The organism is Streptomyces sp. NBC_00249 (assembly GCF_026342355.1).
Taxonomy (GTDB): domain Bacteria; phylum Actinomycetota; class Actinomycetes; order Streptomycetales; family Streptomycetaceae; genus Streptomyces.
Window position 1 is genome coordinate 56,637 of the sequence record NZ_JAPEMV010000003.1, and the last position, 226,832, is coordinate 283,468.

Here is a 226,832-nt window from a genome sequence, read left to right on the forward strand (position 1 = left end):
CCGGCGGGAGGGCGGGGCGGGGCACGATCGGTCCAGGCTCTCGGTCATGGGCGGGCTCCAGCGGAGTCGGAGGAAACGGGACGGCTCCAGCAATTCTGATGCCGAGTCAGAAAAGGTGTTCGGGGGATCATGTGATGTCAAGGGCCTGAGCGGCGCGGGCCCCCGACCCCGGACGCGCGAAAGCCCGTGGCCCGCACATCGGATGTGCGTGCCACGGGCTTTCGTCCGTCTCAGCGGGTGCCGACCGCCGCCCGTACCGCTCTACGGGCCATCCCCGCGTCGTCGTGCAGGCGGCGCAGCAGCAGGCGCTGCTCCTCCCCCGAGGACAGGCCCCCCGCGACCGGCGGCCGGTCCGGGCCGGTGGCCAGCATCGAACGCTGCACCGCCGTCTCGGACATCCGGATCTCCCGGGTCAGCACCAGCATCAGGTTCACCAGGAACGCGTCCCGGGCCACCGGGCCGGCCGACTGCGCGAGCCGGCTGATCTGGCCGCGCGCCGCCGGGGCGTCACCCAGGACCGTCCACAGCGTGGCCAGGTCGTACCCGGGCAGGTACCAGCCCGCGTGCTCCCAGTCGAGGAGCACCGGCCCGGCCGGTGACAGCAGCAGGTTCGACAGCAGGGCGTCACCGTGGTTGAACTGCCAGGGCGTGCCCGCCACGCGCACCCCGTGCAGGAGCTTCTGCAGGTCCCCGAAGTCCCGGTCGGTCAGCAGCCCCAGCTCGTGGTCCCGGGTGATCCGGCGCGCGTAGTCCACCGGGTGCCCGAACAGCTCGGCCGGGGGCCGCCACTGGTTCACCCGGCACACCGCCCCCAGCGCGGCCCGTAGGTCGGTGCGCGGCGGGGCTTCCACCGGGTGCCGCTGGAGCGCCGCGACCCGGCCCGCCATCCGCTCGACGACCAGCACGCAGTTCTCCGGGTCCGCGGCGATCAGCCGGGGCACCCGTACCGGCGGGCGGTGCCGGACGAACGCCCGGTACGCCGCTATTTCGTGCCGGTACCGCTCGCGCCACTCGGGCGAATGGTCCAGTAAAACCTTCGCGACGGCGGTCGTCCGTCCTGTGGTGCCGACCAGTAGCACCGACCGGCCGCTGCGCCGCAGCACCTGCACCGGCGCGAACTCCGGACAGATCCGCTGCACCGAGGCGAGCGCGGCGCGCAGCTGGGCCCCCTGCGGTCCCGACAGGTCGAGTCTTCCGCTGAGGGGCTGTGATCCGGCCCCCGGCATCCGCCGCGCCCGTACGGCGTCCTGCGCCGGGACCGCCGGGCGGCCGGGTTCGAGGTAGGGGCCGCCGCCCGCCTGGAGCGTGCGGTGAGACCGGACCGGGGCGGACACGGAGGACGTTGCTGCGTACATGGCGTTTACGGTTCCCTTCGTGCGCCGACGAGTTGCGTACGCCGCCCCGCCGGATCCCGTGCTTCACCCTGGGGAGTTCCGCCGGTGACCGGGTCGGGGAGGCGCATTCCTACCTGACACCCGGCGGTCCCTGGCGAACCACGGGGCGTGCCCTGGCGAACCCTGGCGAATAGTCCACGGGGATCTGACAGGGGGCTACTGTCAACTCAGCCGAGAACCTGGGGGCTTGACGTGAGCAAAGGTCCAAACACCCGTCTGAACGACCTGTTCGGCCTGGCCGGCTGGTCGAAGGGCGAACTGGCGAGGATGGTCAACCGGCAGGCGGCGGCGATGGGCCACCACCAGCTGGCCACCGACACCTCGCGGGTGCGGCGCTGGATCGACATGGGGGAGACCCCGCGCGAACCGGTGCCCACGGTACTGGCAGCACTGTTCACCGAGCGGCTCGGTCGTGTCGTGACCATCGAGGACCTCGGGTTCGTACGGCAGCGGCGCACCAGCAGACGGCAGCCGGACGGGGCGAAGGAGAACCCCGACGGAGTGCCCTGGGCGCCCGAACGCACAGCCGCGGTCCTCACCGAATTCACGGGAATGGACCTCATGCTCAACCGTCGCGGCCTGATGGGCGCGGGAGCCGCGCTCACCGCCGGCTCAGCCCTCAGCAACGCCATGTACGACTGGCTGCACACCGACCCCGCCACCACCGTGGACGCACAGCGCTTCGGCGACCCCTACCAGGCCGATCCGGCCGGCTACGACCGCTACGAGGCCGCCCCGATCGGCTCGCAGGAGATCGAGGCCCTGGAGCGTTCCGTGGAGGTCTTCCGGGCCTGGGACGCCTCCAGAGGCGGAGGGCTCCAGCGCAAGGCCGTCGTGGGCCAGCTGAACGAGGTGGGCGGCATGCTCGCCTACCACCACCCGGACCACCTCCAGCGCAGGCTGTGGGGGGTGGCGGCCAACCTGGCGGTGCTCGCGGGCTGGATGTCGCACGACGTCGGCCTGGAGCCGACCGCGCAGAAGTACTTCGTCATCGCCGCGCACGCCGCCAGGGAGGGCGGGGACCGGCCGCGCGCCGGCGAGGCCCTGTCCCGGGCCGCCCGCCAGATGGTCCACCTCGGGAAGCCCAACGAGGCCCTGGACCTGATGAAGCTCGCCAAGTCCGGCTCGGGGGAGCAGACCCTGCCGCGCACCCGCGCCATGCTGCACACCATCGAGGCCTGGGCCCAGGCCGCCATGGGCAAGGGCCAGGCCATGCGGCGCACCCTCGGCGAGGCCGAGGACCTGTTCGTCTCCGACAAGGGCGACGTACCGCCGCCCTCCTGGATGCAGCACTTCGACGAGGCGGACCTGCACGGGATGCAGGCCCTGGCGTACCGGACCCTCGCCGACCACGACGCCTCGGCGGCGCCGGTGGCCGCCCGGCACGCGCGGGAGGCACTGCGGCTGCGTGGTGACGGCTACCAGCGCTCGCAGATCTTCGACTACATCTCCATGGCCTCCGCCTGCTTCATCGCGGACGACCCGGAGCAGGCGGACCGCTACGCCCGCCTCGCCCTCGTCTCGATGAACGAGACCTCCTCGCACCGCACCTGGGACCGGCTCCGCGAGATGTACCGGCTCACCGGCCAGTACGCCGGGTACGCGCGGATCGAGGACCTGCGCGAGGAGATCAAGCAGGCCCTCCCCGACAGCCCTTCGCCGCTGGAGCGGGGTGCGGTGATCTGAGCGGCTGCGGTCACCCCGCTGCGCGGGCACGCGCCGACACCGTCGGCCGGCACCACGGTGACACGACACGACCCGGCACCACGAAGGACGACGCGGCGCCGCACGAGGACGGTCCGCACGAGAAGGGCCGCGCCCCACGGCGCGGCCCTCGAACCTCTTGCGCCTCTGCGCGGCCTAGTGCTGTGACCGGAAAGGTTCACCGTGTCACGGCGCCCGGCACGGCACCTCGCCGCGTTGTCGGACCACCCGAGTACGTCCAGTACACGCGGCGGCCCTCCGCCTTGCGAGGCTTCCCCTCGGCCCTGCGGGCCTGGGGAGACCCCATGCACCGGACACCGCGACCCGGCAAACCTTCCCGGCCACAGCACTAGCCGCCGATCCGGGCGACCAGCACGCACGCGTCGTCCTCGCGCTCGCTCTCGCCGAACTCCTCCGTCACCATCCGGACGCAGTCCCGCGCCGACCGCGCCGCCGAGAACCGGGGCGCCAGCGCCAGCAGCCGTTCCGTCCCGTCCGCCCGGCTGAACTCGATGCTGCGCGGCGTCAGTCCGTCGGTGTGCAGGATCAGGACGTCGCCCTCTTCGAGCCGTTCCTCGGCCTGCCCGTACGTGGCCCCGGAGGTCGCCCCCAGCAGCACGCCCTCGGGCGGCTGCAGTGCGCGGCCCTGGCCGCGCCGGAACAGCAGCGGCGCGGGGTGTCCGGCCTGCGCCCAGGAGAGCATCCGGCGCGCGGGATCGTAGCGGCAGCACACGGCGGAACCGAGCGCGGGCTGTACGGAGTTCTCCAGGAGCTGGTTGAGCCAGCCCATCAGCGGGCCGGGCTCGATCCCGGCCATGGCCATGCCGCGCAGGGCGCCGAGCATCATCGCCATCCCGGAGGTGGCGCTCACCCCGTGCCCGGTGAGGTCGCCGACCGTCAGGAGGGAGCGGCCGTCGGGCAGTTCGAGGGCGTCGTACCAGTCGCCGCCGATCAGGGCGCTGGTCGCGGAGGGCAGGTAGTGCGCGGCCACGTCCATCGCGCCGGCCTTGTCGTGGGGGAACCGCAGGGAGCCGCGCCACGGGGGGAGCACGGCTTCCTGCAGCTCGACCGCCAGCCGGTGCTCGGTCTGCGCGATCTCCCGCTGGCGCTGCAACGAGTCGCGTGACTCGCGCACCGCCCGCTGGCTGCGGCGCAGTTCGCTCACGTCCCGCAGTACGGCCCACATGGAGGCCGTGCAGCCGTCGGAGTCGAGGACCGGCTCGCCCCTCATGTGCAGCGTCCGGACCCGGCCGTCGGCCCGGACGATGCGGAACTCGCCGTCTATCGGCTTCCCGTCCACCAGGCAGTCCGTCACCATCGCGGTGAGCAGCGGCTGGTCCTCGGAGAAGAGGGTGGAGCCCAGTTCGTCCAGGGGCAGCGCGCCGGCCTCGGGGGACCGGCCGAAGATCTGGAAGAGCTCCTCGGACCAGGTGACCTCGTCGGTCAGCAGGTTCCACTCGGCGCTGCCGACGCGGGTCTGCCGGTCCTCGGTCGCGGCCTCCGGGGCGGCGTGGGGGAGTTCGACGAGGTCGGGGACGGGCGGCAGCCCTTCCTTGAGCTGGCCGAGGTGCTGGCCGAGGTCGTCGAGGTGGTGCACGGCGAGGTCGCACAGCGCGCGCTGCCAGCGGCCCTGGGCGTCGTCGTCGTCGACGACGGTGTCGCGGCGCACCGCGTCCACCTCGCCGCGCAGCCGGCGGGTCTGCGAGATCAGCGCATCCACCGATCCCGGTTCTGGCGGCTGCGCGGGACGGTCCGCGTACAGGTGGGACGGCATGAGAACTCCGATACAGGCGCGGCACGGCCAAGTCTGAAAGAAGGACCGGTTACGACTGTTGCACAGCGGGCGATGGCCTGTAAGGCGTTTGGCAACATCCGTAACGGTCTTGCTTGAGGCATATGCCGCAGGCCTCCCGGCCCCCCTCGGTCCTGTGCGAACGAATCCGGTCAGCCCGCAAGGGCCGCGCGCCGGGGGGAATCCGGACGGGCGCGGCGGGCGGGCGTCCGGACGCGCTCACGGGCGCCGCGCGGATCCCGGCGGCCGGGGTTCCGGTCGACCGCAGGCGGGGCCCGGTGCCCGGCCGGAAAACGGCCGTCCCCGGCGGCCGGCTCGATCGTACGGCCGAGGTGTACGAGGCCCGCGCGCCGCCTCCCTGCCCCGGGCGCGGGGCCGTTGCTCCTTCGGGGGACCCCCCGAACGAAGGACCCCCGTCAGCGGAGCGGGTGGACGGAAGCCCGGGCGGCGGTGCGCGGGCGTGGACACATCACTTCCCAGCTCACCCGGTGATCGCTACGCTACGTGTCGGTAATGAGCCGGGGGCGGTCCGTTTCGCGCGGGCCCGGGCAGGGTGGGGACAGCAGCAGATGACCGATCAGGGCAGCGCGCCCGCACAGGGCGCGGCCGGGGCGGACCGGGCGGCCGCCGGGAGCGCGGACGGGGCCGACCATGCGGGACGGCGCCCGGCCGGAGCGAGCCGGCGCTCCTTCCTCACCTACCTCGTCGCGGCGCCGACCCTGGCCCTGGTCACCCGTGCCGGGGCCGACGCGCTCGCCCCGCAGGCCGCGCACGCCGTGATCCCGACCCTGCCCGCCATCGCCGACCTGGTGGACCTGGGCGACCTGTTCATCCTGGCCGGCGCCCCCACCTCGGCCCTGCTCGCGCTCGCCGTCGAGACGGACGGCACCATCCGCTTCCGGCTCCCGCGCGAGGAGGTGGGCCAGGGCTTGACCACCGCCGTGGCCATGCTCGTGGCCGAGGAGCTCGACGCGCCGCTGGCCTCCGTCCGGGTGGAGCTGGACGACGCCCGCCCCGAGCTGCTCTTCAACCAGCTGACCGGGTCCTCCAACTCGATCCGCTCGCTCTACGGCCCGGTCCGCCAGTGCGCCGCCACCGCGCGGGCCCGCCTCGTCGCGGCCGCCGCCGCCCGCTGGAAGGTCTCCCCCTCCGGCCTGACCACCGCGAACGGCGTCGTACGGGCCCCCGACGGCCGCACCGCCGACTACGGCAGCCTCTCCGCGGCCGCCGCCGCGCCCGGCCTGATCGTCCTCGGGGCCTCCCCGAAGCCGGCGGCGAAGCACGCCCTCGTCGGCACCCCGACCAGCCGGATCGACGCCCGCGCCATGGTCACCGGGGCCCAGAAGTACACCCTCGACCTCCAGGTGCCGGGAGCCAAGCCCTGCGTGGTGCGCCGCCCGCCCAGCCTCGGCGGGAGCGTCCGCTCCGTCGCCAACCTCGCGGCCGTCCAGGCCATGCCCGGTGTCCTGCACGTGGTGACCGTACCGACCGGCGTCGCCGTCGTCGCCGAGACCTTCGGGCAGGCCCTCGACGCCAAGGCCGCCCTCCAGGTCAGCTGGGGCCCCGGCCCGGCCGACCAGCTCTCGGACGCGCAGATCCGTACCAAGCTGCGCGCCGCCAACCCGGCGCCGCTGCTGCCCCCGCTGCTCACCCCGTACGTGGACGCCGAGTTCGACTTCGCCTTCGTCAGCCACGCTCCGATGGAGACCAACTCCGCCATCGCCGACGTGCGCGAGGACCGCGCCGAGATCTGGTCCGGCCTGAAGTCCCCGATCGTCGCCCGCGAGACCATCGCCGCCGACCTCGGGCTGCCGCTGTCCAAGGTGACGGTGCACGTGGTCCAGGCGGGCGGCTCCTTCGGCCGGCGGCTGTTCTTCGACGCCGCGCTGGAGGCGGCCCGGATCTCCAAGGCCTGCCGCCGCCCGGTGCGCCTGATGTGGACCCGGGTGGACGACACCCGGCACGGCCGGATGCGCCCCGCCACGTACCACCGGATCCGCGCCACCCACCTGCTCGGCGAGGTCCTCAGCTTCGAGCACCGGGTCGCCGCCGCCGAGACCGACTTCCGGCACGGCCTCGGCGAGATCATCACCGCCACCGTCGCCAGCCTGCCGTCCGGCATCGGCAACGCCACCCTCGCCCAGACGCTGTTCCTCACCACCGTCAAGTCGCCGTACCACTTCGGGCTCACCACCCAGGCGCTGACCGAGGTGCCGACCGGGATCCCCACCGGCTCCTGGCGTTCGGTGTACTCGGCCAACACCCGCGGGGCCGAGGAGATCGTGGTCGACGAACTGGCCGCCGCCACCGGCAAGGACCCGTACCGCTTCCGGCGCACCTTCCTCAAGACCGAGGCGCAGCGCGCCGTCCTGGACAAGGTCGCCGCCGAGGGGGAGTGGGGCAGGGCGATGCCGGCCGGCTGCGCGCAGGGCATCGCCTTCCACGAGGAGTACAAGTCCCGCACCGCGTGCCTCGTGGAGATCGACACCCGCGATCCGGAGCACGTCCGCGTGACCAAGGCCGTCATCGCCGTGGACGTCGGCCTGCCCGTCAACCCGCGCGGTCTGGAGGCCCAGATGATCGGCGGCCTCACCGACGCGATCTCCACCACCCTGCGCGCCGGGCTGCACCTGGACAAGGGGCTGCCGCTGGAGGGCAGTTACAGCCAGTTCCACTGGGCGAAGCAGCGCGACACCCCGCGCGACGTACGGGTCTTCGTGCTCCCGGCGACCGGTACGGAGCCGGGCGGCGCGGGCGAGCTCGGGGTGCCGGCCGCCGTCGGTGCCATCGCCAACGCCTGGGCCCGCGCGACCGGTTCCAAGCCGCGCAGCTTCCCCCTCGACTTCGACGTCGACTTCACCCCCTACCCGCGCTGAACCTGGAGTACGCCGTGCCCTCGCACACCTTCACCGTCAACGGGCAGAGCGTCACCGTCGACGCGCCCGACAACCTGCCCCTGCTGTGGGTGCTCCGCGACATGCTGGGCGTCACCGGCCCCAAGTACGGCTGCGGGGTGGACGTCTGCAAGGCCTGCACCAGCCACCTCGACGGGGCGGACGTCCGCCCGTGCGTGGTACCCGTCTCCGCCTGCGCGGGGAAGAAGGTCACCACCATCGAGGGGCTGGCGAACGGGGACCAGCTGCACCCCGTGCAGGAGGCCTGGCTCGAACAGGACGTGGCCCAGTGCGGTTTCTGCCAGCCGGGCCAGATCATGGCGGCCGTCGCGCTGCTCCAGCGGACCAGCGAGCCGACGGACGAGGACATCGACGCCATCGCCAACATCTGCCGCTGCGGGACCTACTTCCGCATCCGCGAGGCCATCCGCAGTGCGGCCGCCCGCATGTGACGGTCCGTCGGTGGAGGGGGAGGGGCCTCAGGCGAGCAGCTTCTGCTTCGCCTGCTGGAACTCGGCCTCGCTGAGGTCGCCCTTGGCCTTGAGCTCGGAGAGCCGGGCCAGTTCGTCCGCGGTGCTCTTGCCGGAGCTCCCGGCGGCGTCGCGGACGTAGGAGTTGAAGGCCTCCTGCTGTTCCTGTGCGTGCTTGATCTCCCGCTTGCCCATGTTCTTGCCGCGGGCGATCACGTAGACCAGGACGCCCAGGAAGGGGATCAGCAGCAGGAACAGCAGCCAGGCGGCCTTCAGCCAGCCGTTCATCTCGTGGTCGCGGAAGAGGTCGATGATGATCCTGAAGAGCAGGAACAGCCACATGACCCAGAGGAAGATCCACATCACGGTCCAGAACGCGCCCAGCACCGGGTAGTCGTAGGCCAGATAGACAGATCCGTCCACGGCCGTCCTCCTTCGTTCGCGCGGCCGTCGCGCCGTCGTGCGCGGCGGCCGACGTGATCACCATCGCAGCGGTCTTTCAAGATCGCCACTGGACCGGACGGACGCACGCAAGACCGGCAGAAGCGTAGAAAATGGACGATCATGCGGGAATGAGGCGTATCAACGCGAAACGCGTGCTGGTCGGTGAGCCCCTCGACACCGCGCGCCTGGGCGAGACCCTGCTGCCCAAACGGCTGGCGCTCCCCATTTTCTGCAGCGACCCGCTCTCCTCCGTCGCCTACGCCACCGAGGAGATCCTGCTCATCCTCGCCCTCGGCGGCGTCGCCCTGCTCCACCTGACCTGGTACGCCGCCGCCGCGATCGTCTTCCTCCTGGTGGTGGTCATCGCCTCCTACCGCCAGACCTGCCACGCCTACCCCGGCGGCGGAGGCGCGTACATCGTCAGCGCCGAGAACCTCGGCCCCACCGCGGCCCTCACCGCCGCCAGCGCCCTGCTCGTCGACTACGTGATGACCGTCGCCGTGTCCGTGGTCTCCGGGGTCGCCGCCATCACCTCGGCCATCCCCTCCCTCAGCGACCACCAGGTCGGCCTGTCCGTCGCCTTCGTGGTCCTGCTGACCCTGATGAACCTGCGCGGCGTACGGGAGTCGGGCCGCGTCTTCGCCATCCCCACCTACGGCTTCGTCCTCGTCATCTACGTCATGTTCGCCGTCGCCGCCGTCCGCCTCGCGACCGGCGACACCATCCGCGCCGAGTCCGCCCACCTGCCGATCACCGCGGCCGGCACCTACACCGGCATCGCCCTCGTCTTCCTCGCCCTGCGCGCCTTCGCCTCCGGCTGCACCGCCCTGACCGGCGTCGAGGCCATCAGCAACGGCGTGCCCGCCTTCCGGAAGCCCAAGGCCAGGAACGCCGCGACCACCCTCGCCGCGATGGGCGTGCTGTCCGTGACCATGTTCGTCGGCATCACCGCCCTCGCCATGACCTACAAGGTGCACGTCGCCGCCGACCCCACCGAACTGGGCCTGGCCCCCGGCACCCCGATGTCCACCGCCCTCGCCCAGATCGGCCGGGCCACCTTCGGGAGCTGGCACTTCCTCTTCTACCTGCTCCAGGCCGTCACCGCCGGGGTGCTGATCCTCGCCGCGAACACCGCCTTCAACGGCTTCCCCATGCTCGCCTCGATCCTCGCCAAGGACCGGTACGCGCCCCGCCAGCTCTTCAACCGGGGCGACCGGCTCGTCTACTCCAACGGCGTCGTCCTGCTCGCCCTCGCCGCCATCGCCCTGATCGTCGCCTTCGACGCCGAACTGACCCGCCTCATCCAGCTCTACATCATCGGCGTCTTCGTCTCCTTCACCCTCTCCCAGGCGGGCATGGTCCGGCACTGGCGGCGCGCCCTCGCCTCACCCGCCACCCCCAGGGCCGAACGCGTCCACATCCACCGCCGGCTCGCCATCAACGCGGTCGGCGCCTGCATGACCGCCGTCGTGCTGGTCATCGTCCTCCTCACCAAGTTCACGCACGGCGCCTGGCTGGTCGTCATCGCCATGCCCGCCCTCTTCCTCGGCATGAAGGGCGTCCGCCGCCACTACGACGCCGTCGCCCGGCAGGTCGCCGTCGCCCCCGGCATCCGCCCGCGCAAGCCGGCCCGCCACCACGTCGTCGTCCTGGTCGCCAACGTGCACGCCCCCACCCTCAAGGCCCTCGGCTACGCCCAGGCCCTGCGGCCCGACACCCTCACCGCGCTCTCCGTCGCCGCCGACGAGGAGGACGCCCAGCGGCTGCGCGACGCCTGGGCGGAGCACGACCCGGGTATCCCCCTCAAGGTGCTGCACTCGCCCTACCGGGAGGTGGTCGGACCGGTCATGGCCTACCTGGAGGAGGAGGCCGCCGCCGAGGGCACGGACATGCTGTCGGTGGTCATCCCCGAGTACGTGGTCGGGCACTGGTGGGAACAGCCCCTGCACAACCAGAACGCGCTACGGCTCAAGGCGCGGCTGCTGTTCACCCCGGGGATCGCGGTGATCGACGTCCCGTACCTGCTGGAGTCGGCGCGGCAGGGGGAGCCGGCGGAGCCTGCGGGGACGGCGGAGTAGGGCGCTGGGCCACCGCCGCGTGGGCCAGCGCCAGCTCCACCACGTGCGCCGGGTCCGCCAGTGAGCGCCCCGTCAGCTGCTCCAGACGGCGCAGCCGGTTGGACACGGTGTTGCGGTGGCAGTACAGCCGCTGCGCGGCGTACGTGGTCGAGCCCCGGCACGCCAGCCAGGTGCCCAGCGTCGTCAGCAGGACCCGGCCGTCCTGCGGGGGCAGCGCCAGCACCGGGCCCAGCACCACCAGGCGCAGCCGGGCGGCGAGTTCGGGGTCGGAAGCCACCAGCGCCGCCGGGAGCCGCTCGTCCAGCAGCGCGGCACCGGGGCCCCCGGCGGGGGTGGTGCGCAGGGCCAGGGCCGCGAGCCGGCGGGCCCCGCCCAGCTCGGCCGGATCCGCGACGACCGGGCTGATCCCGGCGCGCACCGCGAGGGGGGCGAGCAGCTCGCGCAGCGACTCCAGCGGATGGTGGCCCAGTTCGGCCAGGACGCTCTCCCCGTCGGCCCGGACCCGCCACAGCAGCCGCGGGGCGCCGGGCCCGCTCTCCGGCCCGCTCTCCGGCCCGCTCTCCGGCCCGCTCTCCGGCCCGGCCTGCGGCCCGCCGCCGGGCCCGCCGTCCGGGCTGCCGGGTCTGTCGGAGCCGCCGTCCGGGCGGGAGCCGAGCACCGCCACCGCGAACCGGCCCCGCTCCGGCAGCCCCAGCCGGGCCGCCGCCTCCGCGGCCGGACCCGACCCGTCGAGCAGGGTGTCCAGCAGGGCCGCCCGCAGCTCCCGCTCACGGTCCTCGCGTACGGCGCCGGTCCGCCCGTACGCCTCGGCGGCGGCGTCCGCCATCCGGTCCAGTACGTCCCACAGGGCGACCGCCCCCGGCAGCAGCCCCGGCAGCCGCTCCCGGTCGTACGCGGCCACCGCCTCGGTCAGGCTCTGCCACAGCAGCCGCCCGCCGTGCCGGTAGGCCCGCCGCAGGGGCTCGATCGGCAGTCCCCGTTCGGCGCGCAGGGCGCCGGCGGCGCGGGCCTCGGACAGCTCCGGCGCCAGCCCCCGGGAGCTGAGGACCAGCCCTTCGACGGCCTGGCGCAGGGTGCGGTGGATCCGCTCGCGCAGCTCGGCCCGCCCGAGCAGGGCGGCGTAGGCGGGATCCTCGGTCAGCGTCCGGTCGGTGAGCCGGTCCGCCGCGACGGCGATCCGGCGGTTCAGGTCCTCGCGTATCTCCTCGATGATCCGCTCCATGACGGGCAGGGTGACACGGGGGAGGGGCCGCTGGGGAGGGCCCGGAGCGCGAAGGTCCGTTAGCGTGTGCTGAGTACTGTAGGTGCAGTACTTACGTAGGCCCCCGCACCATGAACCCAGGGATCCGCCCATGCGCCAGAATCCGGAACGCCGCGCCGCGCTGCTCGACGCAGCCATCGAAGTCCTGGCGCGCGAAGGCTCACGGGGCCTGACCCTGCGCGCCGTGGACGCGGAGGCCTCCGTCCCGACGGGTACCACCTCCAACTACTTCGCCAACCGCGGCCAACTGCTCGTCCAGATACTCCACCGCACCCGCGAACGCCTCACCCCGGACCCGGCCGAACTCGAGGGCCCGCTCGACACCGCCGTCCTGCTGCGCCGTCTCCTGGCCCGGCTCCGGCGCGAGCGCAGCGTGCACGTCGCCATGCTGGAGCTGCGCCTGGAGGCCACCCGCAGGCCCGAACTCCAGGTCGAACTGGCGGGGTTCCTCGGCGCCGAACTGGAGCAGAACATCGCCGGTCACCTGGCGGCGGGCCTGCCGGGGGACCGGGCGGGCGTCCTGCTCGTCTACTTCGCCATGCAGGGCCTCTACCTGGACGACCTCACCCTCCCGTCCCTGCTGGCCCCCCACCCGGTGGACGACCTCATCGGCGTGATGGCCGACCGCCTCCTCCCCGCGGGAGGTCGGCAGGCCGCCCCGCCCGGTCAGCCCGCGTAGTCGCTGATCACCATGCGCGCCAGGGCCGCCCGGGCCGGAGCCAGCTCGGCGGCCAGCAGGGCCGCGCGGGAGTCGTCGTAGGAGACCAGAGCCGGCCCGGCCGCGGCGGCGGCCGCGTGGCGGCGACGCAGGTGGGTCGGGGGGTGGGTGCTGTCCACGCAGTGCCCGCGCAGTGCGGAGACCCGCCGCAGCCGCTCGAACTCCCGCTCCGGAAAGTCCCCGATGCGCTCGGCCAGCCGCTCCCACAGCCCCTCCTCGGCCGCCAGACGGGCTTCGCGCCCGTCCCGGCCGCCGCGCATCCGCGCCGCCACCGCCTGCCGACGCAGCTCGGCGTCGACCGACTCGGTCACCAGCAGCCGGTCCATCAGCCCGACCGCCCCCTGCGTGGACCCCGCCCGCGCGGCGCTCGCGTCGGCCAGGTACTCGGCCCGCAGCGAGGCCCGCAGGGTCAGCCGGTCCAGCAGCAGGATCAGCCCGTACACGCCCCACCGCGGCAGGAAGGTCGCCGCGTTGACGAACCGGTCCAGCAGCTTCACCGCCGGGGTCGGCGCGAGCGTGTAGTGCCACACGGACAGCGCGTTCAGCGCCCAGGCCGTGATCCACGCGCGCCGGACGTCGCCGTGGGAGAAGTGCCCCAGCTCGTGCCCGAGCAGCGCCACGCGCTCCTGGGGCCGCAGGATCTCCCAGAGCCCGAGCCCGAGGAACATCACCCGGCGCCCGCGCGGACCGTACGTGGTCACCGAGGCGTTGGCCTCGGCGTCCACCACCACGGCGTGCACCCCGTGCGTTCCGACCGCCGCCCCGACCTCGTCGATCAGTGCGAACAGCGCCGGCGCGTCGGCCCGGTACAGGACGAGGGCGTCCTTCGGCAGGCGCCCCGGCCGGGGCCGCAGGACCGCGGCGATCGCCAGCAGCAGGACGCCGACGACGGGCTGCACCCCGGTGTCCCATCCGAGCACCACCAGCAGTACGCCGCCCACCACCAGCAACACCGTCACCGAGTGCACCAGCAGCGCGATTCCGAGAGCCAGCAGGGTCGAGACGTCCCGCGCGGGCGGGGCGCTCCCGGCGGTCTGTTCCAGCCCGGCCACCAGCTGCTCCCCGAACCCCTGCGCGAGCCGCCGCCGGGCGGCCGCGATCCGGCCGCGCCGCGGGTCCGGTGCGCCGGGGTCCACGTTCCAGTCGCAGGCCGCGCACCAGTCGACGTACCGCTCGCACACCGGCACCGTGCTCCCGCACTGCGGGCACGGCCGGGTCGTCTTCGCGTTCACCGCCGCGTCGGTGGTCTCCATTGCTCCCCCTCCTCGCCACGGCCCACTCGGGCGCGCGGCCCCGGAAGGATAGACGGGCCCCCGGAGCAGGGGCCGGGCGGGGTTCCGGCCGGTCAGGGAGGGCGGTGGCCGGGGTGGGCGGCGTTGGCGAGGGGCTTCGGATGCCGGGGGCCGGGCGTGAGTTGATCTTATGCTCAGGTTTACGCGAGCCTGCTGGTTTTGCGGCGAGTCAGGGACTTACATGGGTTTGCCAGGCCTCGAACCGGAGCAGGGGGACTCATCATGGACACCGACCACAGTCAGAAGGACAGCACGGCCGCACCCACGCTCATCGGTTCCGTCCAACGCGCCCTGCGGCTGGTCGAGGCGATGCACGCCGAGGGCGGCGCGACGGCGAAACGGCTCTCCCGGCTGACGGGCATCCCGCTGCCGACCGTCTACCACCTGCTGCGCACCCTGAGCCACGAGGGCTACGTGCGGCGCGAGGGCGGGGCGTTCCGGCTCGCGGGCGGTCTTCCGCTCGCTTCCTGAACACGCTGTCGACCGGCGTTCGGCCCGATCGGTGCCGGTGATCAACAAGAGTGATCACAAACGAACGGGTTCTGGCCAAGCTGTCACGTGCTACCGCGCATGTTCCAGCGGAAAATGCCAGAACGCCTTTTCGTAGTGTGGAAGTTGAGTAAGTTCCCTCCTGTCGCGCCGTACGACCGTGCACTCAGCACGTCCGGCCGGGAGGGGAGCCCGCGTGCCCGGGATCGACGAATGCCTGCTCGAAGCCATGGCCCTGCCTGGTGCGAGGGGGGCCGCGCTGGTCGACTGGAGCAGCGGACTGGCCCTCGGCACCGCAGGGGACTCGCCCGTGGGCGACCACGAGACCACCGCCGCCGAGACCGCCGAACTGGCCCGGGCCGCAGCGGAGTACGAGTCCTTCGCCCCGGCCCCCGGCGAGCCCGGCTCCGCCGACGGACCCGCGGCCGCCGGCCCGCCCGTCGAGGACCTGATCGTCACCACGCGCACCGGCTACCACGTCCTGCGCTTCGTCGAGACGAGCTTCGACAGCAGCGTCTTCCTGCACCTGTGGCTGGACCGGACCGACGGCAACCTCGCCCTCGCCCGCCTCAGACTCCGCGCACTGGCCGAAGGGCTGGTGCTCAGATGACCGCCGCGGCTCCCCCGGCCACCGCGGCCGCCGCCGTCTCACCCCTGCTCACCCGGCTCGCCGCCGAACGCGCCACCGGCGCCCTGCTCCGCGACCGGGGCACCCTCTTCCTGGAGGACGGCAGGATCGTGCACGCCGAGAGCCCCTCCACCCCGGGCCTGGACGTGCTGCTCACCACGGGCGGCGGTCTCGCCCCCGAACGCTGGAACGAGGCCGTCAACCAGGCCGGGGCCCGCCGCCAGGTCGCCCGCTTCCTCGTGGACAGCGGCGGCCTCGCGGGCGGCGAGCTGGAGATCTGCCATCTCGCCGCGATCTTCGACGCCGCCTTCTTCGCGCTCTCCCCGGGCAGCGGCCCCTCCCGGTTCCGCCGGGGCGCCACCCACTGGATCGGCTCCGTCCGCTCGGTCCCGGCGGCCGCCGTCGAGCGCGAGACCCGCCGGCGGCGGGAGCTGCTGGACGCCGTCTGGCCGTACCCGCTGCTGGACACCTCTCCGGTCGTGCCCCGCCCGGCCGCACCCGGGCAGACGGTCACCGCCCGGCAGCGGCTCCTGCTCGCCCAGGCCGACGGGATACGCACCCCCGCCGACCTGGCGTGGGTCCTGGGGCGCCCGGCCTTCCACACCCTGCTCGACGTACGAAGACTCGCGGCGGCCGGGCTGGTCGAGACACCCCGTACTCCGGCGGTGCCCCTTCCCGCCGAGCCCGCCGCACCCCTGCCCGACTGGATGACCCAGGCCCAACCCCCGGACGTGGCACTGCTCCGCCGGTTACGCGACGCACTGGAGGCAAGCCTGTGAGGCTCCCGCTGCGACCGGCCCTGTTCGCCGACCGTTCCGAGCGGAGGCAGCCCGAAGGGAGAAAGGCCGACATGAGCACGGCGATGGTGCCCGCCGAGGCCGAAGCCGAGATACTCGCCGAGCTCCGGCGGCTGCGGGCCCGTGTTCCCCAGCTCACCGGCGCCCTCGCCGCGAGCGCCGACGGCCTGGTGCTCGCCCAGGACAGCGCCGCCACCGAGGCCGAGACCGTGGCCGCCCTGACCGCCGCCGCACTCGGTGTGGCACAGCGGCTCAGCGACAGCACCGGGCAGGGCGGCTTCCGCGAGCTGCTGGTCCGTGGTGAGCACGGGTACGTCGCCACGTACGCGGCGGGCGAAGCGGCCGTCCTCACCCTCATCGCGGAGCCCCGCGTCAATGTCGGCCGGCTCCACCTGGAGGCCCGCCGCTCCAGCCTGCGCATCTCCGAGCTGATACAGCACAGCCTCGGCCGCCGGGGCCCGCAGGAGCCCGCCGCGGAGCGGGCCGCGCCGTGACCCGGCCGCCCGCCCAGGCCGCCGGCCTTCCCCCGTAGACCTTCCTTCGACAGCTCTTCCCGCAACGCAAACGAAAGCAAATCAGCCCGTCAAGCGATACGACAGCGGCGGGCGACACCGGACAGAAGAAAGAGGAACCCTCATGGCCAACGTGGAGACCGCACTCAAGGAAGCCCACACCACCATCGACGGCGCGCTCGGCGCGGCCCTCGTCGACTACGGCAGTGGCATGGCCCTCGGCACCGTCGGCGGCGGCAAGGACCTCGACCTCGGGGTGGCCGCGGCGGGCAACACCGACGTGGTGCGGGCCAAGGTCCGCACCATGGAGATGCTCGGCATGAAGGACGAGATCGAGGACATCCTGATCACGCTCGGCAACCAGTACCACCTGATCAGGCTGATGAAGGGCCGCGGGACCGGCGGCTTCTTCCTCTATCTCGCCCTCGACCGCGGCCGGGCCAACCTGGCGATGGCGCGGCACCAGCTGAAGAAGATCGAGGGCGAGCTGGAGATCTGACGGCGGCCCGGAAGGGGCCGCGACGGCGCGGTGGCGGGCGGTTGAATTCTTTGCCGTCCGCCCCGGCGGGCCCGGGCGGTATGTCCCGGAAACGGCGGACTTTATCATCCTGTTACAGAGTAAGATGCTGTAATCAGCTGATCATCAAGTCATCGACAGAGCAAAACGCTGGAGAACCCGCCACCCATGCCCCCGCGCCTGAGCATCGTCGTACCTGTCTACAACGTCGAGCTCTACCTCGACGAGTGCCTGGAGTCCATCGCAGCGCAGACGTTCGACGACTTCGAGGTGGTGATCGTCGACGACGGGTCCACCGACACCAGCGCCGCGATCGCGCAGGCCTTCGCGGAGCGTGACAAACGCTTCCGGGTGGTCCTCCAGAAGAACGCCGGCCTCGGTGCCGCGCGGAACGTCGGCTTCCGTCACGCGTCCGAGGGCAGCGAGTACATCGCCTTCGTCGACAGCGACGACACCATGCCGCCGCACGCCTACCAGCGCCTGATCGGCGCCCTCGACGAGACCGGCTCGGACTTCGCGGCCGGCAACGTACGACGCTTCCGCTCCGTCGGCATGCAGCAGTCCTGGGGCCATCGCATCGCATTCGCGAAGACCCAGCTGAAGACCCACATCTCCAAGTTCCCGGCGCTGGTCACCGACCGCACCGCGTGGAACAAGGTCTACCGGCGCGGTTTCTGGGAGGAGCACAACTTCCAGTACCCGGAGGGCATCCTCTACGAGGACGCCCCCGTCTCCATCCCCGCCCACTACTTCGCCAAGAGCGTCGACGTGATCGGCGACGTGGTCTACCACTGGCGCGTCCGCGAGACCGGTGAGCGCTCCATCACCCAGCGCTCCACCGACCCGGTCTCCGTCATCGACCGCGTCACCTCCGTCCGCCTGGTCCGCGAGGCCCTGCTCGGCAAGCCGGGCGAGAAGTACGCCCGCTACCTGCGCGACTACGACCGCAACGTACTGAACGAGGAGCTCCCGCTCATCTACAAGTACGTCGCCGAGGGCGGCGCCGACTTCCGGGCCGCCTTCGTCAAGGAGGTCGGCGGCCTGGTCCGGGAGATCGGCACCGAGCCCTGGACCGACCTGACGGTCGCCGACCGGCTCAAGGCGTACCTGGCCCGCGAGGGCCGCGTCGAGGAGTTCATCGCCCTCCTGAAGCACCAGCGGGACTTCACCTACAGCGTGCCGGTCAAGGGCCTGGCCCGCCCGCAGGCCGACTACCCCTTCCTCAAGGCACCCGTCCCCGCCAAGCTGCTGACCCTCGGCCCGCGCGAGCGCCGCGTGGTGAGCCGGCTGGAGCAGGCCGCCTGGAGCGACGGCAAGCTGCTGCTGCGCGGCTACGCCCTGCCCGGCCACATGGGCGCCGAGAGCCGCCTCGGCTCCCGCAAGATGCTGATCTTCCGTGAGAACGGCAAGCGCCGCCGCACCGTCGTCAGCACCCGCACGGTCGCCTCCCCGATGGCCACCGTGCACGCCCCGCACCTGGCCCTGAGGCACGCCGACTGGGCCGGTTTCACCGCCGTCGTCGACCCCACCGTCTTCCAGTCGGGCGGCAAGTGGCGCGAGGGCATATGGTCCACCTCCATCGCGGTCACCGGCGCCGGAGGCCTGCACCGGGCCCGTCTCAAGGGCGGCGAGCACGACAGCGCCCTGACCCCGCCCGCCTACTGGGCCACCCCCGACGTACGCATCCTGCCGACCGTCTCCGGCGCCCTGACCGTCCAGGTCGAGATCGTCCGCGCCCGGGTCCTGGACGTCCGGCCCGCCGGCGGGGACGCCCTCGAACTGACGGGCGAACTGGCCGCCGAGGTCGGCCGGGACGCCACCCTGCGCGCCGCCCACGCCGCCACCGGCACCGTCCTGACCTTCCCGCTGGACACCGCCGCCGGCTCCGGCTCCGGCGGCCGGATCCCGTTCAAGGCGGCCGTCCCGCTGGCCGCGCTGGGAGCCGTACCGGACTCCGAGCAGCAGCCCGGGGAGTGGACCCCCGAGCCCTGGAACCTGTCCGTGGTCCGCGCCGACGGCACCCGCCACCCCCTCGCGCACGACGAGCGCGGCGGCTTCAACGGCCTCGTCGCGCCGATCCCCGGCGACCACGCCGGCCGTACCGTCTTCGCCAAGCGCGGGATGAGCGGCCACCTGATCCTCTCCGTCCAGGTCCCGCCGCCGCTCGTCGACACGGTCACCGCCCAGGACGGCACGCTGACCCTGCGCGGCACCCTGCGGCTGCCCGCCTCCGAGGCGGACCGGGCCTACGAGCTGGTCCTGCACAACCAGTACGGGACGGAGTTCAGCTACCCCCTCACCCGTGACGGCGACCGCTTCGAAGCCAGCTTCGAGCCCGTCCTCCCCGAGCCCTACGCCGGGCGCACCAGCCTCCCGCAGGGCCGCTGGTGGCCCACGGTCCGCCCGGCGGACCAGGGCGGCAGGACCGCCGGACGGCTCGGCGTCGACCGCGGCGCACCCGTCCAGCTCGTACCGCCGGTCCTCTCCTCCGGACCGCACGCCCTCACCGTCCTGGGCCGCCGCATGCGCGTCGAGGCCCGCCTGCACGACCGCATGGCGCTGGTCTGCGACCCGCTGCTCAGCCCGCACGACCGCTCCCGCTACGCCCAGCGCGTCGCCCGCGACGTGACCTACCCGGCCCAGCGCGCGCTGCCGGTCAAGGACATCGCCGTCTACGACACCTTCAAGGGCAACGGCGCCGGGGACTCCCCCCGCGCCGTCCACGAGGAGCTGCTGCGCCGGGGCGAGGAGCTGGAGCACATCTGGCTGGTCCGCGACGGCCGCGCCGAGGTCCCGCCGACCGCGCGCGCCGTCCAGTACGGCAGCCTGGAGGCCTGGGACGTGCTGGCCCGCGCCCGTTTCTACGTCACCAACGACAGCGTGCCGCTCACCTTCCGCCGCCGCCCCGGCCAGACCGTCGTACAGACCTGGCACGGGACCCCGCTCAAGCAGATCGGCTACGACTTCACCCACGACTACTACACCAGCCCCGAGGTGCTGGAGGGCCTGGAGCACGACAGCGCCCAGTGGTCGCTGCTCGCCTCCCCGAGCTCGTACGCCACCCCCGTCCTCCAGCGAGCCCTCGGCTACCGGGGCGAGGTCGTCGAGTCCGGCAGCCCGCGCGCCGACGCCCTCCTGCGGCCCGACGCCGCCCGCGTCGCCGAGGTCCGGCGCCGGCTCGGCCTGCCCGAGGGCAAGAAGGTGGTCCTCTACCTGCCGACCTGGCGCGAGAACCGCCTCGGCTGGACCGGCGGCTACAAGCTCGACCTGCGCATCGACCTGGACGCGGCCCGCCGCGAGCTGGGCGAGGACCACGTCCTGCTGGTGCGCGGCCACCACAAGGTGGGGGAGCAGGTCCGCGAGGGCGTCCGCGACGGCTTCGTGGTGGACGTGTCCCGCTGGCCCGACACCACCGACCTGCTGCTCGTCGCCGACGTGCTGATCTCGGACTACTCCTCCGCGATCTTCGACTTCGCGCTGACCGACCGGCCGATCCTGCTGTTCACGTACGACCTGGAGCACTACCGCGACACCCTGCGCGGCTTCACCTTCGACCTGGAGGCGAAGGCCCCCGGCCCGCTGCTGAAGGACTCGGCGAGCCTGGTCGAGGCCGTCCGCGACGCCGACGCGGTCGGCGCCGCGCACGCGGCGGCGCGGGCCGCCTTCCGCGAGGAGTTCTGCGACCTGGACGACGGCCGGGCCGCCGAGCGGGTCGTGGACCGCATGCTCGCGATGTAGCCCGGACGGGTGAACGTACGGGCAGGTCCCGCGCCCACCGATGAGTTTCGGGCGCGGGAGCTGTCTGTAGGAGGAGAGGGACGGCGCAGGGCCGTCCCGGATCCCGCCCGGAGGCAGCCATGCCCAGCAAAGGTTTCACCACGTGCCTGTGGTTCGACGGCGAGGCGGAAGCCGCCGCCGACTTCTACCTGTCCGTCTTCAAGGACGGCAAGCGCGGCCGGACCGGCCGGTACACCGATGCGGGCCCCGGGCCCGCCGGTTCGGTGATGGTCGTCGAGTTCGAGGTCAACGGCCAGAAGTTCATCGCCCTCAACGGCGGCCCGGAGTTCAAGTTCAACGAGGCCGTCTCCTTCCAGGTCCACTGCGCCGACCAGGCCGAGGTGGACCACTACTGGAGCGCGCTCACCCGAGACGGCGGGCAGGAGGTCGCCTGCGGCTGGCTCAAGGACAGGTTCGGCGTCTCCTGGCAGGTCGTCCCCACCGAGGCCATCGACCTGATCAGTGACCCCGACCCGGGGCGTGCGGCCCGCGCCACGGCCGCGATGCTCCAGATGAAGAAGCTCGACGCCGCCGAGATGCGCCGGGCCGCCGACGCGGCCTGAACGGCAGGATCCGGAAGGGACGACAGGGCCTAGGCGAGGCCTAGGCGGAGACGCGCGCCAGCAGGGCCGGGAGCGCCGTGCCGATCGGCTCGCGGATGACCTCGTCGGCCAGGGAGTCGTACGGGGTCTCCTCCGCGTTCACGATGATCAGCCGGGCCCCGGCCTCGGCCGCCATCCCCGCCAGCGAGGCGGCGGGCTGGACCTGGAGCGTGCTGCCGACCGCGATGAACACCTGGCACCCCTTGGCCACGGCCATGGCCTGCCCCAGCACCTGGGGGTCGAGCCGTTCGCCGAACATCACCGTGGCCGTCTTCAGGATCCCGCCGCAGGCCAGACAGGCCGGGTCGGGCTCGCCGGCGGCCACCCGGGCCAGCGCCTCCTGGGTTTGCGACCGGGCGTGGCAGCCGGTGCACACCACCGACCGGGCCGTCCCGTGCAGCTCGAACACCTTCCGCGCGGGCATCCCGGCGAGCTGGTGCAGCCCGTCGACGTTCTGCGTGATCACCCGTACCGGGGTGCCGCCGCGCTCCAGCTCGGCCACCGCCAGGTGCGCGGCGTTGGGCTGCGGCGCACGGGACCAGACCTCGGCGCGCATCAGCCAGGACCGGCGGCGGATCTCGGGATCGGCCATGTAGTACTCGTACGTCACGAGCTTCTCGGCGCCGGGCTCCCGGCGCCACAGGCCCTGCGGCCCGCGATAGTCCGGAATCCCGGAATCCGTGGACATTCCGGCCCCACTGAACACTGCGACAAGCGGCTTCCCCATACGTCGACCCTACGCAGCCGCCCGCCCGGCCCGCGACTGTGTTTCGGCGGGACCGCAGGCGCGGCCGGGGCCGGTCGGCGCAGGCGGAGGGTCGTTTCTGCGGTGAATCTCCACCCCCACCGGAGTGAGCCCGCGCCGCGCCCCCCACGGTCGGGGCGGTGCGGGCCGCTACAAACCGGACATGAAGCTCATGCCGTACCGCCCTGGCGCCCTCCTGCTCGCCCTGTCCGCCCTCGCCGCGCTGGCCGTCTCCTCGGGCCCGGCGGCCGCCGACGCCGATCCGGAGCCCCGCCACCGCCCCCACTTCCGGCACACCGCCGCGGAGATCAGCCGGTTCCTCGCCGATTTCTACGGGGAGCACGGCCCGACGAACACGGACCGCCGCCTGCGGATCTCACAGCAGCTCAAGGACAAACAGAGCAGCATGCCGGGCGCCGACGTCCTGCTCTGCGCCCAGAACACCCCCCAGAGCGGCTTCCAGGACGCCTTCCAGGGCGCCCCCCGGACCATCTCCGTCGGTCCCGCCACGATCGCCCAGTCGGCGAGGGTCGGCTGGGCCACCGTCACCACCTCGTGGGAGTCCGGTGCCACCGACACCTTCACCGCCTACGTCCGCCTCGACTCCCGGCCGATCCAGCTCGACGACGTGATCTGCGCGGGCTGATCCGCAGGCCTGATCCCGCCCGTCCGCCAAGGCTGCTGACGGATGATCAGGACAGGTTCTGGTACAACTCCCGGCATGACCGGATTCGAGATCGCCGGCGCGAGCGCCGCCGACATGGAACTGCTGCGCGCCTGGGCCGACGGGGAAGGCTGGAACCCGGGGAACACCGACCGCTTCGCCTTCGCGGTCGCCGACCCGGAGGGCTTCCTCGTCGGCCGCTGCGACGGGGAGCCGGTGGCCTGCATCTCCGCCGTGCGCTACGGGGCCGGCTTCGGGTTCGTCGGCTTCTACATCGCCCGCCCCGACGTACGCGGCCAGGGCTACGGGATCCGGCTCTGGCGGGCCGGGATGGAGCGGCTCGGCGGGCGGCTCGTGGGCCTGGACGGGGTGGTCGAGCAGCAGGACAACTACCGCCGCTCCGGCTTCCGTCCGGCCTGGAACAACGTACGCCACGAAGGGGTCCCGCAGGGCGACCCCGACGGCGCCGTGGAGATCGTGGACGCGTCCTCGCTGCCCTTCGCCCAACTCGCCGCCTACGACCGCCGGTTCTTCCCCGAGAGCCGGGACGCCTTCCTCTGCGCCTGGACGGCCCTGCCCGGCAGGACCGCCCTCGCCGCCGTCCGGGAGGGCCGGATCGAGGGCCTCGGCGTCGTCCGGCCGTCCAGCGGCGCCGCCCGCGTCGGGCCGCTCTACGCCGCCACCCCGGAGGTGGCCGCCGCCCTGCTGCTGCGGCTCGCCGGGCACGCCCCCGGCGGGGAGGTCACGGTCGACGTGCCCGACGCGAACCCGGCCGCGGCCGCTCTGCTGGCCGGCCTCGGGCTGGCCCCGGTGTTCGAGACCGCCCGGATGTACACGGGCCCCGCGCCGGAACTGGATCTGGCCGGTATGTACGGGGTCACCAGCCTCGAACTGGGCTGACGGGGCCGGGTGGCGGTCGCACGGCGCCACCCGGCCCCGGGCCGCGGGGAGGGCGGCCTCAGATGCCGAACAGCACGCCGTTGCTGCTGCGCAGCCCGCACGGGTTGCCGAAGGTGTACGCCCAGTTCAGCCGGCGGCCCTGCCAGACCCCGTCGGCGGTGACGGTGACCGGGTTCCACTCCCGGGTGCAGGCGGCGTCCTGGCGGGGCGCGGCGAGCGGGTCCAGGGAGGGACCGTGCGTGCGTAGTTCGGCGCAGGCGGCGGCGGGGTCGGGGTGCGTGCCGCCCGGGCGGGGTGCGCAGACCAGCGTCACCGCGCGCAGTACCGTTCCTCCGGCGGCGTCCTCACCGGCCGTCACACTGACCACGAGCGCGGACGGCGCGTACAGGCTCTGCGTACCGGTCGGGGCCGCGTCGGCCGCCCCGGTGCCGGCCAGTGCGGTGAGGGCGGTGAGCGCCATGGCTCCGGAAGCCAGTCCCAGGCTCCTGGTGATGGACCGCATTTCGAACACTCCTCGGCTCGGTGTTTCGGATAACGGACGGGAGTCTTGCCCATCCGCCGCGAGAACGCCCGTTCGTACCGCTGTTTCGCGTCACCGACCGTGAGCGAATGACCGCAGACCGCAGCCGTCGTCGGGCTGTGACCTGTGGGGGAGCGGCCCGCCGATTAGGCCGAACACACCCCCCGCAACCCTTTGGTGTGGGGCTGGAGGGGCCTGAGGGGTGGCGCGCCGCCCGGTGCCCCGCCTCAGTGGCGAGGTGCGGCACCGGACGGCGCGGGAGGGACGGTCTAGACGGTCTCCGCCGTGGCTCGCGGCTCGCGCCACATCGCCCACAGGGTCGGACCGCCGCCGGGGAGGTGCAGTTCGCCCCGCACGGTGAAGCCGAAGTGCTCGTAGAAGGGCAGGTTGGACGGCTTGGAGGACTCCAGGTAGGCCGGCATGCCCGCCGCGTCGGCCTGGGCCAGCCCGGAGCGGAGCAGCGCGGCCCCGTGCCCCTGGCCCTGCGCGGCCGGGTCGGCGCCGATCAGCGCGAGGAACCAGTGCGGCTCCTGGGGCGTGTGCTGGGAGGCCATCTCGACGGCCTCCCCGAACAGCGGGGCCCGGTCGCCGAGGATGCTCTGCAGCTCCGCGATGGTCTCCGCGTCGGGGACGGCCTTCGCCTGCGCCTGCGGGGGCACCCAGAAGGCGGCGGCCGCCTCGGTGCGCTCGCACACCGCGTGGTGGACGTACTGCCGGGTGAAGATCGTGGTGAAGTAGCGGTCCAGCCCGGCCTCGCGCGAGGCGTCGTCGGGGAAGAACCAGCGCATCATCGGGTCGTCGCCGAAGGCGCGGGCCAGGGTGGGGCCCACCAGCCGGGCGTCGTCGAGCGTTGCCGTTTTCGGTGTATTCGTCATCGACATGCGGCCCATTCTGCACCCCGATGATCTTGGACGGCGGGGCGGGGTCCCCCCGCCGGGCGCTCAGCGGGTGGCGCCCGTGCGGGGGGCGTAGAGGTCCAGGAGGCGCGTGCGGGTCTGGTGGAGGCGGACCGCCAGCACCCGGCCCACCCAGTGCCCGACGGCCGAGCCGAAGGCCGGATCGGCGTCCATCAGCAGCCGCACGGTCGTCCCGTCGAACTCGTAGGCCCGTACGGGGGTCATCGCCTCGGCGCTCAGCTGCCACACGTACGGCGGGAACAGCCACGACCAGCCCACCAGCTCACCGGGGCCGAGGCTCTCCACCGGCGCGGCCCGGTGTCCGGGCATCGGGATCTCCAGGGTCACCGTGCCCGACCGCACGATCCAGAAGGTGTCCGCCCGGCCGCCTTCGTCGAAGATCCGCGCGCTCTCGTCGAAATTGACCTCGCGGGCGTGTTCCATCAGCCGCCGACGGTGCTCGGCGGAGAGCACGGCGGCGATGCGGATAGGGGACGGTGTGCTCACGACGGCCTCCGATCAAGACCCCCCGCAACCTGCTGCTCCCCCCAGTGTCGCCGACCGGAGCCCGGATGCGGGCAAGCCGGCGACCTGGCACGCATACGGTCGGCCGCGCGCCCGCCGCGGCGCCGGTCGTCCCGGAGAGTCACCCCGTCCCCGGCGGAAGAAACCCTTCCGCCGGGGCCCGGCCGCTACTCCTCGGCATTGGCCTCCAGGCAGGCCAGCTCCATCGCGTCGAGCACCGCCTCGTGACTGCGCCGGCTCAGCTCCGCCACGTTCTCGATCTGCGCCGTCGCCCAGGCGGCCAGGGTCATCACCAGCACCCGCAGCCCGTCCGTACCGTGATCGGCGAGGATCGCGTCCGCGACGAGCATCGCGTCCTCGGGCACCTGCTCCGGCGGCTCCAGCCCGGCCAGCCCGCGCAGCATCGCCAGGGTGCGGCGGGAGATCTCCGGGGTCATCCTCGCCAGCCGCATGTCTTCTTCTTCGTCCATCAGCCCCACCCTCCGGATGCGTGCCCAACCCGTAACGGGCACCGTAGAGCGGCCCGGCGCCGCGCGGGGCGGTTTTGGCCGGGCCACCGGGTGTGGAGGAGTGGCGCGGGCCCGCCGGTGTTGACGTACGGGGTTCCCCCGGACCGTTGTCGGCCGTTCCCTTCCCTCCGATGCGACCGACCGGTAACTTGACCGCCGCAGCCGCCCGGAACGGAGCGGCCGACGGGGCCGGAGCGGGCGGGAGCGAGATGAAGAACGTCGTACGGGTACTGCTGAGCGTGCTGCTGGTGCTGGCGGGCGCGACCCTGCCCGCAGCGGCCGCTCCCGCCGCCGCTCCCGCCGCCGGTCCGGCACCCGGACCGGCACCCGCGGCGGGGGTCCCGGCCGCGGAGGCCTGGACACCCCCGCTGTCCACCCGGGGCCGCTACATCGTCGACGCCCAGGGCAACCGCTTCCGCCTGCGCTCCGGCAACTGGGACGGCGCGCAGGGCTCCTGGAACGGCTCCGGCGACCGCACCGACCCCGCCACCCACCACAGCGGCCAGGACTCCCACGGCATACCCATCGGCCTCGACCGGGTCCCGCTGCCCACGCTCCTCGCCGACTTCCGCGCCCTCGGGCTCAACAGCATCCGGCTGCCCTTCTCCAACGAGATGCTCCGCACCACGACCCCCGTCCCCGACGCCGCCGTCGCCGCCAACCCGGCGCTGCGCGGCCGCACCCCGCTCCAGGTCTACGACGCCGTCGTCGCCGCCCTCACCGACGCCGGCTTCGCGGTCGTCCTCAACAACCACACCGTCACCACCCGTTGGTGCTGCGGCCTCGACGGCAACGAGCGGTGGAACAGCGGCGGCCGCTCCACCGCCCAGTGGGCCGACGACTGGGTCTTCCTCGCCCGCCGCTACCGCGACAACCCGCGCGTGGTCGGCGCGGACCTGTACAACGAGGTCCGCCGCGACCTGTGGGACGACCCCAACTGGGGCCTCGGCGACGGCCACGACTGGCAGGCCGCCGCCCAGGAGGCGGCCGACCGGATCCTCACCGAGGCCAACCCCGACCTCCTGATCGTCGTCGAGGGCATCAACTGGACGGGCATCCCGGCCGACGGCCTCCCGCACGGCCGCCCCGCCCTCACCCCCGTCCGCACCCTGTCCCACACCCTCGTCGTCTCCGGCAAGCTGGTCTACTCCGCGCACTTCTACGGGTACACGGGCCCCCACCACAGCGGCGCGACCGGCCTCGGCGAGACCCACGACCCCCGCTACCAGGACATGACCCCCGCACAGCTCGAACAGGCCCTGTACGACCAGGCCTTCTTCGTCTCCGCCGAGACCGGCGCCCACTTCACCGCCCCCGTCTGGATCAGCGAGTTCGGCATCGGGGCGGACGAGACCGGCGCCGCCCCCCGCACCTGGTTCGGCAACCTCACCGCCCGCCTGGCCGCATCCGACGCCGACTTCGCCTACTGGCCGCTCGTCGGCTGGAGCACCACCGCGCAGGGCGCCCCCGGCGGCGACAGCTGGGCCATGCTCCGCTACGACGCCACCGGCCGCCGCTCCGGCGTCCTCGACCCCGCCGACTGGCGCACCAGCCCCTGGACCGCCCTCACCACGGCCCCGGCCCGCACCGGAGCCGTCCCCGCCACCCCGGCCTGGTACCAGCTCAGCACCGACCACCGGGACCACGTCGCCTCGCTGCGCACCCGGGCCGCCGGGGACTGGGACAGCGGCGCCCGCAAGGCCGCCTGCCCCGACGGCGCCCGGCTGGCGGGCCTCGCCCACACCGGCGGCCGGGGCCTGTGCTCCACCTCGGACCTGCGCGCCCAGGCCGGGGGCCACACCGTGGTCCGCGACGAGTCGTACGTCCCGCCGGGCGGTGACTGGGCCACCGGCTACACCAAACTCCAGTGCCCGGCGGGCCAGTTCCTCATCGGGTACAGCCTGCGCGGCGAGCGCCTCTCGGCCGCCCTGTGCGCCCCGGCCCGTACGGCCCTCCCGGCGGCCGGCGGCCGCACCGTCTGGTTCGACCGCTCCGACAACCGCCCGGCGGGCACCCCGGGCGGCGACTTCGCCTCCGGCCACTACAAGGGCCAGTGCATGCCCACCGAGTACGCGGCGGGCATCGCCCACACCACCCGCGCCGGCTCCCGCCCGGGCCCGGCGTCCCTCCTCTGCCGCCCGCTGACCTAGTGCTGTGACCGGAAAGGTTCACCGTGTCGCGGCGCCCGGCACGGCACCTCGCCGCGTTGTCGGGCCACCCGAGTACGTCCAGTACGAGCGGCGGCCCTCCGCCTTGCGAGGCTTCCCCTCGGCCCTGCGGGCCTGGGGAGACCCCATGCACCGGACACCGCGACCCGGCAAACCTTTCCGGCCACAGCACTAGGTCATCCGCCCAGCAGCCGGAGGACCTCCGTCAGCGCGGTGGTTCCCTCCGCGTCGGGGCCGTCGACCGGCGCCCCGGAGCGCAGCGCCGCCGTCAGGCGGGCGGTGTCGCCCCGTCCGGCCGCGCCGACGAGCTGCCGGGCCAGCCGCTTGTGGGTGCGGTGGTTCACGCCCGGCCGGCCAGTGCGGGCAGGCCGGGGCCCGCCACCTGGGCAAACCCGCCACCCGGCAGCTCCGCAGCGCCCTCACCCGGCTCCGGGAGATCACCGACCCCTACCAGTGACCCCCCGGGCCGCGCGGATCCGTTCGGCATCCGACAGGTCAAACCCGGTGCCGGGGCGGCCGATCGGTCCTAGGGTGCGCCCGTACGTACGACCGCCCACCCGTCCCCGGGCGCCCGGCCGTACGTCCGTGCACCGCGCATCCCGCGCGCCGCACCCGTCGCAGCAGTACGCACACGAACTGGGGGGTTCATGCGTAGATCCAGAGGTCCGGCGGCCGCTCTCGCCCTGTCCCTGGCCGGCTCCGGCGCCTTCCTCGGCCTCGGTCTCGGCCTCGCCCCGCAGGCCGCGGCGATCACCCCGCCCGTGGCCTTCACCGCGGACGCGCTGCCCACCTGGCAGCCCAACGGGGTCGTCTGGGCCCTCGCCGAGGCCGGCGGCACGGTCTTCGTCGGCGGCACCTTCTCCGCCGTACGCCCTCCGGCGGGCGCCGCCGGGAGCGAGCACGAGGCGGTCAACTTCGCGGCCCTCGACGCCGCGACCGGCGCCCCGACCTCCTGCACCCTGTCCTTCACCGTCGCCGGCGGCACCGCCACCGTCCGCGCGCTGACCCTCTCCCCGGACAAGAAGACCCTCTACGCGGGCGGCTACTTCGGCGCCGTCAACGGCACCCCGGTCTCCAGCATCGCCGCCGTCGACGTCGCCACCTGCACGGTCCGGCCGGGCTTCCGCCCGGCCTTCGCCGCCACCGTCCGCGCCATCGCCGTCACCGGCGACACCGTCTACGCGGGCGGCGACTTCCTCACCGTCGCGGGCCAGCCCCGGCAGCGCTTCGCCGCCGTCGACGCGGCCGACGGGGCCCTGCGCCCCTTCCGGGCCGACGCCGACGAGCCGGGCCGCGCCGTCGAGGTCACCCCGGACGGCTCGAAGGTCCTGCTCGGCGGGGACTTCTTCACCGTCAACGGGACGGACACGCACGCGCTGGCCGCCGTCGACGCCACCAGCGGCGCCCTCACCAGGGCCTATCCGGGCTTCATCGAGACCAACTCCGTCGTCAAGGACATCGCCACCGACGGCACCGGCTTCTACACCGCCAACGAGGGCACCGGCGGCGGCGTCTTCGACGGCCGGATCGCCCTGAACCTGGCCGACTTCGGCCAGCGCTGGCGCGATACCTGCCTGGGCGCCACCCAGGCCGTCCTGCCGTACCGGAACGTGCTCTACAGCGCCTCGCACGCGCACGACTGCTCCAGCGTCGGCGAGTTCCCCGACGGCCAGCGCCACCACCTCCTCGCGCAGCCGACCACCGCCACCGGCAAGCTGGGCTGGGCCCCCGACACCAACGACGGCATCGGCGAGGGCATCGGCCCGCGCGTGATGACGGTCGGAGCCAAGGGCGGTGCGGACTACCTGTGGGTGGGCGGCGAGTTCACCACCGTCAACGGGGCGGCGCAGCAGAGCCTGACGCGCTTCTCCTCCACGAACGACACGGGCGCGCCGACCGTTCCCGTGGCGAGCGCGACCGCCTTCCGGCCGGGCGAGGTCCAGGTGCGCTGGCGCACCAGCCTCGACCTCGACGACAGCGCGCTCACCTACCGGATCTACCGCGACGGTGCGGCCACCCCGGTCGGTACGGTCACCGCGGACTCGCTGTTCTTCAAGCGGCCGCAGGCCTCCTGGACGGACACCACCGCCCAGGCAGGCCAGTCGTACACCTATCGGGTGACGGCGACCGACGCCGCGGGCAACGTCAGCGCCGCGTCGTCGGCGGCGGCCGTGACGGTGCCGGGCTCCGCCGACGCCTACCCGAGCCAGGTCCGCGCGGACGGCGCCCAGCTGTTCTGGCGCTACGACGATGCGGCCCCGCCCTACGTCGCGGACTCCTCCGACGGCAACCAGGCGGGCGTGCACCACAACGCCCCGGCCCTGCGCCAGTCGCCCGGCGCCGTCACCGGTGCGAGCACCGCGATCGGCTTCGACGGCACGAACGCCCACGTGTACGGCGACCGCCGGCAGACGGTCGGCAGCACCTACAGCATCGAGACCTGGTTCAGGACGGGCACCACCCGGGGCGGCAAGCTGATCGGCTTCGGCAACCAGCAGATCAACGGCAGCAGTCAGTACGACAAGCACATCTACATGACCAATGACGGCCGGCTCGTCTACGGGGTCTACACCGGAGCCACCCGCACCGTCACCACCGCCGCCTCCTACAACGACAACCAGTGGCACCACGTCGTCGCGACCCAGGGCCCCGGCGGGATGACCCTGTACGTGGACGGCGCCCAGAAGGGCACGCTGAACGTCACCACCCACGAGAACTTCTCGGGCTACTGGCGGGTCGGCTTCGACGGCCTCGGCGGCTGGCCGGACCGCCCCACCAGCGAGCACTGGGCGGGCCAGCTCGACGAGACCGCCGTCTACCCGGCCGTCCTGAGCGCGGCGCAGGTGCAGAACCACCACGCCCTGGCCTCCGCCCCGGCCGACTCGGTCGTCCGCGTCACCGCGGCCGAGGACACCTACGCCAACGCGGGCGCCCTGGACGGCAACTACGGGACCTCCGGCTCCCTCGCGGTGCGCGGGACCTCCCTCTACACGAGCTACCTGCGCTTCGACCTGCCGGCCGCACCCGCCGGCACGGTGCTCAAGTCGGCCGCGCTCAGCGTGAAGACCAGCACCATGGGCGGCGCCGGCACCACGGACACCGTCTCGGTCGTCCCCGTCACCGGCGCGTGGACGGAGGGCGGGACCACGTACAACAACCGCCCGGCGCCGGGAGCTCCGGCCCTCGGCAGCTTCCCGGGGATCCCGGACGGCTCGGCGGTCCACACCGCCGGGCTGAACACCGCCACCGTCGCGGGCGCCCTCGGCAGCTCCTGGAGCCTGGCGCTGACCAGCCCCGGGACCGACGCCCTGTGGCTGTGGTCCTCGGAGGCCGCGGCGAACGAGGGGACCCCTCAGCTGACGCTGACCTTCGGCAAGCCGTAGCGCCCGGCAGGGGTACGACACGGGGGCGCGGACCGGCCGGGGTCCCCGCCCCCCTGGCGCGCGGGCGCCCTGCCGAAGGGGCTCTTCCGCCGCTAGGGTCCCCCGTGTCCGCCACCGGCCACTGGTCCAGGGGGGAACCACCTGATGGCTAGCTCACCCATGCCCGCGTTACCGAAACCGCTCCGAAGCGGCCTGTCCCGGCTCGTCCTCGCGCTCGCCGCGGGGATCGGCCTGGTGATGGCCGGCCCGGGAGCCGCCCACGCCTCGCAGACCGTCGAGGTCCCGGCGCCCAGCACGAGCGTGGTCTCGCTGTCCGCCTACTTCCACGGCGCGATCGTGCCCCGCACCTACGACCCCGACCCGTCGGCGTACTACGGGGACCGCAGGTGCCTCCTCAAGTACCACGAGTACCTGCCCACCGAGGGCTGCGGCGGCTTCCGCCTGGACGTCACCCTGCACAATGTCCGCAACAGCCCCGGCTACCAGGCCGGGCTGGGCAGCACCGACTACCGCTTCCGGGCCAGTGCCGACACCGCCCGCACCTTCCGCTGCGTCCGCCAGGACGGGGGCTCCGACCGCAAGGACGACGTCGTCGTACGGACGGTGGGCACCGCCCTGGCGCCCGTGTACTTCTACGCGGAGTCGGGATACATCCTCCACCAGTTCCGTGAGTTCCCGGACAGCGACTACGGCCCGCAGTTCTACCTCAACTTCCCGCCCGAGCAGATCAACTGCCCGGCGGGCACCAAGGCGAGCCAGTACGGCCTGAAGGTCACCAACCTCACGGTCGCCATCGACGACGACAACGTGTTCGGCCGCACGGCCTGGGTCCACCCGGGTGCGCTCTACGCCTGACCGCCGTGGTGCACGTGCGCCAGGACCTGCCGGAGCAGGTCGGCGACGTGCGCGTCGTGCAGCTCGTAGACCACGCTGCGCCCGTCGCGCCGGCCGGTCACCAGATCGAGGTGGCGCAGCAGGCGCAGGTGGTTGGAGACGGTGGGCTGGCCGAGGCCGAGCGCCTCGGCCAGTTCCCCGAGTACGCCATGGGCCGCGCCCGGCGCTCCATCGAAGCCCTGGGCGCCCTCGCCCCGCGCACCGCCCTCGCCCCGCGCACCGCCCTCGTCCGGCGGGCCGACGGCGGGAGCACCGAGGTGCCCGTGGAGGAGCTCGCCGTCGGGGACACCGTCCTGGTCCGCCCGCACTCCCGGATCCCGGCCGACGGCTTCGTCTCCGCCGGCGCCGGCAGCGTCGACGAGTCCGCCGTCACCGGGGAGAGCGTCCCCGCCGACAAGACCCCCGTCGCCGACCGGGCCGCCGCCCTCGCCGACCCCGCCACGACCGAGGACTCCGGCCGGGTCCACGCGGGCACCGTCAACGGCGCCGGCTCCCTGGAGATCGTCGTCACCCACCTCGCCGCCGACAACACCCTCGCCCGCGTCGTGCGCATGGTCCAGGACGCCGAGGAGCGCACCTCACCCACCCAGCGGTTCACCGACCGCTTCCAGAAGGTCTTCGTCCCCGGCGTCCTCGCCCTCGTCGCCGTCCTGACGGCCGTCGGCGCCCTCAGCGGCGAACCCTTCACCGACACCTTCTACCGGGCCATGGCCGTCCTCGTCCCCGCCACCGCGCTGGGCCTGGGCATCGGCCCGGCCGTCCTCGTCCACGAGGGCTCGACGCTGGTCGTCGTCGCCAACGCCCTGCGGCTGCTGCGCTACCGCGACCGCACCTGAGACCCGGCCCGCTCAGCGCGGCGGTTCCACCTCCAGGAACCGCCGCCCGCGCGGCCCCCGGTAGAGCAGGCACTCCCAGCCGTGCCGCTCCAGCTCCGCCGCACAGGCCGCCAGCCGCTCCCGCTCCTCCTGTACGGCGCCGCCACCGGGCGGGCCCGCCCAGGTCACCTCGACCCGGTCCGCCCCCGGCGCCACCCGGTACCCCGTCCGGACCCGGCCGCCCCGCCCGTCCAGCGCCGACGGCGGGAACCCGGCCGCCTCCAGTACGAGCGCCACCGCGCGCGGCGCCATCCGCAGCTCCCACGCGGCCGGGACGCCCACCCCGCCGCCCGTGAGGCGGCGGATCTGCAACAGCCCCTCGTACGCGGTGCGCAGCTCCGCCGCCCGCGCCGCCCCGGCGACGGCGGATTCCGGACCGTCCCCGGAGGCCGGCTCGAAGCCCTGCCCCTGCCCGTTGCCGTGGGTGTCAGGCACCCCGCACCACCCTTCGTCCGCCCGCTTCTGAGTACCACGTGCCGGGCGGCCTGAGTATCCGCCCGGATCCGCCGCCGGGCGGCCGTTGATGGAATGACGGCATGACCTCAGGGACCACGACGGGCGCCGCGAACGGCACGCACCGCCCGCGCATGCAGCACGTCACCACCGCCGGTTCCGCGCTCGCCGTGGCGCTGGTGCCCCTCGTGGTCGGGGTCCTGCTGGCCAAAGGGCTCGCGGCCGACCCGCACGCCCCGGTCAACGCCCTGATCAGCGGCGGCGGCCAGCGCGCCGGGCTGCCGCGCGCCGAGTGGCGCCGCCGCGGCCAGGCCACCGCGCGGCGGCTGCGGACGGCCCGCGAGGGGACCGCCCGCCGCTGCGCCGCCGTCCGCGAGCGCCGCCGGGCCGTCAGGAGGCCAGCGGCTCCTGGAGCTCGGTGACCCACAGGTCCCGGTCCTCGGGGCAGGCCAGGGTCAGCTCACGGGCGTACCCGGACGCCGCCGAGCGGTGACCGTTCTCGTCGATCCACCGCGCCAGGGCCTGCGCCGTCGGCAGCACCCCGTCCATCGAGCCCCGGTGCACCACGGTCGCCGCCCGCTCGACCCCGGGCAGCTCCACGATCCGCACCCCGCCCCCGAGGTCCTCGGCGCGGACCGCCGCCGCCACGGGGAGCCCGGCGTGCACCAGGACGGATCCCGGTCCGCCGCCGGGAGCGTCCTCGTAGTAGGCGGTGCCCGGGCCGGCCGGGACCACCCCGGCGGTCTCGATCCGGCCGCACAGCTCCTCGTACAGGGGGCCGATGACCGGCCCGATGTCCTGCGGCTCGTAGCTCGCCGCGACCCCGCTCAGTTCGGCCAGCCGGACGGGCGGCAGGCTCTTGACGACGATCTCCTCTGCGGGCATGGTTCCCTCGCTCTCGATGGTCCGGAGCCTCGTCTCGACCTGGGTGAGGCGGGCGGCGGCCTCCGCCACGGCGGCCTCCAGTTCCGCCCGGCGCAGCCGCAGCATCCCGCGCAGCTCCTGCGCGCTCACCTTCTCGTCGAGGACGGCCCCCACCTGTTCCAGGGTGAAGCCGAGCTCCTTGAGCGCGATGACACGGTTGAGGCGGGCCAGCTGCCCGGCCTCGTAGGAGCGGTAGCCGCTCACGGGGTCGACACGTGCCGGGCGCAGCAGTCCGAGGGCGTCGTAGTGACGCAGCATGCGGACCGACACCCGGCCGTGCTTGGCGAAGTCTCCGATGGTGAACATGACTGCTCCAGTGGACGGCCTGACACGGTGTGAGGGTCAAGCCTGCCGGAGAGGGGAGCCGCGCCGGCGGGAGGGGCGGCCGGTCAGCGGCCGAACTGGCGCAGGCACAGGTCGACGACCGAAGGCGGCACCGTGCCCTCCGCCGCCGCGCACAGCTCCTGCGCCCCGGGCGGCCGCGGAACCGCCTTGCGGGGGTTCCGGGGCGGCGCGGGCAGCCGTACGCGCCGGGGCGCGGCGGGCTTCGTCCGCCGTTCGGCGGGCGGGCGGGCCTTCCCGGCGGGCTCCACGGCGGTCGGACGCGGCTCCGGCCGGGACTCCGCACCGGGGACCTCGCCCAGCGGCAGGGGGAGCTCCGGCAGGGCCCCGGCGGGGCGGCGCCCGTCGGACGGCTCCTCCGGGTCGGGCACGTCCGGTGCGTCCAGGGGCGGTACGGAGCCCCGCGCCGGGCCCGGAACGCCGGACTCCGGGCCGACGGAGACACAGCCGGCGCTCGCGAGGAGCGCGAGGAGCGACAGGGGCAGGGCGGCCCGGCGTAACTGCATCCGACCACCATGCCGTAGTCCGGGGACCACGGACCCACGCACCTCACGCGTCCGGGTGACGGAGCCGGGGCCCCGCGGTGCCGGATCGCCGTTGCCGAATCGATCCTTCACCCGGCGGCCAGAAACGGCCCCTCCGGTCGCACAATGGCCACGAACGCGATCGGCACGGCACGGCAGTGCGGGCGATGGGGGAGGCGCGACCCCCCGAGCCTGGTGCCGCCGTGTCCCGTTCACCCGTCCGCAGGACTTCCTGCCCTCCCGCGTACACGGAGTGCCGAGCATGACCGAACCAGCCGCGTCCAGCGTTCCCGAACCCGCCCCCGAACCCGCCCCCGAACCGAATGCTCTGAAGGGCTGGGCGGCCGTCGCCGCCGTCTCCCTCGGGATCTTCTGCCTGATCACCTCCGAACTCCTCCCGATCGGACTCCTCACCCCCGTCGGCGCCGACCTCGGCGTCTCCGACGGCACCGCCGGGCTCATGGTCACCGTCCCCGGGATCGTCGCCGGGTTCTGCGCACCGCTCGTCACCGTCGGCGCCGCCCGCCTCGACCGGCGCCACGTCCTGTGCCTCCTCATCGCCCTGACGGCCGCCGCCAACCTCGCCGCCGCCCTGGCCCCCGGCTTCGCCGTGGTGCTGGCGGCCCGGCTGCTCGTCGGGGTCGGCGTCGGCGGGTTCTGGGCCCTCGCGGGCGGGCTCGCCGCCCGGCTGGTGCCCGCCCGGCACGTCGGCCGGGCCACGGCCCTGATCTTCGGCGGGGTCCCCACCGCCTCCGTCCTCGGCGTCCCCGCCGGGACCCTGCTCGGCGAACTCGGCGGCTGGCGGACCGCCTTCGCCGCGGTCGGCCTCCTCGGCGCCGCCACGACGGCCGCACTGTTCCTGCTGCTGCCCGAGCTGCCCCCCGCCCGGCCCGTCACCTTCCGCGAACTGCCCGCCCTGCTGCGCCGCAACCGGGGCGTACGGGCCGGCGTGGCCGTCACCTTCCTGGTCGTCACCGGCCAGTTCGCCGCCTACACCTTCGTCCGGCCGATCCTGCGCGACGTCTCCGGCGTCGACGCCGGCCACGTCAGCACCCTGCTCCTCGGCTACGGGATCGCCGGAGTCGCCGGGAACTTCCTGGCCGGGCCGCGCGACCCCCGCCGTACGCTGCTCACCGTCAGCTCCGCCCTCACCGTGGTGCTGGCCCTGATCGCCCTCCTGCCGGGGGCCGTCGCCGGGACGGCCCTGCTGCTGGTCTGGGGCCTGGTCTACGGCGGGGTCTCCGTCAGCCTGCAGAGCTGGATGATCAAGGACGCGCCCCGGGCGGCCGAGGCGGCGTCCTCGCTGATGGTGGCCATGTTCAACTTCGCCATCGCGGCCGGGGCGCTGGCCGGCGGCCTCGCCGTGGACCGGGTCTCGGTGCCCGCCGCCCCGCTGACCGGCGCCGCCCTGATGCTGGCGGCCGCCGCCACCGTGGCGCTGAGCGGCCGCCACCGCCGGGACCGGGCCGCGCCCGTACCGGACCACCGCCCGGCCGGCGGGCTCCGGCCCGGGGGCCTTCCGGGAGGCCGGGTCAACTGAACCGGGGGGCACGGGAGTCGGGTCCGTACCGTACAGAACGGATGGATGGGGCGGATCGGGCACGCGGCTTGACCGGAGTGGGCCCGGACGGAAAGAGTCCGCTCGAGAGCCACCGTTTGCGCCGCACTTCGGAGACCCCCCAGATGCCGATATCCGTCCGTTCCCCGCTCGTCTTGCTCGTGCTCGGGGGCTCGCTCGTGCTGGGCGGCCCGGCCGGAGCCGCGGCCGCCGAGCCGGCCGCCCACGCGGCCGGGGCCACGGCGACCTGCACCGGCGGGCCCGGCGTCACGGGGGCCGACCGCGAGAGCGCGGGCTGCCTGCCCGCAGGCCCGGCCCCGGCGGCTTCGGCGAATCCGTCCCGGAGGACCCCCGGGCCGTCGGCGTCCGGCTCCGCGTCCGCCTCCGCGTCCCGCTCGTCGGCACCCGGGAAGGCCGCGCGTTCCAGCGCCCCCGCAACGGCTCCGACCCCGACCCCGACCCCGACGCCGACGCCGACCCCGACCCCGTCCGCGAGCGGCACCGGGGGTGCGGGCGGTCCCGGCGGCCCGGGCGGCTCGCCCGGTGGCTCGAGCGGTGACCTCGCGCTGACCGGCGCGGGCAAAGCGGTCCCGCTCGCCATCGGCGGCGCCACGGTGCTGGCCCTGGGAGCGGGCATGGTCCTCGTCGCCCGGCGGCGCAGGGCCTGACCGGCCGGACGGGGGCCGGTTCCGCACCGCCGCACCGGCCCCCGCCCCTGCCGGGAGACACCATGTCCCCAGAACCCGAAGAGCCCGGGACCACCCCGGACGACCGCCTGCTCGTACGCCCGTACGTGACCCCGTCCGGGCGCACCTCCGCCTCGACGGCCCCCGCCTGGCCGCTCGGCCCCGACCTGCCCGTACCCGTACCGGCGCCGACGTCCGGGACCCCGTCGGCCCCGGCGGCATCCGCCGCGCCCCGGGACCGCCGCGCCCCGCGACGGCGGAGCCGCCTGCCGCTGGCCGCCCTCGTCCTGCTGGCGCTGGCCGGGGCGGGCGCCCTGGTGTTCCTGCCGGGCGGGACCGATCCGGAGCCCGCGACGGCCGCGCCGCACCCCGGGCTGTCCCTGCCGGCGCTGCCCGCGCGCATCCCCGGGGCCGGGGAGTCCTCCGAGGCCGCCCGGCCGTCCACGACTCCGTCCGGGCCGTCCGCCTCGGCGTCCGCGTCCCGCTCCGCCTCGGCCCCGCCGTCGCCGACCCCGGCGGCCACCACCGCCAAGCCGTCGCCGCCCCCGCCGAAGCCGTCCGGGACCCTGCGCCCCGGTGACAGCGGGCCCGCGGTGCGCCAGCTCCAGGAACGCCTCTACGGGCAGGGGTTCACGTACGTCTCGTCGACCGGGGTCTACGACAAGCACACCGAGCGGGGTGTCGCCCAGCTCCAGCGGGACCGGGACATCAAGGGCGACCCGAGAGGGGTCTACGGTCCGGCCACGCAGGCGGCCTTCGGCTGAGTGGTGAGCGGTGAGCGGCGGGGGCCGGGCGGCGGGCGTCCGGGCGGGACCGTCACCGGCCGCCGGAGACCCGCAGCACCGCCCCCGTGGTGTAGGCGGCGTCCTCGGACAGCAGCCAGGCGATGGCCCCGGCCACCTCGCGCGGCAGGCCCGGCCGCCCCAGCGGGATCCCGGCAGCCGCGCGGGCGGGCCGGCCGGGATCGCCCATCGCCGCGTGCATGTCGGTCTCGATGATACCGGGGGCCACGGCGTTGACCCGGATGAGATCCGGTCCGAGCTCCTTCGACAGGCCGACGGTGAGCGCGTCGACGGCGGCCTTGGTGGCCGCGTAGTGCACGTAGTCCCCGGGGCTGCCGAGGGTAGCGGCCGCCGAGGACACGTTCACGATGGCCCCGCCTCCGCCCTGCGCCATGTCCCGCGCGGCCCGGCGGCAGCAGAGCAGGTACCCGAGGAGGTTGACCTCCACCACGCGCCGCAGGTCCTCGGTCCGGGCGTCCGCCAGACGGCCCAGGGGGCCGGTCACCCCGGCGTTGTTGACCAGCCCGGTGACCGCGCCGAGTTCGGCCCCGGCGATGTCGAAGAGCCGCTCCACCGCGCACTCCCCGGAGGTGTCACCGCGTACCGTCACGCACCGGGCGCCGGTCTCCCGTACCCGCCGCGCCGTGTCCTCGGCGGCCCCCTCGTCCCGGGCGTAGCCGAGCACCAGGTCGTGGCCGTCGGCCGCCAGGCGCAGGCAGGTCGCCGCCCCGATACCGCGGCTGCCACCGGTGACCACCGTGACCGGGCGACGTGACATGGGGACCTCCTGGAACGGGAACGCGTACGCGGGCACTGCCGTGCGCGCGGCGCAGGCTAACACTCCGATATCCGCTGGACCAGCGTAAATGGCTCCCCGACAGTGGTCCGCAGACCGAACCCCCACCGAGCGCCCCGAGGAGCCGCACCATGTCCACCCTGCGCGTCACCGTAGAAGAACTGACCGTCCACGAGCACCCGAACGCCGACGCCCTGGAACTGGCGCAGGTGGGCCTCTACCGGGCCGTCGTCGCCAAGGGGGCCTACCGCACCGGCGACTTCGCGCTCTACATACCAGAACAGGCCGTACTGCCACCCGAGTTGATCGAGGAGCTGGGTCTGACCGGGCGGCTCGCCGGAAGCTCCCGCGACCGGGTCAGGGCGGTCCGGCTGCGCGGTGAGCTCTCGCAGGGGCTGGTCTGCCGCCCCCGCGCCCTGGACGGCGTGGACCTGGCCGTGGCCGCGAAGGAGGGCGCCGACTTCGCCGAGGCGCTGGGCATCGTCAAATGGTCGCCGCCGGTCCCGACGACGATGGACGGGGAGGTCGAGGCGGCCCCCGACCTGCTGCCGTGGGTGGACGTGGAGAACCTCCAGCGCTACCCGCAGATCTTCGAACCGGGGGAGCCCGTCGTGCTCACGGAGAAACTCCACGGCACGGCCAGCCTGCTGACGTACGTCGCCGACGACGGGCGGGTCCTGGTCTCCTCCAAGGGCTTCGGCTCCAAGGGACTGGCCCTCAAGGAGGACGAACGCAACCTCTACTGGCGCGCCGTACGCGGGCACGGAGCCCCGCAGGCCGCCGCCCGGCTGGCCGAACGGCTCGGCGCGACCCGGGTCGGGATCTTCGCCGAGGTCTACGGGTCCGGGGTGCAGGACCTGGCGTACGGCGCCCGGGCCGGCTCGGCCGACGCGCCCCCCGGATACGCCGTCTTCGACGTGTCCGCCGAGATCGACGGCCAGGTGCGCTGGCTGGACCCCGCCGAGGTGCTCGAGGACGGCGAACTGCCGCTCGTACCGAGGCTCTTCGAAGGCCCCTACGACCTGGAGCGGGTCCTGGAGCTGGCGAGCGGCCGGGAGACCGTCTCGGGTGAGGGCCTGCACCTGCGCGAGGGCGTCGTCATCCGCCCGGCTGCGGAGCGCTACAGCCCGGTCGTCGGCGGCCGCGCCATCGCGAAGGCGGTCAGCCCGGCCTACCTGACGCGCAAGGGCGGCACCGAGTACGAGTGAGACCGGCGGGGCGGGCCGGTCGGTGTGGGGCGGGGCCTCGGCGCGGCATGCGGTCACGGACCACGGCCGCCGCCCCGCGGGCCGCGGCCAGCACCGACCGGTCCCCGCCACCCGGCTGACGTGGCGTGCCGCGCCGCGCGGGCCGCCGCGTGGTGGGATGGGGGGCGGGGGTGGCTCACGGACGGCACACGGAGAGGTCGCGAAGATGTCCGAGAACACCATGCGGGCGATGGCGTACGAGACGTACGGCGGGACGGAGGTGCTCGCCGAGACCCGGCTGCCGCTGCCCAAGGTCGCGCCCGGCGAAGTCCTCGTGAAGGTCCGCTGCGCCTCGGTCAACCCCGTCGACTGGAAGATCATGGCGGGGCACCTCGACGGCCTGATGGACGTCGTCCACCCCGTGGTCCCCGGCTGGGACGTCGCCGGCACGGTCGAACGCGTCGGCATCGACGTGCCCGAGTACGCGGTCGGCGACGAGGTGATGGCCTACGCCCGCAAGGACTACGTCCACGGCGGGACCTTCGCCGAGTACGTCAGCGTCCCCGTACGCGCCCTCGCGGCCAAACCGGCCTCCCTCGGCTGGGCGGAGGCGGCGGGGCTGCCGCTGGCCGGGCTCACCGCGTACCAGCTGCTCACCCGGCTCGGCACCGGCAAGGAGGACACCGTCCTCGTCCACGGCGCGGCGGGCGGCGTCGGTTCCTTCGGGGTGCAGATCGCCCGCGCGGCCGGCGCCCGCGTCATCGGCACCGCCTCTCCGCGCAACCACGACCGGCTGCGCGCACTCGGCTGCGAGCCCGTCGCTTACGGGGACGGGCTCGCCGAGCGGGTCCGCGCCCTGGCCCCCGACGGGGTCACCGTCGTCGCGGACTTCGTGGGCGGGGTCCTCGACGCCACCCTCGCGGTCCTTGCCGACGGCGGCCGGCACGCCTCCATCGCCGACCACACGGTGCTCGGCGCGGGCGGCCAGTGGATGTGGGTCCGGCCCGTCGGCGAGGACCTCGCGGCACTGGGCCGCCTCGCGGACGAGGGCCGGCTGGCCGTCGAGGTCGCCGCGACGTTCCCGCTGTCCGAACTGGCGGCGGCGTTCGCCCTCAGCCAGGAGGGCCACACGGCCGGCAAGATCGTCGTCGAGGTCTGACCCCCCTACGCCGCCGAGCCGTCCACACCCCCCGGCTCCACCGGCCCGCCGCCTCCGGCGGTACGGGTCAGTACCAGCGCTGGTTGTCGCCCCAGTGGCAGTCCCACTGGGTGACCGGAGCGCCGTTGTCCTTGCTCCAGCCGCCTATCTCCAGGCACTTGCCGCTGTTCACGTTGACGAGGTAGGCGGTCTGGTCCTGGCCGCCGGCCTCGTACACCTTCCACTGCTGGTTGGCGCCGCCGTGGCAGTCCCACTGGCCGATGGCCGCGCCGTTGGCGGTGGACCAGCCCTGGACCTCCAGGCACTTGCCGCTGTTCCCGTTGTAGATGAGCTGACCGGAGCCGGACGGCGCGCCGACCCACAACTGGTTGTTGCCGCCGTGGCAGGCCCACTGGTTGACACCGGCGCCGTTGGCGGTGGACCAGCCGCCCACTTCCAGGCACTTGCGGCTGTTGTAGTTGGCCACCAGGTTCCACCGCGACAGGTCGACGGCGGCCGCCGCGGGCGAGGCGGGCAGGGTCAGCGTGATCACCAGGGCGCCGACGGCTGCGCCCAGGGTGCGGCGGACGTTCTTGGCTGCTGTGAATCTCATGGGTTCTCCTCAGAGCTAGCGGTGTGGGCTAGTACCAGGCCTGGTTGTCGCCCCCGTGGCAGTCCCACTGGGTGGCCGGGGCGCCGTTGTCCGTGCGCCAGCCGCCGATCTCCAGGCACTTGCCGCTGTTCACGTTGACCAGGGTCAGCACGAATTCGCCCGGGTTGGGCACGCGCCACTGCTGGTTGGCGCCGCCGTGGCAGTCCCACTGGCCGATGGTGGCGCCGTTGGCCTTGGACCAGCCCTGGACCTCCAGACACTTGCCGCTGTGCCGGTTGTAGATGAGGTACCCGCCCCCGTAGGGGGCCCCGAACCATTCCTGGTTGGCACCCGGGTGGCAGTCCCACTGGTTGACTCCGGCGCCGTTGGCGGTCGACCAGCCGCCCACTTCCAGGCACTTGCTGCTGTTGAGGTTGAGCAGCAGGTCCCACCGGGACAGGTTGGCGGCGGCTGCGGGGGAGGCGGGCAGGACGAGGGAGATGAGCAGGGCGCCGATGGCCGCGCCCAGGGTGCGGCGGACGTTCTTGGCTGCTGTGAATCGCATGGGGTTCTCCTGGAGGGGGCCGGCGGTGTGGACTAGAGCCACGACTGGTTCTCGCCCCAGTGGCAGTCCCACTGGGTGGCCGGGGCGCCGTTGTCGTAGCTCCAGCCGCCGATCTCCAGGCACTTGCCGCTGTTCACGTTGACCAGGGAGAAGGGGTAACCGCCCGAACGTATCTGCCACTGCTGGTTGGCGCCGCCGTGGCAGTCCCACTGGCCGATCTGGGCGCCGTTGGCCTTGGACCAGCCCTTGACCTCGAGGCACTTGCGGCTGTGAGCGTTGTAGATGAGGGCCCCCGAGCCGTAGGGGACCGCGAGCCACTTCTGGTTGTTGCCGTCGTGGCAGTCCCACTGGTTGACGCCGGCGCCGTCGGCGGTGGACCAGCCGCCCACTTCCAGGCACTTGTTGCTGTTGAGGTTGACCACCGTGACCCACCCGTTCATGTCGAGGGCGGCTGCGGGGGAGGCGGGCAGGACGAGGGAGATGAGCAGGGCGCCGATGGCCGCGCCCAGGGTGCGGCGGAGGTTCTTGGCTGCTGTGAATCGCATGGGGTTCTCCTGGAGGTTGGTGGTGAGGACTAGTACCAGACCTGGTTGTCGCCCCCGTGGCAGTCCCACTGGGTGGCCGGGGCGCCGTTGTCGGTGCGCCAGCCGCCGATCTCCAGGCACTTGCCGCTGTTCACGTTGACCAGCTGCAGGACGCCTTCGCCCAGGTAGATGGGCTTCCACTGCTGGTTGGCGCCGCCGTGGCAGTCCCACTGGTCGATGGTGGCGCCGTTGGCCTTGGACCAGCCGGCCACCTCGAGGCACTTGCCGCTGTGGGCGTTGTAGATGAGGGCCGCCCCGTCGCCGTAGGGGACCCCGCGCCACTTCTGGTTGTTGCCGTCGTGGCAGGCCCACTGGTTGACTCCGGCGCCGTTGGCGGTGGACCAGCCGCCCACCTCAAGGCACTTGACGCTGTTGTAGTTGGCCAGCCAGTACCACTCGGACAGGTCGGCGGCGGAGGCGGGCGCGGCCGGCAGGGCCAGCGAGATGAGCACAGCGCCGCCGGCGGCACTCAGGACGCGGCGGACGGACTTGGTGATGTTCAGGCGCACGAAAAAATCCCCCTCATGCAGCCGATCGAGGTCGGCTTTCGGTGAAATCGAAGCTGACCATAAGTGATCTTGACCCCTGTAGGCGAGCCGTCTCATCTTTCGGTCTCGCCCATGAGCATGTGTCAGGCAAGGTTGCGGCTTTTGTGGTGTCGGTCCGTCAAATACCTTGCTAATGCGGGGGGTTAGCCGGGTGATCGGCCGCCGACCATGGCGGGCGTGAGCGACGCTGCGTCTCCGGGCGGGTGCGGAACCGCGACTGCGCGGGCAGCATCTGCGGCGAGTTCCGGACGCGGCCGACACCGTGCTTCGCGCCCGTAACGGCCGTTATCCGGCTGTAACTCGGCTCCAGAGCCAGCGGGTTGGCTGCTTGGGCACTCCGCCGTCGGCGGAGTGCCCAAGGCGACAGGGGGCGGACCTCGTCTGAGGGACGATCAAAAGCCTGCGTGCAACGTCGAGTTCGCTCCCACCCCGCCCGCACACGCCCGTTCGCGACGCCGTACCTGCAAACGCCGTCAGCGCCCCGAACGTGCGCGAGGACCGGCGCCGCGGCCGTCGCCGGACGCGGCCCGCTCACTCGTCCAGACGAGGTCGGGGACCTCGCCGCAGGCCGCCCAGGCGACCTCGACACCCGGCAGGCCGGCCGACCACGGGGCGGTGAGGGCGGCCAGCCGCGCGGCCGGGGGCGGGGTGGCGCCCAGGCCGACGGCGTAACGGGCCCCGGTGTCCGTCCGCTCGAACGGGCGGGGCCAGGCGTGCGCGTCCTCGACCCCCGCCTCCGCGAGCGCCCCCAGCAGCGCGCGCAGCCGGCCCCGCGCCCGGCCCAGGTTCTCCTCGAACTCCCGCGGCACGTCGCCCCGTACGGTCACCACCGCCCACGCCGCGTGCCGACGGTGCAGCGGCGGCCCGAGCAGGACCCGGCCGAGGTCGTCGGGATCGTCCTCCAGCAACTCCCAGGCCCGGTACAGCTCCCGCACCAGCAGGTCCCGCATCCCGCCGCCCACCTGCGCCGTGCAGCTGCGCACGGGCTCCGCCGGAGTCAGCACCGTGACCGCACCGGCCGCGTCCGCAGGGTCCGCCGGGTCCGTCAGAGCCACCGGCTCCGCCCAGTCCCAGGCGGCCCAGGTGGCGAAGAATGCGCGTCGCAGCGGACCGGGGGAGAGGTCCGCGGCCTCCCGGACGGTGCGGGCCGCCAGGACCGCCCAGGCCAGCCCCGGCAGGCCACCGAAAGGCGCCGAGTCCAGCCCCCGGGCCCGCGCCCAGGCCTTCACCTCCCGGGCCAGCCGGGCGAAGGCGGCATGCGCGGCCCCGCCCACGGAGTCCCGTACGGCATCCGCGTCGGCGAGCGCGCTCAACGCCACCGCTGCGGCCTCGCCCAGCTCCGCCCGGCGTGCCGGGGCATGCGCCGGATCCAGCACACCGGCCGCGACCACCACGAGGTCCACGTCCAGCCCCGCCACGCTCATCCGCAGGCCCGGGACCCGGGCCCCCGTCACCTCCCGCAGCCGCTCGGCCGCCGGCAGCGCGGCCGCGACCCGCTGCCGGACCCCCGCGAGGTCCGCCGTACCGGGCAGCACCGCGACCAGGTCCAGATCCGCCCCGGGCAGCGCACAGCCCATCCGCCGGGACCCGACGGGCAGCACCACCCCCTCGCCGAGCGCCCCCGCGATCTGCCCCACCACCCACTGCGCCACCGCGCCGGGCTCCGGACCGGCCACGGGGTCGGGCTCCTGCCGGGGGAACGGGACGGCCCCGGGACCGGCCTCCGGGTCGGTCAGAGTGCCGATAGCCGGGCCGGCCCCCGGGCCGGCTGCCGGGGCAGGGTCCGGGGCGGGAGTCCAGTGGGGCCGGGGTGCCGGTTCCGGGGCCCAGTGGGACTCGCCCGTGCCCAGGTGCACCACCGCGCGGATCCGCATCGGGCCGTCGCCGCGCCGGGACAGTACGGCCAGGGAGCCCACCCGTGCGGAGCGGCCGCCGCCGAGCCGGGCCGTGAACTCCCGTTCCGCGCGCAGCGGATCCGGGCTGCGGCCCAGGGTCAGGTGCGGGGTCCAGCCGCCGGCGCGGCCCCCGCAGCCCGGGAAGCGGTCGGCGAGGGCCTGCCGCAGCCGCTGCCACCGCGCGTCGCCGTCCTCGCCCGCGGCCGGGTCCAGCCACAGGGTGGCGTCCTCGCGGTGCCCGAAGGTGTGCACCCCTTCCAGGCGGGCGGTGAACGGTTCGGTCTCCGCCGCGGTCTGCGCCAGCAGCGGCAGTGCCTGCGGGAAGGAGGACTCGGGCACGAAGCCGAACAGTAGGTTGACGTGCGCCGGCCAGCGCCGCACCTGAGGGTCGTGCGCGCGGCGCAGTGCGTCGACGGCCGGGTCGTCGGGGGGCAGCCAGGCCACCGCCGTCCGCGCCGTCGCCGCCACGTCCAGCAGGGCGGGGGCCGCGCCCGGCGCCCCGTACTCCACGGTCGCCTCCACCCCGAAGTGGTCGGAGGGGAACAGCCCGTCGGGCCCCGGGGCGTCGCCCCGCAGCGCGGCTTCCCGGACCCGTGCGGCCCCGCCGGGGCCGAGGAGGATCCGGTCCAGCCGGGCGGCCCGGCCCGTCAGGGAGCCCACCGCCGCGAGGGGGTTGGCCCCCGGGTCGAAGGTCGGCGTGTCGTCGCCGTCCCCGTGGGCCTCGTTCCAGGCGTCCCGCAGCCCCAGCGCGGCTGCCGGTCCGGCGGCGCCCGAGCGGCCGTCGTTGAAGTCGCCGAGCAGCGCCACGGCGGCGTCCACGCCGCTCAGCCCCTCGGCGATCCGGGCCAGTTGGGTTTCGCGGACCGCGGCCCCGTTCTCGGTGTGGTCGCTGCTCAGGTGCGTGCCGGCGACGACCAGCGGCCCGGCCGCCGTGTCGACGGTGACCGCCACGACCGCCTTGTGCCGGCCCAGCATGTGCAGCCCCGACTCCCGCACCGGCAGCCGGCTGAGGATCACCAGCCCGCAGTCGGACACGTCCGGGGCGGCCGGGTCGGTGTACAGGGTGTACCCGTCGCGGACCCACGGCGCGGCCAGCAGCAGGGAGAGCAGCGGCCGTTCGACCTCCTGGAGCGCGATCACGTCGGCGTCGGCCGTCGCCAGTTCCGCCACCAGCATCGGCCGCCGCAGGGCGGTGGAGATGAGCGGGGCGTCGTAGCGGTCCCACAGGGTGTTCCAGGTCAGCAGCCGCACCCGCTCCGGCGGCGCGGCGGGGGATCCGGCCCGGACGGGCCGCCAGGCGCCGCCGTCCGCCGGGTCCCAGGCGTGCGGGGTGCGGGCGGTGAAGAAGGGGGTGCGCAGCAGGCGTTCCTCCCGGACCCGCCCGGCCGGTGAGGTGTCGATCAGGTCCACGCCGGTGGCCCGGTCCCACACCAGCTCCCCGTCGGCCTCGACGAACAGCACCCGGTGCCAGGGGATGTCGCCCCCGGGCACGAAGGAGGGCAGCGGGACCCGCTTGGGCGCGGCCCCGCGCTGGAGCAGCCCGAGGGTGAACCGCGCGGGGTCGAAGCGGGGGTCCCAGCGGACCTGGTGGTAGAGCTGCTCACTGGTACGCATCAGACGTGCTCCCCCTCGCCGCGCGGCCCGAGGCCGCCGGCCGTGTCCTCGATCGTGCCGCCCGCGCCGATGTACCAGGTCCGGTGGGCCTGGCCCGGGTAGGGCGGGGTGAAACGGCGCAGCTGCGCGGTCAGTACGGGCGCCGGTACGGGGTGCGGCCGTACGGCGTTGCGCCGCACCAGCTCCGCCTCCTCGACGAGCACCACCGCCCGGGTGACCAGCGCGTCACGGCGGCGTGCGACCGCCCCGGCCAGGCCGCGCTGCTGCTCGGTCAGGGAGGTGGCGTCCCACACCACCGTACCGCCGGCGGCCAGCGCCCGGTCCAGCCGGTCCAGGCCCTCGCGCAGCACTTCCGCGTTGGCCCGCTGGTCGGCGCGCGCACCCCGCGCGGCACGCAGGTCGTCCAGCGCCACGTACGCGTCCACGCCCGCCAGCCCCCGCGCGAAGGTGCTCTTCCCGCTGCCCGAAGGCCCGCACAGCTGCACCAGCCGGGGGAAGGCCCCCGGATCGCGCCACCGCCAGGTCGCCGCCACGGCCTCCTCGGCGGTGGAGATCCCGCCCCGGCCGAAGGCCTCGCGGGCCTTGGCCCAGCAGCGGTCGGCCGCCTCGGGGTCCAGCGGGGCGAGGGCCTCGCGGAGCCCGTCGCGCAGGGCGCCGAGCGGGTCCGGGCCGAGCAGCCCCGCCTCCTCGGCGTGCAGCGCGGACCACTCCACCCGTTCCCGGCCCGCGGCCCCGCCCGGCAGCGCCGCCGCCAGTGCGTGCAGCACCCCGAGGTCGGCGGCCGCGGCCATCCGTACGAGCCCCGCACGCCGTTCGGCGTCGGGGAAGGGCTCGCGCAGCGCCGGGTACAGCCCCACCAGGTCGGCGACCCGCCGCGCGGTCGGCATCCCGAGCGGCCCCGCGGCGAGCCGCGCCGCGAGGGCGGCCCGGGGTTCACGGTGCAGGGCTGCGGCGAGGATCCCGGCCAGCCGGGCCTCCCCGGTGCGGCCCGCCCCGTCGAGCCGGGCGGTGACCTCCGCGACGGCCTCCGCGTCGGCTTCCTCCGCCCCGGGTACGGCTTCCGCCCCGGGTACGGCTTCCGCCCCGGGCGCGGCATCCCACCCGAGCGCGCCGAGCAGCCCCGGCACGTCCGGTCCGGCGCCCGAACGGGCCGCCCACAAGGGGGCGGCGGGCCCGAGGCCGTTGGGCACCACGGGCGCGTACATCCAGTGCGTGTCGGTCTGCACGTGGCTGCCCCGGACCCACTTGGCCACGTACCGGCCGAAGTCCGCGCGCGTGAAGCCCGCCGTCGTCCGGACGACGTAGCCCTCCTGGCGGGTCGTGTCGACGCGCAGCCGTCGCAGCGAGCGCTCGTCGTAGGTGCCCCGCCAGAGCACGCGGGGGGTGGGGACGCCGAGCCGCCGCAGGAAGTCCACGGTGCGGTCCCAGTCGAGGCAGTGGTCGCCGTCCCACACGGAGAACCCGTAGAACCAGCTGTCGAGTTCCTCGTAGGCGAGCGAGTGGCGGGCGTAGAGGTTCTCCCCGCACACCCGCCGGCCGGGCGGTATCCCGGCGCCGATGCGGCCCTGGAGCCCCTTGACCCAGGCACGGGAGGGATGGTGCGCGGAGTCGAGGGAGCGGGCGTGGAGCCCGTCCGCGTAGAGGGTGGTGTTCTCCCCGTCGAGCTTCTCGGTGACGACCACCTCGCGCCCGGCCAGGTCCGAGGTGCCGCGGGCCCGTACGTCGTCGGCCGTGGCCCCGGGGGACCACGGCAGGTGGACCGTACGGGGGTAGTGGGTACGCATGATCGGCTCCAACGGGCGGGACGGGGTGCCTGGTCACTGTAGGTAAGGGGACCGGGCACATCCACCCGATTACGGCCCACCGCGCTCCAGGGGGCGGCCGGCCGTGGTCCAGGATGGTCCGCATGCGCTCCCTCTTCGACCCTCCCGAGCCCCGTCGCGTCCTGCCCGGCGAGTACCCCGTGTGGGAGGCGGCCCTCGCCCTCCTCAACCGGGACCTGGCGGTGACCCTGCCCGGGCAGGAACCCTTGCGGCTGCTGGCCGTCCCGCCCTGCGACGAGGACACGGACGAGGCCGGTACGGAGAGTGTCCACGTGGCTCTCGCCAACGGCGAGTGGCACGGCAACAGCCTGTACCCGAACGCGGCGGACGACCCGGACCGTGCCCTGGCCGCCGTCGCCGACGCCGCGCAGGAGACCGTCACCGAGCGGCTGTGGCAGGCGTGGCCGCTGTGCGCCGAGCACGACCTCGGCATGCATCCGCGCGAGGCGGACGGGCAGCTCGTCTGGTGGTGCGCGGGGGCGCCGGCACGCCGCGAACCGGCGCACGTCCGGGCGGCGGTGGGCGCGCTCGACACCCTCGTCCGGCCGCACCGCCCGAACCGCAAGAAGCGCAGGGCGTCCTGACGGCGCGACGGGCGGGCGTCGGCCCGTAGCCGACGGTTCACCGGCCGACCGTTCAGTACCCGACCGTGAACCGCCGCCCCGGGTGGGCGTCGCGCTCGATCTCGTCGAGCAGGGCGACGGCGAAGTCCTCCGTCGAGATCAGGCTGCGCCCGTCGTCGTCCACGACGAGGTCGTCGAGGCCCAGGCGGTACGTCCCCGTCCGCTCGCCCGGCTCGATCCGGGCCGCCGGGCTCAGGCTGGTCCAGCGGACCTCCTCCACGGGCACGGTCAGCAGGAAGTCGAGCGCCTCCCCGTGCGCGTGCATGACGGCGAGGACCGCTTCCGGGATGCCGGCCTGGTCCCAGACCAACGGGCCCCCGGGGGTGCGCAGCGACCCGGCCCCGCCCACGGTCACCACCCGGGGCCGCTCGTCCGGGCCGAGCGACTGGACCCCGCCGATCAGCGACCGGGCGGCCGTGACGATGGCCCCGGGATCCCCGGAGCCCGGCCCGAAGGCGCTCACGACCACGTCGTGCCCCGCCGCCACCTCCGCCACCGAGGCCGGGTCCAGGACGTCGCCGCGCTCCACGTCGGCGCCGTCCGGCACGGTGCGCCGCGCGGGATCGCGGACGACGGCCGTGACCTGGTGGCCGCGGCCGAGTGCCTCGTGCAGCACCCGGCCGCCGATCGTGCCGGTCGCGCCGAGCAGGGCGATCTTCGCCATGGCCCACTCCCTGGGGACGGGGGCCCCGGCCGGGCCCCGACCGGCCCATCCAACCGGCCGGGCCGGGCGCCGCGCGGCAGCCGGGCCGGGGCCAGTCGGATGACCTCAGCGGCACAGGGCGACGATGTCCGGCGACACCGTCCCCCGGGCGGCCCTGCACAGCGGGGCCATGTCGTACGAACGGCCGGGCGCGGGCGGCGCCTTGGGCCGTACGGGCTTCTTCGCGCGGGGCTTGGCGGCCCGCGCCGGGGCGGGCGCCGGGGCGTGCGCGTGGCCGGGGGCGCGGGCGGGCGCGCGGTGGGCCGGGCGGTCGGGCCGGTCCGCCCGTCGCGGCGGCCGGTCGTCCCCCCGGCGCGGAGCCTCGGCCTGGGCTCCGGCTCCGGCCGCGGGAGCCTCGGCGGCCTCAGGGCTCGCGGCGCCATCGGGCGTCGGGGTGCCCGGCGCCGCCGGCGGCGCCGCGACCTCGGGCAGCACCCCCAACGGCAGCCCCCGCCCCGACAGTCCGGCCGGCGCCTGCCGGGGAGCGCGGGGCGGATCGCCCGGCCGTACGGTCACGCACCCGGCGGTCGGAACCAGCATCAGCACGGCGAGGAGGAGGGGCAGGGCCCGGCGCGACTGCATCCGCCCACCCTGCCGTACGCGGACCCCACCGGGCGCCCCAGCTCACACGGACGGGTGAGCGGCGCACGGCCGAGGAACTTGAGGAACCGCAGGTGACGGAGTCGCGCGGGGTGTAACGGTCTTCATCGTCTCCCGCTTGACCTCCTGGCCGCCCTTCACGAACACCCGGTCGACGGACCCGTCGAAGCCCTCCGGCGGGGACAACGACTCGTACTTCGGCCCGCTGCCGAGGAGCGTGGTGGGCTGCTCGACGTTGGTCCCCGGTTCGGCCCGCTCCGCGCGGTCGCCGATCCGCAGGACCGGCGGGGCGGCGGCCGCCGAGCCCCGCTCGCGGGCCAGGGTCTGGCGGGCCTCGGCCCGGCTCGTGCCGCCGATGTCGACGCCGCGCACCTTCGTACCCGCCGCGATCTCCTCCCCGGCCAGGAGGAGCCCCGCGGCGCACAACCCGCCGAAGGCGAGCGCCGCGGCGCATGGCTGTCGTTTCTCCTCCGGCCGGTCACGTGGTCGGACCAGCGGTTTTCAAGGCCGCCGATCCGCAGGACGGAGGCTATCAAGATCGACATAACCAGGTAATAAGGAGGTATAGGGGCGGTAAAACGGATTCAGTCCCTCCGGCCAGGTCGCCGCCGTAACCGCCGGACCGCGCCCGCTGTTGCACACACGGCGGGTCCACCCACGGCGAACGGAGTTCCCATGCCCCAGCTGACCGACGATCCCGAGCGCGCCGGCACCTGGATGACACCGGCGGAGTACGGGGCCTCGCGCGCCGCGCTCTGGACCGGAGCGGTCGTCCTGGTCACCGACCCCGACGGGCGGGTGCTGGTCCAGAGCGTCGACTACCGCACCGACCGCCTCCTGCCCGGCGGCGCCGTGGACGCGGGGGAGTCCCCGGCCTCCGCCGCCGCCCGCGAGATGCGCGAGGAACTCGGCGTCGAGGGCCACTACCCGCGTGGGCTCGCCGTCGACTGGATCCCCGCCGACACCCCCGGCTTCCCGCCCGAGATGCGCTTCCCCGGCGAGATCCTCCACGTCTACGACGGCGGCACCTGGACCCCCGAGCGGATCCGCGCCGTCCGCCTGCCCGCCCAGGAGATCACCGGCATCCACTTCGCGGAACCCGCCGACCTGCCCGCCCTCATGGACGCCGGCGACGCCCGCCGGGCCCTGTCCGCCCTGCGCGCCCGCATCAACGGCGCCGGGCCCGCCCTGCTGGAGGACGGCCGCCCCACCACCCCCACCACCCTCGACCGGCTCGGCGTCCTGCGCACCCCCCGCACCCCGCAGCACGGCACCTGGCACCCCGGCCCCGTCCCCACCCACCTGCCCGTACGCGACCACACCGGCTGGCTCTTCGCCCCCGACGGCCGGGTCCTGCTGCTCATCGCCCGCGCCACCGGAACCGCCCACCTCCCCCCGGCCCCGGCGGAACCCGCCGCCGGCTCCTTCCCCCTCGGCTACCGGTACGCCGACCGGGGCGCCCTGGCCCGCACCGCGGCCCGCCTCACCGCGCTCGCCCCGGCCCCCGACCCGGCGTACGCCCGGGTGCTCGCCACCCCGGAACAGGTGCGGGAGCTGAGCGACTGGGGCCCGGCGGGGCGCGAGGAGCTCGCCTGCGCGCACGCCGCCCGCGCCCGCCTCTCCCTGCCCGCCGCACCCCGCACCCCGCCCACCGAGCTCCCCGAGCGGGGCCTGCGCTGGTGACGCCCCGGCCGCCGCGACCCGGCCCGGCAATCCGGCTCCCGCGGCGGCCGGTCCCGCAGCATGGGGCCATGACGGACACCGTGATCGACTACACCCTCTACATCCAGGCCGATCCGGCCCGGGTCTGGCAGGCCCTCACCGAGCCCGCTTTCACCCGCCGCTACTGGGGCCTGAGCTTCGAGACGGACTGGGCGGTGGGCTCGCCGATGACGTGGATCGAGCGCGGCGCGCGCACCAGCGACCCCGCCCAGGTGGTCCTCGACTGCGTCCCGGACCGCCGGCTCTCCTACGCCTGGCACACCTTCACCCCCGAGTGGGCCGCCTCCGCGGGCGTCGGCGAGGAGCTGCGCGCCGAGCTGGCGGGCGAGCCGCGCACGCGGGTGACGTACGAGATCGAGCCGGTCGGGGACACCCTCGCCCGGCTCACCATCCGGCACGAGGGGTTCGCACCGGGCGGCACCCTCATCGGGATGTGCGGGCGGGCCTGGCCGCTGCTCGCCTCCAGCCTCAAGACCCTGCTGGAGACCGGTGCCCCGCTGCCGGAGCCGGGACACGAGCCCGAGCAGGGCTCCGGCGGGCACGAGGCAAACCGGAACTGACTCCTCCGGGGGCGGGCGCCGACCGGCCCCGTCCCCTGCCCGCCGGGGTCCTCGGCACGCCTGTGATGATCATGTGTAGCGACCACGAATCAGGAGCGTTGACATGGCACATGACCAGGCACATGACGAGGCACTCGACCAGGCAGTCGACCAGGCGTTGGACCAGGCGTTGGACCAGGCGCGCGACGGGGCGTCCGGCCCGGCGGGCGAGCCGGCGCCGGCGCACCGCCGCGTCGTGATCACGGCGGCGGGACGCGACTTCGGCCGGACCCTCGCCCTGCGGTTCGCCGACCGCGGCGACGAGGTGTACCTCTCCGCCCGCACCCTCGAAGCCGCCGAAGGCGTCCGCGCGGAGATCATCGCCCAGGGGCACGACGCCGGCCGGGTCCACGCCTTCGCCTGCGACCTCACGGACCCGGCGTCCGTACGGGCCTTCGCCACCGGGGTCGCCGCCCGCACCGGGCACATCGACGTCCTGGTCAACAACGGCTCCCGCTACCAGCACGGCACCGACCTGCTGTCCGCCTCCGACGAGGACGTCGTCGAGACCCTCGCCTCCGGCGCCACCGGCACCGTCCTGGCGACCAAGGCCTTTCTCCCGCTGCTCCTGAACTCCGCCCGGCCCGACATCGTCACCATGGTCTCCGGCTGCGGCGAGGCCGGGAACGACCGGTCCGACGCGCACGACGCCTTCTACGCCGCCAAGAACGCCCAGGCCGGCTTCACCGAGATCCTCTCCCGCCGGCTGCGCGACCGGGGCGTGCGCGTGATCTCCCTCTACCCGCCGGACTTCGACAACCACGACCCGCTGTCCCCGGCCTGGGAGGAGGCCCCGCGCACCGCCAAGGACCCGCTCACCGCGCAGTCCCTGGTGGACTGCGTCTTCTTCGCCGTCGGACAGCCCCGCGACTGCTTCATCAAGTCCTTCTACTTCGAGCAGGTCTGAGACCCAGGGCCGCTTCCCGCCCGCTGACGGCGGTACGACCGTCGTGGCGCGGGAGAACGCGCGGGACGCGGGCGTGATCGCCTGCACCGCGCACTCCGTGGTCTTCACCGACGAGGACCCGGAGCGGGTACGGTCGGCCCACCCGCACTTCCTCGCCGCGTTCCTGGAACGCACCGGGCGGACCACCGACTGCGTCGACCTGCTCACCGTCGCCGGCCCGCTGACCGGTCCACCCCCGCTCGAACCGTGCCGGACCGCCGGTCCGGACCACCCCCGGGTACGGCGGGCCCGGCGGCGCCGGGACGACGTACGGGTGTGGGCGGCCGACGGCGGGGTGCCGGTGCTCGGCCGGGGCGTGGCGGGCCGCTGGGAGGCGGCCGTCGAGGTGGACGAGACCGCCCGTCACCAGGGCCTGGGCCGGGCCCTGGCCCGTGCGGCCCGCCACCTGGTGCCGGAGGGACGGCCGGTCCGGTCCCAGCGGGCGGCCGGAAACGCCTGCGGCGTCCGGGCCTTCCAGGCCGCCGGGTTCCGCCCGGTCGGCGCGGAGGCGCTGCTCCTGGCGCGCCGAGACCCCGCCGGGGGCCACCCCGGGGCACCACCCGTTCACACCGGTCGTGTGGAATGGACGGTATGGGGAGACGCGAGCACCAGACGACCCGGCCGCCGGCCGCCACCCCGGCGCCGGCGGCAGTGGCCCCGGCCGGACAGCCGGCAGCGCCTTCGGGGGCCCCGGCGGGCAACCGGCCGGCGACACCGGCCGTGGCCCCTACCGGGACCCCGGCGGTTGCTGCCCGGGCCGTGGCCCGGCCCGTCGTACCGGCCCAGACCCAGGCCGACGGCCCCACCCCGCGGACCGTCCGCCGCCCCGCCCCGACGGCGCCCGCGCCCGTCCCGGGGACGGAGCCCGACCGCTGGCGGTACGCGCAGTACCTCGACCGGCTGGCCGCCGTGGCGGGGACCGCGGGGGAGGCCGTCGCCGTGGCCGAGGTGCTGTGCGACCCGGACCCGGTGATGGCGGAGAGCGCGGTCGTCACCCACCTCGACCGACGGGCCCTGCGGCTCCTGCCCGACGCCGGTTTCCCCGGCTGGGCCCGCGCCCTGCGCCCCGTGCTCGACGGCCGGGCCTTCGCGGCCCGCCGGCTGCGCGAATGGACCCTGCTCCAGTCGATCGCCTCCGGCGCGGCCTGGTCCCCGGCGGAACTCACCGCCGCCTCCGACTGGTGCCAGCGCACCGCCGCCCAGACCCTGGCCTCCCCGGACCCGCGCGCGCTGGCTCTGCTGGCCGCCGCCGCCCGGACCCACCGCGTACGCAACGCCGCGGCCCAGCGACTGCGCCGGCGCGCCATCGCCTGAGCCCGCCCGACGGGAACGACCTCCTCGCGGAGCGCCTCGCACGCCCGGGCCTCGGCGGGGTCGGAGGCTGCGGGGGCGGTTGTGGCGGGGGTGCGGAGGGGGTTTGTGACCACCTGCCCGGCCCCGGGGACCCCCGGCGGGTAAAGCGGAGGCCTCCGTGCCGAACAGGTCTCGTCACATGGCGGTGCGAGGGCTTATGGTCTGCTTACCTGGCCGGGTATCAGCGTTGAACCGATGCCATTCCACTGGAGGATGACTCTCCGTGCCGCACGTTTCCCAGGCTCCCGTCACCGCTCCCGACGTCGAGCCCGCGCCGCCCGAGCCCAGCACCTTCGGCGAGGTCAAGGGCTGGTTCTCGGCGTACGACCAGGTGCTGTTCGACTGGTTCCTGACGCGCCAGAACGAGGACCACGAAGCCTCGGGCGACATCCTGGAACTGGGGGTGTTCATGGGCAAGAGCGCGATCTTCCTTGCCGGATACCTGCGCGACGGCGAGGAGTTCACCGTCTGCGACCTCTTCGACTCGCCCGCGCCCGACGACTTCAACCTCGCCGAGATGCGGGACTCGTACCCGACGCTCACCCGCCGCGGCTTCGAGACGAACTACCTGGCCTTCCACGAGGCCCTGCCGACCGTCATCCAGGCCCCGACCTCCGTCGTCGCGGACCGGGTGCGCCCGGGCAGCTGCCGCTTCGTCCACGTGGACGCCTCCCACCTGCACGAGCACGTGGTGCAGGACATCGCCTCCTCGCGCCCGGTCGCCACCCCGGACGCCGTGGTGGTCTTCGACGACTACCGCGCCGCCCACTGCCCCGGCGTCGCGGCCGCCGTCTGGGCCGCCGTGGCCACCGGCGAGCTGCACGTGATCGCCGTGTCCGCCTCGAAGCTGTACGCGACCTGGGGCGACCCCGCGCCCCACCAGGCGGCGCTGCTCGGCTGGCTGGAGGGCCGCACCGACCTGTGGCACGGCGTGGACATCGTGCACGGCCGCCCGCTGGTGCGCATCGGCGACGAGGGCGTGACGGCGCCGCCCCCGCCGAAGCCGCTGCGGGCCCCCGCCGAGAGCGAGCCCCAGGCTCCGGCCGTCCCGGCCCCCGCCCCGAAGGCCGCCGCCGTCCGGCCGGGGGCGCACTGGCGCAGGCTCGCCAAGGACCTGCTCCCGCCGCTGCTCACCCGCGCGATCGTGGCCCGGCGCCGCCGCCGCGCCTGAGCCGTACGCCTCCGGCGCCGGCCCCCGGGAGCGGGAACCGGCGCCGGAGGCGTACGGACGAGGGTCAGGGCGTCACGGGGTCACCGGGTCAGGGGGTCAGGCCCTTGCGGACGCGGGCCGCGCGGCGGGCCTCGGCGGCCTGCCGCGCCTCGATGGTCTTGCGGGACTCCTTGCCCTTCCCGGGCCGTCCCGGCCGGGTGCCGATCCCGCGGAAGCCGAGGTCGGAGCCGCTGGGCCGCCCCTTGGCGTCGGTCGGCGCCGACCCGGACAGCGGTACGCCCGAGGGCGCCTTCGCCCCGGTGATCCGGCTGAGCGCCGCCTCGCCGGAGCGGACCTGGGTGATGGTGGGCCGGATCTTGGCGTCGGCCATCAGGCGCACCATGTCCCGCCGCTGGTTCGGCGTCACCAGGGTGACCACCTTGCCGGACTCGCCCGCGCGGGCGGTGCGCCCGCCGCGGTGCAGGTAGTCCTTGCTGTCGGCCGGCGGGTCCACGTTGACCACGAGGTCGAGGTCGTCGATGTGGATGCCGCGCGCGGCGACGTTCGTCGCGACGAGGACCGTGACCAGGCCGTCCTTGAACTGGCCGAGGGTGCGGGTGCGCTGCGGCTGGGACTTGCCGCTGTGCAGCCCCTCCGCGCGTACGCCCATGGCCCGCAGGTGCTTCACGAACTGGTCGACCCCGTGCTTGGTGTCCAGGAACATCAGCACCCGGCCCTCGCGGGCCGCGATCTCCGTCGCCGCCGAGACCTTGTCGGCCGCGTGGATGTGGAGGACGTGGTGGTCCATGGTGCCGACGGACGCCGACTGCGGGTCGACCGAGTGCGACGCCGGGTCCTTGAGGTAGCGGCGCACGAGCTGGTCGACGTTGCGGTCCAGGGTGGCCGAGAACAGCATCCGCTGCCCGTCGTGGTGCACCTGGTCCAGGAGCTCGGTGACCTGCGGCATGAACCCCATGTCGCACATCTGGTCGGCCTCGTCCAGGACGGTGATCTTCACCCGCTCCAGGTGCACGTCGCGCCGCCCGACGAGGTCGCTGAGCCGCCCGGGGGTGGCGACGACGACCTCCACGCCGGTGCGCAGGGCGCCCGTCTGGCGGCCGATGGACAGCCCGCCGACCACGGTGGCCATGCGCAGCTTCAGGGCCTGCGCGTACGGGGTCAGGGCCTCGGTCACCTGCTGCGCCAGCTCGCGCGTGGGGACGAGGACCAGCGCGAGCGGCCGCTTCGGGTCCGCCTGCTGGCCCGCGGTGCGTGCCAGCAGGGCCAGGCCGAAGGCCAGGGTCTTGCCGGAGCCGGTGCGGCCGCGGCCGAGGATGTCGCGGCCCGCGAGGGAGTTGGGCAGGGTGGCCGCCTGGATCGGGAAGGGCTCCCGGACCTCCAGGTCGGTCATCGTCCTCACCAGCTCAGGGGGCAGGCCGAGTTCCTCGAACGAGGACACCGGGGGCAGGGCCGGCGTGGCCGTGCGGGGCAGGGTGAACTCACCCTGCGGGCCGAGGGTCCGGGGGGTCTTGCCACCGCCCTTGGCGGAGCCCTTGGCCCCCGGCCTGGAGCCTGCCTTCGCTCCGGCCTTGATGCCGAAACGCCCGTGAGCTGACGGGTTCTTCATGCAGAACCTTTCGTGAGGAGAGCGGGCGCGCAGCGGCCCGGACGGTGAACGGCGACGAGCCGGGGTCCGTACCCCTCGGTACGGACCCCGGCTCGTCGTACGCATCCGCACCGGGCGAAACCGCCCCGCGCCTCAAGTTTTCCGGCCATTTTACCAGTCGGAGCCTACGGCGCCGGGGGGCCCGGCTCCCCGGTCCGCACCTGCGCCAGGTGGGCCCGCATCTCCACCGTCGCCCGGCCGAACCAGTCGGCGATGACGGCGACCTCGTCGGGGGTGTACTCGGCGAAGACGGCGCCGAGCCGGTCGTAGAAGGGCTGGTAGACGGCGATCACCCGGGCGGCGGCCGCGGGGTCGGCCACCACCCGCACCCGCCGCCGGTCGCCGGGATCGGGCCGGCGGTGCGCGTACCCGGCCCGCTCCAGCCGGTTGAGGACCCCGGTCACGGCCCCGGTGGTGAGGTTCGTCAGCTCGGCGAGACCGCCGGCGGACAGGGGTGTCTCGCACGCGGCCAGGATGTGGGCGAGGCAGGTCAGGTCGGTGACGTTGAGCCCGAGGAGCTGCGCCACCTCCTGCTGGCCGATCAGGCCGAGGGACACGTACTGGTCCATGCGTGCGATCGCCTCCCCGGCCGTGGCCGGGGGGCGGGGCTTGCCGTGCACCCACACACTCCTTAGTATCTAAGTTACTTAGCTCGTGAGGTAAAAGATCCTCCTCCCGAGCCTACTGCCGTCCGTCCTCGCAGGGAGAATCATGAGCGCGTCGCACGCAGTCGACCACGGCCACACGGTGGCCGGCTGGACCGGCACCGCCCTGGCCCTGGTGGGCTTCACCGGAGCGGGCCTCGGCGTGGTGGCCGCCTGGACCCCGGGCATCTGGCTCGGCCTCGCCGTGGTCGCCCTGTCGGGGCTGGTCACCTGGCTGCTCCACCTCGCCGGCTGGGGCAAGCCCACCGGTCCGCGCCCGGTCGCCGAATGGGACTGGCGCGTCCGGGACTCCTCCGCCCGGGCCGGGCACGCCGACTGCCTCGGCTGCCGGATCAGCGGGCCGCGGCGAGCCGCCGCAGCAGCCCTGCCCGCTCGATCCGCCGCGTCGTTGCCCGCTGCGGATAGCAGCGCATGAACATCCGGGTGAAGTGCTCCCCGTAGTGGATCACCGGCGTCCCCGCGACCTCGTACGGATCCATCAGCAGGGGCCGGATCCGGGCGTCGAACCGCGGCTCGTGGAAGTAGGCGAGCGTGAAGCGCTCGCGGTCCGCGAGCCGGACCCGGTGCGGGGTGGACAGCAGGGCGCCGCCCGTCAGGAACTGCAGGATGTCCCCCGGGAACACGGTGAGCACCCCGGGCACCGGGGGCACGTACCGCCAGCCGCTTGCGTCCTCGGCGAAGCCCGCCGTGCTCTCGTCCGGCAGCCAGTTGCGGGGCCGCCGCTCGCCCCTGACCGGCGGGCGCACGTACAGCCCGCCGACCTCGTCCTGGGCGGCGATCACGAGCAGCCCGTAGTCGGTGTGCGCGCCGATCCCGCGCTCGGTCGTGGCGGAGGCGGGCGGGAAGCGCAGCACCCGCATGTGGTGCCAGCCGCCCCGGGTCAGGTCCGCGAGCCGGCCCACGGCGGAGCTCTCCAGGCCCAGGCCGAGCGCCACCAGCGGCAGCAGCCGGTCGCCGAGGCTCCCCACCCCGTCCAGGTACGTCTCCATGGCCGCCCGGTAGTCGAGGCCGGGCCACGGCACCGGGCCGTGGCAGGGCAGCTCCTGCTCGCCGCCGCCCGGCAGGTCGGGGGTGATCGTGAAGATCTCCGACGCGTCCCGCTCGCCCGCCGTCTCCTCCTCGCCGGAGGCGATGTACCCGCTGTACGAAAGGTCGTTGACGCACGCCGCCTTCGCGGCCAGGGGCTGCGCGAAGAACCGCCGGCTCGCCGCCAGGGCGGCCCGGGTCCGCTCCCGCTGCTCCGCGTCGGCCGCGATCTGGAAGATGCCGTCGCGCCGCCAGGCCGCGACCATCGCCCGGCCGAGCTCCACGTCGGCCGCCGAGCCCGTCACCCGGTGCGGTGCCCGGAACGTCGAGAAACCGCTCATGTCCGTCCCCTCCTCGTGCCGTGAAGGTGCCCGTTCCTCCCTCAGGCACGGACGGGGCGGCCAGAAGTTCGATCCACCCCGGTTGGCCGCGCCCGGAGTGTGGTCCGGGTGGCGGGTGGGCAGTATCGAGACGGCTGCGCATGCGGCCCGAGTGGAACGTTGAGAAGGATCAGTACTGATGGCAACTGGCATCGTGAAGTGGTTCAACGCCGAGAAGGGGTTCGGCTTCATCCAGCAGGACAACGGCGGCCCGGACGTGTTCGTGCACTTCTCCGCCATCCAGGGGACCGGCTTCAAGGAGCTGGCCGAGGGCGCGAAGGTCGAGTTCGACGTCACGCAGGGCCCCAAGGGACCCCAGGCAGAACAGGTGGTCCAGACCGGCTAGGACCGCTTCACGAGCCCAGCCCGTGAGAGGAGCCCCCGCCGGTCAGCCGGCGGGGGCTTCCGCGCGGTGCAGGGCCAGCAGCAGCGCCCAGACGTGGTCCGCGAGCTCCTCGGGGCCGGCCGGGACCAGGTCGTGCAGCCAGTCCGCCAGGACCCCGGTGAAGGCGGCCGCGACCGCCGAGGCCACCAGGTCCGGGCGCGGGGCGCCGACCGCCTCCCGCTCCGCACGGGCCCGCGCGCGCAGTTCCCGGCCGAGGCGTTCGCCGAGCGGCCCGCCGCCGCCGGGCAGGAGCAGCGGGCGGTACAGGGCCGCGTGGCCGGCGACCCCCGCGAGGTAGCCGGCGAGGGCGGCCGGCGGGCGGGCCGGGGCGACCGAACCCGGGCCGGTCTGCCAGGCGTGCAGGGCGTCCACCGCCGCGTGCGCGACGTCCGCGCAGGCGTCGACGGCCAGCGCGGGGAGGTCCTCGTAGTGCAGGTAGAACGTGGCGCGGCCGACCCCGGCGCGACGGACCACGGCCGAGACGCTCACCTCGGCGAGCTCCCGCCCCGCGCCGCACTCGGTGAGCAGGGCCGCGCACAGCCGGGCCCTGGTCCGCGCGGTCCGCGGATCGGCGGCCCGCGGCGCGGGGGGCGGGGCAGGCTCGGCGGCGCTCATGCCGCGAGCAGGGAGGCGCCCAGGGCGAGCGCGCCGGGCAGGGCCTGGGCGATCAGGATGCGGCGGTTGGCGGTGGCGGCCCCGTAGACCCCCGCGACGATCACGCAGACGAGGAAGAACACCTGGGTGGCGAGGGAGCCGGTGACCAGCCCCCACACCAGGCCGGCGGCCAGGAAGCCGTTGTAGAGCCCCTGGTTGGCGGCGAGCGGGGCGGTGAGGCGTGCGGTGTCCGCGTCGAAACCGGACAGTGCGCGGCCGGGCGGCCGCTGCCACAGGAACATCTCCAGGACCAGGAAGTACGCGTGCAGCGCGGCGACGACGCCGATGAGAACCTGCGCGACCGTGTGCACGGCCACCACCTCCAGGGCATGATGCGAACGGACCGGATTTCCTGGACAACTGTACAGGAAATCCGGTCCGCGTCCGTACGGACGTACGCCCCTGTGCCTCAGCCCTCCCGGACGGAGATCGCCGACACGGGGCAGGCCCGCACGGCCTCCCGCAGCAGCGGGCCGCCGTGCCCGTCCTGCGGCCCCGGCAGCACCTCGCTGAAGCCGTCGTCGTCCTGGGTGAACACGTCGGGCGCGGTCAGCGCGCACTGGCCCGCGCCGATGCAGACGTCCCGGTCCACGGAGATCCGCATGCCGCTCACCAGGTCACGGGGAGTTCGAGCATGCCCTGGATGGTGTCCCCGGGCTTGAAGGGGATCCGGTCGGGATCCGCCGCCAGCCGCAGTCCCGGCAGCCGGTCGAAGAGGGTCCCGAGGGCGATCTCCATCTCGGCGCGGGCCAGGTTCTGGCCGAGGCACTGGTGGATGCCGAAGCCGAAGGCCAGGTGGTGGCGGGCCGGCCGGTTCCAGTTCAGCGCGTCGGGCTCCTCGAACACCGCCTCGTCGCGATTGATGACGGAGGTGGAGAAGACCACCCCGTCGTCCGCGCGGATCGTGACCCCGCCGGTCTCGATGTCGCTCGTGGCCACCCGCAGCAGGCTGTCGGCGATCGACAGGAACCGCATCAGCTCCTCCACCGCCTCCGACAGCAGCGTCGGATCGGCGCGCAGCTCGGCCAGCTGCTCGGGATGCCGCAGCAGGGTGTAGGTGCCCAGGGAGATCATGTTCGCCGTGGTCTCGTGGCCCGCGACCAGGAGGACCACGGCCATGGAGGCGAGTTCGCCGACGTCGGTCTCGCCGGTCTCCAGGCGCGTGGCGATCAGCTCGTCCAGCAGCCCGCCGCCCGGCTCGGCGCGCTTGCGCCGGATCAGGTCCACCAGGTACTCGTCGAGCGCGACGCGTGCCGCCTCGACGTCGGCGAGTTCGGGGCCGCGCAGCAGCCGCCGCGACTGCCCCTCGAAGAACTCGTGGTCCTCGTAGGGGACCCCGAGCAGGTCGCAGATCACCATGGACGGCACCGGCAGCGCGAAGGCGCCGACCAGGTCCGCCCCCGGGCCGGCGGCCAGCATCGAGTCGATCAGCCGGTCGACGGTCTGCTGGATACGGGGCCGCAAGCCCGCCGTCCGCTTCAGCGTGAAGCTCGGGATGAGCATCCGGCGCTGGGCGTTGTGCACGGGATCGTCCACCCCGAGCAGCGCGGTGCGGCGGATCTGCAACCCCTTGAACCGCCGGCTGGGGGTCGGGAAGCCGGCGTTGCGCCGGTCCGTGGACAGCCGCGGGTCGGCGAGCAGGGCGCGCGCCTCGGAGTGGCCGGTGACCACCCATACGGACCGGCCGTCGAAGAGGGTGACCCGGGAGAGCGGCCGGCCGTCCCTCAGGGGCTGGTAGGCGGCCGGCGGGTGGTAGGGGCAGGTGCGGTCCTGCGGGAAGGCCAGGACGTCGGGCACGGTGTCGGGCAGGGTGTTGGACAGGGCCTCGGACATGAAAGCAACACCTCGCAAGCGATGGTTCCGTCTCGCCGGACTCCATTACATGCCTAGGGCACCTATCTCACCTATGCCACTTTCGGCCAGCCTGCCCAGGTTCACCCGCAGGGCGGCGGCCCTAGGGCCTGTCGTCAAACTCGCGTCTGCCCCGGGCGACGACGCGAGTTTGACGACAGGCCCTAGAGGTGCGGCTCCAGGAAGGCGCGGAACTCCTCGTGGGTCAGCGGGCCCTCGTGCCGGGCCAGCTCCTCGCCGGCCCGCGCCTCGCCCGGCTCGCCGCCGCCGTGCAGCAGGACCACCGTCGGCGAACCGGTCACCTCGTAGCGGCGGACCGGCGCCGGGCAGCGGGTGATGTCGGCGCGCACGGCCGTCAGCCGGGCCCCGTACTCCTCGGCCAGGTCCGCGACGAGGCCGTCCATCACCTTGGCGGCCCCGACGGCCTTCGGCCAGCTGCCGACGAAGTACGCGAGGACCGGGCCCCGCGCCATGCCGACGACGAAGTCGAACTCCTGGTTCTCCAGTGGCCGGTGTACCCGAGGGGCCATGGGTGGTGCTCCTTGTGTCGCGTGGTGCCGTGAGCGTCAGCGTAGGTGGTGCCGACGAGCGCCGCGGGCGCCGGGGGCGCCCGGGCCGGGGTCTTGAGTCGTACGCCGCGTCCGGACGCTCCTGGACCACGGGGAGGGCCTGCCCGTGCCGGAGGGCTGAACGGGGCCGTTGTCAGTGGCTCCTGTGAAGCTGGGGCCATGGACGACAGGATGCTGCGGCGCCGGGTCTACGGCGCCGACCACGACGACCCCGACCCGGGCCCGCGCCCCGGCCACGCCTACGGCGAACTCGTGGGCGGCCCCCTCGACGGGCTCCTCCTCGACGTCACCGGCTGGAGCGGCCCGCAGCTCGCCGAGGAGGCCCGGCTGCCCACCGAGATAGGGCGCTACGGGGCCGGCGGCCGGGCCCACTACCGCCGCCGCGCCGAGGACCCCGGGCGCTGGGACTGGGCGGGGGACAGCCCCTAGTGCTGTGACCAGGACGCGGCGGAGCCCCCGGTCCGCCGACGTGCGACCGGGGGCTCCGAAGGACCCTTCCGCCCCGGGGGCCGGTCCGGATGCGGGGAGGTCAGCCGGACGCGGCGGCGCGGCTCACGCCACGGGCCCACAGCACCAGCGGGACCTGGAGCGGCAGCCGCCCGAAGGCCACCGCGCGGGCGGCGGCCGAACCCTGCCGGGAGTCCAGGGCGAACTTCACGTTCGCCGGGAACACCCCGACGAAGAACGCCGCGGAGGCCAGCGCGGCCACCCGCCGGGTCCGCGGGTGGGCCACCCCGGCGGCCAGCGCCAGCTCGGCCGCCCCGCTCGCGTACGTCCACCCGCGCGGGGTCCCCGGCAGGGACCTCGGGACGGTCGCGTCGAACGGCTTCGGCGCGACCGCGTGCGCCACCGCCGCCCCGGCCAGAAGACCGGCCAGCAGCAGCGGTGAGGAGGGGGTGCGGGGCATCGGGAGTCCTCTCGGAGTGGCCAGGGCCGCGATCCTACTCGCCGGTAGGGGGTGGCCGGAAGGTGTGCCCCCGCCTGCCGATGGCCGCCCGCCGACGCCCTCCCGACCTCCTCCCGGCGCGGCCCGGTGGCCCCCCGCGAAGAATCTCCGAAGAATTTTCCCCGGAGCTGTCGATCCGGGCGCTCCCCGTTCGACGTACAGGTGAGCGGCGGGGAGAGCCCCCGCCCTCCCGACCGAGGAGTCACCATGCCCCGCTTCCTGAACCTGATCCGCATCGACGAGCAGGACCTGCCGCCCGAGGAGTTCCCCCCGGGGTTCGAGCAGCGCATCGGCACCCTGCTGGAGGAGATGACCAAGGCCGGGGTCCTGCTCGACACCGCCGGTCTGCTCCCCACCTCCCAAGGCACCCGCGTCGACTGGTCCGGCGGGAAGACCGGCTTCACCGACGGCCCCTTCACCGAGACCAAGGAGGTCGTCGGCGGCTACTTCCTGATCCAGTGCAAGGACAAGGCCGAGGCCGTCGAGTGGACCAGGCGCTTCCTGGAGCTGCACCCGGAGAGCTGGCACGTCGGCGCCGAGGTCCGCCAGATCCAGGAGATGTGAGCCGGCGGCGCGCCCCGCGCCGCGTTTGCCCCGCCGCGTCACGGCTGCTCTGATGGGTGGCCGTGACGGCAGCGAGTACGGCCCAGGCGGTCGAAGCGGCGTTCAGGATCGAGTCCGCGCGGATCATCGCGGTCGTCGCGCGCATCGTGCGCGACGTGGGCATCGCCGAGGAGATCGCGCAGGACGCGCTGGTCGCCGCCCTGGAGCAGTGGCCCGCGTCGGGCGTCCCGGACCGGCCGGGAGCCTGGCTCACCGCCACCGCCCGCAACCGGGCCGTCGACCTCGTCCGCCGCCGGGAGGCCTACGGGCGCAAGCTCGCGGAGGTCGGCCGGAGCCTGGAGGACGCGCCGCCGCCCCCGGACCCGGCCGACCCGGACGACATCGACGACGACCTGCTCCGGCTGATCTTCACCGCCTGCCACCCGGTGCTGGCGACCGAGGCCCGGATCGCCCTCACCCTGCGCCTGATGGGCGGGCTCACCACCCAGGAGATCGCCCGCGCCTTCCTGGCCACCGAACCGGCCGTCGCCCAGCGCATCGTCCGCGCGAAGCGGACCCTGGCCAAGGCGTCGGTGCCCTACGAGGTCCCGTACGGCGCCGACCGCGACGCCCGCCTCGCCTCCGTCCTGGAGGTCGTCTACCTCGTCTTCAACGAGGGCTACTCGGCCACCGCCGGCGACGACCTCGTCCGCCCGGCCCTCTGCGAGGACGCCCTGCGCCTCGCCCGGCTCCTCACCGCACTGATGCCGAAGGAGCCCGAGGTGCACGGCCTGTGCGCGCTGCTGGAGTTCCAGGCCTCGCGCACGGCCACCCGCACCGGCCCCGACGGCGAGCCGGTGCTCCTCGCCGAGCAGAACCGCGCCCGCTGGAACCGGATGCTGATCCGGCGCGGCGTGGAGGCCCTGCACCGCGCCGGCACCGGCCCGTACTCCGTCCAGGCGGCCATCGCGGGCTGCCACGCCACCGCCGTCCGCTACGAGGACACCGACTGGGCCGCCATCGCCACCCTCTACGGGGCGCTCGCCCGGCTGACGCCCTCACCCGTCGTCGAGCTGAACCGGGCCGTCGCCGTCTCCATGGCCGAGGGCCCCGCGGCGGCCCTCCCGCTCGTCGACGCCCTCGCCGAGGAGCCCGCCCTGCGCGCCTACCACCTGCTGCCGAGCGTACGGGGAGACCTGCTGGAGCGGCTCGGACGCGGGAGCGAGGCCCGCGCCGAGTTCGAGAGGGCGGCCTCCCTCACCCTCAACGCCCGGGAACGGGACCTGCTGCTGGGCCGCGCGGCCGCCCTCGGGGAGATCAGCCCCTGACCGGCACCTGCCGCTGCGGCCCGCGCGGGGCCGTCAGCACGACGGGCCGGCGGAAACCGCCCGAGCGGGCGATGCTCTGCACGGTCTGCCGCAGCGCCTCCTGGAAGTCCGTCATCGTCCGGCGAGCCGGCGCGGTGTCCACGTAGAGGGAGTTCATGTGCAGCCCGGCGGCGTCGCGCTGGAACCAGGAACAGGCACCGTTGGCCCGCGCCGACCACACGTGCGTGGCGGGGCGCCACTCGTGGTGGCGTTCGGCGCCCTCGCACCTGCGCATGTCGAGGTAGGAGAAGAAGTTCACCGGGTACGGCCAGGAGCGCGCCGCGAACTCCTCCGGCGCCAGCAGCTCCCAGGCCCGTACGAACGGCACGTCGATGTGCCGGATCATCTCGCCGAACCCGGCCTTCACCGAGGCCATGACCTGGGCGAAGTCCCGGCCGGGGGAGGCGTCGAACTCGATCGGCATGGTGTTGACGAACCAGCCCACCGCATCGTTCCAGGAACCGCGCCCGCGCTCGCTGACGGGCATGAACCCCCGGTAGACCCCGGGCCCGCCCGCCTCGCGCAGACACACCGCGACCGAACCGAGCACCCCCATGAACGGCTTCCCGTCGGCCTCCGCGCAGGCCTTCTCGAACACCTCGGCCTCGGCGGCGTCCAGCAGCGTGGACGCCTCGTTGACGATCGGGTACATCCGGTCCGGCTCCACGCCCAGGTCGAGGGGGAAACGCGGGAAGAACTCGCCGTTGCCCTGGATGAAGGACTTCCAGTAGCCGAGCCGTTCGTCCCCCGCGTCGATGGACAGGTAGCGGCGGCGCTGCTCCTCGGCGAAGTCCAGGTAGCTCGGCGCGGGCGGCAGCACGGGCTCCTCGCCGCGCCGCAGGGCCTCGTAGGTGCCGAGCACCTCACGGACCACGATCGGCATCGACATGCCGTCGCACACGATGTGGTCGAAGGCGAGGAAGACGGTCGCGGAGTCCGGGCGGAGCACGGCGCCCATCGTGAACAGCGGCCACGACAGGGTGTCGATGCTGCGCTTGAACCGCTCCACGAGGAAGCCGCGCAGCAGTTCGGCGGAGTCGAAGGTGGCCACGTGCTCGGCCTCCAGGACGAGTTCGCCGGCGGCCAGGGGCTCGCACGCCAGCTCGCCGGCCAGCCGCCGGAACTCGCACCGCAGCACCTCGTGCCGCTGGACGAGGCCCAGCAGGGCCCGGGCCAGGGCGCCTTCGTCGAGCGCCCCCTCGACCTCGAAGGTGACGGCCAGCCAGGACGCGACCGGGTCGTCGGCCCCGCGGCTCTCCTCGGCGACGCTGAAGTGCTTGTCCTGGTTGAAGGAGGCCCTTCTGCCCGGGGCGCCGGACGCGTCCGGCGCCGGGCCGTCCGTGACCGGGGGCGCCGTCGCGGCCACGGGCGCCGGAACGGCTACGGGCCCCGGTACTGCTTCGGCCGTGGACCGCAACCTCCACTCGACCACTCGACCCGGCTCCAGGTGGTGCATCTCCAGAGGAAACTGCCGCATTCCGTCATCCCTTCGCCCCCCAGGTCAACCCCGAGCGCCTAACGACACCCGCACCACGGAAGTGACGCCCGCGCCACCGCGGCCCGTCGTCCCGGTGGACGGCAGGAGCACCGGAGGGAGGAGACGCCGGCCTAGGCCGTCTCCTCCGCGTCGTCGCGGCGGACCTCGATGTGGTCGGCGGCCAGGTCGACGGCGACCCGGTGCTCCATGCCCAGCGCCTCGAGGAACTTGGGCGGCAGCTGCACCCGGCCCGTGCGGTCCAGCATCACGTACTCGCGCTCGCTGACCGACTCGGCGCCGTGCTCGTCGGTGACCGTGCGCCGGAGCACCTCACTGCTGGTGCGCCCGTCGCGGATGGCCACCGTACGGCGGACCTCGCCCGCCACCATCGGGTCGTGGGTGACGATCACCACGGTCGCGCCCAGCTCCCGGTTGACCGTCCGGAAGGCCTCGAAGACGGCGGCGCCGGTCTCGGAGTCCAGCTCGCCGGTCGGCTCGTCGGCCAGCAGCACCGCCGGGTCGTTGGCCATGGCCACGGCGATGGCGACGCGCTGCTGCTGGCCCCCCGACAGCTGCTCGGGGCGCCGGTCGGCGAGGGCGCCGATCTCCAGTGCCTCCAGCAGCTGCCCCACCCGCGCGGCCCGCCGGGCGGCCGCCTTGCGCCCGCCGCCCTTCAACTGCATCGGCAGTGCCACGTTCTGAGCGGCCGTCAGGAACGGCAGCAGGTTGCGGGCGGTCTGCTGCCAGACGAAGCCCACCGCCTCGCGCCGGTAGCGCAGCCGGTCCTTCGCGGACATCTCCAGCAGGTCGTAGCCGCCCACGGCGGCCTTGCCCGCCGTGGGCACGTCCAGACCCGCCAGGATGTTCAGCAGGGTGGACTTGCCGCTGCCGGAGGCCCCGACCAGGGCCACCAGGTCCCCCTGGGCCACCGTCAGTTCCAGCCCCTGCAAGGCCTGTACCTCGACCCCGGCGGAGCTGAAGATGCGGACCAGCCGGTCGCAGACGATGGCGGTGCCCGCGGCGGCGGCACGCGGTGCGGCGGCGGCCAGCGCGCTGCGCCGCAACTCCTCGTAGGTGGGCGCTTCGGTGCTCAACGGTCTCCCGCTCTCAACTCGGTGGTGATCTGACGGCGGCCGGACACCGCCGCCTCGACGAGCACGGCGACGGCCACCAGGGCCGCCAGCCCCAGCGCCTGCGACAGCACCGGCCACGCCGTCAGCCGCAGCCCGACCGGCACGGCGGACCCGACCAGCGCGGACAGGTCGACGGAGGGCCCGAGCAGGGCCGCGGCCCCGGCCGCGACCAGCCCGCCGCCCAGCGCGGCGGCCAGCGCCTGCGGCAGGGACTCCGCGACGATCAGCGCCACGCCCTGCCGGGGCCGCAGCCCCATGGTGCGCAGCCGGGCCAGCAGCGCGCCCCGCTCCGGGGCGGTCCGCACCAGGGTCAGCAGTACGGCCAGCACCGCGAAGCCCGCCGCTCCCGCCAGGGAGGCCCAGAACAGGCGCTGCGCCGCGTGCTGGAGGGGGTCCGCGGCGAGCCGGGCGGCGTCCGTCCCGCTCGTGCGGACCATGTGCCCGTCGGCGGTGCCCCCGGGGGCGGTCGCCCGCAGCAGCTCCTTCAGCGGACCGTCCTGGACGGAGCCGAGGGCGAACCAGTGGGTGGGGCGGGCCGCCTGCGGCACCCGCGCGGTGACCGGTCCGGCGGGCAGCACGATGATCGCCGACCCGACGCTCGAGGGGGCGGGGGTGCCCTGGACCGTCCCGGCCGACTTCGCGCGCAGTTCCTCGCCGTTGCCCAGGCGCAGCCGGTAGACACCGTCGGGGCTCTGCCCGGCCAGCTCCTTGCTGAACAGCGCGGGCACGGGGGCGTCGGCGCCGACCGGGGCGGACAGGGCGGCGGGGTCGATCAGGCCCCGGCCGACGGCCTTGGCCAGCTCGGCGTAGGCGGCGGGGTCCGCGACGATCACCGTGGTCCGGGCGAAGCCCCGGTCGGTGCCGAACACGAACGCGTCGGGGTCCAGCCACATGCCCAGGGAGGTCCGTACGCCGGGCAGCGCGTCGGCGGCCTTGACGAACGCCTCGGGCAGGGCGGCCCCGAGGGGCGCCGCGACCCGCGCGTCACCGCCGATGCCGGCCCGCGCGACCGAGAGCCGCGCACTGTCCACGGACGCCAGCACGGTGGCCCCGAACCCGCCGGTGGTCACGGCCAGCAGCAGCGCGATCAGGGGCAGTACGGAGGGACGTGCCCGGTCCCCGGCGCCACGGGCGGCCCGGGCCAGGCCGAGGAAGCCGATGAGGCCGGGGCGCCGCCCGGCGGCCCGGGCCAGGCTCCCGACGAGCACGGGCTGGATCCTGGCCAGCAGCAGCCCGCCCGACAGGGCCAGCAGCAGCGGGGCCGCGACGAGCAGCGGGTCCACGTCCGCGCCGGGCGGGGCGACCCCCCGGCGGCGTACCTCGACCACGGCCGCGACCGTCGCGGCCAGTACGAGCAGCTCCGCCACGAGCCGCCGCCGGGGTGCGGGCCCGCGCGGCGGCGACAGCAGCACGAAGGCCCGTACGGGGAAGGCCAGCAGGGCGGCCAGCGCGACCGCCCCCGCCGCGATCAGGCCGGGCGCCAGGCGCGGGGTCGGCAGCAGGACCACGGGCAGCCAGGCGGCGAGCGCGGCGGCCGGCAGCACGGTGACGGCCCCCTCGCCCAGCAGCCGGCGCACGATCCCGGCGCGCGAGCCGCCCCGGGCGCGCAGCAGCAGCAGTTCGGACTCCCGCCGGGCGCCCGCGAGTCCGGCCGCGAGGCAGAGCACCACCAGGGTCACTCCGGCGAGCCCGGCAGGACCGATCGCGGCGAGCGGCGCCGCGGCCTGCCGGCGGGCCCGGGCCTCGGCGAACAGCCGGGGCAGCTCGGAGGTGACCCGCAGGTCCTGGCGGCCGGTCTCGCCGGCCAGTTCGGTGGCGGTCAGCCCGGCCACGAAGGAGGCGACCTCGTCGCTGACGGCGGGCAGCTCGTGGGCGCGCAGCACCCCGGTGTCCACCGGGAGCCGCCAGAAGTCCGTCGCCTTCGACCCCCAGGGGGCGATCCGGTCGAGGGCCTCCGGGCCGACGAGGGCGGAGGCGTACCAGCCGGGGCCCTTGGGGTGACAGGCCTCCGTGGGGCAGGGCAGTTCCGTCCAGTAGACGTCGGCCGCGTCCTCGGCGGCGTAGAAGCCGACGACCTCCGCGGTCATCGGGCCCGAGAGGTCCGCGCCGGCATCCAGCACCATGCCGAGCTTCACCCCCAGGGTGTCGGCCGCGCTCTTCGCCATGGCGACCGGGACGGGACCGCCCGGTGCGCCGCCGCTCGGCCAGCGCCCGGCGACGATCCGGGCGTGGGAGGCGACCTCGGGCAGGAACACCAGTTGCATCTGGGGCATGATCTCCTCGGGCGCGGCCAGCCCGGGGTTGAGCAGGGTGCGCGGCAGCGTGCCCATGGACCCGTGCACGGGGCCCTCGGCGGCCATCCGGAAACCCGAGGTGTCGACCCGGCGGCGCAGGGCGGCCAGGACGGAGTCCAGCTCCTGGGGGGTCTGCGTCCCGTACTTGGCCAGGGAACTGACGTACAGGCTGGTCGGCGAGGGCCCCCGGTCGGCCAGGTACGCGCGCAGCGCCTGGTCGGAGCCCCGGTCCAGGGCCCGGGGCAGGGCGGCCGCCAGCAGGACGGCGACGAACGCGAGGAGCATCGAGAGCAGCACCGAGCCGGGCGCCGCCCGCAGCCGGGTCCGCACCCAGCCCGCGCCGGCGGCGCTCCGGGCCGCGGCGGCGCCGGGCCGTGCGGGCGGCGCGGGCCGCGTGGGGCGCGCGGGCGGGTTCTCCTCGCGGCCGGGGGACGGGCTGGTCACATCTCCTCCACATGGCGCAGCCGCGTGGCCACATCTCGTTTCCGGCGGCCCCCGAGCACGGCCGACAGCAGGGGAAGGGCCGCGATGGCGACGGCCAGCAGCAGCGTCGGCGCGGTCGGCAGGTCCACGAGGACCTGCGGTACGGGGCGCCGGGCGGCCGGGTCCAGCACGACCAGCGGCACCACCAGGTGCACGATGGCCGCTCCCAGCCCCACGCCCACGGCGGTCCCGAGGCCGACGAGCAGGCCGCTCTCGGCGGCGGCCGTCCTGCCGAGGCCGCCCCGGTCGGCGCCCAGGGCCAGCAGGATCGCGTGCTCGCGGCCCCGCTCGCGGGCGGCGGCCGCGGCCGAGGCGGCGAAACCGATGGCGGCGAGCACCGCGCAGGCGACGGCGAGCGCGGCGAGCGCGGCTTGCGGTCCGGCGCTCAGCGGGTCGCCCAGCAGGGCGGCCGTCACGTCCTCGCGCAGCACCAGCTGCTGGTGCCCGGCGCCGGCGCGCAGCTCGGCCGCGGCCCGGGCCGGGGCGGGGTCGTCGGCGGAGGCCGCGGGCATCCACCACTCGTCGGGCGCGGGCACCTCGCGGCCCTCCCTGGCCGCGAGCAGCCGTCCGGCGGCGCCCAGGTCGACGGCCACGGCCGTGCCGCCGGCCACGGGCAGCGAGCCGACGGCGGTGGTGATCCGCACGGGGACGACGGCGTCGACGCCGAGCCGGACGGGCACCACGTCGCCCACCGCCGACCCGACGGCCTTCAGGTAGGCGCGGGTGGCGATCCCGGGGATCTCGGTGGCGGGGGCCCCGGCCGTGGTCAGCGTGAGCTGGCTGCCGTCGAGCTGGGGCAGTCCCTGGTACTTCACCCGCATCAGCGCCCCGTCGGTCCCGGGCCCGGCCGCCGGCAGGGAGGCCGCCGCCTTCCCCGAGGACAGGGTCGGGGCCGTCAGGTACCAGGAGGGCGCGGCCGCCTCCACGGGGACGGCCGGCCCGCCCTGGGCGGCGGCGACGGAGACCCGGTGGAGGGTGACCTCCGCGTCGAGCGGGCCGACCGGAGTGCCGCCCGGGACGGACATCCCGGCCCCGTAGACGAGCACGATCCCGGCGATGTCCAGCGGCCCGGCGGCGGACCCCAGCGGGGCGCCCGTCAGCGCGGCGACGTCCACGGGGACGGTGGCGCGGCCGTCGTCCGGGAGCGCGGTCAGGGGCGAGCGGTACGTCAGCCCGTAGCGGTCGCGCAGCAGCAGGCTCAGCTGCGGGCTGCCGCTCGAACCGGTGGCCCGTACGGCCACGTCGAGGTCGATGCGCTGCGGCTGACCCGGCAGGGCGATGCCGGGCCCGGCGGGGGTGTCCCCGGCGAGCGGGGCGAACAGCTCACGCATGGGCCGCCCGTCGCGCAGGTCGGCGCGCAGCGGCACCCGGTCGGCGAAGGCGGGGGCGTCCACCGCCAGGACCTGTCCCGCGACGCCGCCGGGCAGTTCATGGCCGGAGCGGATCACGGGCGTCACCCGGTCGCCGCCGGGCAGGGCCGCGTACCGGCCGCCCCGGCCCGGCGCGGGCAGGTCGCTGCCGGTGATGCGCAGTCCTCCGGCGGTGGTGAAGTCGGCCTGGTCGCGCTGGGAGGCGGTCCAGGCGGTGTGCTGGCCGAGGGCGAGCACCCCGCTGGACACCGCGAGCACCAGCAGCAGTACGGGCCCGGTGGCCCGGCCCGGACGCCGGGAGAGCTGCCAGCCGACGAGGGCGGGGCCGAGCCCGCGGCCCCGCGCGGCGATCCGGCCGCCGAGCCGGGCGGCCAGGGGCAGCAGCCGCAGGACCAGCAGGGTGCCCGCGCACAGGGCCAGCGTCGGGGCCGCCACCAGCACCGGGTCGACGCCCAGCCCGCCGCCCGCCCCGGAGGGGCCCTCGTCCCCGCTGTACGCGGCGAGTTGCCGGTACGCGACGGCGGCGAGCGCCAGCAGCGCGAGGTCCGCGCCGGAGCGGGCGATCCCCGACACCAGCGCGCGCCGGCGGCCCGCGCGCCGCAGCGCGCCGGCCGCGGCCCCGCGCAGCAGCGCGGGCACGGTGGTGAGCAGGACGCACAGCAGGGCGAGCCCGGCCGCCACGGGCCACAGCAGCCAGGTCCGCCCGGTGGCCAACGGCACCTGGGCGAGCGCGCCGTGGCCGGCGAGCAGGCGCAGCAGGAAGGGGGTGAGGAGCGGGGCCAGCACCGCCGCGGGGAGGGCGAGCACCAGGGACTCGAAGGCCGACAGCAGTCCGAGGCGGCGGCGGGATGCGCCGCGCGCCGTCAGCAGGGCCCGTTCCGGTTCCTGACGCTCCGTCAACAGGTGGGAGACCAGCAGCAGTGCGGCCGCGGCCAGTACCGCGAGCTGGAGCGCGCCGACCAGCAGGGTGGACCGGGCGACCCGCTGTGCGCTGTTCAACTCGGCCAGGAGCTGCGGAAGTTCCGTGGTCACCGTCAGTCCGGCGGGGCGGGCGACGGCCGCCGCCTGCGCCCGGGTCCGGACGCCCTCCACCTCGGCGGTGCGGGCGGTGGAGAAGTCGGGGGTGAGCAGCACGGCCCGGCCGTTCTGCGGGAGCTTCCCGGCGGTGAAGGCCGAGTCGTCGACCAGCAGCGGGCCGTAGGTGGTGAAGCTGCCGATCTGCACCTCCTGCCCGCCGAGCGGATCGAGCCGCCAGTACGGGTCTTCCGGCCGCTCCGCCCGGTAGACCCCGGTGACGAGCACACCCAGCGGGGCGCCGCCGTAGCGGTCGTCGAGGCGCACCTCGGCGGGCAGTGCCTGCGCCGTCAGCCCGAGCCGGGTCAGCGCCGCCTGCGGCACGGCCACCGGGAACAGTGCCGGGCGGTCCCCGACGGCATCCGGCCACCGGCCCGCGAGGAGGCGTACGCGGCTGCGGTCCAGGGCGGCCAGGAGGGTCAGGTCGGCGTCCTTGCCCTCGGCGCGCGCGCCGGGCAGTCCGTACGAGCGGCTGCGCGCCGCGCTCTCGACGCCGGCCGGGAGCCCGCCGAACAGCCCGGCGGAGAAGGCCCGTACGGCCTCGTCGTCCCCGCGGCGGGTGTCCGCCCCGTGCTCGGCGGTGAGCAGGACGGCGGTGCGGGTCCCGGCGCCCGCGGTGAGCGTCCGGCGCAGTCCGGCGTCGCCCACGGTGCGGGTGAACGCCAGCAGCGCGGTCAGCGCGGTGGTGGTGATGAGTACGGTGAGCAGCACGGCCGCGACGAGCGGCAGACGCCCGCGCAGCCGGCGCACGACGAAGCCGATCATGAGCCTGTTCCTCCCCCGAACCGGACCTTCGGCACCGGATAGCGGACGACTCTGTCAGATTCGTGCGGACATCGGAAGGTACTTGCGTGATTGATGTGACAGGTGAACAAATTCGGACGCGAGGGTACGAGAGTGCCGGACCGCGTTCCCGAGAAGCGCGGCCACCGGCCGAGCCGAGGGGGAGCACACCATGACGCAGCAACGGGACAGCGGCACCACCACCGCGAGCGCAACGGCGACCGCCGACACCGGGGCGCCCATGGTGGCCGTACGGGACCTGCGGCGCAGCTTCGGCTCGGGGGAGCGGACCGTGCACGCCCTGCGCGGGGTCTCCTTCGAGGCGCGCCGGGGCGAACTCACCGCCCTCAAGGGCCGGTCGGGCTCCGGCAAGACCACCCTGATGAACCTGGTCGGCGGCCTGGACACGCCGACCGGCGGCACCGTCGAACTCGACGGCACCGACCTGGCCGCCCTGGACGAGGACGCGCGCCTCGCCCTGCGCCGCGACCGGATCGGCTTCGTCTTCCAGTCGTTCGGACTGATCCCCGTCCTCACCGCCGCCGAGAACATCGGGGTCCCCATGCGGATGCGCAAGGTCCCCGCCAGGCAGCGCGAGGAACGGGTCCGCACCCTGCTGGCCCTCGTGGGCCTCGCCGAACACGCCGAGCAGCGCCCCGGAGAGCTCTCCGGCGGGCAGCAGCAGCGCGTCGCGCTCGCCCGGGCGCTGGCCAACGAGCCCGCCCTGATCATCGCGGACGAGCCCACCGGCCAGCTGGACTCCGAGACGGGCCGCTCCATCATGCGGCTGCTGCGCGCGGTGGTGCGCAGCGAGGGCGTCACCGCCCTGGTGGCCACCCACGATCCGGAACTGATGGAACTCGCCGACCGGGTCGTGGAGCTCCGCGACGGCAGGATCGTCGAGACGGCGGGCTGACGGCCGCCGGCCGCAGGACCCGCGAGGGGAGCGGGGGCGGCGCCGGGGGCGGTTCGGGCGCCGTGGGGGTCATGTGCCCACCCGCTTCCCGCCGGCGAGCGGTGGCCGCAGGCGCCGGGCGAGGTCCAGCAGGAGCCGCACGGGCCGGGAGGTGGTGGCCGCCTCCCAGGTGCCTCCGGCGCGCGCCCACCGGTCCAGGACGTGGACCAGGGCGGAGTCGCAGAAGGTGACGAGGGCCGCGTCGAGGACGAGATGGCGGGCGCCGCGGGCGGCCGCCGCGTCGAGGAGGCCGTACAGGGGGGCGCACGTCCAGTGGTCGAACTCCCCGTCGAGGCCGACGGTGAGGACACCGCCCCGGAGCACGGACCGTACGCGGGGGAGCGGGTCGGGCGGGTCGGACGGGTCGGTCGGATCGAGGAGGCCGAGGGCGCCGGTCCGGGGAGCGGCCGGGGGGTGGGTGACGTGGTCGGGCGTGGACGGTGCCGGGGCGTTTATCGCGTCTATGGGGGTGTTCACGCCCCGGACAACGGGCCGGGCCCCGGGCGGGCACCGGCCGTGGAGCCCGCTTCACCCGCCCGGGGCGCCCCCACTGACCCGTTCCGGCGGTCTTCCTCACCCGCCCGGGTCCCAGCACGCTTCGGGGCGCATCCGTCCGGCGGTCCCGGTACCCCGGCCGGCCGGCGGACACCGATCACCGGTCCGGCCGGGTCAGAGCTCGGCCCCCGGATGCCGCTCCAGCGGGGTGGCTACCGCCGAGTTGCTCACACTGAAGGTGACGCTGCCCGCCCGGTAACGGTCGTCGGACCACTCGATCGGGCGCCCGGTCCGGGTGGCGGAAACATGCCTCTGGCGCAGCAGCGGGCTCCCGCGCCGGATCTCGAGCAGCCGCGCGTCCTCGCTCCCGGCGGGCAGCGCGTCGATGAGGTGCTCCCCGTACTGGGCCGCGATCCCGGAGTCCGCGGCCAGGCTGTCCATCACCGAGCGGCAGTCCTGGGGCAGCGCTTCCACGGCCGCCGCGACCCAGTCGGCGTACGCCGTGCGCTCCACCATCGTGGGCTCCCCGTCGAGGATCCGCAGCCGCACGACGGCCAGGACCTCCGTACCCGCGGGCAGGGCGAGCCGCTCCGCCTCCTCGGCCGTCGCGGGCCGCCTGGTCCGGCTCAGGAAGCGGCTCACGACCTCGTGCCCGACCCCCTCGGCCCATTGCGCGAAGCTGTTCAACTCCCCGAAGCTGTGGCGGCGTTCGTGCCGCAGGACGATCCTGCGGGCGCCCTGGCTGGAGCCGACGAGACCCTCCGCGGCGAGTGTGGCCACCGCCTGGCGGACCGTGCCGCGCGAGACGGACCAGCGGGCCGCCAGGTCGCTCTCGGAGGGCAGCCGGCCGCCCACCGGGTACTCGCCCGACAGGATCGCCGTCCGCAGCGCCTCCGCGATCTCCAGATACCGGACCGTCCCCATGCCGTTCCCCCTCGCCGCGATGTGCGCGCCCGCCGCGTGCGCGTGACGGGCGCCGGCCCCGAGGCCGTGATCATCATCGATGATCATCGGGGCCGGTCCTGTCACGACTCCTTTCGGTCATTCTCTGCTCTTCCGCCAGCCGTGCTCCGGGGTCCAGACGCCGTTCATCCTCCGTACAGCGGACCCGGGCGAACTGGAGCCAACTTGTTCAGACAAGTGAGTCGAACAAGCAAACCCCCACGAGTGACCCCCCTTCGTCTCCGGGAGAGACCGTGCTCAGTTCCTCCGCCCGTCGCGGTGCGGCCGTACTGCTCAGCGCCGCCGTCCTGACCACGCTCAGCGCGTGCGGGGCAGCGCCCGACCCGAAGCCGGCCGGCACCGCCGGCGGCGACGCCAAGGGCAAGGCCCAGCCGGGCACCGCGACCTCGGTCGCCGACCTCGGCGGCATGGAGGCCCTCGTGGCCGCCGCCGAGAAGGAGGGCGCGCTCAACGTGATCGCCCTGCCCCCGGACTGGGCGAACTACGGCGAGATGGTCAAGGCCTTCCAGGCGAAGTACCCGAAGGTCAAGATCGCCGCGGAGAACCCGGACGCCTCCAGCTCCGACGAGATCGCCGCCGTCAAGTCCCGCAAGGGCCAAAAGCGCGCCCCCGACGTCCTGGACCTCGGCATAGCCTTCGCCCGCAGCGGCGCCGCCGAGGACCTCTTCGCCCCCTACAAGGTCACCGCCTGGGACAAGATCCCCGCCTCCCAGAAGGACGTCGACGGCCGCTGGTACAACGACTACGGCGGCTACGTCTCCATCGGCTGCGACGCCGCCCGCATCCCCACCTGCCCGCAGACCTTCGCGGACCTGATGAAGCCCGAGTACAAGGGCAAGGTCGCGCTCAACGGCAACCCGACCAAGTCCGGCTCCGCCTTCGGCGGCGTCTACGCGGCCGCCCTCGCCAACAAGGGCTCCTTCGCCGACATCCAGCCCGGCATCGACTTCTTCGGCCAGCTGAAGAAGAGCGGCAACTTCATCCCCGTCGAGTCCACCCCGGCCACCGTCGAGAAGGGCGAGACCCCCATCTCGATCGACTGGGACTACCTGAACGCCGGCTACGCCGAGCAGTTCAAGGGCAAGGGCGTCGACTGGAAGGTCTCCGTCCCCTCCGACGGCGTCTACGCCCAGTACTACTCCCAGGCCATCAACAAGGACGCCCCCAACCCGGCGGCCGCCCGCCTGTGGATGGAGTTCCTCTACAGCCCCGAGGGCCAGAACATCTGGCTCAAGGGCCACGCCCGCCCCGTGCTGCTCCCCGGCATGACCGCCGACGGTACCGCCGACAAGGACGCCGTCACCAAGCTCCCGCAGGTCCAGGGCACCCCGTCGTTCCCGGCCTCCGCCGAGCTCGACAAGGCCAAGGCCACCCTCGCCGAGAAGTGGGACAAGGCCCTCAGCTGATGTCCGCACCCACCACCTCCCACACGAGTGGGACCGCCGGCGGCACCACCCCCCGCCGCCGGCGGCGCGGCCCGCGCACCTGGCTCGCCGCCCTCCCGCTCCTCGCCTTCACCGGGCTCTGCTTCGGCCTCCCCCTCGGCGCCATCGCCTTCGGCGCGGTCACCCGCACCGACCGGGCCACCGGCGCCACCAGCCTGACCGGCGAGCACCTCGCGCGCTCCCTCCAGGGCCCCTACCTCGGCTCGCTCGTCGGCAGCGTCCAGCTCTCCGCCCTGACCGCGCTCCTTGGCGGACTGCTCGGCGTCCTGATCGCGCAGGCCCTGGTCACCTCCCGCTCGACCGCCCTGCGGTCCGCGGCCCTGACCGCCTCCGGCGTGCTCGCCAACTTCGGCGGCGTACCGCTCGCCTTCGCGTTCATCGCCACCGCCGGGATCTCCGGAGTCGTCACCCAGCTCGGCAACCTCACCGAGCTGGGCTGGAACCTGTACTCCTTCACCGGCCTCACCGTGGTCTACCTGTACTTCCTGATCCCCCTCATGGTGCTGGTGATCTTCCCCGCCCTGGACGGACTGCGCCCGCAGTGGCGCGAGGCCGCCCAGAACAACGGGGCCACCGGACGGCAGTTCTGGCGCCACGTCGGCCTGCCGGTCCTCGCCCCCTCCCTGCTCGGCGGGTTCGTCCTGCTCTTCGGCACCGCCTTCGCCGCGCACGCCACGGCGGCGGCCCTCGTCGGCGGCTCCGTGCCGCTGGTCACGCTGAAGATCGCGGACGCCCTCTCCGGCAACGTCCTCACCGGCCAGGAGAACGTGGCGCTCGCCCTCGGCCTCGACATGATCCTGATCGCCGGCCTGGTCATGGCGGTCTACCTGCCCCTCCAGCGACGGAGCGCCCGATGGCTGCGATGACCCCGACCGTTCCGCAGGCGGACACCGCCGCACAGGCCCCGTCGGCCGGGGCGCGCGCACGCCGCTCGCGCCCCCGCCCCCGGGTGTGGCGCGGAGCCGTGCTCGCGCTCGCGGGCGCGTACTTCCTCGTACCGCTCGTCGCGTCCTTCGTGTTCACCGTGCACGTGCCCGGGCAGGGCGTCACCTTCGAGGCGTACACCGAACTGCTCGGTGCCGAAGGGTTCACCCGGAGCCTGCTGCTCTCCCTGGGCCTGGCCGCCGCCACCATCGTGCTGTCCCTGACGCTCGCCGTGCCCGCGCTGATCGCCGTACGCATCGGCTCGCCCCGGCTGCGGCCGGTCGTCGAGGTGATGTGCATGCTGCCGCTGGTCGTGCCGCCCATCGCCCTCGTCACCGGGATCACCACCGTGCTGCGCTGGGGACCCGAACACCTCTCGCGGACCCCGCTCTACCAGACCTTCCTGGCCGTGCAGAACGAGGACTTCCCCGTCGTCCTCGTCCTCGCGTACACGGTGCTGGCCCTGCCGTTCGTCTACCGCTCCCTCGACGCCGGCCTGCGCGCCGTCGACGTACCCACCCTGGTCGAGGCCGCCCGCAGCTGCGGCGCGAGCTGGCCCCACGTCGTCCTGCGCGTCCTGCTGCCCAACCTGCGGGCCTCGCTCGCCGGAGCGGCCTTCCTCACCCTGGCGCTGGTCCTCGGCGAGTTCACCATCGCCTCGCTGCTCGGCTTCCAGCCCTTCGCGGTGTGGATCGTCTCCATCTCCGGAGCCCAGGCCCGCATGTCGGTGGCCGTCTCCATCCTCAGCCTCCTCATCACCTGGCTGCTGCTGCTCGTCCTCTCGCGGGCCGGGACCGCCCCCTCCACCGTGTCCCCGGCCCCCGCCACCTCCCGCAAGGAGTCCTGACCCACATGTCCACGACCCTCCCCGCGGCCAGGAAGCCCTCGGACGCCGAGTCCCGCGAGGGCGCGCGCGTCGAATTCCGCGCCCTGCGCCGGGCGTTCGGCTCCACCGTGGCCCTCGACGGCCTCGACCTGACCGTGGAGCCCGGCGAACTCCTGGCCCTGCTCGGCCCCTCCGGCTGCGGCAAGACCACCGCCCTGCGCGTGGTCGCCGGCTTCGAGACGCCCGACTCCGGCGAGGTCCTCGTCGACGGCCAGGACATCACCCGGGTCCCGGCCAACCGCCGCGACGCCGGGATGGTCTTCCAGTCGTACAGCCTCTTCCCGAACCTCAGCGCCCGCGACAACGTCGCCTTCGGCCTGCGCGTGCGCAAGGTCCCCGCGGCTCAGCGCCGGGAACGCGCCGCCGAACTCCTCGACCTGGTCGGCCTGCCCGACCACGGCGACCGCTACCCGCACCAGATGTCCGGCGGCCAGCAGCAGCGCGTCGCGCTCGCCCGCGCCCTGGCGCTGCGCCCGCGCGTGCTGCTCCTCGACGAACCGCTCTCCGCGCTGGACGCCAAGGTACGGGCCAACCTGCGCGAGGAGATCCGCCGGCTCCAGCTCGACCTCGGCATCACCACCGTCTTCGTCACCCACGACCAGGAGGAGGCCCTCTCGATGGCCGACCGGGTCGCGGTGCTGAGCGCCGGGAAGCTGGAGCAGTGCGCGGCCCCCGCCGAACTGTACGAACGACCCGCGACCCCCTTCGTCGCCGAGTTCGTCGGCACCATGAACCGGCTCCCCGGCCGGCTCACCGGCTCCGGGCTCGTCGAGGTCGCCGGCGCCCGGCTGCCCGTCGACGGACCCGTCCCCGCCACCTCGGACGTCGAGGTCCTGGTCCGCCCCGAGAACCTCACCGTCACCGCCGACACCGAGGGGACCGCCACCGTCGTGTCCGCCTCCTTCTTCGGCTCCGTCACCCGCCTCCACCTCGACCTGCCCGGCGGCACCCGCGTCAAGGCCGACGTGGCCTCCCGGGACGCGGGCGACCTGGCGCCGGGCGCACGGGCCGCCGTAGGACTGGCCGAGCGGCCCGTGCTCGTCGTCGCACGGGCGGAGGGCGCCGCGTGAGCGGACTGGGCGCCGTGCTCTTCGACATGGACGGCACCCTCGTCGACACCGAGGTGCTGTGGTGGGAGACCACCGAGGAGATCGCCGCAGGACTCGGCCACCGCCTCGGCCGGGCAGACGCCCCCGAGGTCGTCGGCCGCGCGGTCGCGGACACGGCCGGACACCTCGTACGGGTCTCCGGGCGCGGGGAGCCCGCGGCGGTCGCCGCCGGGCTCACCGAGGGCTTCTTCCAGCGGGTCGCCGCCGGGGCTCCGATGCGCCCCGGCGCCCAGGCCCTGCTGACCGCGCTGGAGGCACAGGGCCTGCCCTTCGCCCTGGTCAGCGCCTCGCCCAGGGTGGTGGTGGACTCGGTGGTCGGCGGCTCGCTCGCCCACGTCCCCTTCGCCTTCACCCTCTCCGCGGACGACACCGTACGGACCAAGCCGCATCCCGACCCGTACCGCGAGGCCGCCGCACGCCTGGGCCTCGGCCCGCAGGAGTGCGTCGCCGTCGAGGACTCCCCGGACGGCGCGGCCTCCGCCGAGGCGGCCGGCTGCCCCGTGCTGGTGGTGCCCTCGCTGCTGGAGGTGCCGCCCTCGGACGCCAGGACCTTCGCCGGCTCCCTGGAGGAGGTCACCCCGGACGTGCTGCGCGGCTGCCTGGTGCTCTGACCGGGGGTCAGGCGGACAGGACGAGCAGCTCCAGGATCCCCTCCGCGTAGGCACCGGACACCGAACCCGGCCCGGCCTCCAGCACGGTGACCAGCAGCGGCAGGCCCGCCCGGACATGGGCGGCGCACTGCCCGTACAGGCCGGCTTCGTACGGGGTGCCGTCGTCCTCCGCGCTCAGCAGGGACAGCAGCGTCCACAGCAGCGCCTCGCGGGTCGCCTGCCGGGGCGGGCCGGCCGCCCACACCGCCATCAGCACCCCGCAGGCCGCGGCGGCCGGGGGCCACAGCCGGGCCCCGGTGAAGACGTGGCCCTGGAGCGCGTGGAACGCCGCCGGGTGCCCCTCGGCCGCGTCCCACAGCATGTCGGCGAGATGCGCCGCCGGGCGGCCGCAGCCGCACACGACGGAAGCCCAGTCGTGCCGTGCGATCTCGGCCCGCACGGTGTCCGGCACCAGGGGGCTGCTGCGCGGCGTGTCCGTCCCTCTCATGAGGCCCAAGTATGGGTGGCGGCAGGGGTTCGGTCGAGCAGGCTGTCCGGCACCGGGCCGCACGCCCATGGCAGGGTGGAACCCGTGAACCAGGCACCGCAGGCACCGCAGTCCGAGAAGCCCGAGACGCCCGATACGCCGGGCCGGCGGGCGTCCGGCAGGACCCCGCTCTACCTGACCCTCGCCGCGGACCTGCGCGGGGCCATCACCGCGGGGGAGTACGGCTCCGGCGCCCGGCTCCCGGCCGAGGACGAACTCGCCCGCCGCTACGGCGTGTCCCGGGGCACCGTCCGCCAGGCGCTCGCCGCCCTGCGCACCGACGGGCTGATCACCTCCCGGCGCGGCACCCGCCGCGTGGTCCTCGCCGGGCCGGGGGAGGGCGGGGCCGTCACCGAGCTGCGCAGCTTCACCCGCTGGGCGCGCTCCCTGGGGCAGCGGCCCGGCGGGCGCACCGTCTCCGTGGAGGAGGGCGCGGCCGACGCCGAGGAGGCGGAACAGCTGCGCCTGGAGTCCGGGGCGGCCGTCCACCGGGTGCTGCGGCTGCGGACCCTGGCCGGCGAGCCGGTGATGGTCGAACGGACCACGTACCCGCGGGAGGTCGGCGCCCTGGTGGCGGCGATGCCGCCGGACACCCTCTCCTACTCCGAGCAGCTCGCCCGGCACGGGGTCCTGTTCACCGACGCCCACCACACCATCGACATCGCCTTCGCGGACGCCGAGGACGCGGCCCTGCTCGGCTGCCGGGCCGGGGAGGCGCTGCTGCGCGAACGGCGGCGCTCCACCGACCCGGCGGGGACCCCGGTGGAGTGGTCGCAGGACCGGTACCTGCCGGGGACGGTGGCCTTCACCGCGCACTCCACGGGGGCGTTCGCCCTCGGCCGCCGGCTCGGGCCCTGAGCGCGGGGCCCGGGCGCGGGGCCCGGGCGCCGGGCACCCACGAAGCCCCGGCCCTGGGCGCCGGACCCTACGAGGGCCCGGCCGCGGCGGCGCCCCCCGGTCGCGGCTCCGCGCGCAGCAGCCCCGCCAGCAGCGGCCGGAAGTGCCCGAAGTCCGGGGTGTCCGCCTCCGGGTCCTTGGCCCGCTCGTCCCACCGCCGGACGGCGACCGCGTCGGCCGCCCCCGCCAGCGCCTCGAAGGCCCGCACCTGCTCCGGCGTCATCGGCCCGCCCTGGACGCGCAGGGTGTGTACCGAGGCCTCCGACAGCAGGTCGAAGTAGCCCGGTTCGGCCGCGCACAGGTACCGCTTGGCGGCGACGTGCAGCCGTACGGGCTCCGTCACCTCCGGTCCGAACCAGCGGGCCAGCCAGTCGGCCCCGGTGTGGCTGTGCCGGTTGTCGACCCCGCCCTCCATGAGGTCGCGGCCGGTCACCGTCCCGTGGAAGTGCCCGATGTCGTGCAGCAGGGCGGCGGCCACCAGGTGCGCGGGGGCCCCGGCCGCCTCGGCGAGGGCGCCCGCCTGGAGCATGTGCCCGGCCTGGGTGACGGCCTCGCCGAGGTACTCGGCGCTGCCCTCGCCCTCGAACAGGGCGGCGAGCAGGTCGAGGGGGTGCGCTGCGGCGCTCACGCGGAGTCCCCCTCGCGGGTGCCGCGGCGCAGGACCGCCAGGGCGGAGCAGAGCCCGTCGAGGTCGGCGTAGGCCCCCTGGAGGTGGCGGCCACCGGACTCGGCGAAGGCCGTACGGGCGTGCAGCAGCCGGGTGTTGTCGAAGACCAGGCAGTCCCCGGGCGCGAGCCGGAAGTCGAGGCACAGCTCCGGGCGCAGCAGCAGCTCCCCGAAGCGCCGGTAGGCGGCGTAGAACTCCTCCAGGACGGCGGCGCTCGCGTGCAGGGTGCCGATGGAGCGGTTGTTGAACCGGATCTCGCGGATCCGGCCGAGCGGGTCCACGTCGACGAGCGGCCGGTGCGCGCGCAGTTCGGTCCTGGCGTCGGTGAACGCGAACTCCACCGGCACCCGGGTCAGCACCTCGAAGGCCCGCGGGTCCTCGGCCCGCAGCAGGGCGGCCGCGTGGAAGCCGTCCACCAGCCCGGAGTCCCCGCCGGCCGCCTCGTTGCGCAGGCAGTGCAGCAGCTGCACCGTGGGCACCGGGTCCCGGTACGGGTTGTCGGTGTGCGGGGTGATCCGGGCCCCGGTGAAGGCCAGGTTGTTCGGGTCGGCCTCGACCCGTACCTCGAAGAGCTCCCCGTAGTTCGTCCGGCGTACGAAGCCGAAGGTCTCCGCGACGTCCAGCACCATCCGGTCCCGGCAGGGGACGCCGCGCAGCAGGACGAAGCCGAGCCGCCGCACGCTGTCCAGCGCGTGGATCCGTACCGCGCGGTCGCCGATGTACGCGTCCCAGGAGGCCTCAGGGACCCGCCCGGCCAGGTCCGGTGCCGCCCACAGCTCCTTGTCCTGCTCGGTCCGCCCGTCACCGTCGCCGTGGCGGGCGGCGCCGGGGGCGTGGGCCTCCAGCCAGCCGGCCGGGTAGAGCGAGCGGTGGCCGTCCGGCTCCCACACCACCTCCCAGCCGGGCCCGGAGCGGTCGCCGGAGGCGGGCACCTCACGGGCCTCGGCTACGGCCAGGCCGGTGGGCAGGTCGGTGATCTGGAACAGCTTCTGGCCGTTGCGCGGGTCGCGGCACTCGCCGCAGGGGCAGTTGTCGCGCAGCCAGGGCGCGGGCGAATCGGTGATCGCCGTGGAGGGCATCGGGGCTCCCGTCGTCGTTTCGTGGGCCACGGCTTCCGGCCGTGGGATCAGCCGGCGCCCAAAGTTGTATGTACAACTTGGCCCCCGCGGGCATGCTGGCAGTCCCGGATGGCCGCGAGGTGACGCCGAGATGACCGGAACCGGATCCCCGGCGTCCTCGTCTGAGACCCCGTGTGGATGAAACGAAGAGTCCTGGCCCTGCTGCTCGCCCTGCTCGCGACCCAGGTGGGCAGCCTGATCAGCCCCGCCTACGCCTGCGGCTGCGGGGCGATGGTCCCCGACGCGGCCTCCCGGATCGGGGTCGACCGAGAGACCTCCGTCGTCCGCTGGGACGGCCGCACCGAGGAGATCGTGATGCGGTTCACCGTCGGCGGGACCGCCCACCGGGCCGCCTGGATCATGCCGGTGCCGGGGCGGGCGAGCGTGGAGCTGGGCGACCCCGGCCTGTTCACCGAGCTGGCCGAGCTGATCAAGCCCGAGCGCAGGACCCGTTCGTACTTCTGGCCGCGCGACAGGGACTGGCCGTTCTCCTCCGGCGAGCGCATGGTCGGAGCCGCCCCGCGCCTCCCGGGTGACGCCGCGGTCGGCGTCGTCGGCCGCGAGCGCCTCGGCGACTTCGACGTGGCCCGGCTGACCGCCACCGACCCCGACGCCCTGCGCGAGTGGCTGGAGACCAACGGCTTCCAGCTCCCCGACCGGCTCGCCGGGGAACTGCGGCCCTACGTCGACCAGAAGTGGGAGTACGTCGCCGTCCGCCTCGCCCCCCGCGAGCAGGGCCGCCCGCTGCGCGGCGAACTGGACCCGCTGCGGATCCGCTTCGACAGCACCCGGCTCGTCTACCCCATGCGGCTGTCCCGGCTGGCCCGCACCCCGCAGTCGCTCGGCCTGTACATCCTGGCCGACCACCGTATGGAACCCGGCTCCCCGATCGGCGGGAACACCCCCGAGGTCACCTTCGCCGGGAAGGTCACCCCCGAACCCGAGGACGCCCTCGCCGCGCTCACCGGCGGGGCCCGGCCGGTGTTCCTGACCGCGATCGACCAGCGGTTCCCGGAACCCTCCCGCATCGACGGCGACCACGAACTGCGCGCCACCGCCAAGGACACCCCCTACCGGCGGGCCGTTTACCGGGACGAGCTGCTCACCCTCGGCGGAGTCCCCGTCTGGCTGCTGACGGTCGCGGGCACGCTGCTGGCCGGGGCCGTCACGGCTGCCGTGCTCCTGCGCCGACGCCGCCTCGCGCGCGCCGCGGCAGGGCCCGCCGGAAACCCGGTTGAACCTTCAGGCGGCCGCTGAGTACGTTTCCGGCCATGCCCACCTACCCCGCCCTCGACGGCACCCCGCTCGCCTACCGCGTCCTCGGCGACGCCGCCGGCGCCCCGCTCCTCTGCCTGCCCGGGGGCCCGATGCAGGCCTCCGCCTACCTCGGGGACCTCGGAGGGCTGGACGCGCACCGCCGGCTGGTCGTCCCGGACCTGCGGGGCACGGGAGCCTCCGGCGTCCCCGAGGACCCCGCGGGCTACCGGTGCGACCGGCTCGTCGAGGACGTCGAGGCCCTGCGCGAGCACCTCGGCCTGGAGACCGTCGACCTGCTGGCGCACTCCGCCGGCGCGAACCTGGCGGTCCTCTACGCCGCCCGCCACCCCGAGCGCGTCTCCCGGCTCACGCTGATCACCCCGAGCGTCTTCGCCGTCGGGATCCAGATCACCGGCGAACAGCGCCTGGAGGCCGTACGGGTGCGCCGTGACGAGCCCTGGTTCGGCCCCGCGTACGAGGCGCTGGAGGGGATCGTCGCGGGCCGGGCCACCGCCGACAGCTGGCAGGCCATCGCCCCCTTCATGTACGGCCGCTGGGACGACGCGGCACGCGCCCACCAGGCCGCCGAGGCGGGCCAGAAGAACCAGGAGGCGGCGGCCGCCTACGGCGCCGAGGGCGCCTTCGACCCGCAGGCCACCCGGGCGGCGCTCGCGGAGCTGGCGGCGCCGGTGCTGCTGCTCGCGGGCGAGGCCGACATGGCGGCCCCGCCGCAGGCCCTGGCCGAGTACGTCGGGCTGTTCGCGGACGCCGAACTCACCGTCCAGCCCGGAGCCGGCCACTTCCCCTGGCTGGACGACCCCGAGCGCTTCGTGGCCGCGACCGCGCGCTTCCTCGCGTAGGGCCTACGCGCCGCCCGGCGGGCCGGACCGCGTCCGGCCGGGGTTGTCAGCCCGGGGAGGGCGCGGTGCGGGCCCGGCGCAGGGCCAGGGCGGCGAGGGCCTCGGGGGCGCCGGCCTGGCCCCGGATGCCGGGGAAGGCGTTGATGTCGACGACCAGGGGGTCCGCGTCACCGGTGTCGATGAGGTCCACGCCGTAGACATCCAGCCCGAAGACCCCGCCGACCCGCAGCGCCACCGCGGCCCAGCCGTCGGGCAGCCGCTCCAGGGTCGGGGCCGGTTCCTTGCCCCCGGCGGCCAGTTCCGAGCGCCGCAGCCCCGCGAAGACCTGGTCGCCGACCACCCACACCTTGTGGTCGAAGCCGCTGTTGGGTGCGAACTCCTGCACCACGACCGGTTCCACGGCCCAGCGGGACGCCACCTCCCGCAAGGCGTCCGGGTCGTCGACCCGGGCGACCAGGTCGTCCTTGCGGCTGCGCCGGCTCTTGACCACCAGCGGCCACGGCAGTCCGGCCGCCCGCGCCGCCAGTCCGGCCGCCGAGGCGAAGGTCCGGGTGGCGGCGAAGGGCAGGCCCGCGCGCCGGGCCAGGGCAGCCATCGTCGTCCGGTCCTGACAGCGGCCGGTCGCAGCCGCGGAGTTCACCACGGGCGCCCCCCGGCGCTCCAGTTCCGCGGCCAGCTCCAGCGCGGACGGGGTGCGCGCCTTCAGCAGGTACACGTCCGCGAGGGCCCCGCCCGCGGCGGCGGCCCCCCGGGCGGGGTCCAGCACCTCCACCGCGTGCGCGGGCGCGAGCAGCGCGGCGGTGGCCGCCAGCAGGGGGTGCCCGGGGTCCGGGGTGATCAGGCCGACCCTCACGCGCTGTCCCCCGCCCCCGCCGAGGCCTGCGCCGGAACGGTCACCGGCAGCACGTACGGGCGCGCGGGCGGGCAGGGCGCGGCGGGCGGGCCCTGCCGGCCTCCCGCGCGGGCCAGTGCCAGGACGGCCCGCGCCACCCGGGCCGCCGCGTCGGGCACCTGACGGAAGCTCGGGAAGTCGTTCACGTCGACGACCACCGGCCCGTCGGGCCCCAGCAGCACGTCCACGCCGTACAGGTCCAGCCCGTAGACCTCGCCCACCCGGGCGGCGACGGCCGCGACCTCGCGCGGCAGCGGGACCTGCCGTTCGCGGACCCCGGAGCCGGGGTGCAGGGGCGAGCAGCGCTCGGTCGCGAACAGCTCCCCGTCGACGCAGTACACCTTGATGTCGGTGCCCGGGTTCGGGACGTACGGCTGGGCGATCAGCATGCCCTCGCCCGCGAGTACGGGGAGCAGCGCGGCCAGCCGGTCCGGCGAGGGCACCAGGTGGACGGCCCGTCCGGAGCTGCCGTCGGCCGGTTTGACGACGAGCGGGTACTCCTCGTCGGGTATCTCCGCGAGGAGTTCGGGCGAGGCGACCGCGTAGGTGGCGGGCAGCGGCAGTCCCCGGGCGTGCCCGAGGGCGGCGGCGAGCGCCTTGTCGCGTACGCCCCGGATCGACCGGGCGTCGTTGACGGTGGTGGCCCCGGCGGCGGCCGCGGCCTCCAGGAGGGTCAGGCCCGGACCGCCGGACACCGTCTTGAGGACCCAGGCGTCGTGCGCGCCCGCCCGTACGACCTGGCTCATGCGCAGCAGCGAGCCGCCCGGCCGGACCACGTCGACGTGGTGGCCCCACGCGGTCAGCTTGCCGATCACCTCGTTGGGCATGCCGTCATGGCGGTAGTGCTCCTCCACCAGGAAGCAGAGCCTCATGAACTTCCCCATATTCCCCGGACGTCCTCCGCCGATTCCGTCCGGCGAGTTGTGACGTCACAGGATGCCACGGCATAGCCCCGAAACCGCTTCAGAAGCAGCCTTAGTGGGCGTTACCCAGCGTAATAATCGACAGGATTGCGACAAGACCTTTCCTAAACGATCAGCAATCCTCTTATAGTTGTGCCTCGTTGCCACAGGAACCATCGCTTCCATTTACGCCCGGTTTGAGGCTTTGATTGATGACGGCGTCGCCCTCCCCCCTTCGCCCCGCCCTGCTCGCCCTGCTCGTCACGGCAGTGGCCACGGGCGCACTCTCGACGGCGGCGGTGGCCGCGGCCCCGTCGGCCGTCCAGTACCCCCTCGGCTGGTTCGCCGCGTTCGGGTCGCTGCTGCTGACGGTCGCCGCCTGCGCCGTGACCTGGCAGTCGCGCACCGCCCGCACCCTGCGCGCCAGGGTCACGTACCTCACCGGTGAAGTCTCCGCCCGCGACGGGTACATCGCCCGCCTCACGGCCGAGACCACCCGCGAGGCCGCCGACCGCACCGCCGAACGCGACCGCCTCACCACCGCCCACCGCGCCGAGGTCGACCACCTGACCACCGCCCACGCCGCCGAACTGGACCGGCTCACCGCCGCCCACACCGCGGAGACCGACGGCCTGCGCACCGCCCACACCACCGAGCTCGACACCCTCGCCTCCGCCCAGGCGGTCACCCGCGAGCGGCTCGGCGAGGAACTGCGGCGCGCCCGCTCCGGACGGGCCGCCGCCATGGCCGCCGCCGCCAACGCGGCCGGCCGGATGCAGGCCCTCGCCACCGGCATGCTGGCCGACCTGCGCGAGATGGAACACCGGCACGCCGACGAGGACGTCCTCACCGACCTCCTCCACCTCGACCACCGCACCGCCCAGGCCGGCCGCCTCGCCGACTCCATCGCCGTACTGACCGGGGCCCGTTCGGGCCGCCGCTGGGCGAAGCCGATCGTCATGGAGTCCATCCTGCGCGGCGCCATGGGCCGCATCGGCGGCTACCAGCGGGTCCGGCTGCACTCCACCAGCGAGGCCGCCGTCGCCGGGCACGCCGCCGAGGGCGTCATGCACGCCCTCGCCGAACTGCTCGACAACGCCGCGAACTTCTCGCCGCCTAACGCCGAGGTCCACGTGTACGTGGAAGAGGTGCCGTCCGGGATCGTCATCACCGTCGAGGACAGCGGCCTCGTCATGAGCGAGGTCCAGCTGCGCCGCGCCGAACAGGCCGTGACCGCCGAGTCGCTGGACCTGGCGGGGCTCTCCGGAACCCGCCTCGGACTCGCCGTCGTCGGCCGCCTCGCCCACAAGCACGGGCTGACGGTCTCCTTCCGGCCCTCCGCGCGCGGCGGCACCGGCGCGCTGATGATGCTCCCGCAGGAACTGATCAGCCGTACCCAGGCCGAGGCCACGCCCGTCCCGGACCTGCCGGCCGCCCTCACGCCCGCCGCACCGGCGCGGCGCGTGCCCGCCCCGCGCGCGGAGGCCGAGCCCGTCCACGGCACCCCCGACGGCTCCCACGACTCCGCGACCACCGGCGCGAACCCGGTGCTCGGCGAGAGCGGACTGCCCCAGCGCAGGCGCGGCCGCACCCTGGCCGCCGCCCACCCGGAGGGGCCCGACGCGGACGAGGCGGCCCCCACCCCGGCCGCCCCCGCCGGCGCCTCCCGGTCCGCCGCCCGCTTCGGCAGCTTCCGGCAGGCCGTGCGCTCCGCACCGGCCCGGCAGCAGCCCACGAACCCCCCGTACCCGGAAGGCAACACGAGATGACCGGCTCCACCACCGACGAGACGCTCAACTGGCTCCTGGAAGGACTCCTGGAGCGCACCCCCGGCGCCCGGCACGCCCTCGTGCTCTCGCGCGACGGCCTCAAGCTCTGCCGCACCCCCGAGCTCTCCGTCGACCAGGCCGACCAGCTCGCCGCGATCGCCGCCGGCATCCAGAGCCTCTCCCACGGCGCCTCCATCGAGTTCGGCGACGGCAGCGGCGGGGTCCGCTCCGCCATGGCCGAGTTCCACGGCGGGATCCTCTTCATCGTGGAGGCCGGCGAGGGCGCGCACCTCGCGCTCGTCGCCGACGAGGAGGCCGACGCCGGATTCGTCGGCCACAACATGTCCGAACTGGTGGAGCAGCTGAGCGAGCATCTGATCGCCAGGCCCCGGGGTTGAGCCGCGGCAGGCCGGGCCGGGACGACTCCCCGGACCGGCTCTACACCCTCACCGGCGGCCGCACCCGGTCCGGCGGAGACGCCTTCGACCTGGTGACCCTGATCGTCGCCGAGTGTGACCCGGTGCCAGGCATGCAGTCCGAGCACGCGGCGATCCTGCGGATGTGCCGCTACCCGACGGCCGTCGTGGAGGTCGCGGCCGAACTGGGCCTGCCCGTGTCGATCGTACGGATCCTCCTCGCCGACCTGCAGGACACCGGGCGCGTCAGCGCCCGCCACCCGCGGGCGACGACGTACCGCCTTCCCGACCCCGACATCCTGGAGCAGGTGCTCGTTGGACTCCGCAACCTCTGACCGGGACGAGACCCGGCAGACCCGTCAGGCCCTCAGCAGCACAGCCGACAACGGCCTGAAGATCGTGATCGTGGGCGGCTTCGGCGTCGGCAAGACCACCATGGTCCGCTCGGTCAGCGAGATCCGCCCGCTGAACACCGAGGAGACGATGACGAAGGCCGGGGAGGCCGTCGACGACACCCACGGCGTCGCCGCGAAGACCGCCACCACCGTCGCCTTCGACTTCGGCCGCATCACCCTCGACGCGCACAACGTGCTCTACCTGTTCGGCGCCCCCGGCCAGGAGCGCTTCTGGTTCCTGTGGGACCGGCTGTTCTCCGGCACCCTCGGCGCGGTCGTCCTCGTCGACACCCGGCGGCTCGCCGACTCCTGGTACGCCATCGACCGCCTCGAACACCACGGCACGCCCTTCGTCGTGGCCTGCAACGACTTCGGCGGCCCCGTCCACACCCCCGAACAGGTCCGGGGCGCCCTGGACCTGCCGCCCGAGGTGCCGCTGCTGTTCTGCGACGCACGCTCCCGCGAGTCCAGCAAGCAGGTGCTCATCTCCCTCCTCCAGCACCTCCAGCACCTCCAGGACCTCCACGGACTCCCGGGCGTCCCGCACCCGAGACCCCCCCAGCCGGCCGCCCCGCACCCCCTCCCGGAGCACACCCCGTGACCACCCCCGAGCCCCAGCCCGTCTACCTCGGCGGCCCGCGCTTCCAGAGCGACCCCGCCGAGCTGTACCGGGAGATGCGCCGCGACCACGGCGCCGTCGCCCCGGTCGTCCTCGACGGCGACGTCCCGGCCTGGCTGGTCCTCGGCTACCGCGAACTCCACCAGGTCACCGGCGACCCGCAGCTCTTCTCCCGGGACTCCGACCTGTGGAACCAGTGGGACCGCATCCCCGCCGACTGGCCCCTGCTCCCGATGATCGGCCGCAAGCAGCCGTCCATCCTCTACACCGTCGGCGAACGCCACCGCGAGCGCGCCGCCGTGATCTCCGAAGCCCTGGAATCCGTCGACCCCTTCGAACTGCGGGGCCACGCCGAACGCTTCGCCGACGAACTCGTCGACGAGCTCTGCGGCAAAGGCGCCTGCGACATCGTCGGCGAATACGCCATGCTGCTGCCCCTGCGCGTCCTCGCCCGCGTCTACGGCTTCTCCGACGAGCAGGGCCCCGGCCTCGTCACCGCCATGAACGACATGATCAACGGCCGTGAGGGCGCTCTGGAGGGCCAACGCCACCTCGGCGGGTCCATGTACGCCCTGCTCGCCGCCAAGGCCGCCGAGCCCGGTCCCGACGTCGCCTCCCGGATGCTCGCCAACACCGCCGGCTTCACCACGGACGAGGTCGCCCAGGACCTGATGGTGATGCTGGCCGCCGGCCACCAGCCCACCGCCGACTGGATCGGCAACTCCCTGCGCCTGATGCTCACCGACGACCGCTTCGCCGCCTCCCTGGCCGGCGGCCGCCACAGCGTCGGCGAGGCCATGAACGAAGTGCTCTGGGAGGACACCCCCACCCAGAACGTCGCCGGCCGCTGGACCACCCGCGACACCAAGCTGGGCGGACAGCACATCGGCAGCGGCGACCTGGTCCTGCTGGGCCTGGCCGCCGCCAACGGGGACCCGCACGTACGCACCGACACGGGCGCCCTCACCGGCGGGAACAACGCCTTCTTCTCCTTCGGCCACGGCGAACACCGCTGCCCCTTCCCCGCCCAGGAGGTCGCCGAGGTCATCGCCCGGACCGGCATCGAGGTCCTCCTCGACCGGCTCCCCGACGTCGACCTCGCCGTCCCGGCCGCCGAACTCACCCGGCGCCCCTCTCCCTGGCTGCGCGGGCTCAGCGCCCTCCCCGTGACCTACACCCCGACGCCCGCCCTTGGAGCCACCCGATGACCTGCCCGATCGACCACAGCGGCCCCGCCCCGATCACCCTCGACCCCTTCGTCACCGACCTCGACGCCGAGAGCGCCGCCCTGCGCGCCGCGGGCCCGCTGGTACGGGTCGTCCTGCCGGGCGGCGTGGGCGTCCACGCGGTCACCCACCACGCCGAGGCGCGCGCCCTCCTCACCGACCCCCGGGTCGTCAAGGACATCGAGGTCTGGGGCGCCTGGCAGCGCGGCGAGATCCCCCCGGACTGGCCGCTGATCGGCCTCGTCAACCCCGGCCGCTCCATGCTCACCGTCGACGGGGACGAGCACCGCCGCCTGCGCACCCTCGTCGCCCAGGCCCTCACCGTCCGCCGGGTCGAGAAGCTGCGCGCCGGCATCGAGGCGCTGACCACGGAGATGCTCGACGAGCTGGCCACCACCGGGGCCGGCGAGACCGTCGACCTGAAGGCCCGCTTCGCCTACCCGCTCCCGATGAACGTCATCAGCGAGCTGATGGGCGTCGACGCCGCCGAACACCCCCGCCTGAAGGCCCTCTTCGAGAAGTTCTTCTCCACCCAGACCCTCCCCGAGGAAGTCCCGCAGATGATGGCGGACCTCGGCGCCCTCTTCTCCCGGATCGTGGAGTCCAAGCGCGAGAACCCGGGCGACGACCTCACCAGCGCGCTGCTCGCCGCCTCCGAGGACGGCGACCGGCTCAGCACCGAGGAGATCACCAACACCCTCCAGCTGATGGTCGCCGCCGGACACGAGACCACCATCAGCCTCATCGTCAACGCCGTCGTCGCCCTGGAGACCCACCCCGAGCAGCGCGCCCTCGTCCTCGCGGGGGAGGTCCCCTGGGAGAACGTCGTCGAGGAGACCCTGCGCTGGTCCACCCCCACCTCGCACGTCCTCATCCGCTTCGCCACCGAGGACATCGAGATCGGCGACCGGATCCTCCCGAAGGGCGAGGGCCTCCTCGTCTCCTTCGGCGCCCTGGGCCGCGACGAGGCCCAGCACGGCGACACCGCGGGCGAGTTCGACATCACCCGCACCCCGAACCGGCACATCTCCTTCGGCCACGGCCCCCACGTCTGCCCCGGCGCCGCCCTCTCCCGCCTGGAGGCCCTCGTCGCCCTCCCGGCCCTCTACGCCCGCTTCCCCGACCTCGGCCTCGCCGTCGGACCCGGGGAACTGCGCAACAAGCCGATCCTCACCCAGAACGACCTGTACGACCTCCCCGTCCGGCTCACTACGACCACAGGGTGATCACGCCTCCTCCGCAGAGGGGAGCACCACTCCTCCCCGGAGGGGACGTCCCGCCGCGCCCGGCGGCCTAGGTTCGTCGTCATGCACCTCACACGCCGGACCGCGGCCGCCGCGGCCCTCTTAGCCCTCCTGCTCCCCGTCCCGACCGTCCTGGCCACCTCGGCGAGCGCCGCCCCCGCCACCGCCACGGACACCCGTACGGTCACCCCCGAACTCCCGCGGCCCACCGGCCGCTTCGCGGTCGGCCAGGAGGACCTCCACCTGGTCGACCGCAGCCGCACCGACCCCTGGGCGCACTCCGGGCCCCGCGAACTGATGGTCACCCTGCGCTATCCGGCGCGGGCGGGCACCGGCCGCGCCCCGGCGCCGTACATGAGCACCGAGGAAGCCCGTCTGCTCCTCGCCGACAAGGGCCTGGAGCAGGCCATCGACCCCGCGGCCTTCGCCGGCACCCGCGCCCACGCCCGCACCGGGGCCCGGCCCGTCGACGGCCGCTACCCGCTGGTCGTCCTGTCGCCCGGGTTCACCGTCCCGCGCGCCACCCTCAGCTCCCTCGCCGAGGACCTGGCCTCCCGGGGCTACGTGGTGGCCGCCGTCGACCACGCCTACGAGAGCTCCGCCACCGCCTTCCCCGGCGGCCGGATCCTGACCTGCCTGGCCTGCGAACAGACCGGCGGCGGCCCGGGCACCATCGAGGCCGTCACCGCCGTACGGGCCAAGGACACCGCCTTCCTGCTGGACCGGCTCACCGGCCGCCACCCGGCCTGGCGCCACTCCGGGCTGATCGACCGCGACCGCATCGCCATGGCGGGCCACTCCATCGGCGGCGCCTCCGCCCTCCCGGCGATGGCCGCCGACCGGCGGATCCGCGCGGGCATCGACATGGACGGCACCCTGCCCGAGCCCTACCCCGCCGACGGGATCGGCGGCCGCCCCTTCATGCTGATCGGCTCCGCCGCGAGCGTGCCGGGCTCCGGTGCGGACAACTGGGTCTCGCTGTGGCCGAAGTTCGACGGCTGGAAGCGCTGGATCACCCTCGACGGCACCGACCACTTCGGGGTCACCGACTTCCCCTCGATCCGCGACCAGCTCGGCCTGCCGCACCCCGAGGCGCCCCTGTCCGGGTCCCGCTCCATCGAGCTGACCCGGCGCTACGTCGCCGCCTTCTTCGACCAGCACCTCAAGGGACAGTCCCGGCCCGTCCTCGACGGCCCGTCCGCCGGAGCCCCCGAGGTCCGCTTCCACAACCCCTGAGCGGGTACGGGGACCCGTGCGGCCCGCGAAGGCCGCACGGGTCCCCGTAGGGCCACCCAGGGCCCCTACACCGGCACCGACACGAAGGTCCGGCCCGACTCGTTCTCCACCAGGACCTCCTTCACCTGCGCCGGGTCCACGGCCGCGGAGCCGTCCAGGGCCGCGCCCTTGCCCTCGCCGTGCTCGGCCGTGCCCACGACCCAGCCGCCCGCCGTGGTCCGCGTACCGTCCTTGGCGACCACCACCAGACGGCAGCGCTCACCCGCCGGCACCCCGGTCACCGCCGCGTGCACCCGCACCCACTTCGGGGCCGGTGTCACCTGCACGGTCATCCGCGCACCCGAACCCGCGTCCGTCGCGGAGGCCACCCGGGTCCCCGCGGGCGGCGGCGAAGCCGGCGCCGACACGGTCGGGGACGGCGGCAGGGGCAGCGCCCGCGCCTGGGCATCGTCCCCGCCGAGGCGGGCCCCGGCCCAGAACACGGCGGCGAGGGAGGCCGCCGCGGCCAGCCCCACCAGCGCGGTCCGCCGCCTGGCACCCGCCGCCCGCTCCCCGCGCACCTGCCGCAGGGTCCGCTGGAGCAGCAGATCGCCGCCCTGCGGAGGCCCGTCGAGGAACGCCTCCTCGGGCACCTCGCCCAGTACCTTCTCCATCTCCCGCAACGCGGCCACCTCCTCACGGCACCGCACACAGTCGCCGAGGTGCTCCTCGACGCGCCGTACGTCCTCCTCGTCCAGGACCCCGAGCACGTACGGGCCGAGCAGTTCCTCCTCGTGCCGCTCCCGGTTCACGCCACCACCTCCCGCAGTCCGCCGGGCTGCTGGGGCGGCCGGCCTGATCGTCTGTCTCCGACGGCATCGGCGCCGCCGTCCGTGAACACCTCGCGCAGTGCCTTGAGCGCGTAGTGCGAGCGCGATTTGACCGTGCCCGCCGGAATGCCGAGGCGGTCGGCGGCCTCGGCGACACTGCGCTGGCGGTAGTACAACTCCGTCAGCACGTCGCGATGTTCCGGCGAGAGCCGGTCGAGGGCCCCCAGGACCGTCATCGTGTCCACCACGGAGTCCGCGTGGTCACCCTCCACCGGGGGAGCGGCCGCCGAACCGGAGACCTCCGGCGGGCGGGCCGCCTTGGCCCGGTAGCGGTCCGTGATGATGTTGCGGGCCACCGTGAGCAGCCAGCCGCGCACCGAACCCTTCCCGTTGACCAGGACCTCCGCGTGACGCCAGGCCCGGATCAGAGTCTCCTGGACGACGTCCTCGGCGGCGGCCCGGTCACCGGTCAGCCGGGTGGCGTACGCGAGCAGGGCGTTGCCGTGCTCCTCGTAGACCGCCCTGATCAGTGCCTCGTCCGTCGTGCCCCGCCGTGCGCGGGGCCACAGTGGTCCGGCCATCTCACCCTCTCCGTCCGCCTCGTGTTGCGTGGTGCGGTCGGAACACGCCCTGGGCGCGCGGACGGTTCATGTGATGTGCGTCACTCCTGCATGTCACTCCTGTACGTCGCTCATGTGCGGCAGGCGCGGCCCTCGTTGATGCAGGCGACCAGGGCGGCCATCTGCTGGTCCGTCATCACGTCCACGAACATCGCGTGGTCGGTCCTCGGGCTGTGCCGCTGCTCGGGGAAGGAGTCGAGGGCGATCGGCACGCCCGGGGCGACCGCGTAGGACAGCGTCAGGCGCAGTTCGGGCACCGGGAAGGTGCCCTGCGGGCACACGCCGCGGGCGGAGGGGAACAGCAGGTGCGAGCGGTGGTCGGGGACCGCGGTGTCCAGGCCGTTCCAGCAGCTGGGGAACACCAGCGTCCGGGTGACCAGATCGCCCGCCGGGCAGCGCGGGTAGTCCGTCGTCGAACGGTCCGGCAGGCCGGAACAGCCCCAGCGGGCCCGTACGTCGGCCCCGGAGCCGGCCGTGTACGCGACGGCGTCGCCCGTCATCGCGCGCAGGAACCGCGGCATCGGCACCACCTTGCTGACCGGATTGCCCCGGAACTCCACGCCCACCGAGGCCTCCGGCAGGATCTCGCCCGCGTTGCCGTGCCCCGCCGAACCCTCGTGGGGGCGGGTGCCCGGCCGGTCGGGGCGGCGCAGCACCGGCCAGTAGTAGGTGGAGCGGTCGCCGCCGGCGCAGCTGGTGTCGGCCGCGGCCAGGGAGGCGTCACCGGACAGCGCGTCGGTGGACAGGTTGCCGACGTAGGCGTGCGTGTGGTGGGCGCCGGCCCGCAGTCCGGGGGAGACCACCAGGTTGTCCTCGTTCCAGTGGCCCTCCTCGTTGCGCCCGCAGTCCACGCTCACGGTGCCGGTGGAGCCCTCGGGCCCGGCCGGGAGCCGCCCGCCCGGCTCCGGTGCCACCGTGGTCAGGTCCACGAACTTCCCCGCCACGAAGCCGTGCCGGGGCCCGGCGGCCCGGGAGGCGCCCAGCACGGCGGCGGCCAGCCCGGTGCCCAGGACCAGGCAGACGAGCAGGGCCAGCAGTCGGTGTTCTTTCCCCATGGCGGCCACGCTTCCCGCTGCCCACCCGCGAGTCAACCGGGCATCCGCACGACGGGGGCGGGAGGGGCTTGTAGGTGTCGCACGGGCGGGCGGTGGAGCGCCCCCGCACGACGGAATCAATGGTTCCGGTTCTTTTCCGGGGGCGGCTGCGGGGCTACCGGACGCTCTCGCGCGAGGGCTCCTTCCACCCGCCCCGTCGCTCGGGAGATGCTGGAGACCGGGCCCAACCCGAGGTAACCCCCGCCGACTCCTCGCCCGGGGCGCCGCCTCCCCTCGCCCCTCACCCTGCCGCCAGGGGGAGGGACAAGGGTTTTCCCCGTATCGGGTTCATCCCCGCGTTGCCTACTGTCTGCCCACCGGCGATCTTCCGCGACCCGAACCGCCCCCGCGCCAACCCCACATGGTGTGAAGCGGCCCGCGGCCGCACTGCCCGCCGGTACCGCCGTTGTCCAGCCCCGCCGTCGCGGCCGGACAACGCGGCGCGCGGCGGCGGCCGGAGCGGGCCTGACCAGCCCGCCCCCGGTCCCGCAGCCGCCGGTACACCTCCCACACTGCACCGACCGGCCGCTCCGGCCCGCCCGGAACCGGCCTTTGATAGGGGAACACCGTGCACGCACCCAGACGCCGGCTCATATCCGTCGTGGCCATGTCCGTCACCCTGCTCGCCGGCTCCGCCACCGCCTCCGTGGCCGTGACCGCCGGGAACGACCCGGCCTCCACCCTCCCGGCCGCCGCGGCGCCCTCCGCCCCCGCCTCGGCGCCGGTCGAGAACCTCATCGTCGGCTACAAGTCCTCGGCTTCCGAGGCCAGTTCCAACACCGACGCCGCCGCCGACGCCACCGCGAAGGGCAAGAAGGCCGGCAAGAAGGCGAAGTTCGACCGCCGTCTCGGCACCGGCGCCGCCCTCGTCAACCTCGGCGGATCCGTCGCCCCGGCCGACGCGGCGAGCGTGATCGAGCAGTTCCGCGCCGACCCCGACGTCGCCTACGTGGAGCCCGACTCCCGCGCCTACGCGCTGGCCACCCCGGACGACACCGAGTACGCCAAGCAGTGGGACCTCTTCGAGCCCACCGCCGGTATGAACGTGCCCGCCGCCTGGAACAAGACCACCGGCTCGGGCGTCACCGTCGCCGTCATCGACACCGGCTACGTGGCCCACTCCGACGTCGCCCCCAACATCGTCGCCGGCTACGACTTCATCACCAGCTCCACCGCCGCCCGCGACGGCAACGGCCGCGACAACAACCCCGCCGACCAGGGCGACTGGAGCGCGGCCGGCGAGTGCGGCACCGGCTCCAAGGCCAGTGACTCCTCCTGGCACGGCACCCACGTCGCGGGCACCATCGCGGCCGCCGCCAACAACGCCAAGGGCGTCGCGGGCATCGCGTACAACGCCAAGATCCAGCCCGTCCGCGTGCTCGGCAAGTGCGGCGGCGCCACCTCGGACATCGTCGACGCGATCACCTGGGCCTCCGGCGGTTCCGTCCCCGGCATCCCGGCGAACGCGACCCCCGCCAAGGTCATCAACATGAGCCTCGGCGGCTCCGGCGCCTGCACCACCAGCTACCAGAACGCCATCAACGCCGCCGTCGGCCGCGGCACCACCGTCGTGGTCGCCGCCGGCAACAGCAACTCGGACGCGGCCGGCTTCACGCCCGCCAGCTGCAACAACGTCATCAACGTCGCCGCCAGCAACCGCACCGGCGACCGCTCCTTCTACTCCAACTTCGGCGCCATCATCGACGTCGCGGCCCCGGGCGGCGAGACCCGCCGCGCGACCGACACGCCCGGCACCGTCACCACCCCCGAGAACGGCATCCTCTCCACGCTGAACGGTGGCACCACCACCCCCGGCGCCGAGATCTACAAGCCGTACCAGGGCACCAGCATGGCCGCCCCGCACGTCGCGGGCCTCGCCGCGCTCCTCGTCGCCGCCAAGCCCTCGCTGACCCCGGCGCAGGTCGAGTCGGCGATCAAGACCAACGCCCGCCCGCTGGCCGGCACCTGCACCGGTGGCTGCGGCTCCGGTCTCGCCGACGCGGCCGCGACCGTGGCCGCCGTGACCTCCACGCCCACCACCCCGGCCTTCGAGAACACCGCGGACTTCGCCATCGGCGACAACGCCACGGTGGAGAGCCCGATCACCGTCACCGGTGTGACCGGCAACGCCCCGGCCGCCCTGAAGGTCGGCGTGAACATCGCCCACACCTACATCGGTGACCTCAAGGTCGACCTGGTCGCCCCCGACGGCACCGTCTACACCCTGCACAACCGGGCCGGCGGCAGCACCGACAACATCAACCAGACCTACACGGTCGACGCCTCCTCCGAGGTGGCGAACGGCACCTGGAAGCTGCGCGTGAACGACAACGCGGGCGGCGACACCGGCAAGATCGACTCCTGGAGCCTCGGCTTCTGATCCACCCCGGCCCCCTCCCGACGGATGCCCCCAACTCCGTTCTGACGGGCCGATAGTACGGACCAATACAGCTCACGGACCTGCCGGTACCTCCCGTACCGGCAGGTCCGTCGCGTTCCCCCGCCGGCATTTCTGTCGCCCGACTGATTTCTGCGTCACAATCCGGGTCCGTCAGGCGGCTGACCTCGTATTGTCGCGTCTCACAGGAAAGGCACAGAACTGGGGAGCGAAAGGCTGGTGGCTGTGCGTGGCGGCGACGGGGCACGCTGACACCAATGTCGGACACGGCGAACTCATCGAGGCCGTCGACCGGGCGCTGATCACGCACGGCCGGGCCGTCCTCACCGGACCCGCCGGCTCGGGCAAGAGCGAGATCGCCCGCGCCGTGGCGGCGGCCGCCCACGCCCGCCGCGAAACCGTCCTGCGGCTCGCCCCCGAAGCCGCCGACCGGTCGATACCCGAGGCCTCGGCCGCCGCCCTCCTCGCCTCCGTCCCCTGCGCCGCCCTCGACCGCCTCGCCGGACCCCAGCGCGCCGCCATCGCCCTGCTCCGCCGCGAGACCGACGCCCCCGGCGCCGGCCGCGACCACGTCGCGCTGCGCCTCGCCGTCGTCGAGGTCCTGCGCACCCTCGCCGCCACCCGTCCCGTCCTGCTCGTCCTCGACAACGCCCAGTGGCTCGACGCCGAGAGCATCGACCTGCTCCGCTTCGCCCTGCGCCTGACCCCGCCCCGCGTACGGGTCCTCGTCGCCGAATGCGTCCAGGGCGGCGCCCCCGTCGCCGAACCCCTGTGCGGCCCCGGCACCCCCACCGTCCGCGTGCCCCCGCTCGGCGCCGACGAGGTCGCCGAACTGCTGCTGCGTCACGGACTGCCCGCCCGCCTCGCCGGACGCATCCACCAGGCCAGCGGCGGCAACCCGCGCCTGGCCCTCGCCCTCGGCCACTCCCTCGCCGAGGCCGCCGGAGCGGCGGGATCGGCCGGAGCGGCCGGCGCCGCCGGGGCGGGTGGCGCGGGCGGGGCGGGTGGCGCGGGTGGTGCCCACCACGCCGACACCCTGCCCGTCTCCGGCCAGGCCCGCGAGGTCGCCCGCCGCCTCCTCGCCGCCGCCCCCGAACAGGCCCGCCGCACCCTGCTCCTCGCCGCGCTCGCCGCCCGCCCCACCACCGCCCTGCTGCGCCGTGCCGGCCGGCCCGACGCGGAAGCCGAACTCGCCCAGGCCGAACGGGCCGCGCTGGTCACCGTGGGCGAGGACGGCGCCGTCACCTTCACCGCCGGAGCCCTCCCCACCGCCCTCGCCGCCGATGCCGGCTGGCCCGAACGCGCCGCCGGGCACGCCGCGCTAGCCGCCGCCGTCGACGACCCCGTCCAGGCCGTACGCCACCGCGCGCTGGCCGTGGACACCCCCGACGCGTGCCTCGCCGCCGAGATCAGCGAGGCGGCTGCCGCCTGCCGCCGCCGGGGCCGGCGCGACCTCGCCGCCGAACTCGGACTCCTCGCCGCCGAACGCACCCCCGCCCGCGCACCCGAGGAGGAACTCGCCCGGCTCGTCGCCGCCGCCGAGGACGCCGGCTGGGCCGGCCGCGCCGACCTCGCCCGCCGCGCCACCCGCGCCGTCCTCGCCCGAGAGGCCTCGCCCGCCCAGCGCGTACGGGCCCGCCTCGCCGTGATCGACGCCGCCGGACAGGCCCTCGCCCACCTCGACGAAACCTTCGCCTTCGCCGTCGCCGACGCCGCCGGGGACCCCTCCCTGAAGGCCGCCGTCCAGCTGCGCATCGCCTGGAAGCACAACCTCAGCGACGGCGACCCCGTCCGCTCCCGCGACGCCGCCGCCGAGGCCGGAGCCCTCGCCAAGGCCGGGGGAGACCGGGCCGCCGAAGCCATGGCCCTGACCGTGCGCGCCCGGATGGGCCGCATCCTCGGCGACGGGGACGCCGAGGACATCCTCGCCGAGGCCCTCGCCCTGCCCGCTCCCGAGGTCCCCCTCGGCATGCGCAACGCCCCCCAGTACCTCGCCGTCCGCCACGCTCTCTTCGACGACCGGCTCGCCGACGCCCGCCGCCAGCTCCTCGTCCTGCTCCCCGCCGTACAGCGCACCGGCTCCGCCGAGGACGTCTTCGAGGTGCTGCGCAGCCTCACCGAGGTCGAACTGCGGCGCGGACACTGCGCCGTCGGCGCCGCCCACGCCCGCCGGGCTCTGGAACTGACCATCGAGGCGGGCCTGTCACCCGGCCCCGCCTGGTACCTCGCCGCCACCGCCGAGGCCGCGGGCGGCAGCTTCGCCCGCGCCGCCGGATACGCCCGCCGGGGCATCCGGGCCTCCGAGGAGGAACAGGACCAGGTCTTCCTCTCCCGCGGGCTGTACGCCCTCGGCACCGTCGAACTCGCCACCGGCGACGCCGCGAAGGCCACGGCCACGCTGCGCCGCGTCGCCGCGCTCGAAGAGGCCCAACAGGTGGTGGACCCCTCGATCCTGCGCTGGCACGGCGAGCTCGCCGAGGCCCTCGTCGCCGCCGACGCCCCCGGCGAGGCCGTCCTCCTCCTCGACCGGGTCACCCCCGTGGCCCGCTCCCTCGGACGGACCACCGTGGTGGCCGCCCTGGACCGGGCCCGGGGCCTGGCCCTGTCGGCGCGGGGCGAAGCGGAGGAGGCCGTCGCCCTGCTGGAAGCCACCGCGCAGAAGTTCGCGCTGCTCGGGCTGCCCCTGGAGCACGGCCGCACCCTGCTGGCCCTGGCCCGCGTGGAACGCCGGCGGCGGCGCCGCGCACCGGCCCGGGCCGCGCTGCGCACCGCGGCCGATGTCTTCGAGCGGGCCGGGGCGAAGCCCTGGCTGGACCTGGCGCGGGAGGCCGCACCCGAGACCGCCGCCGCCCCGCACCCCGGGGCCGCGGCCCTCACCGAGGCCGAGGCCCGCCTCGCCCGGCTCGTCGGCGACGGCGCCAGCAACCAGGAGGCGGCCGCGAAGCTCTTCGTCAGCGTGAAGACGGTCGAGGCCCGGCTCACCCGCATCTACCAGAAGCTGGACGTCCGCTCCCGGGCCCAGCTCGCCACCGCCCTGCGCGGTCACTGAAACGAACCGGTCACCATGGGTGACCGGTTCCTCTCTGTTTGACATGCAGGCATTTGCCTGCATGATGGAGGGGTGAGCAGTGAGAGTGAGAGCAGTGACATGGACAAGGTCTTCAAGGCCCTGGCCGACCCGACCCGCAGGCACCTCCTCGACCAGCTGCACCGCAGCAACGGCCAGACCCTGGGAGAACTCTGCGAAGGCGTACGGATGTCCCGGCAGTCGGCGACCCAGCACCTGGGCCTGCTGGAGGCCGCGAACCTCATCAGCACCGTCAGGCGGGGCCGCGAAAAACTCCACTACCTCAACCCCGTACCGCTCCACGAGATCCAGGAGCGGTGGATCGACAAGTTCGAGCGCCCCCGACTGCGAGCGCTGAGCGCACTGAAACGGAAGGCCGAGACCGTCATGAGCGACAAGCCCGAGTTCGTCTACACCACCTACATCGAGGCCACCCCGGAAGCGGTCTGGCAGGCCCTCACCGACGAGGAGGCCACCACCGCCTACTGGGGGCACGCCAACGTCTCCGACTGGCAGGCCGGATCCTCCTGGGAGCACCGCCGCACGGACGGCTCCGGCACGGCCGACGTCGTCGGCACCGTACTGGAGGCCATCCCGCCGCGCCGCCTGGTGATGACCTGGGCCGAGCCGGGCGAGGCCGCCCGGCCCGAGGGCCCCTCGCAGGTCACCTTCGACCTCGTGCCGTACGGCGGCAGCGTCCGGCTGACGGTGACCCACGAGAACCTGCGCGACGAGATTGCGCTGCGCCAGATCACCGGCGGCTGGTCGATCGTCCTGTCGAACCTCAAGACGTACGTCGAGAGCGGCAAGCCCATGGCCGTGGACCTGGGGGCGGGCCACAGGAAGTGACCCGCCGGGCGGTCAGCAGCTCAGGTTGTTCCCCGGGGTGACCCCCAGGAGCTGGGTGAAGCTCTGGTACTTGCTCACCCGGCTCTGGACCTGGGCGGGGTTGCCGCCGTTGCACTCCAGGGATCCGTTGATGGAGCGGATCGTCTCGCCGAAGCCCGCGCCGTTGACCATGGCGGCGTGGGCGGTCATCGTGCCCGGACCGTTCTGGGTGTTCCAGTACCAGAGCGCCGTCTTCATCGCGACGGCCGGGTCCTGCTCGACGAGGTACGGGTTGGCCAGCAGGTTGATGCCGAGCGCGTCGCCGGCCGCCTTGTAGTTGAAGTTCCAGCTCAGCTGGATGGGGCCGCGGCCGTAGTAGGCGGCCTGTCCGGCGGGACAGCCGTAGGGCTGGGTGGCGTCGCAGTAGTGCGGGTAGTTCGCCGTGTTCTGCTCGACGATGTGCACGAGCCCGCCCGTCTCGTGCGAGACGTTCGCGAGGAAGGCGGCCGCCTCGCGCCGCTTGACGGTGTCGTCACCGGTGTTGGCGAAGCCGGGGTAGGCGGACAGGGCCGCGACCAGGCCGTTGTAGGTGTAGAAGGGGTTCCGGTTCGGGAACATCTGGTTGAACTGGGCCTCGCTGACCACGAAGCCGGAGGGGTTGCCGGTGCCCGGGTCCGGGTCCGTACCCCCGCCGGCGCCGCAGGTGCCCTGGTCCGACCACACGCCCCACTGGCCGGTGGTGCCGGGCGTCTCGCCCTGGGTCCACCACTTCGCCTGCCAGTTGTGGCCGTTGTACGAGGCGCTCGTACCGCCCGTGTAGACGGCGGAGGAGGTCCAGGCCGAGGCGCAGGCGGGGGCCGCGGAGGCGGGGGAGGAGGGCAGGGCCACGGCGAGGCCGAGGGTCACGGCGGCGGTCGCGGCGAGGGAGAGCGCGCGGCGGCGTAGCGTGCGTATCACGTAACTGCTCCTGGTGTGGGGGGATTTGTCGCGGGGTGTGGGGAGCGACGGCTTCCGCCCACTGAACCGAAAATGGTCTGGACCTGTCAAGGTCTAGACCAAAGGTTCCTGTGTGAGTCTTCCATGAGCCCCTGCGGGCTTCCGGTGAAACGCTGGACCGGCGTGACGGCCTGAGCCGTCACGCCGGTCCGGTCTCCGGCTGGATCAGCTGCCGGCCGAGAGGTTGCCCGACAGCACCGGGATGTTGTCCACGATGTGGGAGAGGGACTCGTCACCCTTGGCCTGGGTGGAGTTCTCGGCGCACTGCTGGTTCTGCGGGTTGGACAGGACGTTGATGTCCTGGACACCGATGTTGAGCGCGGCCAGGACCGACTGGAGGTTGACCTTCGCCGGCAGGCCGACGCAGAGCTTGTTCAGCGAGCCCTGGACCGCGCTGAGCTGCGGGCTCTGGTCGCCCTTGGTCTCCTGGTTGCCGTAGAGCTGCGCCGCGTTGTTGCCATTGACCGTGTTGACGCCGTTGTCGTTGCCGATCGCCAGCGCCGGGGAGGCCATGACCGCACCCGTGCCGAGTACGGATGCGGTGACCGCGGCGGTGGCCATGAACTTCTTGAGCATCGTGAAGATCCTTCTGTCGCATGAGCTGTCCCCGGCGGGACGTCCTGATCAACTGCCCCCGGCGCCAAGGGTTATCGCCGATCACCCATGCGGCCCAACAGCTCCGTCGGATCAGCCGGTCTTGCGGCGTACCTTCTTGTTCTTGCCGCCGGCCCCGCTGCTGGAGCCCTGCACCTTCGCCCGGCTCTGGTGGGACTGCTGGGACTGGGCGTTCGCGGCGTTGCGCTCGAGCGCCTCGCGGAACTTGCGCTTGGCGGCGTCCGCCGGGGACTCGTCCTGCGGGGCGCCGTCCTGCGCGGCGTCCTGGGGGGTGCCGTCCTGCGGGGTGTCCGTGTCAGCCATCTGTGTGCCTCCTGGGGCGGTGTACTGGAGTGATCAGGTTGCCCCAGTCTGTCAGCCGTACGGCGTGCGGGCCACGGGGTTCGCCGTCAGGCGGGCCGGACGGGGGCCTCGGCGCCGCCCCCGGCCCGGATCGCGGCCAGTGCCGCGGCGTGCAGGGCGTACGCGTCCCCGTGCGCCACCGGGCTGCCGGACAGGGTGTACCACTCGTCCGCGTCCGTGTACTGGACCTCGAAACGGACCTTGCCGTCCGGCCCTCCGGTCGTACGCAGCGTCAGCGGTCCCGTGATCACGCCGACCTCGTCCGTCATGGCCCCGCCGGGCCCGGCGAGGACCTCGTCCCGCCACTCGTGGGACGCGGTCACGAGGCGGCGCAGGTGTCGAGCATGGTGGTGAGCGTGGCCCTCTCGGCCTCGGTGACGGTCAGCCCGTACTGGGACTTCACGGTGGTCCAGGCACGCCCGTACTGGCACCAGCTCGACCGGTCCGTCGGCTGCCACAGATCAGGACTCTGATCACCCTTCGAGCGGTTGGACCCCGCCGAGACGGCCAACAGCTGCGGCCTGACCAGGTCGTTCGCGAACGCCTTGCGCTTCGCGGCGTCCCACCCCGAGGCACCCGAACGCCAGGCCTCGGCGAGCGGCACCATGTGGTCGATGTCCAGCTTGCCCGCCTCGGTGATCTCCGACCCGTCGTACAGGCTCTTCCAGCGGCCCGTCACGGCACGGCACTCGGAATCCCGGGTGACGTCCGCGCCGTCGCGCTCGAGGACCACCTCGCGGGTGTCGCACTTATTGCCCTGCTCGGCCCAGTGCGTGAACTTGTCCCGGCTGTACCCGGCCATCGTGCCGGGCTTGCCGACCGGCAGCGCGGCCAGCTGCGTCCTGGCCACCGCCACCCCGACCATCCCCGGCAGCACATCGCCCGAAGCCGGCTTCCCGCCACCGCCGGGCGCCGGCGCCGGCACCGTCGCCGACGCGCCGCCACCGGGCGCGGCCGGGGAACCCGGACTGCTGCTCGCCGCCGGCTTCGTACCGGTCTTGGCATCGCCGCCGGAGGACTGCTGGCCCCCGCAGCCGCTCACCCCGAGCAGCAGCGCCACGGCCACCACCCCGCCGCGCACACCTGACTGACGACCCATGGCCCCACCCCGAGGAGACTTCGGACACTGTTCCCGGAACACTACCCATAACCGGACAACCAACCCCGCACCGGGCCCTCATGTCCTGACCGGCTGCCGACCCGGCGGCCGCCGGGGACCGGGCGGCAGACGCAGCAAGTCGGCCAGCGGCGCGCCCTGTTCGGCCCACCTGCGCAGCAGCTCCCGGTCGATCCAGCGGACCCCGTGCCGGTCGCCCCACGCCTTCGCGTCCCGCGTGAAACCGCCGTTGGTGACGACCACGGCGTGGTCGGCCCGGTGCACCGGGCCCGCGGTGCCCTTCACCTCGTACATCACCGACGAACCCACCGCCGCCCCGACGCGGGTGTGCTTGGCCTGGACGACGATCCGGCCGCGCCGCGCGTCGTCGCCGATCACGTCGGCGGCCTGGTCCCCGGCCCGGCCCACCTTGCGGGCCGGCCAGCCGTCCCGGATCAGCAGGTCCCGCAGCGCGTACTCGAACTCCTCGGCGCCCATGGCGTCGAACTCGGCCAGGGTGATCCGCAGGGTGGCCGGCCGCGCCGACGCGGGCCGGCGGGCCGCCGCCGAGTTCACCGCGCGCCACCCGGCCCCCGCCCCCGCCGCCAGGGCCGCCGCCAGCGCCACCGGCCAGTGCGGCGCGACCGCCCGCCAGGTGGCGGCCGCCGCCTGGACGACCAGCACCGCCGCCGCGAGCGCCACCACCGCGGCGGCCACCCGCTCGCCCGGGTCCCGGGGACGGCGCGGCAGGGGCAGCCCGCGCGCACGCCGGGGCATCAGCGGCCGGCCGGGACGGGCGCGGTCGCCTGCGGCGGCGCGGGGGGCGGGGGCCCGGCCTCCTCGGCCACCCCGAACACCTGCGTCCACAGCCAGACCCCGGCGATCAGCGCGGCGACGGTCCAGCCGCTGAGCCGCTTCACCGACCGCCGCGGCGCCGGACGACGGCGCCAGTGCGCCCGTACCCGGGTGTAACCCTCCCGTGCCATCGGGCCCCCTCCCCAGGACGGCCACCCCGTGCGGCCCCCTTCTCCACGAGTGTGGGCAGGACGGGGACGGAACATGGGCAATCGTGCCCGAAGCCCCTTCTGGGGGTCGCGAACCGGCCACGCCCGGGGCGGGGGCGAGGCGGCGGGCGCCACCCGACACCGCGCGGGCCGACGCCGGCCCGCGGCCCGGCCGGGCCGGTGGGATGTGCAGGGGTGCCAGTTGGCTATCGGCCCGGTAGGGGGCGCAGCCTTGGCGTGACGTCCGCACCTCGAGCTTGCCCGGGCCGCTGGGACGTATCCGGAGTGCCAGGGCGGTACTGGTCGGGGAGAGGGTGCCCACGTGGCGGCGTAGTCCTGGTGCGTCGTCCGGGCCTGGCGCCGGACGGAGTTGGCCCGGGCCGTCGGGACGCGGAGCCGGGGCTGTGCTGATCCGGGAGGGGGCGTTCGCGAGGGGCGGCGGGCGTGGTGCGGCCTCCTGGCGGCGTGGCGGAGTTGGCCGGAAAGGGCGGAGCGCGCGGCCGTGGCGGTGCGCCGGAGGCGCCGGTTCGACGGACCGGCCCCGGCCGGCTGTTCGAGCCGGCCGGGCCGCGGCCGATGGATGTCCGGCGCCCCGATGCGTCCGAGCCGGTGCGGGGCCGGGGCTGGCGGTACTCGGCCGGGCGGCGGGGTGGCGCGCCACGTGGCCCGGGGTGCCGGTTGCCTGCGGGGTGGGAGGGTGCCGGTCTCCGGGGGCGGCTGGCCCGATCCGCCCTGACCTGACCGATCTGCCCGGACCCGGCTCGGTGTGGGCCCGGACCGTCCTGGCTCGGACCGGGCCGGCCGGACCCGAGCTGGCCGGACCCGGGCCGGCCGGACCCGACCTGGCCGGACCCGACCTGCCGGACCCGGCTCGGCGTGGGCCTGATCCGGCCCGGGCCGGCCCGGCCCGGCCCGGCCCGGTCTGGAGCCGGGACGGGCAGGGGTGGTCAGGACCAGGAGGTGGTCACCAGGGTGCGGCGGGCTGTCGTGAGGTGGGTGAAGGCTGCGAGCCAGGCCCAGGCGTAGCCGTCGCAGGACGGGTCGGTGAGGCGGCCGAAGGCGTCGCGGGGGCGCCGGTCGGCCTCCGTGACGAGCGCGGCTGCGAGTTCCGCCGCCGCCCCGAAGCCGGCCCGGCGCAGCGGACCGTACGCGGCCAGGGGCTCCGGCCCCCGGGCCGACTCCGCCACCGCCCGGCGGCCGCCCGCGACCCCCGCCTCCAGCAGCCGCCCCACCCGCCACAGCGGGGAGTCGGCCAGCGGATCCGGACCCGGCACGGGAGCGGGCGCGTGGGCCGGGGGCTCGCCCGTGACATGGCCGCCCTGGAGGCGGTCGTAGCCGAGGTCGGCCCGGTCGCGCCACTCCGGCGGCAGCCGCAGCGTGTACCCCGCCCCGGGTACCGGACCCACGGCGAGCGGGCTCAGCGTCGCCGTCCGGTCGAGGTCGGGGCGGCCCAGGACGCGCACCGCCAGCCCCGGCCAACCGGCCAGGCGGCGCAGGTTGGCGGTGTGCGCCAGCTCCGGGTGCGGGTGTGCGGGGCGCAGCCGGAGCAGCGGCGCGTCGATCCGTACCGTGCGGTCCGGCGACAGCTCCCGGACCAGGAGGTGGTCGCCGGCCGCGCCGACGACCTGGACCTCGCAGCCCAGCAGGCCCGGTTCGGCGTCCTGCGCGATCATCGCCGACACCGACTCCGCGGCCGGGCGGGCGAACAGCGCCGCGAGGGGCTCCTCCGTCCAGGCGACCGGGGGTGCGGGGGTGGCCCGCACCCCGCGCCCGGAGCCGAGCCGTCCGTCGGCTGACACCGTCGCGCCGACGATGCGCAGACCCGCGCGGGCCAGCCCGGCGTGGTCGAGGACGGCTCCGCCGAGGGCCACGGAGGCCTTCCCCGCGCCGCGGGCCCGGGCGAGGCCACCGGGGCGGACGTCCGACACCGAGTAGGGGGAGCCGTCGGCGCCCAACAGGTGCGTGACGACGCCGCCGTAGCCGGTGGCGCTGAGCACGGGCTCGCGGCACAGGCCGTGCACCAGGAGACTGCCCCCGGCGGTGTAGGCCCTGCGGGCACTCCCGGCCGCCGCGAGGTCACCGCCCGCCCCGGCCGCCACCAGCGCGGCCGTACGCAGCAGTTCGCCGAAGGCGGCCGCCAGGTCGGTGAGCCGCTGGCCGGCGTTGCGTTCCCGGGCGCCGCGCAGCCCGCGCACCACCCGCAGGGCGGCGGCCTCCGCGCGCGGCAGACCGGCGAGCCGCGCGGTGTGCGCGGCCCGCAGCAACTCGGCCTGGACCACCGCCCCGCCGGCCGTGACCCCGGCGGCGAGCGCCTCGGCGGCCACCGTCCACAACGCACCCCCGGCCCGCACCTGAGCAGCACCGAACCCCGCCCCGGCCCCCCGACCCCCGCCGGCTCCGGCCCCTGTTCCGGCGCCGGCCGAGAGCCCGGTTCCCGACCCGGCGACGGCCCCGGCCTCAGTCCCGGTGCCTGCTGCTGATCCAGCTCCGGCCTGGATCCCGGAACCGGCCCGGGGTTCGGTCTGCGTCCCGGCTCCGGTCCCGGCTCCGGTCCCGGCTTCGGCCTGCGTCCGGGAACCGGCCCGGGGTTCGGCCTGGAGGCCTGTCCCGGGTGCTGGGTGGGTGCCGGGCGTGGCTTCGCCTCCTGATCCGGGTTCGGCCCCGGTTCCGGGAGACGGTTCGGTATGCGGCGTCGGCGCCGCCACGGATACCGGCCCCGGGCTGGCCAGGGAGGGCAGTTCGGGGTCCGTGAGGGGTGTCGGCTCCGGGTCCGCGCCGGCCGCGAGGTCTGCGTCCGTGAGGGGTGCGGGCTCCGTCTCCGTGAGGGGCAGGGGTTCCGGGTCGGCCAGCGGCGATGCGCACAGGGCTGCCGTGCGGTGGAGGCAGCGGGGGGCGAGGAGGCAGGTGCAGGTGGCCTCGGCGGCCCGGGTGATCGTGCCCGAGGGGCCCGGACGGAGCGTGACCACCGCGTCCTCGCCGAAGCGGACGGTGACGCTCCCGTCCGGCCCGGCCACCGCGCCCGCCGCCCCGCAGGACTCGACCGCGGCGTCCAGCTTCTTGCGCAGCCGGGCCGTCAGCCCCTCCACGGCCTCGGCGAGGATCTCGGCGGCGACGGGAGGCAGCAGCCCGCCGTCCGTGCCGGTGCTGGTGCTGGTCAAGAGGGCTCTCCACGGAGTCGGTCGCCCACCCAGCGGGCGAGGGCGAGAGGGCTGAGGGCGGCCACCGGCATGCCGGCCGCGACGAGTTGCCGGGCCACCGGCACCGAGTACCGGGGCGTGCCCCCGTCGTCGAGCGCGGCGCAGCCCAGCAGGTGGGCGCCGGACGCGGCCAGCGAGCGCACCTCGCCGAGCAGCCCGACGAGCGGGGCGCCCTCCTCGAAGTCGCTGACCACCACGACCAGCGTGCGGCTCGGCACCGTGATCAGGGACCGCGCGTGGGCCAGCGCCGCCGCGATGTGCGTACCGCCGCCGACCCGGACCCCCAGCAGCAGGGACAGCGGATCGTCCACCCGGTCGGTGAGGTCCACGACCTGGGTGGAGAACGCCAGGAAGTGCGTGGACAGGGACGGGACCCCGCCGAGCACCGCCGCCGTCAGCGCCGACCAGATGACGGACGCCTCCATCGATCCGGAGACGTCGACCACCAGCACCAGCCGCCAGTCCGACTCCCGTGAGGCCCGCGTGCGGAACACCGGCCGCTCCGGGACCACCACCACCCGGCCGTCGTCCAGCCGCCGGGTGTGCGCCAGATTGGCCCGCAGGGTACGGGCCAGGTCGAGCGGGCCGCCCGGACGGCGGGTCGGGCGCGGGGTGGCCAGCCCGGAGAGGGCGGGGCGCAGCCGGGTCGTCAGCTCCTTGGCCAGCTCGTCGACGAGGCGCCGTACCAGCGGCCGCAGCCGGGCCAGTTGCTGCTCGGGCATGCCGCCGGCCAGGGACAGCACCGAGCCGAGCAGTTCCACGGAGGGGCGTGCGGACGCCGGGTCGAGCTGGGCCAGCACATCGGTGCGGCCCGCGCCGGCCGCGTCGGCGAGCACCTCCTCCCGTACGTCGGAGCCGAACAGCGCCTCCAGCTCCGCCGACCACTCGCGGGCCGTCGGGAAGGAACGCCCGTCGCCGCCGCCGGTCCCGGACGGGCCGCCGCGGTCCAGATCGGCCGAACCCTCGCCGCGCCCCGCGCCGTACAGCTCGTCGAGGGCGCGGGCGTAGCGGCCCGCGCCGGGCGGGAGCCGGTCGCGCTGGCGGCCCAGCAGCAGCCGCCACCGGTCGGCGGGCGCCAGGCGCCGGCCTTCCGGCGGACCGGGGCGTGCGGCCGGCGCCACCCCGGGCGGTACCTGCGTCGCCGCGCCGGAACGGTCCGGCAGCGGAAGGGACTTCAGCGCCGCCAGCCCCGCCGCGTCGGCCGCCGCCCACAGGGCGAGCAGCGCGGGCGACGCGTCCAGCGAGAGGTCGACCCGGTCGCCGAGCCGCTCCGTGACGGTGTCCAGCAGCCGGTCCCGGGCGGCCGGGGCGAGCACGTCGAAGCCGCCGCGCAGCGCGGGCAGCCGCTCCAGGAACGCCTCGTCGGTCAGCTCGTCCACCCGGTCCAGCAGCGGGTCGAGGGCGGCCGGGGAGGCGCCCAGCAGCGGCCCCGCCGCGCTGAGCAGCCCGGCGAGCCGCCGGGACAGGGCGCGCCGCGCCTCCGGGGTGGCCGCGGAGTCCACCCAGGCGGCGGCGCGCGCGCCGAGGCCGGCGGCCGGATCCAGATCCAGCAGCACCCGTACGGCCAGGGCCACGCCCCGCATCAAGGGGCCGGCGGTGGCCGCGAGTTCGGCCAAGGCGGCGTCCATCCGCAGCCCCAGCCGACGGGCGGAGGCCCGGTCGGCGAGGGCCACCAGGGCGGCCGCGTCGGCGAGGTCGTCGCTGCCGGCCAGGCCGGGCAGGGACCGTACGGCCGTCTCGACGAGCTCACCGCTCAGCGCGGCGGCCGCGTCGCGGGCGGCGGCCGAGGCGCCGGGCAGGTGCCCGCGCCGCAGCCCCTCCAACAGGTCGGCGGCGTCCAGGAGTTCCGTGAGCGTGGCGGTGTCCGGCAGGACGGCCGCGGCCTCCTCCATGCGTACGTCGACCAGTTCGGGCAGGTCGCAGCGCGCGGCGGCGGCCAGCCCGGCCAGTACCTGCGCCGCCGTCGGGCCGCCTTCGGCCGCCTCGCGGCGCGCGACGTCACGCAGCGTCCCCGCGGCCGCCTGGGCGGCGGTGACGCCGCGGACCCCCGCCAGGTCGAGGCGGGCCGGGACGGACGGGGTCCAGGACAGCCGCCACTTGCTCCCCAGGGCGGTGCCGTCGCCGGTGGCGGCGACGGCCACCGGCTCCCCGTAGGACGCCCCGCACACCAGCAGGCGCCGCAGCAGCACCTCACGGCGCCCGTCGAGCTCGGAACGCAACGGGTCGAGCCGGACCTCGCGCGGGCCGGGGTCCTCGGGGGACGGCAGCCGCAGCGCGGCCAGCTCCGCCTCGACGGACGGGCCGAGCCCGGAACGCGGTGCGTGCGGGGTGGTCCGGCCGCGGCCGGCGCCGACGAGCACCGCCTCCAGCGCACGGGCCAACGCCCGGCCCCGGCCCAGGGGTTCGCCCTGCCCGAGTACCGTGGAGACGGCCTCCAGCAGTTCACCCCGGCCGGGCGCGGGCAGCCCGCGCAGCACCGCCAGGTCGCAGGCGAGCCGCAGGGTCTCGGCGGCCTCCCCGGTACCGGCGGTGTGCCCGGCCCGGCGCAGCTCCCGGCACACCCCGGTGACGGCGGCCGCAGCCGCGTCCCGAACCCGCTCGGGCACCCCGCCGGCCTCCAGCACGGCCTGCTGCCACAACGGATCGCGAATCCCGGCCGGATACCCGGAACGGGCGTCGAGCAGGTCGTACGAGTACGCCACGAAGGACGTGACGGCCCCCCGCTCACCCGCCGGGGCCTGAACCTTGGCCCCGGCCCGGTCCCGGCCTCCGGCTCCAACCCGCGCCCCGGCACCGCGACCGCCCTTGGCTTCGGCGGGAGCCGGGGCGCTGGCCTCAGCTGCGGAACCGGCCCGGCTCCCCTCCCGGACCTCCGTCACGGTCCCGGCCTCGGGCTCCGGGCCGGTGCCGGTCGCGCAGGCGGCCAGTGCCGGGGCGTGGAAGGCGCCGATCAGGGCGGCCACGCGGCGGCCGCCCGCCGACGCGGCGCCGATCACGCTCCGCATGTGGGCCTCCCGCGCCAGGTCGGTCGCCGGTACGGCGACGCCCGCGTCGGTACGCAGCGCCCAGCCGACGCCCAGCGCGGCGCGGCGCACGGCCTCGGGGGAGCAGCCCGGTGCCAGCACCTCCACCGCCCGGTCCCAGAGGTCCTCGCCCTCCCGGCCGGTACCGGACGCCACCAGCCCGTCCGCGAAGGACCGCCGGCCCGCCCCCGGCCCGCCGCCCGCGCGTACGCCACCGGCTTCGCCGTCCCGGTCGGCGTCGGGACCGGCATCCCCGCTGCCACCGTTGCCACCAGCTCGGCTACCTGCGCGGTCACAGCCTCCGCCAGCGGCACCGCCCGTGCGGGGCGTGCCCTGTTCCGGGAGCTTTCCCGCAGGGGACCAGGCGGGGGAGGACAGGGGGAGGTCGCAGCACAGGACCTCTATGCCCCGGGTCCGGGCCCAGCGGATCGCCGCCAGTTCGGGGGAGAAGTCCGCGAACGGGTAGAAGGCCGTCCCGCCGTCGGGGCCCAGGCCCGCCAGGGCGACCGGGGCGATCGTCTCCGGGTCGGCCAGGTGGACCAGCCACGGCTGGAAGTCGGCCGGCAGTTCCACGCACAGCACCTCGGGGTCCGCCGCCTCCAGCAGCGCGGGGACCACCGCGGCCAGCGCGGGGCTGTGATGGCGTACGCCCAGCAGGTACGGCGCGCGGGAGGCGGCGAGCGCCTCCACCGCCGTCCGCGGGTCGGTGGGACCGGTGACCGTCAACGCAGGCTCCCGCGCAGGTCCCACAGCCGGCGCCACATCGCCGAGCCGTCCTCGGCCCGGCGGCGGACCGGGCCGTCCCAGTACCCCAGCAGCCGTCCGTGGTCGGCGGGGTCGTCCTTGCGTACGACACCCAGCAGATGGCCCGGCAGCAGGTCCAGTACGTCGCCGCCCGGCAGGTACGCGGCCGCCACCCCCAGCGAGGCCGCCACCTGCACGGCCTCCGCGGTGGACATGACCGTCCCGGGCCGCTCCACGTCCCAGCCCTCGGCGCTGCGCCCCGAGCGCAGGTCCCGGAAGACGGTGACGAGCGCGTCGAGCACGGAGTCGTCCACCCCGAAGGCCGCGCCGGCGCGCTGCACCGCCGCCACCGCCTGCCGCCGGATCAAGGTGGCCTCCGCGTCGGCGTCCGCGATCGGCGCGACCGTCTCGAAGTTGAAGCGCCGCTTGAGCGCGGCGGACATCTCGGACACGCCCCGGTCCCGCAGGTTGGCGGTGGCGATGACCGTGAACCCGGGGGCGGCGGACACCGAAGCGTCCTCGGTGGCGGTCAGTTCCGGCACGCTGACCCGCCGGTCGGACAGGATCGACACCAGCGCGTCCTGCACCTCGGGCAGGCAGCGGGTGATCTCCTCGACGCGCGCCACCCGGCCCGTCCTCATCGCGGAGAGCACGGGGGAGTCGACCAGGGCCTGGGAGGTCGGGCCCTGGGCGAGGAGCAGCGCGTAGTTCCAGCCGTAGCGGAAGGCGTCCTCGGTGGTGCCGGCCGTGCCCTGGACGGTGAGGGCGCTGGTGCCGCAGACGGCGGCGGACAGCAGCTCGGACAGCATCGACTTGGCGGTGCCCGGCTCGCCGGTGAGCAGCAGTCCGCGTTCACCGGCCAGGGTGACCACGCACCGTTCCACCAGGGCGCGTTCGCCGACGAACTTGGGTGCGATCACCAGCTTCGCGGGGAGCCCGGCGCGGCGCTTCGGCAGGGCCAGTTCCTCGCCGTCGCTGCCGCACACGAAGGTGACGACCGCGCGCGGGGTCAGGGCCCAGCCGGGCGGGCGGGGGCCGGTGTCCTGGGCGGCGAGGAAGGCGAGTTCGGCGGCGTACCGCTCCTCGGCGGGCATGACCTGCCGTGCGGGAGCGGGCTGTTCGGTGAGGGTCATCGGGTCCTCGTCGTTCGGAGTTGAGGGGTTGAGGGGGTGAAGGGTCGAGGGGGTGAGGGGCCGGGCGGGGCGCGTGTCCGCGCGCCCCGCCCGGCCTCGCCGTCAGGGCGTCAGGGCGTCAGCGGCGTCGGCGGGCCGGCGCCCGCTTGACCTTCAGTTCCTCGAAGCGCGGCGCGTCGCCCTCGCGGACCCGCCCCCACGCCCGGCGGTACAGGTCCGCGGCCGGCTCGGCCGGTACCAGGACGCCCAGCACGGGGCCGCCCCCGCCCGGTGCCAGCGCGTACATCGGCAGCTTCCACAGCTCGACGGGCAGCACCGGGGAGTCCTGCGCGGCCCATCCGCCGGGCAGGAACAGGGAGCGGCCGGCCCGGGGCCTGGCGGCAGTCACCACCAGGTCGGTGGCGGCCAGTTCGGCCCGCGCCGCCCTCAGCCGGGCGGGCTTCCAGCCCGTCCAGCGCGCCGTGTTCCGGTCGGTGGGGTCGGGCATGGCGAGGAGCGTCAGGTACAGGGCGGCGGCGTCGGCCCCCAGCCCGTACGCGGCGGACGCCTCGGCCACCAGCTCAGGCACCGAACGGGACGGGTCCTGCGGCCACCAGGTCCCCTCCTTGTCCACGGCGCCCGCCACCGGGGCCCCCGGATCGGCGAGCAGCGCGGCGAATCCCGGGTCGTGGGCCAGGCGCAGTGCCGTCTCGGCCGGGGTGGACCGCTGCTCGGGGCCGCGCAGCAGCGGAAGGTAGGGGTCGGAGCCGGTCGAGTCGAGCAGTGCGGGACGCAGCGCGGGCCGCGGCCGGCCGTCGTGCAGGGCCAGGACCACCGCCCCGTACCGTTCGTACCCCTCGCCGGTCTCGGTCGCGGTGCCGGCCGCCTCGCGGAACCGGGCCGCGTCGATGTAGTGGCCGACGGAGAGCAGCAGTTCCGGCGAGGCCAGCCGCTGGCGGACCGCCGTGAGCGCGGGCGGCAGGCAGGCCCGTACGGGGTGTCCCGCGGGCAGCCGGTGCGCCATCCACGCCGTGAGGGCCACCGACCCCGTCAGCACCTGCGTGTCGAAGAGGGCGGAGCAGGGCGAGGCGGGGGAGACCGGCGTGCTGGGTTCCGCGTGGTCCCCCTCGATCCGCCACGCGACGTCGGCGGAGAGCGCCGGCGCCGCCGACGGGTCGAGCAGCGCGGGCAGCGCGCGGTGCGGGGCCCAGCCGCCGCGCACCTCCTTGGTGGCCTCGGCCAGCAGCCAGTCGGGTACCGGCGTACGGCGCCCCACGCGCCGGTTCCACACCAGCGCGGCGGCCGCCGCGTCCGGGCCGTCCGTCCACAGCAGCGCCGGGTCGGCGGGCAGCAGCGCCCCGACCAGGGCCCGGCGCACCTCCAGCTTCAGTTCCTTCAGCTCGTCGCGGGCGTTCGCGGCGGCCGTCGCCGTGACCTTCAGGGTCGTGCGCAGTTCGGCGGGCAGGAAGCCGCGCTCCCAGGTGTCCATGTGCGGCAGACCGGCGAGCACGAGGCGGGCGACGGTGCCGCTGACGCCGGTCAGCCGGGAGAACTCCTCGGCGGCCTCCGGGAACCAGGGCGCCGGGCCGCGCGCGGCGGTCTCCCGCAGGAACGCGGCCAGCCAGCCGGCCGCGCGCTCCGGGTCGCCGGGCACGGTCGGGGTCCCCAGCCCGGTGTAGGGCGCGGGGAGTTCGAAGCGGCCGTCGGGGTCGTGCAGGAGCCCGCGGAAGTCGCGTCCGCCGGGCTCGCCCTCGACGAACCCGGAGATCCCGAGCGCGGCGCCGCCGCCGAGCGGCAGCACGGTGTGGTGGCGGCCGCCGTGGCCCCGTTCACGGCCGTCGGCGCCCCGCAGGTGGCTCTCCTCGATGCGGCCCCGCACCTGGCGCCAGCTCGCGGCGGAGGCCTGCGCCGAGCCGAGCCCGAGGGCGTCCACCTCGGACAGCACCCGGCACAGGGCGGTGCGCTGTTCCTCGGTGGTGCCGGTGACGACCGCCCGGTAGGCGACGGCCGCCGGCTCGTCGAGGAAGAGGGCGGTCCAGGGGAAGGACGCGTAGGGCAGCCGGGGCAGGTCCACGTGCAGGCGTCCGGGTACCGCCTCGGCCCCGGTGTCGGCGACCGTCCCGGCGAGGGCGTGCAGGTGGTGGAACACGGTGGCCTCCGGACCGCCGTAGCGGTGGTGGCCGGTGCCCACGAGGCCGATGAGGGCGGCGCCGAGCAGCTGGTCGGCGGGGCCCTTCACGGTCTTGGGCGCGCGGTCGGCGGCCGGCTTCGGCTTCAGGGCGGCCGCCAGGCCGGCGAGGGCCTTGCGCTGGGTCAGGGTGGTGCGGATCCGGTCGACGACGCCGCGTACGAGCGCGCCCTCGGTGATCCCGGGCAGGGCGGCGGCCACCAGCGCGGGCAGCTGCTCGGTCTTCTCGGCCTCGGTGGCCAGCTTCAGCAGTGCTTCGGCTCCGGCCGTGTCCATCGCGCGCAGCACGGCGGAACCCCGCGGATCGCGGGGGCGCAGGCAGTACCAGTAGGGGAGCGGCGGGAGTTCCGCGCCCTCGGCCGAGTACACCTCGCTGTGGTGGTCGCCGGAGACCCGGGCGGTGGGGACGCCGTCGGGGTCGGTCAGGGTCAGCGTCCGCCACTCCGAGGACACGGCGCGCAGCCGGTCGTCGCCGGGCAGGGCGAGCGCGTGCCGGGGGACGCGGGTGCCCTCGGGCAGGGTGACGGAGCGTCCGGCGGTGTCGGAGCCGTGCCAGCCCTGGCCGGGGAGGCGTACGGTCCGCCAGCCGAGCAGCCCGTCGACGGGGGCGCCCAGCACCGAGTCCTCGACGGCGGGCGCGGGCCGCAGCCAGTTCTGGCCGGGGCTGTCGGGCAGGGCGGCGCCCCGGGGGTGCCCCCGCAGGGCGTCGGCGAGGAAGCCGGGCAGGGAGCGGCGCCCGCGGGTGCCGGTGGCGGGGTCGTACTCGGCCCAGCCGGCCGCGTCGTGCCGGTCGCCGGGCGCGGCCGGCTCCCACACCCAGTACGAGGTTCCGTCGCTGATGACGGCCCGCTCGGCGGGCAGCTTGCTGTCGCCCGGGTGCAGGGGTCCGCCGCCGCCGGTGGTGCGGCCGCCGGCGGGCAGCGGCAGGGTGACGGCCTCGGAGCGCACCGACCAGTAGGTGGCGCTCGAGTCGAGGGTGAGGAGGTCGTCGGGGGCGCTGAGCCAGTAGCCCTGGACGGGGCCGTCGTAGCCGGCCCAGAAGACCAGCAGGTCGCCGTCGACGTGGTGGAAGCCGGGCTGCCGGTTGTTGCCGGACGGGATCCGCAGGTCGTGCGTGAGGACGACGGAGTCGGGTCCCACGACGCGTACCTGCGCGGAGTTGGCGACGATGACGTACGGCCAGGCGTCCATCACCGTCAGCCGGTGGCCGCTGCGGCGGGGCGACATCTCGCGGACGGTCTGCTCCCAGGCGGGCCAGACCAGTTCCTCGAAGATGCCGCCGCGCAGGGTGCGGGCGAGGATCCCGCTCAGGTCGGCGGCGGCCGCGCGGGCGACCTCCTCGGGGGCCAGGGCCAGCGCCTCCGGTGGCATCCAGGTCAGCCGCCGGACCGCCTCGGGCAGGTCCGGCAGCCCGGCCGCCGTGGACACGGCGGCCACCTCGCGGACCCATTCGGCGATCAGCGGGCTGCTGCCGGGCGTGGTGGCGAGCAGCTGGACCGTGGACCGGCCGCCCTGCATGTGCCCGTCGAAGCCGCGCAGGGTGCGCAGGACGGCCGGCCGCAGCCGTGCGTCGGCACACAGGGCCCGCAGGTCGCGCCGTCCGGGGGTCAGCGCCCACTGGCGCAGGCCCAGCTTGCCGGTGGCGTCGGGGTCCGGGTCGGCGAGCGGCAGGCCGAGGGAGAGCACCAGGTCGAGCAGGTCGACGTCCTGGAGGTCCAGGCGCAGGCCCTCCGCGCGCTCCGGCAGCGCCAGTTCGGTGCGCAGCCGCTCGGCGCAGCGGGTGACGAGCGGCAGCAGCTCCGGCAGGGCGGGCGGGGTTCCCCAGCCGCTGAACCGGGAGGTGTGGAAGCGCTCCAGCCAGCCGGCGGTGCCGTCGGCGGGGCGTTCCTCCGCGGGCAGGGAGCCGTCGGCGAGCCCGGCGGTGGCGCCCGACTCCTCCAGGATCCGCAGCCACAGGACGGCCATGTCCCCGGCCTCGCCGCCGGCGCCGCTCGGGTTCGTGCCGAGCAGGGTGCCGCGTACGGCCGGGACCCGGCGGGCCAGCGCGACGAGCGTGGCGCGGTGCGACTTCCACCAGCCGGCGGCGGCCCGCTGGGTGGCGGGCAGCGGCAGCAGTTCGGCGAGGTACTCCTGCTCGGGCACGCCGCCGGTCAGCCCGGCCGCGCGGGCCAGCCGGCGCAGTTCCACGGTGGCCTGCGCGGACGGTGCGAGGCCTCCCGCGGTGCGGCGTACGCACAGCCGGCGGAAGCGCTCGAAGGCCTCGGCGGGGGAGACGCGCAGCGCGAGCTCCTTGCCGTAGCCGGTGAGGACCTTGACGGGCAGGGCTCCGGCGAGGGCGAACTCGAGGAACACGGCGTCGAGCCGGTCCTCGTCGACGTCCAGGCCGAAGCCGGCCTCGCTCGCGCGGGCCTTGCCGAACAGCTGGGCGGCGTAGGTGGTGTTCTCGATTCCGAGGAAGATCCGGGCGGTCTGCTCGTAGAAGACGGGCAGGAAGTGCGGGACGGCGGCGGCGAGCCGTTCGGCCAGCTCGTGGCAGGCGTCCAGGGCGGCCTTGGGCTTGGTCTTCGCCTGCCGGGCGATGCGGTCCAGCTCGGGGACGACGGCGAGCGCGTGGTGGCCGTCGTCGGGGTGGTGGACCAGCACCCACTCGGGGAAGCCGAGCGCCGCGCGGCGGCCGAGGCCGACCACGGGCGGCTCGCCGTCCAGGACGAGGCCCAGGAAGCCGGAGGCGAGGTCCTCGGCGGGGCCCAGCTCGGCCGCGGCGAGGCGGACGACGACCCGCTCGTCCCCGAGGGCCGGGTGACGGTACGTCCGCGCGGTCAGCGGGACGGCGGACGGGCCCGCGCCGGTGGCGTCGGCGGGCAGTACGGCGCCCGCCGCGAGCAGTTCGGCGCTGCCGGCGCCCGTCCCGGTGCTGCCGGTGGTGATGGTGGTGTCGGTGCTCATGCGTTCCCGCCCTCCTCGATGTCGCGCCCGGCGTACAGCGCCGCGGCCATGCGCATGCCCTCGGACCAGGCGACCGGTCCGACCTCTCCGAGCGCCACCGTGCGGCCCTCGTCGTCGTGCCAGTTCAGGGCGCCGGTGGTGGTCTCGGAGTCCCAGTAGGGTTCGCCGATCCACACGGCCGCCTCGACCGCGCGGCCGCCGTCACGGACCTTGCAGGTGGCGTAGCCGCCGGAGACCCGGTAGCCGAGGCCGGTGGCGCGGGCGGCGAGGCTGAAGCGGGACGGGAACGCCCCGCCCGCGTAGTCCCGTACCTCGGTCGCGGTCGCCTTGAGGTCCGCGGGCTTGACCCAGGTGGCGCGGTGGATCTGCTCGATCCCCTGGACCAGACCCAGTTCGGCCGCGAAGTCCCGTACGTCGTCCAGGTCGGGCAGCAGCACCGGATGCGGCAGGGTCACCGTGCGCGGGGACAGGCGTACCGTCTCGCCGTCGAGGTCGACGACCTTCAGCTCGCCGGTCGCGGTGACGTCGCGCAGGAAGCCCGCCTCCTCGGGGTCGTCCCCGACGATCGCCAGGTCGCGCAGGGCGCCCTGCCAGGCCTCGTCGGGCCAGACTTGGACGAGGAGCGCCGTCGGGACGGGCAGCGAGGACACCATCCAGCCGTCCACCTGGGCGACGCAGGCCGCCTCGTGCCGGTCGAGCCACTCGGCGAGCCGGCGCAGCCGGTCCACCTCGGGATGGTCGCGCAGGGCCTTGGGCAGTGCCTTCAACTGCCGTCCCGCGGGCCGCCGCGCGGCGACCCGCCCGTCCACGAGGGAGACCTCGTACCCTTCTTCCTCCAACGCCAGCCAAGCCATCAGCCCGTGCCCCTCCACCCGTTCGAAACCGCGTCGGCGCAGCACAGGACAAGGCATCGACGCCTGCTGAGCTGCGGTATGCCGGGAGACTAGCGAGCCCCACTGACATCACGGACGGGAGGGCTCCGGATAGCTGCCCGGAGCGGATCCCGGCGGAGCCCAGGGGCTCCTGAGGGGCCGTCCGGGGAGTCCGCGGTAGTCCGGGAACGCGGAACGGCGCTGCCCCCGGCCGGGTCGGCCGGGGGCAGCGCCGTCGCGCGTTGGTGCGTGGGGTCAGACGGTCTTGGCCGCCGGCTCCGCCGTCGGCGCGGTGGCGGGAGTGGCCGCGGGGGCGGACTGCTCGACCACGCGCGGGCCGTGGCCGCCGCGCAGGCCGAGCCAGCTGATCACGGCGACGAGGGCGAAGGCGGCCGCGCCGATCCAGAAGGTGAGCGTGAACCCGGACTCGGCGGGCAGCGGCGGGACGCCCGCCGGAAGGTGCTCGAGCGTCTTCGACGCCAGGATGGTGGTGACGACGGCGCTGCCGATCGCGCTGCCCGTGGAGCGGGAGATCGAGTTGATGCCGTTGGCGATGCCGCTCTGGTGGTGCGGAACGCTGGACATGATCACGGCGGGCATGGCCGCGTAGCCGAAGCTGACGGCCGCGCCGACGACGAGGCCCGCGCCGATCACCGAGAAGGTGTGGCCGTGGTCCAGCGCCAGCCAGCCGAAGCCGAAGGCGCCGAGTCCGGCGGCCAGACCCAGTGCCACCCGGGGCCCGCGGTGGCGCACCAGCTGGCCGCCGACCGGGGAGGCCAGCAGGGAGACGATCGCACCGGGCAGCAGGAACTGCACCGACGCGCGCAGGATGGAGGCGTCGAAGCCGTAGCCGGTGAGCGCCTCGGGCATCTGGACGAGGTAGGAGACGCCCAGGAAGTTCGCGAACATCCCGAAGCCGACGAGGACGCCGGCCAGGTTCGCCATGAGCACCGGGCGGTGGACGAACATCGCCATGTCGACGAGGGGTTCGCGCACCTTGCGCTCGACCAGGACCCACACGGCGGCCATGACGGCGGCGCCGGCGAAGCTGCCCAGCGTACGGGCGGAGGCCCAGCCCCACTCGTGGCCCTGGGAGATGGGCAGCAGGAGCAGCAGCAGGGCGATGCCGAGGGTCAGCGCGCCCAGGAAGTCGGTGCGGCCGCCGGTCTTGTGCCGGGTGGCGGGGACGAGGAGGACGACGGCGAGCAGGGCCAGCGTGGCGAAGCCGGTGGCCATCCAGAAGGCGTTGCGGTAGTCCGCGTCGGCGCCGGAGGTCAGCAGCCCGGTGGCGACCAGCGCCAGGCCGCTGCCGAACGCGAGCGTGCCGCTGACCAGTGCCATCGCACCCGGGAGCTTCTGCGGGCGGACCTCCTCGCGCAGGACGGAGAGGGCCAGCGGGAAGATCGCGGTGGCGGCGCCCTGGAGCACCCGGCCCAGGATCAGCAGCGGCAGCGAGGTCGCGAGAGCGGCCACGACGGATCCCGCGACCATGACACCGAGGACGGCCACCAGGGTGGGCTTCTTGCCGTGCTGGTCACCGAAGCGGCCGAGCAGCGGGGTGAAGACGGCGGCCGACAGCAGGGTGGCGGTGGTCACCCAGCTGACGTTGGCGGTGGAGGTGCCGAGGTCGTTGCGGATCAGGCCCAGGATCGGTACGGGCAGGGTCTGCATCATCGACACGACCATGGCGGCGAGGCTCAGGGCGAAGACGATGACCGTCTCGTTCCTGTTCCTCGCTTCGGCGGGGGCGGATGCGGCGGAGCTCATGGCGGAGGGGACCTTCTTAGTGCTTCACGGGCTTCGGCCCTGAAGGGTGCTTCAGGACGCAGATCTTTGAGGTCATCAAGTACTTGTTCGAGACTCGAAGGTAGACCTCAATAGTTAAGGAGGTCAAGTAAACAGTTGATAATGTCAACCATCCCGGAGTACGCTCCGGACCCATGAGCGCCACCTCCCCCCGCACCCCGCACAGCCCCGCCAAGCTCCAGCTGCTGGAACTGCTCGCCGCCATCGGCACCGCCCAGTGGCGGGACTTCGCTGCCGCGGCCGCCCGGTACGGGCTGACCTCCACGCAGGCCAAGGTCCTCGCCCAGCTGGAGGGCCCCGTGCCCATGCGCGGCCTCGCGACCCTGCTGGCCTGCGACGCGTCCAACGTCACCGGGATCGTGGACCGGCTGGAGGCGCGCGAACTGGTGCGGCGCGAGCCCTCCGCCGCCGACCGCCGCGTCAAGAACGTCGTCGCCACCGAGGCGGGCCGCGAGACCATCCGCCGGGTGCGCGAGGAGATGCAGGCCACGCACGGCGCGCTCGACACCCTCGACGAGGAGGAGAGCGCCACGCTCTACGCCCTGCTGGAGCGGCTTCGACCGATGCTGGAGCGTGACTCCGGCTGAACCCTCGCCGCCCGGCCCGCGGGCCGCGGCGGTCGGGCGGCGCCGATCCGGCGGCGTCCGTCCTGCCGCGTGAGTCCGGCGGCGTCCGTCCTGCCGTGTCAGTCCTGCGGTGCTGCGGCTTCGGCGGCTTCGGCGGCTTCGGCGGCGTCGAGGGCCGCCGTGAGGCGGCTCAGGCGGGTCTGGAGGTCGCGGATCTCGCCCAGCTCGAACCCGGTCGCCGCCGCGATCCGGCGGGGGACCTCCACCGCCCGCTCCCGCAGCGCCGCGCCCTCGGGGGTGAGGACCGCGTGCACGGACCGCTCGTCCTCGGTGCTGCGCTCGCGCCGGATCAGGCCGGCCGCCTCCAGCCGCTTGAGCAGGGGCGAGAGCGTGCCCGAGTCCAGCCGCAGGTGCTGACCGAGCTGCTTGACCGGCATCGTGCCGTGTTCCCAGAGCACCAGCATCACCAGGTACTGCGGGTAGGTCAGCCCCAGATCCTTCAGGACGACCCGGTAGAGGCCCCCAAAGGCGCGGCTCGCCGCGTTGAGCGCGAAGCAGATCTGCCCGTCGAGGCGGAGGAAGTCCTGGTCGCGGAGGGTGTCGGCGGGCTGCTCGGTCATGTTCCCCAGTGTACCGGAGCCCTCTTGTGAGCGATTGAGTTGTGCACAACTAAATTGTGTGCTCTATTTGTGGTCGAGGGTCGGCCACCGGTCGCCCCGCCCCTGCGAAAGGACCTCCCGATGGACGCGCTGTACACCGCTGTCGCCACCGCCAACGGCCGCGAGGGCCGCGCCGTCAGCTCCGACGGCCAGATCGACCTCGCGCTCGCCATGCCCCCCGCGCTGGGCGGCAACGGCCAGGGCACCAACCCCGAGCAGCTCTTCGCGGCCGGCTACGCCGCCTGCTTCGCCAGCGCGCTCGGCCTGGTCGGCCGCCAGGCCAAGGTCGACACCGGCGACGTGTCCGTCACCGCAGAGGCCTCCATCGGCCAGGACGCCGGCGGCTTCGGGCTCGCCGTCACCCTGCGCATCGAGCTCCCCGAGTCCCTCGCGGGCGAGACCGGCGCCCTGCTGGTCAAGCAGGCCCACGAGGTCTGCCCCTACTCCAAGGCCACCCGGGGCAACATCCCCGTCGAGCTCGTCATCGAGTAGTCCCCGGGCAGCCCCCGGGCAGCCCCCGGGCAGTCCCCCGAGCGGCACCCCCCCCAGCCGCCGCCCGGCGCACCGTCCGACGGTTCCGCCCTGACCCGTCAGACGGTGCGCCGGGCGGCCACCGCCGCGCAGAGCGCCGCCAGCGGCAGCTCCGCCGCCAGGGCCATCGCCAGCGCCGCGCCCTGGCCGCTCGTACCGGCCGAGGTCGTGACGTCGAACCAGGCGTCCGTCACCAGCAGCGCCGCCGTCGCCGCCGCCACCGGAGCGACCCGCGGGTCCCCCTTGCGCAGCAGCATCCCCGTCCCGGTCAGCCCGACGGCCAGCATCGCGTCCAGGCCGATCCACGCCGTGGACCAGTGGGACACTTCGGCCGTCGCCGGCAGCGTCCGCGCCAGCACCACCATCCACGGCAGCAGCGCCAGCCCCGCCCCGGTGAGCACCGTGGCCGTCCGGGGGCCGCGCCGGCCCGCCCGCGCCGAGCGCGTTCCCCCGCCCGCCGCCCGCCGGACGGTGTGGCGGCGGGCCTGGAACTGCGGTGCGGCGAGGGCCATGGCTGCGGGTCTCCTTCCGGCCCGGGGTCCGTCCGCCGGGCACCCCACCACTCTCCTTCCGCGGCAGGGAAAGATCAGTAGCCCCACGGTCCGGACCGGGGGTGGTGCCGGGTACACCCCCCACCGGGCACCAGGGTGATGGCATGCCCCTGACCAGTGCGATTACCGTAGGCGCATGGCAACTCGCGGGGCGCTGAGGCGTACGTACACCTGGATCGCGGCCCACACCCCCTGGTCGGCGTGGGCCTGGCGCAACACCGCCTTCGGGGCGGCCGCCATCCCGCCCGCCCTGCCCCTCGTGGCCGGGTTCGCCCTGCTGACCGCGGGCCCCGGGCACAGCCCGCTCCCGCTGCTGGCCGTCCTCGCGTTCTGCCCGCTCCTGACGGCGCTCCAGCGCAGCCGGTTCCGGTCGCTCCTCGGCCTGGACATCCCTCCCGTGGTGCGCGAACACCCCTGGACCACCCTGCGCGGACTCGCCGAGCGGCTGCGCTCCGACGCGACCTGGCGGCAGTACGGCTACCACCTGCTGGTCAGCCCCCTCGCCGCCACCGGCGCGGCCCTGCTGGTCCTCACCTGGGCCGTCGGCACCGCCTGCGCCACCGTGTACGCCTGGTCCTGGATGCTCCCCTGGCAGGGGACCGCCCTCGACCTGGCCTGGGCCTCGCAGTACGACCTGCTCACCGTGGCCGGACTGCTCGCGCTGCTCGCCGCCCCCTGGCTGGCAGCCCTCCTGACCCGGCTCGACGCCGTCGCCGCAGCCGCCCTCCTCGGCCCCAACCGGGCCCGCGAACTGGAGCGCCGCGTCGAGGACCTGGCCGAGAGCCGCGCCGGGGTGCTGGACGCCGCGGACCTCGAACGCCGCCGCATCGAACGGGACCTGCACGACGGGGCCCAGCAGCGGCTGGTCTCCCTCGCGATGAACCTCGGCATCGCCCGCGCCACCCTCACCGGCCTCCCGCCCGAGGCGAAGGCCGTCATCGACGAGGCCCACCGCGAGGCGAAGGAGGCCATCGAGGAACTCAGCAGCCTGGTGCGCGGCCTGCACCCGGCCGTCCTGGAGGACCGCGGGCTCGACGCCGCGATCTCCGGCATCGCCGCCCGCGCCCCGCTGCCCGTCGACCTCACCGTGGACCTCGCCGTACGGCCCGGCCCCACCGTCGAGGCCGTCGCCTACTTCGTCGTCTCCGAGGCGCTGGCCAACGTGGCCAAACACGCCCGGGCCGGCCGCTGCCGCGTACACGTCGCCCGCGTCACCGGCCCCCGGGGGGACCTGCTGCGCGTCGAAGTGACCGACGACGGGGTGGGCGGAGCGGACCCGGCCGGCGGCACCGGCCTGACCGGCCTGCGCAAACGCGTAGGGTCGGTCGACGGAACGATAATGATCAACAGCCCCCTCGGGGGCCCGACCGTCATCACTGTGGAGCTGCCGTGCGGGCTGTGATCGCCGAGGACTCCGTCCTGCTGCGCATAGGTCTTGTCAAAGTCCTGGAAATGGCCGGGTTCGAGGTGGCCGCCGAGACCGGCGACGCCGAGGGGCTGCTCGCCGCCGTCGAGGAACACCGGCCCGAACTCGCCCTGGTGGACGTCCGGATGCCGCCCGGCTTCACCGACGAGGGCATCAGGGCCGCCCTGATGATCCGCAGTCAGAGCCCCGGCACGGCGGTGCTCCTGCTGTCCCAGTTCGTGGAGGAGCGCTACGCCGCCGACCTGCTGTCCTCCCGCAGCGGCGCGGGCATCGGCTACCTGCTCAAGCAACGCGTCGCCGACGTCGAGGAGTTCATCGACGCCCTGCGCCGCGTCGCCGCCGGGGGCACCGCCCTCGACCCGCAGGTCGTCGCCCAGCTGCTGCTGCGCCGCGGCGGCCCCGACCCGCTGGAGCGCCTCACCCCGCGCGAGCGCGAGGTGCTCGCGCTGATGGCGGAGGGCCGCTCCAACGCGGGGATCGCGGGCGGACTCGTCGTCAGCGAGAGTGCGGTGGCCAAGCACATCAACAACATCTTCACCAAGCTGGACCTGCCGCCGGCCGCCGAGGCACACCGGCGCGTCCTCGCCGTCCTGCGCTTCCTGGACGGTACGCCGTGACCCTCCCCGGCCCCCCGGCGGCCCGGGCCGCCGCCGCCCGGCCGGGACACCGCCGCGCCTGGTACGGCGCCGCGGCGCTGAGCGCCGTACTCGTGGTGCTCCCGGCCGCCTGGCAGATCACGGCCGTCGGGTCCACCCGCAGCGGTGTCCTGTCCGGCGGCAGCGCCGGGCGGACGGTGGCGGCGGTGGAGATCGAGGGCGGCGGATCGGATGTGACCGTCACCCCGCGCGGGGACGGCCAGGTCGGCTACCAGGCCCGGGTGACCTGGTCGTTCAAGGAACCCACCGTCGAGGAGAGCTGGCTCGGCGACACCCTGCGGCTGACCCCGCACTGCGCGGGCGAGGCCATCGGGGTGACGGGCGGACTCGGCTGCTCCATAGGGCTGGAGGTGACCGTGCCCGCCGGGATCCTGGTGCGGGTGTCGGCGGGCTCCGGGCAGGTGTCCGTGACCGGCCTCGACGGGCCCGTCGACGCGGACGTCGGCTCCGGCACGCTGGCGCTGAGCGCCCTGCGCGGCCCGCTGCGCGCCCGCGTCGGCTCCGGCAGCCTGCGGGCCACCGGCCTCGCCACACCGCAGGCCGACATCGGCGCCGGATCCGGGCAGGCGGACGCCGTCTTCGCGACCGTGCCGGACCGGGTGAGCGGCCGCGTCGGCGCGGGGCACCTGCACCTCACGCTCCCGGAGGGTGCCCGCTACCGGGGCGACTGCCGGTCGGGCGTGGGCCGTTGCGAGGTGGAGGACGCCCTGCGGGACCCGGCCTCCCCGCGCACCCTGGACCTCTTCGCCGAATCGGGCCGCGCGGAGGCGTCCCGCCGCCCCCGCACGTCCTGAAGCGCGGGCCGGTCACCTCGCCGCCGGCACCGCTCGGGCCGCCGACAGCGAAATGCGAGGCACCGTCGAGCAGGACTCCACCGGGAATCCGGCGAACTCGAATGTGCCTCGCATCCGGGCGGACCGGAATTCGGCCGCGCAATTTCCGGTAATGCGGTTCAGACGATGTGCCGGCCGCCGTCCACGGTGAGTACGTCGCCCGTCGTGTAAGCGGCGTTCACGAGATAGAGCGTCGCCTCGGCGACGTCCTGCGGCGTGCCCACCCGGCGCAGCGGGGTGTTGTTCGTGATCCAGTCGCGGGAGCTCTCCCAGACCTCCTCCGCGCCCTCGTACCAGGGCGTGTCGATCAGCCCGGGCGCGACCGCGTTGACGCGGACCGAGGGGCCGAGCTGGGAGGCCAGCAGGCGGGTCATGTGATTCACGGCGGCCTTGCTCACGGCGTACGGGATCGAGCTGCCCAGCGCCCGGGTGGCGGAGACCGAGGAGATGTTGACGATCGAGCCCGCACCGGATTTCCGCAGGTGGGGGACGGCGGCGGTGATCATCTGCCAGGCGCCGACGACATTGACGTCGAGGATCTCCCGCCAGGCGGCGGCGTCCACCGCGTCCAGGTCGTCGAGCGGGACGAAGCGGGTGACGCCCGCGTTGTTGACCAGGATGTCGAGCCGGCCGTAGGTCTCCACCGCGGTCTCGACGATCCGCCGCGCGTCCCCGGCGTCGGACACGTCGCCCTGCGCGTACACCGCCTCGGGGAGCTCGGCGGCCAGTTCCTTTCCGGCCTTCACGCTGTGGGCGGAGTTGATTACCACTCGAATTCCCTCGGCCGCGAGCCGATGGGCGATCGACGCACCGATTCCCGAAGAAGAACCGGTGATCAGGGCGACGCGAGTCTCGCTCATCTTTCCTCCTGCTGGTATTCCGGCGCATTTCGAACAACGCCCGTTGACGAATGGGTGTCCGGATCCTAACGTACCGTATGACGGAAGCTCAGTTCCACCATGCGGAATTGCGGGATAAAGGGGGAGTCATGGGATTCGATGCGGAACATGCCGGCACGGCCGCGCGGCCGGCCGGCGGAATCCACCGTCTGGTCGCCGAACGCGTGCGCCTCACCCCCGACGCCCGGGCGTTACGAGAGGCCGTCGGCGGAGCGGAACTGACCTACCGGCAGCTGTGGCGCCGCGCCGGACACCTCGCCGCCCGCCTCACCGCCCTCGGCGTGGGCCCCGGCGACCTCGTCGCCCTCGAACTGAACCGGAGCAACGACCTCCTCGTCGCGCTCCTCGCCGTCACCCGGGCCGGAGCCGCCTACCTCCCCCTCGACAGCCACGCCCCCGCCGAGCGGATCGCGGCCGTCCTCGAGGACGCCGACGTCCGCGCCGTCCTCACCGGCACCGGCCCGAGCCTGCGCGAACGCCCCCTGCACGCCCCCGCCTCCGCCACCGTGCTGCCCGTTCCCACCGGCCGCGGCGCCGAGTCCGACTGGGCCGAGGACCCGCACACCGACGAGGAGGGCCCCTGCTACGTCGGCTACACCTCCGGCTCCACCGGCACCCCCAAGGGCGTCGTCGTACCCCACCGCGCCATCCTCGACCTGGTCACCGAGCCCGCGCACGGCGAGATCACCGCCGCCGACCGGGTCGGCCAGCTCGCCAACCCCGCCTTCGACGCCTTCACCTGGGAGGTCTGGGGCGCGCTGACCGCCGGCGCCACCCTCGTCGTCCTGCCCTCCGTGGTCGAACTCGACCTGGAACGCTGGACGGCACTGCTCGCCACCGAGGGCATCACCACCGCCCTGCTCACCACCTCGCTCTTCCACATGGTCGCCCGCGAGGCCCCCGGCTCCCTGGCCCCGCTGCGCCAACTCCTCGTCGGCGGAGAGGCCATGGACCTCGCCGCCACCCTCGCCGTGCTCGCCGCCGGCGGCCCCGGACGCCTCACCAACATCTACGGCCCCACCGAGACCACCGTGCTCGCCACCTTCTTCGACTGCACCGATGAGTCCCTCGCGGGCCGCACCCGGATCCCCATCGGCCGCCCGGTCCGCGCCGCCGAGCTGTACGTCGTGGGCCCCGACCTGACCCCCGTCGCCCCCGGCGAGACCGGCGAACTCCTCGTCGCGGGACCCTCGGTGACCTCCGGCTACCTCCGCCGCCCCGAGCGCACCGCCGAGTCCTTCCTGCCGTACGGGGACGGCCTGCGCTACCGCACCGGCGACCTCGTACGCCAACTGCCCGACGGGCTCTACGAGATCCTCGGCCGCGTGGACCGGCAGGTGAAACTGCGCGGCTTCCGCATCGAGCTGGAGGAGGTCGAGCACGCCGCCACCGCCACCGGCCGCACCACCGCCGCCTTCGTCGAGAAGACCGGCGAGGGCCACACCGCCCTCCTCGTCGGAGCCTTCCTCGCCGACCCCGCCCACCCCGGCGGAGCCGAGGCCCAGGGCCGCGAACTCGCCGAGGCCCTCGCCCGCACCCTCCCCTCGTACATGCTCCCCGCACGCTGGCTGCCCCTGGCCGAACTGCCCTACGGCAGCACCGGCAAGGCCGACCGCGCCCGCATCCGGGCCCTCCTCGCACAGGCCGGGGAGGAAACCGGCGAGCAGGACGGACAGGCCGGGCAGGCCGCGGCGGATGCCCTCCGGCCCGCCGACCCCCTGGAGGCCCGTATCGCCGAGGTCTGGGCGGAACTGCTCGGCGTCCGCGACATCTCCTCCGCCGACGACTTCATCGGCCTCGGCGGCAACTCCATCCTCGCCACCCAGACCGCCTTCCGGCTCACCGAACGCCTGGGCACCGAACTCACCCCCACCGACGTCCTGCTCGCCACCGACCTCGCCGACCTCGCCGACCGGCTGCGCGGATAACCACCGATCCCCGCTCCGACCGGAAGGAGAACCCCGATGGCACCCGCGCGCCCGTCCGCCCCCGAACGCCTGGCGGCCACCACCGCCCCGCTGTCCCTCGCCCAGGAACGGCTCTGGTACATCCACAGCGCCGCCCCCGCCTCCGCCGTCTACAACGTGCCGCTGCTCAGCCGCTGGCGCGAGCGCGTCGACGTGCCCGCCCTGCGCGCCGCCCTCACCGCCCTCGTCACCGCCCACGAGGTGCTGCGCACCACCTACGCCACCTCCGCCGGCCAGCCCGTCCAGCACATAGGCGCCCCCGGCCGGCCCGTGCCCCTCGACCTGGTCGAGCGCTCCGCCCCGACCCCCGGCGAACTCGACGAACGGGCCCGCGCCCCCTTCGACCTCGGCTCCGAAGCCCCCCTGCGCTGCACGCTCTGGCAGGACCCGGACCCGGCCGCCGCCCCCGGGGTCCTCCTGCTCACCGTCCACCACATCGCCGTCGACGGCTGGTCCCTGCCCGCGCTCTACGGCGCCCTCGCCGAGGCCTACGCCCAGGCGCGCGCCGGTGTCCCGCCCGTGCTGCCCCAACCGCCGGTGCAGTACGCCGACTTCGCCGTCTGGGACCGGGCCGGCGCGGACGACCCGGCGCGGGCCGGGCGCACCGCCGCGCGGGCCGCCGCCCTGCTCGGCGCGGCCGCCACGCCGGTCACCCTCGGCGCCGCCGCCCCGCGCGCCCGCGTCGTGGAAGGGGACCGGCAGGGAGCACAGGTCCGCTTCGAGCTCCCCGCCGAACTCGCCGCGCGCGCCGAGCTGCTGGCGCGGACCCTGAAGGTCACCCCCTTCGTCGTCCTCTTCGCCGCCTTCCAGGCCGTGGTCCAGCGCTGGAGCGGACAGGACGAGTTCCTGCTCTCCACCGTCGCCGCGGCCCGCCCGCACCCGGCGGTCGCCGACCTCGTCGGCTTCTTCGTCAACACCGTTCCGCTGCGCTGCGCCCCCGACCCGCACCGCAGCTTCGAGGAGCTCTGCGCCGACTCCCGCGCCGAGGCCCTGCGAATCCTGGCCCACCAGGAACTCCCCTTCGACCGGCTGACCGCAGCCGTCGCCGAGGCCCGGCGGACGACGGCGCGCCCGGGCGCGGCACCGGGTAGCGCACCGGGCACGGGCACCGCCGCCGCGGCCGGCCTCGCCGACCTGGGCTTCGTCCTGCAGAACTCCCCGGCCCCCGACCCCGAGGGCCGCCACCCCTGGGAGCCGCCGCAGCTGCTGCCCACGGGCACCGCCAAACAGGACCTGTCCCTCGTCCTGGAGTACCGCCCCGACGGCGCCCTCACCGCGACCGTCGAGTACGACAGCGCCCGCTGCACCGAAGCCACCGCCCGCCACCTCGCCGCGGGCTACCGCGCCCTGCTGGCGGCGGCCGTGGCCGCGCCCGCCACCCCCCTGCGAGAGCTCCCCGTCACGCTGCGCCCCGCGCACGCGGCCCCGTACGGGGTGCTGAGCGGACCCGAGGCGCGGCCCGGCACCGGCCCCACCGCCGCGCACGCCCTGGAGCACCGCTTCGCCGCCGCGGACCCCGCCACCGTCGCCGTACGCACCTCGCACACCACGCTGACCTGGGGCGAACTCGACTCCTGGACCCGGGCGATAGCCCAGCGGCTGCGCGCCGACGGCGCCGGGCCCGGCAGCTTCGTGCCCGTGCTCGCCGCCCGCGGCCCGGCCCTCGTCGCGGGCTGGCTCGGAGCCCTGCGCGCCGGCGCGGCCTTCGTCCCGCTCGCCCTCGACACCCCCGCCGCCCGCGTCGAGTTCGTCCTCGCGGAGACCGGCGCCGACACGGTCCTGGTCTGCGAGGAGGGCGCCGCCCTGCTCGACGGGCTCGACACCGCGGCGAAACCGCTGCCGCTGGCCGAACCCCGGGCGTGGGCCGACACCGCCGCGGCCCCCTCGGGCGCGGCCCCCTCGGGCGCGGCCTCCTCGGGCGGGGCCCCCGACACCCCGCCCGCCGTCGGTCCCGAGGACGTCGCCGCCCTCCTCTACACCTCCGGTACCACCGGCCGCCCCAAGGGCGTGCGGATCCCGCACCGGGGACTCCTGGGCACCGCCCTGTGGTGGGGCCGGGACTGCGCCCTCGGCCCCGGAGACCGGCTCCTGCTCACCGCGGGCACCGCCTTCGACCCGGCCCCGTACAACGTCCTGGAAGCCCTGCTGGCCGGAGCCGAGCTGCTCGTCGCCGACGACATGGAACGCCGTGATGCCCGCGCCCTGCTCCGCCTGATCCGCGGCCCCCGGGGCGCCACCGTCGCCGGTTCCCTCACCCCCAGCCTGCTCCACGCCATGCTGGAGGCCGACCAGGAGGGGTCCGGCGCGAGCACCCTGCGCGCCGTCTACTCCGGCGGCGAGGCCCTCCCGCACCGGCTCGCCGCCGACTGCGCCGCCCGCTGGGGCACCCGCGTCGTCAACGTCTACGGCCCCACCGAAGCCTCCTGCAACAGCACCTACGCCCACGTCGACCCCACCGACCCGCGCCCGCCCCCCATCGGGGTCCCGCTGCCCGGCATGCGCGCCTACGTCCTCGGCCCGCACCGCGAGGAACTCCCCCCGGGCGTCCCCGGCGAGCTGTACGTGGCCGGCACCGGAGTCGCCCTCGGCTACCTCGACCGCCCCGAACAGACCCGCGCCGCCTTCCTGCCCGACCCCTACGGAGTCCCCGGCACCCTCATGTACCGCACCGGGGACCGGGTCCTGCTCCGCGAGGACGGCCAGCTGGCCTACCTCGGCCGCGCCGACGACCAGCTCAAGATCCTGGGCAACCGCATCGAGCCCGGCGAGGTCACCCGCCTCGTCGAGGAACACCCCGCCGTCGCCGCGGCCGCCGTCCACGGCGCCGGCACCCCGCCCGCCCTCGTCGCCTACGTCGAGCTCGCCGGTCCGGCCCCGACCCGCGAGGAACTGCTGCGCCCGCTGCTGCGCTGGCTGCCCGCCGCCGTACTGCCCGCCGAGGTGTACGTGGTCGACGCGCTGCCCCGTACCCCCAACGACAAGGTGGACTTCGCCGCGCTGGCCGCCCTCGCCGCCCGCACCGGCCGCCCGCTGCCCAGGGAGAGCGCCGGCGACACCGCCCTCACCCCGGCCCAGCGGCCCGTGGCCGCCCTGCTGGCCGGGCTCCTCGGCGGCATCGACCCCGACCGGCTCGCGCCCGACGCGGACTTCTTCACCCTCGGCGGTCACTCCCTGCTCGCCGTCCGCGTCCTCGCCGAGGCCGAACGCCGCTGGGGGAGCGCGGTACCGCTGCGCGCCTTCCTGGCCGAGCCGACCGTCGCCGGACTCACCGCGGCACTGGAACGCGCCGCCCGGGACCGGGCGGACACGCCGGCCGGCGCGGCGGGCGAGACCCCGGACCCGGCGGCCGCCCACCCGGGCAGCCCCGTACAGCAGCGGCTGTGGGTGATGGACCGCATCACGCACCTGCGTACGGCCTACCTCGCCCCCGGAGTCGTCGAGATCGACGGCCCCCTCGACCGCGAGGCGCTGCGCGAGGCCCTCGCCCGGACCCTGGCCCGCCACCCGGGCCTGCGCTCCCGCTTCACCCTCGACGCCAGGGCCCGCAAGGTCTTCTACCGCACGGACGGCGACGCACCCGAAGCCGTCCTCCTCGACGGCTCCGCGTGGCCGCCCGCCCGGATCGAGGAGGAGGTCGCGGCGCTCTGCTGGACCCCCTTCGACCTCGCCCGGCAGGCCCCCGCGCGCGGCGCCGTCATCGCCCTCGGCCCCGACCGGACCCTCCTCGTCGTCGGCGTCCACCACATCGTGTCCGACGGCTGGTCCCTGGACCTGCTGCTGCGCGACGTCGCCGCCCTCCACCGCCACCTCACCACCGGCGCACCCCTCACCCTGCCCGCCCCCGGCCACCCGGCCGCCGTAGCCCCCACGGAAGGCACCCCCGAGGACCTGCGGGCCTGCCTGGACGCCCTGCGCGGAGCCCCGACCGACATCGGCCTCCCGTACGACCGGCCCCGCACCGCGACCCAGTCCATCGAGGCCGGGCAGCGCGAACTGACGCTGCCCGCCGCCGTCTCCGACCGGCTCGCCGAGCTGACGGCGCCGCTCGGCTGCACCCCCTTCATGGTGTCCGCCGCGCTCCTCGCCGCCGTCCTCGCCCGGCGCGGCGCCCAGCGCGACTTCCTCTTCGCCTTCCCCTGGGCGGGCCGGGACGGAGCCGCCCGCGCCGAGACCGTCGGCATGTTCGTCAACACCCTGCTCGTCCGCGCCGACCTGGGCGACGGCCCGACCTGGCGGCAACTGCTGCACCGGGTACGGGAGTCCGCGCTCACCGCCTACCGGCACGCCGACACCCCCTTCGACTCCCTCGCCGCCGCCCTGCACCCCGCCCGGGACCTCAGCCGCCCGGCCGTCACCCCCGTCTACCTGAGCGCCGCCGACGCCCCGGCCGTCCCCCCGGCGCCGGCCGCCGGAACCCGCGCCCGGTACCTCGTACCGCCGCGCCTGAAGGCCAAGTACGAACTGGAACTGACCGCCACCGGCGGCGCCCCCGGCGTCCCGCTGGCCTTCTCCCTCACCCACCTGACCGCGCTCTTCGACGCGACCACCGTCGAGGCGCTCCTCGCAGACCTGGCCCGCGCCGCCGGGGACCTGCTCACCGACCTGGAGGCATCCGTGCTCACCGACACCACCGACACCACGACCGCTGCCGCGTCCCCCGAGGACCTCGCCGACGCCGTCGCCGCCCTGTGGGCCGAGGTCCTCGACACCCCCGACGTCGACCACGACGCCAACTTCTTCGAAGCGGGCGGGGACTCCATGCTCCTCATGGTCCTGCTGGAGCGCCTCGGCGAGCTCACCGGCCGCGAGCTGGACGCCGCCGACCTCTTCGAGCACAGCACCGTCGAGGCCCAGGCCGCCTTCCTCGCCGCCCTCGCCGCCACCGGCGACAGCAGCGCCGGCTCCGGGGAGCGTTCGGCATGAGCGGCCCGGCCGACGACCTGATCGCCGTCGTCGGGGCCGGCTGCCGCTTCCCCGACGCCTGGAACCCCCAGGAGTACTGGCACAACCTCACCGAGGGCCGCGTCAGCATCCGCGGCCTCGACCCCGCCCGGCTGCTGGCCGCCGGACTCACCCGGGAGGCCCTCGACGACGAGGCGTACGTGGCCCGGGCCGCCGGGATACCCGGCGCGGGCGACTTCGCCGCCGAGTTCTTCGGCTACTCGCCCGCCGAGGCCGCCGCCACCGACCCGCAGCAGCGGATCTTCCTGGAAGCCTGCTGGCAGGCCCTGGAGTCCGCCGGGCACGCCCCGCGCGGCGCGGCCCTGGTCACCGGGGTCTTCGCCGGGGGCAGCCCCAGCACGTACATGGCCGCCCTCCAGGCCTCCCGCGCGCTCGCGGGCGGGGTCATGGCCGCCGTCGACGACGTCGCCCTGCACCTCGGCGGGCTCGGCGACTTCCTGCCCTCCCGCGTGGCCTACAAGCTGGGCCTGCGCGGGCCCTCCATCGGCGTCCAGACCGCCTGCTCCTCCTCGCTGACGGCCGTGCACTACGCGGCGCAGTCCCTGCGCGCCGGCGAATGCGACCTGGCCCTCGCCGGCGGAGCCTCCGTCAACGAGCCGATGCTCGGCTACCGCCACCACGCCGGCGGCCTCCAGTCCCGCGACGGCTACTGCCGCCCCTTCGACGCCCGTTCCACCGGTACGTCCTTCAGCTCGGGCGTCGGCGTCGTGGCCCTGCGCCGCCTCGCCGACGCCCAGCGCGACGGCGACCCGGTCCTGGCCGTCCTGCACGGCACGGCCGTCGGCAACGACGGCTCCGCCCGCTCCGGCTTCACCGCGCCCAGCCCCGCCGGCCTCGCCCAGGTCGTCGCCCGGGCCCTGGACACGGCGGGCGTACGCGGCGACCAGCTGCGCTACGTCGAGGCGCACGGCTCGGGCACCCCGCTCGGCGACCAGATCGAGCTGCGCGGACTGACCGCCGGACTGCGGGCCGCCGCCGGCCCGGGCACCGGGGCGCCCACCGGGTACTGCGGGCTCGGCTCCGTCAAGGCCAACATCGGGCACGCCGGCCCGGCCGCCGGGATCGCCGGACTGCTGGCCGCCGTCGCCGTGGCCCGCACCGGACTGCTGCCCCCGCACCCGATGTTCGAACGGCCGCGCAACCCCGGCGTCCTCGCCGACAGCCCCTTCACCATCTCCGGCAGCCCCACGCGGACCACCGACGCGCCCTACGTCCTGGTCAACTCCATGGGCCTGGGCGGCACCAACGCCACCGCCGTCCTCGGCCCGCCCCCCGAGCCGACCCGGGCGCCCGCCCCGGCGCGGGAGACCGTACGGCTGCTCCTGTCGGCCCACGACCCCGACGGGCTGACCGAGGTCGCCGGGCAGCTCGCCGACGCCCTGACCGGGCCGGACGCCCCCGCCCTCGCCGACACCGCGCACACCCTGCGCGTCGGACGCACCGCCCAGGCACACCGCCGGGTCGTCACCGCCCCGGGTACCGACCCGCTCGCCGCCGCCCGCGCCCTGCGCGACGGCGCCGCCGCCGACCCCGCCCCGCCTGCGAAGCCGCTGCGCAAGGTGGTCCTCGTACCGCCCCGGGAAGGCGGGGCCGAGGCCCTCGTGGCCCGGCTGGCCGCCGCCCTCAAGGGGCGGGCCGAGACCGCCCCCGGGCCGGGGCAGCCGCCCCGCGAAGACCGGTTCACGATCCTGCTCGGGCACGGCGAGAGCGCCGCCGCCCGGCACGCCCTGCCGCTGGACGCCGCCGGGAACGCCACCGACGAAGCCGTCGAGGCCGCCCTCGCCGCCGCCTGGGCGCGCGGGGCCGACGTGGACTGGGAGGCCGCCCTGCCCGCCCCGGGCGGCCACCGGGTCGCCCTGCCCACCTACCCCTTCGCCCGGGGCACCTACTGGGCCCTGGACACCCTGCCGCCGCTCGCCGCCGCACCCGCCGCCGCACCCGTACCCTCCTCACCGCAGGAGGAGGCGGCCCCCGCCGCCGGGGACGGCGACCCCGTCGAGAGCGAACTCCTCACCATCTGGCGCTCGGTCCTCGGCCACCCCGGGCTCGGCCCGGACGGAGCCTTCGGCCTCTACGACGGGGACTCCCTCGCCGCCCTGCGCATCGAGGCCGCCGTCCAGCGGGCCTTCGGCGTCACCGTGAACGTCTACCGCGCGGGCGGCGCCCAGGCCACCGTCCGCACCATGGCCACCGTGGTGCGCGGCCTGACCGCCGCCGGACCCGGCCCCGCCGACGGGGCGCCCACCGAGGCCGAACTCGTCGACGCCGACCTCGGCCTGGACCTCGGCGAACCCGGCCCCCGAACGGACGCGCCCCCCGAGGCGGGCGACACCCTCCTCACCGGGACGGGCGCACTGCTCGACACCTTCGTCCTGCACGAACTCCTGCGCGCCACCACCGGCCTCGTGCACTGCGTGGTCCCGGCCGCCGACGAGGCCGAGGCCCGCGAACTGCTCCGCGCCCGCGCCGCCGCCTGCGACCTGCCCGAACCCGACCCGGCCCGACTGCGCCCCCTTCCGCACCCCGGCCCGGGCCCCTACGAGGGGTACGACGCGCGGCTCGCCGCCCGCGTCACCCGCGTCGTGCACAGCGCCGCCCCCGCCGGCCTCCCCCCGGGCCCCTACGGGCAGCTGCGCGAGGACACCGTCCTGCCCTTCGCCGCCCTCCTCGGCTGGATGCGCGGCCACGGCATCGAGGACCTCACCCTGCTCTCCACGCTGAACGCCTGCGGACCGGGCTCGGGTTCCGGCCTCGGCGCGGACGCCCGGATCGAGGAGACCCGCGAACAGCCCCTGACCCCCGGCATGGACGGCCCCGCCGTCGCCGCCTGGGTCGGCGAACGGCTGGCGGAGCGGGCCGAGCAACAGGGCATGCGCGTACGGGTCTTCCGTACCGGCCTGCTCCTCGGCGCCACCGGCTCCGGGGCCTGCGACCCCGACCATCCCCTGTGGCGGCTGCTCGCCGGCGCCCTCGCCACCGGCACCCGGCCCGACGAGGAGGACGACCGGCCGCTCCCGGCCACCGCCGTCGACCTGGCCGCCCGGGCCGTCGTCGAACTGGCCCTCTCCCCGGGATCCGAGGGCCGGGCCTACCACCTCGTCGCGGAGGAACCCGTCACCGCACGGCACCTGTTCGAACTCCTCGACGCCGCCGGCCGGCCCACCGAGCCCGTCCCGCAGCGCCGCTGGCAGCGCGAGGTCGCCCTGCGCGCCCTGGCCCGGGAGAACGAGGCCCTCGACCCCCTCGCCCCGCGCGCCCTGGACCGCCACACCCTCGGCGCGGCGGCCGTCGAGGCGCAGGCCTGGCAGCCGTGGCTGCTGCGCGGCGGCCACGACCCCAGCCCCACCGGGCGTGCCCTGCTCGGCAGCCTCGGCTACGCCGCCGCCCGCCGCGCGGCCTACGCCGAACTCCTCACCCCGCGCTCCGCCGCATGACCCCCCGCCGCGGAGTCCGCCCCGCCCGCCGGGCCGCCCCGCCACCGATCGCCGAAGCCTTCGCCGCCCCGACCTCTCGTCCGGACCCCTCGCCCGGACCCCGGACCCCGGAACCTGGAACGGACCGCTGACATGACCTTCACGGACACCACCCTCCACGGCTGGTTCGCCCGCTCCCTCGCCGACTACCCCGACGAGCCCGCCCTCGAGGTCCACGGCGCCACCTGGACCTACCGCGAACTCGACGAGCGAGCGACCGCCGTCGCGGGCGCCCTGCTCCACGCCGCCGGCGGCACCGCCCCCGCCCGGATCGCGCTGCTCGCCTCCCGTACCCTGACCGCCTTCGCCGGATACCTCGCCGCCCTGCGCCTCGGCGCCACCGTGACCCCCCTCAACCCCGGCTACCCGGTGGCCCGCAACCGCGCCGTGTGGGAACTCGCGGGCGCCGACGTCCTGCTCGCCGACAGCGGCGGCCTCGCCCAGCTCGGCGGCCCCGAGGAGCGGATCGCCGTACTCGCCCTGACCGACGAGGAGACGGCCGCGCTGCCCGCCGACCCGGCCGCGCTGCCGAACCGCACCGCCAGCCCGGACGACATCGCGTACGTCCTGTTCACCTCCGGCTCCACCGGCCGCCCGAAGGGCGTCCCGGTCCGCCACCGCAACCTCGCCCCCTACGTCGAGCACAACATCGAACGCTTCGAGGTGGGCCCCGGCGCCCGCGTCTCCCACACCTTCGACCTCACCTTCGACCCCTCCGTCTTCGACCTGTTCGTCACCTGGGGCGGCGGCGCCACCCTCGTCGTCCCGCAGCGCACCGAACTGCTGGAACCGGTGCGCTACGTCGCCGACCGGCGCATCACCCACTGGTTCTCCGTACCGTCCGTGGTCTCCGTCTCCGCGAGCCTCGGCAAGCTCCCCGCCGGACAGGCCCCCGACCTGCGCCACGCCGTCTTCATCGGCGAGCAGCTCACCGCCCGCCAGGCCCGCCTGTGGCACGAGGCCGCCCCCAAGGCCCGGATCGACAACGTCTACGGCCCCACCGAACTCACCGTCGCCTGCACCGAGTTCCGCCTCCCCGAGGACCCCGCCGACTGGCCCGCCACCGCCAACGGCACCATCCCGATCGGCCCCGTGTACCCCTTCCTGGAGCACGCCGTGCTCGGCCCGGACGGGCTGCCCGCCCAGGAGGGCGAGCTGTGCGTACGAGGCTCCCAGCGCTTCGACGGCTACCTCGACCCCGCCGACAACACCGGCCGGTTCTTGTCCTACGACCCCGCCGCCGGCCGCCCCGCCGCCGACTACCGGGGCGAGGGCCCGCTCACCGCGGCCCACTGGTACCGCACCGGCGACCGGGTCCGCTTCGAGAACGGCACCCTCACCCACCTCGGCCGCCTCGACAACCAGGTCAAGGTCCGCGGCTACCGCATCGAACTCGGCGAGATCGAATCCGCCCTGCGCGGCCACGAGTCCGTCGCCGACGCCGTCGTCCTCGCCGTGCCCGGCCCGCACGAGACCGAACTCGTCGGCGTCCACACCGGCGGGGAGATCAAGGGCACCGACCTCATGCTGTGGCTGCGCAAGCGGATCCCGGTCCACATGGTGCCGCGCCGCTTCGTCCGCCTCGACGCGCTGCCGCTCAACCCCAACGGCAAGACCGACCGCCCGGCGCTGGTCCGCCGGTTCACCCCCGAACCGGCCGGGGCCTCCCGGTGACCGGGCTGCTGCGGGACCTGCGCCCGCCCGCCGGCGTCGTACGGGTCCTGGCCGTCAGCAACCTCGCCCGTACCGTCGCCAACGGCTTCCTGCTCTCCGTCAGCGTGCTGTTCTTCATGCGCGCCGTCGGCATCGACGCCGGACGGGTCGGCCTCGGCCTGACCGTCGCCGCCGTCCTCGCGATGCTCGTCAGCATCCCGGCCGGCCAGCTCTCCGACCGGCTCGGCTCCCGCAACGCCTCCGTGCTCTTCGGGGCCGCCCAGGGCATGGCCGTCTGCTGCTACGCCCTGACCGGCGGGTTCACCGGCTTCCTCGTCGTCGCCGCGCTCTCCGCGATGGCCGACGCGGGCGGTGCGGCGGCCCGCGGGGCCCTGATCGCCGAGGCCGTACCGCCCGCCGAACGGGTCCGGGCCCGCGCGTACCTCCAGTCCGTCATCAACGTCGGCCTGGCGGTGGGCACCCTGCTGGGCGGACTGGCGCTCGCCGGGGACTCCGGCGCCCTCTACAGGTGGCTGCTCGCCGGCGCCGGACTGCTGTTCACCGCGGCCGCCCTGCTGTGCCTGCGGCTGCCCCGTACGAAACTCCCCGTGCCGGACGGCTCCACCGGCGCCCGGCGCCACGTCCTGCGCGACGGGCCCTTCGTCGCGGTGTCCGCGCTCAACGCCGTGCTGGTGCTCGGCACCGACGCGCTGCTCACCGTCGCCCTGCCCATCTGGATCACCGAGCGCACCGACGCCCCCGTCTCCCTCTTCGCCGGGCTCGTCTTCGTCAACACCGCGATGTGCGTGCTGTTCCAGGTGCGGATGAGCAAGGGCGCCGAGGACGTCACCGGCGGCGCCCGGGCCATGCGCCGCTCGGGGATCCTGCTCGCCCTGTGCTGCGCCTGCTTCGCCCTGTCCGCCGGGCAGCCCGCCTGGGTCGCCGGGGTCTGCCTCGTGGTCGGCGCCGTCGTCCACGTCTGCGGGGAGATGCTGCACTCCGCCGGCTCCTGGGCCCTGTCCTACGAACTGGCCCCGCCGGACGCGCACGGCCAGTACCAGGGCATGTTCAACCTGGCCCAGCGGGTCGGCGGGGCCGTCACGCCCCTGCTCACCACCGCCGTGATCATCGGCTGGGGCATGCCCGGCTGGCTGCTCTTCGGCGGGCTGCTGCTCGCCGGCGGCCTGGCGACCCCGGCCGTGGCCCGCTGGGCGGCCCGCACCCGCCCCTTCCCGGCCGCCGGGGCCCCCACCACCGAGCCCCCGGCCGACGGCGCCACCGCCCCGCAGCCGACGGGCGCCGCCACCGCCTGACCGGACCGCGCCCGCCCCTCCCCGCCCTCACGAACTCGGAGAGCCTTCCGTGGACTTCAGCCTGTTCTACTTCGGCAACGACGAACCCGACCCCGAAGGGGCCGGCCGCTACGACCTCGTGCTCGAAGGCGCCCGCTTCGCCGACACGCACGACTTCGCCGCCGTCTGGACCCCCGAGCGCCACTTCCACCCCTTCGGCGGCCTCTACCCCAACCCGGCCGTCACCGGCGCCGCCCTCGCCGCCGCCACCAGCCGTGTCGCGATCCGCGCGGGCAGCGTCGTCGCACCGCTGCACCACCCCTTGCGGATCGCCGAGGAATGGGCGGTCGTCGACAACATCTCCGGCGGCCGCGTCGGCCTCGCCTTCGCCTCCGGCTGGCACGCCACCGACTTCGCCCTGCGCCCGGAGGCCTACGAGAACCGCCGCGAGGTCCTCGTCGACACCGTCCGCCAGGTCCGCGAACTCTGGCGCGGCGAGGAGGCAGAGGTTCTCGACGGGACGGGCACCGCCCGCCGGGTGCGCTCCTACCCGCGCCCCGTCCAGCGCGAGGTGCCGGTGTGGATCACCAGCGCGGGCGGCGTGGAGACCTTCCGGGCCGCCGGGGCGCTCGGCGCCGGGGTGCTCACCCACCTCCTCGGCCAGGACCCCGCCGAACTCGCCGAGAAGACCGCCGCCTACCGCGAGGCCTACACGGCCCGCGAAGGCGCCGTCCCCGGCGACCGGGGCCACGTGGTGTGCATGGTGCACACCCTGCTCGGCGAGGACGAGGAACAGACCCGCGAGCTGGTCCGCGCCCCCCTGACCCGCTACCTGCGCAGCTCCGTCAGCCTCCTCCTGGCCTCCCGGGCCCACGGCGGCGCCCGCACCGTCGACCCCGCCAAACTGCGCGACAAGGACCTGGACTTCCTGGCCGCCCGCGCCTTCGACCGCCACTACGAGGACGGCGGCCTCCTCGGCACCCTCCCCAAGGCGGCCCGGGTCGTCGAGCGGCTGGGGGAGACCGGGGTCGACGAACTGGCCTGCCTGATCGACTTCGGCGCCCCCGCCAAGACCGTCCTCGACGCCCTGCCGCTCCTCGACGAACTGCGGAGGAACACCGCATGACCACCACCACCGGGACCGGCCTGCCCGCCTCGGCCGCCACCGTCACCGCCACCGCCCCCGACGGCAAGGACTTCCGCCGTACCGCCGGCCGCTTCCCCACCGGGGTCACCGTGGTCACCACCCTCGGCGCCGACGGCCACCCCCACGGCACCACCGTCAACTCCTTCACCACCGTCTCCATGGACCCCTTCATGGTCCTGGTCTCCCTCGGCCGCGGCTCCCGGCTGCACGACCACGCCCTCGACGCCTGGAGCTTCGCCGTCACCGTCCTCGCCGAGGAACAGCAGGACGACGCCCTCTGGTTCGCCGACCGCACCCGCCCCACCGGCGCCGGGGCCTTCGCCGGCCGAGCCTGGCGCCCCGCCCCGCACTCGGGCGCCCCCGTCCTCCTCGACGGCGTCGCCTGGTTCGACTGCGCCGTGGCCGAGGCCCACCCCGCCGGGGACCACACCCTCCTGCTCGGCCGGGTCCACTCCTTCGGCGTCCTCTCCGACCGGCCCGCCCTCACCTTCGCGGACAGCCGTTTCGCCCCGCCGGGAGCCCCGTCATGACCCGTGTCTTCCTCTTCCCCGGCCAGGGCTCCCAGCGCCCGGGCATGGGCAGCGCCCTGCTGGACCGCTTCCCGGACCGGGTCGCCGAGGCCGACGAGGTGCTCGGCTACTCCGTCCGCGCCCTGTGCGAGGACGCGGAGCGGCTGGAGCGCACCGAGTTCACCCAGCCAGCCGTCTACGTGGTCAACGCACTCGCCTACGAGGCCGCCCGGCAGGACGCCCCCGAACCCGACGCCGCCGCCGGCCACAGCCTCGGCGAGTACAACGCCCTCCAGGCGGCCGGGGTGTTCGGCTTCGCCGACGGCCTGCGCCTGGTCGCCGGCCGGGCCCGGGCGATGGCCGGCGTCACCGGCGGCGGCATGTCCGCGGTCATCGGCCTCGACGAGGCGGTGATCCGGCTGCTGCTGCGCCGGGCGGGCCTGGAGGACGTCGAGGTCGCCAACTGGAACACCGCCGACCAGACCATCGTCGCGGGCCCGCTCGCCGCCCTCGACGCGGCCGGCGACCTGCTGCGGGAGTCCGGCGCCCGCACCGTACGCCGGCTGAAGGTGAGCGGCCCCTTCCACACCCGGCACATGGCCCCGGCGGCGGAGGCCTTCGCCCCGCTGCTGGAGGCCGCCGAACTGTGCGCGCCCCGTTTCCCGGTCGTGGCCAACCGCACGGCCCGCCCGTACGAGGACACGGCCGCGCTGCCCGCCGTACTGACCCGGCAGATCGACCACCCCGTCCGCTGGCGGGAGACCGTCGAAGGACTGCTGGAGGCCGACCCGGACACCGAGTTCGAGGAGATCGGGGACAGCCAGGTGCTGACGCGGATGCTGCGCGCCCTGCGAGCCGAAGGAGCCGCACTGTGACCACACCCGCCACACCGACCACACCGGCCACGCCCGCCACGAGGACGGCTGCCACGGCGGTGATCAGGCCGCGCCCCGTGGACGACCCGGACCTGCGGCTGTTCGTCCTCCACCACGCCGGAGGCTCGCACCTCGCCTACGCCGACTGGGCCGAGCACTTCCCCCCGGAGTGGGACGTCTGCCTGCTGGAGGCCCCCGGCCGGGGCCCGCTCAGCGGGCTCCCCGCCCACGGGACGGTCGCCGGACTGGCCGGACACCTGCGAGAGGACATCTCCCCCTGGCTGGAGCGGGCACCCTTCGCCTTCTTCGGGCACAGCATGGGCGCCCTCGTCGCCTACGAGCTCTCCCGCCAGCTCGCCGAACGCGCCCTGCCCGCCCCGGTGTGGCTGGGCGCCTCCGCCTGCGAGTCGCCGTTCGAGGGGGAGCAGCCCCTGACGGGCGTCCCGCTGCACCTGAGGGAGAGCGCCGGCCTGCGCGCGGCACTGGCCGCCATGGGCGGACTGCCCCCGGCGATCCTGGAGGACGAGGAACTCTGGCGCCTGTACGAGCCGCGCCTGCGGGCCGACTTCCGCGCGGTGGAGACCTGGACCCCGCGCCCGGCCGACTCCGCGCGCCTGCCGGTCCCGCTCTCGCTGTTCGGCGGAGAGGAGGACCACGTGGTCAGCCGCGAACAGCTGACGGCCTGGTCCGCCGGCGCGGACACCCTGGTCGGCGAACACCTCTTCCCGGGCGGCCACTTCTACTGGAGCGGCCAGGTGCCCGCGCTCGCCGCCCAGATCGTGGAGGAGGTGGACACGGCCGCTCCCGGCCTGCTCACCTCCTGGTGACGGGGCTGGCGTACGGTCAGCCGCGCCGCAGCAGGCCCTTGGCGTACGCGGCCTGGCCGGCGTGCTGGAGGTCGTCGGCGAGGACGCTGACGAGACGGACCCCGAGGGTGACCGGCGGGTCCCAGCGGTCGTCGACCACCCGCTCCAGGTCGGTGGCGGTCAGGCCGCGTACGAAGTCCACCGTCCGCGCGTGCACCGCGTCGAAGTAGCCCACCAGCAGGTCCGGCCCGTCCACGCGGACCGATCCGGCCTGCCGGGCGGTGTGCCCGTAGCCGGTGGACCCGGCGGGCAGGGGCAGCGCGAAGCGCTCGTCCCAGCCCTGGTCCTGCCAGAGCTGGGGCAGTGCGGCGGCATCGGCCACGTGGTCGTCCTGCACCCGGGTCAGGTGCCAGACCAGCCAGGCGACCGAGTTCGCGGCCGGGTCGGGGCGGGCGTTCAGCTCGGGCTCCGACAGGCCGTCGAGGACCTCGTGGACCACCTCCCGGATGCGTCCGAAGCCGTCCGCGAGCACCTCTGTGGCCTTCATGAGCCGTCTCCCGCCCTGTCCGCTTCCCACCGGCCGAGCCGCCGCCGGGACCACCATGCAAGGCCCGCGCCGAAGGGCGCGGGCCGACACTCCGTCAGCGCCGCGAACGGCGCAGGAAGATCCCGGCGGCCGCGCCGGCCAGGGCGATCGCGGCGACCCCGGCGGTGGTCCACCAGCCGGTGTCCCCGTCCTGCCCGTCGGCGGTACGGTCGGCCGCGGGGGCCGGGCTCGGACTCGCGCTGGGGCTGGGGGTGGGACTGGGGCTCGCGGCGGGGAGCGGGGCGGACGCCGACGGGGTGGGGACCGGGGCCGTCGGGGCCGGGTCCACCACCGGTACGGAGACCTCCCGCTGCCCGTGGCCGAGGGAGGGGAAGCCGACGTCGACCGTCACCGTCCAGGTGCCGGGCGGCAGCGGCCCGTCCGAGACCCACCCGCCGGCCCGGCCGGCGTCACGCACCAGCCGCCAGGGGCCGGCCGTACGGGTTCCGTCGGCGCTCACCGCGTTGACGGTGGCGGCCACGGCCTCCTCGACGGCGTCCCCGTCGTTCTCCCAGGTGACGTCGGCGGTGACCCGGCCCTCCCGCTGGCCGGTGACCACCACCTTGACGGTGTCCCCGTGCGCCTGCGCGGAGCCCGCCAGGGCCAGGGCGACGGCCAGGGCCTGGAGGAGCAGGAGCAGGGCGAAACCGAGGAAGGCCAGGGGCTGGGGGAGGGTGAGGCGCGGGCGTGTCGTCATGGTGCCTCCAGGCAGATCGGGGAGGAGGAGAGGGCGGAGGCGGGCGGCCGCGCAGCGCGGCCGCCCGCCGGGGGTCAGGAGGCCTTGCGGAGCGTCCAGACCTGCGCCGGACGCCCGTCCGCGCGCTGGAGTTCGAGCAGCCAGTTCCCGTAGTACGGGCGCTCGCTCAGGGAGAGGGCGAAGCCGCCGCCCGCATCGGTGACGGCCACCGAGCCGTCCCGCGAGGTCAGCCGCCACTGCTGCGCGGCCGCGTTCCCGCAGGGCTGCTGGGCGATCCACATCCCGGCCGCCGGGGCGCCGCCCGGCTGGAGGCACTTGCCGGAGACCGCGGACCTGATCCGCACCAGGCCGTTCCCGGCGTCGTCGAAGTACCACTGCTGCTGGGCGTAGCCGTTGACCCGGCCCGCGACGAGGACGGTGCCGTCGGCGGAGCGCCCGCCCCACAGTTCGGCGGCCATGCCGCTGCTGCCGTTGCCGAGGACGTAGCGGGCGCCCGGGGTGGTGGCCCCGCCGCCGGTGTCGCCCGTACGGAAGGAGACGGCCTTGCCGGGGCCGCTGTCCTTGCCGGCGCCGTCACGGACGGACACGGCGGCCGTGTACGAGGTGCCCGGCTTGAGGTTGTAGACCCGCAGCGAGGTGGACTGGACCCAGGTCAGGTGCTTTCCGTTCAGCAGCACCTGGTACCAGGCGGCGCCCTCGGTCTTCGGCCAGCTCAGCACGACCGAGTCCGACTGGATCTGACCGGCCGTCACGGCCGGGCCGCCGGTGGGCTTCTTCGTGGGCGTGGGCGAGGGGGTCGGCTTGGCGGTCGGGCCAGGGTTCGGGTTCGGGTCGGTGCCGCCGCCGGCGGAGCGCATCAGGAACTGGTTGTCGGCGATGTTCCAGTGGGTCGCCAGGTAGCTGCCCGGCTTCGGACTGGTGTGGAAGTAGTCGTCGTGGTTGCAGTCCAGGATGTTCTCGGACGCCTGGTTCGTGCAGACGTTGCGCATCTGCGGGTAGTACGGGGTGTCCGAGTAGCACATCACGTCCCACTCGTCCGTGCAGTGCGCTCCCCGGCTGGTGTTGGGGGCGCTGTTGTTCACCGCGCCGAGGTTGTGGCCGAGTTCGTGCGCGGCGGTGTGGCCGCCCCAGCAGCCCGAGTCGGTGCGGCCGTAGGAGGGGCCGAAGTTGCTCAGGTTGCTCTGGCCGGGCCGCTCGTCGCCGTTGAAGGTGCCGATGCCGCAGTAGACCTGGGTGTCCGCGAAGATCATGTACTTGCGGTCGCGGCGGTCGAGGCCCTTGCCGGCGAGTGCGGTGTTGGTGGCGTTGAACTCGGCGAGCGCGGAGTCCGGGAGCTCGATGTTCAGCACGACCGGGGTGCAGTCGGCGGCCGTCACGTAGCGGATGTGCCGGACGCCGCCCGTCTCCTTGGCGCTCGCCGCGTAGATGACGTCGGCGTCGGCCGCCCACTTGCGGAAGGAGGCCTGGTACTCGGCGTAGCGGTCCTTGCCGGGGCCGTGTGCGTAGACGACCTGGACGCGGTTGCCGGAGCTGCCGTCGCCGTCGCACTGGACGGTCTGGCCGGCCGGTCCGGCCGCGACGCCCTGGCTGCCGGAGGCCGGCGGGGCCGGGGCCGCCGCGCTCTGCGCGCCGCGGGCGTCGGCGGCGGGCGCGTCCTGAGGACGCCCGCCGCCTTCCGTTGCCGCAGGGGCGCCTTCGGCGGGAGCGGCCGGATCGGCCGCGGGAGCCTTGACGCGGACGACGGGGTCGACGTCCTTCTTGATGTCGACGCCACCGGGAGGGGCGTCCGGGCCGTGGGTGCACAGGCCGGTGCCCGTGCGGTAGACGCCGGCGCAGCGGTCGCCCTTGGGGGCGGCCTGGAGTCCGTCGTAGACCATCCCGCGGGCGCCCTCGTTGGCGGGTGCGGCCGCGACGGGGGCGGGCTCCGCGTCCCGGGCCGGTGCGGCGGCCGGTTCGGGAGCGGGGGAGCCGGGCGCCCCGGCCGCCACGGGGGTGGTCGCCTCGGCGTCGGGGCCGAGCCCCGAGTAGGCGATGCCGCCCGCGATCACCGCCGCCGTGGCCATGGCGGCGGTGAGGAGTATCAACCGGCGCGGTTTGCGCCGGTGTTCGCGGCGTCTGCGGCCGCCCGAGTGCCGAGCCGTGGATCGTGCTGTCATGCGCACCTCAAGTCCTGGTCAGGAGAGTGGGTGCGCGGAAGCTTGCCAGAAGGGCGCCGAGGAAAATTCGGACAAACAGGAGCGGGGCCCGAGATATCTATCCGTTACCTGGGGCCCAGATTTGATGAACTGTCAATTCACTTTGAAATCAAGCGAGTTACGCGCGTTGCGCGGGAAAGGTCCAGGCCTTTTCAGGGATCTCGTTATCAAATCGAGATATGATGTGGAACCTTGTTGACGGCAATTCAGTCAGGTATTCATTCAAAAACTACCTGCCGGAATATCCCCGTCACGAGGGGTGAGGCAGGCAGCCGCGGCCGTGGGTGCCCAGGCCGTCCGGCGGGCCGGAGGCTAGGGCACCCCCACAGCACTAGCGGGCGGGGTCCCGCTCCCAGCGGTAGAACCGGTGGGCCATGGCGTCCTTCGGGCCGCGCCAGGTCTGCGGGTCGTGCGGGCTGACGAAGGCCGACAGACGGTCGCTCAGCCCCTGGAACTCCGGGTGTCCGGCGACCCGGGCGATCGCCGGGGCCGGGTCCGTGTCGGACTCGATCAGGTGCATGTACACGTCGCCGAACTGGAAGAGGCTGCGGCGGCTGACCCCGACCAGGCGCGGGAGTTCACCCGCGTCCGACTCGGCGAACAGCTGGGCGATGTCGGGTGCCGAACCGGGCGCCATACGGGCCACGATGAGGGCTTGGTGCATCGGGGGCGTGCCTTTCGTCTCGGTGGGGCTGCGGTGGAGCCGAGGGGGGGAGGGTTCAGCGGCGGCCGGTCACGGTCTTGCGCTTGTCCCGCTCCAGCTTCTCGATCTTGTCCCGGATCAGTTCCATCTGGATCCGGGAGTTGTGGTTGATGCGGTCGGTCATCCCCGCGTCGTCGATCGGCGCCTCCGGCTTCATCGCGAAGTCCTGGACCCAGCGCATCCGGGTACCGCCGCCGGGCGCCTCCCCGTACTCCCAGTGGATGTCCATGTGCGCGAACGGGCCGGTCTCGACCCGGCGGGCCTTCACCGTGAGGCCCGCGCGGTCCACCGTCCGCTCCGAGACCCAGCTCCACACCACGCCGTTCTCGTCCGGGTGCATCGCCAGCCGGAAGCGCGTGGTGTTCCCGCTCTTCTCGAGGATCTCGATCGACGCGTACTCGCTGAACAGCTCCGGCCAGTTCGGGAGGTCGTTGGTGACGTCCCACACCAGCTCGACGGGCGCGTTGACGGTGATCTCGTTGTCGGTGTGTCCAGGCATGTCAGGCTCCGGTCATGAGGCTGTTGTTGACGAGGTCGAGGAACTCGCGCGGGCTCTTGCAGCGGTCCGCGTCGGTGGGCAGCGCACGCCCCCGCCGGTTCTCCAGCTCGCCGACGATGCCGAGCAGGCCCAGCGAGTCCAGGCCGTAGTCGTCGAACTGGGAATCCGGACGGCTCGCCATCTCGGCGGGGTCGACGGTGATGCCGGCGGTCTTCATGAGCGTCGCCAGCTCTTCCATGGTCAGTCGGTCGGACATGGTGCCTTCTCTCTTTCGTGCTTCCGGGGGCCGCGCCGAAGCCCGCGCGGTCCTGACCCCACCGGGGTCCCGCTCCCTACGCGGGGGATTCGGGCCCTTTGCGCAGGACGAGTGCCGCGTTCGAACCCATCAGGCCCCGGCTCAGGACGAGCGCGGTCCGCAGCGGAGCGACGCGGGCGCTGCCGGTGACCAGGTCGAGGTCGTGGCAGACGTCGAAGACGTTCGGCGTGGGCGGGACGACCCCGTGCTCCAGGGCCAGGACCGCCGCGGCCGTGTCGAGGGTGCCGGCCGCGCAGTACGCCCGCCCGGTACCGGTCTTGGGAGCCGTGACGGCCACCTTCGCCGCGTGCCCGCCGAGGGCCTCGTGCAGGGCCCGCGCCTCGGCCGCGTCGGCCTCGGGCGTGCCCAGCGCGTCGGCGAACACCACGTCCACCTCCTCGGGGGCGCAGCCCGCCTCCCGCAGCGCGCCGCGGATCGCGTGCGCCAGGCCCTCCGCGGACCGGTCCCAGCGGGCCGGCCCGGTGAAGGTCGCCGCGTGCCCGGCCAGCAGGGCCCGGATCGGCGCCCCCCGCCGCGCGGCGGCGTCCGCGTCCTCGACGGTGAACATCGCACCGCCCTCGGCCGGGACGAAGCCGCAGGCCTTCGCGGTGAACGGCCGGTAGGCGCGCTCCGGGTCGTCCCGGGTGCTGAGGCCCTCGTAACCCAGCTGGCAGACCACGGAGTACGGCGCGAGCGGGGCCTCCGTCGCGCCGACCAGCATGGCCCGGCTGCCCTGCCGGATCCCCCGGGCGGCGTGCGCGAAGGCGTCCAGCCCGCCCGCCTCGTCGCTCGCCACCACCCCGCAGGGGCCCTTGAACCCGCGCCGGATGGAGATCTGGCCGGTGCTGGCCGCGTAGAACCAGGCGATCGACTGGTACGGGCCGACGTAGCGGGGGCCCTGCCCCCACAGCCGCTGGAGCTCGCGCTGCCCGAACTCGCCGCCGCCCGACCCGGCCGCCGTGACCACGCCCACCGCGAACGGGTCGTCCTCGTAGTCGGCCCGGCCCAGCCGGGCGTGCTCCAGCGCCAGATCGGCCGCGGCCAGCGCGTAGTGGCTGAACCGGTCGGTCTGCACCAGGAACCGGTCCTCGACCAGGCCGCCGGGGTCGAAGCCCCGTACCTCGCCCGCGACCCGCACCGGAAGGTGCTCGCAGCCCTGCCGGGTCACCCGGTCCAGGACGCTGTCGCCGGCCTGCGTCGCCTTCCAGAAGGCGTCCGCGCCGATCCCGTTGGGCGCGACGACCCCGATGCCCGTGACGGCCACCGTCTTGCCGGCAGTACGGCTGTTCACGCGCGTACCTCCTTGGGCTGGGTCAGGACCACGGCGGACTGGAAGCCGCCGAAGCCGCTGCCGACGGACAGCACGCTGCGCAGGGTGTGGCTGCGGGCCGTGCGCGGCACGTAGTCCAGATCGCATTCGGGGTCGGGGGTCTCGTAGTTCGCGGTCGGCGGTACCACGTGATGGGTCATCGCCAGGACGCAGGCCGCGAGTTCGATCGCCCCGATGGCGCCGAGGGAGTGCCCCACCATCGACTTGATGGAGCTCATCGGCGTCCGGTAGGCGTGGTCCCCGAGCACCCGCTTGACGGCCGCCGTCTCGTGGCGGTCGTTCTGCTTGGTGCCGGAGCCGTGCGCGTTCACGTAGTCGATCTCGTCGGCGCCCGTACGGGCCTGCGCCAGGGCCGTCTCGATGGCGCGGGCCATCTCCAGCCCCTCGGCGGTCAGCCCGGTCATGTGGTGGGCGTTGCCGAAGGTGGCGTAACCGCCGATCTCGCAGTAGACGGTCGCCCCGCGGGCGCGGGCGTGCTCCAGCTCCTCCAGGACGAGGACGGCGCCGCCCTCGCCGAGCACGAAGCCGTCCCGGTCGGCGTCGAAGGGCCGGGAAGCGTGCTCCGGGTCGTCGTTGTTCGCCGAGGTCGCCTTGATGGCGTCGAAGCAGGCCACCGTGATGGGGGAGACCGGGGAGTCGGACGCGCCCGCGATGCACACCTCCATCCGGCCCTCCTGTATGGCGTGCACGGCGTACCCGACGGCGTCGAGCCCGGAGGTGCAGCCGGTGGAGACGGTCTGCACCGGCCCGCGCGCACCCGTCTGCTCGGCGACCGCCGAGGCCAGGGTGGCGGGCGTGAACGCCCGGTGCAGGAAGGGGGAGGCCAGCCGGTGGTCGACGTCCCACCAGTCACCCTGCTGGCTGACGGCCACGTAGTCGTGCTCCAGGCGGGTGGTCCCGCCGACGGCCGTGCCCAGCGAGACCCCCGTACGCCAGGAGCCCTCCTCGTCGATCTCCAGACCGGAGTCGGCCACCGCCTCCCGGGCGGCGACCATCGCGAACTGGATGTAGCGGTCCGCCCGGGCCGTGTCGTCCGGTCCCAGGCCGTGCGCGGCCGGGTCGAAATCGACCTCGGCGGCTATCCGGGAGCGGAACCCGGCCGGGTCGAAGAGGGTGATGCCCCTGGTCGCCGTACGGCCGTTGGACAGCAGGTCCCAGAAGGCGGGGGCACCGATACCGCCCGGGGCGACGACGCCGACCCCGGTGACGACCACCCGCCGGCGGCTCACGAGACGGCTCCCGTGTGCTCGGGCGGTCGCTCCGCCCAGCCGGAGGCCTCCGGGTTCGGGGCCTCCTCGGTGTCCACGTGCCCGAGTTCCGGACGGGGGGCCAGCGGACCCAGGTGGAAGACCATCCGGGCCTCGGTCGCACCGACGTTGCGGAAGCGGTGGCGCACGTTCAGCGGGACCAGCAGCCCCTGGTCGGTGCGCAGCGGGTGCGGCTCGCCGTCGAGGTCGACCTCCAGGCTTCCGCTGACCACGTACACGAACTCCTCGGAGTACGGATGGTAGTGCTCGGCGATCGACTCGCCCGGGGCCATCACCGCCAGGCCCATGAACCCGCTGGTCGAGCCCACCGACGTCGGGGTGAGCACGGCGCGCAGATCACCTCCGCGCCTGCGGTTGGGCTGGGTCTCGCTGAGATCGACGATGCGCGGGTGATGTCTGGTCATGGCTGACTTCCTCCTGCGGACAAGGAGCCTGGACGTGGGCTGCCGGTGGTGGGGGGTGCTGCGGGGGCCGGGGCGGTGCCGCGGCCCCTCCGGATCAGGACTGCGCCGGAGCCCGACGGTCGGTGATCAGGTCCATGGGGTGCGGTGCGGGCCCGGCGACGGACGGGGCACCGGCCAGCAGACGGTGCAGCACAGCCGCGCCGCGGGTCCCGTCGATGCCGAACCCGGCGGCGAAGCGGGCCTCGGCCGGCCCGCGCACGTCGAGGAGCCGGACCACGACGTCGTCGCGCTGGAAGACGGTGCTGCTCAGCACCGGACTCGTGGGGAGCTTCGCCGCCGCCTCGTCCTGGCGGGCCAGGAAACGCGCCACGAGCGGCCCGCAGCCGGGCTTCGCCGGGTAGAACAGCGCGTGCCGGCGCACCTCCTCGGGCTGCTCGCCCTGCTCCGCGACGTGGTGCACCGCGGGGAGGGCGGCCCGCATGAAGAACATCCGGGCCGACTCGGGGTCGCCCAGGTCCCGGTCCTGCTCCAGGTACGGGTTGATGGCCTGCTCCACGGCGCGCACCTCCGGCTGCTCCGACACGTGCCGCAGCGCCGCCGTCAGGTCGCCCTGCACCTCCACCGCCCGCACCACCCGGTTGCCGTGCATGAACAGGGAGGTCCGGCACAGCCGGGTGTGGTCGTCGACGCGGGCGGCCGGGGAGGAGTAGGAGGACAGGATCTCCGCGACCCGCCCCTCGCTGCCCGGCTTGACCGTGAAGGTCAGCGCGTGCCGGACGATGCCCGCACCCAGCCGGGGGGAGGGCTGGAGCCGGCCGCCGAGCGCCGTGGCCGGGGCCTCGTAGCGCTTGCCGGTCTCGCGCAGCACGGTGAAGGTCAGCGGGCGCATGGCCCGGGCGCAGGCGCCGAGCGGACGGACCTGCTCCGCGTGCGCCTCGCTGTTCACCCAGGCGAGGTACTGCGGGGCGCTCGCCCACTCGCTCGTGATCAGCCACTGCGAGGGGTTCGCGAAGGACTGGCAGAGCTGGTCGCCCAGGTGCCCGGGCACCGAGGCGATGTCGTGCCGGAGCTGCTCGTAGGCCTCGAAGAACCGCTGCTGGGCACCCTCGTGCAGGTCCATCAGCAGGACGACCCGGAGCATGGAGCCGTCGAAAGCGGACTGCGACACCCGTGTCGACAGGGTGGTGGTCATCTGCTCACTCCTTCGTGAAGGCACTGAGGCCGGCGCTGACGCGCTCACACGTGCGCCGGTCGGCGGCGGCTGCCCGGGGGTGCGGGGCCTGGAAGGCCCCCGCGGCCGGGAACGACGGGCGGCGTGGCCGAGAGGGGCCGCCGCTGTCGCTCATCGTCATCCGCCCGGGTGCGTCTCGCTACATCTCCGGATCAAGCGGGTGACAAGAGGCGAATCACCAGGGCTTCGAGGCCGATCGGGGGCATAAGGCGTCCACTGCCCCCCACACGAAACAGGAGCCAGCAGCTGATGGAAGAGCATGCCGATGTTCGCGTACCGGTCCTCGTCGTGGGCGGCTCCCTCGTGGGCCTGTCCACCTCGCTGTTCCTGAGCCGCCACGGCATCAGGCACATGCTGGTCGAAAAACACTCCGGTACCTCCGTGCACCCCCGTGGCCGCGGCATCAACGCCCGGACGATGGAACTGTTCCGGATGGCGGGCGCCGAGCCCGCCATCCGCAAGGAAGCCTCCGCCCTGGAGGCCAACCAGGGCATCCTGCAGACCGACGCGCTCATCGGCGGCGAGCACAAGTGGCTGATCAAGGCCGTGGACCCGGGCGGGGCCCTGCGCCGCTTCAGCCCGACCGGCTGGTGCCTGTGCAGCCAGAACAACATCGAGCCGCTGCTGGCCGCGCAGAGCCACGCGCAGGGCGCCGACGTACGGTTCTCCACCGAACTGATGAGCTTCGACCAGGACGCCGAGGGGGTCAGCGCCCTGGTGAAGAACCGGGAGACCGGTGAGCACCTCACCGTACGGGCGGACTACCTGATCGGCGCCGACGGGCCGCGCAGCCCCGTCCGGGAGGCGCTCGGCATCCGTCAGAGCGGCAGCGGCGAGCTGTTCCACAACGTGAGCATCGTCTTCCGCTCCGAACGGCTGGCCGGGCTCCTCGGCGACCTGCGCTTCATCGTCTGCTACCTGATGAAGCCGGGCGCCGACGGGGCGCTGCTGCCGGTGGACAACGAGGCCCAGTGGGTCTTCCACGCCCCCTGGCACCCGGAGACGGGCGAGACCCTCGAGGACTTCACCGACGAGCGCTGCGTCGCCCACATCCGCAACGCCATCGGGGTGCCCGACCTGGACGTCGAGGTCGGCGGGAAGGCTCCCTGGCACGCCGCCGAACGGATCGCGGACCAGTACCGGGCCGGCCGGGTGTTCCTGGTCGGAGACGCGGCCCACGAGATGTGCCCCACCGGCGCCTTCGGCTCCAACACCGGCATCCAGGACGCGCACAACCTGGCCTGGAAGGTGGCCGCGGTGCTCGGCGGGTCCGCCGGTCCGGGGCTGCTCGACACCTACGAGGCCGAACGGCTCCCCGTGGCCCTCGCCACGGCCGCGCGCGCCTCCGCCCGTTCGGCCGAACACAGCCACCCCGGGTACGTGCCCCCGCCCACCATGGGCGGCGGCCCCGGCAGCGGCGTCCTCACCACGGCCATGGGCTACTGCTACCCGAGCGGCGCGGTCATCGGCGGCGACCCCTCCCGGCCGGTCATCCCCCAGGAGATGCGCCTCCAGGGCGACGTCGGCACCCGCGCCCCGCACATGTGGCTGACCCGGGCGGGGGAGCGGATCTCCACCCTCGACCTCTACGAGCGCTCGTTCGTGCTGCTCAGCTCCCCGGGCACGCCCTGGGCCGAGGCCGCGGCCCGGGTGTCGCGGGAACTGGGCGCGCACCTGGACACCTGGACGGTGGGCTCCGGACCGGACGCCGACCTGGTCCAGCCGGAGGACGCCGACTGGACGGAGCTGCACGAGCTGCCGGCCGACGGCGCGGTACTGGTGCGCCCCGACGGCTTCGTGGCCTGGCGGGCGGAAGGCGTCCCCGCCGACCCGCGCGCGGCCCTGCGGGACGCCATGGCGCAGCTGCTGCGGCAGCCGTGACGGCCACCGCCCCCTGAGGGCGGCCGCCCCCGCACGACGGCCCCTGCCGGCCGGGATCCGTCCCGGCCGGCAGGGGCCGTCCCTCGTGCTCAGCGGCAGGCCCAGCAGCCCGACCAGCAGCCGTGGCCGGCCGGGCGCGGGCGGGGGCGGTGGTGCGCCGTCGAGGTCCGCGCGGGCCGCGTCGCGTCGCGGGCGGCCCGGCCGGCGAGGCAGGCGACCACCACCGCGACGGCGGCGAGCTCCTCGGGTTCCGCGGTGCCCCGGTGGACCCGGAGCAGGCTGGATATGGGGGCGTCACTTCGCATCGACTCGGCCTCTCGTCAGGAGAGTTCACCTCGCCGGGCCACGGGGACCCCGACGCTGACGACGCTACGAGCCCCCCACCGGCCTGTCGTGCGGGGAAGCCCCGCACACACCCATCCGTGCGACACGCCCGGGATCCGGGCGGTTCCTGAGCCACATGGCGCAGCGGCCCGGGCCTGGGCCTGGGCCTGGGCCTGGGCCGGCTAGCGGACCCCGAGCTTCACCCACTTGGCCGTACTGGGCACGCCCCGGCCGTCCAGCAGGAACAGCATGTAGTACCCGGGCGGCGCGTCGGCCGCGCCGGGCGGGGTGCGCAGCCCGATCACGTCACCGCGCACCCCCGTGATCCGCAGGTCCAGGTGGCGCTGGCTGGTGTTCACCGCGTGCGTCACCGTCGTCGGCGCCAGCAGCACGGCCCGGCGTACGGCGGAGGCGGTGCTGCTGCGCACCTCGAAGGCCCGGTCGTGGGCGAGTTCGCCGCCGGGCACCCGGTCCAGGGCGGGCCGGGCGCCCCGGTGCAGATAGGCCGGCTCGTACAGCTCGACGCTGCCGTCCATGGCGTCGCGGATGTCGGGGTCGTTGGCGATCTGCTGGAGCTCGTCCCCGGTCACCATCACCCGGCCGTCGGGCAGCACCAGGGCGTTGGAGTGGTAGCCGCGGGGCAGCCGCTGCGCCGGGCCGAGCCGCCAGCGGCCGTCGGCGCCGCGCAGTTCCGTCTGCCGGTACGTGAGGTCGGCCTTCGGGTTGAAGGGGCCGTTGCCGTAGTCCCGGGTGTCCAGGGCGCCGTTGACCGTGAGCAGGGTGGCGTCGGGCAGGATCAGGGTGTCGTCCTGGGTCCGGCCGAAGGCGCGCGGTTCCTCGGTGGTCCAGCGTCCGCCCGAGAGCCGGTACGTGTTCGGGTCGCGCGGGTCGCCGCCGAGCACCAGGACCGAGTCCGGGCCCCGGAATCCGGCCGGGAGGGGCACGGCCGAACCGTAGCCCCGGAAGTCGGCGGGCCGCCGGGGCAGGTCGCGGCGGGTCTCCGCGACCGGGTCGAACAGCCACTGCTGGTCGGCGTCCCGGCCCAGGCCGTAGATCATGCCGTCCCGCAGCGAGAAGAGGTGCGGGTAGTCGTTGCGGAAGGGCGCGTCCGCCCCGAACCGCTCGGAGGCGATGCCCAGGGGGATGTCGTACGTCCGCCACGGCACGGGCAGCCGCTTCGCCGGGAATCGCTCGACCACCGGGGTCGGGGTGCCCGTGCCGCGTTCCGACTGGCCGGACATGACGATCTGGCGGCCGTCCGCCCCGGTGACCGCCGAGGGGTACCAGCGGCCCACCGACATGTCGCGGTTGCGGTACCACATCTCCGTCCAGGGGTCGAAGACGAAGGACAGCCTGGCGCCGCTGCCGCCCTTGCCGCCCGCGTTCCCGCCGAAGACCGCGAGCATGCCGTTGGGCAGGAAGGCGTGCCCGGCGCAGAAGAAGGGCGCCGGGCGCGGGGCGTACGTACCGTCGGGCATCAGTACCGTCGGCGGGCGGACCTCCTTGAACGCCCGGGCGCCGGTGCCGCGGGCCGGGTCCCACAGGAAGGCCCGGCCCGCGTTGGTCTTCCCGATCCGGTCGGTGGGGCCGGTCTCCGCGGTGGGGTCGGTGCCGACCCGCTCGAAGGAGAAGAGCAGCACCTTGCCGGTCGGGAGCTGGGCGAGGTGGACGCCGAAGTCGGGGGAGGGGAAGAACTCCGTGAACCGGCCGGACACCGCCGGGGCGAAGGCGGCGTTGGCCCGCGCCTGCGACTGCGTCAGGGACGCCAGGCTCGCGGTGCGGGTGGCCTGCGGGTACTCCCCGGCGCTGTGGGCCGCGCCGCGCCGCCCGGCGTGCTCGCGGGCGTGCTCCTCGCCGAGCTGGGCCACCTCGTCGGGCCGTACGTCGCCTGCGGCGCCCGCGTGCGCGGGAGCCGGCCGCGGGGCGGAATCCGCCGGATCCGCCGAGGCCGGGGCGGCCAGGGCCGCCGCGACGGCCAGCGCGCAGACGAACACGCGGGCCGGGCGGACGGCGGAGGGGAGGGCGGGCCGGTGTACTGCGCGGGGCATGCGTCTCCTCGGTGGGCGACCGCCGGACGGGAGGGCCCATGCTAGGAGAAAATAGACAAAACACTTGATATGGCTCGAGCGTGTTCCCCGTACGGGCGTCGGCCGTCCGGATTCCCCGGTGCGGGCACACAAAAATACCCCGGACGAATTGACGTCCAGGGCGGGTGCGCGCGTATATTTAATGGTTCACGCCTAGATGAATGGGGGCGTGAGGAGGCTTTACAGGGCCATCGTATCGCGTCGGGAGCGGAATTGTCAAACAGCGAATTTCAGGGCGAGCAGCAATTCGTCACCCGGCTCTACGCCCGCGTGGAAACCCTGCGTGACCAGGCAGAACGTGCTGTCAGCGAGGCTCTGGCCCAGGGCGGGAGCGGATTCCAGGCACGGCTGGAGCGGGACGTCCTCGTCGCCGAACAGTCCGGTCTGCTTTCCGCCCTGAACTCGGCCGAACAGGGTCTCTGTTTCGGCAGGCTCGATTTCTCGGACGGCCGCCACCACCACATCGGCCGCGTCGGAATCAGGGAGGACGACAGCGAACGCACCCCCCTCGTCCTCGACTGGCGCGCCGAGACCGCCCGCCCCTTCTACCTCGCCACGGGCCACGTCCCCATGGGGCTGCGCCGGCGCCGCCACATCACCACCCGGGACCGGCAGGTCACCGCCCTGCACGACGAGATCCTCGACCTCGCCGACACCGAGCGCACCGGCTACGAGGGTGCCGACGCGGACGCCGTGCTGCTCGCCGCCCTCGACGCCGCCCGGACCGGCCGCATGCACGACATCGTGCGCACCATCCAGGCCGAGCAGGACCGCGTCATCCGCTCCCCCCACCGCGGCGTCCTGGTCGTGGAGGGCGGCCCCGGCACCGGAAAGACCGCCGTCGCCCTGCACCGCGCCGCCTACCTCCTCTACGCGCACCGCGACCTCCTCGCCCGCCGCGGCGTCCTGATCGTCGGACCCAACCCCGCCTTCCTCGGCTACATCGGCGAGGTGCTGCCCTCCCTCGGCGAGACCGGAGTCCTCCTCGCCGCCCCCGGCGACCTCTTCCCCGGCATCCACGCCACCGGCACCGACCGCCCCGGAGCCGCCGCGGTCAAGGGCCGCGCGGCCATGGCCGAGGTCCTCGCCCAGGTCGTCCGCGACCGGCAGACCCTGCCCGAGGAACTCCCCGCCGGCATCGGCGAGGACGACGAGAGGGTCCCCGAACCGGCCCTGGAGATCGACCACGACGACTACGGCACCCTCCTGCTGGACCGCACCATGGCCCACGCGGCCCGCGACCGGGCCCGCGCCACCGGCCTGCCCCACAACTTGGCCCGCCCCTACTTCGCGTTCGCCGTCATCGACGCCCTCACCGCGCAGCTCGCCGACCGGCTCGGCGCCGACCCGTACGGCGGCCCCTCCCTCCTGGGTCCGGACGACGTCGCGCTGCTCGGCAAGGAGATCGCGACCAGCGCCACCGTCCACGCCGCGATCGACACCCTCTGGCCGCACCTCACACCCCAGCAGCTGATCACCGGCTTCCTCGCCGACCCCACCCACCTCCCCGAGGAGGACGCCGCGCTCGTGCGGCGCACCGGCGGCGAGTGGACCCCGGCGGACGTGCCGCTGCTGGACGAGGCCGCCGAACTCCTCGGCGTCGACGACAGCGCCGAACGGGCCGAGGCCGAACGCGACCGCCTCGAACGCGTCGCCTACGCCCAGGGCGTCCTGGACCTCTCCCAGGGCTCGGACTCCTACGAGTTCGAGGACGCCGAGAACGAGTACCTCGCCGCCCACGACGTCATCGACGCGGAACGCATGGCGGAGCGGCACGAGGAGGCCGACCACCGCACGGCGGCCGAACGCGCCGCCGCCGACCGCACCTGGGCCTTCGGGCACGTCATCGTGGACGAGGCCCAGGAACTGTCCGAGATGGCCTGGCGCCTGCTCATGCGCCGCTGCCCCACCCGCTCGATGACCCTGGTCGGCGACCCCGCCCAGACCGGCGACGAGGCGGGCTGCGGCGCGTGGGAGCAGATCCTCGAACCGTACGTCGGCAGCCGCTGGGATCGAGTACGGCTCGAAGTGAACTACCGGACGCCCGCAGAGATGATGGAACTCGCGGCCGCCGTCCTGCGCGCCCACCGGCCCGGTTTCGAACCCCCGCGCTCGGTCCGGTCCACCGGTGTACGGCCCCGGGTGCGGGAGGCCCGGGACCTCGCCGCGGCCGTCGCCGAGGAGGTGCGCGCGGCGACCCCCGCGGAGGGCCGGCTCGCGGTGATCGCCCCCCGCTCCCTGCACCCGGAACTGGCCGAATTCCTGCCCGGCACAAGGGCGGGGGAGGAGCCGGACCTCACCCGGCCGGTGGTCCTGCTGGACCCGCGCGGGGCCAAGGGCCTGGAGTTCGACACCGTGATCGTGGCCGAGCCCGCGGACCTGCGGCCGAGCGACCTCTACGTCTCCCTCACCCGCGCCACCCAGCACCTCGCGGTGGTCCACACCGGCCGGCTCCCCGAGGGCCTCGCCGGCTGACCCGGCGCACTCCGGCCACCGCATGCGCGCGTGGCCGGAATGCTTCGGCTCCCTCCGTCGCGGCCCGTCGTACCGTGACGAGATGCCTGTAGTCGACATCACCTCCAGCGGCCACGATTTCTCCGCCGATCCGTACTCCTCCTACGCGGCGCTGCGCGCGACCGGCCCGGTCCACCGGGTCGTCGGCGTCGGCCCCGACGACGAGCCCCACTGGCTCGTCGTCGGCCACGACGAGGCCCGCCAGGCCTTGACGCACCCCGCGTTGGTGAAGGACTGGCGCACCGCCGGCCCGTACGCCGGCATGGAGTCCATGGCGGGCAACTCCACCATGCTCGAATCCGACCCGCCCCACCACACCCGCCTGCGCCGCCTGATCGCCCGGGAGTTCACCACCCGCCGGGTGGAGGCCATGCGCCCGCGCGTCCAGCAGGTCACCGACGAGCTGCTGGACGCGATGGCCGCCCGCCCCGGGCGTTCGGCCGACCTCATCGAGGCCCTCGCCTTCCCCCTCCCGATGACGGTGATCTGCGAGCTGCTCGGCGTCCCCGACCTGGACCGCGAGCGCTTCCACCACTGGTCCACCCTGGTCGTCGCCTCCCAGTCCCCCGACATGAGCGGCGAGGCCCAACGGCAGCTGACCGCCTACCTGGAGGAACTCGTCCGGGCCAAGGCCGCCGCCCCCGGCGAGGACCTGCTCAGCGCGCTGATCCGGACCCGCGACGAGGACGGCGACTCGCTGTCCCCCGAGGAACTGATCGGCATGGCCTTCCTGCTGCTGATCGCCGGGCACGAGACCACCGTCAACCTGATCTCCAACGGCGTACGGGCCCTCCTCGCGCACCCGGACCAACTGGCCGCGCTGCGCGCCGACTACGACGGCCTGCTCGGCGGCGCCGTCGAGGAGATGCTCCGCTACGACGGGCCCGTCCAGAACGCCACCTACCGCTACAGCGCCGCCGACGTGGAACTCGGCGGCGTGGTCATCCCCTCCGGCTCCGTGGTCATCGTCTCGCTGGCCGGAGCCGACCGGGACCCGGCCCGCTTCGCCGAGCCCGACGTGTTCGACATCCGCCGCGCCCCCCAGGGCCACCTCGCCTTCGGGCACGGCCTGCACTTCTGCATCGGCGCCCCGCTGGCCCGGATGGAGGGCCGGATCGCCCTGCGCGGCCTGCTGGAACGCTTCCCGGACCTGGCGCCCGACCCGGCGGGCGGACCGCCGCAGTGGCTGGCGGGCACCCTCATGCGCGGGGTGACCCGGCTTCCCGTGCGCTGGTAGCGGCAGGTCGTCCGACGGCCCCCGCCGCCCCCGGCCGCGCCCGTCGCCCCGGCGAACGCGGGCCGTCGGAGCCCGTTTTGGATTGGTGCCGGATCCTCAATACGATCCGGCGATGATCACAAGAAAACGACTGGCGGCCGGGGCCTGCGGCCTGCTCGTCGCCTTGACCGCGGGGTTGCTCCCGGCGACCGCCGCCGCTGCCGACGGACCCGCGAAGGAGCCCCCGAAGGTCGAGCTGGTCCTCGACGTCAGCGGCTCGATGCGCGCCACCGACATCGACGGCCAGTCCCGGATGGCCGCCGCCAAGCAGGCCTTCAACGAGGTCCTGGACGCGGTGCCCGACGAAGTGCGCCTGGGCATAAGGACGCTGGGCGCCACCTACCCCGGCGAGGACCGCAACCTCGGCTGCAAGGACACCGCCCAGCTCTACCCCGTCGGCGCCGTGAACCGGACCGAGGCGAAGACCGCCGTCGCCACCCTCGCCCCCACGGGCTGGACGCCGATCGGCCCCGCCCTGCTCGGCGCGGCCCAGGACCTGGAGGGCGGCAACGCCACCCGCAGGATCGTCCTCATCACCGACGGCGAGGACACCTGCGCCCCGCTCGACCCGTGCGAAGTGGCCCGTGACATCGCGGCCAAGGGCATCCACCTCGTCGTGGACACCCTCGGCCTGGTCCCCGACGCCAAGACGCGAGCCCAGCTGACCTGCATCGCGGAGGCCACCGGAGGCACCTACACCTCCGTGCAGCACACCGCCGAACTCTCCGGCAGGGTCAGACAGCTCGTCGACCGGGCCGCCGACCCCGTCGTCACCCCGGTGGCCACCGAGGGCGCCAAGAGCTGCGAGAACGCCCCGCAGCTGAAGGCCGGCCTGTACAGCGACCGCGAGACCTTCGGCGAGCACCGCTGGTACCGGGTCGACGTCCGCCCCGGGCAGGAACTGCGCGCCTCGGTCAGCATCGGCGCCGACCGTGCCGTCAACAACGACTACGGCGTCCTCCTGCGGGCCACCACCGTCCACGGCCGGGAGATCGTCCGCGGCTCCGAGGCCGGCGACGGCCGCACCGACGTGATCTCCACCGGCCTGCGCTACCCGAAGGGCGAGAGCGACGGCGCCGGTGACTCCGCCACCGAGCCCGCCGAGACCGTCTGCCTCCAGGTCAGCAACTCCTTCGCGGCCGGCCCGACGGTCAAGACCACCCCCGGCATGCCCGTCGAGCTGACGGTCGACCTGGTCGACGGCCCGGACAGTGGTTCCGACGTGGCCTCCTTCGGCCTCGGCCGCGGCTGGTGGCTGCTGGCCGCGCTGACCCTCGCGGGTCTCCTGGCGGGTCTGGTCTGGGGCTGGATCTCGCGCTGGCGCATCTCCGTCTGGAGGACCAACTGATGCGTACCGTACGCACCCTGACCGCCGCCCTGCTGGCGGCGACCGCCCTCCTCGCCCCGGCGGCCTCCGCCGCCGCGGCCCCGAGCCCCACCCCGAGCGCCGGCAAGGACGGCTCCGGCCCGACCGAGGCCGGCACCAACTTCCGTACGGCGACCGCCTTCCGGCCGGGCCAGAAGGCCACGGCCTCCGCCTCCACGGGTGACTACCTGTACTGGGTGCTCCCCGCCGACACGGGCGAGCGGATCACCGTACGGGCCGCCGTGACCCTTCCCGCGTCCGCCGCCCGGCACGGGTCGCAGACCTGGCAGCTGGACGTGTACGACGGTCTGCGCCGCCGCCAGTCCTGTGCCTACGGGACCCAGAGCGCGGCCGCCGCCAAGGAGGCGGCCACGGTGGACCTCGCCTGCACCCTGCGCACGGTCCGCTCCGGCGCCGAGCCGTGGGCCAACGACCCCCTCCCGGGCAGCTACTACGTCCGCCTGACGGTGGCCGGTGCCCACGAGGAGGACCTCGGCCTGCCCGTACGGGCGCAGGTCGAGGCGGACGTGAAGGACGCGGGCGGCGCGCAGGCCGTGGACGCCTCCCTCGCCGAACCGCTCGTGCCCGGGATCGCCGGCGCGTCGGAGGAGCAGCGGGCCGCCCGCGCCCCCGAGGACGGCTGGTCCGGCGGCTGGTGGTCCGACCGCTGGGTCTGGACGGCCGCCGGCGGGGTGCTCGCGGCGCTCGCGGGCATCTTCGGCCACCACCTCACCCGGGGCAGGGGCCGCCCCGTGCGGTCCGGGCCCCAGGTCTGAGCGCATGCCGCCGCGCCCGCCGGGCGCGGCGGCGTCACGGGCAAATGATCACCGACCACGGAGAGTGGGCTATGTTGGAACACGAGTGACGTGAGAAGGAGGCCCTCCGGTGTCATCGGGGCAGCAGGCACGCGCGCAGGCGGCCGCGATCACGCCGACCGGGACCGCACCGGAGCAGGTCAGGCCGCCGGCCGACCGTCTCCTGGCGCTCTTCGACGGCCGCCGCCTCTCACCGGGCCAGCGGCGGATCGCCCAGTACCTGATCGATCACCTGACCGAGGCCGCCTTCCTCTCGATCACCGAGCTCGCCGAGCGGGTCGGCGTGAGCCAGCCCTCGGTGACCCGGTTCGCCGCCTCCCTCGGCTTCAGCGGCTACCCGGCCCTGCGCGACGTCCTCCAGCCCATCGCGCTCAGCGCGGTCGCCGGCACCCCGGACAGCAGGGAGCAGATCCGCCACAACGAGCTCCAGGCCGCCGTCGACGCCGAGATCGAGAACCTGGAGAACGTCCGCCGGCTCCTCGCCGACACCAACCAGGTCCTGGCCATCGGCCGCAGCCTGGCCCACTCGGTCCCGCTGACCGTGCTGGGCCTGCGCATCTCGGTCTCCCTCGCCGAGTACTTCGCGTACGCGGCCCGCCGCATCCACCCCGACGTCCGGCTGGTGACCCGGGGCGGCAGCGTGGCCTACGACGCCCTCCTGCAGTCGCGGGCGGCGGGCGGGGAGTGGGTGCTGGCCTTCGCCATGCCGCGGCACGCCAAGGAGACCCTGGCGGCCCTGCGGGCGGCCCGCAGCACCGGCCTGCGCGTCGTGCTGATCACGGACCCCACCGTCGGCCCGATGGTCGACGAGGCCGAGGTGGTCCTGATGGCCGGCACCGGATCGCGGCTGGTCTTCGACTCCTACGCGGCCCCGGGCATGCTCTCGGCGGCCCTGCTCCAGGCGATGGCCGACGCCGACCCCGAGCGGACCCAGGCCCGGCTCGAACAGTACGAGCAGGTCGCCGACCAGCACGGATTCTTCCTCTAGCGGCCGCTTTCCACCCGTTTCGGCAAGGGGATGTTCACGGCCCGGAGGTGCATGAAATTTTTCATACCCTTGCGTACTCGACGGTATATATGTTTACTGACGGCGGCGCTCGGATCCGTCGGAATGCCAGGAAGGGCGCTCCCCACGTCCTCCCAGAACAGACACACCAGTACGCCGATCCTCCTCACGGCGGGACCGGGTGTCGCGTCAGGCTTTCGGATCCCCGTAGCAGCGCTCCTGGCGGCCTCGGTCAACCCCTGGGCCGAGGCCGCCCCCCTCACGCAAGCAGTCTCTCGATCAGAGTTCGACACCCCTCGGAAGTGACGAGAATGCCCCAGACGGCCACCCTCACGCGCAGCCCGGACTGGCCCCTCCAGGTCAAGGCCCCCGGCACGCACGACTGGGAACGCACCGCGACCCGCTGGCTGCGCGAGCTCCTCCCGGCCCGCTACGGCAGCTATCTGACGCTGACCCGTCACCACGCCCTCCTCGCCCGGCATGTGCAGCTCCAGCTCCAGCACGAGATGCGCGCCGTACGCGTGGCCCTGCACACCAGCCGGGCCGACCTGCCGCCGCTGGGCGTCGCCGAGTCCGTCATCGAGAACACCATCAGGATGTACGCCATCGAGCTGGAGCAGCTCGGCCGCCTCTCCCGGGGAGCCCGCCTGGTCTCCGAGGCGCTCGCCCTGGCCACCCCGCCGGGCCAGCGCAGGCGCTGACCCGGCCGGGCCGGGCCGTCAGGCCTGGCAGAGGCCGCGCGTCCAGTCGTACGTCGCGGTCGCCTGCGAGTACTTCCACTGCGGGGCCAGCAGGCCGCCGGCCAGCTGGCGCGCGGCGTCCGGGCTCTCGACGACGTAGCCGAAGTCCTGGAGCCAGGACGGGTACAGGTTCTTCGAGCCGATGTAGAAGGCCGAGTCGTCCACCGAGACCAGCTTGTGGTGCTGGGCGTACGGCTTGCCGTCCGCCCACGTCGCCTTGTCGGAGGCGCGGAAGGTCGCCAGCTGGAGCCCCTGGCACATCGCCGCCTTCGAGCGGCCCTCGTCACCGGTCAGGGCGGTGAGGCGGCCGCGCAGTACGTCGCTCACCTCCGACAGCGACTTGATCTGGGAGTAGCCGTCGCTGCCGACCGCGCCGCGGTTGGCCGGGTCGCTGACGACGATGCGGACCTTCACGCCGGCCGCGAGCTTCGCGGCGAGCGTGTCGTAGAGCCGGATGTCGTAGCGGGGGAGCGGCGGGCAGGTGGCGTTCATGTCCTGCTGGGAGATCTCGATGTGCGAGGTCGCGCTCGCCACCAGCGCGCGCAGGGCGCTCTCCTCCGGGTTGACGGTGTCGTAGTCCCGGTCGGCGTTGGTGTTGTCGTGGACGCCGACGACGCACTTGGTGTCGGGCGCGGTGGGCAGCACGGGCCGGAACGCAGAGGAGGGGTCGCTCTGCCGGATGCCGACGCCGAGGCCGCCGACCGCCAGTGCGGGGACGTCGCCGCCCGCCGGGGCGGCGGGCCGGGGCAGGGTGGGCAGGCAGCCGGCGCCGTTGGAGGAGGCGAACCAGACGCTGGTCCAGCTGCTCTTGTTGCGGCAGGTCCAGTCCCACAGCGTGTCGAGGTAGCGGCCGGCGGAGCCCGCCGCCGGGCCGGACAGCGCGAGGTCGACGTCGTTGACCGGGTGGGCGGTGTCGAGGTAGTCGTCCTTCCAGCTGTTGATGCCGCCGGTGATCACCGAACTGCCGTCCACCACCACGAGCTTGGAGTGGTTCCAGGAGAAGGCGGTCTTCGAGGTCGTCATCGAGGCCACGTTGAGGGTGACGTTCGCGGCGGCCGGGCCCAGCTTGGCGACCAGCTCGTCGCGGTAGGAGGACGGGACCACGTTGGCGTGGTAGATCGGCGCGGCGCCGACCATGATGCGGACCTGGAGCCGGTTGCCCTTCTGCACGGCTTCCTTCAGCCCGGCCACGATCGCGTCCTGGAAACCGCCGTTGGGGAAGGGCGCGAGGGTGGATATGTCCACGGTCTGCCGAGCCTGGGCGATGTCCTCGCGCGTCTTGTCCAGCAGCCGGCGCGAGCCGGGCCGGTCGGTGCAGGCGGGGTCGCCCCAGCAACCGGGCGTCTGCAGCAGCCAGTCGGCGCCGCCGGGGGTGGAAGCGCCGAGGCGGTTGCCGGCGGTGCGCTCCCAGACCGAGCCCTCCAGCCCCGGGGACACCTGACGCAGGGCCTGCTCGACGGAGTCGAGGTGCGGGGTGGGCGAGTCGGCGAACGCCGGGACGGCGGCGGCCGGGAGGGAGGCGAGGGAGAGCGCGAAAGCGAGGGCCGCCGTGCGGACGGTGCGTGCCAATGTGGTTCCTTGGATGGGGGTGGCTCGGGCCGGGCGCACCGCGAACCGGGCCCGGCCTTGATCAACTCGCGCAAGTTACCAGCCCGTAGCCCTGTGTTCACCCACGGCCACCCGGATCCGGCCATCCTTGCCGCTCCCCTGACGCGATCCCTGGGGCCTGGGGCCTGGGGCCTGGGGCCAGCCCGGTCAGCCGCGCGTGCGGGAGCGGTACCCGGCGATCTTCGCGCGGTTGCCGCACCGGTCCATCGAGCACCAACGGCGCCGCCGCGCCTGGGAGTCGTCGAGGAACAGCAGCGAACACTCGGGGTTCTCGCACTCCTTGACCCGCCCCACCAGCGGGCCGCCCGCCAGCAGGACCGCGTCCCGGGCCACGGTGGACAGGGCCGCCGCCGTCGAACCGCCGGACCAGGTCACGGCGGAGGGCGCCGGTCCCAGCTGGGGGGCGAGGTCGGGCCGGGCCGCCGCCGCGTTGACCCGTAGCAGGTCCTCGGGCTCCGGTCCGCGTCCCTCGCGCGCCGCCGACAGGAGTGCGTAGAGGGACTCCCGCAGGGCGCGGGCGGAGGCCAGCTGTCCGGCGGTGACGCGCGGCGCGCCGGACGGTCCGCCCCCGTCCGGCTCCCCGCCCGTCACCAGGCCCGCCTCGGCGAACCAGCGGCCGAGGTCGGCGGGAGTGGCCAGGCGCTCGACGGGAGAGGTGTGCCGCTTGCCGAGCGTGGCGGCGAAGTTCAGGCACAGCCGCCCGCCGATGAAGGGGAACGCCATCAGGGGATCGGGGTGCGGTGCGGGCCGGCCGGCGGGAGTCATCCTCCGAGCCTACCGCTTGACACCGGTTCAGCGGGTGTCGCAAGGTGACACCTGTTCAACCGGTTCAACCGGTGTCGACTGGATGAGGGGCGGACGGATCGTGCGAGCGGTACGCATCGAAGCTTTCGGAGGACCCGAGGTCCTGGTCCCGGTGGAACTGCCGGACCCGCAGGCAGGCCCCGGCGAAGTACTCGTACGGGTCGCGGCGGCCGGCGTGAACCGCGCCGACGCCCTCACCCGCTCCGGCTCCTACCACCGCGCCGGACGCCCCCCGCTGCTCCCCGGCCTCGAGGCCTCCGGGACGGTGCTGGCCGTCGGTCCCGGAGTGAGCGGGATCCGCCCCGGGCAGCGGGTCGTGGCGATCGGCGCGGCGAACGAGCCCGGCTTCTACGCCGAACTCGCCGCCGTTCCCGCCGCACGGGTGGCCGTACTGCCCGACGGGGTCGACCTCACGCACGCCGCCGCACTGCCGGTGGCCTGGCTCACGGCCCGGTACACGCTGCGGACCCTGGCACGGCTCGCCAAGGACGAGACCGTCGTGGTGCACGCCGCCGCCAGCGGGGTGGGCAGCGCGGCCGTCCAGATCGCGGCCGCCGCCGGCGCGCGGGTCGTCGCTGTTACGAGCTCGCGGCACAAGGCCGCCTGGGTGACGGAACTGGGCGCCGACGCCGTCGTGGACACCTCCGAGCACCCCGGCGAGGGCTGGGTGGAGGAGGTCCGGCGGCTGACCGGCGGACACGGCCCCGAAGTGGTCCTGGACGCGGTGGGCGGCGCCGTCTTCGCACAGAGCCTGCGCGCCGTCGGGTACGCCGGACGGGTGGTCGCCCTGGCCAACGTGGCACTGGAGCCCAGCCTCGTGGACACGCGCGACTTCTACCCGAAGAACGCCTCCGTCCAGGGATTCCAGCTCACGAACCTCATGGAGCACGGCTACGACCCGCGCCCCGACCTGCGCGCGATCGCCGAAGGCGTGGCGGCCGGCACCTACCGGATCCCCGTCGAGACCGTCCTGCCGCTGGAGCGGGCCGCCGAGGCCCACGAAGGCCTGGAGCGGCGCGGCCACCTCGGCAAGACCGTGCTCCGCGTCGCCCGCGCCTGAAGCCCCGCCGGGCGCCTGACACCGCCGCCGGCCAGGCCGGAGCCCTTCGCTCCGGCCGGGCCGCCGGCACCTTACGAGCCGCGCGTCACCCTGGCCACGAACGACGGCTCCTTCAGGGGCTTGCCCACCGCGACCGGCACGCTCTGCCCACCGGCCGCGGTGCCGACGGTCAGGACGCCGACCTGGGTACCCGCCTTCGCCTCGTGCGGCACCGGGTCCCCCTTCGCACCCGGGCGCGCGCCGACGGAGAACCGCAGCTTCTGGCCCGGTACGCCGATCACCGAGAGGTCCCTCGTCGCCACGAGCGGGGTCCGCCCGCCCAGTCCGTCGGAGACGTGACCGACGACCTGCCCCTTGCGGACCACCAGGGTCGATCCGAGCGCCGTCCGGACGGCCTCGAGGACCTTGCGGCTGTTCTCCTTCACCAGCTTCAGGCTGTTCGCGCCGTCCGGGTCCGGGCCGTCCACGTGCTGGTCCATCATCGTGCCGAGGACCAGCTGGGTGTCCTCGCCGATCGTCTTGTACGCGGCCCACATCAGGGTGCCGCCGGCGGGGGTGCTGGAGCCGGTCTTGATGCCCTTGAAGCTCAGGCCGGGAGCGAGGAGCAGGTCGTTGTTGTTGATGATGGGCCCGGGCAGCCCCTCGATGGTGGCGCTCGGGAGGGCGACGACCGCACGGAACGCCTCCTCCCGCATCACCGCCTCCGCGAGCTTGAGCTGGTCGGCGGCGGTGCTGACGGTGCCGGCGTCCAGACCGCTCGGGTCCGTGTACGTGGTGTCGTCCATCCCGAGTTCCTTCGCGGCGGCGTTCATCTTCGCGACGAAGGCGGCCTCGGAATCGGTGCCGGTGTCCCAACGGGCCAGCAGGCGGGAGATGTTGTTCGCCGAGGGGATCATCATCATCTTCAGCATGTCCAGCTGGCTGAACGTGGCGCCCTCGGTGAGACTCTCGATGCGGGACTCGTGCTCCGAGGCGCCGTCCGCCACGGCCTTGGCATCGATCGTGATGCGCGGGCCCGGCTCGTTCTTGAGCAGCGGGTGGTCCCTGAGGATGACGTACGCCGTCATCACCTTGGCCACGCTCGCGGTCGGCATGGGCTTCTGCTCCCCGAAGGTGCCGATGTCGCCGGAACCCGGGATGCGGACGGCGGCCTGACCCTTGGCCGGCCAGGGGATCGGGGTCGCGCCGTCCAGGGTGTACGTGTCCTGTGCGCCCACCAGCTGCGGATCGGGGAGGGGCCGCAGCAACTGGACACCGGCGACGGCGCCGGCGAGCAGCAGCACGATCGGCGTCCACACCTTGACGCGGCGCGTGAGGGTGCGGCGCGGGGTCTCCGGCGGGGGAGCGGTGTTGGTCAGCTCGGCCAGCAGCTCCAGCGGGGGCAACGGCGACTCCCGCGTCGCCTCGACCACCGGGGGCTCCGGGGCCGGGGCCGGGGCCGGTTCCGCGGTGGGCCGCCCGAGGTCCTTGAGCGCGCGGAACGTACTGGTCCGCTCGGCGTCCCGCTCCTCGGCCTCGGCCTCCGGCACGTCGGCCTCGGCCGGCCCCTCCCCGCTCTCGGACCCGGTTGCGTCGGCCTCGTCCGGGTCCTGCTCCGGCGCGGCGGCGTCGGCGTCGTCCTCCTCCGGTGCGGCGGAGCTCGCCTGGGCCTCGGCCGGGGCTTCCTTGTCCTCGGCTTCGGGTGCGTCGGCGTCGTCCGGGGCCTGTTCCGGTGCGGCGGTGTGTGCCCGGGGCTCGGCCGGGGCCTCGTCGTCCTCCGCCTCCGGCGCCTCGGCGGCGGCGTCCTGATCCCGTGCGGAGGGACCCGTCCCGGTCTCGGCCGGGGTCGGTTCGTCCTCCTGGGCGGGAGTGGTGGTCTCGTCGTCCGCTGAGGCGGCGGCGTCCTCCCCGTCCCGCGTGGCGGCGGTGTCCTCGCGGGAGGGGGCCGGTTCGGCCGGGCGGGGTTCGTCGTCCTGGCCGGGGGCGGGGGGTTCGGGGTCGTCCGTGGGCGGCTCGGTCCCGTCCTCCACGGCATCGGCGGAGGGCCGCTCGTCGTCCGGGGCGTCCCCGACGGGCTCCGCCTCCGTCACCGAAGGCTCGTCCGGGGCCCCGTCCCGCGCCGCGGGTGCTCCGGTCTCACCCTCGACCTCAGCTTCACCCCCGGCCGGAACGGCCCCGCCGATCCCGTCCCCGCCGTCGGACTCCGCGGCCGACCCCGGCTCCCCGTCCCCGACCCCGGTCCCGCCGTCCGCGCGGGCGGGCTCCTCCGGGTCACGCCCCGTCAGTTCCCCGCCCGACACCGATTCCGCCTTCATCCCGCGCCCCACCTTGCTACTCGCTCCGGCCCCGCCGGTTCTCGCCTGGTCCATCGGCAGGGTCCGTCGTGCGGCCCGCCGTTCACCTAGATGCCGGGTACGCCCCGCGCGTTCCCCCCGGCCGGTGCTGTGACGGTTCGGTCATACTCCGCCGGTTTGACGTGCCCGCACACACTCTGCACTATTCCACTAACGTGTTAGTGGAATGAGGTGGAGGGCATGGAGTTCCGAATCGACCGACGCAGCGGCGTCGCCACCTATCTGCAGCTCGTCACCCAGGTGAAACAGGCGCTGCGGCTCGGCGTACTCGAACCGGGCGACCGGCTGCCGACGGCCCGCGAGGTGGTCGCGGCCACCGCCATCAACCCGAACACCGTCCTCAAGGCGTACCGGGAACTGGAGCGCGAGGGCCTCGTCGAACCGCGTCCCGGCGCGGGCACCTTCGTACGGCGCTCGCTCTCCCACCCCCAGACCGCGGCCGACTCGCCGCTGCGCCTGGACCTCGCCGCCTGGATGGAACGGGCCCGCGAAGCCGGCCTGGGCCGGGAGGACATCACGGCGCTCATCGCGGCCGCCGTGGACGAAAGCTTCAGCACCACATCCGGGCCCGGACCCGGACAGCCCAGAGAGGAAACGGCGTGAGCGATCCGACCCACGCTCCAGCCCTGAAGGCGACGCGGCTCGGACGGCAGTTCGCCGGCCGCCACGCCCTGCGCGGCTTCGACGTCGAACTGCCCGCCGGACGCGTCACCGCGCTCGTCGGCCCCAACGGCGCGGGAAAGAGCACCCTGCTCCACCTCGCGTCCGGGCTCCTGCACCCCACCAGCGGTGCGATACGCGTCTTCGACGAGGTACCCGGCACCGCGCGGGCCCGCCTGCGCACCGCTTTCCTGGCGCAGGAGAAGCCGCTGCACGCCCGCTTCACCGTCGCCGACACCCTGCGCTACGGCCGCGAGCTCAACCCGGGCCGCTGGGACCAGGCCGCCGCCGAACGCCTCGTACGCGCCGGGGACATCCCCTTCCACGCGCGGGTCGGTTCGCTCTCCGGCGGCAGCCGGACCCGGGTCGCCCTGGCCCTCGTCCTCGGCAAGCGCGCCGACCTGCTGCTCCTCGACGAGCCGCTGGCCGACCTCGACCCCCTGGCCCGGCACGAGGTGACCGCCCTGCTGATGGCGGAGGCGGCCGAGCGGGGCACCAGCATCGTGATGTCCTCGCACGTCGTCGCCGAACTGGAGGACGTCTGCGACCACGTACTGCTGCTCCAGGGCGGCACGGCCCGGCTGGCCGGCGACATCCAGGACCTCTGCGACGGGCACACCCTGATCACCGGCCGCGCCGATCCGATGGAGAGCGACGGCCTGCCCCGCGGCTTCGACCGTAGCGCCGTCGTGCACGCCGCCGTCGGCGGCCGACAGGTCACCGCCCTCGTCCGCCATCCCGCGGGCGCCCCGCCCCTCCCGGGCGCCGACGCGCGCTGGATCACCGAAACCCCCTCCCTGGAAACCCTCTTGCTCGCACATCTGCGCGCCGACCGCGCCGCCGCCACCCGCCCCGCCGCCGGGACGGAGGCCGCCGCGTGAAGGGAGTCCTGTGGCTGGCCTGGCGCCAGCAGCGCCTGATGATCCTGACCGGAGCCGCCCTGCTGCTCGCCGTGACGGGCGTGGTGGTGTGGCGGCGTTCCGAGATGATGTCGCTGATCGACGCGGCGGGCTGGGTTCCGTGCCCCGGCTGGAACGGCGGCTGCGAGAGCGTCGCCACCGCCGACATCATGTACCCCAACTCCTCGGGCATCCGCGTGCTCGGCGCCCTCGGCCTGGTGCTGCCCGCGCTCATCGGTGTGTTCTGGGGCGCCCCGCTCATCGGCCGCGAGCTGGAGACCGGCACCTTCAAGCTGGCCCGGACCCAGGGCGTGGGCCTGCGGGCCTGGTTCGCCGCCCGCTTCGGCCTCGCCGCCCTGTTCACCCTGCTCGCATCCGTCCTGGTCGCGGGCCTCGTCGCCTGGTGGTGGGCGCCCATCGCCAACACCCTCGACGGCCCCTACTGGCACGATGCCGCCATCTACAACGCCACCGGCCCCGCCTCCGTGGCCTGCGCCTTCTTCGCCCTCACCGGCGGCGCCCTCGCGGGCCTGCTGGTGCGCCGGGTCCTGCCGGCGATGGCGGTCACCCTCGCCGGCATCGGCACGGCCCTGGTGTTCGTGAGGTACTTCCGCAGCAGCTGGATCGATCCGCAGACCAGGATCACCCCCGGCATGACGCCCAAGCAGCAGGTCGGCAGCGCCTGGTCCACGGGGGAGTTCGGCTACCTGACGCCCGACGGGCGCGAGCACTCCATCCGGAACGTCTGCCAGTACTCCGGTGAGGAACTGCGGCAGTGCATGGCCGAGCACGGCTTCGTCGCCCGCTACCACAAGGTCTACCCCAGCAGCGATTTCTGGACGTTCCAGTGGATCGACTCGGCCCTCTACACGGGCGGCGCCGTCCTCCTCCTCGCGGTCACCCTGCTCGTCCTGCGCCGCCGCACCGTCTGACCGGGGCGAGCGGTCCGACCCCCGCGCGCCCCCCGCACCACCGCACCACCGCACCGAATCCGAACCCCGTACCTCCCGTCCGGATCCCAGGGGGACCCTCATGGCAACGAAGAAGAACCTCACCGCCGACCGGGCCAGCGTCGGCCACAAGGTCCGCTACGCGCTGAGCAATCCGACCCGTATCGCCCCGTACGTACGCCGGGCCGCCCGCGACAGCTGGCTGCGCCTGAAGCACCCCGACCACGTGGACTACTACCGCGCCGTCATGGCCTCCGACGCCAGCCGCAACCCGGAGGCCGCCGTCGGCAGCCAGACCCACGACCGGTGGCTGGCGCTCGGCAAGATGCAGTTCGACTACCTGACGGAGCACGGCCTGACCCCCGCCCACCGGATGCTCGACATCGGCTGCGGCAACCTGCGCGCGGGCTGGCGCTTCATCGACCACCTCGACACGGGCCACTACTACGGCATAGACATCTCGCCGGACATCCTCATAGCCGCCAAGCAGACCCTGGCCGGGCGCGGACTCCAGGCCAAACTGCCGCACCTGACGATCACCCAGGACCTGACCCTGGACTTCCTGCCCGACCACCACTTCGACGTGGTGCACGCGCACAGCGTGTTCTCCCACTCGCCCATCGGGATCATCGACGAGTGCCTCGCCCACGTGGGGCGGATCCTCGCGCCCGGCGGCTGGTTCGACTTCACCTTCGACCGCACCGAGGGCGCCGAACACCAGGTCCTGCGCGAGGACTTCTACTACCGCACGCAGACCCTCGTCGCCCTCGCGGCCAAGCACGGCCTGAAGGCCCGCTTCATGGAGGACTGGGAGCGGCTCGGCCACGGCCAGTCCAAGATCCGCGTCACCGCCGGCTGACGGCGGGCTCCGACGCCCCGGCGCCCCGCCGGTCCGCCCGGGAAGCCGCCGCACGGGCTTCCCGGGCGGAGCCGTGGCGTGGCGGCGTAGCGGGATTTCTGCTCAGAACTGCTCGGTACAGGACGACTTCGAGCAAGTTCCTTCACCCGCGGCCCCGAGGTCGCTATCTTGCCGGGTGCATGCCAACGCGGTGTGTCCGCGATACGGACCGCACGAGGAGCTGCCCGATGAGACCGATCACGCGGCGCGACGTCCGCCACCGGTACGACCCCCCACACATCCGCAGAACTCCCGCCCCGCGCCGCGGCCGCCTGCGCGCCCGCGTCGCCGCCCTGACCGCCGCCGCCCTCGCGGCCGCCGGCCTCGCCGCCGCCGGACCGGCCACCGCCCGGGCGGACGCCGCCCCCGCCGCCCCTGCCACCACCGCCGGCTCGGCCACCGGCGTCACCCAGTCCGGCGCCACCTTCACCGTCAGCACCACCACCGGGGCCAAGGCCCGCGTGGTCGTCGCGCGCGCCGACATCTTCCGGCTCTGGCTCTCGCCCGACGGCTCCTTCACCGACGACCCGGCCGGCGCCGACCTCGCCCCCACCACCGATTTCGGTTCCGTGAACACCGGTTGGGCCGACGCGGGCACCTACTACCGGATCACCACCGGATCCCTGTCCATCCGGGTGAACAAGAGCCCGCTGCAGTTCTCCGTCTACCGCGCCGACAACTCCACCCTCGTCTGGCAGGAATCGCAGCCCACCTCCTGGACCGGCGGCCAGACCACCCAGTACCTCACGCGCGGAGCCGACGAGCAGTTCTACGGAACCGGCCTGCGCCTCGGTGAATGGGCGCTGCGCGGCAAGACCGTCCCGGTGGCCGTCGACAACAAGTGGCGCGAGAACGACAACGCCAGCCCGGCGCCCTTCTACATGTCCACCAACGACTACGGCGTCATGCGCAACACCTGGGCCCCCGGCTCGTACGGCTTCAACGCCCCCACCACCCTCACCCACAACGAGAAGCGCTTCGACGCCTGGTACTTCACCGGGGACTCCCTCAAGTCCGTCCTCGACGCGTACACCGACGTCAGCGGCAAACCCTTCATGGCACCCCTGTGGGGCTTCGAACTCGGCAACGCCGACTGCTTCAACGCCTCCAACCCCGCCTACCAGGGCGACCACGACCGCCTCCGCCACCAGACCACCCCCGACGTCGTCGGCTACGCCGCGGACGCCCGCGCCGCCGACATGCCCTCGGGGTGGTTCCTGCCCAACGACGGCTACGGCTGCGGCTACACCGCACCCCTGAAGTCCACCGTCGACGCGCTGAAGGCCAAGGGCTTCCAGACGGGCCTGTGGACCTCCACCGGCCTCGGCTCCATCGCCGACGAGGTGGGGACGGCCGGCACCCGGGGCGTCAAGACCGACGTCGCCTGGATCGGCGGAGGCTACAAGTACGCCTTCGACGGCGTCCGCCAGGCCGTCGAAGGCATCGAGAAGAACTCCGACGCCCGCCGCTACGTGTGGACCGTCGACGGCTGGGCCGGCACCCAGCGCAACGCCGTCGTCTGGACCGGCGACACCTACGGCACCTGGGACGACATGCGCTGGCACGTCCCCGCCATCACCGGCGCGGGTCTGTCCGCACTCAACTACGCCTCCGGAGACGTCGACGGGATCTTCGGCGGCAGCCCCAGGACCTACACCCGCGACCTCCAGTGGAAGGCCTTCACCCCCGCCTTCATGACCATGTCCGGCTGGGGCGCCACGGGCCCGTCGGCCGGCTACCAGGACAAGCAGCCCTGGCGGTTCGCCGAACCGTACCTGTCGGTCAACCGCAAGTACCTCCAGCTCAAGATGAGGCTGATGCCCTACCTGTACACGATGAGCCGCACCGCCCACGAGAGCGGCGTCCCCAGCACCCGCGCCCTCGTCCTGGAGTACCCCGACGACCCGGTGGCCCGCGGGAACCAGACCAGCGGCCAGTTCATGGCCGGGGACTCCTTCCTCGTCGCCCCGGTCGTCTCGGACACCTCCGTACGGGACGGCATCTACCTGCCCGCCGGGACCTGGACCGACTACTGGAGCGGGAAGACGTACGCCGGTCCGGGCTGGCTGAACAACTACCAGGCACCCCTGGACACCCTCCCGCTCTTCGTCAAGGGCGGCGCCATCGTCCCCATGTGGCCGCAGATGAACTGGACGGGCGAGAAGCCCCTGTCCACCCTCACCTACGACATCCACCCGCGCGGGAACTCCACCTTCAGCCTCTACGAGGACGACGGCCGCACCCGCGCCCACGAGAGCGGCGCCTACGCCCGCCAGCGCGTGGACGTCACCGCCCCCACCGCGGGCTCCGGCACGGTCACCGTCTCCGTCGGCGCCCCCACCGGCAGTTACGCCGGACAACAGGCCGCACGCGGCTACGAGTTCTCCCTCCACGTGGCCTCCGCCCCCACCACCCTGACCACCGACGGCGCGGCCCTGCCCCGCCTCACCACCAAGGCCGCCTACGACACCGCCACCACCGGGTGGTTCTTCGACCCCGCCGACCGGGCCGGGATCCTGTGGGTCAAGACCGGCGTCAAGGGCGGGGCCTTCACCCTCACCGCCGACGGTACGGCCGTCCCGCCCGCCGGCCCGGTCCCCACCGGCTCCGCGCCGATCTCCCAGGCCGCCTGGAACCTGGTCTCCGCCGACAGCCAGGAGACCGCCGCCGAGAACGGCGCCGCCGGCAACGCCTTCGACGGGAACCCGGCCACCCTGTGGCACACCGCCTGGTCCACCGGCACCCCCGCCGCGCTCCCGCACGAGATCGTCGTCGACCTCGGCGCCCGCTACACCGTCGACGGCCTCGGCTACCTCCCCCGCCAGGACGGCGGGGCCAACGGCCGCATCGGCGCCTACGAGGCCTACGTGTCCGACACCACCACCGACTGGGGCGCCCCCGCCGCCACCGGCACCCTCCCCGACACCCCGGCCGCGAAATCCGTCACCCTCGCCCCCAGAACCGGCCGCTACCTGAAACTGCGCGCCCTGACCGAAGCCGGCGGCCGCGGCCCCTGGACCAGCGCCGCCGAACTCACCCTCACCGGCCGCCCCGCACCCCTCCCCGCCGACGCCACCCTCGTCGGCGCCGCCTCCGGGCGCTGCCTGGACCTCCCGCACAGCGCCACCGTCCCCGGCACCCAGCCCACCCTCTACACCTGCCACGGAGGCCCGAACCAGCGCTGGACCCTGCGGGGCGACGGCCGCCTCACCGGCCTCGGCGGGGTCTGCCTCGACGCCGCCGACCCGGCCAAGGTCACCGTCCAGGCCTGCACCGGCGGCTCCGGCCAGACCTGGCAGCCCGGCCCGGACGGCAGTCTCCGTACGCTCGGCCAGTGCCTCACCCCGGCCGGCAACGGCACCGCCGACGGCACCCGGCTCACCCGCGCCGCCTGCGCCTCCACCCCGGCCCAGCGCTGGACCTTCACCCCCTGAGACCTGCCGGGCCGGACACCTCCCCCACGGGTGTCCGGCCCGGCAGCAGCCAGGCCGCGGCCAGCCCCACGGCCGCCAGCGCGGCCAGGGCGGCGAAGGTCCGGGGAGCGGCCCCCGCCGCCCCCGCGCCCGCCGCGACCGCGATGCCCAGCGACGGGCCCACGTTCATGGCCGTCTGCTTGAGCCCGCCCACCACCCCCGCGTAACCGGCCGGGGCGTCACCCACCACCGTCCCGGTGGCGGTGACCATCACCGCCGCGAACCCGGCGCCCAGCACCCCGAACGCCACCGGGCCGCCCGACTCCAGCCCGCAGATCCCCGCCACCACCAGCCCCGTCCCGGTGAGCGCCGTCGCCCGCGCCCCGAACCGGCGCAGCGCGGCGCCGGCCACCGGCGCCCCCGCCACCATCAGGGCGGTCAGCGGCAGCACCCGGACCCCGGTGGCGAGCGCACCGAGGCCCCGTACGTCCTGGAGCAGGAACGTGGCGGTGAACAGCGCTCCGAACATCCCGGCGGACACCGTCAGCAGCAGCCCCAGCGACGCCGCGACCGGCACCGACCGCGCCACCGCCGCCGGCACCAGCGGCCGCCGGCCGCGCCGCTCACCGTGCAGGAACAGCGCCCCCAGCCCGGCGGCCGCCCCGAGCCCCACCAGCGTCGGTGCACCGGCCCACCCGTCGGCCGGCACCCCGGCCAGCGCGTACACCAGCGCGGCGAGCGCCGCCGCCAGCAATGCCGGACCGCCGGCCCCCAGCCGCCCGGACTCCGACGGCCCGGGCGCGGGCACCCGTAGGGCCAGGACCAGGGCGGCGATCACCAGGGCGACCGGCACGTTCACCACGAACACCGCCCGCCAGCCGGCCTGCGCCACCAGCAGCCCGCCCAGCAGCGGTCCCGCCGCCGCGGCCACCCCGATCGCGCCGGTCCGCACCGCGATCGCCCTGCCCAGCCGTTCGGGCGGACAGCCCACCCGCAGCAGCGCGAGCGTCGCGGGCTGCAGCAGCGCCCCGAACAGCCCCTGGACGGCGCGCAGCGCGATCACCCAGCCGACCCCGGGGGCGAGGGCGATGCCCGCCGAGGCGGCGGCGAAGCCGAGCACCCCGGTCAGCATCAGCCGCCCGTGCCCGTACCGGTCGCCGAGCCGCCCGGCGAGCACCAGGAAGGCGGCGACGGCGAGCAGGTAGGCGGTGCTCGTCCACTGCACCTCGGCCACGCTCGCCCCGAGTTCGCGCCGCAGATCGGGCTGCACCACGATCAGCACGGTTCCGTCGAGGGCGACGAGCATCGCTCCGCCGACGCTGACCAGCAGCGAGAGCCGGTGCCTCACGGCGCCTCCGGCCCGAGATGCGCGTCCAGGGCCGCGCCGACCAGCCGGTCGACCAGGTCCCCGGCGTCGGAGCCCAGCACGAGGGGCAGACTGCCCCAGGCCCACAGCTGCGCCACCCCGTGCAGGTTCGCCCACAGGGCGGCCGCCGTGAGCTCCGGCTCGGCGGCGTCGCACCAGGCGACCAGCTCCACCAGCAGCCCGAACAGCGGCAGCGTGGACTCCCGCAGCCGGGGCCCGCCGGCGCCGCCCTCCACCGGGCTCGCCAGCAGGTCGTGGCGGAACATCAGCTCGAACATCGCCCGGTGCTCCAGCGCGTAGCCGACGTACGCCGACGCGAGCGCCCGCACCCGCTCCCGCGGCGCGGCCGCCCCGGCTCCCGCCCGCGCGAAGCGGGCGCCCATCTCGGCGAACCCGCGCCGGGCGATGGCCGACAGCAGGGCCTGGTGGGTGGGGAAGTACCGCCGGGGCGCCCCGTGGGAGACCCCGGCCCGGCGGGCGATCTCCCGCAGGCCCAGGGCCCCGGTCCCCTCGGTCTTGACGAGTTCGACACCGACATCGATCAGCCGCTCGCGCAGCGGGCTCTCTTCCATGAAGACACTGTCTACCAGAAGGGGGTAGACAGTGTCTACGAGCCTTCGGGCGCGCCCGGCTCCAGAGCGTCGAGCCAGCTCAGCAGGCGGGCCCCCTCCCGGGTCATGACCTCCGGGTCGCGCAGGGCGTTGGCGAGCAGCGACATCCCCTGGTAGGCGCCGACGAGCGTCAGCGCGAGCCCCTCGGGGTCGGCCGCGCCCATCTCGCGGAACTGCAGCTCCACCCAGTCCAGGAGCCGGCGGATCACCCGGCCCGCCGCGAGGTCGAGCCCGCCGTCGTCGCGTTTGCCGAGTTCGGCGGCGAGGGTGCCCGTGGGGCAGCCGTGCCGGACGGCGCTGTCGCGCTGGCCGACCCATGCCTCGACCAGCGCCTTGAGGCGTTCGCGCGGTCCTGGGAGCAGGCCGAGCCGGGCGGTGAGGGCCTCGAGGTGGGTGACGTGCTCGGAGAGGGCGGCCTCGACCAGCTCGTCCTTGGTCTTGAAGTAGTAGTAGACGTTGCCGACCGGCACCTCGGCGACGCGGGCGATGTCGGCGAGGGTCGTGCGCTCCACGCCCTGCTCGTACAGGACCAGGGAGGCGGCCGCCGTCAGCCGCTGACGCTTGCCGGGTGCCTTCGCCGCGGCCTTCCCGGAATCTTTTGAGTTAGTCACCCGACTAACTATAGACAGCGGGGGGTCCGGCCGTGCTAACTTCCTTCCCGACGGACCAAGTCAGTCAACTAACTAACTTCTTGGGGAGATCGACATGATCGTGGTGACGGGTGCGACCGGGAACGTCGGACAGGCGCTGGTACGGACGCTCACGCAGGACGGGCTGAAGGTGACGGCGGTGGCCCGCCGGATCACCGCCGCCGACGTACCCGAGGGGGTGCGGGCGGTCGCCGCCGACCTGGCCGACCCGGCCGGCCTGCGGACCGCCTTCGACGGAGCGCGGGCGCTGTTCCTGCTGGTGGCGGGGGAGGACCCGGACGGCATCCTCAAGGAGGCCGCGTCGGCCGGCATCCGCAAGGTCGTCCTGCTCTCCTCGCAGGGCGCGGGCACCCGGCCGCAGGCCTACCGGCACCCGGCCCGCTTCGAGGAGGCCCTGCGCGGATCCGGACTCGCCTGGACGGTGCTGCGCTCCGGCGGGATGGACACCAACGCCTTCGCCTGGGCCGAGTCGATCCGCACCCGGCGGGAGGCCGGGGCGCCGTTCGCCGACGTCGCCCTGCCCTTCGTCGACCCGGACGACGTCGCGGCGGTCGCCGCCCGCGCCCTGACGGACGACGACACCCACACCGGCGCCACCTACACCCTGACCGGCCCCGCCCCGACCACCCCGCGCGAGCGGGCGGCGGCGATCGCCGCCGCACTGGGCGAACCGGTCCGCTTCACCGAGCAGACCCGCGAACAGGCCCACGCCCTGATGGCCCGCTTCATGCCGCTGCCCGTCGTCGAGGGCACCCTCGCCCTCCTCGGCGCACCGACCCCCGACGAGCAGCGGGTCAGCCCCGACGTCGCACACGTCCTGGGCCGGGAGCCCGGCACCTTCGCCGCCTGGGCCGCCCGCAACGCCCCCGCCTTCCGCTGACCACGACGACGCCCCCGATCAGCCCCTCCGACTCCGACGAACGAACGAAGGACCTGACCATGCCCGTCCAGCACCTCCTCGGCTCGACCATCCACCACCGGGAGTCCGGTACCGGCGCCCCGATCGTCTTCCTCCACGGCAACCCGACCTCCTCCCACCTGTGGCGGGACGTCATACCGGCCGTCGGCCCCGGCCGGCTGCTCGCCCCCGACCTCATCGGCATGGGCGAGTCCGGCAAACCCGACATCGACTACACCTTCGACGACCACGCCCGCCACCTCGACGCCTGGTTCGACGCACTCGGCCTCCAGGACGTCGTCCTCGTCGGCCACGACTGGGGCGGCGCCCTGGCCTTCGACTGGGCCGCGCGCCACCCGGACCGGGTCCGCGGCATCGCCTTCACCGAGACCATCGTCAAGCCGATGGCCTGGGAGGAGTTCCCGGAGGCCGGACGCGCGCTGTTCGAGGCGATCAAGACCGAAGGAGTCGGCGAGGCCATGATCCTCGACGGCAACGCCTTCATCGAGGAAGCCCTGCCCGGCACCGTCGCCACCGGGCTCGCCGACGGCGACCACGACGTCTACCGCAAGCCCTACCCGACCCGGGACAGCCGCCTCCCGCTCCTGCGTTGGGCCCGCTCGATGCCGCTGGGCGGCGAACCCGCCGAGGTCGTCGCCCGGATCGAGGCGTACGACCGGTGGCTGGCGGCCAGTGCGGACGTCCCCAAGCTGCTGCTCACCTTCGAGCCCGGACCGGGCGCGATGATGCACGAGGGGATCATCGCCTGGTGCGAGCGGAACATCGCCGGCCTGGAGACCGTGCACTCCGACGCCGTGGCCGGACACCACACACCCGAGGACCAGCCCCTGCTGATCGCCGCCGCCCTCGCGGCCTGGGCGGACCGGCACGGCCTGCGGCTCCCGTAGGACGGAGGCGGTCGGCGGGTGGCGGGTGGCGGGTGGCGAGGGGGACGGTAAGCAGTGGCGGGGCGGCCCGACCTGGGAGATCATCCCCGGATGACACCGCACAAGATCACCGCAGCCGCGTCGGGCACCTGGAAGCTCGGCGACCTGGAGGTCAACCGCATCGGCTTCGGCGCGATGCGCCTCCCGCAGAGCGGCCACGCCCTCATCGCGGACGCCGCCTCCAGCGACCGGGGCCGAGCCATAGCCGTCCTGCGGCGCGCCGTCGAGCTCGGCGTGAACCACATCGACACCGCCGCCTTCTACTTCTCCCCGCTGCGCTCCGCCAACGAGCTGATCAACAGCGCGCTCGGCGGCCCCTACCCCGACGACCTGGTCATCGCCACCAAGGTCGGCCCGGGCCGGGACCCCTCGGGCGAATGGAACGCCCACGCCAGGACCCCCGAGGGGCTGCGCGGGCAGGTCGAGGAGAACCTGCGCCAGCTCGGCCGCGACCACCTCGACCTGGTCAACCTGCGCGTCCTCGGCACCGACTCCGTCGCCGAACGCTTCGGCGCCCTGGCCGAACTCCGCGAGGCCGGACTCATCCGCCACCTCGGGGTCTCCAACGTCACCCCCGAACAGCTCGCCGAGGCCCGGGAGATCGCCCCCGTGGTCTGCGTGCAGAACCCGTACGGCATCGGCATGCGCCCCGACCAGGACGAGTTCGTCCGCTCCTGCGGGGAGCAGGGCATCGCCTTCGTGCCCTTCTACTCGATCGCCGCCGCCGGGCGGGAGACCGGCGCGAGCCCCGCCGAGAGCGAGGAACTCCTCTCCGTCGCCCGGGCGCACGGGGCGAGCCCCGCCCAGGTCCGGCTGGCCTGGGTCCTGCACCGCGGACCGCACGTCCTGGCCATCCCCGGCACCGGGAACCCGGACCACCTCGAAGCCAACGTCGCCGCGGGCGCGCTGAGCCTCTCCGACGAGGACCTGGCCGTCCTGGACGCCGTCCACCACGGCCCGGACGCCGTCCGGCCGTGAACCCGTAGGCCGTCTCGCCCGGCGGGGTGGGGCGCGCCGCCCGCCGCCGGGCCGCACCCCGGTCGTCCCGGTGGCGCCCCGGCGTCCGGCACAATCGGCGGATGAACGCAGAAGCACCCGCCGCCTCCGGCCCGCACACCGCCCCCGACCCCTACCTCTGGCTGGAGGACGTGGCGGGTGAGGCCGCCCTGGACTGGGTCCGCGAGCGCAACGCCGAGACCGTGGCCGCGCTGACCGGAGCCCCCGGCTTCAAGACGCTGGAGCGCGAGGTCCGCGAGGTGCTGGACGACGACGCGCGGATCCCGTACGTCGTCCGCCGGGGCCGCCACCTCTACAACTTCTGGCAGGACGCCGACCGCCTGCGCGGCATCTGGCGGCGTACGACCCTGGAGGAGTACCGCACCGAACGGTCCGTCTGGGAGACCGTCCTGGACCTGGACGCGCTCGCCGAGGCCGAGGACGAGAAGTGGGCCTGGGCGGGCAGCAGCGTCCTGGCCCCCGCCCACCGCCACGCCCTCGTCATGCTGTCGCGCGACGGGGCGGACGCCTGCGTGGTGCGCGAGTTCGACCTCGAAACCCTGGAGTTCGTCGAGGGCGGCTTCCACGTCGACGAGGCCAAGACCCGCGCCGGCTGGATCGACCGCGACCACCTGTGGATCGGCACCGACTTCGGCCCCGGCTCCCTCTCGCCCTCCGGCTACCCCCTCCAGGTCCGCCGCTGGCGCCGGGGCACCCCCCTCGACCAGGCCGAAAAGGTCTACGAGGGCCGGCCCGCCGACCTCTCGGCCTGCGGCTGGCGCGACCACACGCGCGGCTTCGAACGGGACTTCGTCAGCCGGCAGATCGACTTCTGGAACCAGGAGCTGTTCCTCCTCCCCGACGCGCCCGAGGCACCAGATGCCCCCGCCGCCCCGCCGCTGAAGATCGACGTTCCGGACGACGCGGTCGCCTCCGTCCACCGGGAGTGGCTGATCGTCGCCCCCCGCTCCCCGTGGCTCGGGCACCCCGCCGGCAGCCTCCTCGCCTTCGACTTCGATGCCTTCCGGGCCGGTACGCGCACACCGCACGCGCTGTTCACCCCCGACGCGCACACCGCGCTCGCCGGCTACAGCTGGACCCGCAACCACCTCGTGGTGACCACCCGCGCCGACGTCTCCTCCCGCATGGAGCTTCTCACCCCCGGCCCCGACGGCTGGAGCCGCGCTCCCCTCGCCGGCGTCCCCCCGCTGTCCACGGCGTCGGTCGTCGACACCGACCCCGACGAGAGCGACGAGTACCTCCTCGAACTGACCGGCTTCCTCCAGCCCTCCACCCTCCTGCGGGGCACGGCGGGCACGGCCGACGGCGGCGAGAGCCTCAAGCAGGCCCCCGCCCTGTTCGACACGGCCGGAATGAGCGTCGCCCAGTACTTCGCGGTCTCCGACGACGGCACGAAGGTCCCCTACTTCGTGATCGGCCCCGAGGACCGCCCCGGCCCCGGCCCCACCCTGCTCTACGGGTACGGCGGCTTCGAGGTCTCCATGGTTCCGCAGTACAGCGCGGTCACCGGCCGCGCCTGGCTCGCGCGCGGCGGTACGTACGTCCTCGCCGGCATCCGGGGCGGGCACGAGTACGGGCCCGCCTGGCACCGGGCCGCCCTCGGCGCCGACCGGGTCCGGGCCTTCGAGGACTTCGCCGCCGTCGCCCGCGACCTCACCGCGCGCGGCATCACCACCCCCGCCCAGCTGGGCATCGAGGGCGGCAGCAACGGCGGCCTCCTGATGGGCGCCGTGCTCACCCGCGACCCCGCCCTGTTCGGCGCGGTCGTCGCCCACGTACCGCTGCTGGACATGCTCCGCTTCCACGAGCTCCTCGCCGGGGCCAGCTGGACCGCCGAGTACGGCAACCCCGACGACCCCGCCGACCGGCCCCACCTGGAGCGGATCTCCCCGTACCACCAGGTGCGGACCGACGGCCCCCCGTACCCGCCGGTCCTCCTGCTGACCTCCACCCGCGACGACCGGGTCCACCCCGGCCACGCCCGCAAGATGGCCGCCCGGCTGCGCGAGCACGGCCACCCCGTCCTCTTCCACGAGCACCTCGGCGGCGGCCACGCCGGCGCCACCGACCACCGGCAGACCGCTTTCAACGAGGCACTCGTGCACACTTTCCTGTGGGAGCGCCTGACCCCGCAGAGGTGAGGACCGGCGCGCTGCCCGCTCCACCGCGCCGGGGCTGGTGGAATGGACCGACCGGCGGCCCGGACGGGGCCGCCCTCCGGGCGGAGGTACGGGTGTCGGATCGCGAGGGCCACGCGTTCGGGCCGGCTCCGGACGAGGCCCTGGAGGCGATCGGGACCACCGACGACGAGACCACCACCTGCCGGGAGCTGGCCGCCTTCCTCTTCCGCACCCTGTGCGACGCGGCGGCCGTGGACCTCGTCCTGGAGGGCCGCACCGAGCGCGTCGCCGTCGCCGGAGCCGCCGCACTGCTGCGCCCGCCGGTGGCGGGCACCCGGCCCGCCGTCCGCGCCGTGGACGAGGGACACCCGCTGCGCAGCTGGACCCTGCGGCCGGGCGGCGCCCCGGTGCACGGACTGGCCGTCGCGCTGTCCCGGCACGGAACCTCGTACGGGACCCTGCTCGCCGTACGGACCGGCCGCTCCTTCAGCGACCACGAGGCCGCCGCCCTGCACTTCGCGGCGCGCGTCGCTGCCGTGCACATCCGCCACGCCAGGCGGCTCGCCGCCACCGAGAGCGTCGCCCTCGACCTCCAGCGGGCCCTGGTCGCCGACCCCGGCCGGCCGCACCCGAACCTGCTGATCGCCGGCCGGTACCTGCCGGTCGGGTCGAGCGCCCTCGTCGGGGGCGACTGGTTCGAGACCGTACGGCTGCACTTCGGCCGGACCCTGCTGGTCGTCGGCGACGTCATGGGACACGGCCTCGACGCCGCCGTCGACATGAACGCCTACCGCTCCACCCTGCGCGAGGTCGCCTCCACCGACCTCGCCCCCCACCGGGTCCTGCGCCAGCTCGACGCGCTCGTCGCCGAGGACGCGGCCCGGCGCCCCGCGACCTGCCTGCTCGTACGGGTCGATCCCGCGCGCGGTACCGCCGTCTACGCCAGCGCCGGGCACCTGCCGCCCGCCGTCTTCGGCGCGGACGGCGCCGGCCGGCTGCTCGACGTCCCCGTCGGCCCTCCGCTGGGCACCGGCCTGGGCGGCTACGAATCGGTGGCGCACCCCCTGAGCGGGGAGGAGACCCTGCTCCTGTACACCGACGGGCTCGTCGAGCGGCGCGGCGAGGACATCGACACCTCGCTGGCCCGCCTCACGGCCCTGCGGGTGCCGGGCGGCGGGACGGTCGCCGACGCCGCGGACGCGGTGGTCGCCGGCCTGGACGCGCAGCACGCCGAGGACGACGTCGCCGTCCTCGCCGCCCGCATCCGCTCCCGCCTCCCGCACCCCTGAGCGGCGCCGTTCAGGCGTGGGTGCGGGCGATCAGCAGGGCCACGTCGTCGTGGGTGTCGGGGCGGCGCAGGGCGGACAGCAGCAGGTCGCAGGTCTCCTCGATGGGGCGGGTCGGGCCCGCGAGGAGGTCGGTCAGGGTCAGCAGCCGGGTGTCGATGTCCTGGTCGCGGGTCTCGACGAGCCCGTCGGTGTACAGGACCAGCGCGTCCCCGGGGGCCAGGGTGAGGCTCGTGGTGATGAAGGGGATCCCGCCGACGCCGAGCGGCACCGCGGTGGTCAGCCGCAGCAGCCGCGGATGCCGGCCGGCGCGCAGGTGCACCGGCGGCAGGTGCCCGGCCGTGGAGATGTGGCACAGCCGGGTGTGCGGGTCGTAGACGGCGTACACGCAGGTGGCCATGGCCTCGCCGAGGTCGGCGGTCGCGGCGTCGAGGTGGGTGAGTACCGTCGCCGGATCCAGACCCAGTCGGCCCAGCGCCCGGGCGGTCGCCCGCAGCTGGCCCATGGTGGCGGCCGCGTTGATGCCGCTGCCCATCACGTCGCCGACGACCAGCGCCGTCCGGTCCCCGGTGAGCGGGATGACGTCGAACCAGTCGCCGCCCGTCTCGTCGGCCGCTCCGGCCGGCTGGTAGCGGTACGCGAAGTCCAGGCCCGGAGCCGGGTGGGGGTCCTGCGGCAGCAGATGGCGCTGGAGGGCGAGGGCCGCGTGGCGCTGGCGCTGGAACCAGCGGGCGTTGTCGATGGACACCGCCGCGTGGGCGGCGAGCTCGGACGCCAGCAGGACGTCGTCCGGGCCGAACGGTACGGGGTTGCGGGCGCGCTTGAGGTCCAGCGCCCCCAGCACCTGGCCGCGGGCGATCAGCGGCACCGCGAGGTACGAGTGCAGCCCCGCCTCCGCGAGCAGCCGGGCGGCGTCCTGGTCACGGGCGATCCGCGGCAGGTCCTCCGCCAGCACGTGCGGGACGAGCACCGGGCGCCCCGTGCGGGCGCAGCGGGCGACCAGCCGGGTGGGGCCGTAGAGGGCGACGTCCCCGACCGGGTCGGCGGCCTCCTCGGCCTGCGTGCGGTAGGCCGATTTCACGGCCAGCGCGCGGAACCGTACGGCCCCGCCGGCCGTTCCGTCGCCCGGCCGGGCGCCCGTCAGGATGACGTCGAGCACGTCGACGGCCGCGATGTCGGCGACCTCCGGCACCACCACGTCCGCCAGCTCCCGGGCGGTGATGTCCAGGTCGAGGGTGGTCCCGATGCGCACCGACGCGTCGGCGATCAGGGACAGCCGCCGCCGGGCGTGGGCGGCCGACACGGCCGTGCGGTGCTGCTCGGTCACGTCCACCACGGAGACCGCCACGCCGATCACGCGGGAGGACTGGTCGTCGAGCCGGTAGACCGACAGCAGCCAGGCCCGCTCGCCGTCCGGGTCCGAGGCGACGCGCCCGGTGGTGAACTCGTCGAGCATCGGCACCCCGGTCGCCATGACCTGCCGCATCCGCGCCTCGACGGCCGCCGACTCCAGCAGCGGCAGGACCTCCCCGGTCCGCCCCGCCCGCCCGACCTGCCCGAGCCGGCGCCCCAGGTGCCGGTCGGCGGGCACCCCGTTGATCCGTTCGAGCGCGGGGTTGACCAGGACGTAGCGCAGCTCGGTGTCGAGGACGGCCAGCCCGATGGGGGACTGGTCGACCAGGCGCATCGACAGCGCCAGATCCCGTTCGACGCGGCGCAGGGTGGCCTGCTCGGAGGCCAGGCCGAGGGCGAAGAGACGGCCGTTGTCGGCCTGGAGGCGCATGTTGCGGAACTCCACGAGGACGGTCCGCCCGTCCCGGTGGCGCACGGGGAAGGTGCCCGCCCAGGCGCCGTCACGCTTCATCACCCGTTCGAAGAGGCTCAGCACCCGTTCCTGGTGGGCCTCCTCCACCAGCAGCTTCGCCGCGTAGCGCCCGAGGGCCTCCTCGGCCGGATAGCCGAACAGGGCGGCGGCCTGGGGGCTCCACAGGCGGATCCGTCCCTCGGCGTCGAGGACCACGGCGGCCACGCCGAGGACGTCCAGCAGGCCGCCCGCCGCCGCCGGGGTACCGGCTGCCGCAGGACCGGCCGCTGAGGACCCGGTCGGGGAGGAGCCGGACGCCGGGGGCCCGGTCTCCGGAGATCCCGCCCCGGGGCCGTCGGCCGGCGAAGCGGGCCGCGCATCGGCCATGACCGGCCTCCTCACCCGGGCGGACCCCTTTCCATGCTGCGGCCCCGCACCCGGGCGTGCGACCGGTGGGCCTCCCGGCCGGGCGGGTGGCCGGGCTCAGGCCTCCGTCAGGCCGCTCGTGCCGAGGAGCTCGTCGAGGCCGTCCTTGATCTGCGCCGGTGTCAGGCCGCGGTCCACGGTGAGGTGGCTGATCAGGCTCGGGGTGAGCGGGGCCAGCAGCAGGTGGGCCAGGACCGCGGGGTCCGCGCCGGGCCGGATCCCGGCGACCAGGGTCGCCACGTGGGTGTGCATGGCGCTGTACGGGCCGCTGGCGTAGCGGGCGCTCGGGGCGGCGACCTCGCCGGCCAGCATCAGGCGCTGCTGGTCGACGATGCGGTCGGTCAGAGCGTGGAGGAAGGCGCGCAGCCGCTCGGCGGGCGGCGCGTCGGGGCCCAGCGGGGGAGGGCCGCTCAGGAAGGCCGCCTGGAAGCGCAGCTCGCGGTCGTCCAGGAGGGCGTAGATGAGCTGCGAGACGTCGCCGAACCGGCGGTAGACCGTCCCCACCCCGATGCCCGTGGCGTGCGCCACGGCGTTCATGGTGAGCGCGCCGGGACCCTGCTCGGCGACGATCACGGCCGCCGCGTCGAGGATCCGGCGGCGGTTGCGCGCGGCGTCGGCGCGCTCGGCCGGGGGCCGGCCGTTCGCGAGCGGCAGTTCGATGCGGTGCGGCTGTTCCACGGCGCTCCCCGGCCTCCGGTCTGCGGATCTGGTGTCCCGGAAGGCCGAGCGTACCGGACCGCTATCCGCTTCCGTGGGAGAAGGGGCTTGTCAAGCGGATGACTATCCGGTTCACTTCGGTCAGGAAGCGGATAGTCATCCGCTTTCATGTCTCTCCGGGAGGGCTTTCTCGCCATGACCATCAACCCCAAGATCGCCGTCATCTACTACTCGGCGACCGGAACCGTCCACCAGCTCGCGCAGGCCGTCGTGGAAGGGGCGCAGAAGGCGGGTGCCGAGGTCCGTCTGCTCCGGGCCCCCGAACTCGCCCCCGACGAGGCGGTCGACTCCCGTCCGGAGTGGCGCGCGCACGTGGAGGCCACCCGCGACATCCCGACGGTGACCCACGACGACCTCCGCTGGGCCGACGCCTACGCGCTGGGCACCCCGACGCGCTTCGGCAACGTCGCGGCGCAGCTGAAGCAGGTCATCGACGGCACCGGCGGCCTGTGGGCACAGGGCGTCTTCGTCGACAAGCCCGCCACCGCCTTCGGCAGCGCGGGCAACCTGCACGGCGGCAACGAGTCCACCCTGCTGGCCCTCTACAACACCCTGCACCACTGGGGTTCGCTGATCGTCTCGCCCGGGTTCACCGACCCGGTCGTCTACGCCGCGAACGGCAACCCGTACGGCACCACGCACGCCACCTCCGCGGGCGCTCCGGGCGAGAACATCCTCGAGGCGGCCCGCTACCAGGGCGCGCGGCTGGCGGGCGTCACCGCCCGTCTGCTGGCCGGAAGCCGCGTCTGAGGGCGGCCGGCGGTGTTCCGGGGTGCGTCACCGCCGCCCGGGTGCGGGCGGCGGTGACCTGGGGTGGCGCCGGTCAGTGGAACAGCATGGACGCGCCCCCGGCCGGGGTGGCGACGGAGCCGGGGCACAGGAAGCTGCCGGAGGTCTTGGTGGCGGTGAAGGCCCGGTTGACGTACTTCCTCGTGGTCCCGTCGCGGTCCCAGACGAGGTTCGTGGCCTTGTAGCGGCAGGAGATGAAGCTCTGCTGCCCGGTGATGTCGATCAGGTCGGTGCGGGCGGTGGCGCCGGCGTCGTCGAAGGTGAAGGCCGGGTTGTTGTTGAGGGCGGCGGTGATGCCGCCGTCGCAGGCGAGGTTGCCGCCGGGCTTGTTGACGGTGGTGCGGTCGACCGTGAGCGCGGCCGGGGGAACGGCGCTGGTCCGGGCATTGCTCCAGGTGCAGGTGCTGCCCGCGACGACGATGACGCCGTCGACGCGCTGGTCGGCGGCGCCGCCGGACGCGGCGGCCGTCGTAGCGGTTCCCAGGGTGGCCGCCAGGGCCGCCACCGCCATGCCGAGTTTCGTGAGGTGCCTCATGTCGCTCCTCCTTGACACGTCCTTGTGGGGGTGTGGTGCGAGGCCGTTCGGAGTGCGCCACGGAGCGTGCCACAAGGGTCGTGAGATGTCATGAGCACATCACGCATTGGCCGGAAGGTGGCCCTGCGCAAGGGGGAGGGGGAGAGGGGGGAAGGGGCGAACGGGTACGCGTCAGGGGATGTCGGTGTCCGGTGCTTCGCCCTCGTAGAGGTACGGGGCATCGCCCTGCCACTCCACCAGCGGGGTCGGCTCCCCGAGGACCAGCTCGTCGGGGTCCGGCACCTCGGCGCGGCGCAGGAACTCGATCACGTCCGCGTCCGAGTACGCGACACCGAGGGCCGTTTCCCGGTCCTGCACGCGCAGGCTCACCCGGCGGCCGCCGGAAGGCGAGACGCGGTGGACGACGATCGGCGCGTGCTCCATCCCTCCACCCTGGGCCCGGGACGCCGACGACGCATCCGGGCGGGCGGCGGCGTACCCCGGCGTACTACCTGGGGAGTACCCCGGAAACGCTACGCCGGGGTGACGCGGGTGACGGCGGCCCGCGTCTAGCGTGACCGTATGGAACATCAGCGCGAGCATCCCGGACCCCCGTGGCGACGGTGGGTGGAGCGGGCCGGCCGGGGGCCGGCCTGGCGGTCGGCGCTGCTCGTCGCCGTCGTCGCCCAGATCGGCTCCGGCCTGGCCGCGCAGGCACAGAGCGGGCGGGTGGAGCTCGACTGGGCCGGGCGGCTCCTGCTGCTCCTCGGCCCCGCCCTGCTCGTGGTGCGCCACCGCCATCCGGTGCCCGTCGTGTACGGGGTCTCGGCCGTCACCCTCGTGTACCTCGCGGCCGGATACCCCTACGGCCCCGTCTTCATCAGCCTGGCCGTGGCCTGCTTCGCCGCCGTCATCGCCGGACACCGAAGAGCCGCCTGGGGAGCCGTCGGGCTCCTCTGGGCCGGGCACCTGCTCCTCGGGCACTGGCTCTACCGCTACCTCCCGCCCGCCGGCGACGGCCCCGCGCCGTGGGGGCAGGAGCTGGGCGCCACCGCCTGGGTGCTCGCGATCCTCGCCCTCTCCGAACTGGTCCGCGTACGTCGTGAGCAGTGGTCCCGCGAGCGGACCGAGCGAGCCGCCGCCGAAAGACGCCGGGCCGACGAGGAACGCCTGCGCATCGCCCGCGAACTGCACGACGTCCTCGCCCACAGCATCGCCGTGATCAATGTCCAGGCCGGGGTCGGACTGGCCCTCCTCGACAGCGACCCCGAGCAGGCCCGTACCGCGCTCACCACCATCAAGGCGGCCAGCAAGGAGGCGCTCGGCGAGGTCCGGCAGGTCCTCGACACCCTGCGCGCCCCCGGCGCCGCCCCCCGCGCCCCCGCCCCCGGGCTCGACCGGCTCCCGGAGCTCGTCGAACAGGCCGCGGCGGCCGGGCTCGGCGTGCACATCGACACCGAGGGGCAGGCCCGTACCCTGCCGCCCGGCGCCGACCTGGCCGCCTTCCGGATCCTCCAGGAGGCCCTCACCAACGTGGTCCGCCACTCCGGTTCGCGCACCGCCCGCGTCCGCCTCGCCTGGCAGCCGCACTCACTGGAACTGCGGGTGGACGACGACGGCCCCGCCACCGGCAGCCCGGCGGGCGGCAGCGGCAACGGACTCGCCGGAATGCGCGAACGGGCCGGCGCACTCGGTGGCACCATCGAAGCCGGTCCACGCCCGGACGGCGGCTTCCGGGTGGTCGCCAGGCTCCCCCTGTGAGGCGGCCGGCCGTACCGCCCGAGGAGGCACCGTGATCCGCGTACTGCTCGCCGACGACCAACTGCTCGTCCGAGCGGGATTCCGGGCCCTGCTCGACGCCCAGCCCGACATCGAGGTCGTGGGGGAGGCGGCCGACGGGGACGGGGCCGTCCGGCTGGTCCGGGAACTGCGCCCCGACGTCGTCCTCATGGACATCCGCATGCCCGTCCTCGACGGTCTCGCCGCCACCCGCGCGATCACCGGGGAGCCGGAGCTCGCCGCCGTCAGGGTGGTCATGCTCACCACCTTCGAACTCGACGAGTACGTCTTCGAGGCGATCCGCTCCGGTGCCTCCGGCTTCCTGGTCAAGGACACCGAGCCGGAGGAACTGCTACGGGCGGTACGGGCGGTGGTCGAGGGCGACGCCCTGCTGTCCCCGGGCGTCACCCGCCGCCTCATCGCGGAGTTCGCCGCCCGGTCCAAGCGGCCCGCCGCCGCCGTGGGCCTGGAGCCCCTCACCGAACGCGAGCGGGAGGTGATGACCCTGGTCGGCATGGGCCTGACCAACGAGGAGATCGCCCGCCGCCTGGTCGTCAGCCCGCTCACCGCCAAGACCCACGTCAGCCGCACCATGGTCAAACTCGGCGCCCGCGACCGCGCCCAACTGGTCGTCCTCGCCTACGAGTCCGGGCTGGTCCGGCCCGGCTGGCTCGGCTGACCCCGCCCGGGCGGGCCCGCCCAGACTGTCGGGGTCCGCGCGCCCGGCCCCGTACTCCCGGGGAAGTACGGACGGTGCAGCCGGCCGTACGACGACCGGGACACCCTCCCGGAGCCAGTCTCGGAGTGAAACGGAACGTCCACACTCCCGAGGAGCTGAACCGAGATGACTTCCCCACTCACCCTCCCGACCCCGCCCCCCTTCGACGGGCTCACCACCCTCGCCTTCGACGGCCCGGGCCCGTGGATCCTCCTCCTGCCCCTCGTCTGGGCGGCGGTCGTCGTCACGGTCGTCACCGTGCTCCGCCGCACCGTCTGGCGCGGCGGCCGCCGCGCCCCCTGGCAGCCCGCCCGTGGAGCCGCGTACGGCGCGAACTCCCCGATCGCGATCCTCGGCCGGCGCTTCGCCACCGGTGAGATCGACGAGGACGAGTACTGGCGCCGGCTGTCCGTCCTGGACGAGCAGTTCGGCCGCTCCCTCAAGGACGGTGCCGCATGAGCCGTCTCTTCCGGATCTTGACCGCCGTGGTCGCCGGGCGGTGTCTGCGCCGATACTGGGCATGACCGTAGGGCACATGAAGGGGGATCAGGTGATGGAGAACGACCCAGTGGTGGAGATAACCTCCGAGGCCGAACTGCGCGAACTGCTCGGGGAGCCCACGGCGGTGGCCCGGTCGAAGGAACGGCGGACCCTGCACGAGCACGACCGGCAGTGGCTGGAGCAGTCCTCCTTCTGCCTGATCGCCACCTCCGCCGCCGACGGCACCTGCGACGTCTCGCCGAAGGGTGACCCGCCCGGTTTCACCAAGGTCCTCGACGACACCACGATCGCGATCCCGGACCGCCCCGGGAACCGCCGTGCCGACGGGTTCCGCAACATCCTGTCCAACCCCCGCGTCGGCCTCCTCTTCGTGGTGCCCGGCCGGGCCGACACCCTCCGGATCAACGGCCGGGCCCGGCTGGTGCGCGAGGCGCCCTTCTTCGACGACATGACCGTCCGGGGGCACCGGCCGGCCATCGCCCTCGTCGTCGAGATCGACCAGGTCTACTTCCACTGCCCGAAGGCCTTCCTGCGCGCCGACCTGTGGAAGCCGCAGACCTGGAACCCCGAGGCGGTGCCGTCCCGGGCGAGGATCTCCAAGAGCCTGGAGCGGACCGACATGCCGCTGGAGGACCTGGAGCGCCACTACGGCCCCCAGTACGCCGACACCATCTACAGCTGACCCCGTAGGGCCGCACCCCGCGCCGGTCCGCCGCGCGGGCCGGTCCCGCGTGGCACGCTGGACCCATGTGCGGCCGCTACGTCTCCACCCGCAGCCCCGAGGACCTCACCGGTCTGTTCCAGGTCACGGCGAGGAGCCCCGACCTGGTCCTGCCGCCCAGCTGGAACGTCGCCCCGACGGACCCGGTGTGGGCGGTGCTGGAGCGCGCCGACCGGGAGAGCGGCGTACTGGAGCGGCAGCTGCGGGCGCTGCGGTGGGGACTGGTGCCGTCCTGGTCGAAGACCGCGGGCGGCGGAGCGAAGATGATCAACGCCCGGGTGGAGACGGTGGCCGAGAAGCCGGCCTACCGCCGTGCCTTCGCCGCCCGCCGCTGCCTGCTGCCCGCCGACGGCTTCTACGAGTGGGAGCCCGTCCCCGCCACCGGCACGGCGAAGGCCTACAAGCAGCCTTGGTTCATCCGCCCGCTGGACGGCTCGGTGATGGCGATGGCCGGCCTGTACGAGTTCTGGCGCGACCCCGCCGTCACCGACGAGGACGATCCGGCGGCCTGGTGGGCCACCTGCACCGTCCTGACCACCGAGGCCAGTGACGACGCCGGCCGCGTCCACCCGCGCATGCCGCTGACCCTGGCCCCCGACGACTACGACAGCTGGCTGGACCCGGGACAGCGGGACCCGCACGCCCTGCGCGCCCTCCTCGCCACACCGGCCGGCGGCCGCCTGGAGGTCCGGGCCGTGACGACGGCCGTCAACAGCGTCCGCAACAACGGCCCCGAACTCCTGGCGGACGCCCCCGGCCCCACCGGGTGAGCGGCCCGCCTCACCGGCAGCACACGACGGGCACCCGCTGGACCGCGTTGTTGCCGAACCCCCCGCGGTTCCACTCCTGTTCGAGCGGCTGCGTACGGCCCTCGGCGTCCGTGGCGCGGGCCACGAGGGTGTGCCGGCCGGGCCGCGCCGTCCAGTCGCAGTGCCACCCCTGCCAGGCCCACTCGCCCGGCGGCCGCGCACCGACCTGCCCCCGCGTCCACGAGGCGCCCCCGTCGACGCTCAGCTCCACCGAGACGACCGGTCCGTGGCCGGACCAGGCGCGCCCCTCGACCCGTAGGGGGCCCGGGCGCACGACGCGTACCCGCGACATGAAGTCGGGGAAGCCCGGCGGGACCAGCAGGGCCCGCGGCGCGATCCGGGTGACCGGCTCCCCGGGGCCCTGCGGGTCCTCCCCGGCCCGCCGGTACCGGTAGGCCACCGCCTGCTGGAACCCGGTGAACGTGGTGTCGGCCAGGGTGATGTCCCGCAGCCACTTCACGTGCGCCATCCCGTACCAGCCCGGGACGACCAGCCGCAGCGGATACCCGTGCTGCGGGGGCAGCGGCTGCCCGTTCATCGCGTACGCGACCAGTACCCCGGGATCCCGGCCGGTGGCGACCGGCAGCGGCAGGCTGCGCCGGTAGTCCTGCTCCACCCCGCGCTCCACCCCGTGGTCGGCGCCCGTGAAGACGGCCTCGACGGCGTCCGCCCGCACCCCCGCCCCGGCCAGCACCGTCCGCAGCGGCACGCCCGTCCAGTCGGCGGTGCCCACCGCCTCGACCAGCCACGGCTGGCTCACCGGCCGGGGCGACAGCCGGGCCCGGCCGTTGCCCGCGCACTCCATGGTGACCCGGCGGGTGACCGCGGGCAGGGCCCGCAGGGCCGCCAGGTCCAGGCTGAGCGGCGTACGCACCCGGCCGCCGACGGTCAGCCGCCAGCTGTCCGCGTCGGCCGCGGGGATGTCGTAGTGGACCAGCACGTAGTGCAGCCCGGCCGGGGTGACCTCGTAGCGCAGGGCCTCCAGCGGCAGCCCGTGGTTGCGGGCGGCGAGCGCCAGCTCCTGCGGGCTGATGCCCTCGCCCTCGGCGGCCACCCGGCCCGGCGCGCTGACCTCCGCCAGGGAGGTTTCGCTCGGCTCCATCCCCCCATGCTCGCGCGCCCGGCCGCCCCGCGCCGCCCGAGGACGCCCCGGCGTCAGGCCGACGGGTGCGCCAGCGCGTACGTGAACGTGTACGGGACGGCCTCCGTCCCGTGGCGGTGGACGAACCCGCCCGAGCCGCTCAGACCCGCCAGCGCGCCCGTGCCCGAGCCGGGCACCACGGTGAAGGCGCAGCGGGTGCCTTCCGCGTCGAAGGAACCGCGCTCCTCCAGGACGAAGGACCCCGCACGCCCGTCGACCGTGCCGGCCAGCAACTCCATGCCGGTGTAGGTGCCGACGTTCTCACCGGTGTAGGCGATCGTGTACGCGCAGGAGGTCCCGGGCGCCTCGATCCCGCCGGAGAAATGGTTGACGACCTTCGCGCGGGCCAGGCGCGGTGCGCCGTCCGCCGCGCCGACGGGCTGCTCCTCCCAGTCGGCGAAGGTGAAACTGCCGGTGGTCTCCACCGGAGCGCCCTCCACGGGAGTGGTGTGCGCGTCGGTGGTCTCTGCTACGGATGACATGGGGGGCGGTCCTTCCGGTCGTCGCGCCGGACGGCTTCCCCGCCCGGCGTGGAACCAGACTGTCCGCCGTACCTGACACCTTCTGTCAGGTACGGCCGAGACAATGGAGTCCATGCGCGCCGACCGCCTCCTCTCCCTGCTCCTGCTGCTCCAGAACCGGGGCCGGATGACGGCGCCGCAGCTCGCCGCCGCCCTGGAGGTGTCGGTCCGTACCGTCCACCGCGACATCGAGGCGCTCGGCGCCTCCGGCGTGCCCGTGCTGGCCGAGCGCGGACCGGCGGGCGGCTACCGGCTGACGGACGGCTACCGCACCCGGCTCACCGGACTCACCGACACCCAGGCCGGCTCCCTCGTCCTCGCGGGCATGCCCGGGCCCGCCGGTGAACTCGGACTCGGGGCCGATCTGGCCGTGGCCCGGCTCAAGCTGCGGGCGGCGCTCCCGGCCGTCTCCGCCGAGCGGGCCCGGCTCGTCGAGGAACGCTTCCACCTCGACGCCACCGCATGGTTCCGGGAGGCGGACCCCGTCCCGCACCTCGCGCCGATCGCCCGGGCGGTGTGGGACCAGCGCGTCCTGCGCACCCACTACGGCCGCCCGCGCGGCGAGGTCCGCCGCGAGCTCCATCCGCTGGGCCTGGTCCTCAAGGGCGGCATCTGGTACCTCGTCGCACGGACCGCCCCGGAGCGGGCGGAGGGCGACGGCGGCGCCGAACGGCACGTACGGAGCTACCGAGTGCGGCGGTTCCTGGCCGTGGAGACCCTCCCCGAAGGCTTCGAACGGCCCGCGGGTTTCGAACTCGCCGCGTATTGGCGGGAGTCCGCCGCCCAGCTGGAGGCAGCCCGGCACCGGACGACCGCCCTGCTGCGGATCTCCCCGCGCGGTGCGCTGCTCCTGCCCATGCAGTTCGGCGCGGCGGGCGTACGGGCCGTCGAGGCCGCGGAGCCGCCCGGGCCCGGCGACCCGGAGGGCTGGCTCCGCGTCCGTCTCCCCGTCGAGGGCGAGGCCCTCGCGGTCGGGGACCTGCTGCGCCTGGGCGCCGAGGCGGAGGTCCTGGGCCCGCCCGGACTGCGCCGCGCCGTCGCCCGGGCCGTCGCCACCCTGGCCGACCGCTACCGCTGACGGGGCGTCACTCCCGTCCGAGGGCCTCGCGCAGGGCGGCGGCCGAGGTGAAGAGGTGTCCCCGCAGGCCCAGGGCCCGGGCGGCATCGACGTTCTCCTGGCGGTCGTCGACGAAGAGGACCGCGCCGGGCGGCTCCCCGAGGGCCCGCAGGGCCCACGCGTAGGCGCCGGGCTGTGGTTTGGCGTACCCGATCCGGCAGGAGAAGGCGCGGACCCGGAACCGGGCGAGCCAGGCCTGCTGTTCCTCGTAGTGCACGGCGAGTTCCTCCGGGATGTTCGACAGGAGCGCGATGTCCCGTCCGGAGGCGGCCAGTTCCCCGGTCAGGGCCACCATCTCCTCGTCGACGGCGCTCCAGCTCGCGACATCGGCCTCGACGAGGGCGGCGGTCCGCTCCGCGTCGAAGCGGGTGCCGAGGGCGCCGGCCACCAGGCGCCAGTAGCCGGGGCCGTCGAGCTCACCGCGGTCGTAGGCGGGGCGCAGGTCCCAGTACGCCTCCCAGAAGGACTGAGGCGAGGCCGCGCCGGCCGTCGCCAGCAGGCGCTGCCTCCCCTCGGGGGACTGGTGGCGGGCGATGACGCCGAACAGGTCGAAGAGCAGGGTCGCGGGCATCGCCTCACACCTTCCGTACGGTGACGCCGGCCGCGGCCAGGGCGTCGGTCTCTTCCTGCGGCGCCGCCTGGTCGGTGACGACGGCGTGCAGTGCGGAGGCGGGCAGTACGTGGGCCAGGGCCGTACGGGAGAGCTTCCCGGACTCGGTGACGGCGATGACGCGCCGCGCGGAGGCGACGGCGGCGCGCTTGACGGCGGCGTCGGCCAGGTCGTAGGCGGTCAGGCCGTCGGCCGCGGTCAGCCCGCAGCAGCCGATGACGGCGGTGTCGAAGCGCAGGGCTGCGAGGGAGGCCTCGGTCAGGGGTCCGGTCAGCGCCAGTTCCCCGCGCCGGGGCCGGCCGCCGGGCAGCAGGAGGGTCAGCCGGGGTGCGTCGGCGAGGGCGTTGGCGGCCTGCAGGGACAGGGGCATGACGGTCAGCCGGCGCTGGTGCAGGGCCCGGGCCACCTCCAGGCAGGTGGTGCCGCTGTCGAGGACCACCGACTCCCCGTCCGCGAGGAGCGAGGCCACCTCGGCGGCGATCCGCCGCTTGGTCTCCACCCCGTCCCCGGCGCGCAGCGCGAAGGGGGTCTCCTCGCCGCGCAGCAGCAGGGTCCGGGCGCCGCCCCGGTAGCGCTCCAGGACGCCCTGCTCGGCCAGGGCCTCCAGGTCGCGGCGGACGGTCATCTCGGAGGCGCCGGTGAGCTCCGCGAGCTCGGCGACGCTGCGCCGGCCGGCCTCGCGGACGGCGTCGGTGATCTGCTTCAAACGGTCTGCGCTCATACCACTCATGCTCACATTGAACAGATCTGCTGTTTGAAATGCAAGTTCCGCACATGATCTGTGTTTGTTATGTTCGTTTCCATGCAGAGAACGAGATCCCTCACGAGGCCGCTGCGCAGCGCGCGCCGCGCCACCTTCGGCTACTTCGCCCTCAACGGCTTCGTCATGGGGATGTGGATCGTCCACATCCCCGCCGTCGAGCACCGCACCGGCGCCACCCACGCGACCCTCGGCTGGCTCCTGCTGCTCCTGGGCGCCGGAGCCTTCGCGGGCATGCGGCTGGCCGGACCGCTCACCGACCGTTTCGGTGCCCGCAGGGCCGTACCGGCCGGAGCCGTCTTGTGCGCCGCCGCGCTCGTCCTGCCGGGGCTGGCCGCCGACACCCCGACGCTGGGCGCGGCCCTGCTGCTGCTCGGCTTCGGCAACGGCTGCCTCGACGTCGCGATGAACACCCATGCCGTCCAGGTCGAACGCGGGCTGGGGCGGCCCGTCATGTCCGCCTTCCATGCAGTGTTCTCCCTCGGGGGCGTCCTCGCGGCCCTGGCCGGCGCCCTCACCCTGAGCCTCGGGCTGGGCGCCGCCACGACACTCGGCGCCACCGCCGCCGTCGGGTGCGTCCTCGCCCTCCTCGCCGCCCCCGCCCTCCTGCCCCGGGAGCCCGCGACGGCCCCCGAGCCCCGCGACCCCGGCGGCTCCCGCTCCGGCTCCCGCTCCGGCTCCCGTGCCCGCTCCCGCATACGGATCCTCGCCGCCCTCGCCTTCGCGCTCATGCTCTGCGAGGGAGTGGCCAACGACTGGAGCGCCCTCCACCTGCGGGACGCGTTCGGCGCTCCCGCGGCCACCGCCGCGCTCGCCTACGGGGCCTTCGCCACCGCCATGACCGTCGGCCGCCTCCTCACCGACCGGCTCGCGGCGCGCTTCGGCCCGGTCGCCGTCCTGCGCCACGGGGCCGGCCTCGCCGCGGCCGGTCTGACCCTGGCCGTCGTCGCGCCCGGGGTGCCGGCGGCCCTGGCCGGCTGGACCCTCTTCGGGGCCGGGCTGTCCGGCTGCGTGCCCCAGCTGTTCAGCGCCGCCGGCCACGCCGATCCGCAGGCCGCCGGGGCCAACGTCTCCCGCGTGGCGGGCCTGGGCTACCTGGGCATGCTGGCGGGCCCGGCGGTGATCGGCCCGCTCACCCGCCCGGTGCCGCTCGACGCCGCCCTGCTGCTGCCCGTCGCCTGCTGCGCCGTCGCGGCCCTCGCCGCCAAGGCCCTCCTGCCGGTACCCGCACCCGGGTCCGGACCCGCCCCGGTCGCCGCCGCCGAATAGCCGGACGCGCTCTCCCCGGCTCCCGTCAGGCGATGTCGGCGGCCAGGTACCCGTGCAGCGCGCGCTTCAACTCGCGCACCAGCGCGGCCCGTTCGGCGCCCTCGGCGGCCACCACCAGGGGCACCATCGCCTGGAAGATCTGGATGGCCACGCGCGCCGTCCGGGACCGCTCCGCGGCCGGCAGCCCGGGCGCGCGGGCGCCGATCATCGCCTCGGTCCGGGTCAGCAGGGCCGACTGGATCGGCCTGGCCGCGTCGGCCAGGCCGGCCGGCATGTCCGGGCGGGCGAAGAGGGCCTTGAAGCCCGGGTTGGCCACGTTGAAGGCGACGATCGGGTCGACCATCCGGTCGAGCAGGGCGTCGAGCGGTACGCCCGTGAAGTGCGCCTCGTCGAAGGCCTCCTGGTGCGCCGCCCTCAGCTGGGTGACGAAGCGGTCGGCGAGCGCCTGCGCGAGCGCCTCCTTGTTGGCGAAGAACTGGTAGAGCGAGCCGGGCGAGATGCCCGCCTCCGCCGCGATGGCGACCGTGGTCGCCTTCTCGTACCCGGCGCGCGCGAAGACCACCGCCGAGGCGTCGAGGATCTGCGCCATCCGCAGTTCGCCGCGTGCCTGCCGTCGTCTGGGCACCGTCGTCCCCGTCATCCGAACCTCCGTCAGATCTCAGCCCGTGGGCACCACTTGAAAAATGCGAATGATCATTCGTAATCTCACCGCGGCATCAAACACGAATCATCATTCGTAAATACTACCGGCAAGGGGGAACCGTGATCGGCAGGTTCATCGCGGAACGGGCACGATGGATCGTGGCGTTCGGCATCGCCATCACTCTGCTCGCGGGCGCCGTCGGCGCCGGAACGCTCGACGCGCTCTCGCTCAACCGCTTCGAGGCCCCGGGCTCGGAGTCCATGCGGGTCCGCGACGCCCTGGCCCGGAACTACGGCACCGGCAGCCCCAACCTGGCCCTGCTGGTGACGGCCCGCCACGGCACCGTCGACGAGGACGCCGTCGCCCGCGCGGGAGCGGACCTCACCCGCGAGCTCGCCGCCCGGCCGGGAGTCGCCCGCGCCTGGTCGTACTGGAGCGAGGGCCGCTCCGACACCCTGCGCGGCGACGACGGCCGGCAGGCACTGGTCCTGGCCTGGCTGCCCGGCGACGCGAGCCACGTACGCCGCGAGGTGCTGCCCGCACTGGCCCCGGACTTCACCCGCACCACCGAGACCGTCACCGTCCAGGTCGGCGGCGGCGACGAGGTCTTCCGGCAGACCATGGAACAGGCCCGCAAGGACTTCCTGCGCGCCGAACTCGTCATCCTCCCCCTGGTCCTGCTGCTGCTCTGGTGGACCTACCGGCGGCTGTCCGCCGCGCTGGTCACCCTCGGCACCGGACTGTTCGCCGTCCTCGGCTCCCTCGCCCTGCTCCGCGCCGTGGTCGCCTTCACCGACGTCTCCACCTTCGCCTCCAACATCGCCCTCGTGATGGGCATCGGACTCGGCGTCGACTACGGCCTGTTCGTCGTCCACCGCTTCCGCGAGGAACTGCGCCGCGGGGACTCCACGGCGGACGCCCTCGCCCGCACCGTACGCGGCGCGGGCCGCACCGTCCTGTTCAGCGCGGTGACCGTGGCCGCCTCCCTGTCGGCGCTGCTCGCCTTCCCCTTCCCCTTCCTGCGGTCCTTCGCCTACGCGGGCGTCGCGGTCGTCCTCGCGGCCGTCACCGGCGCCACCGTGCTGCTCCCCGCCGCGCTCGCCCTGCTCGGCCGGCGCGTGGTCCGGCGCGGGCCCGTCCCCGCCGAGACCGAGGGCTTCTGGTTCCGCGCCGCGACCCGGGTCATGCGCCGCCCGCTGGCGTACGGAGGCGCGGCCCTGGCCGTCCTGCTGCTCCTCGGAGCACCCTTCCTGGACGTACGGTTCGGGCTGCCCGACGACCGGGTGCTGCCCGCGTCGGCGCCCGCCCGCCAGACCCACGACCGGATCCGGGAGGGGTTCACCGTCGAGGAGTCCGACGCCGTACAGCTGGTCGCCCCGGCGGGCACCCCGGAGGCGGTGGGCCCCTACGCCGCCGGGCTCTCCCGGATCACGGGCGTGGCCCGGGTCGACACGGCAGCCGGCTCCTACCGCGACGGGCGGCTGACCGGCCCCGCCCCCGCCGGTGCCTTCAGCGCGGCCGGCGGGCAGCGCCTCACCGTCATCCCCGCCTCCGCGCGGCTGGAGAGCGACCCGACGGGGCTGGTCCGCGAGATCCGCGCCCTGCCCGCGCCCTTCGCCGTCGAGGCCGGGGGATACCCGGCCGAACTCACCGACTACCGCGACGGGGTGACGCGGCGGCTGCCGCTGGTGGGCACCCTGATCGTGGTGGTGACCTTCGCCCTGCTCTTCCTCATGACCGGCAGCCTCGTCGCCCCGCTGAAGGCCACCGTGCTCAACCTGCTGAGCCTGTCCGTGATCTTCGGGGTCCTGGTCCTGGTCTTCCAGGAGGGCCACCTCTCGGGCCTGCTCGGCTTCACCCCCACCGGGGTGATCGAGCCGAGCATCCCGATCCTGATGTTCTGCATCGCGTACGGCCTCTCGATGGACTACGAGGTCTTCCTCCTCGCCCGCATCAAGGAGGAGTACGACCGCACCGGCGACGCCCTGGGCTCGGTGCCCCTCGGCATCGCCCGCAGCGCACCCCTGGTGACGGCGGCCGCCCTGATCCTCGCGGTGTCCTTCGCCACCTACGCCACCGGCCAGGTGGTCTTCCTCAAGCAGCTGGGCGTCGGCATGGCCCTGGCCGTCGCGGTGGACGCGACCTTGATCCGGGGCGTCCTGGTCCCCGCCCTGATGCGCCTGGCAGGCCCCGCCAACTGGTGGGCCCCGGCCCCCCTGCGCCGCCTCCACGACCGGATCGGCCTCAAGGAACCGGGCACGGACCCCGCCCCGGCCGTGTCGCAGCGCGCGGAGGCACCGGTGCCGGGGCGATAGTGGGGCCGTGAGCGATACACCGCTGGGCACGGAACGGGACGGGGCCGACGACACGGCCGAAACCGAGGACGGGGCCGCCTGGTCCGGACCCGAGGGGGCCCGGGCCTTCGCGGCCGTCGAGGCCGCCACGGACTGGCTGCTCGGCTATCCGTTCGTCTTCCGGGCCCTGGCCCGCCGGATCCGCCCGGGCGAGGTCCTCGTCGACTACGGGTGCGGGCCGGGCAAGGTGGCCGAGCACGCCGCCCGGCGGTTCGGAGCGCGGGTCCTGGGGGCCGACACCTCCCCGCAGATGCTGGAGCTGGCCCGGACCACCGCCCCGACGGTGGCCGAGTACCACCTCGTCGTCGACGGACGGGTCGCCGGCCTCGCGGACGGCTGCGCGGACGCCGTCATGTGCAACCACGTCCTCGCCTCCCTGCCCGACGAGGACACCGTGCTCGGCGTGTTCGGCGAGATCCGCCGACTGCTGCGCCCCGGCGCCCCGTTCGTCCTGCTCGCCACCGACCCCGACTGCGTCGGCCTCGACTACGCCTCACTGCGCATCGGCGAGCCCGGCGGGTCGTACGCGGCCGGGGAGCCGCTGACCGTACGGCTGCTGCGCACGGACGGCTCCTGGCAGGAGGTGCAGAACCACGCCTGGCCGGTCGCCCTCCTCCCCGCCCTGCTGGAGCGGTCCGGTTTCCGGGACGTCGTCCAGCACCGCCCCACCGTCGAGGAGGCCCGGGACCTCGTGGCCCCGGACCTCCTCGACAGCCGTACCTGGGCGGCGGAGCGGACGCGCCCGCCCCTGGTGGTCACCACGGCCCTGGCCGCGGCACCGCGCGGCTGAGGGCCGGTCAGCGCCGCAGGATCCGGCGCGAGAGCCGGTTTCCCAGGAACTGCGCCGACTGCACGAGGACGATCAGGACCAGCACCGTGACCACCATCACCGAGGTGTCGAAGCGGAGGTAGCCGTAGGTCATGGCCAGGTTGCCGACACCGCCCCCGCCGACCGTCCCGGCCACCGCCGAGAAGTCGATCAGCGCGACGAGCATGAAGGTCAGACCGAGGACCAGCGGTCCGAGGGCCTCGGGGACGAGCACCGTCAGCAGGATCCGCAGCGGCCCGGCCCCCATCGACCGGGCCGCCTCGACCACGCCCGGTTCCACGGACAGCAGGTTGGACTCCACGATCCGGGCGATCCCGAAGGTGGCCACGATCGTCATCGGGAAGATCGCGGCATCCGTGCCGATCATCGTGCCGACCACCGCCCGGGTGACGGGGGCGAGCGCCACGATGGCGATGATGAACGGCACCGGCCGGACGATGTTGATGAAGGTCCCCAGGACCGCGTGGACCACCCGGTTCGGCAGCACCCCGCCCTTGCGCGTGGCGTAGAGGGCGAGACCGACCGCGAGCCCGCAGACGGTGGACAGCGCCAGCGTGATCAGCACCATGTAGACGGTCTCGCCGGTGGCGTCGACGACCTTCGGCCAGAACGTGCTCCAGTCCGCCTTCACCGGACACCCGCTTCCCGGCGCGCCGGCCCGGCCAGGGCCGCGGCCACGGCCTCGACCCCGCCCGGCGTGCCCCGCAGGGCGAGGGTCACACTGCCCAGCGGACGCCCGCTCACCTCGCCGACGCCCCCGTGCACGAGGGTGAAGTCGACCCCGTGCTCGCGCAGCAGTGGCGACAGCCGGTCCATGACCGGCTCGCCGTCGACGACCGGTACGGTCACCAGCCGGCCCGGGTGGCGGGCCCGCAGCCGCTCCAGCTGCGGGTCGTCGGGCTCGCTGTGCAGGGCGGAGCGCACGAAGGCGGCCGTGGTCCGGTGGCGCGGACGCGCGAACACCTCGTAGACCTCTCCGCTCTCCACGACCTTCCCGTCCTCCATGACCGCCACCCGGTCGCACAGGGTGCGGACGACCTCCATCTCGTGGGTGATCAGCAGGACGGTGACGCCCAGTTCGCGGTTGACCCGCCGCAGCAGGGCCAGCACCTCGCCCGTGGTCTGCGGATCGAGGGCGGACGTGGCCTCGTCGCACAGCAGCACCTTGGGGCGGGTGGCGAGCGCGCGGGCGATGCCGACGCGCTGGCGCTGACCGCCCGAGAGCTGCTCCGGGTAGCGCCCGCCGTGCCCGGAGAGGCCGACGAACTCCAGGGTCTCCTCGGCGCGGGCCCGGGCGGTGGCGCGGTCGGTCCCCGCCAGGCGCAGCGGGTAGAGCACGTTGCCGAGGACGGTGCGGGAGCGGAAGAGGTTGAACTGCTGGAAGATCATGCCGATGTCGCGGCGGACGGGCCGCAGTCGACGTTCGCCCAGCGTGGCGAGGTCCTGGCCGCCGACCAGGACGCTGCCCGACGTCGGCTCCTCCAGGCCGTTGACCAGGCGCAGCAGGGTGGACTTGCCCGCGCCGCTGTGCCCGACGACCCCGAAGACGCTGCCCTTGTCCACCGTCAGGCTCACGCCGTCGACGGCGCGGGTCCCGCCGGGGAACTCCTTGGTCACCCCGCGCAGTTCGATCGCGGCGCTCATCGGGCGAGCTGCTCGCGGATCCGGCCGAGCTCGGCCCGCAGCTCGGCGGCGGGCAGTTCGATGTGGTGGGCGGTGCCGTTGCTGGTGCGGCGGACCTCGTCCTGCACGGGCTTGGAGGCGTACAGCTTCACGATCTTCTCGAAGTCCGGGTCGTCCTTGCGGTCGGCGCGGGCGGCGATGACGTTGAGGTACGGGACGGACTGCGGGCTGGTGGGGTCGTCCTTGAACAGGGCGCTCTTCGCGTCGATGCCGGCGAGCTGCGCCACCCCGTCGTTGATGATCGCGGCGTCGGCGTCCTTGAGGGTGCGCGGGGTCTGCTGGGCGTTCACCGGGGTGAGCTTGATGTGCTTGGGGTTGGAGGTGATGTCGTCCGGGGTGGCGAACAGCCCGGCGTCCTTCTTCAGTTCGATCACCTTCGCCTGCTCCAGCACGCGCAGGCCGCGGCCCTGGTTGGCGGGGTCGTTGGGCAGGGTGACCTCGGCCCCCTCGGGGAGGTCGGTGAGCTGCTTGTGCCTGGAGGAGTAGAGGCCGAGCGGGACCACCGTGGTCGCGGCGATCGGTGCGATGTCGGTCTTGTTCTCGGTGTTGGACTGCGCGAGGAAGACCAGGTGCTGGAAGGCGTTGAGCTCGATGTCGCCCGCGGCGAGGGCCTTGTTGGGCAGCGAGTAGTCGTCGAAGACCACCGGCTCGACGGTGAGGCCCTCCTTCTTCGCCTCCTTGGCGAGGACCTCCCACTCGGGGGAGTCACCGGAGACGCCCACGCGGATGCGCTTGCCGTCCGAGCCGCCGAGCCCGCAGCCGGATGCGAGGAGCGCGAGGGCGGTGAGGGCGGTGGTGAGGGCGAGCGCGGTACGGCGGCGCGGTGATTCAGCAGACATCGTGGGATCCAGAGGTAGAGGAACGCATCAAGCGGGTTACCTCTGAACAGTAGGTCGGGATCCCTGTATTGACTTGGTATGAAAGATCGTATTCATGATCCTGTAATGAATGGAAGGCCGGAGGGGGGTGTGTGGCCCGGATAGCTCTCCCCGAGGACCGTGTCGAACAGACTGGTGACCTCCGCGGCCGTCATCCCCTGCTCGCGCGCCTGGCCCATCCACTCCCCGAGACTGCGCCGCAACGGGGACTCCGGCGCGGTCCCCGGGCTCGCCAGGGAACGGGTGATGAAAGTGCCCGAACCCTGCCGCACCTCCACCAGTCCCGAACGCTCCAGCTCCCGGTAGGCCTTGAGCGTGGTGTTGGGGTTGACCTTCGTGGTGGCGGCCACCTGCGCCGCCGTGGGCAGCTTGTCCCCCTCGGCCAGCGCCCCCATGCGCAGCGCCTGCTCCACCTGCTGGACGATCTGGAGGTAGGCGGGCAGCCCGCCGCGACGTTCGATGCGAAACACGACCACGGTGCCCGCCTCCTTCTCTCTTCTCCAGGGTTGCGCCGGGGGGCGCTCTACAGGGGGTCGCTCTACAGGGGTCCGCGCCGGGAGCGCCACACGAGCACGCCGACGAGGGCCGCGCCCAGGGCCAGGTAGAGGCCGGCGGCGGTCCACTGCATGCCCGCCATCTGCTCTTTCCCGAAGTAGTCCCAGACCGAGTTCACGATACCGAGGGAGGCCCGGCAGGCCTCCGGCGAACTGTCGCTCACGCAGGTGCCCCACCCGTAGAGCTTCCCGGAGGCGGTCCCGATCCACCGGTCCGCCTCGACCGCGTGCTCCAGGAAGGCCGGCTGGGCGCCGTCCAGCGGGAAGGTGACGCGGTGCGGAGTGGCGAGCCGGTCCTTGTACACGTCGACCGCGAAGGCGACGACGTACGAGGTCGCGAGCGTCACGGCCATGGCCGCGACGGGCCGGCGGAGCAGCGCCCCGACGGTGATGCCGAGCGCGGTCATGAACAGGGCCTCGGCCGCCGGCACCGGGCCCGAGGCCTCGAACAGCGAGCCGGACAGCCAGTTGTCGGGCGCGAACGGCCCCACCGACCGCCACCACCAGCCGTAGAGCAGGCTCAGGGGCAGGACCGTCACCACCGCGAGCACCAGCGCGAAGCCGACCTGCCACCGCAGCCAGCGCCCCCGCGGCACCGACTGGGTGGTGACCAGCCGGACCGTCCCGTCCTGCTGGCCGGAGGAGACGAGCGGGGCGCCGAGGAACACGCCCAGCAGCAGGGGCAGCGAGCTCAGGTTGGTGCCCCACGAGTTGAGGTCGTTCTGGATCCGGTTGGCGAGGTTGCCGCCTTGCGTGTCGACGGCGCCCTGGGGCCAGCCGGCGCCGTGCAGGGTGTCCAGCATCGCGGCCCGCTGGTAGACGAGGGTGATCGAGCCGAGCACGGCCGCCGCCGCGCAGACGACGAGGGCCGTACGGTGCTGGTTCACCAGCAGCCACGCGAGCCCGCGCAGCCGGCGGGTCCGGGCGGGCGCCGTGCCCTGACCGGGTACGTCTCGGGTCAGCGTGTTCATGCCGCCGACTCCTCTCGGTGGTCGGGGACGGCGGTCGGGGAGAGCAGGGCCGGGGCCTCGGGGGAGCGGAGGTAGCCGAGCAGCACCTCTTCCATGCTCGGCCAGCTCTGCTCCCACGCGCTGTCGAGCGGCCCCTCGCGCCGCACCAGGGCGGTGAAGTGGCGCCCGGAGACCCGCGATTCGATCAGGGTGTGGGCGCCCAGGCCGGCGGGGAGCTCCCCCTGCGGGGTGGTGACCCCGGTGACCAGGGTGTGCATGGGGATCAGCTCGTCGGCCTCGCCCGCCATGCGCACCCGGCCCTGGTCGAGGACCAGGACGTAGTCACACATGTGCTCGATCTCGCTGAGCAGGTGGGAGGACATCACCACGGTGGTGCCGTGCTCGGCCGCCTCCGACAGGAGCAGCGCGGTCGTCTCGTCCCGGGAGACCGGATCGAGATCGGCCATCGGCTCGTCCAGCAGCAGCAGTTCGGGCCGCTTGCCGAAGGCGAGGGCGAAGGCGACCCGGGTCCGCTGGCCGCCCGACAGCTCCCGGATCCTGGCGTCCCGCGGGATCCGGCCCCCGTCGGCGATCCGCTCGGCCACCTCCTGGTCCCAGCCCGGGTTGAGCTCCTGGCCCATCCGCAGGGTCTGCGCCACCGTGAAGTTCTTGAACAGCGGCTTGTCCTGGCCGAGATGGGCCCAGCGGGGCATGACCCCGGGCGAGCCGGCCGGGGTGCCGAAGAGCCTCAGCTCGCCGGCCGACGGCTCGGTGAGGCCGGCCGCCATGGCCAGCAGGGTGCTCTTGCCCGCCCCGTTGGGTCCCACGAGGGCGGTGATGCGTCCGGCGGGTACCCGGAAGGAGCAGTCCCGCAGGGCCCAGCTCCGGCGGTACCTCTTGCCCAGCCCGCGCGCCTCGAGGGCCCACCGGCTCCCGGCCGGGTCTGACGTGGTCGTGCCTCGCACGGCTTCCCCCCTTTCAATTCCATGAGAGAACTAGTGGAATCATGGTCTTGGGGCCGGGTCATGTCAAACACCCCCGCCGGAACGAGCCAGGGGCGGGCGACGGTGTCGCCCGCCCCTGGGGTCGGTGTGCGGTGTGCTTCCGGGAGGACCGGTCGGTCCGGATGGGACCGTTAGGCCGTTGGGCCGTCAGGCCATGCGGTCAGGCCGTCAGGGCCCCCGGCCGTGCCTCGCGGACCGGCGGCGCGAGGCGCCCCGTACGCTCCAGCCCGTACAGGGCGGCGGCGCATCCCAGGCCCAGGGCGCACAGCGCCAGCCACGGCAGTGCGGACATCCCCGCCGACCGGGCGGCGTCCAGGGCCGCGCCCGTCAGCAGGTTGCCGAGCGCGATCCCGACCCCGCAGACGGTGTTGTAGAGGCCGTAGTGCGTCGCCACCAGACGGTCCCCCGAGAGCCGGACGATGGTGTCCATCTCGAAGGGGTAGGCGATCATCGTCCCCACCGCCAGCAGCAGCGCCGACAGCGCCGGCGGGCCCCCGGCCAGCAGCCACCGGCCCGGCCCGCCCTGCACCGCCGGCGCCGCCGTCGCCACGAGCAGCGGCACGAAGGCGACCCCCATCACCAGCAGCCCCCAGCACAGGGCCCGGCCCGGCTCCATCCGGGCCTTGCACCAGGCGGTGACCCGGGTCTGGAAGAGGATCGTGCTCAGCCCCGACACGGCGAAGAGCGCCGCCACGGCCGCCGTCCCGAACGCGCCCTCGCCGCCGAGGCGCCGCACCTCCAGCGGAAGCGCCATGTACACCTGGAACGTCAGGACGTACGAGCCGATCATGGCCACGGAGAAGAGCAGGAACGGCCGGTTGCGCAGGATGCCGCGCCACTGCGCGAACACACCCGTACGGGGCTGCGCCGCCCGCTGCTCGGCGTCGTCGCCGCGGCGGGCGGGCAGGGCCCGGACCTGCACGACGCTCAGCAGGGCGAAGATCCCCGCCGCCACCAGGCAGGTGACCTTGAAGTCCACACCCGTCAGCAGCATCCCCGCCAGCGGGCCCAGCAGGATGCCCGCCTGGTAGAAGACGTTGAACAGGGCGAAGGCCTCCACCCGCCGCTCGCCCGCGTCCACCGCCAGATAGGCCCGGGTGGCCGGGTTGAACAGCGCCCCGGCCAGGCCCGTCGCCGCCGAGGCGGCGATCAGCGCGGGCACCGATTCGACGAGGCCGAGCGTCGCGAAACCGGCGACGCGCAGCAGCAGACCGGCGATGATCATCGGCTTGTAGCCGAGCCGGTCGGCAAGCGTCCCGCCGATCAGGAACATGCCCTGCTGGCTGAAGTTGCGGACGCCGAGGATCAGCCCGACCGTCCAGCCGGCCAGCCCCAGGGGGCCCGCCAGGTGCGTGGCCAGGTACGGCATGAGCATGTAGAAGCCCAGGTTGATGGTGAACTGGTTCACCATCAGCAGCTGGACGCTGCGCTCGTACGAACGGACCTGCGCGAGCGTGCCCCTCATCGGGCGTCCTCCCGCGCCCCGCCCAGCGAGAGCGGGTCGACCACGCTGGCGCACCGGGTCCAGCGCGTGACCTCCTTCTCGTCGAGCCGGCCGATCGTGTCGGGTTCCGCGGCCGGAGGCGCGTCGAGGAGACCGTGGGCGGCGCAGTAGTCGTCGTCGTAGACCGTCCCGAGGTAGCGCTGCGGGCCGTCGGGGAAGACCGCCGCGATCCGGGAGTCCCCGGGCAGGGTCCGCGCCAGCCAGCCGGCGACGAGGGCCACCGCGCCCACGCTCCAGCCGCCGGTGGCGTAGTGCGAGGCCGCGAGCTGGCGGCAGGACCACACGGCCTCCGCCGGAGCCACCCAGTGCACCTCGGAGAACTGCTCGTAGGCCACGTTGCGGGGGTAGATGCTCGAACCGAGGCCCCGCATCAGCCGGGTCCGGGCGGGCTGCCCGAAGATCGTCGAGCCGACGGTGTCCACGCCCACCACCGTCAGCCCGGGGTAGAGCTGCCGCAGGACGCGCGAGACGCCCGCGGAGTGCCCGCCGGTGCCCACGCTGCACACCAGCACGTCGACGTGGCCCAGCTCGGAGGCCAGTTCCAGGGCGAGCGGGGTGTAGGCGGTGGTGTTGTCCGGGTTGTTGTACTGGTCCGGGCACCAGGAGCCGGGGTGGCGCTCCAGCAGCTGGGTGACGCGGTCGCGGCGGGCCTGCTGCCAGCCGCCGGTGGGGTGCGGCTCGGAGACGACGTTGACCTGCGCCCCGTACGCCGTCAGCAGCCGGGTCATCGAGGTCTCCAGCCCCGGGTCGGTGACCAGGGTGACCGGGTGCCCGTGGACCATGCCGGCCAGGGCGAGGCCGAGGCCGAGGGTGCCGCTGGTGGACTCGATGATCCGGGCTCCGGGCGCCAGGTCGCCGCGGGCGCGGGCCCGTTCGACCATGTGCAGGCCCGGCCGGTCCTTGATGCCGCCGGGGTTGAAGCCTTCGAGCTTCGCCCAGAAACCGCGTCCGGCGGGGGCGAGCGGCTCCGACACGCGGAGCAGGGGAGTGTTGCCGACCAGCCCGGACAGGGTGGTGCGGGCGGGAGGTGTGAGGTCGGTGGTCGAGGAGTGCATGGTTCCGCTCTCGGTCGATGGTGCGTCAGGTGGTCGCTCGGACGTCAGCCGCTGCGAACGGCTCTACGGGAGCGGTCTAGACGCGCCATCGACAGACGCTGGTGAGCGTGGTCCGCCCGGAACGGTCCGTCAGCGGCCCGTCCGCACCGGGCGGCGCGGCCCGGGCCGGGGGCGGGCGGACCGCGTCGGCGCGGGGGAGCGCGGCGGTTCCGGCGGGGGAGGGGGACTCGGGCTGGGCCGGGGTGGCCGGGGCGGAGGCGGCGCAGTCGGGGCCGTGGCCCTGGTGGGGCAGCGCCGGACGGTCCGGTTCCGTAGGGCCGTGCTGTGGCGCGACTCCAGCGGCCGACGAGCCGGACGAGCCGAGCGCGAGGGCGTGCCCCTGGCCCGGACCGTGTCCGTGATGGGCGTCGCCGGGCAGGTACGAGGGGCAGTGCAGGACGGCGAGGAGCAGTGCGCTCAGGATCCCGACGAACAGCGCACCCGCCCGTGGCCGGCCCGGGCGGGCCGGTCGTGAGCGGGGGCGGCGGGACACGGTTCCTCCGGAGGGCGGGGGCGGGGATCACGCTGGCACGTGGGTACTTCGGCACTCGGGCGCCAAGAATAGGGATAAATCATCCCAAAAGGCCGTTCCGGGCATGTGGAAGGGCGACGGGTCGCACGGTGCGGGGCCGCGCGGTCTACAGGCGCAGGACGGCCGGAGCCCCCGAGGGCGGCGCGGCGGACAGGAACGGCCGGGACCCGCCGCCCGCGTGCGGGTACGCGGGACCGTCCGCCGAACACCACGGCGCGACGGGCAGCCCGGCGGGCGGCGCGTCCCCGGCGGAGCCCTGCCGGGGCGGCAGCGGCACGCACTCGTGCGCGGGATGCGCCGGCGCGTGCCCGTCGGCGGGGGCGAGCGACGCCGGTACGGGGCCCAGGGCGGGCCCGGAGACCGGGGTCGCGGCGTGGGCGTACGAGGACCCGGGGGACGGCGCGGCCGACGCGGCCCGCACCGAAACCGTCGGCCCGGCGCCGAGATGCCCGGCCACACCGTGCGCGTCGGCGACGTGCGTCCAGAACAGCCCCAGCAGCAGCGCGGCCAGCCCGAGCAGACGCAACGGACCCGCTGACGCGCGGGCGTGCGAGCGGGCTGTGACCATGCCGTGATCTTAGCCGGGTCGTCACGGCTCCCGCGCGCCCCTATTCGGACATCGTGGGACCGGGCCGGGTCGACACCTGGTGCAGCCGCAGGGCCAGTTGGAGTTCCAGCGCCCGGTCGGGCGACTGCCAGTCCGGACCCAGAAGCTGGCCGATCCGCTCCAGCCGCTGCACGACCGTGTTGACGTGGACGTGCAGGGCGTCCTTGGCCCGGGACTGGCTCATGCCGGTCGCGAACCACACCCGCAGGGTCCGCAGCAGGTCGCTGCCGCGCCGGGCGTCGTAGTCGAGGACCGGCCCCAGCACGGCCCGGACGTAGCCGCTCAGATCGGGCCGGTCGCCCAGCAGCACCCCGAGGAACCCGAGGTCGGCCAGGGTGCTCCCGTCGCCCGTACGACCCAGCGCGCGCAGGGTCGACAGGCAGCGCAGCGCCTCCGCGTGCGCGGCGGGCAGCCCCGCCGGGCCGGGCCCCGCGCCGGCCGCTCCCACCGTCACCGGGCCGCCGACGGCACGGCCCAGCGCGGCGGCCAGGGACGGGGCGTCCGTCCCGGGGTCCTGCGAGGGCGCCAGCAGGACGGCGTGGTCGTGGTGCACGCCCGCCAGGCCCCGCCGTTCGCGGGCGTGGTGCGCGGCCGCGGCCAGCAGCCGGGGCCTGGGGGCGGCGTCGCTGTGCAGGACGAACAGGGCGTGCGGGCGGGCCAGTTCCACACCCAGCCGGCGGGCCCGGTCCGCCAGGCCGTCCGGATCCGCGGCCGGGCTGAGCAGGTCGCCGAGCAGCTCCCCCCGTATCCGGTCCTCGGTCTCGGCGACCGACCGGCGCAGGAGCAACAGCAGGGCCGTCACCATGGCGGCGCGCTCGAACAGGCGCCGGTCGCCGGCGTCGAGGCCGGTAGAAGCCGATCAGGGTGATGCTGCCGAGGAGTTCGGGGCCCGCCAGGACGGCGCACACCCAGGTCCCCGCCCGGGGCACCGCCCGCCCCCCGCCCCGGGAGGCCGCGACCGCCTCGCCGGGCGGCGGCAGCGGGTCCGCTCCCGCGCGCGCCAGCTCCGTACCGTCGGCGTCGTGGACGAGGGTCCCCCCGCCCAGGAGCGCGCCGATCGCCGCCGCCACCTCGCCGATGTCCCCGCCGCGCAGGACGAGACCGGTGAGCCGGTCGTGGGCCTCCTCGGCCCGGCGCAGCGCGTCGCTGCTCTCCTGGATGGTGCGGGAGGCCACGCCCAGTTCGGCCAGCGCCCGGCGGGTCTCCTCCAGCAGCCGGGCCCCGTCGATGGCGATGGCGGCGTGGTCGGCCAGCGAGGACAGCAGGGCCACCTCGCGCGGGCTGAACGCGCGCGGGGTGCGGTCGGCGGCGAAGAGCACCCCGATCACCTTCGGCCCCAGCCGCAGCGGTACGCCCAGGATGGCGTGCAGGTCCTCCTCGGCGACGGCGCCGTCGATCGTGGGGGTGTGCCGGAAGCGGGGGTCGCTCTGGTAGTCGCCCGTGGCGTACGGGCGGGCGGTCTGGGCGACGAGCCCGCCGAGGCCCTCGCCCATCCCGAGGCGCAGCTGCTGGAAGGCCGCCGACACCGAACCGTCGGTGACCCGCATGTAGGTGTCGCCCGCCGCCTCGTCACCCAGCGACAGGTAGGTGACGTCGGTGTGCAGCAGCTGCTTCGCGCGGTGCGTGATGGCCCGCAGTACGGAGTCCAGGTCGCGCAGCGCCGCCAGGTCCCCGGCGGTGTCGAACAGCGCCGTCAGTTCGGCCTCGCGGGTGCGGTGCCGGTTCAGGGTCCGGTGGATCTCCAGGGCCGTGCGCGTCGCCCCGTCCAGGGCGGCCAGCCGCTCGGCGGGCGCCCCCGCGGCGCGGGCGGCCGCCGCCGGCCGCGCCAGTTCCTCGGCCGTCGCGCCCCGGGCGAGCAGCCGGAGCAGCTCGCCCGTCGCGGACCGGGTCCGCTCCTCGCCGGGCTCCGTCACGGTGGTGAGCATACGGGCGCCCGCGGCGTCAGCCGCCGACGGGGGCGGAACCGGGCCGGGTGGGCGCGGGGACCGTGACGGAGCCGCCCGCGGCGTCCTTGCCCAGGCTGCGGCCCCTGGTCTCACGGGCGAACAGCACCGTCACCGTGGTGACCAGCGCGGCGGCGCAGAGGTAGAGGGAGACGGGGAAGGAGGAGCCGTAGTCCTTCAGCAGTTCCACGGCGATGATCGGGGCGAGGGCGCCGCCGACGAGCGAGGCGAGCTGGGAACCCATGGAGGCACCCGAGTAGCGGACCCGGGTGTCGAACATCTCCGAGATGAACGCCGCCTGCGGACCGTACATCGCCCCGTGCAGGAGCAGCCCCGCGGTCACCGCGCCGGCGATCACCGGGAAGGAGCGGGAGTCGAGCAGGGCGAAGAAGGCGAACGCCCAGCCCGCCATGCCCACCGACCCGACGAGGGTGACCGCGCGCCGGCCGACCCGGTCCGACAGGGCCCCCCAGAGCGGGATCGTCACGAAGTGCACGGCCGAGCCGATGAGTACGGCGTTCAGGGCGTCGCTCTTGGGCAGGCCGAGGTGGACGGTGACGTAGACGAGGAGGAACGCGGTCAGGACGTAGTACGAGACGTTCTCGCCCAGCCGCGTGCCGATGGCGGTGAGCACGCTCCGCCAGCTGGTGCGCAGCACCTCCACGACCGGCGGCGCGGACCGCGCCCCGGCGGCCTCCGCGGCCTCGGCCCGTGCCTTGGCCTCCAGGAACGCGGGGGACTCCGAGACCGACACGCGGATCCACAGCCCGATCACCACCAGCACGCCCGAGAGCAGGAAGGGCACGCGCCAGCCCCAGGCGAGGAAGGCCTCGTCGGACTGCACGGCGGCGAGCAGCGCCAGTACCCCCGTGGCCAGCAGATTGCCGCCGGGCGCCCCGGCCTGCGGCCAGGAGGCCCAGAACCCCCGGTTGCGGTCGTCCCCGTGCTCGGCGACGAGCAGCACCGCCCCGCCCCATTCCCCGCCCAGCGCGAAGCCCTGCACCAGCCGCAGCACGGTCAGCAGCACGGGCGCGGCGGCGCCGACGCTGGCATGGGTGGGCAGCAGCCCGATCGCGAAGGTGGCCCCGCCCATCAGCAGCAGACTGAGCACGAGCAGCTTCTTGCGCCCGATCCGGTCGCCGTAGTGCCCGAACACCACACCGCCCAGCGGCCGGGCGGCGAAGCCGACCGCGTAGGTGAGGAACGCGAGCAGCGTCCCCACCAGGGGGTCGCTGGTCGGGAAGAACAGCGTGTTGAACACGAGGGCGGCGGCGGAGCCGTAGAGGAAGAAGTCGTACCACTCGACCGTGGTCCCGACGAGACTGGCGGCGACGATCCGTCTGATGCCTGACGGGGCCTTCGGGGCGGCTGCGGGGGAGGCCATGTGCACCACTTCCAGGGGTCTGCGGGGACGTCGGGTGTGGCCACAACGTAGGAGTCCGCAGGGCACCGGTATATGTGGCGCGTCATCACAATCAACCCCATCTGAGTGTGCCCGACAACCACAAGGCCCGAACCGATCCCCTCGGACACCTCCTGAAGCGGGTCGGAAGTCCCTGCCGGAATTGCAGAGTTGCACCTGTTTTGGGGATGCGGTGCTGACTCCCGTGCTGGTTCGGTGCTGGTTCAGGCGTCTTGTGTGGGGGAAAGTCGCAGATGGTAGCCCTGGTCGGATGAGTTGTCGTACCACTCGATGCGCCATGGCAGAGGCCGACGACCACGTCACCCCGGAATGCGGGCAATGGGAGAAGCGCCTAAATTGGGTAGTGGTGCCGTCAGAACCGAGAAGCTGCGGATGTCCAAGCTACGGCCGAGGAAGAGAAGCATTCTCTGGCGTTTCAACGTGCCACTTGCCTCGATGTGGGTGAACATCCAGAGCTTCGAAACTGCCCTTCCGAGGAGCGTCAAAATGTCTGACCAGTCGCTTCGAGAACTACTGACGAGTCTCTCTGAGGATCCTTCGTTCGCTCATGCGGTAAAGCGGGACCCGGTAAGGGAGTTGTGCAGATTCAATCTGTCACCTGTAGAGCTGCTCGCCTTGTCCTGCGGGGACGACAGTGCGTTGCGAAGGCTCCTGGCCTCAACGGATTATGACACTTCGGCAGTCGACTACAGCTTCTTCCGTAAGGCGGCACTCCCTGTGGTTGACGACGAGGCAGCCCTGGACATGGGGGAGCGTTGCGGCGGCGGTAGGACGACCCGGGTGACGAGCCGCACGGTAACACGCTGCTGTTGGGGCTAGGCGGAGGCCCAGTGGCGTCGGGGCCGTGACCATTCGCGCGAGGATTGCCCATGCAACCGAATGCTCCCGACCGCTCCTTTCTGGCTCCTCCAGACCAGGACCCGGTGCGGCGTCTGCTTGAACGGCATATGCCGTGGATGAGCCACGATGACCTCTTCAGTACGCATTACTTCGCCGCCAGCCACTGCCCGGTTCAGGGTTGGAAGCTCCATGTCAGTGCCACACCGTGGTCGGCGACGGAGGTCCTCGCGCGAGTGATTCCTGTCCTGTTGGACCGTGGAGTGAGCTGTAAGGTCGTGGGTACCCGCCTCCAACTGTTGCAGCTCAACAACGGTCATTACGGTACGGGTCAGGTGGGCAAGTTCATCACCGCCTATCCAGCGAGCGACGATGAGGCGGTAGGGCTCGCGGTGGCCTTGGACGAGGCCACCACGGGCTGGCGCGGCCCACGCATCCGCAGCGACCAACAGCTCAGGCCCGGGAGCTTGGTCCACTATCGGTACGGCGTGTTTCAACAATCGGGTAGCCGCTTCGGCGCGCATGACGCGGCCGGCAACGGCGAGGTCGAGGCCCAGGACGCGCTGGGCGACCTTCGTGACAGCGCGGGTCGCCTGTTCGCTGATCGTCGGCAACACGAGGTCCGTGCGCTGTTCCCCTGCACAGGTGATCCTTTCGAGGGCCGAGGCGTCTACGTTCCCACGCAGCCCCGGAAGCCGCCGATAGCCGACCGCTACCTGATCGTGGACGTGCTCGGCTGCTCCGCGGTCAGTGCTGTCTACCGTGCGATCGACCTGGGTTCCTCGCCGCCCCGGCTCTGTGTGCTCAAGGAGTTCTGGCACGACACGGGCGGGGACCTCTACGGCAGGCTCTCACCGGACTGGGGCGAAGCAGAGGCGGACCTTCTCGCCAGGCACGACAGTGACTCCGTGTTTCCTCGCTGCCTCGACCGGTTCGAACTGGAGGGCGACCTCTTCGTCGCCTTGGAATATGTCGAAGGGCGGTCCCTCGCCGCTGAGATGGAGGTCCGTGGCAGCAGAGGGGAGGTGTTCTCCCTGCCCGAGATGCTGAAGATCGGTGAGGATTCGGCGAGGATCCTCGCTCATCTCCACGAACAGGGAGTCGTCTTCCGGGATTTCAGCCCGGCGAACCTGATTCGCACCGAGAGCGGCGATCACCGCTTGATCGACTTCGGGATAGCCCATGAAGTGTGCACCGTGCCTGTCCCACCGAGTGGGCTGGGTACGGCGGCATACTGCTCGCGGGAGCAGTGGGCGGGCGGACTTCCGTCTCCCGCCGATGATGTCTTCTCGTGGGCCGCCCTCATGTACGCCGTCCTGTGCGGCGGTCGCGCGGTGGAGAAGACCGCTGCGGAACCACTGCGGGAGCCGGCCAGGATCCCCTCGGTGCGCGAAAGCCGACCGGATGTGCCGACAGCGCTGGCCGAGGTGATCGAGCGGGCCGGCGCGTGGGAGATCTCTGCGCGCTACCCCACGATGCGGGAGGTCGAGCAGGCCTTGAGGGAGGCCGTGACCACGTGCCCGCGGACTGTGACCGATCCGCCCCGGCTCGGACCGGGGTTCAGGGAGCCGGCCTCCCGGACGGCCCGGGCATTGGATCTGGCGCGTGAGGTCGGCGACGCGCTGTGCGACTCCGGGATCGAGCGTGACGGCGGGCTGTGCTGGCCGACCCGTACGGGACCGGGCGGAGCGCCCTTCTGCGGGCCGGACATCTACCAGGGCGCCGCGGGGATAGCCCTCTTCCTCGCGGCACTCGGACGGGCAACCGGCGAAGGCAGGTACACATCGGCGGCCCGCGAGGCCGCCCGGTGGCTGGCAGGGCCTGTCTGGGCATCGGGACGCGCCCAACCGGGTCTGTATTGCGGCGAGTCCGGAGTTGGGTGGTTCTTCGTACGCCTTGCGGAACTCCTTGATGAGCCCGCGTACTTGTCGGCGGCGGAGCTCCGGGCCCGCCGCCTGCAGGGTGTGCGATTCGAGTCCTTTGACCTGCTGCACGGAGCGGCCGGCTACGTGACCTTCCTCGTACGGCTCGCACAGGCGACAGCCAAGCGCTCGTACCTGGACGAGGCGCTCCGAATTGGCAAGTGGCTCATCCGCTCGGCCAAGCCGGCGCCGGACGGCAGGGCGGGCTGGTGCTGGCCGTCGGCCCCCCAGAGCCTGAGGAACCTGCACAACGATGCACTGTTGGGCCTGGCACATGGGGCAGCCGGCATCTCTCTCGCCCTGCTCGAACTGGGTGTGGCAACGGAGAGCGAGTCCGTTCTGCGCGTGCCGCGCGCCACCGGCGAGCTCCTTCTCTCCGAGGTGCGTCCTCATCCCGATGGCGGCTGGTGCTGGAGGGAGAGCCTGCACGACGAATCCATGCGGCTGCAGGGTCAATGCCACGGCGCGATCGGTATAGGCCAGTTCCTCCTCCGCCTCGGGCAGATCGAAGCACGGGAGAGGTGCGCGGAAGCCGCCTGCCAAGCAGCCATCACGGCGATGCGTGAACTGCCACGGAGGGCTACACCCGGTTTGTGCCACGGCGCCGCGGGTGACGGCAACTTCCTCCTGGACTGCTTCCAGTTCCTTGGCGATCGGAACCGCATGCGCGAGGCACGAACCTGCGCCAACCTCCTCCAGCGCTTTCGCGATCCCGAACGCCCCGGTACTTACTTGGCGGATCAGGACGGCATATCGCGGCCTGACCTTTGCGTCGGCGACGCCGGAGTCGGCTGGTTCTTCCTTCGGCTCGAGTACCCCGATTCGACAGGAGACCCGGTACTCGGCTGAAGGGTGTGGCGTGAGGGAGCCTTGTTGGCTCCGGCGATGCGGGCGACCATCGGGACCAAGTGGCCTCAGGGGGCTCTTCGGTTGTGCTGTACGGAGCGTGACGGAGATCGCGTTGCCGATGTCCCTTGACGGAGTGGCCGTTGTGCTGTCGGGAGGAAGAGCGAGCGGTCCGCTTCGGATCTCGTGCTGGTTCGGTGCTGGTCCAGATGGTCCATGCGCCGGAAAGCCGCAGGTGACAGCTCTGATCGGATGAGTTGTCGTACCACTCGACCGTGGTCCCGACGAGACTGGCGGCGACGCGGCTGGTCCATGGCCTCACACATGCGCGCCGAACTCGTCGCAGCCTGAACCCCTGTGTCCACACCCCGGGGGACGCCTCAGCCGATCACGGATTCAGATCTTGAACCGGGAGCCGCCCTGCGCGGACTGCGTCGACGAGGGCTTGATGGTCGCGTTCGTTCTGGTCGGCGTAGGCCTCGGCGAAGGCGACCAGCGCGTGGTCGAAGGATTCGCCGCGGCCCAGGTAAGCGGCGATCGCGATCCGGTCGCCCGACCGTGCGTGGGCACGGGCAAGGGTGATGCCGCATACCTCGCCGAACGTCTCCAACTGCCCGGGCGTCATCGTTTCCGGCATGGCGATGCCCTTCCAGTCACGCAGCTGGCGGACGTAGAAGTCGCGTTGCTTGCCGTCGATCCCTTCCATCCGCTGCCAGCCGAGAAAGATGTCGCTGGCCGCCTGCATCAGCCTCTGCCCCGCGACCACACGCTCGCCTTGGTTGTCGTACTGGCTTGCGCCGACGTGGGCGGCGAGTACGGAGGTGTCGGCTTCCTTGGCCTGCAGGAAGAGCGGATCCGTGCCGTCGCGGCCGAGTAGCAGCAGGATCCAGCAGCGGGTGCCGACGCTGCCCACGCCGACGACCTTGCGGGCCATGTCCGTCAGCCGGTAGTCCTCCAGGAGTGCCTGGCGGTCGCTTGACATCGTCTGGCCGTAGTGGTCGAGCAGACGGCGCAACTGGTCCTCGAGCGCGCTGCGCTCGACGTCCGGCAGGAGGTCGGCGACCGGCACCAGCAGCGGGGGATCCGCCGCGATCCGCGGGTGTCCACCAACCACTTCGGTGAGCTTCCCGAACGCCTGCAAGGTGTCGTGCCGGCGAGCCTTCGCCAGGGCGCCGGCCAGCTTCTTCCGCCCGCTCTTGTCCAGCTGACCGGCGGCCAGGTCCTTCAGGCGGCGCGCGTCGATCTTCGCGTACCAGACGGCGAGGTTGCCCATGCCGGCGAAACCGCGCATCGACTCGCGGTACGAGCGCACCCCGGACCTCACGATGCGTGCGCGCTCGGCGTCGTCGAATCCGTTCGCTCGGGCGGCGATCACGAGACTCGCCGACAGCCGTTTGACATCCCATTCCCACGGACCCGGCAGGGTCTCGTCGAAGTCGTTGATGTCGAACATCAGCCGCCGCTCCGGAGAGGCCAGTAGCCGGAAGTTCAGCAGGTGCGC

Annotated in this window: 200 protein-coding genes and 3 pseudogenes (2 of these 203 cut by a window edge); 98 read left to right on the forward strand and 105 right to left on the reverse strand. The window is 74.5% G+C overall.

Annotated elements, in window-relative coordinates; genetic code table 11:
• Positions 1-48 carry the 5' portion of a 3-oxosteroid 1-dehydrogenase gene (gene kstD / locus OOK31_RS14575; RefSeq protein WP_323188215.1) on the reverse strand. Its footprint begins 1,731 nt before the window's first position, so 48 of the gene's 1,779 nt are visible here — the first part of the coding sequence; it begins with the start codon at positions 46-48; its stop codon lies beyond the left edge, outside the window.
• A gap of 182 nt (positions 49-230) precedes the next feature.
• Entirely contained in the window at positions 231-1,355 is a 1,125-nt protein-coding gene (locus OOK31_RS14580; RefSeq protein ID WP_267012935.1) for an aminoglycoside phosphotransferase family protein, read from the reverse strand.
• 231 nt (positions 1,356-1,586) lie between these two features.
• Between OOK31_RS14580 and OOK31_RS14585 the strand changes: the two genes are divergently transcribed.
• Positions 1,587-3,080: a hypothetical protein gene (locus tag OOK31_RS14585; protein ID WP_267012936.1), complete on the forward strand. Its 1,494-nt coding sequence runs from the start codon at positions 1,587-1,589 to the stop codon at positions 3,078-3,080.
• Between the two features lie 367 nt (positions 3,081-3,447).
• Here the strand turns inward: OOK31_RS14585 and OOK31_RS14590 are convergent, their stop codons facing one another.
• Positions 3,448-4,872, reverse strand: coding sequence for a PP2C family protein-serine/threonine phosphatase (locus tag OOK31_RS14590; RefSeq protein WP_267012937.1), 1,425 nt, complete (start codon positions 4,870-4,872; stop codon positions 3,448-3,450).
• A gap of 587 nt (positions 4,873-5,459) precedes the next feature.
• Between OOK31_RS14590 and OOK31_RS14595 the strand changes: the two genes are divergently transcribed.
• Both OOK31_RS14595 and OOK31_RS14600 read left to right on the forward strand, forming a co-directional pair.
• On the forward strand, positions 5,460-7,766 hold the full coding sequence (locus tag OOK31_RS14595) for a xanthine dehydrogenase family protein molybdopterin-binding subunit (RefSeq protein ID WP_267012938.1): 2,307 nt from the start codon (positions 5,460-5,462) through the stop codon (positions 7,764-7,766).
• A gap of 14 nt (positions 7,767-7,780) precedes the next feature.
• Positions 7,781-8,236, forward strand: coding sequence for a (2Fe-2S)-binding protein (locus OOK31_RS14600; protein WP_267012939.1), 456 nt, complete (start codon positions 7,781-7,783; stop codon positions 8,234-8,236).
• A 27-nt stretch (positions 8,237-8,263) separates the two neighbouring features.
• On the opposite strand, the gene OOK31_RS14605 is transcribed toward OOK31_RS14600, so the two are convergent.
• A complete protein-coding gene (locus tag OOK31_RS14605; protein WP_267012940.1) occupies positions 8,264-8,677 on the reverse strand; it encodes an SHOCT domain-containing protein in 414 nt (137 codons plus the stop codon).
• Positions 8,678-8,826: 149 nt separating this feature from the next.
• Here OOK31_RS14605 and OOK31_RS14610 point away from each other — a divergent pair, with 149 nt between their 5' ends.
• Positions 8,827-10,776, forward strand: coding sequence for an APC family permease (locus OOK31_RS14610; RefSeq protein WP_267012941.1), 1,950 nt, complete (start codon positions 8,827-8,829; stop codon positions 10,774-10,776).
• Here OOK31_RS14610 and OOK31_RS14615 read toward each other — a convergent pair.
• Complete coding sequence (locus tag OOK31_RS14615; RefSeq protein ID WP_267012942.1) at positions 10,685-11,998, reverse strand: CdaR family transcriptional regulator; 1,314 nt, start codon at positions 11,996-11,998, stop codon at positions 10,685-10,687. The two genes, OOK31_RS14610 and OOK31_RS14615, sit on opposite strands and share 92 nt — an antisense overlap.
• 130 nt (positions 11,999-12,128) lie before the next feature.
• Between OOK31_RS14615 and OOK31_RS14620 the strand changes: the two genes are divergently transcribed.
• The gene (locus tag OOK31_RS14620; protein ID WP_267012943.1) at positions 12,129-12,716 is read left to right on the forward strand and encodes a TetR/AcrR family transcriptional regulator; all 588 of its coding nucleotides are present in this window, start codon (positions 12,129-12,131) and stop codon (positions 12,714-12,716) included.
• On the opposite strand, the gene OOK31_RS14625 is transcribed toward OOK31_RS14620, so the two are convergent.
• The gene (locus OOK31_RS14625; protein WP_267012944.1) at positions 12,704-14,008 is read right to left on the reverse strand and encodes a M48 family metallopeptidase; all 1,305 of its coding nucleotides are present in this window, start codon (positions 14,006-14,008) and stop codon (positions 12,704-12,706) included. The two genes, OOK31_RS14620 and OOK31_RS14625, sit on opposite strands and share 13 nt — an antisense overlap.
• Positions 14,009-14,269: 261 nt before the next feature.
• Between OOK31_RS14625 and OOK31_RS14630 the strand changes: the two are divergent.
• The 7 genes and pseudogenes from OOK31_RS14630 to OOK31_RS14660 all read left to right on the forward strand — a co-directional run.
• Positions 14,270-14,485, forward strand: a pseudogene (locus OOK31_RS14630) (helix-turn-helix domain-containing protein); the annotation flags it as partial.
• Between the two features lie 247 nt (positions 14,486-14,732).
• Positions 14,733-15,146 (forward strand): hypothetical protein, encoded by a 414-nt coding sequence (locus tag OOK31_RS14635; protein ID WP_267012945.1) that lies wholly within the window; start codon positions 14,733-14,735, stop codon positions 15,144-15,146.
• Positions 15,143-15,943 carry a transcriptional regulator gene (locus OOK31_RS14640; protein WP_267012946.1) on the forward strand — a complete coding sequence of 267 codons (801 nt, stop codon included), beginning with the start codon at positions 15,143-15,145 and terminating at the stop codon, positions 15,941-15,943. The genes OOK31_RS14635 and OOK31_RS14640 overlap by 4 nt, the downstream gene beginning before the upstream one ends.
• 83 nt (positions 15,944-16,026) lie before the next feature.
• On the forward strand, positions 16,027-16,455 hold the full coding sequence (locus OOK31_RS14645; protein WP_267088282.1) for a roadblock/LC7 domain-containing protein: 429 nt from the start codon (positions 16,027-16,029) through the stop codon (positions 16,453-16,455).
• Between the two features lie 142 nt (positions 16,456-16,597).
• Positions 16,598-16,972, forward strand: coding sequence for a hypothetical protein (locus OOK31_RS14650; RefSeq protein ID WP_267012947.1), 375 nt, complete (start codon positions 16,598-16,600; stop codon positions 16,970-16,972).
• A 186-nt stretch (positions 16,973-17,158) separates the two neighbouring features.
• Positions 17,159-20,728: a bifunctional glycosyltransferase family 2 protein/CDP-glycerol:glycerophosphate glycerophosphotransferase gene (locus OOK31_RS14655; RefSeq protein ID WP_267012948.1), complete on the forward strand. Its 3,570-nt coding sequence runs from the start codon at positions 17,159-17,161 to the stop codon at positions 20,726-20,728.
• A 119-nt stretch (positions 20,729-20,847) separates the two neighbouring features.
• Positions 20,848-21,330 carry a VOC family protein gene (locus OOK31_RS14660; protein ID WP_267012949.1) on the forward strand — a complete coding sequence of 161 codons (483 nt, stop codon included), beginning with the start codon at positions 20,848-20,850 and terminating at the stop codon, positions 21,328-21,330.
• Between the two features lie 40 nt (positions 21,331-21,370).
• Here the strand turns inward: OOK31_RS14660 and OOK31_RS14665 are convergent, their stop codons facing one another.
• Positions 21,371-22,096 (reverse strand): Sir2 family NAD-dependent protein deacetylase, encoded by a 726-nt coding sequence (locus OOK31_RS14665; protein WP_267012950.1) that lies wholly within the window; start codon positions 22,094-22,096, stop codon positions 21,371-21,373.
• Between the two features lie 181 nt (positions 22,097-22,277).
• Here OOK31_RS14665 and OOK31_RS14670 point away from each other — a divergent pair, with 181 nt between their 5' ends.
• Both OOK31_RS14670 and OOK31_RS14675 read left to right on the forward strand, forming a co-directional pair.
• On the forward strand, positions 22,278-22,760 hold the full coding sequence (locus OOK31_RS14670) for a hypothetical protein (RefSeq protein ID WP_267012951.1): 483 nt from the start codon (positions 22,278-22,280) through the stop codon (positions 22,758-22,760).
• 75 nt (positions 22,761-22,835) lie between these two features.
• On the forward strand, positions 22,836-23,678 hold the full coding sequence (locus OOK31_RS14675; RefSeq protein ID WP_267012952.1) for a GNAT family N-acetyltransferase: 843 nt from the start codon (positions 22,836-22,838) through the stop codon (positions 23,676-23,678).
• A gap of 58 nt (positions 23,679-23,736) precedes the next feature.
• On the opposite strand, the gene OOK31_RS14680 is transcribed toward OOK31_RS14675, so the two are convergent.
• The 4 genes from OOK31_RS14680 to OOK31_RS14695 form a co-directional block, all read right to left on the reverse strand.
• Positions 23,737-24,180: an SSI family serine proteinase inhibitor gene (locus tag OOK31_RS14680; RefSeq protein ID WP_267012953.1), complete on the reverse strand. Its 444-nt coding sequence runs from the start codon at positions 24,178-24,180 to the stop codon at positions 23,737-23,739.
• Positions 24,181-24,467: 287 nt separating this feature from the next.
• Positions 24,468-25,088 (reverse strand): GNAT family N-acetyltransferase, encoded by a 621-nt coding sequence (locus tag OOK31_RS14685; protein WP_267012954.1) that lies wholly within the window; start codon positions 25,086-25,088, stop codon positions 24,468-24,470.
• A 51-nt stretch (positions 25,089-25,139) separates the two neighbouring features.
• Positions 25,140-25,601, reverse strand: a complete 462-nt coding sequence (locus tag OOK31_RS14690) for a Crp/Fnr family transcriptional regulator (protein WP_267012955.1) — start codon at positions 25,599-25,601, stop codon at positions 25,140-25,142.
• Between the two features lie 185 nt (positions 25,602-25,786).
• The gene (locus OOK31_RS14695; RefSeq protein WP_267012956.1) at positions 25,787-26,089 is read right to left on the reverse strand and encodes a hypothetical protein; all 303 of its coding nucleotides are present in this window, start codon (positions 26,087-26,089) and stop codon (positions 25,787-25,789) included.
• 248 nt (positions 26,090-26,337) lie between these two features.
• On the opposite strand from OOK31_RS14695, the gene OOK31_RS14700 reads away from it, so the two are divergent.
• A complete protein-coding gene (locus tag OOK31_RS14700; protein WP_267088283.1) occupies positions 26,338-28,278 on the forward strand; it encodes a glycoside hydrolase family 5 protein in 1,941 nt (646 codons plus the stop codon).
• A gap of 194 nt (positions 28,279-28,472) precedes the next feature.
• On the opposite strand, the gene OOK31_RS14705 is transcribed toward OOK31_RS14700, so the two are convergent.
• Complete coding sequence (locus OOK31_RS14705) at positions 28,473-28,640, reverse strand: hypothetical protein (protein ID WP_267012957.1); 168 nt, start codon at positions 28,638-28,640, stop codon at positions 28,473-28,475.
• A 303-nt stretch (positions 28,641-28,943) separates the two neighbouring features.
• Between OOK31_RS14705 and OOK31_RS14710 the strand changes: the two genes are divergently transcribed.
• Together OOK31_RS14710 and OOK31_RS14715 are read left to right on the forward strand one after the other, a co-directional pair.
• Positions 28,944-31,679, forward strand: a complete 2,736-nt coding sequence (locus OOK31_RS14710; protein WP_267012958.1) for a DNRLRE domain-containing protein — start codon at positions 28,944-28,946, stop codon at positions 31,677-31,679.
• Positions 31,680-31,823: 144 nt separating this feature from the next.
• Positions 31,824-32,534, forward strand: a complete 711-nt coding sequence (locus OOK31_RS14715; RefSeq protein WP_267012959.1) for a hypothetical protein — start codon at positions 31,824-31,826, stop codon at positions 32,532-32,534.
• Here the strand turns inward: OOK31_RS14715 and OOK31_RS14720 are convergent.
• Entirely contained in the window at positions 32,525-32,707 is a 183-nt protein-coding gene (locus OOK31_RS14720; protein WP_323188225.1) for a metalloregulator ArsR/SmtB family transcription factor, read from the reverse strand. The genes OOK31_RS14715 and OOK31_RS14720 overlap by 10 nt on opposite strands.
• Positions 32,708-32,722: 15 nt before the next feature.
• On the opposite strand from OOK31_RS14720, the gene OOK31_RS14725 reads away from it, so the two are divergent.
• Positions 32,723-33,409, forward strand: coding sequence for a hypothetical protein (locus tag OOK31_RS14725; protein WP_267012960.1), 687 nt, complete (start codon positions 32,723-32,725; stop codon positions 33,407-33,409).
• A 12-nt stretch (positions 33,410-33,421) separates the two neighbouring features.
• Here OOK31_RS14725 and OOK31_RS14730 read toward each other — a convergent pair whose 3' ends face one another.
• On the reverse strand, positions 33,422-33,883 hold the full coding sequence (locus OOK31_RS14730) for a hypothetical protein (protein WP_267012961.1): 462 nt from the start codon (positions 33,881-33,883) through the stop codon (positions 33,422-33,424).
• A gap of 101 nt (positions 33,884-33,984) precedes the next feature.
• Between OOK31_RS14730 and OOK31_RS14735 the strand changes: the two genes are divergently transcribed.
• The gene (locus OOK31_RS14735; protein ID WP_267012962.1) at positions 33,985-34,323 is read left to right on the forward strand and encodes a hypothetical protein; all 339 of its coding nucleotides are present in this window, start codon (positions 33,985-33,987) and stop codon (positions 34,321-34,323) included.
• Here OOK31_RS14735 and OOK31_RS14740 read toward each other — a convergent pair.
• Both OOK31_RS14740 and OOK31_RS14745 read right to left on the reverse strand, forming a co-directional pair.
• The gene (locus tag OOK31_RS14740) at positions 34,292-35,131 is read right to left on the reverse strand and encodes a MerR family transcriptional regulator (protein WP_267012963.1); all 840 of its coding nucleotides are present in this window, start codon (positions 35,129-35,131) and stop codon (positions 34,292-34,294) included. The two genes, OOK31_RS14735 and OOK31_RS14740, sit on opposite strands and share 32 nt — an antisense overlap.
• Before the next feature lie 83 nt (positions 35,132-35,214).
• Positions 35,215-35,673, reverse strand: coding sequence for a hypothetical protein (locus OOK31_RS14745; protein ID WP_267012964.1), 459 nt, complete (start codon positions 35,671-35,673; stop codon positions 35,215-35,217).
• Between the two features lie 280 nt (positions 35,674-35,953).
• Between OOK31_RS14745 and OOK31_RS14750 the strand changes: the two genes are divergently transcribed.
• The 3 genes from OOK31_RS14750 to OOK31_RS14760 all read left to right on the forward strand — a co-directional run bounded on the left by OOK31_RS14750 (position 35,954) and on the right by OOK31_RS14760 (position 38,699).
• Positions 35,954-37,231: an MFS transporter gene (locus OOK31_RS14750; protein WP_267012965.1), complete on the forward strand. Its 1,278-nt coding sequence runs from the start codon at positions 35,954-35,956 to the stop codon at positions 37,229-37,231.
• Between the two features lie 143 nt (positions 37,232-37,374).
• Positions 37,375-37,917: a hypothetical protein gene (locus OOK31_RS14755; protein WP_267012966.1), complete on the forward strand. Its 543-nt coding sequence runs from the start codon at positions 37,375-37,377 to the stop codon at positions 37,915-37,917.
• A 62-nt stretch (positions 37,918-37,979) separates the two neighbouring features.
• Positions 37,980-38,699: a peptidoglycan-binding protein gene (locus tag OOK31_RS14760; RefSeq protein WP_267012967.1), complete on the forward strand. Its 720-nt coding sequence runs from the start codon at positions 37,980-37,982 to the stop codon at positions 38,697-38,699.
• A 52-nt stretch (positions 38,700-38,751) separates the two neighbouring features.
• On the opposite strand, the gene OOK31_RS14765 is transcribed toward OOK31_RS14760, so the two are convergent.
• The gene (locus OOK31_RS14765; protein WP_267012968.1) at positions 38,752-39,495 is read right to left on the reverse strand and encodes an SDR family oxidoreductase; all 744 of its coding nucleotides are present in this window, start codon (positions 39,493-39,495) and stop codon (positions 38,752-38,754) included.
• Positions 39,496-39,644: 149 nt separating this feature from the next.
• Here OOK31_RS14765 and OOK31_RS14770 point away from each other — a divergent pair, with 149 nt between their 5' ends.
• Both OOK31_RS14770 and OOK31_RS14775 read left to right on the forward strand, forming a co-directional pair.
• Positions 39,645-40,721 carry an RNA ligase (ATP) gene (locus OOK31_RS14770; protein ID WP_267012969.1) on the forward strand — a complete coding sequence of 359 codons (1,077 nt, stop codon included), beginning with the start codon at positions 39,645-39,647 and terminating at the stop codon, positions 40,719-40,721.
• 220 nt (positions 40,722-40,941) lie between these two features.
• Positions 40,942-41,859 (forward strand): NADP-dependent oxidoreductase, encoded by a 918-nt coding sequence (locus OOK31_RS14775; protein WP_267088284.1) that lies wholly within the window; start codon positions 40,942-40,944, stop codon positions 41,857-41,859.
• Positions 41,860-41,926: 67 nt separating this feature from the next.
• Here OOK31_RS14775 and OOK31_RS14780 read toward each other — a convergent pair whose 3' ends face one another.
• The 6 genes from OOK31_RS14780 to OOK31_RS14805 form a co-directional block, all read right to left on the reverse strand.
• Complete coding sequence (locus tag OOK31_RS14780) at positions 41,927-42,451, reverse strand: RICIN domain-containing protein (protein WP_267012970.1); 525 nt, start codon at positions 42,449-42,451, stop codon at positions 41,927-41,929.
• Positions 42,452-42,479: 28 nt separating this feature from the next.
• Positions 42,480-42,995 carry an RICIN domain-containing protein gene (locus OOK31_RS14785; RefSeq protein WP_267012971.1) on the reverse strand — a complete coding sequence of 172 codons (516 nt, stop codon included), beginning with the start codon at positions 42,993-42,995 and terminating at the stop codon, positions 42,480-42,482.
• 32 nt (positions 42,996-43,027) lie between these two features.
• Positions 43,028-43,540: an RICIN domain-containing protein gene (locus OOK31_RS14790; RefSeq protein ID WP_267012972.1), complete on the reverse strand. Its 513-nt coding sequence runs from the start codon at positions 43,538-43,540 to the stop codon at positions 43,028-43,030.
• Positions 43,541-43,569: 29 nt separating this feature from the next.
• Positions 43,570-44,088 carry an RICIN domain-containing protein gene (locus OOK31_RS14795; RefSeq protein WP_267012973.1) on the reverse strand — a complete coding sequence of 173 codons (519 nt, stop codon included), beginning with the start codon at positions 44,086-44,088 and terminating at the stop codon, positions 43,570-43,572.
• A gap of 512 nt (positions 44,089-44,600) precedes the next feature.
• Positions 44,601-47,636: a poly(A) polymerase gene (locus OOK31_RS14800; RefSeq protein ID WP_267012974.1), complete on the reverse strand. Its 3,036-nt coding sequence runs from the start codon at positions 47,634-47,636 to the stop codon at positions 44,601-44,603.
• Positions 47,636-49,420: an RNA ligase family protein gene (locus OOK31_RS14805; RefSeq protein WP_267012975.1), complete on the reverse strand. Its 1,785-nt coding sequence runs from the start codon at positions 49,418-49,420 to the stop codon at positions 47,636-47,638. The genes OOK31_RS14800 and OOK31_RS14805 overlap by 1 nt, the downstream gene beginning before the upstream one ends.
• Before the next feature lie 122 nt (positions 49,421-49,542).
• On the opposite strand from OOK31_RS14805, the gene OOK31_RS14810 reads away from it, so the two are divergent.
• Positions 49,543-50,043 carry a hypothetical protein gene (locus tag OOK31_RS14810; RefSeq protein ID WP_267012976.1) on the forward strand — a complete coding sequence of 167 codons (501 nt, stop codon included), beginning with the start codon at positions 49,543-49,545 and terminating at the stop codon, positions 50,041-50,043.
• A gap of 52 nt (positions 50,044-50,095) precedes the next feature.
• On the opposite strand, the gene OOK31_RS14815 is transcribed toward OOK31_RS14810, so the two are convergent.
• From OOK31_RS14815 to OOK31_RS14825, 3 genes are all read right to left on the reverse strand, one after another.
• Positions 50,096-50,746 carry an NAD(P)-dependent oxidoreductase gene (locus tag OOK31_RS14815; protein WP_267012977.1) on the reverse strand — a complete coding sequence of 217 codons (651 nt, stop codon included), beginning with the start codon at positions 50,744-50,746 and terminating at the stop codon, positions 50,096-50,098.
• Between the two features lie 105 nt (positions 50,747-50,851).
• Positions 50,852-51,367, reverse strand: a complete 516-nt coding sequence (locus tag OOK31_RS14820; protein WP_267012978.1) for a hypothetical protein — start codon at positions 51,365-51,367, stop codon at positions 50,852-50,854.
• A 42-nt stretch (positions 51,368-51,409) separates the two neighbouring features.
• Complete coding sequence (locus OOK31_RS14825) at positions 51,410-51,811, reverse strand: hypothetical protein (RefSeq protein WP_267012979.1); 402 nt, start codon at positions 51,809-51,811, stop codon at positions 51,410-51,412.
• A 249-nt stretch (positions 51,812-52,060) separates the two neighbouring features.
• On the opposite strand from OOK31_RS14825, the gene OOK31_RS14830 reads away from it, so the two are divergent.
• The 6 genes and pseudogenes from OOK31_RS14830 (at position 52,061) to OOK31_RS14855 (ending at position 57,176) form a co-directional block, all read left to right on the forward strand.
• A complete protein-coding gene (locus OOK31_RS14830) occupies positions 52,061-53,068 on the forward strand; it encodes an NUDIX hydrolase (protein WP_267012980.1) in 1,008 nt (335 codons plus the stop codon).
• 68 nt (positions 53,069-53,136) lie between these two features.
• Positions 53,137-53,667 carry an SRPBCC family protein gene (locus tag OOK31_RS14835; protein WP_267012981.1) on the forward strand — a complete coding sequence of 177 codons (531 nt, stop codon included), beginning with the start codon at positions 53,137-53,139 and terminating at the stop codon, positions 53,665-53,667.
• A 103-nt stretch (positions 53,668-53,770) separates the two neighbouring features.
• Positions 53,771-54,613, forward strand: coding sequence for an SDR family oxidoreductase (locus OOK31_RS14840; RefSeq protein WP_267012982.1), 843 nt, complete (start codon positions 53,771-53,773; stop codon positions 54,611-54,613).
• A gap of 7 nt (positions 54,614-54,620) precedes the next feature.
• A pseudogene (locus OOK31_RS14845) lies at positions 54,621-55,175 on the forward strand (GNAT family N-acetyltransferase); the annotation flags it as partial.
• 68 nt (positions 55,176-55,243) lie between these two features.
• Positions 55,244-55,966: a hypothetical protein gene (locus OOK31_RS14850; protein WP_267012983.1), complete on the forward strand. Its 723-nt coding sequence runs from the start codon at positions 55,244-55,246 to the stop codon at positions 55,964-55,966.
• Positions 55,967-56,228: 262 nt separating this feature from the next.
• Positions 56,229-57,176, forward strand: a complete 948-nt coding sequence (locus tag OOK31_RS14855; RefSeq protein WP_267012984.1) for a class I SAM-dependent methyltransferase — start codon at positions 56,229-56,231, stop codon at positions 57,174-57,176.
• Positions 57,177-57,264: 88 nt separating this feature from the next.
• Here OOK31_RS14855 and OOK31_RS14860 read toward each other — a convergent pair whose 3' ends face one another.
• Together OOK31_RS14860 and OOK31_RS14865 are read right to left on the reverse strand one after the other, a co-directional pair.
• The gene (locus tag OOK31_RS14860) at positions 57,265-58,782 is read right to left on the reverse strand and encodes a DEAD/DEAH box helicase (RefSeq protein ID WP_267012985.1); all 1,518 of its coding nucleotides are present in this window, start codon (positions 58,780-58,782) and stop codon (positions 57,265-57,267) included.
• 164 nt (positions 58,783-58,946) lie between these two features.
• Positions 58,947-59,441: a MarR family winged helix-turn-helix transcriptional regulator gene (locus OOK31_RS14865; RefSeq protein WP_267012986.1), complete on the reverse strand. Its 495-nt coding sequence runs from the start codon at positions 59,439-59,441 to the stop codon at positions 58,947-58,949.
• 91 nt (positions 59,442-59,532) lie between these two features.
• On the opposite strand from OOK31_RS14865, the gene OOK31_RS14870 reads away from it, so the two are divergent.
• A complete protein-coding gene (locus OOK31_RS14870; RefSeq protein ID WP_267012987.1) occupies positions 59,533-59,901 on the forward strand; it encodes an HGxxPAAW family protein in 369 nt (122 codons plus the stop codon).
• Here the strand turns inward: OOK31_RS14870 and OOK31_RS14875 are convergent.
• Complete coding sequence (locus OOK31_RS14875; RefSeq protein WP_267012988.1) at positions 59,819-60,853, reverse strand: 2-oxoglutarate and iron-dependent oxygenase domain-containing protein; 1,035 nt, start codon at positions 60,851-60,853, stop codon at positions 59,819-59,821. The two genes, OOK31_RS14870 and OOK31_RS14875, sit on opposite strands and share 83 nt — an antisense overlap.
• 178 nt (positions 60,854-61,031) lie before the next feature.
• Between OOK31_RS14875 and OOK31_RS14880 the strand changes: the two genes are divergently transcribed.
• Positions 61,032-61,238: a cold-shock protein gene (locus tag OOK31_RS14880; protein WP_267012989.1), complete on the forward strand. Its 207-nt coding sequence runs from the start codon at positions 61,032-61,034 to the stop codon at positions 61,236-61,238.
• Positions 61,239-61,280: 42 nt separating this feature from the next.
• On the opposite strand, the gene OOK31_RS14885 is transcribed toward OOK31_RS14880, so the two are convergent.
• The 5 genes from OOK31_RS14885 to OOK31_RS14905 form a co-directional block, all read right to left on the reverse strand.
• Positions 61,281-61,892 carry a TetR/AcrR family transcriptional regulator gene (locus tag OOK31_RS14885; RefSeq protein WP_267012990.1) on the reverse strand — a complete coding sequence of 204 codons (612 nt, stop codon included), beginning with the start codon at positions 61,890-61,892 and terminating at the stop codon, positions 61,281-61,283.
• Positions 61,889-62,242 carry a DUF1304 domain-containing protein gene (locus OOK31_RS14890; protein WP_267012991.1) on the reverse strand — a complete coding sequence of 118 codons (354 nt, stop codon included), beginning with the start codon at positions 62,240-62,242 and terminating at the stop codon, positions 61,889-61,891. Before OOK31_RS14890 ends, OOK31_RS14885 begins: the two co-directional genes overlap by 4 nt.
• A gap of 98 nt (positions 62,243-62,340) precedes the next feature.
• Positions 62,341-62,535: a ferredoxin gene (locus tag OOK31_RS14895; RefSeq protein WP_267012992.1), complete on the reverse strand. Its 195-nt coding sequence runs from the start codon at positions 62,533-62,535 to the stop codon at positions 62,341-62,343.
• A 5-nt stretch (positions 62,536-62,540) separates the two neighbouring features.
• Positions 62,541-63,764, reverse strand: a complete 1,224-nt coding sequence (locus OOK31_RS14900) for a cytochrome P450 (RefSeq protein ID WP_267012993.1) — start codon at positions 63,762-63,764, stop codon at positions 62,541-62,543.
• 182 nt (positions 63,765-63,946) lie between these two features.
• Positions 63,947-64,312 (reverse strand): co-chaperone YbbN, encoded by a 366-nt coding sequence (locus OOK31_RS14905; protein WP_267012994.1) that lies wholly within the window; start codon positions 64,310-64,312, stop codon positions 63,947-63,949.
• Positions 64,313-64,510: 198 nt separating this feature from the next.
• Here OOK31_RS14905 and OOK31_RS14910 point away from each other — a divergent pair, with 198 nt between their 5' ends.
• Positions 64,511-64,780: a hypothetical protein gene (locus tag OOK31_RS14910; protein WP_267012995.1), complete on the forward strand. Its 270-nt coding sequence runs from the start codon at positions 64,511-64,513 to the stop codon at positions 64,778-64,780.
• 100 nt (positions 64,781-64,880) lie between these two features.
• On the opposite strand, the gene OOK31_RS14915 is transcribed toward OOK31_RS14910, so the two are convergent.
• Positions 64,881-65,258, reverse strand: a complete 378-nt coding sequence (locus tag OOK31_RS14915; RefSeq protein WP_267012996.1) for a hypothetical protein — start codon at positions 65,256-65,258, stop codon at positions 64,881-64,883.
• A 246-nt stretch (positions 65,259-65,504) separates the two neighbouring features.
• Between OOK31_RS14915 and OOK31_RS14920 the strand changes: the two genes are divergently transcribed.
• Positions 65,505-65,861: a YciI family protein gene (locus OOK31_RS14920; protein WP_267012997.1), complete on the forward strand. Its 357-nt coding sequence runs from the start codon at positions 65,505-65,507 to the stop codon at positions 65,859-65,861.
• 62 nt (positions 65,862-65,923) lie between these two features.
• Complete coding sequence (locus tag OOK31_RS14925; RefSeq protein WP_267012998.1) at positions 65,924-67,168, forward strand: RNA polymerase sigma factor; 1,245 nt, start codon at positions 65,924-65,926, stop codon at positions 67,166-67,168.
• On the opposite strand, the gene OOK31_RS14930 is transcribed toward OOK31_RS14925, so the two are convergent.
• The 4 genes from OOK31_RS14930 to OOK31_RS14945 all read right to left on the reverse strand — a co-directional run bounded on the left by OOK31_RS14930 (position 67,158) and on the right by OOK31_RS14945 (position 75,803).
• The gene (locus tag OOK31_RS14930) at positions 67,158-68,684 is read right to left on the reverse strand and encodes a condensation domain-containing protein (protein ID WP_267012999.1); all 1,527 of its coding nucleotides are present in this window, start codon (positions 68,682-68,684) and stop codon (positions 67,158-67,160) included. The genes OOK31_RS14925 and OOK31_RS14930 overlap by 11 nt on opposite strands.
• Positions 68,685-68,815: 131 nt before the next feature.
• Positions 68,816-69,733: an ABC transporter ATP-binding protein gene (locus OOK31_RS14935; protein WP_267088285.1), complete on the reverse strand. Its 918-nt coding sequence runs from the start codon at positions 69,731-69,733 to the stop codon at positions 68,816-68,818.
• A 41-nt stretch (positions 69,734-69,774) separates the two neighbouring features.
• Positions 69,775-72,555: a hypothetical protein gene (locus OOK31_RS14940; protein WP_267013000.1), complete on the reverse strand. Its 2,781-nt coding sequence runs from the start codon at positions 72,553-72,555 to the stop codon at positions 69,775-69,777.
• Entirely contained in the window at positions 72,552-75,803 is a 3,252-nt protein-coding gene (locus OOK31_RS14945; protein WP_267013001.1) for an FtsX-like permease family protein, read from the reverse strand. The genes OOK31_RS14940 and OOK31_RS14945 overlap by 4 nt, the downstream gene beginning before the upstream one ends.
• Before the next feature lie 190 nt (positions 75,804-75,993).
• Between OOK31_RS14945 and OOK31_RS14950 the strand changes: the two genes are divergently transcribed.
• Positions 75,994-76,737, forward strand: a complete 744-nt coding sequence (locus OOK31_RS14950; RefSeq protein WP_267013002.1) for an ABC transporter ATP-binding protein — start codon at positions 75,994-75,996, stop codon at positions 76,735-76,737.
• A 69-nt stretch (positions 76,738-76,806) separates the two neighbouring features.
• Here OOK31_RS14950 and OOK31_RS14955 read toward each other — a convergent pair whose 3' ends face one another.
• Entirely contained in the window at positions 76,807-77,253 is a 447-nt protein-coding gene (locus OOK31_RS14955; RefSeq protein ID WP_267013003.1) for an STAS domain-containing protein, read from the reverse strand.
• A 192-nt stretch (positions 77,254-77,445) separates the two neighbouring features.
• Positions 77,446-78,195 carry a GntR family transcriptional regulator gene (locus OOK31_RS14960; RefSeq protein WP_267088286.1) on the reverse strand — a complete coding sequence of 250 codons (750 nt, stop codon included), beginning with the start codon at positions 78,193-78,195 and terminating at the stop codon, positions 77,446-77,448.
• A 308-nt stretch (positions 78,196-78,503) separates the two neighbouring features.
• Between OOK31_RS14960 and OOK31_RS14965 the strand changes: the two genes are divergently transcribed.
• The 5 genes from OOK31_RS14965 to OOK31_RS14985 are packed head-to-tail and all read left to right on the forward strand — an operon-like array spanning position 78,504 to position 83,209.
• Entirely contained in the window at positions 78,504-79,640 is a 1,137-nt protein-coding gene (locus OOK31_RS14965; RefSeq protein ID WP_267088287.1) for an ABC transporter substrate-binding protein, read from the forward strand.
• Positions 79,640-80,545, forward strand: a complete 906-nt coding sequence (locus OOK31_RS14970; protein ID WP_267013004.1) for an ABC transporter permease subunit — start codon at positions 79,640-79,642, stop codon at positions 80,543-80,545. The genes OOK31_RS14965 and OOK31_RS14970 overlap by 1 nt, the downstream gene beginning before the upstream one ends.
• Complete coding sequence (locus OOK31_RS14975; RefSeq protein WP_267013005.1) at positions 80,533-81,450, forward strand: ABC transporter permease; 918 nt, start codon at positions 80,533-80,535, stop codon at positions 81,448-81,450. Before OOK31_RS14970 ends, OOK31_RS14975 begins: the two co-directional genes overlap by 13 nt.
• Positions 81,451-81,455: 5 nt before the next feature.
• Positions 81,456-82,559 carry an ABC transporter ATP-binding protein gene (locus OOK31_RS14980; RefSeq protein WP_267013006.1) on the forward strand — a complete coding sequence of 368 codons (1,104 nt, stop codon included), beginning with the start codon at positions 81,456-81,458 and terminating at the stop codon, positions 82,557-82,559.
• Positions 82,556-83,209, forward strand: coding sequence for an HAD family phosphatase (locus OOK31_RS14985; protein ID WP_267013007.1), 654 nt, complete (start codon positions 82,556-82,558; stop codon positions 83,207-83,209). The genes OOK31_RS14980 and OOK31_RS14985 overlap by 4 nt, the downstream gene beginning before the upstream one ends.
• Positions 83,210-83,216: 7 nt before the next feature.
• Here OOK31_RS14985 and OOK31_RS14990 read toward each other — a convergent pair whose 3' ends face one another.
• Positions 83,217-83,696 (reverse strand): hypothetical protein, encoded by a 480-nt coding sequence (locus tag OOK31_RS14990; RefSeq protein ID WP_267013008.1) that lies wholly within the window; start codon positions 83,694-83,696, stop codon positions 83,217-83,219.
• 84 nt (positions 83,697-83,780) lie between these two features.
• Between OOK31_RS14990 and OOK31_RS14995 the strand changes: the two genes are divergently transcribed.
• Entirely contained in the window at positions 83,781-84,593 is an 813-nt protein-coding gene (locus tag OOK31_RS14995) for a GntR family transcriptional regulator (protein WP_267013009.1), read from the forward strand.
• 67 nt (positions 84,594-84,660) lie between these two features.
• Here the strand turns inward: OOK31_RS14995 and OOK31_RS15000 are convergent, their stop codons facing one another.
• Both OOK31_RS15000 and OOK31_RS15005 read right to left on the reverse strand, forming a co-directional pair.
• Complete coding sequence (locus OOK31_RS15000; protein WP_267013010.1) at positions 84,661-85,260, reverse strand: phosphonate degradation HD-domain oxygenase; 600 nt, start codon at positions 85,258-85,260, stop codon at positions 84,661-84,663.
• Positions 85,257-86,378, reverse strand: coding sequence for a TauD/TfdA family dioxygenase (locus OOK31_RS15005; RefSeq protein ID WP_267013011.1), 1,122 nt, complete (start codon positions 86,376-86,378; stop codon positions 85,257-85,259). The genes OOK31_RS15000 and OOK31_RS15005 overlap by 4 nt, the downstream gene beginning before the upstream one ends.
• 177 nt (positions 86,379-86,555) lie before the next feature.
• On the opposite strand from OOK31_RS15005, the gene OOK31_RS15010 reads away from it, so the two are divergent.
• Together OOK31_RS15010 and OOK31_RS15015 are read left to right on the forward strand one after the other, a co-directional pair.
• Positions 86,556-87,674 carry a DUF2330 domain-containing protein gene (locus tag OOK31_RS15010; protein WP_267013012.1) on the forward strand — a complete coding sequence of 373 codons (1,119 nt, stop codon included), beginning with the start codon at positions 86,556-86,558 and terminating at the stop codon, positions 87,672-87,674.
• 14 nt (positions 87,675-87,688) lie between these two features.
• A complete protein-coding gene (locus tag OOK31_RS15015) occupies positions 87,689-88,534 on the forward strand; it encodes an alpha/beta fold hydrolase (protein ID WP_267013013.1) in 846 nt (281 codons plus the stop codon).
• A 46-nt stretch (positions 88,535-88,580) separates the two neighbouring features.
• Here the strand turns inward: OOK31_RS15015 and OOK31_RS15020 are convergent, their stop codons facing one another.
• Complete coding sequence (locus tag OOK31_RS15020; protein WP_267013014.1) at positions 88,581-89,387, reverse strand: RimK family alpha-L-glutamate ligase; 807 nt, start codon at positions 89,385-89,387, stop codon at positions 88,581-88,583.
• On the reverse strand, positions 89,384-90,298 hold the full coding sequence (locus OOK31_RS15025) for a RimK family alpha-L-glutamate ligase (protein ID WP_267088288.1): 915 nt from the start codon (positions 90,296-90,298) through the stop codon (positions 89,384-89,386). The genes OOK31_RS15020 and OOK31_RS15025 overlap by 4 nt, the downstream gene beginning before the upstream one ends.
• A 242-nt stretch (positions 90,299-90,540) precedes the next feature.
• Here OOK31_RS15025 and OOK31_RS15030 point away from each other — a divergent pair, with 242 nt between their 5' ends.
• The 7 genes from OOK31_RS15030 to OOK31_RS15060 all read left to right on the forward strand — a co-directional run bounded on the left by OOK31_RS15030 (position 90,541) and on the right by OOK31_RS15060 (position 97,233).
• Complete coding sequence (locus OOK31_RS15030) at positions 90,541-92,097, forward strand: sensor histidine kinase KdpD (protein WP_267013015.1); 1,557 nt, start codon at positions 90,541-90,543, stop codon at positions 92,095-92,097.
• A complete protein-coding gene (locus OOK31_RS15035) occupies positions 92,094-92,495 on the forward strand; it encodes a roadblock/LC7 domain-containing protein (RefSeq protein ID WP_267013016.1) in 402 nt (133 codons plus the stop codon). The genes OOK31_RS15030 and OOK31_RS15035 overlap by 4 nt, the downstream gene beginning before the upstream one ends.
• On the forward strand, positions 92,492-92,848 hold the full coding sequence (locus OOK31_RS15040) for a DUF742 domain-containing protein (protein ID WP_267013017.1): 357 nt from the start codon (positions 92,492-92,494) through the stop codon (positions 92,846-92,848). The genes OOK31_RS15035 and OOK31_RS15040 overlap by 4 nt, the downstream gene beginning before the upstream one ends.
• Positions 92,829-93,509: an ATP/GTP-binding protein gene (locus OOK31_RS15045; protein WP_267013018.1), complete on the forward strand. Its 681-nt coding sequence runs from the start codon at positions 92,829-92,831 to the stop codon at positions 93,507-93,509. The genes OOK31_RS15040 and OOK31_RS15045 overlap by 20 nt, the downstream gene beginning before the upstream one ends.
• Positions 93,506-94,735 carry a cytochrome P450 gene (locus OOK31_RS15050; protein WP_267013019.1) on the forward strand — a complete coding sequence of 410 codons (1,230 nt, stop codon included), beginning with the start codon at positions 93,506-93,508 and terminating at the stop codon, positions 94,733-94,735. The genes OOK31_RS15045 and OOK31_RS15050 overlap by 4 nt, the downstream gene beginning before the upstream one ends.
• Positions 94,732-95,979 (forward strand): cytochrome P450, encoded by a 1,248-nt coding sequence (locus OOK31_RS15055; protein WP_267013020.1) that lies wholly within the window; start codon positions 94,732-94,734, stop codon positions 95,977-95,979. The genes OOK31_RS15050 and OOK31_RS15055 overlap by 4 nt, the downstream gene beginning before the upstream one ends.
• Positions 95,980-96,060: 81 nt before the next feature.
• The gene (locus tag OOK31_RS15060) at positions 96,061-97,233 is read left to right on the forward strand and encodes an alpha/beta hydrolase (RefSeq protein ID WP_267013021.1); all 1,173 of its coding nucleotides are present in this window, start codon (positions 96,061-96,063) and stop codon (positions 97,231-97,233) included.
• Between the two features lie 65 nt (positions 97,234-97,298).
• On the opposite strand, the gene OOK31_RS15065 is transcribed toward OOK31_RS15060, so the two are convergent.
• The 3 genes from OOK31_RS15065 to OOK31_RS15075 form a co-directional block, all read right to left on the reverse strand.
• A complete protein-coding gene (locus tag OOK31_RS15065; protein WP_267013022.1) occupies positions 97,299-98,024 on the reverse strand; it encodes a zf-HC2 domain-containing protein in 726 nt (241 codons plus the stop codon).
• Positions 98,021-98,623, reverse strand: coding sequence for a sigma-70 family RNA polymerase sigma factor (locus tag OOK31_RS15070; RefSeq protein WP_267013023.1), 603 nt, complete (start codon positions 98,621-98,623; stop codon positions 98,021-98,023). The genes OOK31_RS15065 and OOK31_RS15070 overlap by 4 nt, the downstream gene beginning before the upstream one ends.
• 110 nt (positions 98,624-98,733) lie before the next feature.
• Positions 98,734-99,717, reverse strand: coding sequence for a DUF1996 domain-containing protein (locus OOK31_RS15075; protein WP_267013024.1), 984 nt, complete (start codon positions 99,715-99,717; stop codon positions 98,734-98,736).
• A gap of 646 nt (positions 99,718-100,363) precedes the next feature.
• Here OOK31_RS15075 and OOK31_RS15080 point away from each other — a divergent pair.
• The 3 genes from OOK31_RS15080 (at position 100,364) to OOK31_RS15095 (ending at position 106,070) form a co-directional block, all read left to right on the forward strand.
• Entirely contained in the window at positions 100,364-102,136 is a 1,773-nt protein-coding gene (locus OOK31_RS15080; protein WP_267088289.1) for a S8 family serine peptidase, read from the forward strand.
• Positions 102,137-102,383: 247 nt separating this feature from the next.
• A complete protein-coding gene (locus OOK31_RS39385) occupies positions 102,384-105,203 on the forward strand; it encodes a LuxR family transcriptional regulator (RefSeq protein ID WP_323188216.1) in 2,820 nt (939 codons plus the stop codon).
• A gap of 99 nt (positions 105,204-105,302) precedes the next feature.
• Complete coding sequence (locus OOK31_RS15095; protein ID WP_267088291.1) at positions 105,303-106,070, forward strand: metalloregulator ArsR/SmtB family transcription factor; 768 nt, start codon at positions 105,303-105,305, stop codon at positions 106,068-106,070.
• Positions 106,071-106,082: 12 nt separating this feature from the next.
• On the opposite strand, the gene OOK31_RS15100 is transcribed toward OOK31_RS15095, so the two are convergent.
• The 13 genes from OOK31_RS15100 to OOK31_RS15160 form a co-directional block, all read right to left on the reverse strand.
• Entirely contained in the window at positions 106,083-106,955 is an 873-nt protein-coding gene (locus tag OOK31_RS15100) for a glycoside hydrolase family 19 protein (RefSeq protein ID WP_323188226.1), read from the reverse strand.
• Positions 106,956-107,210: 255 nt separating this feature from the next.
• Positions 107,211-107,621 carry a rodlin gene (locus OOK31_RS15105; protein ID WP_267013026.1) on the reverse strand — a complete coding sequence of 137 codons (411 nt, stop codon included), beginning with the start codon at positions 107,619-107,621 and terminating at the stop codon, positions 107,211-107,213.
• A 111-nt stretch (positions 107,622-107,732) separates the two neighbouring features.
• Positions 107,733-107,963 (reverse strand): DUF5302 domain-containing protein, encoded by a 231-nt coding sequence (locus OOK31_RS15110; RefSeq protein WP_267013027.1) that lies wholly within the window; start codon positions 107,961-107,963, stop codon positions 107,733-107,735.
• Between the two features lie 86 nt (positions 107,964-108,049).
• Complete coding sequence (locus OOK31_RS15115; RefSeq protein WP_267088292.1) at positions 108,050-108,271, reverse strand: hypothetical protein; 222 nt, start codon at positions 108,269-108,271, stop codon at positions 108,050-108,052.
• Positions 108,272-108,321: 50 nt separating this feature from the next.
• Positions 108,322-109,101, reverse strand: a complete 780-nt coding sequence (locus OOK31_RS15120; RefSeq protein WP_267013028.1) for an HNH endonuclease family protein — start codon at positions 109,099-109,101, stop codon at positions 108,322-108,324.
• Between the two features lie 78 nt (positions 109,102-109,179).
• Positions 109,180-109,875 carry a restriction endonuclease gene (locus OOK31_RS15125; protein ID WP_267013029.1) on the reverse strand — a complete coding sequence of 232 codons (696 nt, stop codon included), beginning with the start codon at positions 109,873-109,875 and terminating at the stop codon, positions 109,180-109,182.
• Complete coding sequence (locus OOK31_RS15130; RefSeq protein ID WP_267013030.1) at positions 109,875-110,084, reverse strand: hypothetical protein; 210 nt, start codon at positions 110,082-110,084, stop codon at positions 109,875-109,877. The genes OOK31_RS15125 and OOK31_RS15130 overlap by 1 nt, the downstream gene beginning before the upstream one ends.
• Positions 110,085-111,049: 965 nt before the next feature.
• Positions 111,050-113,260, reverse strand: a complete 2,211-nt coding sequence (locus OOK31_RS15135; RefSeq protein ID WP_267013031.1) for a hypothetical protein — start codon at positions 113,258-113,260, stop codon at positions 111,050-111,052.
• On the reverse strand, positions 113,257-117,048 hold the full coding sequence (locus OOK31_RS15140) for a DUF5682 family protein (RefSeq protein WP_267013032.1): 3,792 nt from the start codon (positions 117,046-117,048) through the stop codon (positions 113,257-113,259). Before OOK31_RS15140 ends, OOK31_RS15135 begins: the two co-directional genes overlap by 4 nt.
• On the reverse strand, positions 117,045-118,199 hold the full coding sequence (locus OOK31_RS15145) for an AAA family ATPase (RefSeq protein WP_267013033.1): 1,155 nt from the start codon (positions 118,197-118,199) through the stop codon (positions 117,045-117,047). The genes OOK31_RS15140 and OOK31_RS15145 overlap by 4 nt, the downstream gene beginning before the upstream one ends.
• 118 nt (positions 118,200-118,317) lie before the next feature.
• A complete protein-coding gene (locus OOK31_RS15150; protein ID WP_267013034.1) occupies positions 118,318-123,312 on the reverse strand; it encodes a DNA-binding protein in 4,995 nt (1,664 codons plus the stop codon).
• The gene (locus tag OOK31_RS15155) at positions 123,309-124,166 is read right to left on the reverse strand and encodes a DUF4132 domain-containing protein (RefSeq protein WP_267013035.1); all 858 of its coding nucleotides are present in this window, start codon (positions 124,164-124,166) and stop codon (positions 123,309-123,311) included. Before OOK31_RS15155 ends, OOK31_RS15150 begins: the two co-directional genes overlap by 4 nt.
• Before the next feature lie 273 nt (positions 124,167-124,439).
• A complete protein-coding gene (locus OOK31_RS15160; RefSeq protein ID WP_267013036.1) occupies positions 124,440-125,951 on the reverse strand; it encodes an MFS transporter in 1,512 nt (503 codons plus the stop codon).
• A gap of 173 nt (positions 125,952-126,124) precedes the next feature.
• On the opposite strand from OOK31_RS15160, the gene OOK31_RS15165 reads away from it, so the two are divergent.
• The gene (locus OOK31_RS15165) at positions 126,125-126,577 is read left to right on the forward strand and encodes a MarR family winged helix-turn-helix transcriptional regulator (RefSeq protein ID WP_267013037.1); all 453 of its coding nucleotides are present in this window, start codon (positions 126,125-126,127) and stop codon (positions 126,575-126,577) included.
• Positions 126,578-126,675: 98 nt separating this feature from the next.
• On the opposite strand, the gene OOK31_RS15170 is transcribed toward OOK31_RS15165, so the two are convergent.
• The gene (locus OOK31_RS15170) at positions 126,676-127,176 is read right to left on the reverse strand and encodes a MarR family winged helix-turn-helix transcriptional regulator (RefSeq protein ID WP_267013038.1); all 501 of its coding nucleotides are present in this window, start codon (positions 127,174-127,176) and stop codon (positions 126,676-126,678) included.
• 120 nt (positions 127,177-127,296) lie between these two features.
• Here OOK31_RS15170 and OOK31_RS15175 point away from each other — a divergent pair, with 120 nt between their 5' ends.
• Complete coding sequence (locus OOK31_RS15175; RefSeq protein ID WP_267013039.1) at positions 127,297-127,707, forward strand: organic hydroperoxide resistance protein; 411 nt, start codon at positions 127,297-127,299, stop codon at positions 127,705-127,707.
• A 98-nt stretch (positions 127,708-127,805) separates the two neighbouring features.
• Here the strand turns inward: OOK31_RS15175 and OOK31_RS15180 are convergent, their stop codons facing one another.
• Positions 127,806-128,258 carry a hypothetical protein gene (locus OOK31_RS15180; protein ID WP_267013040.1) on the reverse strand — a complete coding sequence of 151 codons (453 nt, stop codon included), beginning with the start codon at positions 128,256-128,258 and terminating at the stop codon, positions 127,806-127,808.
• 175 nt (positions 128,259-128,433) lie between these two features.
• Between OOK31_RS15180 and OOK31_RS15185 the strand changes: the two genes are divergently transcribed.
• From OOK31_RS15185 to OOK31_RS15195, 3 genes are read left to right on the forward strand one after another with little or no spacing between them, the layout of a single operon-like run.
• Positions 128,434-129,699 (forward strand): sensor histidine kinase, encoded by a 1,266-nt coding sequence (locus tag OOK31_RS15185; RefSeq protein WP_267013041.1) that lies wholly within the window; start codon positions 128,434-128,436, stop codon positions 129,697-129,699.
• On the forward strand, positions 129,687-130,340 hold the full coding sequence (locus tag OOK31_RS15190) for a response regulator transcription factor (protein ID WP_267013042.1): 654 nt from the start codon (positions 129,687-129,689) through the stop codon (positions 130,338-130,340). The genes OOK31_RS15185 and OOK31_RS15190 overlap by 13 nt, the downstream gene beginning before the upstream one ends.
• Positions 130,337-131,173 (forward strand): hypothetical protein, encoded by an 837-nt coding sequence (locus tag OOK31_RS15195; protein WP_267013043.1) that lies wholly within the window; start codon positions 130,337-130,339, stop codon positions 131,171-131,173. Before OOK31_RS15190 ends, OOK31_RS15195 begins: the two co-directional genes overlap by 4 nt.
• 158 nt (positions 131,174-131,331) lie before the next feature.
• Here OOK31_RS15195 and OOK31_RS15200 read toward each other — a convergent pair whose 3' ends face one another.
• Positions 131,332-132,072: an SDR family NAD(P)-dependent oxidoreductase gene (locus OOK31_RS15200; protein ID WP_267013044.1), complete on the reverse strand. Its 741-nt coding sequence runs from the start codon at positions 132,070-132,072 to the stop codon at positions 131,332-131,334.
• Positions 132,073-132,200: 128 nt separating this feature from the next.
• Here OOK31_RS15200 and OOK31_RS15205 point away from each other — a divergent pair, with 128 nt between their 5' ends.
• The 9 genes from OOK31_RS15205 to OOK31_RS15245 all read left to right on the forward strand — a co-directional run bounded on the left by OOK31_RS15205 (position 132,201) and on the right by OOK31_RS15245 (position 148,816).
• The gene (locus tag OOK31_RS15205) at positions 132,201-134,039 is read left to right on the forward strand and encodes a non-ribosomal peptide synthetase (protein ID WP_267013045.1); all 1,839 of its coding nucleotides are present in this window, start codon (positions 132,201-132,203) and stop codon (positions 134,037-134,039) included.
• A gap of 36 nt (positions 134,040-134,075) precedes the next feature.
• Positions 134,076-139,001 (forward strand): non-ribosomal peptide synthetase, encoded by a 4,926-nt coding sequence (locus tag OOK31_RS15210; RefSeq protein WP_267013046.1) that lies wholly within the window; start codon positions 134,076-134,078, stop codon positions 138,999-139,001.
• Positions 138,998-142,474: a beta-ketoacyl synthase N-terminal-like domain-containing protein gene (locus tag OOK31_RS15215; protein WP_267013047.1), complete on the forward strand. Its 3,477-nt coding sequence runs from the start codon at positions 138,998-139,000 to the stop codon at positions 142,472-142,474. Before OOK31_RS15210 ends, OOK31_RS15215 begins: the two co-directional genes overlap by 4 nt.
• A gap of 132 nt (positions 142,475-142,606) precedes the next feature.
• On the forward strand, positions 142,607-144,187 hold the full coding sequence (locus OOK31_RS15220; protein WP_267013048.1) for an amino acid adenylation domain-containing protein: 1,581 nt from the start codon (positions 142,607-142,609) through the stop codon (positions 144,185-144,187).
• Positions 144,184-145,479 (forward strand): MFS transporter, encoded by a 1,296-nt coding sequence (locus OOK31_RS15225; RefSeq protein WP_267013049.1) that lies wholly within the window; start codon positions 144,184-144,186, stop codon positions 145,477-145,479. Before OOK31_RS15220 ends, OOK31_RS15225 begins: the two co-directional genes overlap by 4 nt.
• 49 nt (positions 145,480-145,528) lie before the next feature.
• Entirely contained in the window at positions 145,529-146,584 is a 1,056-nt protein-coding gene (locus OOK31_RS15230) for a MupA/Atu3671 family FMN-dependent luciferase-like monooxygenase (protein ID WP_267013050.1), read from the forward strand.
• Positions 146,581-147,135 (forward strand): flavin reductase family protein, encoded by a 555-nt coding sequence (locus OOK31_RS15235; RefSeq protein ID WP_267013051.1) that lies wholly within the window; start codon positions 146,581-146,583, stop codon positions 147,133-147,135. The genes OOK31_RS15230 and OOK31_RS15235 overlap by 4 nt, the downstream gene beginning before the upstream one ends.
• Positions 147,132-147,989 (forward strand): ACP S-malonyltransferase, encoded by an 858-nt coding sequence (fabD, locus tag OOK31_RS15240; protein ID WP_267013052.1) that lies wholly within the window; start codon positions 147,132-147,134, stop codon positions 147,987-147,989. Before OOK31_RS15235 ends, fabD begins: the two co-directional genes overlap by 4 nt.
• Positions 147,986-148,816 carry a thioesterase II family protein gene (locus tag OOK31_RS15245; protein ID WP_267013053.1) on the forward strand — a complete coding sequence of 277 codons (831 nt, stop codon included), beginning with the start codon at positions 147,986-147,988 and terminating at the stop codon, positions 148,814-148,816. The genes fabD and OOK31_RS15245 overlap by 4 nt, the downstream gene beginning before the upstream one ends.
• A gap of 16 nt (positions 148,817-148,832) precedes the next feature.
• Here the strand turns inward: OOK31_RS15245 and OOK31_RS15250 are convergent, their stop codons facing one another.
• The 10 genes from OOK31_RS15250 to OOK31_RS15295 form a co-directional block, all read right to left on the reverse strand.
• Positions 148,833-149,342 (reverse strand): DinB family protein, encoded by a 510-nt coding sequence (locus OOK31_RS15250; RefSeq protein WP_267013054.1) that lies wholly within the window; start codon positions 149,340-149,342, stop codon positions 148,833-148,835.
• A gap of 94 nt (positions 149,343-149,436) precedes the next feature.
• Complete coding sequence (locus OOK31_RS15255) at positions 149,437-150,078, reverse strand: hypothetical protein (protein WP_267013055.1); 642 nt, start codon at positions 150,076-150,078, stop codon at positions 149,437-149,439.
• A gap of 74 nt (positions 150,079-150,152) precedes the next feature.
• Positions 150,153-152,234 carry an RICIN domain-containing protein gene (locus tag OOK31_RS15260; protein WP_267013056.1) on the reverse strand — a complete coding sequence of 694 codons (2,082 nt, stop codon included), beginning with the start codon at positions 152,232-152,234 and terminating at the stop codon, positions 150,153-150,155.
• Positions 152,235-152,604: 370 nt separating this feature from the next.
• A complete protein-coding gene (locus tag OOK31_RS15265) occupies positions 152,605-152,937 on the reverse strand; it encodes a TcmI family type II polyketide cyclase (protein WP_267013057.1) in 333 nt (110 codons plus the stop codon).
• 55 nt (positions 152,938-152,992) lie between these two features.
• Positions 152,993-153,475, reverse strand: a complete 483-nt coding sequence (locus OOK31_RS15270; RefSeq protein WP_267013058.1) for an SRPBCC family protein — start codon at positions 153,473-153,475, stop codon at positions 152,993-152,995.
• Between the two features lies 1 nt (position 153,476).
• A complete protein-coding gene (locus tag OOK31_RS15275; RefSeq protein ID WP_267013059.1) occupies positions 153,477-153,731 on the reverse strand; it encodes an acyl carrier protein in 255 nt (84 codons plus the stop codon).
• A 76-nt stretch (positions 153,732-153,807) separates the two neighbouring features.
• The gene (locus OOK31_RS15280) at positions 153,808-155,061 is read right to left on the reverse strand and encodes a beta-ketoacyl synthase N-terminal-like domain-containing protein (protein WP_267013060.1); all 1,254 of its coding nucleotides are present in this window, start codon (positions 155,059-155,061) and stop codon (positions 153,808-153,810) included.
• Positions 155,058-156,329 (reverse strand): beta-ketoacyl synthase, encoded by a 1,272-nt coding sequence (locus tag OOK31_RS15285; protein WP_267013061.1) that lies wholly within the window; start codon positions 156,327-156,329, stop codon positions 155,058-155,060. Before OOK31_RS15285 ends, OOK31_RS15280 begins: the two co-directional genes overlap by 4 nt.
• Positions 156,326-156,772, reverse strand: a complete 447-nt coding sequence (locus OOK31_RS15290; RefSeq protein ID WP_267013062.1) for a cupin domain-containing protein — start codon at positions 156,770-156,772, stop codon at positions 156,326-156,328. Before OOK31_RS15290 ends, OOK31_RS15285 begins: the two co-directional genes overlap by 4 nt.
• 94 nt (positions 156,773-156,866) lie before the next feature.
• The gene (locus OOK31_RS15295) at positions 156,867-157,964 is read right to left on the reverse strand and encodes a SchA/CurD-like domain-containing protein (RefSeq protein WP_267013063.1); all 1,098 of its coding nucleotides are present in this window, start codon (positions 157,962-157,964) and stop codon (positions 156,867-156,869) included.
• 288 nt (positions 157,965-158,252) lie between these two features.
• Here OOK31_RS15295 and OOK31_RS15300 point away from each other — a divergent pair, with 288 nt between their 5' ends.
• Entirely contained in the window at positions 158,253-159,884 is a 1,632-nt protein-coding gene (locus tag OOK31_RS15300; RefSeq protein WP_267013064.1) for an FAD-dependent monooxygenase, read from the forward strand.
• An 89-nt stretch (positions 159,885-159,973) separates the two neighbouring features.
• Here OOK31_RS15300 and OOK31_RS15305 read toward each other — a convergent pair whose 3' ends face one another.
• Together OOK31_RS15305 and OOK31_RS15310 are read right to left on the reverse strand one after the other, a co-directional pair.
• A complete protein-coding gene (locus OOK31_RS15305) occupies positions 159,974-160,189 on the reverse strand; it encodes an acyl-CoA carboxylase epsilon subunit (protein ID WP_267013065.1) in 216 nt (71 codons plus the stop codon).
• A gap of 201 nt (positions 160,190-160,390) precedes the next feature.
• On the reverse strand, positions 160,391-162,256 hold the full coding sequence (locus tag OOK31_RS15310) for a glyoxal oxidase (protein WP_267013066.1): 1,866 nt from the start codon (positions 162,254-162,256) through the stop codon (positions 160,391-160,393).
• A 252-nt stretch (positions 162,257-162,508) separates the two neighbouring features.
• Here OOK31_RS15310 and OOK31_RS15315 point away from each other — a divergent pair, with 252 nt between their 5' ends.
• The 6 genes from OOK31_RS15315 to OOK31_RS15340 all read left to right on the forward strand — a co-directional run bounded on the left by OOK31_RS15315 (position 162,509) and on the right by OOK31_RS15340 (position 169,973).
• Entirely contained in the window at positions 162,509-164,770 is a 2,262-nt protein-coding gene (locus OOK31_RS15315; RefSeq protein ID WP_267013067.1) for an AAA family ATPase, read from the forward strand.
• Positions 164,771-164,852: 82 nt separating this feature from the next.
• A complete protein-coding gene (locus OOK31_RS15320) occupies positions 164,853-166,046 on the forward strand; it encodes a cytochrome P450 (RefSeq protein ID WP_267013068.1) in 1,194 nt (397 codons plus the stop codon).
• A gap of 112 nt (positions 166,047-166,158) precedes the next feature.
• Complete coding sequence (locus OOK31_RS15325) at positions 166,159-167,433, forward strand: VWA domain-containing protein (protein ID WP_267013069.1); 1,275 nt, start codon at positions 166,159-166,161, stop codon at positions 167,431-167,433.
• Complete coding sequence (locus OOK31_RS15330; protein WP_267013070.1) at positions 167,433-168,227, forward strand: hypothetical protein; 795 nt, start codon at positions 167,433-167,435, stop codon at positions 168,225-168,227. Before OOK31_RS15325 ends, OOK31_RS15330 begins: the two co-directional genes overlap by 1 nt.
• 109 nt (positions 168,228-168,336) lie before the next feature.
• The gene (locus OOK31_RS15335; RefSeq protein ID WP_267013071.1) at positions 168,337-169,254 is read left to right on the forward strand and encodes a MurR/RpiR family transcriptional regulator; all 918 of its coding nucleotides are present in this window, start codon (positions 168,337-168,339) and stop codon (positions 169,252-169,254) included.
• A gap of 329 nt (positions 169,255-169,583) precedes the next feature.
• Positions 169,584-169,973, forward strand: coding sequence for a hypothetical protein (locus OOK31_RS15340; RefSeq protein ID WP_267013072.1), 390 nt, complete (start codon positions 169,584-169,586; stop codon positions 169,971-169,973).
• A gap of 18 nt (positions 169,974-169,991) precedes the next feature.
• On the opposite strand, the gene OOK31_RS15345 is transcribed toward OOK31_RS15340, so the two are convergent.
• Together OOK31_RS15345 and OOK31_RS15350 are read right to left on the reverse strand one after the other, a co-directional pair.
• Entirely contained in the window at positions 169,992-171,581 is a 1,590-nt protein-coding gene (locus OOK31_RS15345) for a phospholipase D-like domain-containing protein (RefSeq protein WP_267013073.1), read from the reverse strand.
• A 186-nt stretch (positions 171,582-171,767) separates the two neighbouring features.
• Positions 171,768-172,385 carry an ABATE domain-containing protein gene (locus tag OOK31_RS15350; protein ID WP_267013074.1) on the reverse strand — a complete coding sequence of 206 codons (618 nt, stop codon included), beginning with the start codon at positions 172,383-172,385 and terminating at the stop codon, positions 171,768-171,770.
• A 100-nt stretch (positions 172,386-172,485) separates the two neighbouring features.
• Between OOK31_RS15350 and OOK31_RS15355 the strand changes: the two genes are divergently transcribed.
• Positions 172,486-173,484: a zinc-binding alcohol dehydrogenase family protein gene (locus tag OOK31_RS15355; RefSeq protein ID WP_267013075.1), complete on the forward strand. Its 999-nt coding sequence runs from the start codon at positions 172,486-172,488 to the stop codon at positions 173,482-173,484.
• Between the two features lie 71 nt (positions 173,485-173,555).
• Here OOK31_RS15355 and OOK31_RS15360 read toward each other — a convergent pair whose 3' ends face one another.
• Positions 173,556-175,778 carry a D-alanyl-D-alanine carboxypeptidase gene (locus OOK31_RS15360; RefSeq protein WP_267013076.1) on the reverse strand — a complete coding sequence of 741 codons (2,223 nt, stop codon included), beginning with the start codon at positions 175,776-175,778 and terminating at the stop codon, positions 173,556-173,558.
• 219 nt (positions 175,779-175,997) lie between these two features.
• Between OOK31_RS15360 and OOK31_RS15365 the strand changes: the two genes are divergently transcribed.
• The 5 genes from OOK31_RS15365 (at position 175,998) to OOK31_RS15385 (ending at position 182,658) form a co-directional block, all read left to right on the forward strand.
• Positions 175,998-176,420: a GntR family transcriptional regulator gene (locus OOK31_RS15365; protein WP_267013077.1), complete on the forward strand. Its 423-nt coding sequence runs from the start codon at positions 175,998-176,000 to the stop codon at positions 176,418-176,420.
• Positions 176,417-177,358: an ABC transporter ATP-binding protein gene (locus OOK31_RS15370; protein WP_267013078.1), complete on the forward strand. Its 942-nt coding sequence runs from the start codon at positions 176,417-176,419 to the stop codon at positions 177,356-177,358. Before OOK31_RS15365 ends, OOK31_RS15370 begins: the two co-directional genes overlap by 4 nt.
• Positions 177,355-178,308, forward strand: coding sequence for a transporter (locus OOK31_RS15375; protein WP_267013079.1), 954 nt, complete (start codon positions 177,355-177,357; stop codon positions 178,306-178,308). The genes OOK31_RS15370 and OOK31_RS15375 overlap by 4 nt, the downstream gene beginning before the upstream one ends.
• Positions 178,309-178,408: 100 nt before the next feature.
• Positions 178,409-179,185 carry a class I SAM-dependent methyltransferase gene (locus OOK31_RS15380; protein ID WP_267013080.1) on the forward strand — a complete coding sequence of 259 codons (777 nt, stop codon included), beginning with the start codon at positions 178,409-178,411 and terminating at the stop codon, positions 179,183-179,185.
• Between the two features lie 227 nt (positions 179,186-179,412).
• Complete coding sequence (locus OOK31_RS15385) at positions 179,413-182,658, forward strand: TIM-barrel domain-containing protein (protein WP_267013081.1); 3,246 nt, start codon at positions 179,413-179,415, stop codon at positions 182,656-182,658.
• Here the strand turns inward: OOK31_RS15385 and OOK31_RS15390 are convergent.
• The 3 genes from OOK31_RS15390 to OOK31_RS15400 are packed head-to-tail and all read right to left on the reverse strand — an operon-like array spanning position 182,648 to position 185,225.
• On the reverse strand, positions 182,648-183,943 hold the full coding sequence (locus OOK31_RS15390) for an MFS transporter (protein WP_267088293.1): 1,296 nt from the start codon (positions 183,941-183,943) through the stop codon (positions 182,648-182,650). The two genes, OOK31_RS15385 and OOK31_RS15390, sit on opposite strands and share 11 nt — an antisense overlap.
• 38 nt (positions 183,944-183,981) lie before the next feature.
• Positions 183,982-184,575, reverse strand: a complete 594-nt coding sequence (locus OOK31_RS15395; protein WP_267013082.1) for a TetR/AcrR family transcriptional regulator — start codon at positions 184,573-184,575, stop codon at positions 183,982-183,984.
• Positions 184,576-184,610: 35 nt separating this feature from the next.
• Positions 184,611-185,225: a TetR/AcrR family transcriptional regulator gene (locus OOK31_RS15400; protein ID WP_267013083.1), complete on the reverse strand. Its 615-nt coding sequence runs from the start codon at positions 185,223-185,225 to the stop codon at positions 184,611-184,613.
• A gap of 94 nt (positions 185,226-185,319) precedes the next feature.
• Between OOK31_RS15400 and OOK31_RS15405 the strand changes: the two genes are divergently transcribed.
• The 5 genes from OOK31_RS15405 (at position 185,320) to OOK31_RS15425 (ending at position 191,535) form a co-directional block, all read left to right on the forward strand.
• Entirely contained in the window at positions 185,320-186,144 is an 825-nt protein-coding gene (locus OOK31_RS15405) for an SDR family oxidoreductase (protein ID WP_267013084.1), read from the forward strand.
• A 59-nt stretch (positions 186,145-186,203) separates the two neighbouring features.
• Positions 186,204-187,070, forward strand: coding sequence for a haloalkane dehalogenase (locus OOK31_RS15410; RefSeq protein ID WP_267013085.1), 867 nt, complete (start codon positions 186,204-186,206; stop codon positions 187,068-187,070).
• A 90-nt stretch (positions 187,071-187,160) separates the two neighbouring features.
• A complete protein-coding gene (locus OOK31_RS15415) occupies positions 187,161-188,087 on the forward strand; it encodes an oxidoreductase (RefSeq protein ID WP_267013086.1) in 927 nt (308 codons plus the stop codon).
• A 101-nt stretch (positions 188,088-188,188) separates the two neighbouring features.
• Entirely contained in the window at positions 188,189-190,267 is a 2,079-nt protein-coding gene (locus OOK31_RS15420) for a prolyl oligopeptidase family protein (protein ID WP_267013087.1), read from the forward strand.
• A 92-nt stretch (positions 190,268-190,359) separates the two neighbouring features.
• Positions 190,360-191,535 carry a PP2C family protein-serine/threonine phosphatase gene (locus OOK31_RS15425; RefSeq protein ID WP_267013088.1) on the forward strand — a complete coding sequence of 392 codons (1,176 nt, stop codon included), beginning with the start codon at positions 190,360-190,362 and terminating at the stop codon, positions 191,533-191,535.
• 10 nt (positions 191,536-191,545) lie between these two features.
• On the opposite strand, the gene OOK31_RS15430 is transcribed toward OOK31_RS15425, so the two are convergent.
• Both OOK31_RS15430 and OOK31_RS15435 read right to left on the reverse strand, forming a co-directional pair.
• Positions 191,546-193,723, reverse strand: a complete 2,178-nt coding sequence (locus OOK31_RS15430; RefSeq protein ID WP_267013089.1) for a SpoIIE family protein phosphatase — start codon at positions 193,721-193,723, stop codon at positions 191,546-191,548.
• 96 nt (positions 193,724-193,819) lie between these two features.
• A complete protein-coding gene (locus OOK31_RS15435; RefSeq protein WP_267013090.1) occupies positions 193,820-194,440 on the reverse strand; it encodes a TetR/AcrR family transcriptional regulator in 621 nt (206 codons plus the stop codon).
• A 180-nt stretch (positions 194,441-194,620) separates the two neighbouring features.
• Here OOK31_RS15435 and wrbA point away from each other — a divergent pair, with 180 nt between their 5' ends.
• A complete protein-coding gene (gene wrbA, locus OOK31_RS15440; protein WP_267088294.1) occupies positions 194,621-195,229 on the forward strand; it encodes an NAD(P)H:quinone oxidoreductase in 609 nt (202 codons plus the stop codon).
• Positions 195,230-195,302: 73 nt separating this feature from the next.
• Here wrbA and OOK31_RS15445 read toward each other — a convergent pair whose 3' ends face one another.
• Positions 195,303-195,803 (reverse strand): hypothetical protein, encoded by a 501-nt coding sequence (locus OOK31_RS15445; protein WP_267013091.1) that lies wholly within the window; start codon positions 195,801-195,803, stop codon positions 195,303-195,305.
• A gap of 171 nt (positions 195,804-195,974) precedes the next feature.
• Positions 195,975-196,226, reverse strand: coding sequence for a hypothetical protein (locus OOK31_RS15450; RefSeq protein WP_267013092.1), 252 nt, complete (start codon positions 196,224-196,226; stop codon positions 195,975-195,977).
• A 138-nt stretch (positions 196,227-196,364) separates the two neighbouring features.
• On the opposite strand from OOK31_RS15450, the gene OOK31_RS15455 reads away from it, so the two are divergent.
• The 5 genes from OOK31_RS15455 (at position 196,365) to OOK31_RS15475 (ending at position 200,271) form a co-directional block, all read left to right on the forward strand.
• Entirely contained in the window at positions 196,365-197,543 is a 1,179-nt protein-coding gene (locus OOK31_RS15455) for a sensor histidine kinase (protein WP_267013093.1), read from the forward strand.
• A gap of 31 nt (positions 197,544-197,574) precedes the next feature.
• Positions 197,575-198,240, forward strand: a complete 666-nt coding sequence (locus OOK31_RS15460) for a response regulator transcription factor (RefSeq protein WP_267013094.1) — start codon at positions 197,575-197,577, stop codon at positions 198,238-198,240.
• 165 nt (positions 198,241-198,405) lie between these two features.
• A complete protein-coding gene (locus OOK31_RS15465) occupies positions 198,406-198,738 on the forward strand; it encodes an SHOCT domain-containing protein (protein ID WP_267013095.1) in 333 nt (110 codons plus the stop codon).
• Between the two features lie 94 nt (positions 198,739-198,832).
• Complete coding sequence (locus tag OOK31_RS15470; RefSeq protein WP_267013096.1) at positions 198,833-199,462, forward strand: pyridoxamine 5'-phosphate oxidase family protein; 630 nt, start codon at positions 198,833-198,835, stop codon at positions 199,460-199,462.
• A 65-nt stretch (positions 199,463-199,527) separates the two neighbouring features.
• Positions 199,528-200,271, forward strand: a complete 744-nt coding sequence (locus OOK31_RS15475; RefSeq protein ID WP_267013097.1) for an SOS response-associated peptidase — start codon at positions 199,528-199,530, stop codon at positions 200,269-200,271.
• Positions 200,272-200,281: 10 nt separating this feature from the next.
• On the opposite strand, the gene OOK31_RS15480 is transcribed toward OOK31_RS15475, so the two are convergent.
• Together OOK31_RS15480 and OOK31_RS15485 are read right to left on the reverse strand one after the other, a co-directional pair.
• The gene (locus OOK31_RS15480; RefSeq protein WP_267013098.1) at positions 200,282-201,412 is read right to left on the reverse strand and encodes a sulfite oxidase; all 1,131 of its coding nucleotides are present in this window, start codon (positions 201,410-201,412) and stop codon (positions 200,282-200,284) included.
• A gap of 53 nt (positions 201,413-201,465) precedes the next feature.
• Positions 201,466-201,933 carry a DUF3224 domain-containing protein gene (locus OOK31_RS15485; protein ID WP_267013099.1) on the reverse strand — a complete coding sequence of 156 codons (468 nt, stop codon included), beginning with the start codon at positions 201,931-201,933 and terminating at the stop codon, positions 201,466-201,468.
• 112 nt (positions 201,934-202,045) lie between these two features.
• Here OOK31_RS15485 and OOK31_RS15490 point away from each other — a divergent pair, with 112 nt between their 5' ends.
• Positions 202,046-203,050: a YafY family protein gene (locus OOK31_RS15490; protein WP_267013100.1), complete on the forward strand. Its 1,005-nt coding sequence runs from the start codon at positions 202,046-202,048 to the stop codon at positions 203,048-203,050.
• A 7-nt stretch (positions 203,051-203,057) separates the two neighbouring features.
• Here OOK31_RS15490 and OOK31_RS15495 read toward each other — a convergent pair whose 3' ends face one another.
• A complete protein-coding gene (locus OOK31_RS15495; protein WP_267013101.1) occupies positions 203,058-203,660 on the reverse strand; it encodes an HAD family phosphatase in 603 nt (200 codons plus the stop codon).
• A gap of 4 nt (positions 203,661-203,664) precedes the next feature.
• Positions 203,665-204,429, reverse strand: coding sequence for a DeoR/GlpR family DNA-binding transcription regulator (locus tag OOK31_RS15500; protein ID WP_267013102.1), 765 nt, complete (start codon positions 204,427-204,429; stop codon positions 203,665-203,667).
• A 72-nt stretch (positions 204,430-204,501) separates the two neighbouring features.
• Here OOK31_RS15500 and OOK31_RS15505 point away from each other — a divergent pair, with 72 nt between their 5' ends.
• On the forward strand, positions 204,502-205,728 hold the full coding sequence (locus OOK31_RS15505; RefSeq protein WP_267013103.1) for an MFS transporter: 1,227 nt from the start codon (positions 204,502-204,504) through the stop codon (positions 205,726-205,728).
• A gap of 25 nt (positions 205,729-205,753) precedes the next feature.
• On the opposite strand, the gene OOK31_RS15510 is transcribed toward OOK31_RS15505, so the two are convergent.
• Positions 205,754-206,368: a TetR/AcrR family transcriptional regulator gene (locus tag OOK31_RS15510; protein ID WP_267013104.1), complete on the reverse strand. Its 615-nt coding sequence runs from the start codon at positions 206,366-206,368 to the stop codon at positions 205,754-205,756.
• Between the two features lie 122 nt (positions 206,369-206,490).
• Here OOK31_RS15510 and OOK31_RS15515 point away from each other — a divergent pair, with 122 nt between their 5' ends.
• Positions 206,491-208,686: an MMPL family transporter gene (locus OOK31_RS15515; protein ID WP_267013105.1), complete on the forward strand. Its 2,196-nt coding sequence runs from the start codon at positions 206,491-206,493 to the stop codon at positions 208,684-208,686.
• Positions 208,687-208,693: 7 nt separating this feature from the next.
• Positions 208,694-209,515 (forward strand): bifunctional 2-polyprenyl-6-hydroxyphenol methylase/3-demethylubiquinol 3-O-methyltransferase UbiG, encoded by an 822-nt coding sequence (locus OOK31_RS15520; protein WP_267013106.1) that lies wholly within the window; start codon positions 208,694-208,696, stop codon positions 209,513-209,515.
• A 7-nt stretch (positions 209,516-209,522) separates the two neighbouring features.
• Here the strand turns inward: OOK31_RS15520 and OOK31_RS15525 are convergent, their stop codons facing one another.
• The 12 genes and pseudogenes from OOK31_RS15525 to OOK31_RS15580 all read right to left on the reverse strand — a co-directional run bounded on the left by OOK31_RS15525 (position 209,523) and on the right by OOK31_RS15580 (position 221,687).
• Complete coding sequence (locus OOK31_RS15525) at positions 209,523-210,185, reverse strand: methionine ABC transporter permease (RefSeq protein WP_267013107.1); 663 nt, start codon at positions 210,183-210,185, stop codon at positions 209,523-209,525.
• A complete protein-coding gene (locus tag OOK31_RS15530; protein WP_267013108.1) occupies positions 210,182-211,198 on the reverse strand; it encodes a methionine ABC transporter ATP-binding protein in 1,017 nt (338 codons plus the stop codon). The genes OOK31_RS15525 and OOK31_RS15530 overlap by 4 nt, the downstream gene beginning before the upstream one ends.
• On the reverse strand, positions 211,195-212,076 hold the full coding sequence (locus OOK31_RS15535) for a MetQ/NlpA family ABC transporter substrate-binding protein (RefSeq protein ID WP_267013109.1): 882 nt from the start codon (positions 212,074-212,076) through the stop codon (positions 211,195-211,197). Before OOK31_RS15535 ends, OOK31_RS15530 begins: the two co-directional genes overlap by 4 nt.
• A 92-nt stretch (positions 212,077-212,168) precedes the next feature.
• Positions 212,169-212,591 carry a GntR family transcriptional regulator gene (locus tag OOK31_RS15540; RefSeq protein ID WP_267013110.1) on the reverse strand — a complete coding sequence of 141 codons (423 nt, stop codon included), beginning with the start codon at positions 212,589-212,591 and terminating at the stop codon, positions 212,169-212,171.
• A 62-nt stretch (positions 212,592-212,653) separates the two neighbouring features.
• Positions 212,654-213,640 carry an ABC transporter permease gene (locus tag OOK31_RS15545; RefSeq protein ID WP_267013111.1) on the reverse strand — a complete coding sequence of 329 codons (987 nt, stop codon included), beginning with the start codon at positions 213,638-213,640 and terminating at the stop codon, positions 212,654-212,656.
• The gene (locus OOK31_RS15550) at positions 213,637-214,584 is read right to left on the reverse strand and encodes an ABC transporter ATP-binding protein (protein ID WP_267013112.1); all 948 of its coding nucleotides are present in this window, start codon (positions 214,582-214,584) and stop codon (positions 213,637-213,639) included. Before OOK31_RS15550 ends, OOK31_RS15545 begins: the two co-directional genes overlap by 4 nt.
• A gap of 199 nt (positions 214,585-214,783) precedes the next feature.
• Positions 214,784-216,088 carry an MFS transporter gene (locus tag OOK31_RS15555; RefSeq protein ID WP_267013113.1) on the reverse strand — a complete coding sequence of 435 codons (1,305 nt, stop codon included), beginning with the start codon at positions 216,086-216,088 and terminating at the stop codon, positions 214,784-214,786.
• A complete protein-coding gene (locus OOK31_RS15560) occupies positions 216,085-217,182 on the reverse strand; it encodes a PLP-dependent cysteine synthase family protein (protein ID WP_267013114.1) in 1,098 nt (365 codons plus the stop codon). Before OOK31_RS15560 ends, OOK31_RS15555 begins: the two co-directional genes overlap by 4 nt.
• A gap of 76 nt (positions 217,183-217,258) precedes the next feature.
• Positions 217,259-217,714: a hypothetical protein gene (locus OOK31_RS15565; protein WP_267013115.1), complete on the reverse strand. Its 456-nt coding sequence runs from the start codon at positions 217,712-217,714 to the stop codon at positions 217,259-217,261.
• Positions 217,715-217,859: 145 nt separating this feature from the next.
• Positions 217,860-218,321, reverse strand: coding sequence for a hypothetical protein (locus OOK31_RS15570; RefSeq protein ID WP_267013116.1), 462 nt, complete (start codon positions 218,319-218,321; stop codon positions 217,860-217,862).
• 40 nt (positions 218,322-218,361) lie between these two features.
• Positions 218,362-220,285: pseudogene (locus OOK31_RS15575) on the reverse strand (helix-turn-helix domain-containing protein).
• Between the two features lie 16 nt (positions 220,286-220,301).
• On the reverse strand, positions 220,302-221,687 hold the full coding sequence (locus OOK31_RS15580) for an MFS transporter (protein ID WP_267013117.1): 1,386 nt from the start codon (positions 221,685-221,687) through the stop codon (positions 220,302-220,304).
• Positions 221,688-222,595: 908 nt separating this feature from the next.
• Here OOK31_RS15580 and OOK31_RS15585 point away from each other — a divergent pair.
• Positions 222,596-225,334 (forward strand): lanthionine synthetase LanC family protein, encoded by a 2,739-nt coding sequence (locus tag OOK31_RS15585; RefSeq protein ID WP_267013118.1) that lies wholly within the window; start codon positions 222,596-222,598, stop codon positions 225,332-225,334.
• 385 nt (positions 225,335-225,719) lie between these two features.
• Here OOK31_RS15585 and OOK31_RS15590 read toward each other — a convergent pair whose 3' ends face one another.
• Positions 225,720-226,832, reverse strand: the 3' portion of a protein-coding gene (locus tag OOK31_RS15590) for a DUF2252 domain-containing protein (protein WP_267013119.1). The gene runs 315 nt beyond the window's last position; 1,113 of the gene's 1,428 nt are visible here — the last part of the coding sequence; the start codon falls outside the window, past its right edge; the stop codon is at positions 225,720-225,722.

Excerpts from the sequence above, each read along its gene's own strand:
- OOK31_RS14580 (WP_267012935.1), bottom strand. The coding sequence starts at position 1,355 with ATGTACGCAGCAACGTCCTCCGTGTCCGCCCCGGTCCGGTCTCACCGC.
- OOK31_RS14590 (WP_267012937.1), bottom strand. The coding sequence starts at position 4,872 with ATGCCGTCCCACCTGTACGCGGACCGTCCCGCGCAGCCGCCAGAACCG.
- OOK31_RS14595 (WP_267012938.1), top strand. The coding sequence starts at position 5,460 with ATGACCGATCAGGGCAGCGCGCCCGCACAGGGCGCGGCCGGGGCGGAC.
- OOK31_RS14610 (WP_267012941.1), top strand. The coding sequence starts at position 8,827 with ATGAGGCGTATCAACGCGAAACGCGTGCTGGTCGGTGAGCCCCTCGAC.
- OOK31_RS14615 (WP_267012942.1), bottom strand. The coding sequence starts at position 11,998 with ATGGAGCGGATCATCGAGGAGATACGCGAGGACCTGAACCGCCGGATC.
- OOK31_RS14620 (WP_267012943.1), top strand. The coding sequence starts at position 12,129 with ATGCGCCAGAATCCGGAACGCCGCGCCGCGCTGCTCGACGCAGCCATC.
- OOK31_RS14625 (WP_267012944.1), bottom strand. The coding sequence starts at position 14,008 with ATGGAGACCACCGACGCGGCGGTGAACGCGAAGACGACCCGGCCGTGC.
- OOK31_RS14640 (WP_267012946.1), top strand. The coding sequence starts at position 15,143 with ATGACCGCCGCGGCTCCCCCGGCCACCGCGGCCGCCGCCGTCTCACCC.
- OOK31_RS14645 (WP_267088282.1), top strand. The coding sequence starts at position 16,027 with ATGGTGCCCGCCGAGGCCGAAGCCGAGATACTCGCCGAGCTCCGGCGG.
- OOK31_RS14650 (WP_267012947.1), top strand. The coding sequence starts at position 16,598 with ATGGCCAACGTGGAGACCGCACTCAAGGAAGCCCACACCACCATCGAC.
- OOK31_RS14655 (WP_267012948.1), top strand. The coding sequence starts at position 17,159 with ATGCCCCCGCGCCTGAGCATCGTCGTACCTGTCTACAACGTCGAGCTC.
- OOK31_RS14660 (WP_267012949.1), top strand. The coding sequence starts at position 20,848 with ATGCCCAGCAAAGGTTTCACCACGTGCCTGTGGTTCGACGGCGAGGCG.
- OOK31_RS14665 (WP_267012950.1), bottom strand. The coding sequence starts at position 22,096 with ATGGGGAAGCCGCTTGTCGCAGTGTTCAGTGGGGCCGGAATGTCCACG.
- OOK31_RS14670 (WP_267012951.1), top strand. The coding sequence starts at position 22,278 with ATGAAGCTCATGCCGTACCGCCCTGGCGCCCTCCTGCTCGCCCTGTCC.
- OOK31_RS14675 (WP_267012952.1), top strand. The coding sequence starts at position 22,836 with ATGACCGGATTCGAGATCGCCGGCGCGAGCGCCGCCGACATGGAACTG.
- OOK31_RS14680 (WP_267012953.1), bottom strand. The coding sequence starts at position 24,180 with ATGCGGTCCATCACCAGGAGCCTGGGACTGGCTTCCGGAGCCATGGCG.
- OOK31_RS14685 (WP_267012954.1), bottom strand. The coding sequence starts at position 25,088 with ATGGGCCGCATGTCGATGACGAATACACCGAAAACGGCAACGCTCGAC.
- OOK31_RS14695 (WP_267012956.1), bottom strand. The coding sequence starts at position 26,089 with ATGGACGAAGAAGAAGACATGCGGCTGGCGAGGATGACCCCGGAGATC.
- OOK31_RS14700 (WP_267088283.1), top strand. The coding sequence starts at position 26,338 with ATGAAGAACGTCGTACGGGTACTGCTGAGCGTGCTGCTGGTGCTGGCG.
- OOK31_RS14710 (WP_267012958.1), top strand. The coding sequence starts at position 28,944 with ATGCGTAGATCCAGAGGTCCGGCGGCCGCTCTCGCCCTGTCCCTGGCC.
- OOK31_RS14715 (WP_267012959.1), top strand. The coding sequence starts at position 31,824 with ATGGCTAGCTCACCCATGCCCGCGTTACCGAAACCGCTCCGAAGCGGC.
- OOK31_RS14725 (WP_267012960.1), top strand. The coding sequence starts at position 32,723 with ATGGGCCGCGCCCGGCGCTCCATCGAAGCCCTGGGCGCCCTCGCCCCG.
- OOK31_RS14735 (WP_267012962.1), top strand. The coding sequence starts at position 33,985 with ATGACCTCAGGGACCACGACGGGCGCCGCGAACGGCACGCACCGCCCG.
- OOK31_RS14740 (WP_267012963.1), bottom strand. The coding sequence starts at position 35,131 with ATGTTCACCATCGGAGACTTCGCCAAGCACGGCCGGGTGTCGGTCCGC.
- OOK31_RS14745 (WP_267012964.1), bottom strand. The coding sequence starts at position 35,673 with ATGCAGTTACGCCGGGCCGCCCTGCCCCTGTCGCTCCTCGCGCTCCTC.
- OOK31_RS14750 (WP_267012965.1), top strand. The coding sequence starts at position 35,954 with ATGACCGAACCAGCCGCGTCCAGCGTTCCCGAACCCGCCCCCGAACCC.
- OOK31_RS14755 (WP_267012966.1), top strand. The coding sequence starts at position 37,375 with ATGCCGATATCCGTCCGTTCCCCGCTCGTCTTGCTCGTGCTCGGGGGC.
- OOK31_RS14760 (WP_267012967.1), top strand. The coding sequence starts at position 37,980 with ATGTCCCCAGAACCCGAAGAGCCCGGGACCACCCCGGACGACCGCCTG.
- OOK31_RS14765 (WP_267012968.1), bottom strand. The coding sequence starts at position 39,495 with ATGTCACGTCGCCCGGTCACGGTGGTCACCGGTGGCAGCCGCGGTATC.
- OOK31_RS14770 (WP_267012969.1), top strand. The coding sequence starts at position 39,645 with ATGTCCACCCTGCGCGTCACCGTAGAAGAACTGACCGTCCACGAGCAC.
- OOK31_RS14775 (WP_267088284.1), top strand. The coding sequence starts at position 40,942 with ATGCGGGCGATGGCGTACGAGACGTACGGCGGGACGGAGGTGCTCGCC.
- OOK31_RS14780 (WP_267012970.1), bottom strand. The coding sequence starts at position 42,451 with ATGAGATTCACAGCAGCCAAGAACGTCCGCCGCACCCTGGGCGCAGCC.
- OOK31_RS14785 (WP_267012971.1), bottom strand. The coding sequence starts at position 42,995 with ATGCGATTCACAGCAGCCAAGAACGTCCGCCGCACCCTGGGCGCGGCC.
- OOK31_RS14790 (WP_267012972.1), bottom strand. The coding sequence starts at position 43,540 with ATGCGATTCACAGCAGCCAAGAACCTCCGCCGCACCCTGGGCGCGGCC.
- OOK31_RS14800 (WP_267012974.1), bottom strand. The coding sequence starts at position 47,636 with ATGCGTACCAGTGAGCAGCTCTACCACCAGGTCCGCTGGGACCCCCGC.
- OOK31_RS14805 (WP_267012975.1), bottom strand. The coding sequence starts at position 49,420 with ATGCGTACCCACTACCCCCGTACGGTCCACCTGCCGTGGTCCCCCGGG.
- OOK31_RS14810 (WP_267012976.1), top strand. The coding sequence starts at position 49,543 with ATGCGCTCCCTCTTCGACCCTCCCGAGCCCCGTCGCGTCCTGCCCGGC.
- OOK31_RS14815 (WP_267012977.1), bottom strand. The coding sequence starts at position 50,746 with ATGGCGAAGATCGCCCTGCTCGGCGCGACCGGCACGATCGGCGGCCGG.
- OOK31_RS14820 (WP_267012978.1), bottom strand. The coding sequence starts at position 51,367 with ATGCAGTCGCGCCGGGCCCTGCCCCTCCTCCTCGCCGTGCTGATGCTG.
- OOK31_RS14830 (WP_267012980.1), top strand. The coding sequence starts at position 52,061 with ATGCCCCAGCTGACCGACGATCCCGAGCGCGCCGGCACCTGGATGACA.
- OOK31_RS14835 (WP_267012981.1), top strand. The coding sequence starts at position 53,137 with ATGACGGACACCGTGATCGACTACACCCTCTACATCCAGGCCGATCCG.
- OOK31_RS14840 (WP_267012982.1), top strand. The coding sequence starts at position 53,771 with ATGGCACATGACCAGGCACATGACGAGGCACTCGACCAGGCAGTCGAC.
- OOK31_RS14850 (WP_267012983.1), top strand. The coding sequence starts at position 55,244 with ATGGGGAGACGCGAGCACCAGACGACCCGGCCGCCGGCCGCCACCCCG.
- OOK31_RS14860 (WP_267012985.1), bottom strand. The coding sequence starts at position 58,782 with ATGAAGAACCCGTCAGCTCACGGGCGTTTCGGCATCAAGGCCGGAGCG.
- OOK31_RS14870 (WP_267012987.1), top strand. The coding sequence starts at position 59,533 with ATGAGCGCGTCGCACGCAGTCGACCACGGCCACACGGTGGCCGGCTGG.
- OOK31_RS14875 (WP_267012988.1), bottom strand. The coding sequence starts at position 60,853 with ATGAGCGGTTTCTCGACGTTCCGGGCACCGCACCGGGTGACGGGCTCG.
- OOK31_RS14880 (WP_267012989.1), top strand. The coding sequence starts at position 61,032 with ATGGCAACTGGCATCGTGAAGTGGTTCAACGCCGAGAAGGGGTTCGGC.
- OOK31_RS14885 (WP_267012990.1), bottom strand. The coding sequence starts at position 61,892 with ATGAGCGCCGCCGAGCCTGCCCCGCCCCCCGCGCCGCGGGCCGCCGAT.
- OOK31_RS14895 (WP_267012992.1), bottom strand. The coding sequence starts at position 62,535 with ATGCGGATCTCCGTGGACCGGGACGTCTGCATCGGCGCGGGCCAGTGC.
- OOK31_RS14900 (WP_267012993.1), bottom strand. The coding sequence starts at position 63,764 with ATGTCCGAGGCCCTGTCCAACACCCTGCCCGACACCGTGCCCGACGTC.
- OOK31_RS14905 (WP_267012994.1), bottom strand. The coding sequence starts at position 64,312 with ATGGCCCCTCGGGTACACCGGCCACTGGAGAACCAGGAGTTCGACTTC.
- OOK31_RS14910 (WP_267012995.1), top strand. The coding sequence starts at position 64,511 with ATGGACGACAGGATGCTGCGGCGCCGGGTCTACGGCGCCGACCACGAC.
- OOK31_RS14915 (WP_267012996.1), bottom strand. The coding sequence starts at position 65,258 with ATGCCCCGCACCCCCTCCTCACCGCTGCTGCTGGCCGGTCTTCTGGCC.
- OOK31_RS14920 (WP_267012997.1), top strand. The coding sequence starts at position 65,505 with ATGCCCCGCTTCCTGAACCTGATCCGCATCGACGAGCAGGACCTGCCG.
- OOK31_RS14930 (WP_267012999.1), bottom strand. The coding sequence starts at position 68,684 with ATGCGGCAGTTTCCTCTGGAGATGCACCACCTGGAGCCGGGTCGAGTG.
- OOK31_RS14945 (WP_267013001.1), bottom strand. The coding sequence starts at position 75,803 with ATGATCGGCTTCGTCGTGCGCCGGCTGCGCGGGCGTCTGCCGCTCGTC.
- OOK31_RS14950 (WP_267013002.1), top strand. The coding sequence starts at position 75,994 with ATGACGCAGCAACGGGACAGCGGCACCACCACCGCGAGCGCAACGGCG.
- OOK31_RS14960 (WP_267088286.1), bottom strand. The coding sequence starts at position 78,195 with ATGGGGACGGTCCGGTATCTGGAGATCGCGGAGGCGCTGCGGACGGCG.
- OOK31_RS14970 (WP_267013004.1), top strand. The coding sequence starts at position 79,640 with ATGTCCGCACCCACCACCTCCCACACGAGTGGGACCGCCGGCGGCACC.
- OOK31_RS14975 (WP_267013005.1), top strand. The coding sequence starts at position 80,533 with ATGGCTGCGATGACCCCGACCGTTCCGCAGGCGGACACCGCCGCACAG.
- OOK31_RS14980 (WP_267013006.1), top strand. The coding sequence starts at position 81,456 with ATGTCCACGACCCTCCCCGCGGCCAGGAAGCCCTCGGACGCCGAGTCC.
- OOK31_RS14990 (WP_267013008.1), bottom strand. The coding sequence starts at position 83,696 with ATGAGAGGGACGGACACGCCGCGCAGCAGCCCCCTGGTGCCGGACACC.
- OOK31_RS15005 (WP_267013011.1), bottom strand. The coding sequence starts at position 86,378 with ATGCCCTCCACGGCGATCACCGATTCGCCCGCGCCCTGGCTGCGCGAC.
- OOK31_RS15010 (WP_267013012.1), top strand. The coding sequence starts at position 86,556 with ATGAAACGAAGAGTCCTGGCCCTGCTGCTCGCCCTGCTCGCGACCCAG.
- OOK31_RS15015 (WP_267013013.1), top strand. The coding sequence starts at position 87,689 with ATGCCCACCTACCCCGCCCTCGACGGCACCCCGCTCGCCTACCGCGTC.
- OOK31_RS15025 (WP_267088288.1), bottom strand. The coding sequence starts at position 90,298 with ATGAGGCTCTGCTTCCTGGTGGAGGAGCACTACCGCCATGACGGCATG.
- OOK31_RS15030 (WP_267013015.1), top strand. The coding sequence starts at position 90,541 with ATGACGGCGTCGCCCTCCCCCCTTCGCCCCGCCCTGCTCGCCCTGCTC.
- OOK31_RS15035 (WP_267013016.1), top strand. The coding sequence starts at position 92,094 with ATGACCGGCTCCACCACCGACGAGACGCTCAACTGGCTCCTGGAAGGA.
- OOK31_RS15055 (WP_267013020.1), top strand. The coding sequence starts at position 94,732 with ATGACCTGCCCGATCGACCACAGCGGCCCCGCCCCGATCACCCTCGAC.
- OOK31_RS15060 (WP_267013021.1), top strand. The coding sequence starts at position 96,061 with ATGCACCTCACACGCCGGACCGCGGCCGCCGCGGCCCTCTTAGCCCTC.
- OOK31_RS15070 (WP_267013023.1), bottom strand. The coding sequence starts at position 98,623 with ATGGCCGGACCACTGTGGCCCCGCGCACGGCGGGGCACGACGGACGAG.
- OOK31_RS15075 (WP_267013024.1), bottom strand. The coding sequence starts at position 99,717 with ATGGGGAAAGAACACCGACTGCTGGCCCTGCTCGTCTGCCTGGTCCTG.
- OOK31_RS15080 (WP_267088289.1), top strand. The coding sequence starts at position 100,364 with ATGTCCGTCACCCTGCTCGCCGGCTCCGCCACCGCCTCCGTGGCCGTG.
- OOK31_RS15095 (WP_267088291.1), top strand. The coding sequence starts at position 105,303 with ATGGACAAGGTCTTCAAGGCCCTGGCCGACCCGACCCGCAGGCACCTC.
- OOK31_RS15105 (WP_267013026.1), bottom strand. The coding sequence starts at position 107,621 with ATGCTCAAGAAGTTCATGGCCACCGCCGCGGTCACCGCATCCGTACTC.
- OOK31_RS15110 (WP_267013027.1), bottom strand. The coding sequence starts at position 107,963 with ATGGCTGACACGGACACCCCGCAGGACGGCACCCCCCAGGACGCCGCG.
- OOK31_RS15115 (WP_267088292.1), bottom strand. The coding sequence starts at position 108,271 with ATGACGGACGAGGTCGGCGTGATCACGGGACCGCTGACGCTGCGTACG.
- OOK31_RS15120 (WP_267013028.1), bottom strand. The coding sequence starts at position 109,101 with ATGGGTCGTCAGTCAGGTGTGCGCGGCGGGGTGGTGGCCGTGGCGCTG.
- OOK31_RS15125 (WP_267013029.1), bottom strand. The coding sequence starts at position 109,875 with ATGCCCCGGCGTGCGCGCGGGCTGCCCCTGCCGCGCCGTCCCCGGGAC.
- OOK31_RS15130 (WP_267013030.1), bottom strand. The coding sequence starts at position 110,084 with ATGGCACGGGAGGGTTACACCCGGGTACGGGCGCACTGGCGCCGTCGT.
- OOK31_RS15145 (WP_267013033.1), bottom strand. The coding sequence starts at position 118,199 with ATGACCCTCACCGAACAGCCCGCTCCCGCACGGCAGGTCATGCCCGCC.
- OOK31_RS15150 (WP_267013034.1), bottom strand. The coding sequence starts at position 123,312 with ATGAGCACCGACACCACCATCACCACCGGCAGCACCGGGACGGGCGCC.
- OOK31_RS15155 (WP_267013035.1), bottom strand. The coding sequence starts at position 124,166 with ATGGCTTGGCTGGCGTTGGAGGAAGAAGGGTACGAGGTCTCCCTCGTG.
- OOK31_RS15160 (WP_267013036.1), bottom strand. The coding sequence starts at position 125,951 with ATGAGCTCCGCCGCATCCGCCCCCGCCGAAGCGAGGAACAGGAACGAG.
- OOK31_RS15165 (WP_267013037.1), top strand. The coding sequence starts at position 126,125 with ATGAGCGCCACCTCCCCCCGCACCCCGCACAGCCCCGCCAAGCTCCAG.
- OOK31_RS15170 (WP_267013038.1), bottom strand. The coding sequence starts at position 127,176 with ATGACCGAGCAGCCCGCCGACACCCTCCGCGACCAGGACTTCCTCCGC.
- OOK31_RS15175 (WP_267013039.1), top strand. The coding sequence starts at position 127,297 with ATGGACGCGCTGTACACCGCTGTCGCCACCGCCAACGGCCGCGAGGGC.
- OOK31_RS15180 (WP_267013040.1), bottom strand. The coding sequence starts at position 128,258 with ATGGCCCTCGCCGCACCGCAGTTCCAGGCCCGCCGCCACACCGTCCGG.
- OOK31_RS15185 (WP_267013041.1), top strand. The coding sequence starts at position 128,434 with ATGGCAACTCGCGGGGCGCTGAGGCGTACGTACACCTGGATCGCGGCC.
- OOK31_RS15200 (WP_267013044.1), bottom strand. The coding sequence starts at position 132,072 with ATGAGCGAGACTCGCGTCGCCCTGATCACCGGTTCTTCTTCGGGAATC.
- OOK31_RS15205 (WP_267013045.1), top strand. The coding sequence starts at position 132,201 with ATGGGATTCGATGCGGAACATGCCGGCACGGCCGCGCGGCCGGCCGGC.
- OOK31_RS15210 (WP_267013046.1), top strand. The coding sequence starts at position 134,076 with ATGGCACCCGCGCGCCCGTCCGCCCCCGAACGCCTGGCGGCCACCACC.
- OOK31_RS15215 (WP_267013047.1), top strand. The coding sequence starts at position 138,998 with ATGAGCGGCCCGGCCGACGACCTGATCGCCGTCGTCGGGGCCGGCTGC.
- OOK31_RS15220 (WP_267013048.1), top strand. The coding sequence starts at position 142,607 with ATGACCTTCACGGACACCACCCTCCACGGCTGGTTCGCCCGCTCCCTC.
- OOK31_RS15235 (WP_267013051.1), top strand. The coding sequence starts at position 146,581 with ATGACCACCACCACCGGGACCGGCCTGCCCGCCTCGGCCGCCACCGTC.
- fabD (WP_267013052.1), top strand. The coding sequence starts at position 147,132 with ATGACCCGTGTCTTCCTCTTCCCCGGCCAGGGCTCCCAGCGCCCGGGC.
- OOK31_RS15250 (WP_267013054.1), bottom strand. The coding sequence starts at position 149,342 with ATGAAGGCCACAGAGGTGCTCGCGGACGGCTTCGGACGCATCCGGGAG.
- OOK31_RS15255 (WP_267013055.1), bottom strand. The coding sequence starts at position 150,078 with ATGACGACACGCCCGCGCCTCACCCTCCCCCAGCCCCTGGCCTTCCTC.
- OOK31_RS15260 (WP_267013056.1), bottom strand. The coding sequence starts at position 152,234 with ATGACAGCACGATCCACGGCTCGGCACTCGGGCGGCCGCAGACGCCGC.
- OOK31_RS15265 (WP_267013057.1), bottom strand. The coding sequence starts at position 152,937 with ATGCACCAAGCCCTCATCGTGGCCCGTATGGCGCCCGGTTCGGCACCC.
- OOK31_RS15270 (WP_267013058.1), bottom strand. The coding sequence starts at position 153,475 with ATGCCTGGACACACCGACAACGAGATCACCGTCAACGCGCCCGTCGAG.
- OOK31_RS15275 (WP_267013059.1), bottom strand. The coding sequence starts at position 153,731 with ATGTCCGACCGACTGACCATGGAAGAGCTGGCGACGCTCATGAAGACC.
- OOK31_RS15290 (WP_267013062.1), bottom strand. The coding sequence starts at position 156,772 with ATGACCAGACATCACCCGCGCATCGTCGATCTCAGCGAGACCCAGCCC.
- OOK31_RS15295 (WP_267013063.1), bottom strand. The coding sequence starts at position 157,964 with ATGACCACCACCCTGTCGACACGGGTGTCGCAGTCCGCTTTCGACGGC.
- OOK31_RS15300 (WP_267013064.1), top strand. The coding sequence starts at position 158,253 with ATGGAAGAGCATGCCGATGTTCGCGTACCGGTCCTCGTCGTGGGCGGC.
- OOK31_RS15305 (WP_267013065.1), bottom strand. The coding sequence starts at position 160,189 with ATGCGAAGTGACGCCCCCATATCCAGCCTGCTCCGGGTCCACCGGGGC.
- OOK31_RS15310 (WP_267013066.1), bottom strand. The coding sequence starts at position 162,256 with ATGCCCCGCGCAGTACACCGGCCCGCCCTCCCCTCCGCCGTCCGCCCG.
- OOK31_RS15320 (WP_267013068.1), top strand. The coding sequence starts at position 164,853 with ATGCCTGTAGTCGACATCACCTCCAGCGGCCACGATTTCTCCGCCGAT.
- OOK31_RS15325 (WP_267013069.1), top strand. The coding sequence starts at position 166,159 with ATGATCACAAGAAAACGACTGGCGGCCGGGGCCTGCGGCCTGCTCGTC.
- OOK31_RS15330 (WP_267013070.1), top strand. The coding sequence starts at position 167,433 with ATGCGTACCGTACGCACCCTGACCGCCGCCCTGCTGGCGGCGACCGCC.
- OOK31_RS15340 (WP_267013072.1), top strand. The coding sequence starts at position 169,584 with ATGCCCCAGACGGCCACCCTCACGCGCAGCCCGGACTGGCCCCTCCAG.
- OOK31_RS15350 (WP_267013074.1), bottom strand. The coding sequence starts at position 172,385 with ATGACTCCCGCCGGCCGGCCCGCACCGCACCCCGATCCCCTGATGGCG.
- OOK31_RS15360 (WP_267013076.1), bottom strand. The coding sequence starts at position 175,778 with ATGAAGGCGGAATCGGTGTCGGGCGGGGAACTGACGGGGCGTGACCCG.
- OOK31_RS15365 (WP_267013077.1), top strand. The coding sequence starts at position 175,998 with ATGGAGTTCCGAATCGACCGACGCAGCGGCGTCGCCACCTATCTGCAG.
- OOK31_RS15380 (WP_267013080.1), top strand. The coding sequence starts at position 178,409 with ATGGCAACGAAGAAGAACCTCACCGCCGACCGGGCCAGCGTCGGCCAC.
- OOK31_RS15385 (WP_267013081.1), top strand. The coding sequence starts at position 179,413 with ATGAGACCGATCACGCGGCGCGACGTCCGCCACCGGTACGACCCCCCA.
- OOK31_RS15390 (WP_267088293.1), bottom strand. The coding sequence starts at position 183,943 with ATGCTCGTCGCCCTCGACGGAACCGTGCTGATCGTGGTGCAGCCCGAT.
- OOK31_RS15395 (WP_267013082.1), bottom strand. The coding sequence starts at position 184,575 with ATGGAAGAGAGCCCGCTGCGCGAGCGGCTGATCGATGTCGGTGTCGAA.
- OOK31_RS15405 (WP_267013084.1), top strand. The coding sequence starts at position 185,320 with ATGATCGTGGTGACGGGTGCGACCGGGAACGTCGGACAGGCGCTGGTA.
- OOK31_RS15410 (WP_267013085.1), top strand. The coding sequence starts at position 186,204 with ATGCCCGTCCAGCACCTCCTCGGCTCGACCATCCACCACCGGGAGTCC.
- OOK31_RS15415 (WP_267013086.1), top strand. The coding sequence starts at position 187,161 with ATGACACCGCACAAGATCACCGCAGCCGCGTCGGGCACCTGGAAGCTC.
- OOK31_RS15420 (WP_267013087.1), top strand. The coding sequence starts at position 188,189 with ATGAACGCAGAAGCACCCGCCGCCTCCGGCCCGCACACCGCCCCCGAC.
- OOK31_RS15430 (WP_267013089.1), bottom strand. The coding sequence starts at position 193,723 with ATGGCCGATGCGCGGCCCGCTTCGCCGGCCGACGGCCCCGGGGCGGGA.
- OOK31_RS15445 (WP_267013091.1), bottom strand. The coding sequence starts at position 195,803 with ATGAGGCACCTCACGAAACTCGGCATGGCGGTGGCGGCCCTGGCGGCC.
- OOK31_RS15450 (WP_267013092.1), bottom strand. The coding sequence starts at position 196,226 with ATGGAGCACGCGCCGATCGTCGTCCACCGCGTCTCGCCTTCCGGCGGC.
- OOK31_RS15455 (WP_267013093.1), top strand. The coding sequence starts at position 196,365 with ATGGAACATCAGCGCGAGCATCCCGGACCCCCGTGGCGACGGTGGGTG.
- OOK31_RS15465 (WP_267013095.1), top strand. The coding sequence starts at position 198,406 with ATGACTTCCCCACTCACCCTCCCGACCCCGCCCCCCTTCGACGGGCTC.
- OOK31_RS15470 (WP_267013096.1), top strand. The coding sequence starts at position 198,833 with ATGGAGAACGACCCAGTGGTGGAGATAACCTCCGAGGCCGAACTGCGC.
- OOK31_RS15475 (WP_267013097.1), top strand. The coding sequence starts at position 199,528 with ATGTGCGGCCGCTACGTCTCCACCCGCAGCCCCGAGGACCTCACCGGT.
- OOK31_RS15480 (WP_267013098.1), bottom strand. The coding sequence starts at position 201,412 with ATGGAGCCGAGCGAAACCTCCCTGGCGGAGGTCAGCGCGCCGGGCCGG.
- OOK31_RS15485 (WP_267013099.1), bottom strand. The coding sequence starts at position 201,933 with ATGTCATCCGTAGCAGAGACCACCGACGCGCACACCACTCCCGTGGAG.
- OOK31_RS15490 (WP_267013100.1), top strand. The coding sequence starts at position 202,046 with ATGCGCGCCGACCGCCTCCTCTCCCTGCTCCTGCTGCTCCAGAACCGG.
- OOK31_RS15495 (WP_267013101.1), bottom strand. The coding sequence starts at position 203,660 with ATGCCCGCGACCCTGCTCTTCGACCTGTTCGGCGTCATCGCCCGCCAC.
- OOK31_RS15500 (WP_267013102.1), bottom strand. The coding sequence starts at position 204,429 with ATGAGTGGTATGAGCGCAGACCGTTTGAAGCAGATCACCGACGCCGTC.
- OOK31_RS15505 (WP_267013103.1), top strand. The coding sequence starts at position 204,502 with ATGCAGAGAACGAGATCCCTCACGAGGCCGCTGCGCAGCGCGCGCCGC.
- OOK31_RS15510 (WP_267013104.1), bottom strand. The coding sequence starts at position 206,368 with ATGACGGGGACGACGGTGCCCAGACGACGGCAGGCACGCGGCGAACTG.
- OOK31_RS15530 (WP_267013108.1), bottom strand. The coding sequence starts at position 211,198 with ATGAGCGCCGCGATCGAACTGCGCGGGGTGACCAAGGAGTTCCCCGGC.
- OOK31_RS15535 (WP_267013109.1), bottom strand. The coding sequence starts at position 212,076 with ATGTCTGCTGAATCACCGCGCCGCCGTACCGCGCTCGCCCTCACCACC.
- OOK31_RS15545 (WP_267013111.1), bottom strand. The coding sequence starts at position 213,640 with ATGAACACGCTGACCCGAGACGTACCCGGTCAGGGCACGGCGCCCGCC.
- OOK31_RS15555 (WP_267013113.1), bottom strand. The coding sequence starts at position 216,088 with ATGAGGGGCACGCTCGCGCAGGTCCGTTCGTACGAGCGCAGCGTCCAG.
- OOK31_RS15560 (WP_267013114.1), bottom strand. The coding sequence starts at position 217,182 with ATGCACTCCTCGACCACCGACCTCACACCTCCCGCCCGCACCACCCTG.
- OOK31_RS15570 (WP_267013116.1), bottom strand. The coding sequence starts at position 218,321 with ATGGTCACAGCCCGCTCGCACGCCCGCGCGTCAGCGGGTCCGTTGCGT.
- OOK31_RS15580 (WP_267013117.1), bottom strand. The coding sequence starts at position 221,687 with ATGGCCTCCCCCGCAGCCGCCCCGAAGGCCCCGTCAGGCATCAGACGG.
- OOK31_RS15585 (WP_267013118.1), top strand. The coding sequence starts at position 222,596 with ATGCAACCGAATGCTCCCGACCGCTCCTTTCTGGCTCCTCCAGACCAG.